The organism is Pseudomonas sp. AF03-9 (assembly GCF_020515815.1).
Lineage (GTDB): Bacteria > Pseudomonadota > Gammaproteobacteria > Pseudomonadales > Pseudomonadaceae > Aquipseudomonas.
In genome coordinates this window covers 1-227,162 of record NZ_JAHPJF010000015.1, presented here as the reverse complement: position 1 = coordinate 227,162, position 227,162 = coordinate 1, and the positions used below count along the sequence as shown (strand labels likewise).

The following is a 227,162-nucleotide window of genomic DNA, read 5'->3' as shown; positions in this document are numbered from 1 at the left end:
AGTCAGGCCATCACGCGGCGTCTCTTCGTCGGTCGCAGTGAAGGTACCGGCGACGGTGCCCGCAGTGGCGGAGTTTTCTTCAAGGGTATTGGCAACGACTTCAATCACCGGCACATCGTTGTGCAGGTTGACGGTCGGTTGGTCGGAACCTGTGGAGTTCGCGCCCTGAGGGTCGGTAACGGTCAGGTCGATCTTCGGCAATTGGTTGCCAGCGTTAACGAAGTCCGCGCCTTTCTGGGTCAGCACAACGTTGTTGCCGGAGATAGCGTAGTAGCCGTCGGCGTTGCTGTTGCCGGTGAAGGAGATGGTCAGGCCATCACGCGGCGTCTCTTCGTCGGTTGCGGTGAAGGTACCGGCGACGGTGCCCGCTGTCGCGGTGTCTTCAACAATGGTGTTGGCCGTGACTTCAATCACCGGCACATCGTTTTGCAGGGTGACGGTTGGTTGGCCGGTAGCGGTGGTGCTGACGTTGTCAGCATCGGTAACGGTCAGGCCGATCTGCGGCAGTTGGTTGCCGGCGTTAACGAAGTCTGCACCCTTCTGGGTCAGGACGACGTTGTTGCCGTCGATGGCGTAGTAGCCATCTTTGTTGCTGTCACCGGTGAACGCGATTTTCAGCTGGTCAGCTGGCGTTTCTGCATCGCTGGCAACAAAGGTGCCCGCCACACTGCCGGCGACCGCGGTGTTTTCGACCAGGGTATTGCCCGTTACTTGAATCACTGGGGCATCGTTAACCGGCGTCACCGTCACGTTCAGCGTGCTGCTGGACCCGGTGTTGGTGGTGTAGCCAATCGTTGGCACCTCACCGTTGTAATCCTTGATCGGCGTAAAGGTGTACGCGCCATCCGTGCCAATCGTGATGCTGCCCACGCCTTCGATGTTGGCGGTTTGACCGGCGTTATAGGTATTGCCGCCCACCTGGAAGGTGGCCACGGTCAACACGTTGTCGATGTCGCTGTCGTTGCTCAGCACGTTGCCAGTGGCGAGGGTATCTTCGGCAATCGTGTTGGTATCGGGCTTCAATACGCTCGGATCATCCACGGCAACGACCGTCGAAGTGGCCGCCTGCGGATTGATCGCAAGGTTCTCGTAGTTACCGCCGGTCGCGCTGGTGATGGTGGCGCTGACAGTGAGGTCTTTGCCGTCGGCCAGGTTGGCAGGTGTGTCGACCGTGACCGTACCAGTGGTTTTACCGGCTTCGATGGTGATGGTCTTGTCGTTCGACAGCTTGATCACCACGTCGGTCTGCGCCGCGTTGGTCACGGTCGCGGTGTAGACGATCTGGCCGCCTTCATTCACCGAGGCGGTCGCGGTCAGGGTGACGGTGGTGGTGTCGATGGTGTCGGTGATCTGCGTAACAGCCGGCGCCGGGTCGGTGGTGATGATCAGGTTGCCGCCGCCGGAAGTGCCGGCGATGGTGGCGGAGATCGACGAGGCGTCCAGGTAAGGCGTGTCGTTACCGGCGAAGGTGACGTTCAGCGCGCCCGAGGTCTGGCCGGCGGCGATCACCACGGAGAGGCCGTTGGACAGGGTGACGGTCAGGTCGCTGGTCGGTGCCTGGGTGATGAATACGGTGTAAACGACGACGCCACCGGCTTCGGTGATGGTCGGCGTGGCGGTCAGAGTGATCGTGACGTTACGCGGGTCGACACCATTGTTGGTGGCACCGGTATCGAGGGCGGTGGTGGCGCTGGCGGCGTTCAGACCGTTCGTCGGATAGCCGATGGTCGGGTCAACCACGCCTGCGGTGGCTTCCAGCACGATAAAGCTGTGGCCGCCGCCCGCGGCGCCGTCTGCGCCTGCGGAGGTCGGGCCGGCGGCGGTGGCTTCGAGGTCTTGGGTCGGGTCGGCGCCGGCGGCGATGGCTTGCTGCAGTTCGGCAACGGACGGTGCGGCTTGGGCAGTGGCGGCGCTGAGGTCGGTGACCGAGTCAGGAGCGTTTGCGCTCCACTGAGTGTCACGCCCCAGGTCAATGGTGCGGCCGTCGGCCAGTTCCAGGGAGACAGCGCCCGATGCGCCGGTATCGACTTGCTCACCCGAGAGCAGGCGATCCCCTTCTACAAGCAGGCGACGAATCCCTTCCGGGGATACCGCGAACACTTGACCGACAATGCTTTTGACGACCGCAACGCTGCTCATAAAAGACTCTCCGTGTATTACCGTTCGAGGTATCCATCATGGAGACCGGCCTCATTACCTATGCCGATTCGATAGCTGGAGTACTTAACTGTGTGTGATAAATTTGGCGTCAATAATTTGTTGTTTAATTCAGCAAATTACTTTTCCGTCAAGGTATTGACCTATTTGGCGCCATCCTAAACAATCCGCCCAGTAATGTCACATTGATATTTAATCGGCACGCGACTTTCTGTTTGGACTACCAGGTTCCTATGACAAGCAGTCATTTCGGTTGCCAATTCCAATGCAATATTTCACGTCTGTTGCGTTTTTCAGGCAACCATCCCCGGGGAAGAATCAGAATGCGTTTGCACCTTTTTAAAGCTGTGCCGTTTGCTTTAGCCGCCAGTTTCGTCCAGGCCCAAACCCTGCCTGAAGCCATGCAAGATGCGGTGAAAAATCACCCGGAGATTCAGGCAGCTATTAATGCACGCATTGCTGCCGACTATCAGGTACGCGAAGCCCAGGGCGGCTACCTGCCTAAAGTCGACCTGTTGGGCGGCTATGGCCGTGAAAGCTCCGACAACACCACGACCCGCGCCAACAGCAACAGCCATGACTGGAAGAACCTGAACCGCGGCGAGTCGACCATTCGCCTGCAACAAAATTTGTTCCAGGGCTTTGGCACCATCAATGAAGTCGGCCGCCAACAAGCCACCGCCAACTCCCGTGGTTATGCGCTGCTCAACACCTCCGAGCGCACCGCGCTGACCGTTGCCCAGGTTTATCTGGATGTCTTGACCCGTCGCGAGATGGTGCAACTGGCAGAAGACAACCTGAAGAGCCACGAACGCATTTTTGACCAGATCAAACTGCGCACCAGCCGTGGCGTCGGAAGAATGGCGGACATGGACCAGGCCGAAGCCCGTCTGGCTCAAGCGCAAAACAACCTGATCACCGAGCAGACCAACCTGGCTGACGCAAACACCAACTTCCTCAGTGTTGTCGGCAAGGAACCGGACCAGCTTGAAAGGCCTACAGGCGTGGTGACCGAATTGCCGGCCAGCCTGGAAGAAGCACGCCGCCAGATGGTTGCCGACAGCCCGGTATTGCGCTCGGCCGAATCGGACATCGCCGCTGCGGAAAAGCAGTACGAAGCCGCCAAGTCGACCTTCTACCCACGTTTTGATGCGGTGCTGCAGCGTTCGGCCAACAACAACATCGGCGGCCAGGAAGGTCATGAAAATGGCTACTCCGCGATGCTGAACATGCAGTTCAACCTGTTCAACGGCGGCAGCGACAAGGCCAGCCTGCAATCGAAGGCGTCCCAGGCCAGCCAGGCACTGGACATCCGCAACAACGCCCTGCGCCAACTGAACGAAGAACTGGGCCTGGCGTGGAACGCCTACAACAACGCCACCCAGCAAGTGCCGATCGCGCAGCAGTATGTTGACCGCAGCACCAAAGTACGGACCTCGTACCAGCAGCAGTTCAGCCTCGGTGAGCGTACACTGCTCGACTTGCTCGACAGCGAGAACGAATTGTTCACCGCCCAGCAGCGCTTGGCACAGATCAAAAGCCTGCAAACTTACACGCAGTACCGTATCAAGGCCGACATGGGCCAACTGCTGAGAAGTCAGGGCGTGGTGGCTCCGATGGCATCAGTTGTGCAAAACGATATTAAACCGTCGGTAAACCTGCCAGGGATGAACTGATTCTTGACGGCGTTGAACCACAAAACCGCTTAAGAGAGAGTCAGCTTGGATCCTGAAATTGGTGTGGCGCAACTCAACCATGACCCGCGCACTCAGCACGACGACCCATTGCTAGATGGGTTGTTGGCTCTCTGCTCCCTGCATTACAAGCCCGCCAGCCGGGCCATGCTGACCACCGGCCTGCCTCTGGCAGGCCAACGCATGAGCGCCGATCTGCTGCCGCGTGCAGCAGCCCGGGCGGGTTTGCAGGGGCGGTTGCTACAGCGCAAGCTGGAGCAGATCCCGTCCATCGCCTTGCCGGCCTTGCTGCTATTAAAGGAAGGCCGCAGTGCGGTGCTGTTGGGTTGGGAGGGTGATACCGCCCGCCTGTTGCTCAGCGAAAGCGACGGCGGTGAGGTGCAGGTCAGCCGAGAAGTGCTGAGCCAGGATTACAGTGGTCGGGTGTTCTTCGCCCAGCCACAGCACAAATTTGACGTCACCAGCGGCACCCTGATTCCACGCGCACGCTCGTGGTTCAAAGACACCCTCAAACGTTCACGCTGGCTGTACGCCGACGCCATCGCCGCAAGCCTGGTGATCAACCTGATCGCCCTGGCCGCGCCGTTGTTCGTGATGAACGTGTATGACCGCGTCGTACCGAACCAGGCCACCGCCACCTTGTGGGTACTGGCCATCGGTATCTGCGGCGCCTACCTGTTCGACCTGCTGCTCAAGAGCATGCGCAGCCTGTGCCTGGACCTGGCGGGCAAGAAAACCGACTTGATCATCTCCGCGACGCTGTTCGAACGCATCGTCGGCATGTCGATGAAAATGCGCCCGGCGCGCGTCGGCAGCTATGCGTCCAACATCCACGAGTTCCAGGGGATGCGTGACTTCCTCACGTCCCTGACCCTCGCCAGCCTGATCGATTTGCCCTTTACCCTGATCATCCTCGCGGTGATCGCGCTGCTGGGCGGCCACCTGGTGTGGATTCCCATCGTCGCCTTCCCGCTGGCCCTGGGCATCGGGCACTTCCTGCAAAAACCGCTGACCGCGACACTTGAACGCACCATGGCCCTGGGCGCCGAGCGCCAGTCGAGCCTGATCGAAACCCTCGCCGGGCTGGATGCGGTGAAGGTCAACAACGCCGAAAGCGAGCGCCAGTACCAGTGGGAACAAACCATTGGCACCCTCAGCCGCCTGGAACTTCGGGTCAAGGTGCTGTCCGGCCTGGCGATGAACATCACGCTGCTGATCCAACAACTGGCCGGCGTGGCGATGATCATCTTTGGTGTGTACCAGATCATCGACGGCACCCTCAGCATGGGCGGCCTGGTGGCCTGCTACATGCTCAGCGGCCGTGCACTCGGCCCGCTGGCCCAGCTGTCGGGCCTGTTGACGCGCTACCAGCAAGCCAAGGTGACGATGGTCTCGGTGGACCAGATGATGGAGTTGCCGCAGGAACGCAACTTCGACGAACGCCCCCTCAGCCGTAAAACGCTGCAAGGCGCGATGACCTTCCGCGACGTCAATTTCACCTACCCGGACCAGCAGAACCAGGCCCTGCACGGGATCAACCTGAACGTTCGTCCCGGTGAAAAAATCGGCATCATCGGCCGCAGCGGCTCGGGCAAAAGCTCGCTAGCCAAGCTGCTGGTGGGCCTGTACCAGCCGGACTCCGGCTCGTTGCTGGTGGACGGCGTAGACATCCGCCAGATCGACGTCAGCGAATTGCGCCACAACATCGGCTACGTCGCCCAGGACATCCAGCTGCTGGCCGGTACCCTGCGTGACAACCTGGTCTCGGGTGCGCGCTACGTGGACGACGAAATGGTGCTGCAAGCCGCCGAACTGGCCGGCGTGCACGAGTTCGCCAGGCTGCACCCGCAAGGCTATGAGTTGCAGGTGGGCGAGCGCGGGCAGAACCTCTCCGGCGGTCAACGCCAGAACGTCGCCCTGGCCCGTGCGCTGCTGCTGAACCCACCGATCCTGCTGCTCGACGAACCGACCAGCGCCATGGACAACACTGGCGAAGAGCGCCTGAAACAGCGCTTGCAAGCCGTCATCGAAAACAAGACGGTGATTCTGGTCACCCACCGCGCCTCGCTGTTGAGCCTGGTGGATCGCCTGCTGGTGATCGACCGTGGCCAGATACTCGCGGACGGTCCAAAAGCGGCCGTTATGGAAGCGCTGAAAAAGGGGCAGATCAGTGTTGCTTAAGTCCGGCCCAGGCCGTTGGAAAGATGTGATCTTCCGCTACTTCAAGGGCAGCGCCTCGCTTGATGGCCAGCCCCTGCCCGAAGTCGAAAAAGCCCTGATCGACGACGCCCCGCGCATCGTTCGCCTGACCATCTGGGGCGTGATCGGCTTTTTCGTGTTCCTGCTGCTGTGGGCCCACTTCGCGATCATCGACGAAGTGACCAAGGGCGAAGGCAAGGCGATTCCGTCCTCGCGCATCCAGAAGATCCAGAACCTGGAGGGCGGCATCGTCGCCCAGATCTACGTGCACGAAGGCCAGATCGTCGAAGCCGGCGCGCCGCTGATCCGCCTGGACGACACGCGCTTTGCCTCCAACGTCGGCGAAACCGAAGCCGAACGCGTATCCATGGAGCTGCGTGTGGAACGTCTCAGCGCGGAAGTCGACGACCGCCCGCTGAAGATCACCGACGCCGCGCGCAAGGCCGTGCCCAATCAGGTGTCGAGCGAAGAATCGCTGTACGCCAGCCGCCGCCAGCAACTGGCCGATGAAGTGGGCGGGCTGCAACAACAGCTGCTGCAACGCCAGCAGGAGCTACGCGAGTTCAGCTCCAAGCAGGAACAGTACCGCAACAGCCTGAACCTGCTGCGCCAGGAAATCGGCATGTCCGAACCGCTGGTCGCACAGGGCGCAATTTCTCCGGTAGAAGTCCTGCGCCTCAAGCGCTCGGAAGTTGAAACCCGCGGCATGCTCGACGGCACCACCCTGGCCATCCCCCGTGCCCAGGCGGCGATCAACGAAGTGCAACGCAAAATCGACGAAACCCGCGGCAAATTCCGCAGCGAGGCCCTCGCCCAACTGAACGAAGCGCGCACCCTGCTGAGCAAGGCGCAAGCCACCTCCAAGGGCCTGGAAGACCGCGTCAGCCGCACCATGGTCACCTCGCCCGTGCGCGGCATCGTCAAGCAGATGCTGGTCAACACCGTCGGCGGCGTGATCCAGCCTGGCAGCGACATGGCCGAAGTGGTCCCGCTGGACGACACGATCCTGGTAGAAGCAAAAATCCGCCCGCAAGACATCGCCTTCCTGCACCCCGGCCAAGAAGCCATGATCAAATTCACCGCCTACGACTACACCATCTACGGCGGCCTCAAAGGCAAACTCGAACAGATCGGCGCCGACACCGTGATGGACGAAGAGAAGAAAAACACCTTCTACATCATCAAACTGCGCACCGACCGCAGCCACCTGGGCACGGACGAGAAGCCACTGCTGATCATCCCCGGCATGGTGGCCTCGGTGGACATCATCACCGGCAAGAAGAGCATCTTGAGCTACCTGCTCAAACCGATCATCAAGTCCCGGGCCGAGGCGATGCACGAGCGGTGATTGCGGGGAAATACCGGGTGACGATGGGAAAACTGGGGTTTTCGCAAAAATAGTCAGATTTCAGGGGTTTACAGAACCTTGGCAGTCGCTATAATCGTCGCCCAACACGCCGGTATAGCTCAGTTGGTAGAGCAACTGACTTGTAATCAGTAGGTCCCGGGTTCGACTCCTGGTGCCGGCACCATCCAAGGTTCCAGAGAAGGCTTTCAAAATCTCTGAAACCCCCGAAAAACCCGCCTTCTGGCGGGTTTTTTCGTTTTGGCGTTCCGTCGGATTCCGCCAAAATCTTATGGATACCAGTCGTTTTAAGGATAAAGATAGGGGTAAGGTCATTCGATAAAGGGAGGAGTACCCTTATGTCGCGCACCACTGCCCCGCTCTCTGATTCGGCTTGCCGCTCAGCCAAGCCCACCGACCGCGCCTACAAGCTTTTCGACGGCGACGGCCTCTACCTTCTAGTCCAACCCAATGGCCGTAAAGGCTGGCGTTTCAGGTATGTAAAACCTGATGGTCGTGAAGGACTGACCTCCTTCGGCAACTACCCCGTGGTCGGCCTCGCCGATGCGCGCAAGAAGCGCCTGGAGGTCAAGCGGATGCTGGCGGAAGGCATCGACCCCATCGAGTCCAAACACCAAGCTAAGACGCAAGCCACAATCCGAGGCCGAACCTTTGAGGACGCAGCCTTGGACTGGCACAAAGCGATGTCTGCCAAATGGGCTCCGGGCCATGCCAAGACGGTCCTGAGCCGCCTCAAAACCCATGTTTTTCCTCTAATCGGTGATCGCGCTATTGTCGACCTAGACACTCACGACTTGATGCAACCTCTGGAAGCAATCCAGAAGCGTGGCACGATTGACGTCGCGTTAAGGGTACAAAACTACCTGCAAAGCATCATGCGCGAGGCGAAACGTGCTCGACAGATCGCGGCAAACCCTGCCTCCGACCTTGAAGGTTTGATCAAAGCCCCGAGGGTAGTTCACCGCCCAGCTTTACCCTTATCGCGCCTGCCTGAATTGCAGGAGCGCATCGACACCTACAAAGGACGAACGCTGACTCGGCTGACAGTCATGCTCTCGCTACATGTGTTTGTCCGCTCCAGCGAACTGCGCTTCGCCCGCTGGAGCGAGTTCGACCTCAAGCGCGGCACCTGGGAGATACCGGACACTCGACCCGCGCTGGACGGAGTACCCTTTTCAACAAGAGGTACGAAGATGGCCGGGGACATCCACCTTGTACCCTTATCACCGCAAGCCGTAACCCTGCTTGAACAGATCCGTACCCTCACCGGCGAATTCGACCTGGTATTTGCAGGCGATGCCAACCCGTCGAAACCAATGTCTGAAAACACGGTGAACAGCGCGCTTCGAAATATGGGTTACGACACCAAAACCGAAATCTGTGGCCATGGCTTCCGCTCGATGGCATGTAGCGCACTGATTGAGTCAGGACTGTGGTCCGAGACCGCCATTGAAAGGCAGATGAGCCACAAAGAACGCAACAACGTCCGCGCCGCTTACATCCACAAGGCCGAATTCATCGAGGAGCGCAGGCTGATCATGAACTGGTGGAGCCGGTACCTGGAGGCCAACCGGCAGGAGCATGTCACTCCACACGAATTCGCCAACCAGACAGGAGCGAACGTCACTCGCCTAAAAGCAAAACGTGGCGCAACTGAGTAAGCGCTCGGTCCTCATATCTCAGCGATCCGCTTGTCCACGCGGGTCCATCCAAACAGGGCTGCAAAGCCGCCCTGCTTGGATGGACCTCACTTAAAAAATCTAAAGCCCACACAACTGTCTGTGGAAAACCACTGATTTCCACCGGTGGATAATTTCACCCACAGCCGCAGAACTCCCGAAAACTGGAGCCTTGACCCGAATTATCCACAGGAGTAGAAAAGATCGGGCAAAGCGCTGTCGTTGACAGCAACCCCAGGTAGCCAGAACCTTTAAGGCTACGCCACACGGTGGTGGTTCTCCCAAAGTGCGATTAGCGTCCGGCGGCTCGCACGGTCACAGCGATGTGATGGATGCCTACTTTTACCAGTGTGCCCACTGCGGCAACTCACCCCCTTTCATAGCTGCCCTGCAGCAACCTATCCGCTTGGCCATTCATTGCGCCAACCTGCGCCCGTCTCTTTCTTCCGGAAAGAGACGGGCGCTCCTACCGCTGCTGCAGCCCAACTCGTACAAGGCATTGCGGCATTTCCCCTCGTGACAATCGGCGTGACAAACACCGAAGTCACCAGCAACAGCGATGCTGATGATGGTGCCGCAGCCCAAGGAATTGACTGCACCTGACTGACAGTCAGGCATGCCCCGGTCATCGCATCACTGCTTTTACCTAACTCAGGATCTCGCGGCGTTGGTCTCGTCAGCCAGTGCAGCCTCCACCCGCCCACTTCCTTGGAAGTGTTCAGGAGGCCAGATCATGAGATGCCCAAGCTCCCGGTCGTAAAGAGCCGCCAGTCCCGCGTTAGTGGACAACCCTCACAGGTCGCAGGGGCCTTGATCCCTGATAACACTCAACATCCATGGCGGGATGACGTGGGGCGAGGACCGGAGAACGGCAGATGAGGTGACCGACATGGCATTGGTGGGTAGACGCGGTGGCCGCAATTTCGGCTACGGCAGACAACTGAGTTACGCAGGACCGCAGGCACTGAAAGATATGTTCGGCGGCGGTCATTACGGTACGGTCAAAGCGCACTGTGATCGCTGGCAGGCGTTCGTGAAGTGGTGCCGCTCCGAACAGGGACCCGGTATCAATGATGCGCGGCAAATTGATCGGAAGGTATTGGCAGACTATGCGGCGTATCTGCGCGAAGTGGTTGGACGCGGTGACCTCGCCGTCAGCACCGTACAAAATCGGCTATCCAGCGTTAACACAACCATGGCTGCGCTTCGCGGTGATCAATACGTGAAGTCGCCAAGTCCGAGCAAGGCGTTGGGTATGCAACGCACCGGAGTTCGCCAATCGGTTCCGCAAGGGCAGGACCGCGAACAGGTTAAGCAGATCGTCGATGCGCTTTGCACCTGTGATCAGAGACGGGCTGCAGCGATCGTTCTGTTGGCGCGAGCCACCGGCATGCGCTTGCGTGAGGCTATCCTAGCCGACTTGCCACGGCTTAGCCGTGAGGCCAACGACCTGGGCAGAATTAACATTCAGGATGGCGCCAAAGGTGGCCGCGCCGGCGCCTCGGCGCCACGCTGGATTACGGTGGACGACTATGTTCGAGGTGCACTTGGGTTTGCACGGCAGGCGTCGCCTTTCGGTAGCCGCAACCTGGTTGCGCCTGATGAAAGCTACGTGAACCTTCTGCAACAAGTCATCCGCCATGCGAGGGATACCCTGCACGCACACAAGCTCAAAGGCTTTCATGAGCTACGAGCGGCGTACGCATGTGAGCGCTATGAGCAGATCACCCAACACCGCGCGCCTCTCAACGGCGGTCGATGTTTTCAGCTAGATAGAAATCTTGATCATGAGGCCCGGAGACAAATCAGCTATGAGCTGGGGCACGGTCGGATCGACGTGGTCGCGGCCTACATTGGTGGGCGAGCATGAGTAAGCCATTCGATATGGAATTGTTTCTAGCAGGGGTGCTGACTGGGTCCCACGCTACACGGCAACGTCATTTGCGGCAGGCGCAGATCATCCAGGCTGCAATTGCAGAGCGCTGGCAGCGAGAAACACCTTGGGCTTGGCAAAGAAAAAATTTGGCTTGGTTTCTCGAACATCGCATGCGTCAACACAGCGACGCTACGCGATACTACTACTTGCTGACTGTCCGGCTGCTTGCTCGACGTTTAGAAACGTCATGGATTTTCAATCTCTAAAGCAGCGAATTAGTCAAGAGAAGAAGACCCATTGACCATCGCTAGACGTGGTGATGGCGCTGAGCTATCGTCGCTACATCTTCGGTGTATGCTATGTATTATTGCTCTTAGACCTAACCTCCCAGTTATATCATAGGGAAATCCATGACTGATTGTAAGCAGCAAGGTGATGATTTGAGCAAGGTTATAGAGCAAAAGATAAAAAATCAGTTTGAGGTAATCAAACGGATAGATGTTTACATTGGCACGACCAATACCAAGTGTACAATTATCATGTCTTACTGCGCGGCAGTAATTGCACTAATATTTGCTCTGCTTGGTAAGCTGGAAGTGGCAAATACAACTCAAATTATCGTGTGCATTGGTTTATTTGGTTGTTTTAGCTTGATTGCCGCTGTTACCTGTATGCTAATGGCATGCTTTACTATATTCCCTGTGACATTTAGTAGCCCTGAAAAAAACAGAGGAGAGTCACTAATTTTTTATGGCGATATAGCAGGCGCTAAAAGCGGTTCTGATGGTTATGCTAAACGAATCAACGAAGTCTCTGATGAAGACTATCTAAATGATTTGAGTGGCCAAGTATTTACTTTGGCAAAAATTGTCGATCGAAAATTTTGGCTCATACAAAAATTATCCGTTGTTCTGTGCGTTCATTTTTTGTGTGTCTCAGTATTTCTTGTAGCTTTTGTTATTAATGCTTTTTCGTAGAGGGATCTGTGTTGAAGAGAAGTATTTCAAGAGAATCTTTTGCCCGGATGTTGGATTCGGAAATAAAGAAGAGCAATAAAAAGAAGTCTTTCGCAATGGATGCTGCGCTGGGGCGCGCATCAATGGAAAGTTTGAATGAACATGTTGAAAAGTCACTAGCGACATCAGATGCTTTTGATCAGGAAGCAATTCAGCAGGATATTCGCACTTCGTTTAGAAGGGATGGAGTTAACCAAAGTAAAATTGGCACTCATCCTGACTTTGTGCATCTCGCGGAAACTGATGACCAGGAGAATCATTACATCTGTTCGCTTTTTCTAGATATAAAAAACTCAACAAGACTTACTTTTATATATGAGCTTCATGAAGTCGTAGCTATCAAGAATACGATTTTGAAAGCTGCAGCTGAAACCGTGCGAGCCATGGATGGGCATGTTCATCGGTTTATGGGAGACGCCTTGCTAGCCTTCTTTGGAGGTAAAGCACAGGATAAAGACGACAGCATAATTAATGCTATTAATTGCGTTTCAGTTCTTGAGTCCTTGATGACGGGAACCATCATTCCTGTTCTTGAGCAGAAATATTTTCAGAATCCCAAGGCAGATTATTTGGGTTTTCGCATTGGCTTGGACTACGGCTCTCACGATGACGTGTTGTGGGCGTCTTACGGATTTAGAGGAGTTTACGAAGTAACTCCAACATCCTTCTTTGTGGATGTTGCGGCGAAGCTTCAAGGTATCGCTGGCAAGAACAAGTCGATGCTTGGTCGAAGTATCATGGAAGAAATTGATCTTCCTGAGGATTATACAAAAATCAGAACTCGCACCCAAAAAAATAAAAACGGTGAGATAGAAACTATCCCCTTGCCGAATCTCCCTAAGTCATATACGGATCGAGAAGGACGGGTTCACACATACAAGGTAAGGGAGCTGGATCATGCTAAGTATAGAGATTTGCTTCCATTTGCAACTGAGCTAAAAGAATCGCATCCAAACTCGATGGTGGTGTCATGCCCTGGCATATCTTTTAAGTGCTTCATTGCAGATGGAAATACTTTGGTTGAGTATCCGTCGATTTCAAGAATGCTCAACAAAAACCTCAGTCTTAAATTCAAAGTTATATTTGATAAGTCGGTTCATGCTAGCCAAGACTTCCCCCTCGAGCTGAAGCTGACGAAGCGAAATCATGGTACAGAAGCTCAGCTGAAAGGGCAGCGAGGGACTTTCCCTATTACAAAAACTTCAGTTATTAAAGACAACAACTATTTGACAAGTTTCTTTAGGGCTAACCCTCAGATCCATACGGATTCGACAGCGTATCGCGGGTTGCATACCATGGAAGCTGTAGTAACTGATGCTAAGGGGGCTGTTATTTTTAAAGATATTATCGGAGTATATATCAGATAGCTTTTGAGCGGCCTTTTCCCAGATAGTGTTGTTATTAGATTTTGCTTGGTATGAGACCACGATCCAAGGCAGTTTTGACCGATAGTTTCCTACGCCAAGCTCAGCGTGGGGCAGCCTGCTGCCCCCGCAACCGTCCGGTTATTTAAGAAGGGTACGCTGTCATATATCGGCCATATGTTCAAAGTTCGTCTTATGCCGCGCATGTCAAACATCAGGCGACTGCCAAAGGATAGTTTTAGAGATAGACTGAAGTACAAGTTATAAAAAATCTATAAAAATCAGATAGTTATTACAGGCTTCGACTCCTGGTGCCGCACTCTATAAAACAAGAGCCCCTGCAGAAATGCAGGAGCTTTGTTGTTTCTAGGAATATGCCCGGGCATACGCACACTTTGGCTCACCACCCGTCACCACTTGGTACGAGGTCGTTGCCGTGTGTGAAATACCCCAAGGATCTGAAGACTATCACTGCGCACTCGGTAGGGAGTGAGGTAAGACCAATTGGGCACCGCCCATTCCCAGGTGTTCTTCACTCGACCTTCACGGCCCATCGTTGGGAATTGAGCCAGATTGTCTACGCTGGCGAAGATCGCGTCGGAGAAGTCGTCAGCAGCCTTGGGATTTTCAAGGGCTATGTAACTCGCTTCGTCTTCCAGGTTTTTGAGGGCTTTTTCAAGCCACTCAACCCGCATTCCTGCTCCAACGTCGTGCGCGCATCGCTGCAACCTGATCGTCGGTGGCGAATTTCCCTTGATCCGCCTCCTCTACTGCCAGTTGTATCTGCGCTGTGAGCGTCCGCTCATGCTCGATGTAGTCGCGAAGCACGTCCATTGCCAGATAGCTAACAGTTTGGCCATTCGTCTTGGCCAGATCGGAAAGCGAGTTCGAAAGGTCTTCCGGCAGGTTCAGGGAAATCCCGGTCATGGCAGCCTCGATGATGGTGAGCGTTTACTGGGCATCTTACACCTTCAATACTTTTCAAAATTAGCAGGTCGTCGCCGGATACTTCGGGATGTCTTTCGTTTTGTTGCTTCTGGACAAATGCCACTCCCTCCAAGCCCCTTGCCTAAACACTCCACCATCACAATAATGAGAGCCATTACCATTTACCCCACAATGGCCCACCCATGTCACCCCTCGATCACTCCGCACTTCATCAGCTCTACAGCGAACACAACAGTTGGCTCAAAGGCTGGTTGCGCGTGCGTCTGGGCAATGCGGCGGATGCGTCTGACTTGGCGCAGGACACCTTCATACGCGTCATGACGGCCCGCAACGCGGAGCCGATCCGTGAGCCGCGGGGCTATCTGAGTGCGATTGCGCGCTCGTTATTGATCGATAAGTCCCGCCGGCGGGCGATCGAGCAGGCGTATCTGTTTGCGTTGGCGCAACAACCGGAACCGGTGGCCGTGTCGCCCGAGGTGCGATTGTCGATCATTGAGATGTTGTTGGCGGTCGACAGTTTGCTCGACGAGTTGGGCCCGCGTACACGCAACATTTTCCTTGCGGTGCAGCTGGAAGGGTTGAGTTATGTCGCGGTCGCCGAGCGGTTCGGGGTATCGGTGACGACGGTGAAGAATCATTTGATTCGTGCCATGACCCAATGCCTGTTGCTGGTCGAACCCTGATGGCTACGCCGCTGGATCTGAAGACGCTGGAAGCCGCCGCCACCTGGTACGTGCAATTGAATGACGGCGCGCCGGACGAAGCCCGCACCCTCGCCTGGCAGTCGTGGTTGCACGCCAGCCCGCAACATGCGGCGGCGTGGGCACGGGTGGAGGCCCTGCAACAGCAGTGGTCACGCATGCCGCAGCGGGCGGCGCTTTCCGGGTTGGGGGCGGCGCAACAGCAGCGGCGTGACGTGTTGAAGATCCTCGGCATGCTGATGGCAGTCGGCGCCGGTTCATGGCTGGCGGTGGAGCAGGTGCCGTATCGCTCGATGCTCGCCAGCCAGCGCACCGGGGCCGGTGAGCGGCGCTCGCTGCAGCTGGACGATGGCACGCGGTTAGAGATGAATGTCGATACGGCGCTGGATATTCAGTTCGACGCCCATCAACGCCTGATCACGCTGTACCAGGGCGAAATCTTCGTGCAAACCGCCAAGGACCCGGCGCAGCGCCCGTTCAGTGTGAGCACCCGCGATGGCAACGTGCGCGCCCTTGGTACGCAGTTCAGCGTTCGCCAGTGGGGCGATCACAGTCAAGTCGGCGTCTTGCAGGCCGCTGTCGAAGTCCTTCCGCACAGTAGTCACGCGCAACCGCTGAAGCTGGAAGCAAACCAGCAGGTCAGCTTCGACCACAACGCCATCGGCCGCCCTCGCCCCTTGCCGCAGGGCTCGACCGCGTGGGTCCAGGGCATGCTGAGCGTGGACGACTGGCGCCTGGGGGATTTCATCACGCAGTTGAACCGCTACCGTCCCGGCGTTTTGCGCTGTGCGCCTGAGGTAAAGAACCTCAGTATTTCTGGCGCCTTTCGGATTGATGATACCGACACAGTCCTACAAAACCTCGGCAAATCCCTACCCGTGAAAGTGACGTACCTGACGCGCTACTGGGTCAACGTCGAAGCGCTGTAAATAAAGCGGCGAGCAGCCTTGCTGATTTCGATTCTCATCCGTCAATGACACAAGCCGCGCACACAGCGGCTCTCTGCCAAGACTACGCAAGGACAATCGAATGCTCCCGCTTCCGCTTACCGCCAAGACGGCAATGGCCCGTGCCGTGCGCCTGGCGCTCTTTGGCTTGACCCTTGCCAGCCTTCCCGCACTGGCGCTGAAATCGACTGCCGCACACGCCCAAAGCCAAGCCACATACGAGATTGCGCCGGGCTCGCTGGGCAACGCCCTGAGCCAATTTGGCGTGCAAGCGGGGGTGACGATTTCGTTCGATACCCAACAGACGCGCAACCTCACCAGCGCAGGGCTCAAAGGTTCGTTCACCGTAGAAGAGGGTCTCGCACGCTTGCTGGCCAACAGCGGGCTGACCGCGCAACGCCAGAGCAACGGCGGATATGTGCTAGTCGCGAACACCAGTGAAACCACCCTGCAACTGCGCGCCACCGAAGTCACCACCAACCAGCTCGGCACCGTGACCGAAGGCAGCGGCTCCTACACCCCGGGCACCATCGCCACCGCAACCAAATTGGTGCTCACGCCAAGGGAGACGCCACAGTCGATCTCCGTGGTGACCCGCCAGGCCATGGATGACTTCAATCTCAAGTCCCTCGACGACGTGATGCGCCACACACCAGGCATCACGGTCGCGGCTTACGACAGTGAACGCACGTCCTACTACTCCCGTGGCTTTGCCATCCGCAACTTTCAGTACGACGGCATTCCGATCCTGCAGGATGCGCAGTACTCCTCCGGCCACACCCTCACCGATACGGTGATCTACGACCGCGTCGAGATTCTCAAGGGCGCCACCGGCCTGCTCACCGGCGCTGGTGGCCTGGGTGGCACGATCAATATGGTGCGCAAGAAACCTACCTCCGAATTCAAAGGCTATATCGACCTGGGCGCAGGCACCTGGGACAACTATCGCTCGGAAGTCGATGTCAGCGGCCCGCTGACCGAGTCGGGCAACGTCCGTGGACGTGCGGTCGCGGCCTATCAGGACAAACACTCGTTCCTCGACCATTACCAGCGCCAGACCGCCGTGTACTACGGCATCCTGGAGTTCGACCTGTCGCCCGACACGCTACTGACCGTCGGCGCCGACTACCAGGACAGCAACCCGCAGGGCTCCAGCTGGTCCGGCTCGGCCGCGCTGTACGATTCGGCGGGCAACCGCATCAACACGCCGCGTTCATTCAACAACGGCGCCAAGTTCAGCGAGTGGGCGCAGTACACCCGAACCGGCTTCGCCACACTCGAACACGAATTCGCCAACGGCTGGGTAGGCAAGGCCCAATACAACCACCAGATCAACGGCTACGACGCACCGCTGTCCGCCCTGCTGAGTCCGAACGCAACCACCGGCAAAGCCAAGCTGCTGACCCGCGCCTACTACGGTGAAACCACCAGCGACACCGGCGATCTGTACGCCACCGGCCCGTTCAGCCTGTTTGGCCGCGAACATGAACTGGTGGTCGGCACCTCGGTGTCGCGCTCGCGCTGGACCGGCAAAGACTACACCGCCGCCGTCTACGCCAACGGCAACAGCCACGACTATTTCCCCTGGGATGGCGACGCCGAAGAACCCGGCCGTGGCCCGATGACTAATTACAACGACGAAACCACCCGCCAGAGCGCCGGTTACGTCACCGCCCGCTTCAACGTCACGGACGCCATGCACCTGATGCTCGGCACCCGGGTCAACAACTTCGAAGTCACCGGCACCAGCCAGGTCAAGGACACCGGCAAGGTCGTGCCCTACGCCGGTCTCACCTACGACCTCAACGACAACCTGTCGGCATACGCCAGCTACACCGAGATCTACCTGCCGCAACGCGAATACCGCGACCTCAATAACAAACCGGTCGAGCCGGATGAAGGCCAGAACTACGAGATCGGGCTCAAGGGCGCATTCTTCGACGGCCGCCTGAACGCCAGCCTCGCCTACTTTGAAATCCACGAGGACAACCGTGCGGTCACCGACGACAGCTACGTCGCCGGCACCATTCCCGGGCTGGACGGCGCTTATAAAGGCGTGGAATCCAAGACCAAGGGCTACGAAGCGGAAATCTCCGGCGAGCTGGCACCCGGCTGGCAATTGCAGGCGGGGTACACCCACAAAGTCATGCGCGACAAACAGGGTGAGAAGCTGTCCACCTGGGAGCCGGAAGACCAGTTCAACCTCTACACCAGCTACAAGCTGACCGGCGCGCTGGACAAACTCACCCTGGGCAGCGGCGTGCGCTGGCAAGGCACGGGCTGGAAGCTGTTGACCAACAACTACACCACCGGCACCCAGGACAATTTCTCTCAGGACCCGCTGTGGCTGGTGGACCTGATGGCCCGCTACCAGATCACCGACAACGTCTCGGCGACGCTCAACGTCAACAACGTGTTCGACAAGACCTACTACACCAACATCGGCTTCTATAACTCGGCCTACTACGGCGACCCGCGCAACGTGATGCTCAGCACCCGCTGGAATTTCTGATCGCGGCACCTGAACGCCTCGGCCGCTGATCAGCCGAGGCGTTTTGCATCACATCACGGCAAATTTTGGCCTCCCGCCCGCGCGTTTTTCGGTATAACCCAAATTTAACGCGTCGCGAACGGACTCCCATGAACGCCCTGAAACTCATCTTTCTGCTGGTCATTTTCCCGCTGCTGCTGGCCGCCCTCGGCGGCTGGGAGTTGCAGCGGGCTGACCGCGCCACAACGGCGATGATCGACCAGCACATCAGTACCGACCTCTACAAACAAACCCTGCAAGCCGTGGCGGCCAGGCAACCCGAGGCCGATGTCGCGCCGCCGGAAGGCATGATCACCGTCCAGGCCGCCCTCGCGCGTCTGGAGAAGGTCGAAGCCGAGTTTCCCACCGCCCACCGCATCAACCGCGTCTTGCGCGCACTGGCCCCCTGGGTGATCGGCCTCGGGCTGCTCGCGACGTTGATCGGCCTGGCCGCACTCGCTGGTACGCATTGGGCCGGGCGCCGCGCGCAGCAGTCCCGCGAACAGTTGCTGCGCGTGTTCAGCCTGGGCAGCCGCCTGTTGCCCTACGTGTTGGTGAGTCATGTGGTGGCAATGGCCGCGACGGTAGCGCTGGTGCTGGTCTTCGAGGGGCTGGCGCTGTGGCATGTGGGCAAGCTCGGCAGCGGCGTAATGAAGCTGATGGGCATGCTGGGAATGGTCGCGGCGTTGTGCCTGTATTCGATCTGGCTGCTGCTCAAGCAATTGCGCCCGATGCTGGCGATGTTCGAGCCCACGCCGCTGGAGATGTTTGGCCAGCGCGTGACGCCCGAGCAGGCGCCGGGGTTGTGGCGCCATGTCGATGAGTTGGCCGCCAGGTTGGGTGCATTGCCACCGGAGCATATCGTGGCGAGCCTGACCCAGGACTTTTACGTGACCTCCAGCGCAGCCCTGGTGATGCCCGCCGAAACCCTCTTGCACGGCCGCACCCTGCATGTCCCGCTGCTGTACCTGGGGCTGCTGGACCGTGAAGAAATCGGCGCGGTGATCGGGCACGAACTGGCGCACTTTGCCGGTGAAGACACCGAGTACAGCCTGCGTTTTTTGCCGATCTACGATGGGGTCAGCCGCAGCCTTGGCGCATTGGCTGACACGATACTGGCCAGCGATCCGCTCCAGGGTCGCCTGATGCGCCCGTCGTTCATGCTTGGCGTGTTTTTCATGGAGCGTTTCGACCACGCCGTAAACCATTGGCGCCGCGAGCGCGAGTTGCTTGCCGACGCCGCCGGCGCGCGGCTGGTGGGCAGTGCCGCCATGGCATCGGCGTTGTTGCGGGTGTCGGTGTTGCACGTGGCGCTGGACGATACCTTGATGGACAAGGGCGCAAACGCCGCTGAACGCGATCTGCCAAACGCCGTCCTCATGGCGCTGCAAGTCATGGAGTTGCAACTGCCACCCGAGGCATTGGAGAGCCAGCAGCCGCACCCCACCGATACCCACCCGTCCAATGGCGAGCGCCTGCAGGCATTGCAAGTGACCGTCGATGACAGCGTGCGCAGCGCCACACGTGCCGTGGATGCAGGGGCAGCCAACACACAGATCGACGCGTGCTTCAGCGCGCCGCAGGCCCTGCGTGAAGCCCTGTCCCGCGACCTGACCGCCGTGATGGTGTCTGAAGAGTTGGCACATATGCAGTTGCTGGAAACCATGGTGGACTCGGTCGAGGGCGAACGGACCTTCCATGAAGGCGGTCGCTGGCGCGGCGCGCTGATGGCGCTGGCGTCGACACCTTTTGTACTCGCCGGGTTGTTCGCCATCAGCCGTCCCTGGCTCGCCCCGGAACGCTTGAAGGGCACGCCGCTGTCGGCGCTTGGCGCAGGTGCGTGCCTCAGTCTGATCGGGCTGGCCCTGCTGTGGCTGGGCATCCGCCGCTTCAAGCGTGCACCCCAGACTGCGTTGCGCCTGACGCCGGAACATTTTGTGTTCAACAACCTCGCGCAACTGCTGCCGATCGAGCATATCGACGAGGTCAGCTTGCAGTTCGTCCAGGGCATCTGGGTAACCGTGCAGCTCACACCCGAAGCGCCGCTGCCGGCAACGCGCAAAACCGCGTTCGGCGTACCCGGCGCACGGGTCAACAGGAAGAAGCGCCAGGTGCTGCTGCACATGGCGCAGCTGTGTGTCGACAATAAGAAGATCGAACCCTATGAAGGGCTGTCGATGATGCTCAACTACAAAAACGCGGCACTGGCGCGCAGGATCTTGCAACAGCGCGAGGACTGATCCGGCGGCATAAAAAAACCCCGAACCAGTCGGGGTTTTTTATCGCCTTGAATCAGGCGCTACACACGATCACTTAGAAAACGTTGATCGGGTAGTCAGCGAACAGACGCAGTTCGTTACCGCCAATGTTGTAGTTGCTGGCGTTGTTCGAAACGCGCAGCCACGAGGCGCGAGCGCGCAGGCTCAGGTCTTTGGCCGGGCCGCTCTGAACCACGTATTTGAACTGGTTGAAGATCTCCCGCTCGGTGCCATTGCCGCGGTTGGAACCGTCGTCGATGTTGGTGCCGCGCACGTACGCCACGTTGTAGCTCAGGCCAGGCACGCCGTAGGCGCTGAAGTCCAGGCCGTAGCCAACCTGCCAGGAACGCTCGTCCTTGCCGTTGAAGTCAGACCAGTAGGAGTTGGCCAGCAGGATGGTGTTGCCACCGTCGCCGATGCCGCTGTTCTTGTTGTCCTGGTGGTAGCCGCTGTACAGGTAGCCGGTGTCGCCGGTGCTGCGCTGATGAGCGAGGGTGAAGCTGTGTGCGCCAACAGCCCAAGTGGCGGCCAGGCTCCAGATTTTGTTGTCGCGGGCGTCTTGGTCGCCTTGGGTCAGCTGGGCGAAATCTTTGTCCAGCTTGGTTTTGTAGCCGTTGAAGTCAAAGGTCAACGATTGCTTTTCTGGCAGGGCCAGCACGTAGTTGACGTTGACGTATTGCTTCTTCAGCACGTCCTGCATATCGGAAGCGTACAGCGCGGCCGACAGGCTTTCGGTGAACTTGTAGCTACCGCCGACGTAGTCGATGCTCTTCAGGTGACCGCTGTCGCTGCCTTCGGCGCTCTTGCGACCTTGCTTGGTGAAGTGACCAGCGTCCAGTTGCAGACCGGCGATTTCCTTGGAAACAATCGAGGTGCCCTCGTAGGTTTCCGCCAACAGACGGCCACTGTCGTAGGCCAGGACCGGTACGTTCGGCAGCTGCTGACCGTATTTCAACACGGTGTTGGAGATACGTGCCTTGACCGCTGCGCCGCCTTTGGCCAGGTCATTGGCGGCCGAGCCGCTGTCGCCTTGCTTGAAGAAGTCGATACCGCCACCGCCGCTGCGACCTTTACCACCGTCCAGACGGATAGCGTATTGGCCCAGCACGTCCACACCCACACCGACGGTGCCTTGGGTGAAACCGGACTCGAACTTGCCGATGAAGCCTTGGCCCCATTCCGCTTTGTCCTGGTTGTGGTCTTTGTAATCACGGCTGATGTACGCGTTACGTGCAGCGATGTTCAGGTGGCTGTCTTCAACGAAACCCTTCGATTCCGCTTGATCGTTAGCCATTGCTGTCGATGCGCTCAAAATCCCCAGAGCGATCAGACTCATCCGTTGCTTCAACATTTCTTATATTCCTTATTACTGGTTGAGTACGCGCTATGACACCAGGCTCCGTATTGCTTTCTGGCGTCGACTTTTCCCGGGAAAAAGAAGGCCCGCGGACGACGAGTCTGCCGCGGGCCTTTTTTTATTAGAGGAGTCATGGCTGTTAGCCACAGGCGTTGGACGCAATCCTAGTCGCGCCCGGAACTATGTGTCAATTTCGCGAATCGTCTGTATTTAAGCGAAAAAATTCTAAGCAAAGGCCTACAGCCTTTCTGAAAACGACCAAAAAACCCTTCCAACGACGAAAAACACACATTTCGTAACATATTTCAAAGCCGATACATTTGGTATTGGATAACGCGCGCAAATGCAAAGCATTACCATTAACGCGCAGTTTTCCTCCCCAATAATCCGGATACATTTCCCCCATGCCTGCCCCACGCCTGTCGCCCATCACCCTTGGGCTTTCCGTCTTGCTGTCTGCCGGTTTTGCCTGTGCCACCACCACCTTGCCTGCCACCTCGATCAGCGCCGAAGCGGATGAAGACGACCCGCGCATCAAGCAAACCAGCACCGCCACACGCACTGCCACCCCGGTGCGGTATGTGCCCCAAGCCATCGACTCGGTAAAGACTGAAAGCCTGCGTTCCTACGGCACCAACGACCTGGGCCAGGCCTTGAGCGGTATCCCCAACGTCAGCAGCGGCGCCGACACACGCTTCGACAGCCTGCGCATTCGCGGTTTCGACGCGAGCAACGATTTCTACCTCGATGGCATTCGCGACGACAGCCAATATGTACGCGACCTGCACAACATCGAGCGCATCGAAGTGCTCAAGGGCCCGGCGGCCGTACTCTACGGGCGAGGCGGTCAGGGAGGGATCGTCAACCGTGTGAGCAAGCTGCCGATCGCCGGGCACAAGTCCAGCATCGAAGCCCAGGGCGGCAGCAACGACCTGCGCAGTCTGTATGCCGACCTGAGCACCGACCCCAGCGATAACATCAGCCTGCGCCTGAACATGGGCAACCAGGACAACAACAGTTTTCGCGACGGTGTCAGTGGCAACCGCCAACTGTTTGCGCCGTCCATGAGCTGGCAGCTCACGCCGGACCTGAACTGGCTGGTGCAATACGAATACAGCCGCTACAACCGCACACCGGATCGCGGCATTCCCGGCGTCAACGGCCGCCCGGCCGATGTGAGCCGCGGCACCACCTACGGTGACAACCGCGACTACATCGACGACAAGTCCCAGTCGCTGCGCTCCAAGCTGAGCTATGAACTCAACGACAACTGGCAGCTGCGCCAGACCCTGGGCGTGTTCAAGCTCGACAGCGATTTCGACAACACCTATCAAACCGCCTACGTTCCGGCGACCAACAGCGTCACGCGCCAGCGCTGGCAGCAGGACCTGACCACCCGCAACGTCTTCAACAACGTCGAACTGGAAGGTGGCTTCAGCACCTACGGCCTGGAACACCGCTTGCTGACAGGCCTTGAACTGGGCAACCAGCGCCGGGACCCGAAGCTGTACACCGCGGCGGTCAGTCGCACCGTGCCGAGCCTCGACCTCAACCAGCCCAATCGCAACCAGCGCCACACCGGGCGAATGAACGTGTGGAGCAACGCCCACACCGAAGTCGAAAGCCGCGCCGTCTACGTGCAGGACCAACTGCGCCTGAACGATCAATGGCAAGTGCTCGCCGGCCTGCGCTACGACCGGTTTGAAGTGGACTCCAAGAACAAGCTGCTCAACCGCCAGCAAGCTGTCGAAAGCCACAGCACCAGCCCGCGTTTCGGCCTGGTCTGGACGCCGCTGGAAAACCACTCGTTCTACGCCTCGTGGAGCAAGACCTTCTCGCCAGCGGGCGGCGGCGTGATCGGCATCACCCCGAATGCCGCAGGCAGCGTCAACGACCTGAGCCCCGAGCTGACCAAGCAAAAAGAAATCGGCGTCAAAAGCGACTGGTTCGACGACCGCCTGAGCACCACCCTGGCGGTATACGAACTGGAACTCTACAACCGCCGCACCGCCGACCCGCAGGACCGCTCCATCACCCTGCTCAGCGGCCTGCAACGCTCGCGCGGCGTGGAACTGACCGCCAGCGGCAAGATCGTCGGCAACTGGTACGTGCGCGGTGGTATCGGCCTGCAGGACGCCACGGTCGTGAAGGACAACAACGGCTTCGAAGGCAAGCGGGTCAGCGACGTGGCCAAGCGCAATGGCAGCCTGTTCATCACCTGGAAACCGGAAATGGGCTGGTACGCGGAAACCGGCTTGACCCTGGTGGGCGATCGTTATGCCGACAGCTTGAACACCGTGGTCCTACCGGGATATGGCCGCTGGGATGCGCTGGCCGGGTTCCGTCAGAAGGAATGGGATGTGCGTGCGGCGCTGAACAACATCGCCGACAAGACCTACTACGCCTCGGCGACGAGTGTGGCGCAGATCCAGCCGGGGGAGCCGCGTAGCCTGGTCGTAACCGGCACCTACAGCTTCTAAGACAGAACACCATCCCAATGTGGGAGCGGGCTTGCTCGCGAATACGGAGTGCCAGTCACCAGATGTATTGACTGATTCACCGTATTCGCGAGCAAGCCCGCTCCCACATTTTTTTGAATGCAGTGTTCTTTTAATTTTTCAGCAAATCACACAACGCGTGCACTTCATCTTCACTGAACAGCCCCACCGGATACCGTTGGCTCATCATGCTGCGCAAATCCGGCAGCCTGCTCTTCCGTGAGCCGTTTTCCTTCAACCAGAGCCCCAGTGCTTGGATCGCGTCGCCGTCAACCCGCATAGGGTGAAACGTGCGCGTGTACATCAGGTTGATTTGAGGACTCATTTCAGCGCTCTCTCCTACTGCGTGAGCGGCCAACTTACTCAAGGTTTATGACAGAACTGCACAGCCATAAACCTGGATCACTGTCGCAACAGCGATACAAGAGCTATGCCAATGTCGGCGTTTTATCGCCAGGCGCACACAAAAAAGCCCGCGGCCTTGCTGGGCCGCGGGCTTGCTGTGGGTGATGGCCGCGTTGGGGCGCCAGTCACCGTCACGCTGCTGTTACAACTGCACTCAGTTTTTCTGTGGAGCCGGCTGCTGTTGGGTAAGGCAATGAATATTCCCGCCGCCCAGTAACAGTTCGCGGCCCGGCACCATCACCACTTCATGCTGTGGGAACAGGTTCTGCAGGATGACCCTGGCCTGGCCGTCCAGTGGGTCGTCGAAACTTGGCGCGATGATGCCGCCGTTGACGATCAGGAAGTTCACGTAGGAACCGGCCAGGCGCACGCTCGGATTACGTTCCTGCGAACCGTCCACCGGGTCGACACCGGCGCACTCTTCCTCGGTGGCGTACAACGGCCCCGGGATCGGCATTTTGTGCACTGTGAACGGGCGGCCCTTGGCGTCGGTGCTGCTTTGCAGCACGTCCAGGGCGGCGTGGCAGCGCGCGTAGTTGGGGTCTTGCGGGTCGTCGGTCCAGGCCAGCAGCACTTCGCCCGGGCGCACGTAGCAGCAGAAGTTATCCACATGGCCGTCGGTTTCATCGTTGAACAGGCCATCCGGCAACCAGATGATCTTATCCACAGCCAGGTTGGCGCTGAGCACCGCTTCGATTGCCGTGCGATCCAGATGTGGGTTGCGATTGCGGTTGAGCAGGCACTCTTCGGTGGTGATCAACGTGCCTTCGCCGTCGACGTGAATCGAACCGCCTTCCAACACAAAACCCTCGGTGCGGTAGCGCGGCGCGCGTTCAATCTCGAGGATCTTGCCGCCCACTTGCGAATCGCGGTTCCACGGCGCGTACAGGCCACCATCAAAGCCGCCCCAGGCGTTGAAGTCCCAGTTCACACCGCGCACTTCGCCGCTGTCGTTGATCACGAAGGTCGGCCCGGTGTCACGCACCCAGGCGTCGTCGCTGGACATTTCCACCACACGGATATTCGGCACATCCAGGCGTGCACGGGCGTTTTCGTACTGGCCGGCGGACACCGCCACCGTCACCGGTTCAAAACGCGCAATGGCCTTGGCCACCGCCACATGCGCCGCTTGCGCCGGCTTGCCGCCCAGGCGCCAGTTGTCCGGGCGCTCGGGCCAGATCATCCAGGTCTGGGTCTGTGGCGCCCATTCGGCAGGCATGTAGAAGCCATCGGCGCGAGGTGTGCTGTGCAGGGTGGTCATGGCGATCAGGACTCCGAATGGGGCAAAGGCCGACTTTATAACGGATAAAAATCGGCTTTAAAAGCAAGCAATGATGCTAGCCAATAAATATGACAAGAAATAACCGATAACAATCGATTAACTACAGTTGCTCATCGAGCACCTTCGACAGCATGTCGACAAAAAAATCCACGCTGCGCCTGGACGTGACCATCGGCGGTTTGATCTTGAGGATGTTCAGATAGTCGCCGGTTGGCTGCATGAAAATCCCCAGCTCGCGCAGGCGATCACACAGCAACGTGGTTTCTTCGGTGGCCGGCTCCAGAGTCTGACGGTCGCGAACCAGCTCCAGCCCCAGGTAAAAGCCGGAACCGTGAACCGCCCCGACCAGTGGATGCCGCTCGATCAATTCCTCCAGGCGTGCCTTGAAATGCCCGCCAACCACCTGGGCGTTTTCCCACAGCTTTTCTTCCTCCATCACATCCAGCACCGCCATGCCGATCCGGCAACTCACCGGGCTGCCCCCCGACGACGAGAAGAAATACCCCTCGGCCTCCAGCGCCTCGGCAATCTCCCGCCGGGTGATCACCGCGCCCAGCGGCTGGCCGTTACCCATGCCCTTGGCCATGGTGATGATGTCCGGCACCACGCCCTGCTCTTCAAAGCCCCAGAAGAAGCGGCCCATGCGCCCGTAACCCACCTGCACCTCGTCGGCGATGCATACGCCACCCTGGGCGCGGACCAGCCCATACACTTGCTGCAAATACCCCGCGGGCAACGAGATGCCACCGGCATTGCCGTACACCGGCTCGCAGATGAAACCCGCCAGCTGGCGCTGATTAGCGGCGATTTTCGCCAGGTTGTGCTCCACACTTCGTACGTAGTCCGGCGCACTGTCCGGGCCGCGAAACTCGCCTCGATAGGTGTTCGGCGCAGTCACCGGATGCACCCAATCCGGGCGGCTGCTCAGCGCCTGGGGGTTGTCGGCAATCGAGGTGGACACCGCATCCGCCGCCACCGACCAGCCGTGATACGCCTCCAGCACGCTGAGCATGTCGCGCCCGCCGCTGTAGGCCCAGGCCAGGCGGATCGCCAAATCATTGGCCTCGGTGCCGCTGTTGACCAGGAACACCCGGTCCATCCCCTTGGGCGCCAGCGCCAGCAAGCGCTCGGAAAATTCGGCAATCGCCGCGTAATGGAAGCGCGAGTTGGTATTGAGCAGCGACCACTGCCGCGCCGCCACCGCCGCCATGCGCGGGTGGCCGTGGCCGAGGACTGCGACGTTGTTGAGCATGTCCAGGTAGGAGCGGCCCTGCATGTCGATCAGGTGGTTGCGCCAGCCGCGTTCGATACGCGGCGGGTCGACGTAATAGTGTTTTTGCGAACGGGCGAAACTGGCGTCGCGTCGGGCCAGCAATACCTTGGGGTCCAGCTCGGGTTCGGCATCACAGGCCAGCCCCAGCAACGCCGCTGGCGACGGGCACAGGGCCTGCCAGGCCATGGCGCGCGACGGCGTGCAGAACAGCGGTGGCGTAACGTCCGCCCGGCACAGTTGCACGATCAACGGCGCATGCACCTCGCCGAGCACCTGGCCCTCAACCAGCAGCGCCCCCGGTTTCAACCCGGTTGTCAGCCCCCACAACCGCAGGCTCAACTCGACGCCCTGCACACTCACAAGACCGTCGGCGTCGTGATGCAGCGTCCCGGCGAAAGGCGCTTCCAACAGCGTGCCGTGGGGCAGATGCAGCTCAACATGCAGCGCGAATGTCTCAGGCTCCGCGGCACTGTCCGGGTTGGTGCGCGAAAGCCGATATTGGCCGTAGCGGCTGGCCGCCAACCCATGCACCGCCGCCGCTTCGTCCAGCAGCCGGCGATCAATACCGGGCTGCTCCCAATTGCCCGCCTCGAAATGCGGGCTGAGCACGCCCAGGTCGATCAACGCAAACTCACGCCCCACCAGCTCCGGCAACAACGGCGCGAAATCCTGGCTGGCAAACGGCAGCAGGTTCTCGCCGACGCTGCGCAAGATCGCCGCGTCCATCAACGCGAACGGCACCGACGTTGCCACGTGGAAAATTTCCCACTCATGTTCAGCGTTCTTCAGCAGGTAAGCGTTATCCGGGTCCAGCCGCTGTTGCTGCTCACTGCTCAGTACCAGCACCGCCGCCCGCGCCACGATCAGCGGCCATAGCGCCTGCAACTCTTCACGGCGCAGCGGCGTAACCGCATGAAACGCCTGCACTGCCGGCAAGATCGCAAAGGGGTCGCCCTCGGCGTGATGCAGCAGCGCCGCGCAGGTCACCGACAGGTCGGCAATGCGCCAGGTGTGCACCAGATCACCGAAATCAATCACGCCCTCAACCCGCCAATGCCGCTGGGCGTCACGCTGCCAGACCACATTGTCGTCGGTGATGTCCATGTGCACGGCCTGCCACGGCAGGTGCTCCGCCAGCGGCCGGATATGCGCCTCGACCTGCTCGGCGACCCGCTCCAGTTCGGCGCGGTACGGCAGGTTTTCCAGGGTTGCCAACAAGTGCGTGATCAACTCAGGCGCGTGGCGCGGGTCCCATTGCAGCGTGCGGTCCAGGCCCGGGTGCCCGAACGGCGCCAGGGCCAGGCTCATGCGCCCGCACAGGTCGCCGAAGCCTGCGATCACCTCGCGGCCCAGGTGCGGCAGATGGGTCAGCGGCTGGCCATCGATGTAGTCCAGCACGCGCAGGTGCAGGGTTTGCCCGGCGTGGGTGATGGTCAGCAACTCTTCGCCATTGAGCGCCTTTATCACCTGTGGTACGCGTACGGCGTGCAGGCTGTTGAGTGCGGCATGCTGGGCCTGCAACTCCACAGCGGCGTAGTCGCCCCGGCAGATTTTCAGAACGAACCGGCCACGGGCGCTGTCGACCTTGTAATTGAGGTCTTGTTGGCTGCCCAGTGATTGCAAGGTGCCAGTTAGCCCGTAATGCTGCTCAAGTAATTGTGCCGCCTGGTCGAGGCCCACTTGCGGGCAGGGTAGACTGGCGCGGTGAATCAACGTGGCGAGCAGCATGGGGGCATCCTCTATTTTTTAGACGTGTATCTCGCCACTGTTCGGGGGGTTTAGGCAACCCCCTGCGCATACCGTGCTTGCGCCGCCCGGCTCCACAACTCAAGCTATGCTCCATTCGCAAAACACCCGTCTTAGAAAAAGGCCCTCCGACATGCGCATTCTCATCACCGGCGGAGCGGGTTTTATTGGCTCCGCCCTGATCCGCCACCTGATTCAACACACCGAGCACGAAGTGCTCAACCTGGACAAGCTGACGTACGCTGGCAATCTGGAATCACTGACCAGTATTGCCACCAACAGCCGCTATGAGTTCGTCCAGGCCGACATCATTGACCAAGCCACAGTCAGCGCCGTGCTCGCACGTTTCGAGCCACAGGCAATCATGCACCTAGCTGCCGAGTCCCATGTCGACCGTTCGATTGACGGCCCATCGGACTTTATCCAGACCAATATCGTCGGCACCTACAGCCTGCTGGAGGCCACCCGCGCCTACTGGCAGACGCTGACCGAGCCGGCCCGCAGTGCGTTCCGTTTCCACCACATTTCCACCGACGAAGTGTACGGCGACCTGCACGGCGTGGACGATCTGTTCACCGAAACCACGCCCTACGCCCCCAGCTCGCCTTACTCCGCGAGCAAGGCAGCGTCCGACCACCTGGTCCGCGCCTGGCAGCGCACCTATGGCCTGCCGGTATTGCTGACCAACTGCTCGAACAACTACGGCCCCTTCCACTTTCCCGAAAAGCTCATCCCGCTGGTGATCCTCAACGCCCTTGCGGGCAAGCCGCTGCCGGTCTATGGCGATGGTTTGCAGGTGCGCGACTGGCTGTTCGTCGAAGATCACGCCCGTGCGCTGCTCAAGGTCGTGACTGAAGGTGCGGTGGGCGAGACCTACAACATCGGCGGGCATAACGAGCAAAAGAACATCGACGTGGTACGCGGTATCTGTGGCCTGCTGGAAGAACTGGCGCCTCAACGCCCGGCGGGTGTCGAAAAATTCACCGACCTGATCACCTTCGTCAAGGATCGTCCAGGCCACGATCAGCGCTACGCGATCGATGCCGGCAAGATCGAACGCGAATTGGGCTGGACCCCCGAAGAAACCTTCGAAACCGGCCTGCGCAAAACCGTACAGTGGTATCTCGATAACCTGGAATGGTGCCGCAGGGTCCAGGACGGCAGCTATCAAGGTGAACGACTCGGCAACACCAATCTAAAGGATCTGATCGCATGATGAAGGGAATCGTATTGGCCGGCGGCTCCGGCACCCGCCTTCACCCCATCACCCTGGGTGTCTCCAAGCAACTGCTGCCGGTGTATGACAAGCCGATGATCTACTACCCGATCTCGGTGCTGATGCTGGCGGGGATCAAGGAAATCCTGGTGATCTCCACGCCGGTGGATTTGCCGCAGTACCGCAACCTGCTCGGCGATGGCAGCCAGTTCGGCGTGCGCTTCAGCTATGCCGAGCAGCCGTCGCCGGACGGCCTGGCCCAGGCCTTCATCATCGGCGAGGAGTTCATCGGTGATGACCCGGTCTGCCTGATCCTGGGCGACAACATCTTCCACGGCCAACACTTCGGCGACCAGTTGCGTGCCGCCGCGCAGCGCCCTTCGGGTGCCACCGTCTTCGGCTACTGGGTCAAGGACCCGGAGCGCTTCGGTGTCATCGACTTCGACAAAGACGGTCGCGCCCTGTCCATCGAGGAAAAACCGGCCAAGCCCAAATCATCGTATGCCGTGACCGGCCTGTACTTCTACGACAACGACGTAATCAGCATCGCCAAGGCCGTCAAGCCTTCGCCCCGTGGCGAGTTGGAGATTACCGACGTCAACAACGCCTACCTCAAGCGTGGCGACCTGCACGTAGAGCGTTTCGGTCGTGGCTTTGCCTGGCTCGATACCGGCACCCATGACAGCCTGCTCGAAGCCTCCACCTACGTGCAGACCATCGAACATCGCCAGGGCCTGAAGGTGGCCTGCCTGGAAGAAATCGCCTACGAGAATAGCTGGATCAACCGGGATCACTTGCTGGCGCGTGCCAAATACTTCGGCAAGACCGGCTATGGCCAATACCTCTACTCTCTTGCCGGGGAAAACCTATGAATGTAACCGCCACTGAGTTGCCCGGTGTATTGATCATCGAGCCAAAGGTTTTTGGCGATGAACGCGGTTTTTTCTATGAGAGTTTCAATGCCCGGGCGTTTGCCCAGGCCACCGGGCTGCAACAGCATTTCGTGCAGGACAACCACTCTCGCTCGCAAAAAGGCGTATTGCGCGGCCTGCACTACCAAGTCGAGCACGCCCAGGGAAAACTGGTCCGCGTGACGGCCGGTGAAGTGCTGGACGTGGCCGTGGACATTCGCCGCAGCTCGCCTCATTTCGGCCAATGGGCCAGCGTACGGCTATCTGCCGACAATAATCGCCAACTGTGGATTCCACCGGGATTTGCCCACGGTTTTGTGGTGCTCAGTGAGCACGCGGAGTTCCTGTACAAGACAACGGATTACTACACACCGTCGGCAGAGCGCTGCATCCGCTGGGACGATCCAGACCTCAATATCGATTGGCAGTTGACCGCAACCCCGACCCTGTCCGCCAAGGACCAGAATGGCAAAAGCCTGAAAGAAGCCGACCTGTTCCCATGACCAGCCCTCTGAAAATCCTCATCACCGGCCAACACGGCCAAGTCTCCCAGGCCCTGCAACAGCAGCTCCTGGGCCTCGGCGAACTGATTGTGCTGGGCCGCGACAGACTCGACCTGGCCAACCCCGAGCAAATCCGTCAGCAGGTGCGCGCCCAGCGTCCCGACCTGATCATCAACGCCGCCGCCCACACCGCCGTCGACCTGGCCGAAAGCGAACCGGACGTCGCGTTCGCGATCAACGCCAGCGCCTCCGGCATCCTCGCCGAAGAGGCCAAGGCCCTGGGCATCCCGTTGATCCACTACTCCACCGACTACGTGTTCGACGGCCGCAAACCGGCGCCCTACACCGAAGCCGACACGCCGAACCCGCTCGGTGTCTACGGCCAGAGCAAGCTGGCCGGCGAGCAGGCGATTGCGGCGGTGGGTGGCGAATACCTGATCCTGCGTACCAGTTGGGTGTACTCCAACCATGGCAAGAACTTCCTGCTGACCATGCAACGCCTGCTGCAGGAGAAGCCGCAGATGCGCATTGTCGCCGACCAGATCGGCGCACCCACCTGGGCCGGCAGCATTGCCAGCAGCACCCGCGCCTTGATCGAGCGCTGGCAGGCCGGTGATGCGGGGCAATGGGGCGTCTATCACCTGACGGCCCAGGGCGAAACCTCGTGGTTCGGCTTCGCCCAAGCGATTGGCGAACATTTGCGCGCCGAGGGCAAAGCCTGTGCCGAGCTGGAAGCGATCCCCTCCAGCGCCTACCCGACGCCCGCGCAGCGCCCGTTGAACTCGCGCCTCGATTGCCGCCGCCTGCAACAGCAATGGCAGGTCAGCCAGCCGCAGTGGCAAGACGCATTGCGCGAGTGTCTTGCACAGCAGCACTAGGCATAATGCGCCTGTACTCACAGGCGCCCGACTCCCATGACTCCACCTCTCCCGCGAAGACCCCGCTGGCGCAGCCTCGCCCTGTTGGCGTTGTGCCTGGCACCGCTGCTGTGGCCGCTGGAGCACCTGGCCGAGCGCTACTACCGCAGCGAACTGGCCGGGCAGAACCGCCAGACCCTCGACCTGTACGTCGCCAACCTGCTCGGCACCCTGCACCGCTTCGAAGTACTGCCGCAGATCCTCGGCGACCTGCCGGCCCTGCGCACCGCATTGGCGGCGCCCCAGGTCAGCACCAACCTGGCCAATGCCAACCAGCTGCTCAAGGACGTCGCCGCCCAGGCCGGGGTGGAAGTGATGTACCTGATGGACACCCACGGCAAGACCCTCGCCGCGTCGAACTGGGATAAACAGGACAGCTTCGTCGGGCGCAATTTCTCGTTCCGTCCCTATTTCAGCGAAGCCATGGCCGGGCGCCTGGGGCGTTTCTTCGGCCTGGGCACCACCTCGGCCAAGCGCGGCTACTTCTTCGCCGCCGCCGTGCGCGATGGCGAAAACATCATCGGCGTGCTGGTGGTCAAGGTCGACCTGGACCACACCGAAAGCCTCTGGGGCAAGACCCCGGAACAACTGCTGGTGACCGACCACAACGGCGTGGTGATCCTCACCTCACGCCCGCAATGGCGCTTCCGCGCCACCCGCCCGCTGACCGCCGAAGAGCGCCAGGCAATCACCGCCATCCAGCCCTACCCGACCCGCGACCCGCAGCCACTGACCCTCAGCTCCACCGCGTGGCTGCGCCAATCCACGGCCATTGCCGAAACCGGCTGGAACGTGGAGATCCTCGCGCCACAATCCCTGATCAACCGCCCGGTGCGCACCGTGGTCGCCGTCGGCGGCGCGACGTTGCTGGTGCTGATGCTGTTGCTCGGCCTGATGATGCAGCGCCGTCGCCACTACCTGGAGCGCATCGCCTTTGAAGCCAAGGCGCGTCGCGAGCTGGAAGCCCGCGTGATCGAGCGCACCAGCGATCTGGAAGGCCTCAACCGGCGCCTGAAACAGGAAGTGCTGGAGCGCGAACACGCGCAGCAGGAATTGGTGCGTGCCCAGGATGACCTGGTGCAGGCCGGCAAACTGTCAGCGCTGGGCACCATGTCGGCGAGCATCAGCCACGAGCTCAACCAGCCCTTGGCAGCGATTCGCAGCTATGCGGAAAACGCCGAGATCCTGCTCGACCACCAGCGCACCGACGACGCCCGCGGCAACCTCAAGCTGATCAGCGAACTGACCGGGCGCATGGCCTCGATCATCGCCCACCTGCGCGCCTTCGCCCGTCGCGACCGGCATGCGCCGGAGAGCGTCGGCCTGCAACCGGCGCTGGACGATGCACTGGCGTTGCTGGCCAAGCGACGCCGCTCGATGGAAGTCGAGCTGATCCGCGATTTGCCGGAAGCGACGTTGTGGGTAGAAGCCGGCGAAACCCGGCTGCGCCAGGTGCTCGGCAACCTGCTGGCCAACGCGCTCGACGCCCTCACCGAAAAAGGCCCGCCGCGCAAGCTCTGGCTGAGTGCCGAAACCACCGAACAGGGCGTCAACCTGTACATCCGCGACAACGGCCCGGGCTTTTGCATGGAAGCCCTGGGCCGCGCCAGCGAGCCGTTCTACACCACCAAGACGCGCACCCAGGGCCTGGGGCTCGGCCTGGCGATCTGTGACACCCTGATGCGGGCGTTTGGTGGCGAGTTGCTGTTCGCCAACCACAAGGAAGGCGGCGCGTTGTTAACCTTGAAATTGCGTGCCGGCTCGCCGGGCGTCAGTCTGCAACCGTCCGAGGACCGCAGTGTATGAGTATCGAGAACGGCATTCAGGTGGTGTTGATCGACGACGATCCACACCTGCGCCAGGCCCTGTGCCAGACCCTGGACCTGGCCGGGCTGAAAGTCCTGCCCCTGGGCGAAGCCAACGGCCTCACCGCACGCCTGTCGCGGGATTGGCCAGGGGTGGTGGTCAGCGACATCCGCATGCCTGGCATGGACGGCCTGGAGCTGCTCACCGAACTGCACGGCCAGGACCCGGACCTGCCAGTGCTGCTGATCACCGGCCACGGCGATGTGCCGCTGGCGGTGCAGGCCATGCGTGCCGGGGCCTATGACTTCCTCGAAAAACCCTTCGCCAGCGACGCCCTGCTCGACAGCGTGCGCCGCGCCCTGGCCCTGCGCCGCCTGGTACTGGACAACCGCAGCCTGCGCCTGGCCCTCAGCGATCGCCAGCAATTGAGTACCCGACTGGTCGGCCACTCGCCCCAGATGCTGCGCCTGCGCGAGCAGATCGGTGCCCTGGCGGCGACCAAGGCCGATGTGCTGATCCTGGGCGAAACCGGTGCCGGCAAAGAGGTGGTGGCCCGTGCACTGCACGATTTGTCGAGCCGCCGCAGCGGGCCGTTCGTGGCGATCAACGCCGGTGCCCTGGCCGAATCGGTGGTGGAAAGCGAGCTGTTCGGCCACGAGCCGGGCGCGTTCACCGGCGCGCAGAAGCGCCGCATCGGCAAGTTCGAATTCGCCAACGGCGGCACGCTGTTCCTCGATGAAATCGAGAGCATGAGCCTGGACGTACAGGTCAAGTTGCTGCGCCTGCTGCAAGAACGCGTGGTGGAACGCCTGGGCGGCAATCAGTTGATCCCGCTGGACATCCGCATCATCGCCGCCACCAAGGAAGACCTGCGCCAGTCCGCCGACCAGGGCCGTTTCCGCGCCGACTTGTATTACCGCCTCAACGTCGCCTCGCTACGCATTCCGCCACTGCGCGAGCGCGGCGAAGATGCGTTGATGCTGTTCCAGCACTTCGCCGACGAAGCCAGCAGCCGCCATGGCCTGCCCCTGCACGAACTGCAACCAGGCCAGCGCGCCCTGCTGTTGCGCCACAACTGGCCAGGCAACGTGCGCGAACTGCAGAACGCCGCCGAACGCTTCGCCCTGGGGCTTGAGCTGGCCCTGGACGCCACGCCCGACAACCCGTTCGCCAGCGTACTGACCTCCACCCCGGGCGGCTTGAGCGAGCAGGTCGAACAGTTTGAAAAAAGCCTGATCGCCGCCGAACTGACGCGCCCCCACGGTTCCATGCGCAGCCTCGCCGAAGCCCTCGGCGTGCCGCGCAAGACCCTGCACGACAAACTGCGCAAGCACGGCCTGAACTTCGCCAACCAAAGCGGCGACGACGAATGACCCACGCCAAAGAGACCGCCATGAGCCGCGACAGCCAATACCTCGAATCCGTCCTGCACCACGACATCCCCCTGACCCGGGAAATGGGCCTCAAGGTGCGCGGCTGGCAGCACGGGCGGCTGGAATTGCACCTGCCGTTGCAGGCCAATATCAACCACAAGAGCACCATGTTTGGCGGCAGCCTGTACTGCGGCGCGGTACTGGCGGGTTGGGGTTGGCTGCACTTGCAGTTGCGTGAAGAAGGGATTGAGGACGGGCACATCGTGATTCAGGAGGGGCAGATCAGTTATCCGCTGCCCGTCACCCGCGACGCGACCGTGGTGTGCCAGGCGCCGGAGGAGAAGGTGTGGAAGCGGTTTGTGGCGACCTACAAGCGCTATGGTCGTGCACGGTTGACGCTGCAGACGTGGATTGTGAATGAGGGTAGCGAGGACTGCGCCGTTGCCTTTACCGGTCAATACGTCCTGCACCGCTAACCGCAACAACACCAAACAATTGTGGGAGCGGGCTTGCTCGCGAATGCGGAGTGTCAGCTAGAACATTTCTGACTGATCTACCGCTTTCGCGAGCAAGCCCGCTCCCACACTTTTGATCTGCTGTAGTTCTAAGACCGAGCCAGGCTCAGCAAGCGTTCGCGCCACGGCGCTTTGGCCGGCAATGCCAAAAAGAACGGATTCAACAACGACGCCCGCGCCGGATAACTGAACGGCACGCCGCTCAACTCCAACACTTCGCCACCCGCGCCTTCCAGCACGCCTTGGGCCGCGGCGGTGTCCCACTGCGATGTCGGCGCCAGTCGTGGATAACAGTCGGCACTGCCTTCGGCCAACAGGCAGAACTTCAGCGAACTGCCGATATTCGCCAGCTTCAGCGCTCCCAAGCCTTCACTCAAACCGTCCAGCAGACGCTCCTGCTCCGGGCTGGTATGCCGACGGCTGGCGACCACGGTAAACGCCTCGCCGGCCGCCGGGGCCGTGCGCACCTGGATCGGCTTGTGCGCTTCATTCACATCCGAACGCCATGCGCCCAGGCCCGCACCACCGAAGTAGCAACGCCCGTTGGTCGGCATCGACACCACGCCAAACACCACGCGGCCCTGCTCGATCAAGGCGATGTTGACGGTGAACTCTTCGCTGCCGGCGATAAATTCCTTGGTGCCGTCCAGCGGGTCCACCAACCACCAGCGCTGCCAAGCGGCGCGTACGCTTTGGTCAATGTCGGCATCCTCTTCGGACAGGACCGGGATGCTCGGGTCCAGCGCGGTCAGGCCCGCGAGGATGAGGTGGTGAGCGGCAAGGTCGGCCGCCGTCACCGGCGAATCATCGGCCTTGGACGTCACGGCCACCCCGGCGCGCCAGTACGGCAGGATCACTTCACCGGCCTGGCGAGCCAGCTCGATAACGGGGGCGATAAACGGGTGGCCTAAAAACAATTCGCTCATGCGTTAAACGCTCCTCGCTGGGTCAACAGGTCTCGTACCAGGTACAGCGCGGCCAGGGCGCGGCCTTCGCTGAATTGCTCGTTTTGCGCCAGCATCGACAGCTCACGCAGGTTGACCTTGTCCACCCGCATCGGCTCGGGCTCATCACCTTCAAGACGCTCTTCGTAGAGATCGGTGGCCAGCACCACCTGGATTTTCTGGCTCATGTAGCCGGGCGACAGCGACAGCTCGGTAATCAGTTCCAACTGCCGTGCGCCATAGCCCGCCTCTTCCTTGAGCTCACGGTCGGCAGCCGCCAGAACATCTTCGCCGGGTTCGATCAGGCCCTTGGGCAAGGACAGTTCATATTCATCGGTGCCGCCGCAATACTCTTCCACCAGCACCGCGTGCTCGTCATCGAGCATCGCCACGATCATCACCGCGCCGTAGCCGGCACCGCGACCCACCAGGCGCTCGTAGGTCCGTTCAACGCCATTGGTGAAGCGCAATTGCACTTCCTCCACGCGGAACAAACGGCTACTGGCGACTATTTCGCGGGCGAGGACGGTGGGTTTCTGGCGCATAAGCGGCTCCTTGGCGTGATCGGGTTACTATACCGTGGCTTTTCCGATTGTCTGTGTCGGATATTTCAACTTACAAGAGACCGCCCCATGCCCTCTTTGCCCTGGCACGCCATCGACACCGTCCTGCTGGACATGGACGGCACCCTGCTCGACCTGCATTACGACAACCATTTCTGGATGGAGCACCTGCCCCAACGCTACGCCGAACTGCACGGCGTGAGCCGGGCCATGGCCGAGATGGAGTTGCAGCCCCTGTTCGAGCGTAACGCCGGGCAGTTGCAATGGTATTGCCTGGATTTCTGGAGCGCCGAACTCAAGCTCCCGGTACGCGAACTCAAGCTGGAAACCGCCCACCTGATAGCGCTGCGCGCGGATGCAGACACCTTCCTCGCGGCGATCAAACGGGCCGGCAAGCGTGTGATCCTGATCACCAACGCGCACCGTGATTCGCTGTCACTGAAATTGGAACGGATTGAACTGGCACCGTACTTCGAACGCCTGATCAGCTCCCACGACTACGGTTTTGCCAAGGAAAACCCGCAGTTCTGGGATGCGCTGCAAGCCGACATCGGCTTCGACCCGGCGCGCAGCCTGTTTATCGACGATACCTTGCCGATTTTGCGCAGTGCGCGGGCGTTTGGTGTGGGGCATTTGTTGGCGGTCAAAGAGCCGGACAGTAAAAAAGGGGCCAAAGACACAGGGGAATTCGAGGCCGTCGACGACTACCGCGATCTCATTGCCGGACTCTAAACCCTATGTGGGAGCGGGCTTGCCCGCGAAGGCGGTGTATCAGAAACACATTCAGTGACTGACACTCCGCTTTCGCGGGCAAGCCCGCTCCCACATTTTGCTGTGCGTATTACTCAGGGATACGCAGTGTCTGGCCTGGATAGATCTTGTCCGGGTGCGACAACAGCGGCTTGTTCGCCTCGAAAATCTTGTTGTACTGATTGGCGTTGCCATATACCGCCAGGGAAATCGCGCTCAGCGTGTCGCCCTTCTTCACCACGACAAAACGGGCGGCAGCCACTACCGGACCGGTTACCTTGATCTGATCATCCACACTGGCCACACCGGCAATATTGCCCAGCGCCAGCAGGATCTTCTCTTTCTCTTCCTGGGTGGCCACTTCACCGGTCACGGTCACCTTGTCGCCGTCCACCGTGGTCTGCACATTCGGATTCCCCAGACCGACTTTGGACACGTGGTCCTTCAACTGCTCACTGGCGTTTGCATTACCCGGCGTCAACAGGTCGACAATCTTTTCGCCGGCTTCCTTGATAAAGCTGAAAATGCTCATAGTGCGCTCTCCTTGGGATTTGAGTTCCAGATGCCCAAGACTAGACCAGTCCCGAGGATTTGGGTTCCAGCCCGGCCAAAGACCCAAACGCGCTAGAATCCCCCCGCCATTGGAATAAGCCCGGAGCGAAGATGGACATCAAACAGCTGAAATTCCTCATCGCCCTCGACGAAACCCGGCACTTTGGCCAGGCGGCGGCGCGTTGCCACATTACCCAGCCGACCCTGTCGATGCGCCTGCGCAGTCTTGAAGAAGAGTTGGACCTGCCGTTGGTCAATCGCGGCCAGCGCTTCGAAGGCTTTACCGCCCCCGGTGAACGCGTCCTGGCCTGGGCCCGAACAGTCCTGGCCGCCTATGACGGCTTGCAGGCTGAAGCCGCCGCCTGTCGCGGCAACCTGGTCGGTACGTTGCGCCTGGGCGTGGTGCCACTGTCGAGCTTTGATCCGTTGGCCTTGATGCAGCAACTGCACAAGGAGCACCCGAGCCTGCGCTTCGAGCTGTCGGCACTCAGCTCCGAACAGATCCTCGAACAGCTGGCCAGCAACCGCCTGGACCTCGGCGTGTCCTATCTGGAGCGCCTGGACACCGAGCGTTTCGACTCCCTGGCCCTGGGCGAAACCCGCATGGGCCTACTCTATGACCAACGCTTCTTCAGCTTCGGCGACAAACCGTTGAGCTGGGAAGCGCTGACCGAACTGCCCCTGGGCATGCTCACCAGCGGCATGCACTTTCGCCAATCCATCGACCATAACTTCCACAGCCGTGGGCTCAACCCGCAGCCGCTGCTGCAAACCGATGCCGTCCATCAGTTGTTGCAAGCGGTGCATGGCGGTTTGTGTTGCGCGGTGATGCCGCTCGATGGCGGCCTCGATGCGCTCACCGAGCACCTGCGTCTGCAACCCATCGAAGACGCGCATACCCTGGCGCGCCTGGGGTTGATCATGCGCCGTAGCGCGCCGCGTTCGGCGTTGGCCGAGGCGTGCTTCGCGCTGTTTCAGAAATCGCAAATCGAGTCTTGATCGACGTCATCTATCGGCGGATCAGTACTGGCAATTAGACGCGACGCTTTGTCGCGCCTAGTCTAAACACTGATCAATCCGCCGGTGGTATTGCCCCATGAACGCCAAGCGCCCAGTCTGCGCGGCGCCCGCCCTTGATACGCCCGCGCCGGCCGCCAGCCAGAGCTACCAGTTTTGCAATCTCGAACACACCGAAGTCGCCAGCACCGCGCTGGCGGAAGAAGTGGCGTTGGCAATTGCCTACAACGACATCAGCCAGGCGGTGATGCTGGTAACGCCCACCGACCTGCAAGATTTTATCGTCGGCTTCAGTATTGGCAGCGGCATTATCGCCGACGTTAGCGACATTTATGATCTTAAACTCAGCGGATCTGGCTCAGCGCAGTACGCTCAGGTGCAGATCTCCAGTCGCGCGTTCTGGAACCTCAAGCAGCAGCGCCGCCAATTGGCCGGCACCAGCGGCTGTGGCCTGTGCGGCGTTGAGGCGGTGGAACAAGCCCTGCCCGACCTGCCAGTGCTGCCCGGCGCACCCTTGCCGCCTGCCGCATGGCTTGATGGCCTGCGCCAACGCATCAGCGCGTTCCAGCCGTTGGGGCAGTACAGCGGCGCGGTGCATGCCGCCGTATTCATGAACAGCCAGGGCGAGTTGCTGCTGGGCCGCGAAGACATCGGCCGGCATAACGCCCTGGATAAATTGATCGGCGCCTTGATCCGCCAAAAGATTCCGACCGAAGGCGGCCTGGCGATTGTCACCAGTCGTTGCAGCCTGGAGCTGATCCAGAAAGTCCTGCGCGCGGGCATCCAGACCCTGGTCAGCCTGTCGTCGCCCACCGGCCTGGCCCTGCAATGGGCGCGCCGGCATAACCTCAATCTCATTCACCTGCCGCAGAAAAGTGCGCCGCGGGTCTACAGCCCCGCGATGGAGAACCAGCCGTGAGCAACCATAATCAAGCCGACCAAACCCCAACCCCGCGCTACAAGCCCTACAAGGGCGCAGCCGGCGGCTGGGGCGCACTGATCAGCGTGGCCCAGGCCTGGCTGACCAGCGACAACGCGCTGAAAAACCTGCGCATGATGCTCAAGACCAACCAGAACGGCGGCTTCGACTGCCCAGGCTGCGCCTGGGGCGACTCGCCGGAAAGCGGCATGGTCAAGTTCTGCGAGAACGGCGCCAAGGCGGTGAACTGGGAAGCCACCAAGCGCCGTGTCGATGCGGCGTTCTTCGCCAAGCACAGCGTCACCTCGCTGCTGGCGCAAAGCGACTACTGGCTGGAATACCAGGGCCGCCTGACCGAGCCGATGCGCTACGACGCCGACACCGACCGCTACCAGCCCATCAGCTGGGAAGCCGCGTTCGACCTGGTGGGCAAGCACCTCAACGCCCTGCCCAGCCCGGATATGGCCGAGTTCTACACCTCGGGCCGCGCCAGCAACGAAGCGGCATACCTGTATCAACTGTTTGTGCGCGCCTACGGCACCAACAACTTCCCGGACTGTTCGAACATGTGCCACGAGGCCAGCGGCGTCGCGCTGGCGCAAAGCGTGGGCGTGGGCAAAGGCACCGTGACCTTTGACGACTTTGAACATGCCGACGCGATTTTCGTCTGGGGCCAGAACCCTGGCACCAACCACCCACGCATGCTTGAACCCCTGCGCGAAGCGGTGACCCGTGGTGCCCAGGTGGTGTGTATCAACCCGCTCAAAGAGCGCGGCCTGGAACGCTTCCAGCACCCGCAACACCCGCTGGAAATGCTCACCAACGGCGACAAACCGACCAACACCGCCTACTTCCGCCCGGCCCTGGGTGGCGACATGGCCATTTTGCGCGGCATGGCCAAGTTCCTGCTGCTGTGGGAACGCCAGGCCCAGGCCGAAGGCAAGGAAGCGGTGTTCGACCACGACTTCCTCAACGAACACACCGCCAACGTGCTGGACTACCTGGCCAGGATCGACGACACCTCGTGGGATGAAATCACCGAGCAATCGGGCCTGACGCTGGTCGAGATCGAGCAGGCGGCGCGCATGTACGCCAAAGGCAAGAACGTGATCATGTGCTGGGCCATGGGCATTACCCAGCACCGTCACTCGGTGCCGACCATCCAGGAAATCGCCAACCTGATGCTGCTGCGCGGCAACATCGGCCGCCCCGGCGCCGGCCTGTGTCCGGTGCGTGGCCACAGCAACGTGCAGGGCGACCGCACCATGGGCATCAACGAACGCCCACCGGTGGCGTTCCTCGACGCCCTGGAACGGCGCTTCCAGTTCCAGGTGCCACGCACCAACGGCCACAACGTGGTCGAAGCGATCCACGCCATGCTCGAAGGCCGCTCCAAGGTGTTTATCGGCCTGGGCGGCAACTTCGCCCAAGCCACCCCAGACAGCCCGCGCACCTTTGAAGCGCTGCGCAACTGCGACCTGACCGTGCAGATCAGCACCAAGCTCAACCGCAGCCACCTCATGCACGGCAAAGACGCGCTGATCCTGCCGTGCCTGGGCCGTACCGACATCGACATCCAGGCCGACGGCCCGCAAGCGGTGACGGTGGAAGATTCGTTCAGCATGGTCCACGGCTCCAACGGCCAACTGCAACCGCTGTCGAAACTGATGAAATCCGAGCCGGCGATCCTTGCCGGTATCGCTGCCGCCACCCTGGGCAGCAAACCAGTGGACTGGAACTGGCTGGTGGCCGACTACGGGCGCATCCGTGAACTGATCGCCGACACCATCCCGGGCTTCAAGGACTTCAACGAGAAGATCAAGCACCCGGGCGGTTTCTACCTCGGCAACTCCGCCGGCTCACGGCGCTGGAACACTCCGTCGGGCCGCGCCAACTTCCGCGCTAATATCCTGCCCAAGGACCTGATCCACGAACGCACCCACGCCACCGGCAAGGTGCCGGACCTGATCATGCAGTCGATGCGCTCCCACGATCAGTACAACACCACCATTTATGGCCTGGACGACCGCTACCGTGGGGTCAAGGGCCAGCGCGACGTGCTGTTTGTCAACGAAGCCGACATCATCCGCCTGGGCTTCAAGCCGGGGCAGAAGGCCGACATCGTGTCGCTGTGGGAGGACGGCCGTGAACGCCGTGTGAAAGGCTTTACCTTGCTGGCGTTCGATATTCCGGCAGGACAGGCGGCGGCCTACTACCCGGAAGTGAACCCACTGGTGCCACTGGAAAGCACTGGGGATGGCAGCCATACGCCGACGTCGAAATTCGTGGCGATCCGGCTGGAAGCCGCGAGCGACAACGGCCTGATCATGGCCCGCAGCGCCTGACCATCACCTCGTAGTGAGCGGGCTTGCCCGCGCTGGGCGGCGCAGCCGCCCCAAACGGTACGCCGCGGTGCATCAGAAAGACTCAGGTGTATGGATTTGGGGCGGCTTCGCCACCCAGCGCGGGCGAGCCCGCTCACTACAATTGCGGGCACAAAAAAAGGCCGCTTTTGCATAAAAGCGGCCGTTCCGAAGTAGCTAAAGACCCATAAAACCAGCTTAAGTTCCCTAGTCAAAACAGTAACTTAGCGAATTGTGCACAACTCGTGTTACTGGTCGGATTTCTATTGTCACAATACCGATACAGCCTCAGGATCGCGCCGTCATCCCCTTGAGGTTTCCCTGAATGAAGTTCTCCTCGATTCTCTTGTTGTCCCTTGGCCTGGTCAGTGGCGCAGCCATGGCCGGTGGCACCACCGAAGCCGGTGTAGGCGGCGCATTGGGCGGGGTTCTAGGTTCGGTTGTTGGCCAGCAGCTTGGCGGCAACACCGGCTCGACCATTGGCGCAGCCCTGGGTGGCGCCGGTGGTAGTGCGGTCGGCGCCGACAAACGCAGCCGTGGCGAAGCCGCCATCGGCGGTGCGTTGGGCGCAGCGGGCGGCAACGTTGTGGGCCGCAGTGTCGGCGGCAGCACCGGCAGCCTGATCGGCGCAGCCGCCGGCGGTGGCGCGGGTGGTGCGCTGGGCAACTACATGGGCAACAAGAGCGATGACGATGATCGTCGTTCGCGTGACAACCGTCGTTATGATCGTGATGACCATCGTGGCCGTGGGCATGCTTACGGGCATCGCAAGAACAAGCATCACTACCGTCACCGCTAAGCCCGCGACCTAGAGCACACAGCACGATTCATGTGGGAGCGGGCTTGCCCGCGATAGCAAACAGTCAGGCAATACGGCTTGACTTGACCCACCGCTATCGCAGGCAAGCCAGCTCCCACATTTGATTTCCACGGATCGCGAGATTGCGATCAGGCCACCAACCGTTGCAACGCCTCGCGCAACACCCCCGCAATCGGCACCGGCTGGTTCGACCCACGCTCCACAAACACATGCACAAAGCGCCCCGCCGCACAGGCTTCGTCCTCGCCTGCCTTGAACACCGCCAACTCGTACTGCACCGAACTGTTGCCCAACTTGCCCACCCGCAAGCCAATGTCGATGCGCTCGGGAAAGGCAATCGACGCGAAGTAATCACACGCCGAACTCACCACGAACCCCACCACTTCGCCGTCGTGAATATCCAACCCACCCTGTTCGATCAGGTAGGTATTCACCGCCGTGTCGAAAAAGCTGTAGTAGGTCACGTTGTTCACATGGCCATACACATCGTTGTCGTGCCAGCGCGTGATGATCGGCTGGAAGTGAAGGTAATCGGCACGTTGTGGCACGGAATCAGGCATAGGGCTCACCTCTAAAGAAGGGTTCAAAGCGCATTCAAATGGACCTCGGCCCACTCGCGTACCTCGGCATACGAATAATCTTCCAGCGCAGCAAAGCCCGGAATACCCCGCGCCTTCAACTTGGTAAACAACGGCACGCTGATCCCGCCGAGGAACCGCGTCAGGCGTTCCGCTTCGGGCAATTGGCCGGTGTGCTGATGATGCCTGTGGATAAAATCACCGCACAGCCCCATGAAGTTTTTATCCACAAGCGGCGGCAAGGCCGGCGGCGGCGGTAAGTGCGCCACATCACCGTGGCAGACCGAACAATGCCCACAGCGCTGCGGCGCGTTTTCATCGCCAAAATACTGCGCCAGGCGCTGCCCCAGGCAGCGTTCGGTGGCGAACAGATCAAGCATGGCGTGAATCCGTGCCACCTCACCGATCTCGTGCTGCTTGAAGCCTGTGTATAACTCGGCGCTCAAGGCCTGTGGGTCGAAATCCGTATCGAGCAGGCTGTAGACCTCGGTCATCTGCTTGCTTTCCAGCTCGACCAAGCCCTGTTCCTGGAAGTAATCCAGCGCCTTCACCACGCGGTCGCGCCCGGCGTTGTGCTGTTGATAAAGCGCGTCGAAGTCCACCGTCGCCCAAGTCCTGGCCCGCTTGCACACCTGGATAATCGCCGCGACAAACTGCTGCCGCTCGCCGGAAAAACGCGCCAGCAGGGCTTCGGGTTCGATCAGGTACTTGAAGCGGTATTCGGCATAAAACGCATAGCGCGGCGCGATCACGCCCTTGAGTTCCAACTGCACCAGCAACGTTTTCAGCGGCAGCTCGCGGATGTTGCTGTGGTCCGACAGCGAGCGCAGCAGGAACTCCCACTGCCCGTCACCCCGCGCGGCCTGCAGCTCGTCGAGCACACGGCGAATGCCGTCCCGCTCCGGCGTGTCGCCATAGACGAAGTTTTCCAACACGTTGAGGCTGTCGCGGTTGGCCAGTACCAGGCAATCGGACGGTTGACCATCACGCCCGGCGCGGCCGATTTCCTGGCTGTAGTTCTCGATGGACTTGGGCAGGTCGAAATGCACCACATTGCGGATGTCGCTCTTGTCGATGCCCATGCCAAACGCGATGGTGGCGACGATGCAATTGGAGCGCCCGCCCATGAAGCGCTGCTGGATACCCTCGCGCTTATCGTGGGGCAAACCGGCGTGATACGCCTCGGCCTGGATACCATGGCGATTGAGATGCTCGGCAATCTGTTCGGCGGTTTTTTGCAAGGTGACGTAAACGATGCTCGGCTGGCCCACCCGCTCGCTCATCCACTGCACCAGTCGGCGGCGCTTGTCTGCACCACTGACGGGTTCCACCAACAGGTTGAGGTTGGGCCGGTAGAAGCCCCTGGTGACCACATCGTCCGCAGCAATGGCGAACTTCGCCTGCATGTCGGCAATCACCTTGGGCGTCGCCGTAGCCGTCAACAGCAGGGCTTGTGGGATATTGAACTGACGCTGGTAGTCCGGCAGCTTCAAATAGTCCGGACGGAAGTTATGGCCCCATTCGGAAATACAGTGCGCCTCATCCACCACCAACAGCGAGATCTGCACGCTTTGCAGGAAGTTGCGAAAACGCTCGTTCTTCAAGCGCTCCACGGAAATCATCAGGATCTTCAACTCACCCGAACGCGCACGCGCCATCACATCATTCGCGTCTTCGCGGCTCTGGGCCGAATCGATGCTGCCCGCCGAAATGCCATGGCGTTGCAGGAAACCCAGCTGGTCCTGCATCAGCGCCAGCAGCGGCGACACCACCAGCGTCAGGTGCGGCAACAGCACTGCCGACAGCTGATAACAAAGGGATTTGCCGGAACCCGTGGGGAAAATCGCGGCAGCAGAACGGCCGGCCAGCACGGCGCTGACCGTTTGTTCCTGGCCCAAACGAAACTGTGGATAACCAAAGACCTGCTGGAGGGTGTCGTGCATAAGCTGTCACTCCATTGACCGCTGAGTAGGCTCAAAAACATAGCCCGCAAATCTCAGCGCATCGAGAAAGGTCGCATGGAAAAAAGAGACAGGATGATACACAGGGCGGGGATGGCGCAGGGCCGAAGTGGGATGTTTCACCAGGTTTTGCAGGAGCACCGCAAACCAAATGTGGGAGGGGGCCAGCCCCTTCCCACATTGTTTAGATCTGTATTTCTGTATTACCGGTGAATCAGCGGTTTTTCACCCGCTCAATCGCCGTGTCATACACCGGATTGGCTTTCTGTTCCTTGGCCAACTGGTAGTGACGCAACGCATCCTGGAACTGCCCGGCCGCTTCATAGATCCGCGCAATGTTGTAGTAAGACCCTGCACGCACGGTAGGGGCATTCGCACCAGTCGCCAAAGCGATGGCCTTGCGGTTGGCCCAGATCGACTCGGCGGTGTTGCCAGCCTTCTGATAGGCCAGGCCCAGGTTGCCGTAGGCCTTGCCGAAGCCATTGTCCAGCTCGATGGCTTGGCGGAACAGGTCGATCGCCTGGTCCAGCTTGCCTGCCTGGTAGGCCGCTTCACCTTGCAGGTTAAGACGTTTCGCATCGGTTTGTGCGGAGGAGCTGACCGCCACTGCCGAGACCGCCACGCTGTCATCCAGCAACGGCTTGACTTCGTTCAGCACGTTCGCCGCGTCCACAGTCACGCCGGTGAAGGTGTTGATGTCCTGGAAGTCGCCGCTGCCGGTCATGCGGAATACTGTCCACAGGTTGCCGGTGCGGTTCTGCGGCACGTAGTAGGTACGTACCAGCGATTGGCCCATATACACAAACACCTTGGCCTCGCTGTTGGACAGCTGGCGCGAGCTTGGATTGCTGCCGTTGGTGAAGTCATGCACCGCATACACGTAGCTTTCGCCGTAGTGTTTTTTCTGCAGGGTGATGGTTTCCGGGCCGTAGCTGTCAACGTCGTCCACGTCCAGCTCGGCGTCGGTACCTTGCTTGTTTTCGAAGTAGATATTGTTGCCGGGGAAGATCATGTGGGAATCGAGGTCTTCCGGGGTCTTGCCCCACGTCAGCACCACACGCAGGCCGTCGAGGTTTTCCATCACCGGGCTGACCGCATAGGTCATGCCCTTGCACGGGCACTTCACCACCAGGTTGGAATAGCCAGGCTTCTTGATGATCAGCAGGCTGCTGCCATCATCGGCGCCTTCGCTGGTGAGCGTCACCTGGCCTTGCGCGTTGGTACGACCCACCACGTTCTGTGTGCCGTTGCGTTGCAGCAGCACTTCGGCGTCAGCGATTTTCTGATCCTTGACCACCGCGCTGAGCACTTCGATCGGCAACTGTTCGGCCTGGACGGAAAACGCTACCGCACACAATGACATCGCCGAAGCGACACGCAGCAAACCCATGCTTAACTCCCTTTAAGTAGTGGGCGGAATCGCCCTACAAGATTTTGCGCTGCAACATACGCTGAATTCAGCGAGCTGGCAGTTTATTTGTACAAAATGTGACGTGGTTTTTATCGCGCCTGCCCTCGGAAGCATTGCGCTACAATCAAGCCTTGCTACCCAGGAGTACGCTGCGATGAGCGAACTGACGTTTGAGCAAAAACAGGATCATTACCACAAGATCCGCCGTTCCAATTACCTGGCCAGCCTGCGCCTGGAAGGGTTCGACACCCAACCGGCCGACGTCGACAAACCCCTGCCGACCCGCGAAGCCGTCCTTGCCAAGTACCGCGACACCCCACGCTGATGCTCGACAAATATGGCGTCGGCCAGGACCCGTACTGCTATCCCGGTAGCAGCGTGCTGCGCAACCGCCTCGATTTGCACGACGAAGCCCGCCTGCACCAGGCTGAGCGGGAACTCTCCGAAATCGCCGTAGGCAACCTCCCGCTCTTCCCTCCGCCCTACGACCTCGATCGCCTGCAGCACATCCACCACATCCTGTTCGACGACCTCTACGACTGGGCCGGCGAGTTGCGCAGCGTCAACATCCAGAAAGGCGACACCCTGTTCTGCACCCCGGAACGTATCCCACCGGAAGCGGCGAAAATCATCCGGCATATGGAAGCGGCCAACTGGTACGTGGGCGCGACTCAGTCCGAGCTGGTGACGCAGATTGCCGAGGCGTACGGCGACCTCAACGTTATTCACCCCTTCCGCGAAGGCAACGGGCGGGCGCAGCGGATTTTGTTTGAACAGATCATCGTGAATGCGGGGTTTTCAGTGAACTGGTGGCTGGTGAAACATGCCGCATGGGTGCCGGCGAATATTGATGCGGTGGCGTGTGATTACCGGGGGTTGGAGGCGATTTTTGAGCGGTGTATCAGCAGGCCTGTTGGCGCCTGATCGAACCCCGCCCAGTTAAACCATCTGTTTATTGCCCGGAAACTGACTCACTTCTAAGGTTCGCTTCGTCGCTGCCAAATCAGCGACCGGGTTTGGTCACCCGAAAAACAGCACACATAAGTGCCATTACTTACTCTTCGAACGTCTATCGTCTCGTATCGCAGTGCTATGGCGGCTGTGTGGGGGACGTCTTCGGACGTGTCGGAGTGCTGTTTCCGGCTGGCCAACCCGCGCACAGTCCGCCACCCACCGTTTGGCCACGGTGATGTCGGTTACCCAACAGCAAACCGAGTACCTTCAAATGCAAATAATTGAAACGATGGACCGCTATCGTCAGTTGCGTACCAATTTCACAGATACTCATCCGCTACTCATAGACACCCAAGCTACCGCTGAAGACATTCAGTCCGCCGCCCACCAACGCATCCGCGCTGCCACCGACTTGCTGGAAACCTTCTCCTGCATGACCTTCGAACACGCCGACCTCAAAGACATATCCCACATCACAAACGCGCTATACCTCCTCGTCCAGGATGGCTGTGATTTGCTGGAAGCTGCACAGCATGTACAGCTGCAACCGGCGGCCGAAACACCAAAGCAACCTAACCAGCCACACAGCTAAATCTGTGGGAGCTGGCTTGCCTGCGATGGCGGTGTATCGGTCCGTATTTCCCCAACTGTCCCACCGTCATCGTGGACAAACTCGGCTCCCACAAATAACCAATTTCGTCCAAACGATTCACGTCAAACCATGCAATCGGAAACACCTGTAAGAAACCGCCAAATGCCGTGCCATCCTCCTCCGAAACTGCTTAAAACACCCTTCCTTAGCTCTACAAAAATCACCTTTGCCTGACCGAAACTAGCGCCTTATAAAGTTTCGGGGCAAGGCCTCATGCACATCGAAAAGACTCAACACATCGGTCACTATGGCGTCATTTTCAAGGTGATTCGCTTCACTGTTTTGCCTGGCAATCGACACGCTTTAGCCAACCTTTGCCTACCGGAAGCCAAAACAGCAGCCCAGCAAGTTCGCGATCAAATACGCAATCTGTACGAAAAAATGCTGGCTAAGGATTTTCCATGCGAGATCACAGTCGCAATTTCGAATCCGTTGAGACGAAATCAAGCTGATCGGTTAAACGACCAAAACATCCTCATCAAACAAATAATTTCCGGAGCTATTTCAACGCCAGGAATTGTCATTTCAGCGGTAACTGCTGGCTTTGTTGGCGATACGATTTCGAACAAGCTTCGCAAATATCACACGGGTGACATCATCATAGGTCTTGAGGCCAGCGTGAAAGGAGGGATAGGCCCTCAGCACTCAACACTCTCGATGCATATCTACTCGGAAGAGCCTTAGTTGCATGGCCATGTACCTTCAATCCGTATTTTTTTTCATCACGTATTTGGTGCTGCATTACCAAATCACAGACCCCACCCTCAGAAAGCGTTTCGCACTCACATTTCTCGTGACCGGGCTCACTTTAACGTTCCTACTACCCTACGTAGCGGTGATCCTCAGAATGCCCTTCCTACCTGTCTTCGTATTCTTGATAGGCTTGGCCCTCTTCATCACCCGAAACAAATACCGCCTGCAACGCGACCATCCCCCTCACCCACTCCTGCGTGCCCCCACCATGAACCTCGCCCCCGACTTCCCCGAAGACCTCGCGATGCAGCAACTCCTGCAACTGCTGCACGAAGAAATCGGCTTGCCGAAACACAAGACCCTGCGCCTGCAAACCGCGATCAACTTCGACCTCGGTTGCGACGGTGCGGAGGCCAAGCAGTTCATGGAAGCCGTTGAAGAGGAATTTGCTCTCGATATGGGCGACTACGACGCCTATCGCTACTTCAACCCGCCGGTGTTCGATGTATTCCTGAAGCATCGCGCCAAGGGTCGCGGCGACAAAATCCCGCTGACCATCGGCATGTTGTACCTGGCGATCAAGACGCAAAGATGGGACACACAGACCTTGGAAAACCTGAGCTGATTGAGCGCAGACCCAAAGCACAACAACGTTCCAATGTGGGAGCGGGCTTGCCCGCGAATACGGAGTGTCAGCCGATACACCTCCAACTGAAATACAGCATTCGCGAGCAAGCCCGCTCCCACATTCGATCTGCGCTAATCTGGCAAGCCGCGCACGAACCAACAAGGACCGTACATGGACGTAACAATGGGCCTGCTGGCCGCCCTGCTCTGGGGCGGCACGGACTTTCTCGTGGGCCTCAACGCCCGTGCCGTCGGGGTCAAGCGCGCGGTGTACTTCGGCCAGGCCCTGGGCTTTTTGATCATGACCCTGTTGCTGGTCATCTTCCCGACCTTCCTCGTCAAATCCCTCGATGCAGCGCTGAGCGTCTGGCTACTGGGCATCACCGCCGCCCTGCTCACCGTCTCCGGCGCTCTCGCACTGTCCAAGGCGTTCGCCCTGGGCAAGGCTGCCATCGTCGCACCGCTGGTGACGTCCTACGGCGTAGTCACCACGCTGCTGTCCTGGGCCAGCGGTGAACACATCAGCCTGACGCAACTGGGCTGCATCGCGCTGTGCGTGATTGGCGTGATCCTCTCCAGCATCCACAAGGGCAACGACGTCCCTCACAACAACCCGCGGCTGTCCATCATCTACGCCATGCTCGCGGCAACGCTGTACGGCACCAGCTTCTGGCTGCAAGGCCGCTATACATTGCCGGCGCTGGGACCGATCACCATGTTGTGGTTGGGTTACCTGGTGGGCCTGTGCGTGCTGGTGGTGATGGTGCTGAAGATCAAGGACGGCCTGAAAATCCCGCCGCTGAAAAACTGTGCGACGCTGACCGGCGCGAGCTTGATGAACCTGGGTGGGTTCTCGGCGTTTTCGTGGGGGGCGATGGCAGGGTCGGTGTCGGTGGTGACGGTGATCAGTACGTTGTCGGGGGGGATTGCGGCGGTTTTGGGGTTTGTGTTTTTCAAGGAGCGCTTGTCGGCCGTGCAAATTCTGGGGGTCTTGCTGGTGCTGGTCGGGGCCGTGGTTTTGCACATCGCCGACTGACCTGTCGCGCACAAAAAAGCCGCCTACAAGAGGCGGCTTTTTCACAACTACCGAATCTTACAACTGAGGACCGGCAGCCTTGATCGCATCGCTCACGTCAAACTTCTTGAAGTTCTCGATGAACAGGCCAGCCAGCGCCTTCGCTGCTTCGTCGTAGGCAGCCTTGTCAGCCCAGGTGTTACGTGGATTCAACAGGCCAGTCTCAACGCCCGGTACGGCCAGTGGCACGTCGAGGTTGATGGTGTCGAGGTGTTCGGTTTGTGCACCGACCAACGCGCCGCTCTGGATCGCTGCGATCACGCCACGAGTGGTCGGGATGTTGAAGCGGTTGCCAACGCCGTAGCCGCCGCCGGTCCAGCCGGTGTTGACCAGGTAGACCTTGGAGCCGAAGCCGCGGATGCGCTTGATCAGCAGCTCGGCGTATTCACCAGCCGGACGCGGGAAGAACGGCGCGCCGAAGCAGGTGGAGAAGGTCGACTTGATGCCGCCGCCGGAACCCATTTCGGTCGAGCCCACCAGTGCGGTGTAGCCGGACAGGAAGTGGTAGGCCGCTTGTTCTTCACTGAGGATCGACACGGGCGGCAGAACGCCGGTCAGGTCGCAGGTCAGGAAGATCACCGCGTTTGGCTCGCCGCCCAGGTTTTTCTCGGAACGCTTGGCAACGTGCTCCAGCGGGTAGGCTGCGCGGCTGTTCTGGGTCAGGCTGACATTGGTGTAGTCCGCGTGCTTGGCGTCGTCGATGACAACGTTTTCCAGCACGGCGCCGTGCTTGATGGCTTTCCAGATGACCGGCTCGTTCTTCTCGGACAGGTCGATGCACTTGGCATAGCAACCGCCTTCGATGTTGAACACCACGCCTTCGCCCCAGCCGTGTTCGTCGTCACCGATCAGGTAACGGCTTTCGTCGGCGGACAGGGTGGTTTTACCCGTGCCCGACAGACCGAAGAACAGGGTTACGTCGCCCGCTTCGCCGATGTTGGCGGCGCAGTGCATAGGCAGCACGTCGGAAGCCGGCAGCAGGAAGTTCTGCACCGAGAACATGGCTTTTTTCATCTCACCGGCGTAACGCATGCCGGCGATCAGCACTTTCTTCTGTGCGAAGTTGAGGATCACGCAACCGTCGGAGTTGGTGCCGTCACGCTCTGGCACGCACTCGAAGTTGGCCACGTTGAGCACTTGCCATTCATCGCGACCGGCAGGGTTGTACTGGGCCGGGTTGATGAACAGGCAACGACCGAACAGGTTCTGCCAGGCAGTCTGGGTGGTCATTTTCACGGCCAGGTAGTGGTCTTCGGCAGCCCCTACGTGAACGTGGGAAACGAAATGCTCTTGCGCATTGTTGAAGGCCTCGACGCGAGCCCACAGCGCATCGAACTTGTCGGCCGGGAACTTGCGGTTGATCGGGCCCCAGGCGATGGCGTCCTGGGTGGTTGGCTCTTCAACGATGAAACGATCGACTGGCGAACGACCGGTGCGGTGACCGGTTTCTACGACCAGCGCGCCAGTATCGGCAAGCACGCCTTCACCGCGCTGCAGGGCTTCTTTGACCAGATCGTCAACACTCAGATCGGTGTATACGGCGTTATTGGCTTGCGTCATGAGGTTCCCCGTCGGCCTATGGCCGAGTGCTCCAAACGTTTTGTAGTAGAAAGTTGCGCACTACTACCGCGAAAAAAGTGGGCCGGATTATGCCAGAAAAGCCCAAAAAAAGTAGGGCCCTCCCGTCAGAACTGCGCTAATCCGGCGTTTGTCAGGTGATTTACCTGTGCTTAAACGTTTTAGTGGCGGGTATCGGAAGGGGTGTCGATGCCTGCGCCAGCGAACAATTGGGCTACATCGGCGGCATCAAACAGGTAACGTTCATTGCAGAACTGGCAGTCGATCTCGATATTGCCGCCGTGTTCCACCACCAGATTCTGTGCATCTTCCAGGCCCAGGCTGACCAGCGCATTGGCCGAGCGCTCGCGTGAGCAGCTGCAATTGAAGCGCAGGGACTGTGCGTCGAACAGGCGCACAGCTTCTTCGTGGTACAGGCGGTGCAGGATGGTTTCGTTGCTCAGGCCCAGCAGTTCCTCAGCCGTGAGCGTACCGGCCAGGGCGGTGAGGCCGCGCCAGCTTTCGGCGCGATCGTCGTCGTCCTTGATGCGGTCAGCCGGCAGTTGTTGCAGCAGCAGGCCACGGGCGCGATGGCCGTCGGCGTTGAGCCAGAACTTGGTGCCCACTTGCTGGGACATCACGAAATAGTTGGTGAAGCAGTCCGACAGGGTCTCACCATCGAGGTCGACGATACCCTGGTAGCGCTGGCCTTCGGTCGGATCGACGGTGAGCGCCAATACGCCGTTGGGCATCAGGTCGGACAGGGTCGCGTCCGGGGCGATCTGGTCGGCCTCGTAACGGGCCAGGCCACGGATGTCGCGCTCACTGGAGCATTCGATCATCAGCAATGGGACAGGGCCTTCGGAACGGGCCTGCAGGATCAACAAACCGTCGAACTTCATGGTGCCCACCAGCAGCGCAGCCGCCGCCATCAGCTCACCGAGCAATTGCGCGACCGGCTCCGGATAGGGGTGCTTGGCGAGGACTTCGGCGTAGCTGCGCTCCAGCGAGACCAGTTCGCCACGGGCGTCGGTCTCGTCGAAGATGAAGCGTTGGGTGAAGTCGGTATCCGGTAGATCAGTCATAGGTCTGGGTATCTGAATTGATGACAAATTGATTACAAGGTTTATAGAATTAAACGCTTTAGCACCAATTTGGTGCGGTTTTTAGAGCGATGGGGGACAGTTTATGAACAATCCGGGTTTGTTCCAAGCCAAGTGGAACCTCGGGCGATGGGCCGTTTGCAATCTACTCGCAATCGGACTGCTGTGTTTTTGGCTGTGGCCCACGGGCCAGATGCTGTGTGTGGTTTTCGACGAATGGCTGTTTCATCTGCTCAATGATCCGCTGGCAACCCACTCAAGCTGGCTGCACGTATGGGCCGTGGCCAGTCTGCGACCGTTTGATGCAGTGGTCGGCGTGATTCTGCTGATGCTGCTGATTCGCGGCGACTGGGTCTTCAACGCCGTGCAGGTACGCCAGGCGCTGTTAGGTTTTGTCGGCATTTTGTTGCTGTTGCTGTTTATCCGCATGCTGTTTTCCAAACTCGCGGCACACATGGGCTGGCAACACAGTAGCCCGTCGATGGTGATCAGCGGGGCCATTCAGATGAGCGACTACTTTCCCGGGCTGGAGAAGACCTGGGAGCTCAAAGACCGTTCGAGCCAGAGTTTTCCGGGGGACCATGCCTCGGTACTGTTGATCTGGGCGATGTTCATGACGGTGTTCACCAAGCGTATCGGCCAGCTGCTGGTGATCTGGGGCCTGGCGCTGCTGTTCATGATGCCGCGCCTGGTGGCGGGCGCGCATTGGGGGCAGGACGATTACATCGGTGGTGTATTGCTGGCGCTGTTGGCTTTGGGGTGGGGGTATTACACACCGTTTGCGGCGAAAGTATCGCAGGGGTTGCTACGGGTGACGGCGCCGGTTTTCAGACTGTTTCAGCGCGTGCCACTGATCAGCCGCCTGAGCGTCATGCACCCGTAATACGTAGGATTGCCCGAGCCGGGGTTAGTCGTCATTGCCGCTGCCGCGAAACTTGAACAGATCGCGGCGCTGCTTCTTGCTCGGCTTGCCATCGGTGCTCAGGCCCATGGCCCCGGCCTTGCGCATCGCCGCCGCATTCTCGCGCTTGGCGATGCTGGCTTCGGTCTCGACGTAGAGCGTCTGCGCTTGCGGCGCGCCACGGCGCACGATGGACAGCGCCTGGACCACCACGGTCTTTTCATCAAACCCCGTACGAATCTGGAATTCGTCGCCGACGCGCGGTTCCTTGCCCGGCTTGCAGCGTTCACCGCGATGGTGCACCTTGCCACTCTCGATGGCGGCCTTGGCCAGGGCGCGGGTTTTATAGAAACGCGCGGCCCACAACCACTTGTCCAGACGGACCTTCTCTTCCTCTTCCTGCTTTTGAGCCACTTGAATTCCCCGCTCTGAAAAATGTCGCAACTTTACCGTTGAACCCCTTCGACGCATAAACCCTTGGGCTCACCTAAGATACGCCAGGTAGCAACCTGTATTGCGAGGATTATGCCGTGACCGATTTCCCCATTTCACTCACCTCGCCCAACCAGCGCTGCACGGGTTGCCAGGAAAGCGAGCCCCTGGGCTTCGATTTTTCCTTCGCCTACCAACCGATTGTCGACCTTCGCGACCGCTCGATTTTCGCCAACGAAGCGCTGGTGCGCGGGGTTAATGGTGAAGGTGCGCTTTCGGTGCTGGAGCAAGTCAACGAGACCAACCGCTACCGCTTCGACCAGCGTTGCCGGACCCAGGCCATTGCCGGCGCCGCGGCCCTGGGGATGCAAACCCACCTTTCGATCAACTTCATGCCTAACGCCGTCTATCGCCCGGAGCTGTGTATTCGCAGCACCCTGGAGGCCGCACGTGCGCATAATTTCCCGCTGGATCGGCTGGTTTTCGAGACGCTGGAAAGCGAGCATGTAGATAACTATCGCCATTTGACGAATATTCTGCGTGAATACCGCGAATTCGGCTTCAAGACCGCCATTGACGATTTCGGTGCGGGCTATTCGGGGCTGAATCTGCTGGCCGATTTCCAACCTGACCTGATCAAACTCGACATGGCGTTGATTCGCGATGTCGATCAGGACCGTGTCCGTCAGGTGATCGTCCGGGGGATTGTCACAATCTGTGAGCAGTTGGGGGTTACTGTCATCGCCGAAGGCATCGAAAGTGCCGGCGAGCGTGACTTCCTTTCCGACTGTGGAATATTTCTGATGCAGGGATACTGGTTCGCCAAGCCCGCATTCAAAGCCTTGGCTGAGGTTTCCCCTCATGCCTGGGCGAATCGATCGGTTACCCATATTGAAGACATTTGACCATTTGACCGTTGTCGGTCTGCGTGAGTGGGTGGCACTTCCCGACCTGGGAGTGGCAGGCCTGCGCGCAAAGATCGACACCGGCGCCAGCACCTCAAGCCTGCACGCCACCGACATCGAGCCGTTTGAGCGCGACGGTGAGCAGTGGGTGCGCTTTACCGCGCACCTGGGCAGTGTGGTGCAACTGCGTCACCGCCGCTGCGAAGCGCCGCTGGTGACGATGAAAACCATCAAGAGCTCCAACGGTCATGCGCAGGTGCGCTATGTGATCAGCACCACCCTGGCGCTGGGTGATCGGGTCTGGCGGGTGGAGTTCACCCTGGCCTGCCGTAAAGCCATGCGTTACCGCCTGTTGCTCGGTTCCAAGGCGCTGATTGACGGCCAGTTGGTGGTCAATCCAAGCGTCAAGTACGTTCAAGACAAGCCGGTGTTCCCGGTCTCTACTATTTCTGCCCCAGGTGCTGCATGAAGATTGCTGTGCTGTCGCGAAACCCGCGTCTGTATTCCACCCGCCGCCTGGTTGAGGCCGGCACCGAACGTGGCCACGAAATGGTGGTGATCGACACGTTGCGTGCCTATATGAACATTGCCAGCCACAAGCCGCAGATCCACTACCGGGGCAAGCCGCTGGAGGGTTTTGATGCGGTGATCCCGCGCATTGGCGCATCGGTGACGTTCTATGGCTGCGCAGTGTTGCGCCAGTTTGAAATGATGGGGGTGTTCCCCCTCAATGAATCGGTCGCCATAGCGCGCTCGCGCGACAAGCTGCGTTCACTGCAATTGCTCTCGCGCCGGGGCATCGGCCTGCCGGTCACCGGCTTTGCCCACTCCCCCGACGACATCCCCGACCTGATCGAAATGGTCAACGGCGCGCCGCTGGTGATCAAGGTATTGGAAGGCACTCAGGGTATCGGCGTGGTGCTGTGTGAAACCGCAACGGCGGCCGAGTCGGTGATCGAAGCCTTTATGGGCCTCAAGCAGAACATCATGGTGCAGGAATACATCAAAGAAGCCGGCGGTGCGGATATTCGCTGCTTCGTGGTCGGCGACAAGGTGATTGCGGCGATGAAGCGCCAGGCCAAACCGGGTGAGTTCCGTTCCAACCTGCACCGTGGCGGCAGTGCCAGCCTGATCAAGATCACTCCGGAAGAACGCATGACTGCGCTGCGGGCTGCCAAGGTCATGGGGTTGAGCGTGGCGGGTGTGGATATATTGCGCTCCAACCACGGGCCACTGGTGATGGAGGTAAATTCATCCCCAGGGTTGGAAGGGATCGAGACCACCACGGGCAAGGACGTGGCGGGGATCATCATTCAGCACCTGGAGAAGAATAGTGGCCCGAACATGACGCGGACCAAGGGCAAGGGCTGATCAAATACGGCGGTTGAAACGCCGCAAACCAATGTGGAAGCGGGCTTGTGTGGGAGCGGGCTTGCTCGCGAATGCGGTGGATCAGCTTGCACATGTATTGGCTGATCTATCGCATTCGCGAGCAAGCCCGCTCCCACATTTGAATGGTGTTGCTGCCTAGACCGCATCCCGGGGCAACATCAGCCCCAACGGCAAGCGCACCCGCGCTTCCAGGCCACCCTCTTCACGGTTGCGCAACTCAACATTGCCGCCATGCATCGAAGCAATCCGCCGCACAATCGCCAGCCCCAGGCCAGTGCCTTTGCCACCGCGGGCACGGTCGCCACGGGTGAACGGGTTGAAAATGCCTTCCAACTCGTCCGGGTCGATGCCCGCTCCCCGGTCCATCACACTCAGCACCACGTAAGGCGCCGCGCTGTCGCCGGAAACGTACGCCGCCACTTCCACATCCGAACCGGCGTGATGCAAGGCGTTGCCGATCAGGTTGTTCAACAGGCGCTTCATCGACACCCGGCGCAACGCAAACGGCTGGATCGGCTCAAGGCGCATGCGGACCTGTTCGCCATTCTGGTTATAGGGCGCCACGACTTCACGTACCAGATCCGTCAGGTCGACCTCCTCCAACACTTCATCACGGCCATCCCGGATAAACGCCAGGAACTGGTCGAGAATCGCGTCCATGTCTTCGATGTCACGGACCATGTCATCGGTCAGGTCGTTATGGTTGCCCATCAGCTCCAGTGACAGCCGCAATCGCGTCAGCGGCGTACGCAGGTCATGGGACACCCCCGCCAGCATCAGCTCGCGTTCGCGCCCGGCCTGTTCGACATCCTCCGCCATCTGGTTGAACGCGCTGTAGACCTCGGTCATCTCACTGGGCGTGTCGCTGACCGGCAGGCGCACACTGCGCCCCTGGCCCAGTTGCCGGGCGGCAAACACCAGGCGTTTGAGCGGCTGGTTGAGCTGGCGCACGAAAATCCACGCAGACGCGGTTGAAAGCAGCCCGATCGCCAGGAACCAGCCCAGCACGTTCCAGATCTTCTGCCCCCGCAGCGGATGCGGATACAGCGGCACTTTCAGCCAATCCTCACCCAGGCTCGGCGCCCTCACCCATAACGCCGGCGATACATGCATGCGCAGCCGCACCTCGGTGTCATCACCCAGTTCGGCCTGCATCTGGCGCTGGTAGATCTCACTGTAGGGCCAGTGCTGCTCGCCCTCGGGCACACCTGCGCCCGCCACACGGACCAGAGTGGCAGCCTTGGCGATCTTCTCGCGGTTTTCGGGGTCGGCGGCCCAGTAGGCGCGCAGCGTCAGGGCCACCCCGTGGCTGTATTGTCGGTCCACTAGCACGTCTTCGTTCATCAACAGATAAACCAGCGTGAGCGCCTTGGAAAACAGAACGACGATCAGCACCAGCCAAAGGGTGCGGGAGAAGAAACTTTGCGGGAACCACAGCGGGGTTTTCATAGGAAACAGCTAGATACCTTGCAGGAACGAGCGGCGCTCGCAGAATTGCAGACGCCGGGCACCCCGTCGACTCTCATGAAGCCGAACGCCAGGATGCCCGCCCCTGCAAATCATCGGTCACTTGGTTGCAGTGCCATCCGGCACAAACACATATCCCACGCCCCACACCGTCTGGATGTATCGCGGCTTGGACGGGTCCGGCTCGATCATCCGACGCAGACGGGAGATCTGCACATCGATGGAGCGCTCCAGGGCGTCCCATTCTCGGCCACGGGCCAGGTTCATCAGCTTGTCGCGGGTCAGCGGTTGGCGCGCGTTCATCACCAGCGCCTTGAGCACGGCGAACTCGCCGGTGGTCAGCATGTGAACTTCATCGCCACGCTTGAGCTCACGGGTCGCCAGCGACAGTTCATAGTCGCCAAAGGTGACGCTTTCGTCTTCACTGCCCGGCGCGCCTGGAACCGGCGGAGCCTGGCGACGCAATACGGCCTTGACCCGCGCCATCAGCTCGTCGGGGTTGAACGGCTTGGCCAAATAGTCATCGGCGCCCAGTTCGAGGCCCTTGATGCGGCTCAGCTCATCGCCCTTGGCGGTCAGCATGATGATAGGAATCTGATTGTTCGCGCTGCGCAGGCGTTTGCAGGCGGTCAGGCCGTCTTCGCCGGGCAACATCAGGTCGAGCACGACCAGGTTGAATACTTCACGCCCCAACAGGCGGTCCATCTGCTCGGTGTTCGGCACCGCGCGGGCACGATAGCCCTTGGAGTTGAAGAAACGCTCCAGCAGGCTGCTCAGCCCCGGATCGTCGTCAACGATGAGAATTTTTTCGCCTTCAGCAGTTTGTGCAGTGCTGCTCATTGGATGCTCCTCTTATCTCGGCGCGCATTATGGCCTAGCTGCCGTTATACGCACCGTGTGCATTGTTAGCAGATTTTTCCTCTACCGACAGCGAACCCGCGCCCTGCAACCTCCAGGCGCAGTACCCCCCAAGGGCAGAACGCTGGTTATAATGCGGCGCCTTTGTGCAGGGCAACGTCAGATCGTTACCGTTTACTGCCAGGCTTTTTTTACCCGCTTGTCGTGATTTTTTCGATTTCGAGGGTCAATAGGCTGCCTCTTGACCCAGGTAGCGGCGCCAGTCGGGCCGCTCAACCAGCCTTGCCGGGCCTTGTTTTCCGGGCCTGCGAGCTGCTTTTCAGAATTTCAGGTGGTTTTATGGACAGCATCAACAGCCGCATCGCCGAGGAACTCGGCGTACGCCCACAACAGGTCGAAGCGGCCGTCGCTCTACTGGATGAGGGCTCCACCGTGCCCTTCATCGCCCGTTACCGTAAAGAAGTGACCGGCAGCCTCGACGACACCCAACTGCGTCACCTGGAAGAGCGCCTGCGCTACCTGCGAGAACTCGACGAACGGCGCATCAGCATCCTCGCCAGCATCGAGGAACAGGGCAAGCTGACCCCGCAGCTGGAGCGCGACATCAAGCTCGCCGACACCAAGACCCGCCTCGAAGACCTCTACCTGCCGTACAAGCAGAAGCGTCGCACCAAGGGCCAGATCGCCTTGGAAGCCGGCCTGGGCGAACTGGCCGACGGCCTGTTCAACGACCCGACACTGACCCCGGACAGCGAAGCCGCACGCTTCATCAATGCCGAAAAAGGCGTCGCCGACGTCAAGGCCGCCCTCGAAGGCGCCAAGTACATCCTCATGGAGCGCTTCGCCGAAGACGCCAGCCTGCTGGAAAAACTGCGCACCTACCTCAAGCAGGAAGCGATCCTCAGCGCCCGCGTCATCGCCGGCAAAGAGGAAGAAGGCGCCAAGTTCCGCGACTACTTCGAACACGACGAACCGCTCAAGAGCATGCCGTCCCACCGTGCGCTCGCCATTTTCCGTGGCCGCAACGAAGGCATTCTCAGCTCCGCGCTGAAAGTCGGCGACGAGCTGCCGGGCACGATGCACCCGTGCGAAGGCATGATCGGTCAACAATTCGGCATCCAGAATCAGAATCGTCCTGCGGACAAGTGGCTCGGTGAAGTCGTGCGCTGGACCTGGAAGGTCAAGCTCTACACCCACCTCGAAACCGACCTGCTCGGCGAACTGCGCGACGGCGCGGAAACCGAGGCGATCAACGTGTTCGCCCACAACCTGCACGACCTGCTGCTGGCCGCCCCGGCCGGCCCGCGTGCCACACTGGGCCTCGACCCGGGCCTGCGTACCGGCTGCAAGGTCGCGGTGGTCGACTCCACCGGCAAGCTGCTGGACCACGCCACCGTGTACCCGCACGTGCCGCACAACAAGTGGGACCAGACCCTCGCGATCCTGGCCGCGCTGTGCGCCAAGCACGCGGTAGACCTGATCGCCATCGGCAACGGCACCGCCAGCCGCGAGACCGACAAGCTGGCCGCCGAACTGATCAAAAAATACCCAGCCATGAAGATGACCAAGGTCATGGTCTCCGAAGCCGGCGCATCGGTGTACTCGGCGTCGGAACTGGCTTCCAAGGAATTCCCGGACCTCGACGTGTCGATCCGTGGCGCGGTGTCGATCGCTCGCCGTTTGCAGGACCCGCTGGCCGAACTGGTGAAGATCGACCCTAAATCCATCGGCGTCGGCCAGTACCAGCACGACGTGTCGCAGCTCAAATTGGCACGCGGCCTGGATGCGGTGGTGGAAGACTGCGTAAACGCCGTGGGCGTGGACGTGAACACCGCCTCCGTAGCCCTGCTGGCGCGTATTTCCGGCCTCAACGCGACCCTGGCGCAGAACATCGTCACCCACCGTGACGAAAACGGCGCGTTCAAAACCCGCGCCGCGCTGAAAAAAGTCGCACGCCTGGGCGAGAAAACCTTCGAGCAAGCCGCTGGTTTCCTACGCGTAATGAACGGCGACAACCCGCTGGATTCCTCCGCCGTCCACCCGGAAGCCTACCCGCTGGTGCAACGCATCGCCGCCGAGACCGACCGCGACATCCGCTCGCTGATCGGCGACGCCGCGTTCCTCAAGCGCCTGGACCCGAAGAAGTACACCGATGAAACCTTCGGCGTACCGACCATCACCGACATCCTGCAAGAGCTGGAAAAACCTGGCCGCGACCCACGCCCCGAGTTCAAGACCGCCGAGTTCCAGGACGGCGTCGAAGACCTCAAGGACCTGGAGCTGGGCATGATCCTCGAAGGCGTCGTCACCAACGTGACCAACTTCGGAGCCTTCGTGGACATCGGCGTGCATCAGGACGGTTTGGTGCATATCTCTGCGCTTTCGGAGAAGTTCATCAAGGACCCACGCGAAGCGGTAAAAGCCGGTGACGTGGTCAAGGTCAAGGTCATGGAAGTCGACATCCCGCGCAAACGCGTCGGCCTGTCGATGCGCATGAGCGACACCCCTGGCGAAAAAATCGACGGTGCCCGTGGCGCCCGCCCAGGCTCGGCGCCACGCCAGTCTCAAAACAGCGCACCACGCAAGGAAACCGCCACCGCCGCGCCAAGCAACAACGCCATGGCCTCGCTGTTCGCCAACGCCAAGCAGTTGAAGAAACGTTGATGCAAATCCCGGCCGGGTTGACCCAGAGCGCCTTCAGCGAACTGATCGGCTGCCGCCTGCAACGCCTTGAAGAGGGCGTTGCCGAGGTGGCCCTGACCCTGGAGCCGCACCTGCGCAACCGCGCGGGCAAGCTCCACGGCGGGGCGATTTTCAGCCTGGTGGACATCACCATGGGGCTGGCCTGTTCCAGCAGCCATGGTTTCGACCAGCAGAGCGCGACCATTGAGTGCAAGATCAACTACATCCGCGCCGTCGAAGACGGTGAGGTGCTGTGCACCAGCCGGGTGATTCATGCCGGCCGACGCACGTTGGTGGTCGAAGCGGATGTGTACCAGAGCGACAGACTTGTCGCAAAAGCACAGGGCACCTTCGCTGTCCTATAGCTCCCCACCCTCGATTTGAGTTAATTTCGGCGCTGCACTAAACAGCGTCGGAATTTTCTTGCTGCGCTATAGCCAAATTCATGGAGTGAAGTCGGCTTTTTCAGAGCGGGTCAAATCGACTCTAGACCAGGCGATAACGCCAGTTTTAACTTCACCCTTGTAGACCGTCTTGCCCACCCCCATATTGGGGCGACTGACGCGTGAAGGAATCCAACTTGAGCGAACTTCTCAACCGCCGCCTGGCTCTGCTCGGCAAGCGCGAACACCTCTCCCTGCTGGAGCAGTGCCTGCACGGCATCGAGCGTGAATGCCTACGCGTCACCGGCGAGGGTCGCCTGGCACAAACGCCGCACCCCGAAGCCCTGGGCGCCGCGCTGACCCATGAACAGATCACCACCGACTACTCGGAATCGCTGCTGGAGTTCATCACTCCCGCCCTGCCAGACCCGGCCGATACCCTGAGCAGCCTGGACAAGATCCACCGCTTCGCCTACACCAAGCTCGGCAGCGAATACCTGTGGAGCCCTTCGATGCCGTGCCCGTTGCCGGCCGAAGAAGACATTCCGATTGCCTACTACGGCACCTCCAATATCGGACAGCTCAAGTACGTGTATCGCAAGGGCCTGGCCCTGCGCTACGGCAAGACCATGCAGTGCATCGCCGGTATCCACTACAACTTTTCCCTGCCGGAACAGTTGTGGCCGTTGCTCAAGGAGGCTGAAGGATTTGTCGGCACCGACCGCGATTACCAGTCCACGGCCTACATCGCGCTGATCCGTAATTTCCGGCGCTACAGCTGGCTGCTGATGTACCTGTTCGGCGCGTCGCCGGCCCTGGACGCCGGTTTCCTGCGCGGTCGCTCGCACCAGCTCGAAGTGCTGGACGCCGACACCCTGTACCTGCCCTACGCCACCAGCCTGCGCATGAGCGACCTGGGTTACCAGAGCAACGCCCAGGCCGGCCTCACGCCGTGCTACAACGATTTGAACAGCTACACCGACAGCCTGCGCGAAGCGGTGGCAACGCCCTACCCGCCCTACGTCGAAATCGGCACGCACAAGGACGGTGAGTGGGTCCAGCTCAACACCAACATCCTGCAGATCGAAAACGAGTACTACTCCAACATCCGCCCAAAACGTGTGACCTACACCGGCGAGCGGCCGATCCAGGCACTGATGGCCCGTGGCATCCAGTACATCGAAGTGCGTTGCCTGGACATCAACCCGTTCCTGCCGATGGGCATCGACCTGCCGGAGTCGCGTTTCCTCGACGCATTCCTGCTGTACTGCGCGCTGAACGACAGCCCGCTGTTCGCCAGCAACGAGTGTGGCAACGCCACGTCCAACTTCCTCAGCGTGGTCAAGGAAGGTCGCCGTCCGGGCCTGCAATTGCAGCGTGAAGGTGCGCTGGTGGACATGAAGGAATGGGCCACCGAGCTGCTGGAGAAGATCGCCCCGTTGGCCGCGCTGCTGGATCAGAGCCACGGCATCAACGAGCACAGCCAGGCGTTGGACGCCCAGTTGGCGAAGGTCCAGGACCCGTCCCTGACCCCGTCGGCCCAGGTGTTGGCGGCGATGGCCGAGCGTAAAGAGAGCTTTGCGCAGTTTTCCCTGCACCAGAGCCAGGTGCATGCCGAGCATTTCCGCAGCGAACCGCTGCCGGCCGCAGAGCAAGCACACTTTGAAGAACTGGCGCGCACGTCGCTGGCACAGCAGGCAGAGCTGGAGCAGAACGAAGTGGGTGACTTTGACGTGTTTGTGGGCTCGTACCAGGCGAGCATTTTGGCGATCAGTAACTAAAGGTCGCACCCAAAACCCTGTGGGAGCCCGCTTGTGTGGGAGCGGGCTTGCTCGCGAATGCGTTGTATCAGTCGATGACTCTGTTAACTGACACTCCGTCTTCGCGAGCAAGCCCGCTCCCACATTTGGCTTGTGCCCACTCAAGATTGACGCTGCATTCTCCTCATAAGCTAATTCGAAAATGTTATTTATTTTCGGATTCTTAGATCATTTAGTCTCCTCACACGCCGACCCTCGGCCGCCTGATTGAGGAGCTTCCCCTTGAAACTATTGACCCCTCTGCGCCTGTTGGCCGCACTGTCCCTGGCCGGCGCCAGCCTGTTTGCCCAGGCGGCGGATGTGACCATCGCGTACCAAACCACCGTGGACCCGGCCAAAGTCGCCCAGGCCGACGGTGCGTACGAAAAAGCCACCAACGCCAAGATCGACTGGCGCAAGTTCGACAATGGCGCCGACATCATCGCCGCCATCGCCTCCGGCGACGTGCAGATCGGCTACCTCGGTTCCAGCCCGCTGACCGCTGCCATTACCCGCAAAGTGCCGGTGGAAACCTTCCTTGTCGCCACCCAGATTGGCGGCGCCGAAGCCCTGGTGGCGCGCAACGGTGCAGGGATCAACAGCCCGCAGGACCTGATCGGCAAGAAAATCGCCGTACCCTTCGTCTCCACCGGCCACTACAGCCTGCTGGCCGCGCTGAAGCACTGGAACATCGACCCGTCGAAAGTGACCATTCTCAACCTCGCGCCACCGGCGATCATCGCCGCCTGGAAGCGTGGTGACATCGACGCCACCTACGTGTGGGACCCAGCCCTGGGCGTGGCCAAGGAAAACGGCAAGGTGCTGATCACCTCCGGCGAACTGGCCAAGTTTGGCGCACCGACCTTCGATGCCTGGATCGTGCGTAAGGATTTCGCCGCCAAGCACCCGGAAATCGTCACAGCCTTCGCCAAAGTCACTCTGGATGCCTACGCCGCCTACCGCAAAGACCCACAAGCCTGGCTCGCCGACAAAGGCAACGTCGACAAGCTGGTGAAACTCTCCGGCGCCAAGGCCAGCGACATCCCGCTGCTGCTGCAAGGCAACGTCTACCCGCTGGCGGCCGACCAGGTGACGCTGCTGGGCGCGCCGACCACCAAGGCCGTGACCGATACCGCTGCGTTCCTCAAGGAGCAAGGCAAGGTCGACGCCGTACTGCCGGACTACGCCCCGTACGTCAGCGCCAAGTTCATCACCAACTGATTCAGGGAGTTCATTGCGATGGCCTTGCTACAACTGGAGCGCATCAGCGCACAGTACCCAGGCGCCACACACCCGGTACTGTCTGACATTTCAATCGACCTGGGGCCCCAGCAATTGCTGGTGGCCCTCGGCCCGTCCGGCAGTGGCAAGACTTCGCTGTTGAACCTGATTGCCGGCTTTGTCGAACCGTCCGCCGGGCGCATCAGCCTGGATGGCGTGCCGGTCAAAGGCCCCAGCGCCGAACGCGGCGTGGTGTTCCAGGACGACGCCCTGCTGCCCTGGCAGAACGTGCTGGCCAACGTCGGCTTCGGCCTGGAGTTGGCCGGTGTGCCCAAGGCGCAACGTGAAGTGCGCGCCCGGGAAATGCTCGCGCTGGTGGACCTGGCCGGCTTTGACAGCCGCCGCATCTGGCAGCTGTCCGGCGGCCAGAAGCAGCGTGTCGGCCTGGCCCGCGCGCTCGCCGCCGACCCACGCGTGTTGCTGATGGACGAACCTTTCGGCGCCCTTGATGCGTTCACCCGCGAACAGATGCAAGAGCTGCTGCTACAGGTCTGGCGGCGCACGGCCAAGCCGGTGTTCTTGATTACCCACGACATCGAAGAAGCGGTGTTCCTCGCCACCGACCTGATCCTGCTGGCGCCCAACCCCGGCCAGATCGTCGAACGCCTGCGCCTGGACTTCGGCCAACGCTACGCCGCCGGTGAATCGGCGCGGGCGATCAAGTCCGACCCACGCTTTATCGAAACCCGCGAGCACGTGCTGGGCAAAGTATTCTCGCAACGGCAGGTGTCCGCATGAGCAGCTACGAACTCGCCGCCAAGCCACTGGCGCAAACGGCTATCCCGCTGCGCCGCAGCTTGAGCACCCGCTGGATCAGCGTGCTGACCCTGATCGCCCTGCTCACCCTCTGGTGGGCCGTGACCGCCAGCGGCCTGATCGAACCGCTGTTCCTGCCGCCGCCGTCCGCCGTGCTGCAAAAAGGCTGGCTGCTGGCGACCAGCGGCTATATGGACTCCACCTTGTGGCAGCACCTGGGCGCGAGCCTCAGCCGTATCGGCCTGGGTCTTGGCTTCGCGGTGCTGACCGCCGTGCCGGTGGGCATTGCCATCGGCTCCAACCGTATCGCCCGGGGCATTCTCGACCCGCTGATCGAGTTCTACCGGCCGATCCCGCCACTGGCCTACCTGCCGTTGATCGTGATCTGGTGCGGCATTGGCGAGCTGTCCAAGGTGCTGCTGATTTACCTGGCGATCTTTGCCCCGATTGCCATCGCGACTGCCACCGGCGTACGCACGGTCGACCCGGCCAAGCTGCGGGCAGCGCAGTCGCTGGGCGCAACCCGTGCCCAGCTGATTCGCCACGTGATCCTGCCCAGCGCCCTGCCCGACATCCTCACCGGCGTGCGTATCGGCCTGGGTGTGGGCTGGTCCACGCTGGTCGCCGCCGAGCTGATCGCGGCCACTAGCGGCCTGGGCTTCATGGTGCAGTCGGCGGCGCAGTTTCTGGTCACCGACGTGGTGGTGCTGGGCATCCTGGTCATCGCCCTGATCGCCTTCGCCATGGAAATGGGCCTGCGTGCCCTGCAGCGTAAACTGGTGCCGTGGCATGGCCAGGCACATTGAGTGAGAACAGCATGAGCAGCCTGACCGTTACCCCATTAAGCATCGCCCTCGGCGCCCAGATCAGTGGCGTCGATATCACTCAACCGCTGAACCTCGAACAGCGCGACGCCATCGAACAGGCGTTGCTCACGCACTCGGTGCTGTTCTTGCGCGGCCAAGCCATCACCCCGCAACAGCAAGCGCGGTTCGCGGCGAATTTCGGCGACCTGCACATTCACCCGATCTACCCCAACGTGCCGGAGCAACCTGAAGTACTGATCCTCGACACCGCCGTCACCGACGTGCGCGACAACGCCGTGTGGCACACCGACGTGACCTTCCTGCCCACCCCGGCGCTCGGCGCGGTACTCAGCGCCAAGCTGCTGCCGGCGTTTGGCGGCGACACGTTATGGGCCAGTGGGATTGCGGCGTATGAGGCCCTGTCGCAACCGTTGAAGGTCTTGCTCGACGGGCTGACCGCGACCCACGACTTCACCAAATCCTTCCCGCTGGAGCGCTTTGGCAACAGCGCCGAAGACCTGGCGCGCTGGGAAGAAACCCGCAAGAAGAACCCACCGCTGTCCCACCCGGTGGTGCGTACGCATCCGGTGAGCGGGCGTAAATCGTTGTTTGTCAGCGAAGGGTTCACCACTCGCATCAATGAACTGGAACCGGCGGAAAGCGAGGCGATCCTCAAACTGCTGTTCGCCCACGCCACCCGCCCGGAGTTCACCATCCGCTGGCGCTGGCAGGAAAACGACGTGGCGTTCTGGGACAACCGCGTGACCCAGCATTACGCGGTGGACGACTACCGGCCGCAACGGCGGGTGATGCACCGGGCGACGATTTTGGGCGACGTCCCGTTCTAGAAACTGGCGACGTTCAAATGTGGCAGCTGGCTTGCCTGCGATAGCGGTGGGTCAGCCAGCACTTTCATCAACTGATCCACCGCCTTCGCGGGCAAGCCCGCTCCCACACGGATCGGGTTGTGACCGCATTCTTCGCAACGCTGTAAAACCAATGTGGGAGCTGGCTTGCCTGCGATAGCGGTAGGTCAGCCAGCGCTTTCATCGACTGACACGCCGCCTTCGCGGGCAAGCCCGCTCCCACACGGATCGGGTTGTGACCGCATTCTTCGCAATGCTGTAAAACCAATGTGGGAGCTGGCTTGCCTGCGATAGCGGTGGGTCAGTCAGCACTTTCATCGACTGACACGCCGCCTTCGCGGGCAAGCCCGCTCCCACGCGGATCGGGTTGTAACCGCGTTCTTCACAACGCTGTAAAACCAATGTGGGAGCTGGCTTGCCTGCTCCCACATTGACCGCGTACTGCCGGCCGCTTATTCAGCGGTGGATGGTTTTTCCCACAGGTTGATCCCGCCTTCCTGGGCAAACCGGTCGATCTCTGCCAACTCCTCAGCACTGAAGCTCAAGTTTTTCAACGCGCCGACGTTCTCGATGATCTGCTCTGGCCGGCTCGCGCCGATCAGCGCGCTGGTCACCCGTGGATCACGCAGGGTCCACGCCAGCGCCAGTTGCGCCAGGCTCTGGCCACGACCCTTGGCGATCTCATTCAACGCACGCACGTGGGCGATGTTGGTTTCGGACAAGTGCTTGGCCTGCAACGAACCACCGCCCGGGCGATTCACCCGTGCATCCGCCGGTACGCCGTTGAGGTATTTGTCGGTCAGCAGGCCCTGGGCCAGCGGCGTGAATGCGATCACCCCGGCGCCGAGCTCTTCGGTGGTGTCCAGCAGGTCTTTTTCTACCCAGCGGTTGAGCAGGTTGTAGGCCGGTTGGTGAATCAACAGCGGCACTTTCCATTCTTTGAGCAAGGCAGCGATCTCGCGGGTTTTCACCCCGGAATACGAAGAGATGCCGATGTATAACGCCTTGCCTTGTTGCACGGCAGTGGCAAGGGCGCTGGCGGTTTCTTCCAGCGGGGTGTCGGCGTCAAAACGGTGGGAGTAGAAAATGTCCACGTAGTCGACGCCCAAGCGTTGCAGGCTCTGGTCCAGGCTCGCCAGGATGTATTTGCGCGAACCGCCGCCCTGGCCATAAGGGCCTGGCCACATGTCCCAACCGGCCTTGCTGGAGATGATCAGTTCGTCGCGGTAATGCTTGAAGTCTTCGCGCAGCAAACGGCCGAAGTTGATCTCGGCGCTGCCATACGGCGGGCCGTAGTTGTTGGCCAGGTCGAAGTGGTTGATCCCCAGGTCGAACGCGGTGCGCAACAGGGCGCGCTGGGTGTCGATCGGGGTGCTGTCGCCAAAGTTGTGCCACAGCCCCAGGGACAGTGCAGGCAGCACCAATCCACTGCGGCCTACGCGGCGATACGGGATAGATTCATAGCGGTTTTCGGCAGCAATGTACGTCATCGAATCCTCTCTGGGCTTAGGGCAAATAAGGCCTGGGAATAACCTTATTCCCAGGCCTTTTAACCAGCTGAATCGCTTAAGTCTGCCCTTTCGTTTTACAGCAATTTCCTACCAGAGTGGAACGACATAGCTGACATAAAAGCGGTTTTCATCCTGCACGGTGGCACCGGAAATATCCGGGCTGGCGTGGGCATTTTTCCAGGTCACACCGAGGCCCTTGAGGGTGCCTGTAGGCACTTGATACGCCACGGCAACGTCACGCTCCCATTCGCTGGTGGTGCCCTGTGCCGTGCGGATGTCATCGCCGTGGGCATAGGCGGCAGAAAAGGTCACGCCGGTGAGGCCGAGCTTGCCCAGATCGTATTTGTACTGGGCCAGCCAGGTGCGCTCACCGGCATGCTGGAATTTGTTCAACTGCAGGTTGGTCAGCGCCGGCGTGTCCGCACCTGAGCCGGGACCTTGGCGGGCATCACCGCTGTTGAGGCCGGAGTCGAGGTAAGGGAAGTCGCTTTCACCGCTGTTTTTCTGGATGCCCAGGCCGACGGTATGACCGTCCAGGCTGTAGCTTTCAAGCAGGCTGGCGGTGGTCTGGTTGATACGGCCTTTGTTCACGCCATCGCCGTAGACACCACTGGCTGCATAGTCCTTGTCGCCATCGGCATTGCCGCCCACACCGAGGCTGCGGAACACACGCACATCGGTATCGAGCGCACCCACCGACAACGCATCATGGCGCTTGGAGCCCACGAAAAACTGCTGGTAGTAATCCTCAAGGTTCGAATACCACAGGCTGACCGTCGTATTCCGGATGCCGGTGTAATCGGCGCCGCCGAACAGGAAGCGCTCGCTTTCCTTGGTACCGCCGGCGGTGATCATGCCCTGGTCGCCGGTTTCGTTGCGGATCTTGGTCTTGAAAATATCGCCGCCGGTGAAGGTGAAATCGCTGAGATCCTTGGACACCCACTGCACCCCGGTATTGGTCTGCTGGTACAGGCGGCCATCGGTGTTGGCCAGCACCGGGTTGTTGCCGTACAGCGTGCCGATGCGCAGCTCATCCTTGGCTAGGCGCATCTTGAACGTCGGGCTGAGTACGCCGAACTGGTCGGCGGACTTGCCGTTGTCCAACGGGAACATGCTGCCGGGGTAGCGGCTCTGGTGGTCCTTGTCGTTGAGGTCACCGCCGGAGTCCAGCTTCAACCCGTAGAACGCCTGCAGATCGAGGCCAAAACCCACCGGCCCGTCGGTGTAGCCCGACTTGAAGTTGAACTCGAACCCCTGCCCCCAATCGCGGATGCTGTGGGCCTTGGCGTTGCTGTTCACCACATCGCGCCCCTGCTGGTTGAGATAGCGATTGAGCAGGGTCACGTCGGCGTGGCTGTCATCGATAAAATCGGCATGGGCGGACAGCATAAAGCTCGCCATGGCGGCTCCCACCATGGGGCTCAATAACCTCTTCATTGTTACCGGTCTCCGTCACTGTTCTGAAATGAAAGCGTCAAACGCTTCACACAATTACGCAGTGGACAGATGACAGTTGCGCGTCAAAACCGGGGCGTTACGGATGAAATTAAATTCATGAAAGCCCTGTAGATCAGGGCTTTGCGAGGTTTTTTTGTGGGAGCGGGCTTGTGTGGGAGCGGGCTTGCTCGCGAAGGCGTCGTGTCAGTCGATACCTGTGTGACTGATACACCGCATTCGCGAGCAAGCCCGCTCCCACATAAAGCAGGGGCTTCACAAGCCAGCTATCAACGCACCAAGTGCAGGAACTGCAAATGCCGCTCGTACTGGTCAAGGATGTCGTTGATGATCTGCTCCTTGGTGTAGCCGACCAGATCGTAGTCCTGGCTGCCCTCGGCCAAATGCACTTCCGCCCGGTAGTAGCGGCGGTTGTTGAGCTCTTTGGAACCCATGCCGCCACGGGCAAACGACGGCGTGAAGTAGCCGCGCATCTGCACCTGGTAGATGAACGGATGCTCCTCGCCATGCCCGATTTCCAGGCTGACACTGTCGTTGGACGGGTCGGGCTGAGTCGTCACATTCAGGCCCTTCTCGACAAACACCGCCGTCACTTCTTCAATCGCCGGTCGCACCGTCGATTCAAGGAAGCGGTACACCTCATCCCGCGACGGGAAGTGCACGGCCTGGCTTAAACGCTGACGCCAACCGCCACGGCCTCTGCGCGACGCCGACACCGGCGCCAGGGAATGCAACTGCGCAATCTGCTTTTGCGATTCGAGGTAGAACGCCTTGTGCAGGCCCCACATCATCAGCAGCAGGATCAACGAGAACGGCAGCGAGGTCAGCACCACGGCTGACTTCAGCGAGTCGATGCTGCCGGCAAACAGTAGCGCACTGGTGACCAACCCGGTCATCACACCCCAAAACACCCGCAGCCACTTCGGCCCGTCTTCATCGGCGTTGCCGCCCTTGGACGACAGGGTCGACAGCACCACCGTGCCGGAGTCGGCCGAGGTAACGAAGAACACAAAGCTGATAAACACCGTGACCGCGATCACCACCTTGCTCCACGGGTAAGTTTCCAGCAGCAGGTAGAGGCTCATCGACGGGTTGTCGACGGCCGACTGACCGAGCGCCGCCATGCCGTGGTTGAGCACCTGGTCGATGGCGCTGTTGCCGAAGATCGACATCCACGCCAGGGTGAAACCCAGCGGGATCAGCAGCACGCCAAACACGAATTCGCGGATAGTGCGGCCACGGGAAATCCGCGCGATAAACAGCCCTACGAACGGCGACCACGCGATCCACCAGGCCCAGTAGAACACTGTCCAACCGCCCAGCCAGTCGCTCGGCTTGTCATAGGCGTACACGTCGAAACTCTTGGTCGGCAATGCGCCCAGGTAGTCGCCGAGGTTCTGGATCAGGGTGTTGAGCAAATGCTGGGTAGGCCCGGCAAACAACACGAACAGCAGCAGCGCACAGGCCAGCAGCATGTTGATGTCGGACATCACCCGCACACCCTTGTCGACCCCCGCCACCGCGACAATGATCGCGGCGCCCATCATCAAGGTGATCAGGCCGACCTGGATCCACTGGGTGTGGGCGATGCCAAACAAGTAGTCCAGGCCCGAGTTGAGGTGCAGCACCCCAAAGCCCATGTCCGCGCCCAGGCCAAACACCGTGGCGATGATGCCGAAGCCATCCACCGCATAACCGATGGGGCCGTTGATGCGCTTGCCGATCAGCGGGTACAGCGCCGAACGCAACGCCAGCGGCAGGTTATGTCGATAGGCGAAATATGCCAGGGCCATGCCGACAAAGGCGAACACGCCCCAGCCATGCAGGCCCCAGTGCAGAAACAGGATCTGCATGGCCTGGCGCGCGGCATCGGCGTTCATTGGCGCGCCTTGGGGTGGCTGCACCAAGTGGGTCAGCGGCTCGGACACGCAGAAGAAAAACAGCGTGATGCTGATCCCGGCAGCGAACAGCATGCCGGCCCAGGACAGATAACTGAACTCGGGCTCGTCGTGGTCGGCACCGAGTTTTATCTTGCCGTAGCCCGATAACGCGGTGACCACCACGAAGACCAGATACAGGGTCATCGCCAGCATGTAGTACCAGCCAACCGTATTGGCCGCCCAGTTTTGCGCGGCCAGCAACCAGGCACCGGCCTGTTGCGGGATGGCGATGACAATCAGGCCGAACAGCAGAATGAACGTGGCGGCAAAGTAGAAGACCGGCGCATTCATGCGCACCAGGCCGCTGGATGGGGTGGACGATGCACTCATGAGCGATGCACCCCGAGGGTGGGGGATGTGGCTGTATAAAACGGACTCAGCAAAGGTAAGCCTCCTGTTGTGAGCGGGCAGCGAACCACCGGATTTAACTTGAACGAGTGTTCAAGTTAAACATGGATAGGTGCTCCGGGACTAATCGCAGGGCTGAGTGGTAGGTCATTCCTACACTAGCTCAGGGAAGGCTATGACGAGCGGGGATGGCAAATCGTTCAGCAATTTGGGTGTGAAATGTGCACAAAACTGTGGGAGCGGGCTTGCTCGCGAATACGGAGTGTCAGCCAATACATGTGCTGACTGATCCACCGCTTTCGCGAGCAAGCCCGCTCCCACACAAGCCCGCTCCCCCAGGGGATGCGTGCAGGTGCGCTATTTCTGCGCACCGTCATCGTGCTGCAGGTTCGCCTGGGTAATGTTCGCCCCCGCCGGCACGCTGCGCGTCAGCCACACATTACCGCCGATGGTCGAGCCCTGGCCGATGGTGATGCGCCCCAGGATCGTCGCGCCGGCGTAGATCACCACGTCATCCTCGACAATCGGGTGGCGTGGGTGGCCTTTCTGCAACTGCCCGTCTTCATCCGCCGGGAAGCGTTTGGCCCCCAGGGTCACAGCCTGGTAGATGCGCACGCGCTCGCCGATGATCGCGGTCTCGCCGATCACCACGCCGGTCCCGTGGTCGATGAAGAAACTCGGGCCGATCTGCGCGCCGGGATGGATGTCGATGCCGGTGGCCGAGTGCGCGATTTCTGCGCTGATCCGCGCCAGCAACGGCAGCCCGGCGCGGTACAGATGGTGGGCCAGGCGATGGTGAATCACCGCCAGGATGCCGGGGTAGCACAGCAGCACTTCATCTACGCTGCGCGCCGCCGGGTCGCCGTGGTAGGCGGCGAGGACATCGGTGTCCAATAGGCTGCGCAGGGAGGGCAGGGCCAGGGCGAAATCCTGGATCAGGCGGATCGCCCGCGCATCGACCTCGCGGTCATCCTGGCCGCCTTGGCGGGCGGCGTAGCGCAGTTCCAGGCGCGCCTGGCCGAGCAAGGCGTTGAGTGCGACGTCGAGGGTATGGCCGACGTAGAAATCTTCACTTTCCTCGCGCAAATCCACCGGGCCCAGGCGCATCGGGAACAGCGCCCCGCACAACGCCTCAAGAATTTGCGCCACCGCCTCGCGCGACGGCAACTCGCGCCCGCCATGCTCGCCACTCAAACGGCCATTGCGCGTTCGCCACTGGTCCCGGGCGCCGCGCAGTTGGCTGACGATGGTCTGTAATTGCCAATGACTGGAACGCTCACTCACGGTCTTCACTCCTGACGAAATGCCCACCACTTTACGGTATGCACCCTGGCCGTCATTAAGAACCAATGGTGTGATGCTAAGAACTGGCCGATATAAGCGATTGGCGGTTGCCCGATGAAAAGTGCCTGCCTATAGTCGCTTCATCCTTTATCAACCGTGCGCAGCCATGATCAAACAACAGCTCGACCGCTTTAGCCGCCTGGAACTGCTGGGCGGCGCCACCGCCCTGGAAAAACTCGAACGGCTGTCGGCCTGGTTGGGCCGCGACATCTACGTCAAGCGCGACGACACCACGCCCCTGGCCATGGGCGGCAACAAGCTGCGCAAGCTCGAATACCTCGCCGCCGACGCCATCGCCCAGGGCGCCGACACCCTGGTCACCGCCGGTGCGATCCAGTCCAACCACGTGCGCCAGACCGCCGCGCTGGCCGCCAAGCTCGGCCTGGGCTGCGTCGCGCTGCTGGAAAACCCCACCGACACCAAAGACCCGAACTACCTGGGCAACGGCAACCGTCTGTTGCTGGACCTGTTCGACGCCAAAGTCGAACTGGTCGAGAACCTCGACAACGCCGACGACCAACTCAACGCCCTCGCCGACCGTCTGCGCAGCAACGGCAAGAAGCCCTACCTGGTGCCCATCGGCGGCTCCAACGCCCTCGGCGCCCTGGGTTACGTGCGCGCCGGCCTGGAACTGGCCGCGCAGATCGAAGACAGCGGGATCAGATTTGCCGCCGTGGTGCTGGCCTCCGGCAGCGCTGGCACCCACAGCGGCCTGGCGTTGGCGCTGAGCGAAGCGTTGCCGGACTTGCCAGTGGTGGGCGTCACCGTTTCGCGCACCGACGAAGCCCAGCGCCCGAAAGTCGAAGGCCTGGCCGCACGCACCGCCGAGTTGCTCGGCGTGGCGATTCCCGAGGCGTTCAAAGTGATCCTGTGGGACGAATACTTCGGCCCGCGCTACGGCGAACCGAACGCCGGCACCCTTTCGGCGGTCAAGCTATTGGCGAGCCAGGAAGGCCTGCTGCTGGACCCGGTCTACACTGGCAAGGCCATGGCCGGATTGTTGGACGGGATCGGGCGCCAGCGGTTTGAGGATGGCCCGATCATTTTCCTGCACACCGGCGGGGCGCCGGCGTTGTTTGCTTATGGCGCCGCCTTTAGCTGAAGGAACAAGGATCAAAATGTGGGAGCGGGCTTGCTCGCGAAAGCGGTGTGTCATTCAGCCTATGCGTTGACTGATGCACCGCATTCGCGAGCAAGCCCGCTCCCACATTAGAATAGCCACTTATTCCACAATAGAATATCAAACAAGATTTATATTATTTTCAAGTCTTAAAAACCCGCTCTATCATCGCGCCGCAGGCGAAGACGCGCTACGCGCTTTAAGGCAGGATACGACCACTGCGTCACCTGCTTCGCTCAACACAAAAAACACAGGGGCATTTCATGACTATTTCTGTATTCCGTCGCACGTTGTTGGTTGGCACTTTGGGCCTGGCACTCGGCGCTGGCCTGATCGGCCAAGCCGTCGCGGGTGAACAGCTGGACAACATCAAGAAGGCTGGCGAGATCAAGATCGGCCTGGAAGGCACCTACCCACCGTTCAGCTTCGTCGATGAAAGCGGCAAGCTCAGCGGCTTCGAAGTGGAGCTGTCCGAAGCCCTGGCCAAAGAGCTGGGCGTCAAGGTCAAACTGCAAGCCACGCCATGGGACGGCATCCTCGCCGCCCTGGAATCCAAGCGCCTCGACGCGGTGGTCAACCAAGTGACCATCTCCGAAGAACGCAAGAAGAAGTATGACTTCTCCAAGCCGTACACCGTCTCCGGCATTCAAGCGCTGACCCTGGCGAAAAACGTCGACACCATCAAGACCGCCGATGACCTGGCCGGCAAGAAAGTCGGTGTGGGCCTGGGCACCAACTACGAGCAATGGCTCAAGGACAATCAGCCTAAAGCCATTATCAAGACCTATAACGATGACCCGACCAAGTTCCAGGACCTGCGCATCGGCCGTACCGACGCCATCCTGATCGACCGCCTGGCCGCCCTCGAATATGCGAAGAAAGCCACCGACACCGCCGCTGCCGGCGCTGCTTTCTCGCGCCAGGAAGCCGGGGTTGCCCTGCGTAAAGGCGAGCCCGAACTGCTCGACGCGGTAAACAAGGCCCTCGACAAGCTGCGCGCCGATGGCACCTTGAAGAAGCTGTCCGAGAAGTACTTCGCCGCTGACGTCACTCAATAATGGAAGCAGGTTTCCAACTCGCGCTGGACTCCGCGCCCTTTCTGCTCAAGGGCGCGTATTACACGGTGATTCTCAGCCTCGGCGGGATGTTCTTCGGTTTGCTGCTGGGCTTCGGCCTGGCCTTGATGCGCCTGTCGCGCTTCAAGCTATTGAGCTGGACCGCCCGAGTCTACGTGTCGTTCTTTCGCGGCACGCCCTTGCTGGTGCAGCTGTTTTTGATCTACTACGGCTTGCCGCAAGTGGGCATCGAGCTGGATCCGATCCCGGCGGCCATGATCGGCTTTTCGCTGAACATGGCCGCCTACGCCTGTGAAATCCTGCGCGCCGCCATCAGCTCCATCGAGCGCGGCCAGTGGGAAGCCGCGGCCAGTATCGGCATGACCCGCGCGCAGACCCTGCGCCGGGCCATCCTGCCGCAGGCCATGCGCACGGCCTTGCCGCCGCTGGGCAACAGCTTTATTTCACTGGTCAAGGACACCGCGCTGGCCGCCACCATCCAGGTGCCCGAACTGTTCCGCCAGGCACAACTGGTGTCGGCACGCACCTTTGAAATCTTCACCATGTACCTGTCCGCCGCCCTGATCTACTGGATCCTGGCGAGCATCCTGGCGCATTTGCAAAATCGTCTGGAAGACCGGGTCAACCGGCATGACCTGGAGTCTTGACCCATGATCGTGGTTGAAAAACTGACCAAACAATTCAAGGGCCAGGTGGTACTCAACGGCATCGACCTCGAGGTCAAGGAAGGCGAAGTCATCGCCATCATCGGCCCCAGCGGTTCCGGCAAGACCACCTTCCTGCGCTGCCTGAATCTCCTCGAACAACCCACCAGCGGTCGCATCAAGGTGGGTGACATCGAGATCGACAGCAGCAAATCCATCAACCAGCAACAAGGCCTGGTGCGGCGCTTGCGCCAGCACGTGGGTTTCGTGTTCCAGAACTTCAACCTGTTCCCCCACCGCACCGCGTTGGAAAACGTCATCGAAGGCCCTACCGTGGTCAAGAAGATGCCTCGCGACGCGGCGGTTGCCCTGGGGCGCAAGCTGCTGGAACGGGTCGGCCTGGCGGGCAAGGAAGACGCCTACCCGCGGCGCCTGTCCGGCGGCCAGCAGCAGCGCGTGGCAATTGCCCGGGCGCTGGCCATGGAACCGGAGGTGATTCTGTTCGACGAACCCACTTCCGCCCTCGACCCGGAACTGGTGGGCGAAGTGCTGGCGACCATCCGCAGCCTGGCCGAAGAGAACCGCACCATGGTCATCGTCACCCACGAGATGAGCTTTGCGCGGGACGTGGCCAACCGGGTGATCTTCTTCGACAAGGGCGTGATCGTCGAGCAAGGCGAAGCCAAGGCCCTGTTCGCCAACCCCAAGGAAGAACGCACCAAACAGTTCCTGAGCAAATTCCTCGCCCACTGACACCCCGACACTCATCTTCTGTGGCGAGGGAGCTTGCTCCCGCTGGGCTGCGAAGCGGCCCCAGGATTTTTGGGAGCGCTGCGCACTCCAGCGCGGGGCAAGCCCGCTCACTACCCACTGCGAGGCCTACAAAAAGTCCTCGCACGTGTGCCTCTTAAAATCCCCCCGCCAGTCAGACCCTTCTGAATATCTCCCTGCCCGCCGTTTAGCCTTTTGCCGCCATTGACGCTCCTTGGCCAACCCTCTTATCTAGCTCCCTGAGGATTGGATCCTATCCCGGCTATTCACTGCACCGTGCTTTTCAGCCCCCTGCACACCTGTGTGCAAAGGGCCGGAACGATTGCTGCTGGCTGCATCAAGGAGATGACTTATGACGCACACCCTGCTCACCGCGCCAACACTGCCCCAGGCCCTGGGAAACGGCATCAATGCCCTGGCCGCCGCATATTTGCAGGTCGACATTGCGCCCTACCCCGGCATGGAAGAAGGCGACCTGATCGAGCTGTTCTGGAACAACTGCTTTGCCGCCTCACGGCGCGTGACCACGTGCAAGATCGGCACGCCAACCCACTTGCGGGTGCCGGAAAGTTTCGTGCTCGATGGCCCGGCCCAGGTGCATTACCAAGTCATGCAAGTCGGCCACGCACCGGCGCGCTCGGCGGTGACGCGGGTACGGGTCAAGACCAACTACCCCGGCGGCCTGCCCTCGCCGCTGTACAGCGACGAAAACCTCAACCTCGCCCCCGTGGGCCTGCCCGACACCATTCGCCGCTACGGCATCAACCCCAGCCAGGTGCGGCGCGGTGTTCCCCTGACCATCGAGCCGTACCTGAACATGACCCGCGGCGACGCCATCACCCTGCGCTGGGGCGATGTACGCCTGGACCTGCCCAAGCTCCAGACCAGGGACGTCGGCCAGCCCCTGCACGTGTGGGTGCCTTCGGCCGTGATTGTCGAAGCCGGCGACGACAGCCGCCTGGACATCACCTACTGCATTCTCGATCGCGTGGGCAACAATTCGCGCTGGGCGCCAACACGCACTTTGCGCATCGCCGCCGGGGCGCCAGCCCGCCCGGCCGGCACGGCGTCGATCTATCAACCACGGCCCCTCGGCTCGCCCTGCGAACCGGGGTGACAGACCTTCTATGCTTATTCCAAAAAGCGCGTTTATTTAAATATTTAACACGCTTAGGGTATATGCACCGGACCACCGGACATCTTTGATTTTTCTGTTTTCATTTCATTGAATGCGAGGTCGGTATGGTCAGAATTACCCCGGTGCATAACGCCAGGGCATTGCGTGCAGCCAAGGAGCGGCGCTGATGTCTAACTTGGCTCTAACACCCCCCCAGAGTGATCTGGACGTCGCCCCCCTGCTGTTGCCGGCCGCCGTGCTGCGCAACGATGCAGAGGCACTCAACGCCGCCCACGAGTTGGCCCAGGCGGCACGCCTGCAAGCCGCCACGCGCGATCAGCAACGCAAGCTGCCGTGGGCACAGCTCGAACAGTTCACCCGCAGTGGCCTGGGCAGTATTTCCATTCCCCGCGAATACGGCGGCCCGCAGGTGTCATTCGTGACCCTGGCCGAGGTGTTCGCGATCATCAGCGCGGCCGATCCCGCCCTCGGCCAGATCCCGCAGAACCATTTCGGCATCCTGCACCTGTTGCAGGGCGCGGCCACCGAGCGCCAGAAAAAGCAGCTATTCCAGAGCGTCCTCGACGGTTGGCGCATCGGCAATGGCGGCCCGGAACGCGGCACCAAGAACACCCTGGAACTCAAGGCGCGCATCACCGCCAAGGGCGACGGCTACGTGATCAGCGGCCAGAAGTTCTATTCCACTGGCGCACTGTTCGCTCACTGGGTGGCGATCAAGGCACTCAACGATGACGGCAAACAGGTCATGGCCTTTGTACGCCGCGGCACCGAGGGGCTGCGCATCGTGGACGATTGGTCGGGCTTCGGCCAACGCACCACCGCCAGCGGCACGGTGCTGCTCGATCACGTGCCGGTGGACGCCGAGCTGGTGGTCGACAACTGGCGCATCGGCGACACCCCGAATATCCAGGGCGCCGTGTCGCAACTGATCCAGGCCGCCATCGACGCCGGCATCGCCCGCGGCGCCCTCGACGACAGCATCGCCTTCGTGCGCGAACGCTCGCGCCCGTGGATCGATGCCAAGGTCGAACGCGCCAGCGACGACCTGTATGTGATCGCCGACATCGGCAGGCTGAAGATCGAACTGCATGCCGCCGAGGCCCTGCTGCGCAAGGCCGGCCAGGTACTCGACCAGGTCAGTGCCGCGCCGATCACCGCGCAATCCGCCGCCCGTGCCTCGATTGCCGTGGCCGAAGCGAAAGTGCTGACCACCGAAGTGTCGCTGCTGGTCAGCGAAAAGCTCTTCGAACTGGCCGGCAGCCGCGCGACCCTCGCCGAATTCAACCTCGACCGTCACTGGCGCAACGCCCGCGTGCATACCCTGCACGACCCGGTGCGCTGGAAGTATCACGCGGTGGGCGCCTACCGATTGAACGGCACCTTGCCGGCTCGGCATTCCTGGATCTGACCGACCAGACCTCTGGAGCAACTATGACTTTCTCTGCAAACGTCGCGGTCATTACCAGCGACGAACAAGCACTCGTGGTCGCCAGCGACCTGGCTGAAGACTTCCGTCGCGACAGCGCCCAGCGCGACCGCGAACGCCGCCTGCCCCTGCCCGAACTGGACGTGTTCTCACGCTCCGGCCTGTGGGGCATCAGCGTGCCGAAAGAATACGGCGGCGCCGGCGTGTCCAACGTCACCCTGGCCAAGGTCATCGCGCTGATCGCCCAGGCGGACGCCTCCCTCGGCCAGATCCCGCAAAACCATTTCTACGCCCTGGAAGTGCTGCGCGTGAACGGCAGCCCGGCGCAGCAACAACGCCTGTATGCCGAAGTCTTGGCCGGCCAGCGCTTCGGCAATGCCCTGGCCGAACTGGGCACCAAGACCGCCCACGACCGCGTCACCGCGCTCACCCGCGACGGCGACGGTTTTCGCATCAGCGGCCGCAAGTTCTATTCCACCGGCGCGATCTACGCCCAGCGCATCCCCACTTCGGTGGTGGATGAACACGGCGTGCAGCAACTGGCCTTTGTCCCGCGTGACAGCGAGGGCCTGACGGTGATCGACGACTGGAGCGGCTTCGGCCAACGCACCACCGGCAGCGGTTCGGTGGTGTTCGACAACGTGTGGGTCGCCGCCGCCGACGTGATTCCGTTCCAGAGCGCGTTCGAACGCCCGACCACGGTTGGCCCGCTGGCGCAGATCCTGCACGCTGCCATCGACACCGGCATCGCCCGCGCCGCATTCGAGGATGCGCTGCACTTCGTGCGCACCAAGACCCGTCCGTGGATCGATGCCGGCAACGACAAAGCCAGCGAAGACCCCTTGACCCTGAAAAGCTTCGGCCACCTGAGCATCCGCCTGCACGCCAGCGAAGCCCTGCTGGAACGCGCAGGCGAATACCTCGACCGCGCCCAGGCCGAGAGCAACGCCCAGACCGTGGCGGCCGCCTCGATTGCCGTCGCCGAAGTGCGCGCCTTGAGCACCGAGATTTCCCTGGCCGCCGGCAGCACCCTGTTCGAACTGGCCGGCAGCCAGGCGACCCTGGCCGAGCACGGCCTCGACCGCCACTGGCGCAACGCCCGGGTGCACACCCTGCACGACCCGGTGCGCTGGAAGTACCACGCGGTGGGCAATTACTACCTCAACGATGCAAACCCGCCACTGCGGGGGACCATCTAAATGGCCAAGAAAAAAATCCTCCTCAATGCCTTCAACATGAACTGCATCGGGCATATCAACCACGGCATGTGGACCCACCCACGGGACACCTCGACCCAGTACAAGACCCTCGAGTACTGGACCGAGTTGGCGCAAACCCTCGAACGCGGGTTGTTCGACGGTTTGTTCATTGCCGACATCGTCGGCGTGTACGACGTGTATCAACACTCCATCGACGTGCCGCTCAAAGAGTCGATCCAATTGCCGGTGAATGACCCGCTGCTGCTGGTCTCGGCGATGGCTGCGGTGACGAAAAACCTCGGCTTCGGCCTCACCGCCAACCTCACCTACGAGCCGCCCTACCTGTTCGCCCGGCGCATGTCCACGCTGGACCACCTGAGCCGTGGCCGGGTCGGTTGGAACATCGTCACCGGCTACCTCGACAGCGCCGCCAAGGCCATGGGCCTCACCGAGCAGGTCGAGCATGACCGCCGCTACGACCAGGCCGACGAATACCTGGAAGTGCTCTACAAACTCTGGGAGGGCAGCTGGGAAGACGACGCCGTGCTCAACGATCCGCAGGCACGGGTGTATGCCCAGCCGGGCAAGGTGCACAAGGTCGAGCACCACGGCGAGTTCTATCAGGTGGACGGTTATCACCTGTGCGAGCCGTCGCCGCAACGCACGCCAGTGCTGTTCCAGGCCGGCAGTTCGGAACGTGGCTTGCTGTTCGCCGGGCGCCATGCCGAGTGTGTGTTCATCAGCGGGCAGAACAAGGCGTCGACCAAGGTCCAGGTGGACAAGGTCCGCGCCAGCGCCGTGGAAGCCGGGCGCAACCCGGACGACATCAAGGTGTTCATGGGCCTCAACGTGATCGTCGGCGCCACCGAGGAACTTGCCTGGCAGAAGCACGCCGAGTACCTCGGCTACGCCAGCGCAGAAGCCGGTGTGGCGCATTTTTCGGCGTCCACCGCGATTGATTTCTCCCAATACGCACTGGACGAACCGATCCAGTACGTGAAGAGCAACGCGATCCAGTCGGCCACCAAGAACCTGCAGAACAACGACTGGACCCGGCGCAAATTGCTCGAGCAGCACGCGTTGGGCGGACGCTATATCACCCTGGTCGGCTCGCCCGAACAGGTGGCGGATGAGCTGGAAGCGTGGATCAGCGAGACCGGGCTGGATGGCTTCAACCTGACGCGGATTGTCACGCCGGAAAGCTATGTGGACTTCATTGATCTGGTGGTGCCGGAGTTGCAGAAGCGGGGGTCGTACAAGACTGCTTATGAGACCGGCACGCTGCGCGAAAAAGTCTTCAACGCCAGCGCCAGACTTCCCCAACAGCACACCGGATCGACCTACCGACACTAACCCCTGTGGGAGCGGGCTTGCTCGCGAATGCGGTGTGTCAGTCGGCACATTCGCCAGCTGACACAGCGCATTCGCGAGCAAGCCCGCTCCCACATTTGAATCTCCATTGTTTGTACCAATACCTTATGACTGGACAATCACTATGAAAAAAACACTGCTCTCCCACCCAGTCAAAGCACTGGCCCTGGCCCTTGGCCTGTTCAGCTCGGCGGTCTTCGCCAGCGACGCACCGCTGAAAGTCGGCACCACCGCCGCCTTCGCCATCCCGCTGGAAGCCGCCGTCGCCGAAGCCGGCAAGCAAGGCCTGAAAGTCGAGCTGGTGGAGTTCACCGACTGGATCGCGCCCAACGTCAGCCTGGCCGCCGGTGACATCGACGTGAACTACTTCCAGCACATCCCGTTCCTGGAAAACGCCAAGGCCGCCGCCGGTTTTGACCTGGTGCCGTACGCGCCGGGGATCATCAACAACGTCGGCCTGTACTCGAAGCAATTCAAAAGCATCAACGACCTGCCCCAGGGCGCCAGCGTGGCCATCGCCAACGACCCGATCAACAGCGGCCGCGGCCTGCAATTGCTGGCCAAGGCGGGCTTGATCACCCTCAAGCCGGGCGTGGGCTACAAGGCCACCGAAGAAGACATCGTCAGCAACCCGAAAAAGCTCAAGATCCTGCAAGTCGAGGCGGTGCAACTGGTGCGCGCGTATGACGATGCCGACCTGGTGCAGGGCTACCCGGCGTACATCCGCCTGTCCAAGACCTTCGATGCCGAGTCGGCGCTGCTGTTCGACGGCCTCGACCACCCGGAATACGTGATCCAGTTCGTCACCCAGCCCAAGGGCACGAGCGACCCACGGGTGATCAAGTTCGTCGACATCTACCAGCACTCGCCGGTGGTGCGCGCCGCGTTGGATAAATCCCTGGGCAAGCTCTACCAGGTCGGTTGGGAAGCCAAGAAATGACCGCCGCCCACTCTCGACTGCGCGACCTGGGCACACCGCCCAGGGACGCCGAGCAGACCGAACTGCACCCGGCGCTGAACCGTGCCCATGTGCGCTTCATCAACCTGGGCAAGAGCTATGACGGCAAGGTGCATGCCTTGCAGGGTATCGACCTGGCGATCCAGCGCGGGGAAGTGTTCGGCATCATCGGCCGCAGCGGCGCGGGCAAGTCCTCGCTGATCCGCACCATCAACCGCCTGGAGCAACCCAGCAGCGGGCGGGTGCTGATCGATCAGGTGGACATCGGCGACTTCGACGAAGATCGCCTGGTGGCGCTGCGTCGGCGCATCGGCATGATCTTCCAGCACTTCAATTTGATGTCGGCCAAGACCGTGTGGCAGAACGTCGAATTGCCGCTCAAAGTCGCCGGTGTGCCCAAGCCCCAACGCGAACAGAAGGTGCGCGAGCTGCTGGAGTTGGTGGGTTTGCAGGACAAACACAAGGCTTACCCGGCGCAGCTCTCCGGCGGGCAGAAACAGCGGGTGGGCATCGCCCGTTCGCTGGTGCACGACCCCGAGATCCTGCTGTGCGACGAAGCCACTTCGGCCCTCGACCCGGAGACCACCCAGTCGATCCTCGGCCTGCTGCGCGAGATCAATCAGCGCCTGGGCCTGACCATCGTATTGATCACCCACGAGATGGCGGTGATCCGCGAGATCTGCGACCGCGTGGTGGTGCTGGAACACGGGCATATCGTCGAACAAGGCCCGGTGTGGCAGGTGTTCGGCGACCCGCAGCATGAGGTCAGCAAGACGCTGCTGGCGCCGCTGCAACACGGGCTGCCGCCAGAGCTGCAAGAGCGGCTGCAGGCCACGCCGGCGTCGGCCGCGGCGGCCGTGGTGCTGCGTTTGCAATTCACCGGCAGCGACACCGACGAGCCGGACCTGGCGGCACTGTTCGCTGCCCTCGGCGGGCGCGTGCGCTTGCTGCAAGGCGGCGTGGAGCGCATCCAGGGCCACGCGCTCGGGCAATTGTTGCTGGCGGTGAATGGCGCGCCCCACAGCGCCGACGAATTGCGCAACCGCGCCGCGAACTGGGCGCAACAGGTGGAGGTGCTGGGCTATGTGGTTTGATCGTTTGTTGCAGGGTGCCATCGACACCTTGCTGATGGTCGGTGTGTCGTCGTTGATCGCGCTGCTGGTGGGGATTCCGCTGGCGGTGTTCCTGGTCACCAGCGACAAGGGCGGCATCTACCAGGCGCCGGCGCTGAACCGTGTGTTGGGGGCGTTCGTCAATCTGTTCCGCTCGATTCCGTTCCTGATCCTGATGGTGGCACTGATCCCATTCACCCGGCTGATCGTCGGCACCACTTACGGCGTGTGGGCGGCGGTCGTACCGCTGACCATCGCCGCCACGCCGTTTTTTGCGCGGATTGCCGAGGTGAGCCTGCGTGAGGTCGATCACGGCTTGATCGAAGCCGCACAGGCCATGGGCTGCCGCCGCTGGCACATCATCTGGCACGTGCTGTTGCCGGAAGCGCTGCCGGGGATTGTCGGCGGCTTCACCATTACCTTGGTGACGATGATCAATTCGTCGGCCATGGCCGGTGCAATTGGCGCGGGAGGCTTGGGTGACATTGCCTACCGCTACGGCTACCAGCGCTTTGACACGCAGATCATGCTCACGGTGATTGTATTGCTGGTGGTGTTGGTGGCGTTCATTCAGCTGGGTGGCGATCGGTTGGCGCGGGTGCTCAACAAGCGGTGAGGTATAGTCGGGGCATTCCAGTGCCCGGTATTACCCGCCATGACGCTCAAGCCCGACGACCTCGACCAGATCACCTCCACCACCCTCGGCCACTACAACAAGGTGGCCGAGGACTTCCGCGAAGGCACCCGCGACCACGATGTGAGCCAGAACATCGATGCGCTGCTGCGGCATATCCAGGGTACGCCGCCGTTTACCGTGCTGGATTTCGGCTGCGGGCCGGGGCGCGACTTGCAGACTTTTACGCGCATGGGGCATATCGCCGTGGGCCTGGATGGCTCCGAGCGGTTCGCGCAGATGGCGCGCCAGGACAGTGGCTGCGAGGTGTTGCAGCAGGACTTTCTCAAGCTGGCGCTGCCGGCAGGACGCTTTGACGGGATTTTCGCCAATGCGGTGCTGTTCCATATTCCCAAGCAGGAACTGCCGCGTGTGCTCAAGCAGCTGCATGGGGCGTTGAAGCCTGGGGGCGTGTTGTTCAGCTCCAACCCGCGCGGGGATAACCAGGAAGGTTGGAATGGTCCGCGGTATGGGTCTTATCACGATCTTGAGGCGTGGCAGGCATTGCTGGCTGAGGCCGGGTTTGTGGAGTTGGAACATTACTACCGGCCGGCGGGGCTGCCCCGAGAGCAGCAACCCTGGTTGGCCAGTGTGTGGCGCAGGCTTTAGGGGTGTCTGGTCTGGCGCCTTCGCGGGCAAGTCCGCTCCCACATTTGACCGAGTTCCAATGTGGGAGCGGGCTTGCCCGCGAAGCTCTCAAAGACACCGCTAATCGACCTGATACACCACCGGTTTCTCACCCACCACTAACGCCGTAACACTGCTCGCGGCATAACCCTCTCTCGCGACCGCCGCAAAATTCGCCACCAACCGCGTGCCATCCGCAAAGGTGGTCTCCTGCACCTGCCGATCGTCCGTCAGCCAGCGGAACCCGGTCATCGCCTGGGTCGCCAAGCGCTGGTGCAGCGGCCGGAAAAACCGGTCCTGGCGCTGGATCAGCGGCAGCCGCTGCTCAACCGTCGACGCACTCAGGTGATACAGCGGCGGCACGTTGTAGAGCAGCTGCGTCAGCTCGTTCGCCGCCTGCACATTGCTCAGTTTCAGGCTGTCGAACAGCCAGTGGTGCGTGGTGATCACCGAGCCATGGAACACCGCCTGATACAGCGGCAAGCGCATGCCTGGCTCGAAATGCACGGTGCGAAACGGTTCCTTGAGCGGCACCGGCTTGAAGAACACCGTCGGTTGCTCCGGCGGGAACCAATTGCCGACGTAATAGGGCGACTGCTTGTCCTGGGTCATCGCTTGATCACCCCAGCCAATCACCGGCGTTTGCATGCCATGGGCAAACAGGATGCCCTGGGCCGTGATCGCATTGCCGTCTTCGGAACCTGTGGGCAACTTGAGCGTGGTGTTCAGCCAGCGCGAAGCATCGATGTTGCCAGCGGCATTTTGCGCCTGGGTCATGGGCGCGCCGTTGCGATAGCTGTCGAAAACCATGCCGGTGGCGTAGGCATCAAGGAACCAGGCGTTGAAACCGGCCTTGACCTGCACGGCCTGCGCCCGTGCTTCGAGCAGGGGGCGCACGCAGCGCGGGTCGGTGTAGTGGCCGGATTGCTGGAAGCCGGCCTTGAGCTTGCCGTTCTTCAACACGATCGCGCAGTCGCGGTAGGCCTGGCGGCCCAGGTGGGCGGTGGTCCAGTCCGGGTTTTCGCTGGCGGACAACGCGGTTTCATAGGAGTCGTACGGCGCCATCAGAAACCCGGCGTCGACCCCGGCGCGGATCGCTTCCGGGTGCCAGAGGCCGCCTTCCCAACCGTCGCCCAGGGTCAGCAACAAGCGCGTAAGACCCGCATCGCGCAGCGCTTGAACCGTCTGGCTGCCCCAGCGTTCAGGACGCTCGCTCAACGCCCCGGCAAACGCCACCGCCAGCTCATTGCGCAGCTCGCCATAACGCGAGGCGAGGCGGGTCATATCCGGTTCATCCACCTGCCAACTCTGGCGGGCTTTGGTGTTGATGGCGGCGTTGAGGCCGCGCAACAGCACGGTCTGTTCATAGCGGTTCAACACACGGGGTTGCGCGAGAATCTGCGCGGCTTCCTTGTCCAGCAACCCCTTGAGTTCGTGCCCGCGCAGCCGCTGGATCAGCAGCGGCCAGTCGCGCACATCCTCCGGCGCCAGCAGGTCATTGCCCCACAGGTAGACGTGACTGGCGCCCAGCAGCTTCTCGGCCTCGGGGGTTTGCCGCAGCTTGTCCGCCAGCGGCTCGTAACGGCCCAGCTCCACCCGCCATTGGCGATAACGCTTGGCGCCGGCCAGCGGATCGGCATCGCCCAGGTGCAACACCAAGGTCATCGGCGCGGAGGGGTCCAGCGCGGTGAATTCGTGGGCCACCGACAACGCCAGCGCGTCTTTCCAGCTCAGGCGGTTGTTGTAAGGATTGGTCAATAGCCAGTTCAAGGTGAAGGCACCGTGGTCCATGCCCCACAAGGGCAGGCTGAGGTCCTGGGTGGTGTTGAGGTCGCCCTGTTCCACCAGAAAGGCTCTCCAGACGGCATTGTCGGCGGGCACGTAATGCCCTTCGGCCAACGGCCAGATCAGGCCCTTGCCGAGGGCGCTGGCGGGTTGTTGAAGGATCGTTAATTCACCCGGTTCGCGTGCGGTGATGGCAAGCATCAGGTCGCGTTGCGCAAGGCTGGCCGTGACGCGAAAGGCTCCCCACTGCCAACTGGCTTGCTGGGCGCTCTGCGCGAGATCGCTGACCGCGCGTGCGGCAACGCCGCTAGAGGCCTGTACCGGCGCCTGGCCGTTGGGCGTGGCACGGATGGCGAGGGTCGCGGGGTCGAGTTCGATACGCCATAGCGGGTTTTCGAGGACGGTGCTGGCAAGGGCCAGCGGGGAGATGAGGAATGTACAGAGCAGCAAAAGGTGACGATGCCAGTTCATTTTCTTCGACCGTTTGAGGTGAAGGTCGAGAGGGTAGAACACTGCACAGCCTCAAACGACCGCAGTCAATATTTCAGGAGGTTTCCCACAAACCAAAAGGCATGCGGAGACCCAAATGTGGGAGCGGGCTTGCCCGCGAAGGCGGTGGATCAGTCAGCACACTTCTAACTGACAGACCGCTTTCGCGGGCAAGCCCGCTCCCACATTTTTTGACCTTATTCGGCCTGTTGCTCCTGTTTCGGCTCGCGGATCTTGTACCAGGCCACATACAGCGCCGGCAGGAACAACAGGGTCAACAACGTGGCAATGATGATCCCGCCAATCATCGCGTAGGCCATCGGCCCCCAGAACACTTCGCGGGCGATGGGGATCATGCCCAGGCTCGCCGCCGCCGCCGTCAGCAGGATCGGTCGACGTCGATGTTCGGTGGCCTCCACCACCGCATCCCACGGGGTAAAACCCGCCTGCTCATATTCATCGATCTGCGTCACCAGGATCACCGAGTTGCGGATGATGATGCCGATCAGCGCGAGGATGCCGAGGATCGCCACAAACCCCATCGGCGTGCCCGTGGGGATCAGCGCCAACACCACGCCGATCAGCCCCAGCGGCGCGACGCTCGCCACCAGGAACATCTTCTGCACGCTGTGCAACTGGATCATCAGGAACGTCGCCATCAGGAACAACATCAACGGCACCACGCTGGCAATCGGGCCTTGGGCCTTGCCGCTTTCTTCCACGGTGCCGCCGGTGGCGACCTTGTAGCCCACCGGCAAACCGGCGCTGAATTTTTCGATGGTTGGCGCCAGCTGTTTGACCAAGTCGGTGGGCTGCATCTCATCGCGCACCGAGGCCTTGATGGTGATGGTCGGCTTGCGGTCGCGGCGCCACACCAGCGGTTGCTCCAGCTCATAGCGCACGGTGGCGAACGCCAAAAGCGGGATAGAGGTGCCGTTGGGCGTGACGATCTGCAGGTTCTGCAAGGTTTCCGGCGTACCGCGCTCGGCGTCTTCGGCACGGCCGACCACATTGATCAGGTAGATGTCGTCGTGCACCTGGGTCACGGACGCGCCACTGACCACGCTGTTCATCAGTTGCGCGACGTCTTCCGAAGAAAACCCCAACTGCCGCGCCTTGTCCTGGGCGATGTCCACCCGCAGCACTTTGCCTGGCTCGTTCCAGTCGTAAATGATCTCGCCCAGGTGCGTATTTTTGTCCAGTAAGGTCGCCAGCTCGATCGCGTGTTTGCGCACCTGGTCGGTGTCTTTGCCCGACACCCGATACTGAATCGGCCGCCCCACCGGCGGGCCCATTTCCAGCGGCTGCACAAAGCTGCCGATACCGACGAAGTCGTCGCGCAGGCGCTTTTGCAGACGCGCGATCAGGGCGCCGCGCTCTTCCAGGCCTTTGCTCACGATCACCAACTGCGCGTAGTAGGGGTTCTCCAGTTGCTGGTCCAGCGGCAGGTAGAAACGGATCGCGCCCTGGCCGATATAGGTGCTCCAGCGGGCAATGTCCGGGTCGTCCTTGATGATCGCCTCAAGACGGTCCACGGCGCGGCGCGTCTCATTGATCGAGGCGTTTTGCGGCAGGTTGAGGTCAACCAGGATCTCCGGGCGGTCCGACGACGGAAAGAACTGGTTCTGCACAAACTGCATGGAAAACACCGACGCCACGAACAACGCCACGGTGATGCCGATAGCCCACCAACGGTTGCGCATGGCCCACAGCATGCCGCCGTTGAACGCGCGGCCAATCCGCCCCGGCTCGGCATCGTGGGGTTTCACTTTGGCGCTGAGGATATGCACGCCAATCACCGGCGCAAACAGCACCGCCACCACCCAGGACACCAGCATCGCCACGGCAATCACCGCGAACAGGGTGAAGGTGTACTCGCCCGCCGAGCTGGCATTGAGGCCGATCGGCACGAAGCCGGCGACCGTCACCAAGGTGCCGGTGAGCATCGGAAACGCCGTCGACGTGTAGGCGTAAGTCGCCGCCTGTTCCTTGGTTTCGCCTTTTTCCAGGCGCGTGATCATCATCTCCACGGTGATCATCGCGTCGTCCACCAACAGGCCGAGGGCGATGATCAACGCGCCCAACGACACACGCTGCATGGTGATGCCGCTGTATTCCATGAACACGAACACCAGCGCCAGCACCAATGGAATCGAGCACGCCACCACCAGCCCGGCGCGCAGGCCGAGGCTGATAAAACTCACCACCAGCACGATGATCACGGCTTCGAACAACGCGCTGGTGAAGCCGCCGACAGCCTCCTCCACCACTTCGGCCTGGTCAGACACCTTGTGCACGCCGACGCCCACCGGCAGGTCGGCGGTCAGCTCATCCATGCGCCCGTGCAGGGCCGCGCCGAACGCCTGGATATTGCCGCCCTTCTGCATGGCGATGGCCAGGCCGATTGCCGGTTGGCCGTTGAACCGGAACAGCGGCCGCGCCGGGTCGACGTAGCCACGGCTGATCTCGGCAATGTCCGCCAGCCGGTAAAAACGATCGTTGAGCCGCAGATTGACGTCGGCCAGGTCCTTCTCCGAGGCGAACTGCCCCGAAGTGCGCACGGAAATCCGCTCCGGCCCGGCCTCAATCACCCCGGCGGGCGTCACCGCGTTCTGCGATTGCAGGCTCTGCACCACTTGGCGCTGATCGATGCCCAGCGCGGCGAGTTTGCGCGTGGAGAAGTTCAGGTAAATCACTTCGTCCTGCTGGCCGATCATCTCGACCTTGCCCAGCCCCGGCACCGAACGGATCTCGGCGCGCACCTGCTCGACGTAGTCGCGCAACTGGCGCATCGACAGGCCGTCGCCGGTAAACGCGTAGACCGAGCCGAACACATCACCGAACTCGTCGTTGAACGACGGCCCCTGCAAACCCTGGGGAAAGGTGCCGCGAATGTCGTCGATCTTCTTGCGCACCTGGTACCAGATTTCCGGGATGGCCTTGGCGCTGGTGGTGTCCTTCAAGAAGACGAACACCGTGGACTCGCCCGGCCGCGTGTAGCTTTTCACGTAGTCGAGGGAGTCGAGTTCCTCAAGTTTTTTCTCGATGCGGTCGGTGACCTGCTTGAGGGTTTCTTCCTGGGTCGCGCCCGGCCAGCGGGTCTGGATCACCATGGTTTTGATGGTGAAGGAAGGGTCTTCCTCGCGGCCCAGGTTCATGTAGGAGAACACGCCCATCAGCAGCGCGACGAACATCAGGTACCAGACGAAGGACTGATGCTTGAGCGCCCAGTCGGATAAGTTGAAGCTGCCTTTCATCGCGGGCTGTCCTCGTCGATTTTGACTTTCTGCCCGGGTTTCAGGCTGTTCACGCCGGCGGTGACGATACGTTCACCGGGCTGTACGCCGCCGCTGAGCACGGCGCTGCTGGCGTCACGGCTGATGACGTTGACCTCACGCGGCTGTACGGTCTGGTTCTGGGTGTCGAGCAGCCAGATGCGGCTCTTGCCGTCGACCTGCTGCAAGGCGCTCAGGGGCAGTTCGATACGCGGCGCGATGGCGCTGCTCAAGGTCACGCTGATCGCTGTGCCGAGGCGGAACGCGGGCGGCGTCTCGGCCAGGCTCAGGCGCGCGCGACGGGTGCGGGTGGCGCTTTGGGCCTGGGGTTCGATCTCGCGCACGATGGCGGTGGTGTTGACGCTCGGGTCCAGTTGCCCGGCAACCAGGAACACCACGTCATGGGGCAGCCGCTCGGCGAGGCCTGCGGGCAGGTCGATCACCGCTTCCTTGATGTCCGGGCGCGCCAGGGTCACCACTTGCTGGCCGGCGCTGACCACCTGGCCGGCCTCGGCGCTCCACGCGGTGACGATGCCACCGTGGTCGGTGCGCAACTCGGCGTAGTTGAGCTGGTCCTTGGCCTGGTTGACGGCGGCCTGGGCTTGATCGAGGGAGGCCTGGGTGGTTTTCAGGTCGGTCTGGGCGATGTCCAGCTGGGCCTGGGCGCCGACGCCACGGTTGAACAGTTCCTGCTGGCGCCGCGCGTTGGCCTGGGCATTGATGTATTGCGCCTGCACGCGCGCCAGGTCGCCTTGGGCGGCGCGCAGTTGGTTTTGCTGGTCGGTGGGGTCGAGGACGGCGAGCAAGGCGCCCTTCTCCACCTCTGCGCCGACATCCACGGCACGCCGGGCGATACGGCCGGGCACACGGAACCCCAGGTTGCTTTCATAGCGGGCCTGGATAGTGCCGGCGAAGCGGCCGAGGGTTTCCTGGTCTTCGGCTTTCACTTCCATGGACAGCACCGGGCGCACGGGCTCGGGCGCGGGTTCCTGCTTGGAGCACGCCGCCAGCAACAGGCTGGCGGCGAGTATGGCCGTCAGGTGCTTCATGGCTGGGCTCCTTGCTGGGCGATCTCGACGAGCATGCCGGGGTGCAGCAGTTGCCCACCGGCCACCACGACTTTTTCGCCGCCCTTGAGGCCGTCGCCGATGATGACTTTGCCGGTGAGATACCGCGCCACGCTGACCTTGTGCAACTGCGCCTTGCCGTCGCCGTCGACCAACCAAACAGCCGGTTCGTTGAGGTCTTTGGTCAGGGCTGACCAGGGCAACTCGATGCTGGGCCTGGCCGGGCCACTGGCGGTGGCGCTGACCACCGAGCCGAGTTGCATGCCCTTGGGCAGCGCCTCCAGGGCAATCTTCACCTGAACGGTGCCGGTGTTGGCGGCCACGGCCGGGGTGACTTCGCGGACTTTGCCTTGGGCCTTGATGCTGGGGTTTTCCAACAGGCTGACAGTGATCGGCGCATCCGGCGGCGGCTCCATCAGCAGCGATTCATACACGTTGAACACCGCATCGCGTTCGCCGTCGCGGGCCAGGCTGAAGATCGGCACGGTGGCCTGCACCACTTGGCCGACTTCGGCCTGACGCGCAGTGATCACGCCCGGTGCCTCAGCGATCAACGCGGTGTAGCCCAGTTGTTCGCGGGCGTTGGCCAATTGGGCTTGCGCGGCGGCCAGGGCGCTTTGGCTGCTGCGCAGCGCGGCCTGGGCGGCGTCGTATTCGCTACGGCTGGTGTAGCCCTTGGGCAGCAGCTTTTCCTGGCGCACAAAGGCGGCGGCCGTCTGCTTGACCCGCGCCTGCTCGGCCACGACCTGGGCCTGGGCGGAATCAACGTTGGTCTGCAAATCCTTGGGATCGAGCTTGGCCAGCACCTGCTTGGCGCTGACGCGGTCACCCACGTCGACCAGGCGCTGGATGATCTTGCCGCCGACGCGGAACGACAGGTCGGTTTGCACACGGGCCTGGATGTCGCCGGTGAGGGTGACCGCTGCGGCGAAATCCGCCGGTTGCACGGTTTGGACAAAGACCCGTGAATGCTGTTTGGGCTCGGCCTTTTCCTCACCGCAACCGCTTAACAGCGTCAGTAGGCCAAGTCCGAAAATACAGGTGCAAATACGACCGCCCATGCAGGCTCCTTTGCGTGATGCGATAAACCAGATGTGTATGCGACTGTGAGCTTAGTTGAGGGTTCCTAAACTGCATGCAGGCTCCCATACTCCAGCGGTTCCCCCCATTGATTGAAGACCCATGCTCAAGACCCTCGCGGTGGCCAATTACCGCTCGATCAATAAATTGGTGGTGCCCCTGGACCGCTTGAATCTGATCACCGGCCCCAATGGCTCCGGCAAGTCCAACTTGTACCGCGCCCTGCGCCTGCTGGCCGAAACCGCCCAGGGCGGGGTAATCAATGCACTGGCCCGTGAGGGCGGGCTGGATTCGACCTTCTGGGCCGGGCCGGAGACTATCACCCGACGCATGCGCAACGGCGAGGCGCCAATAGAGCCCACCGTGCGCCATAAGGTCAAACGCCTGCGCCTGGGATTTGCCGCCGAAGATTTCAGCTACGCGATCTCCCTGGGCCTGCCGGAACTGACCCAGTCCTATTTTTCCATGGACCCTGAAGTAAAAAAGGAATGCATCTGGGCCGGCCATGTCTACCGCCCGGCCAGCCTGCTGGTGCAACGTTCCGGGCCGATGGTGCGTGCCCGCGACGGCCGCGCCTGGGATGTAGTGGCCCAACACACGCCGAATTACCACAGCCTGTTCGATCAGGTCGGCAGCCTGCGCGGCTCGCCGGAAGTGCTGTTGCTGCGCGAAAGCATTCGCGGTTGGCGCTTTTATGATCACTTTCGCAGCGACGTGGACGCGCCGGTGCGCCAACCGCAACTAGGGACGCGCACGCCGGTGCTGCACCATGACGGGCGCGACTTGGCGGCGGCGTTGCAGACCATCTGCGAAATCGGCGACCCCGAGGCGTTGCAGAACGCGGTCAGCGATGCGTTTCCCGGCGCACGCCTGAACATCCAGCCGTTACAGGGCGGGCGTTTTGCAATTGAGTTTTATCAAGAGGGCTTATTGCGGCCGTTGTCGGCGGCGGAGTTGTCCGACGGCACCTTGCGTTATCTGCTGCTGATTGCTGCACTGCTGACGCCACGGCCACCGACCATGATGGTGCTGAACGAGCCGGAAACCAGCTTGCACCCGGATCTGTTGCCGGCGTTGGCGCGCTTGATTATCCAGGCGTCGCGCCAGTGCCAGGTATGGGTGGTGTCCCATGCCAGCCGGTTGATTGCGGCGTTGCAGCAGGATGAGGGGTGCAATTCGATTGTGCTGGAGAAGGTGTTGGGGGAGACCCAGATTGTGGGGCAGGGGATTCTGGATGCGCCGGCTTGGCATTGGCCGGAGTAAGTTGTGACTGGGAGGGCCTCTTCGCGAGCAAGCCCGCTCCCACATTTGACCGAGTTCTTCCTTTGGAATGCGGGAAAATGTGGGAGCGGGCTTGCTCGCGAAAGCGGTAGTTCAGTCACCACAAAAGCAAAGGATCAACCCTGCCACTTACCGCCTTCAACAATCACGCTCTCAGGCTTGGTGTCATCGCTCAGCTCTTTACGCACATATTGGTCATACAGCTTGAGCAGGAACTTCTCCTCACCCAACTTCGCCAACTCGGCATTCACCCAGTCACGCAGCTCAACGTTGCCCTTCTTCACCGCCGGCGCAATCGGCGCTTCATCGCCGAGCTTCTCTTCCAGCACGCGGTAACCCGGGTTCTGCTTGGCCCAGCTGAACAGCACCAGGTTGTCTTGCGCATAAGCGTCACCACGACCCGCCGACAACGCTTGCAGCGACTCGGAGTTTTTCTCGAACTTGAGCAGTTTCCAGTCCGGGTGGTTCTTGGTCAGCCAGATGTCGGCGGTGGTGCCGGTGGTCACGATGGTGGTGCGGGTCGCCAGGTCATCCAGGCTTTTCACCGCGCTGTCGTTGGGCACCAGGGCCTGTACCGCGACTTTCAGGTTGGGGTTGGTGAAGTCCACCGCTTCCTTGCGCTCCGGCGTCACGGTCATGTTGGCGAGGATCAGGTCGACCTTGTCGCTTTGCAGGAACGGAATGCGGCTGGCCGGCTCGACCGCGACGAATTCCACCTTGTTTTCATCGCCCAGCAGATCCTTGGCGAATTGGCGGCCGATGTCGGTATCGAAGCCAACGTAGCGTCCGGCTTCGTTGACGAAGCCGAACGGCGGCTTGTCGGTGAACACGCCGACGATCAGCTTGTCGCGCGCCTTGATCTTGTCGATGTAGCTCGTGGCAGCGGCGACGGGTTTGGTCGGCTCTTCGGCCTTTTTATCGCAGCCGGCCAGTACGGCGACGGCCAACAGTGGCAGCAGTAGTTTTTTCATAGCAGCTCCAGTTCCTTGGTTTTCTTGGGCAGTGTTGAGACAAAGGAGAACTTCTCCAGGAACTGCTGCGCGCGTGCGGTTTGCGGGTTCGTAAAGAATTCTTCGGGGGTGTTGTGTTCGAGGATGCGCCCGGCCTCCATAAACACCACGCGGTCGGCGACGGCGCGGGCGAAGGCCATTTCGTGGGTGACGATCAGCAGGGTCATGCCATCGCGGGCCAGGCCCTGGATCACTTCCAGCACTTCCTTGACCATTTCCGGGTCGAGGGCAGCGGTGACTTCGTCAAACAGCATGACTTGCGGGTTCATGCACAACGAACGGACGATGGCGATGCGTTGCTGCTGGCCGCCGGAGAGCTGGCGCGGGAAGGCGTCGCGCTTGTCGGCCAGGCCGACGCGTTCGAGGAGTTTTTCGGCTTGCTCGCGGGCTTCGCGGGGGTCACGTTTTTGCACTTTCAGCGGGCCGAGCAGGATGTTGTCGAGCACGCTCATGTGCGGGAACAGGTGGTAACTCTGGAACACCATGCCGATGTCCTGGCGCACCTGGCGCCAGTCGGTGCTTGTGTCCAACAGCTCGTTGCCGGCAAAACGCAGGCTACCGCTGTGGGCCACTTCCAGCCCGTTCAGGCAGCGCAGCAAGGTGCTTTTGCCGCAGCCGCTGGGGCCGAGGATCACCACGACTTCGCCGCTGCGCACACGCAAGTCGATGCCCTTGAGCACCTGCGTTTCGCCGAAGAATTTGTTGAAACCCTGAAACTCGATCAATGCGCTCATGCTTAGGCCCAGCGCCGTTCCAGCACCTTGGAGGCGGCCGACAACGGGTAGCAGATAAAGAAGAAAAACAGAAACAGCACGCCGTAAATCAGCACGGATTCGTAGGTGCGTTCGATGATTTGCTGACCGACCTTGATCACGTCCACCACGCCGATCAGCACCGCCAGGGAACTGGTCTTGATGATGCGCGTGTAGACGTTGATGGTCGGCGGCGTCATGCGCTTGAGCGCCTGGGGCAGCAGCACATAGCCGTACAGCTGCGGGCCGGACAGGCCAATCGACAAGCCCGCCTCTCGCTGGCCACGGGGCAGCGAATGCAACGCGCCGCGCACCACTTCGCCGACTTCACTGGCCCCCCACAGCGACAGCACCAGCACCGCACACCAGAAGCTCGGAATGCTCAGGCCGAAGAAAATCGGCAGGCCGAAAAACAGCAGGTACAGCCACACCAGCACCGGGATCGCGCGAAACAGCTCCAGGTACACCCGCAACACCGCGTTGAGCAGACGCTTGTTCAAGCTGCGCAACACGCCATACACCACGCCGCCGACGGTGCTGAAGGCGATGCTCAAGAAGGAGATCGACAGGGTTTGCGCAGCGCCCTTGCCCAGTTGCGGCAACGACACCCACAGCAACTCAAGACCCGAACTGGCCATGCTGGAGCCTCCTTTCCAGGCGGCTGAGCAGCAGCGACAGCGGCAAGAACAGCAACACGCAGATCAGCGTCAGCACGGCGAGCATCTCGTAGGTCTTGTAGTAGAGCGCGATGTAGCTTTTGGTGGTGTAGAGAATCTCTGGCACCGCCACGGCGGACACCACGGTGGTCTCCTTGAGCAGGAAGATGAAATTGGCGAACAGCGCCGGCAGGCTGAGAATGCCGGCCTGGGGCAGGATCACGTGGCGCAGCAGTTGCCAGTTGGACAGGCCGATGGACTTGCCCGACTCGATCTGCGCCAGCGGCACCGCTTCCACCCCGGCACGCAGTACTTCGGTGAGGTAGGCGCCGCCGAGGAACGTCATGGTGATGATCGCCGCCCAGAACCCGGAGATATTCAAGCCCAGGGCCGGCAGCGCGAAGTAGACGAAAAACAGTTGGATCAGCAGCGGCGTGTTGCGCGCCAGCTCCACGTACAGCGCCACCAGGCGCGACAGGTAGGGCGTGCGGAACACCAGCAGCGCAGCGTTGATCAGTGCCACCAGCAGCGAGGTGGCAATGGCGATCAGGCCGACTTGCAGCGTCACCCCGACGGCGTTGAGAAACGCCGGTAGGGTGCTGAGGATAAACGCGAAATCGAAGGTCATCGGAAGTCCAAAACGCCACAGGGGTAATGCGGCGTGCGCGGTTCGAGCCGGCGTGGGTAACGCCGGGTAGCGCAGACTTTAAAGGCATAAAAAAGAAATTTTAAATACCCAAATAGCATATTCATATCACGCAAAAAGCTAACCCTCTCAGGCCTGCAAAAATCCCCTGTGGGAGCGGGCTTGTGTGGGAGCGGGCTTGCTCGCGAAAGCGGTGTATCAGTCAGCACATCAGTAACTGACAGACTGCATTCGCGAGCAAGCCCGCTCCCACACAAGCCAGCTCTCACAGTTTTGCCTGTATCCAGGCAATAAAAAACGCCGACGCTTTACCAGCCGTCGGCGTTGAAACCTTGAAGGGGGTTTTGGGTTACATCAGAACGCCGGCAGCACAGCGCCGCTGTACTTCTTCTCGATGAACGCTTTGACTTCCGGGCTGGTCAGGGCCTTGGACAGTTTCTGGATCGCATCGCTGTCCTTGTTGTCCGGGCGCGCCACCAGGTAGTTCACGTACGGAGAATCGGCACCTTCGATCAACAGCGCGTCTTTGGCTGGGTTCAGACCGGCTTCCAGGGCGTAGTTGGTGTTGATCAGGTCCAGGTCAACCTGGTCCAGCACGCGTGGCAGTAGGGCCGATTCCAGCTCTTTGAATTTCAGGTTTTTCGGGTTGCTGGCGATGTCTTTCGGCGTGGCCAGGGCGTTTTTCGGGTCTTTGAGGGTAATCACGCCAGCCTTTTGCAGCAGCAACAGGGCGCGGCCGCTGTTGGAGCCTTCGTTCGGGATGGCCACGGTGGCGCCATCTTTCAGCTCGGAGATGTTCTTGATCTTTTTCGAGTAGGCACCGAACGGTTCAACGTGTACGCCGACCACGGTGGTCAGGTTGGTGCCTTTACCTTTGTTGAAGTTTTCCAGGTACGGCAGGGTCTGGAAGTAGTTGGCGTCCAGACGCTTCTCGGCCACTTGTACGTTGGGCTGTACGTAGTCGGTGAAGACTTTGATCTGCAGGTCCACGCCTTCTTTGGCCAGGGTCGGCTTGATCAGTTCGAGGATCTCCGCGTGCGGGATCGGGGTGGCAGCAACCACCAGCTTCTCGTTGGCCTGGGCGAAGCTTGCAGTCAGGGCAGCCGTCAGTGCGGTAAACAACAGAACCTTTTTCATGCAGTGTCCTTAATTCCGGGGCGTCGGTGACGGCCGCTTGTTATGTGGTGTGCCAGCGATGTGCTATCGCGGCGTGAAGCGGACAATACCTAGATTTTTTATTCCCGAACAATATCTTTTATTCACGTTGATATTCCATTTTGTTCATGTAGCTGCTTTTTGAGATAGAAAGTTGCGCAAGCTTTCCCGTTCAGCGGCGCTGGCGTTATTGAAAATCCGCTGCACCTGCTCAAGGGGCGAACCGGCCACGGGCAGATTCAAATGCTCGGGCAAGATCTCGTCGCCACTGCTTACCAGCAAGGCAAAGTGAATGACGTTTTCCAGCTCGCGGGTATTGCCCGGCCAACTGTGTTGTTCCAGCACCTGCTGGGCCGCATCGCTGATCAGCGGCACCGGCAGGTCCAGGCGCTGACTGTAGATGCCGAGAAAATATTCGGCCAGGGACAGGATGTCGCCAACCCGCTCGCGCAGTGCTGGCAACTCCAGCTGGCCTTCGCTCAGGTAATGGAACAGGCGCTCATTGAACTTGCCCGCCGCCACGGCCTGGGCCAGGTCGATGCTGGTGGCGGCCACCAGGCGCACATCCACCGGGCTTGGCTGATGGGCGCCGACGCGGGTGACTTCGTGGTTTTCCAGGGCGGCGAGCAATTTGACCTGGATCGGCAGCGGCAAGTCGCCGATCTCGTCCAGGTACAAGGTGCCGCCGTTGGCCGATCCGAACCAGCCGGCCCGGCTGCTGGCCGCGCCGCTGTGGGCACCGGCGGCGTAGCCGAACAGCTCGGCGTCGGCGTAGGTCGGGCTGATCGCACCGCAGTTGACCGACACAAACAAGCCGCCGCGATCGCTGCCACGGTGGATATGCCGCGCCAGCAACTCCTTACCGCTGCCGGTCTCGCCGCGAATCAACACCGGCAAGGCGCGGGGCGCGAGGCTTTCGAGGTCTTCGCGCAACTGGCGCGAGCGTGGGTCGACAAACACCAGCGCCTTGGCGCGGATGCTCAACGGGCTTTTATCGGCGTCGGGAAAGGTCAGCAATGGCTGGCCGTAGGTTTCATGCAGACTCATGGCAGGCTCCCGCCCCAGATCCACTCAGGGACGGGGCGTTGAAAAGTGTTCAGGCACTGCGCCGGGCGTGGTGCTCGAGGCGGCTTTGCAGGCGATAGAGGTAGGCGAAGCCCTGTTCCCAGCGCTGGTGGCCGGACTTCACGTTGATATGCCCGGCGCCCGCGAGGATGCCGGCTTCGGCGCCCCAGTGACGCGCCAGCTCCAGGGCCCGCGGGGCGCTGACAGCGGCGTCGTTGTCGGAGCTGACCACTTGGCTCGGAAACGGCAGCAGGTCAGTGGGAATCGGCGCGAAATTACGCAAGGCAGGCGAGCAGGCAGGCCGTTCGACATCGGCCGGGGCCACCAGCAAGGCACCCCGCACCTGGCGCAAGAACTGCACCGGGGCAGTCGCAGCCCAATGCGCCACGGTGATGCACCCCAGGCTATGGGCGATCAGGATCACCGGCGTGCTGTCGGCGGCGATGGCCTCGGCCAGCGCGGCCACCCAGTCTTCACGGCGCGGGGTCAGCCAGTCGGCCTGTTCCACGCGTGCACTGTTGGGCAGGCTGTTCTGCCAATGACTTTGCCAATGATCTTCTGGCGATCCTTGCCAGCCCGGCACGATCAGATAACGAATCGACTCGCTGTGCATGGGTGTGCCCTCCTGCAGCGTTTAACGTTGTAGGACAGTATAGGGACGAGGTTTATATTCGCTAAGGAATAAGAAGCTATTTATTAATAACCAAAAACTTAAACCCAATAAAGATCCAAATGTGGGAGCGGGCTTGCTCGCGAATGCGGTGGGTCAGCGATGAAGATGCCGACTGGCACACCGCATTCGCGAGCAAGCCCGCTCCCACAGGGGCCCTCATTCCAGGCTGGCGTTTGTGTTGCTGGTTAAATTCCAGGCAAAAAAAAGGCCGCACCCTGCCAAGGAGACGGCCAAAAACTTGTCGAGGCTTTTGCAATCAACGGGCGGTAATCACCGACAACTTGGTAATGCCCGCGCGTTCGATCGACGCCATGGCTCGCGCCACTTCGCCGTAGTTCACACCATCGTCAGCCTGCAGTTGCACCCGCACATCGGGGTCCTTGGCTTTCGCCGCCTGCAGGTTGAATTCCAGCAGGTCCGGCTGGATTTCGTCCTTGTTGATAAACACTTTACCGGCGCCGTCGATGCTCACCACCAGCGGGTCCTTCTGCTCCACCGGGGCCACGGCCTCGGTCTTGGGCAGGTTGATCGGGATCGCGTTGGTCAACAGCGGCGCGGTGACGATAAACACCACCAGCAGCACCAGCATCACGTCCACCAGCGGCGTGACGTTGATCTCGCTCAGCACCTCATCACTGTCTTGCGTGGAGAAGGCCATCTCAGGACGCCTCCTTCACTTTCTGCGGGTTGCCGGCCGCGGTTTTGTTCAGGGTCGGGTGCAGCAGCACGCGGAACGAATTTTTCTGCGCCAGGCTGTAGAAGTCGTGGGCAAAGTCGTCGAGGTCCGCAGCCGTCAGCTTGAGACGGCGCAGGAAGTAGTTGTAGACCAGCACCGCCGGTACGGCGACGGCGATACCTACACCCGTGGCCACCAACGCAGCACCAATCGGGCCGGCCACGGTTTCGAGGCTGGCGGAACCGGCGGCACTGATGCCCTTGAGCGCTTCCATGATGCCCCACACGGTGCCGAACAGGCCGATGAACGGCGAGGTGCTGCCGATACTGGCAACCACGGCCAGGCCGGTCTCCAGGGAACGGCGCTCACGCACGATCTGTTGGCGCAGGGCGCGTTCGAGGCGGTCCTGGTGGTTGATGGCCTGGCTCAGGTCGGCAGCGTGTGGCGTCTCGCCCACCTGGATCGCGGCGTAACCAGCCTGGGCCACACGGGCTGCGGCGCCGGGTTGTGTTTCTGCCAGCTCGGCAGCTGAGTCGAGGCTCGACGCCGCCCAGAACTGTTTATGGAACTTGCGATCCTGCGCCTTGAGGCGACCGAACTGCACGCCCTTGAGCAGGGCCAGGCCCCAGGTGGCGACCGAAAAAACCACCAGCAGCCAGATCACCGCGCTTTCGATGGATTCAAGTGGAGATGCTAATGCCATGATGTCTTCCCTCTGTGCAGGTCGCGGCGTGTGCAACACACCGCAGCCGAATAGTTAGTGAATCTTGAAATCGATCGGGACGCTGACCCAGCCGTTCTGGGCGACGTCGCCCTGCTTGGCCGGTACGAAGCTCCAACGTTTCACCGCAGCCAGCGCGGCGTCGTCGAGTTGCTGGCGACCGCTGCTCTTCTGGATCTGGATCTCACCCGGCTTGCCACTGGCCAGCACCTGCACCCGCAGCAACACCGTGCCTTCCCAGCCACGGCGCTGGGCCAGTGACGGGTATTCGGGCGCCGGGTTCTTCAAATACGCGGCGTTAGCCGAAGCGGGCGTTACCGGCGCCGGTGCCGGTGGCGCAGGCGGCGCGGGCGGTGCCGGGGTCGGGGGTGCGGGCGGCGGCTCGACCGGTTTGGGGGCGGGCTCAGGCTTGGGCACCGGCTTCGGCACGGGCTTGGGTTTTGGAATCGGCTTTTTCGGCGCCGGCTTGGCGGCCAACTCATCCACCACGGGCGGCGGTGGCTCAACCACAGGCGGCGGTGGTGGTGGCGGCACAGGCGGTGGCGGTTCGACCACCGGCGGCGCCGGCTGGGAAAATTCGATGGTCATCGGCGGAATTTCCGGCGGCACGATCGGCAGCACCGGTGTCGGCTTCTGGGCCACCCAGTAGATCACCGCAGCGTGCAGGGCCAGCACCAGCAAACCCAGCAGAATGCCTTCGCGACGGCTGGAGAAACGCTTGGGGGTTTGCTGCGTGCGCAGTTGCCCCAGCGGCGCGCGATGCGGCCGGCCAAGGTCGACCAACTCACCACCCGGTGCCTGGCGCCATTGCGCCTCGTGTGCACTGGCGGCGGTCTGGACATTGCCCATGGATTCACTCCCTACGGTTTTCAAACAAAAAACCGACGGGCCTGCGTTGGAAGGCCGTCGAGGACTGAATCATCGGGGCCAGACGCTTATCTCTTAAAGTAATCTTTGAAGTTATACATAGACCTAAACTGCATAACCGAACCGGACTGAAACGCCAAACCCTCGCCGTTCGTGGCCTGGCGCCGAGGTGTGTTTTTTCAATGCTTTACAGGCATACAAAATATTCAGCAAAGGCATGACTCAACACGGGCTGTTTGCACATAAATCGAACAACTCGCTCTGTAGACACTGCCCCGCCGCCCCCAGGCCGCTGCGCGCATACAACGCCAGGCGCACGCCCTGCACCGCCGGCAAGCCGCTGTCCTCACCCAGGATCTGGTGCCCGGCCTGCACCACCCGTACCGGCAGCAAGCTGATGCCCAAGCCCGCCGCCACCGCCGCACACACACCTGCCAGGCTGGCGCTGGAATAGCCGATGCGCCAACGCCAGCCGCCGACTTCCAGGTGTTGCAGCATCTCGTTGCGGTACAGCCCGCCCACCGGGAACGCCACCAGCGGCAGCGGCTCGCGGTCCAGGCACGGCATGCTGCGGCTGTCGACCCAGCACAATGGCTCCGGCCACGAGGCCAGGCAGTCATCGCTGTCGCCCATTTGCTTGACCAGCAGCACGTCAAACTCACCACTGCGGTATTGGCGCTGCAACTCGGGGCCAAGGCCACTGGTGACTTCCAGGCGCACCCGTGGATACGCCCCGACAAACGCCGAGAGCAGCGGCAGCAGGCGCTCGGAGGCAAAATCCTCCGGCACGCCCAGGCGCAGCACGCCGTCGCTTTGCTGGTTGATCAGCACGTCGGCGGCCTCTTCATGCAGCGCCAGGATGCGCCGCGCGTAGGCCAGCAAGCGCTCACCCTCGGTGGTGGCGACCACGCGGCGCTGATCGCGGTCGAGCAACTGGCAACCGGCGACGTCCTCCAGGCGGCGGATCTGCTGGCTTACGGTGGATTGGGTCAGGTGCAGGCGCTCGGCGGCGCGGGTGAAGTTGCCGCAGTCCACTACGGCAACAAAGCTGCGTAACAACACGGGATCGAACATGGCGCTCACCATTCAACTTGCCACTGATTGGCATGGTTATATTTAATTTCAGAATACCTGCGGCGCTGCCCATACTCACGCCTCATTTACCTGCCGCAAGGGCGCCGCATGACCCTCAATAAATCCTTCGCCGGCTGGGGCCTGCTGATCGTGTTGGGCCTCAACCTGCGGCCGATCCTCAGTTCCATCAGCCCGTTGCTCGGCGAAATCCGCCTGGCCACCGGCCTGAGTTTCCAGAGCAGCGCCCTGCTCACCAGCCTGCCGGTGATTTGCATGGGCCTGGTCGCACTGGTCGGCGTGCGCGTCGAGGCGCAACTGGGCGAGCGGCGCGGCATCGCGTTGGGCCTGATGATGATTCTGCTGGCGTGCCTGGCGCGCTGGCTGATGGGCCAGGGCGCGGCGCTGCTGGTGACGGCGTTGGTGGGGGGGGCGGGCGTGGCGCTGATCCAGGCGTTGGTGCCGGCGATGATCAAGCGCGAATTCCAGCACCGCGTGCCAGTGGCGATGGGCGTGTATTCGGCCTCGTTGATGGCCGGCGGCGGTTTGGCGGCGCTGCTCAGCCCGCTGGTGGCCACGCAGTTCGGCGCTTGGCAGGCGGGGCTCGGCGTGTGGCTGCTGCCCGCGCTGGCGGCGTTGTTGCTGTGGGCCTGTTTGCCCCTGGGCGCGGCGAAAAGCGCCAGGCAGATACCAGCGTTCAAGGGCCTGCGCAACCGCCGCGCCTGGCTGCTGGCGTTGTATTTCGGCTTGGTCAATTGCGGCTACATGAGCCTGGTGGCGTGGTTGCCGGCGTTCTATCAGCAACTGGGTTGGGGCGTACTGCCCAGCGGTTCGTTGCTGGCGTTCATGACCATCTTCCAGGTGCTCGCCGCGCTGTTGATGCCGGTGCTGGCGCAACGCGGCATCGACCGGCGGCCGTTGCTCGGCATCAGCCTGCTGGCGCAGACCATCGGGTACCTGGGGCTGATCATGGCCCCGCTGCAATTTCCCCATGTGTGGGTGGCGCTGTGCGGCTTCGGCCTGGGCGCGTGTTTTGCCCTGAGCCTGCTGCTGACCCTCGACCATCACCGCGACCCGCGCCAAGCCGGGCAACTGGCGGCCTTCGTGCAGGGCGTGGGCTTCCTGATCAACGCGGTGTCGCCGTGGATGACCGGCTGGCTGCGCGAACTCAGCGGCAATTTTGTCAGCGCCTGGGTGGTGCTGACCGTCACCGCCGTGGCAATGCTGGTGGTGACGCGAGTGTTCAGCCCGGCCACCTACCGCACGGCAGCCGCTCTATAGATATGCATTTAAGATCTAGATAAAACAAACATGCTTCATTGACGGAATAAGCAAGCCCCTTAAAATCCCGGTTCCCCCTCTTGGACGCCGGGCGCCCCATGGATCTTCGCCAACTGCGCTACTTCATCGCGCTCAACGAGCACCGCAGTTTCGTGCGTGCCGCCGACGCCATGGGCATCACGCAACCGGCGTTCAGCCGCAGCATCCAGGGCCTGGAGCAGGAATTCGGCTGCGTGCTGGTGGACCGCGCCCACAAGGAGCTGCGCCCCACCCCCGAAGGCCAGGTGGTGCTGCAACATGCCCTGAGCCTGGTGCAAGGCGCGGCGTTGCTCAGCCACGAAGTCACGCGCATGACCAAGCTCGACGCCGGTGAAGTACGTTTTGGCAGTGATGGGGCGGCGGCGGTCAATCTGGTGCCCCAGGCCCTCGCGCGGTTTATCACCACCTACCCCAAGGTGCGCAGCGCGTTGCAGGTGGATAACTGGGAAAAACTCGGGCGTAGCCTGAGCCGCGAAGAGATCGAGTTTTTTATCGCCGATGTGCGCCACTTCGAGGCCGACCCGAACTTCCAGACCCGGGCCCTGACACCCCGGCGCAGTGTGTTTTTCTGCCGCGCCGGGCACCCGTTGCTGGCCAAGGACAGCCTGTCCACCAACGACCTGTTCGGCTACCCGCTGGCCACGCCGCTGATCGCGCCGGGCATTCGCAAACTGCTGGCCAACCTCAGCGGGCGTATCGACTTTGTGCCCGCCATCGAGCTTGAGCAGTTCTCGACACTGGCGAGCATCGTGCGCCAGTCCGATGCGATTGGCCTGGGCGCCGAAGAAGCCTTCGTCGAAGCGTTCGCCAGTGGCGCGTTGCAGGTGCTGCACTGGCGCAACCTGCCCCACGCCCTCGACAGCCTGAGCAACCGCTGCGGCGTGATCAGCCGCGCTGGGGTGCGCTTGTCGCCTGCGGCGAAGGCGTTGATCGAGACGCTGCAGGCGGTGGAAAGCCAAGCCGATTGGCCCGCGCAAACGTCCCGAAATCATTGAAGCGTACGCCCATCTGCGCCATGACCTGATGCGCGACCCTGGCGGTCAGTTGGCGGATGTAAAACGGCTCCTTGACCACAAAATGGTGGATGCCGTGGGTGCTGCCGAAGTTGAAGCAGAACGCCTGCAGCGGCCACAGCCACCACGGGTTCAGCACCTGGGTCTGCTGGATCACGTTGCCCGGTTCCACATCGCCGTAGTAGTGCATGTTGGAGCTGACAAAGTGCAGGCAAAAGGTGCGCAGCACGTTGGGGCCGATGATCACCACGGCGGCGATGTCGATCACGTGCATCATCTGCAAGGTGCCGGCCGACCACTCGATGGGCGCCCCCAGCAGGCTGGCGATGCCATTGGCCGCGTGAAAGCCGAGGAACACATACCACGCGCCCCAATGCAGCAGCGCCAGCGGTGCGTAGACCAGCAGCGCGCGCTTGAGGATGCTGAGTTTGTGCTTCCAGGTTTTGGCCCGCAGCATTCGGATAAACGCCGACATGACGTTGTCACCGACCATCAACAGCCGCGCCAGCCCCCAGGGTTCACCGTTGGTGATGGCGCGCTCCTCCATGTCGGCCTCGGTGCCGGAGACCTTGTGGTGGTTCAGATGCAGATGACGGCGGACCCACGGGTTGATCGTGCTCGGCCGCGCCAGCCAGACCAGGCCCATCATCAGGTTGTGGGGGATGCGCTGCTTGCGAAAGTACATGCTGTGGATCAGGTCGTGTTCCAGCTCGTGGGTCAGCGAGGCGAGGAACGCATTGATCAGCAGGCACGCCCACCAAGCCACGTGACCGCTGATGTAGAGCGCCGCCGAGCCGAGCATGCCGAGCAACGCAAAGGCCAGGATGCCGGCGCCCAGGGCGTCCTGATGCAGCAGCCAGGGGTGCTGCTGGCGCAGGCGCACGCCTTCGGCCAGCACCACGTCACGGATATGCGCCGCACGCTGTTGTGCGTTCATCTGTTGGGGACTTGCAGAAGTACCGTCCATGCTTCCATCCTCTGGTTATCGATGGATGCATCCTGGCCCATGCGGTCCCCCAGGGCATCAGCTCCACACGCCAACCTGTTGACCGCAAGCGCCAATCACCATGCCCGAAGCCACTTCCCTCGCCAGCTGGACCCGCGCCCTGCGCAAGCAACTCGACGCCCTCGGCCTCGACAGCGCCGCGCTGTGCATCGCGGCCGGGCTCGACCCGCAGCTCATGGACGATCCCAATGCGCGCTACCCGCTGTCGGCCACCACACGCCTGTGGGCGCTGGCGGTGCAGGCCAGCGGCGACCCGGCGATCGGTTTGCGGGTGTCGCGGTTTGTCAGCCCCACCACCTTTCACGCGTTGGGCTATGCGCTGGTGGCCAGCGGCAGCCTGCGCGAGGTGTTCGAGCGCATCGTGCGGTATCACCAGGTGGTCAGCGATGCCCTGACCCTGGAGCTGAGCGGGGATGGCGAACGCTACCGTTTTCGACTGCTGCAACCGCAGGGCAGCCCGGCGCCGGCGTTCGAAGCCATCGATGCGTTTGCGGCGATCTATGTGCGCACCTGCCGCAATCGCCTGGGGCGTGACTATGCACCGCTCGCCGTGTACTTGCGGCGCCCGCAGCCGGCTGACCCCACGCCGTGGCACACGGTGTTTCGCGCGCCGGTGTTTTTTGCCGCCGAGGAAGACCGCCTGGAATTCGCCGCCCAGGACTTCGACAGCCACCTCGACGACGCCAACCCCGAGCTGGCCGAACACAATGAAACCGTGCTCAAGCGCACCCTCGCGCAACTGCAACCGCTGACCTGGGAGCGCAGGGTGCGCCGGGTGATCGAAGCGCAACTGCCCGACGGCGAGCCGAGCGCGGAGCGGGTTGCCCAGGCGTTGCACTTGAGCCTGCGCAGTTTGCAGCGGCATCTGGCGGATGAAGGCTGTCGGTTTGATGCGCTGCTCAACGAGTGCCGGGAGAATCTGGCGTTGCTGCACTTGCGGGACCCGCAATGCTCATTGGCGGAGATCAGTCATTTGCTCGGGTTTGCCGATACCAGCAGTTTCAGCCGCGCGTTCAAGCGCTGGACGGGGGTGACGCCGGGGCAGTTCCGGGATGGGTTGCGGTAGCGGGATTTATGGGGGGGTTGAGGGCCTCATCGCGGGCAAGCCCGCTCCCACAGGTGACCGGGTTCCAACCTTGGAATGCAATCAAATGTGGGAGCGGGCTTGCCCGCGATGGCGCCAGTACCGTCAACGCCCACGATCACGCCGTAGCACGTTGCGCACCCGCGCCACCAACGCCTTGGCCGCGAACGGCTTGAGCAAGTAGTCATCCTCATGCAGTTCCAACCCGCGCAGGCGGTCTTCAATTCCACCGGGCGTGGTCAGGAACAACAGCGGCGTGTCGCCCTTCTGGCGAATCGACTGCTGCAACTTCCAGGCATTCAGCCCCGGCAGCATCACATCCAGGATCACCAGATCGTACTCGCTGCTTTCCACAAAGCGCTGGGCCGCCATGCCGTTGGCCGCGACTTCCACGCTGTAGCCCGCCTCCTTCAGGCCCTGGGCCATCTGCTGTGCCTCATCGGATTCATGTTCCACTAACAGCACGCGCATAACACACCTCGATTGATCAGGCCTGCAGGCTAACACCCTCAGGTGTGCGCCGCCTCCCGCAGGCGCTCGGCGTCGAGGATTTCGATTGCGCCGTAGCCCAGGCGCACGATGCCTCGGGCTTGCAGGTCCTTGAGCAGGGCGTTGGTGGTCTGGCGTGACAGGCTGAGCATCGCGGCGAGGTCTTCCTGGGGCAGTTGCACGCTGCGCCGTGAGGGCTCGATGTCGCCGTAGCCCGCGACCATCATCAGCAAACGATGGGCCAGGCGCACCGAGGCGGGCATCAGGCTCAGGTGTTCCAGGCCGATAAAACTCAGGCGCAGTTTCTGGCTCATCAGCAAGGCCAGGTCGCGCCAATACCGAGGGTTTTGCTCAAGAATGCCGAGCAGCGCCTGCTGCGGCACCTGCAACAGCGTGCACGGCCCGACGGCGCTGGCGTCGTGGGTACGCGGCAGGCCGTCGAACAGGCAGATTTCGCCGAACCAGAACGGCGACTCCACCAGGCTCAATACCGCCTCCTTGCCGTGTTCGTTCACCGCGCTGATGCGCAGGCTGCCGTCCAGCACCGCATACAGGCCGCAGGGTGGATCACCGCGTTTGAACAGGCATTGCCCAGCCACCAGCGAGCGCAATCGGGCGTGAGCCAGCAAGCTATGCTGAAACGCTGTAGGCAGGTGGCTGAACCAGTGACCGGCGGCGAGCCGCGCGTGCCATTGAGCTGCGTCCATGGGAACTCCAGAGATTGTCGCCCAGCTGACAGTCAGGCAACGACTGACAGAGCATGATCAAACATCCTACAGGAGGAACAAGAATGAAAAGCCTCGTCGAGCATCTTAGCCAATACGCCGCCTACCACCGCGACCCACGCAATATCGCCAGCCACTTTATCGGCATCCCGTTGATTGTCGTCGCAGTGGCCGTGCTGCTGTCACGCCCGGAATGGGCGGTGGCTGGGCTGTGGATTTCACCGGCGGTTCTTCTCGCGTTGTTCAGCGCAGTGTTTTACCTGCGCCTGGAACTGGCGCTGGGTGCACTGATGACGGTGCTGATGGGCTTGTCGGTGTGGGCCGGGCATGTGCTGGCGGCGCAGAGCACAGCGGTGTGGCTCGGCAGCGGCATCGGGATGTTTGTGGTGGGCTGGGTGATCCAGTTTGTCGGGCACTACTACGAAGGCAAAAAGCCCGCGTTTGTGGATGATGTGTCGGGGTTGATCGTCGGGCCGTTGTTTGTGGTGGCTGAGTTGGCGTTTCTGCTGGGGCTGCGCCATGACCTCAAGCAGCAGATCGAAGCACGGTCGGGCCCTGTGACGCGCCGCGATCTTGAGCCGAGAAAAGTCTAAATGTGGGAGCGGGCTTGCTCGCGAAGGCGGTGTATCAGTACCAACTGCATTGACTGACACACTGCATTCGCGAGCAAGCCCGCTCCCACAGTCTGGTCCCATTCCACATTGGGCCTGGCGGCGGGTTCTTAGGCTTTCTGCCAGACCTTGGGCTTGAAGAACAGGGTCTCGCCACGGGCCAGACCCGTGAGGCTGTCGTGGTCTTTAACCACTTCAGCTTCGATCAGTTCGCTCTGGCCTTCCACTTTCAACGTCACCCGCGTGGTCGCGCCCAGGGGGCGGATGTCGCGCACTTCGGCGGCGTGGTGGTCTTCCAGTTCATGGCGCGACAGCGACACTTCATGCGGGCGGAACAACACATGATTGTCTTCGCCCAGGTGCAGACGGTTCGAATCACCGAGGAAGTGATAGACGAAATCGCTGGCCGGGTTTTCGTAGACGTCGCCCGGTGAGCCGATCTGCTCGATTACACCCTTGTTCATCACCACGATACGGTCGGCAACTTCCATGGCCTCTTCCTGGTCGTGGGTCACGAACACCGAGGTCAGGTTGATGTCTTCGTGCAGACGCGCCAGCCAGCGGCGCAGCTCCTTGCGTACCTTGGCGTCGAGGGCGCCGAAGGGTTCGTCGAGCAGCAGCACTTTGGGCTCCACCGCCAGGGCGCGGGCCAGGGCGATACGCTGGCGCTGGCCACCGGAGAGTTGTTCCGGGTAACGATCCGACAACCAATCCAGCTGCACCATGTTCAGCAGTTCGTGGACCTTGCTGGCGATCTGGCTTTCGCTCGGGCGCTGGTTTTTCGGTTTCATGCGCAGGCCGAACGCCACGTTGTCGAACACGGTCATGTGCCGGAACAACGCGTAATGCTGGAACACGAAGCCGACGTTGCGATCACGCACGTCGTGGCCGGAGACGTCTTCACCGTGGAACACGATGCTGCCGTCATCCGGGGTTTCCAGGCCGGCGATGATGCGCAGCAAGGTAGTCTTGCCGCAGCCGGAGGGCCCGAGCAACGCCACCAGCTCGCCACTCTGGATGTCCAGATTGATGCTGTTCAGGGCCTTGAAGGCATTGAAGTTCTTGCTGACATTACGCACTTCGATCGACATGACTTATTCCTCACCGGCACTTTTGCGCAGGCGGTTGATACGGTTCTCGCTCCACTGCTTGAGCAGCAGGATAAAGAGCGCCAGGATCAGCAACAGGCTGGCCACCGCAAACGCGGCAACGTGGTTGTATTCGTTATAGAGAATCTCGACGTGCAGCGGCAGGGTGTTGGTGACGCCGCGGATGTGGCCGGACACCACCGACACCGCGCCGAACTCGCCCATGGCCCGCGCGGTGCACAGCACCACGCCGTAGATCAGGCCCCATTTGATGTTCGGCACGGTAACGTGCCAGAACATCTGCCAGCCGTTCGCACCGAGCAGCCGCGCGGCTTCTTCTTCCTGGGTGCCCTGCTCTTGCATCAGCGGGATCAGTTCACGGGCCACGAACGGCACGGTGACGAAGATGGTCGCGAGCACGATGCCGGGCAAGGCGAACACGATCTGGATGTCATGCTCCTGCAACCACGGGCCAAAGAAGCCCTGGGCGCCGAACATCAGCACGTAGACCAGGCCCGCAATGACCGGCGACACCGAGAACGGCAGGTCGATCAGCGTGACCAGGATGCTCTTGCCACGGAACGAGTATTTGCTCACGCACCACGCGGCGCTGACGCCAAACACCAGGTTGAGCGGCACCGAGATCAATACGGCGATCACGGTGAGTTTCAACGCCGACAGCGCGTCGGGTTCAAGGATCGCGGTGAAGAACGACCCCAGGCCGTTCTTCAGGCCCTGGGTCACCACGATCAACAGCGGCAACAGCAGGAACAGCACAAACACCAGCCAGCCGAGGCCGATCAGGATTCGTCGTGACGTCGCGCTGCCACGGCGGGCGGCGTTGGCCGAAGACGCGGCGGAAATAGACGATTGGGACATGTTCCGCGCCTCCTTATGGACGTTCGATGCGCCGCTGCAACAAGTTGATCAGCAGCAGCAAGACAAAGGAAACCACCAGCATCAACACCCCGATGGAGGTGGCGCCGCGGTAGTCGTATTGGTCGAGCTTGACCATGATCAGCAGCGGCAGGATCTCGGTTTTCATCGGCATGTTGCCGGCGATGAAGATCACCGAGCCGTACTCACCGACGCCACGGGCAAACGCCAGGGCAAAGCCGGTCAGCCAGGCGGGCAGCAATGCCGGCACCAGGATGTAGCGGAACACCTGCAACGGCTTGGCGCCCAGGCAGGCGGCGGCTTCTTCGACTTCGCGGGGGATGTCGGCCAGTACCGGCTGCACCGTGCGCACCACGAACGGCAGCGTGACGAACGTCAGCGCCAGGGTAATGCCCAGGGGGGTGTAGGCGATCTTGAAGCCCAGGTCAGCGGCGAACTGGCCGACGAAGCCGTTCGGCGTGTACAGCGCGGTCAGCGCGATACCGGCGACAGCCGTGGGCAAGGCGAACGGCAGGTCGATCATCGCGTCGATGATCTTGCGGCCGGGGAAGGTGTAGCGCACCAGCACCCAGGCCAGCAGTGTGCCGATCACGCCGTTGATCAGCGCGGCGTACAACGCGGTGCTGAAGCTCAATTGCAACGCCGCCAACACGCGCGGAGCGGAGATGATGTTCCAGAACTGATCCCAGGTGAGTTGGGCGGCGTGTACAAACATCGCCGCCAGGGGGATGAGTACGATCAGGCTGAGGTACACCACGGTGTAGCCCAGCGTCAGCCCGAAGCCGGGTATGACGGGGGAGATACGACGCGACATAAGAGTCCTTGGTTAGCGGGGAAGATACCACTGTAGGAACAAGCCTTCTGTGGGGCTGGCTTTTCGGTGGAAGCTGGGCTTGCCCGCGATGCAGGCACCTCGGTGTGTCAGTCACACCTTGGTGATGCTATCGCAGGCAAGTCAGCTCCCACACAAGCCAGATCTCACAGAAAAGCGGGTTACTACAGGTAGTGTTGCTTACTGCGCCGTGTAGATCTGGTCGAACACGCCACCGTCGTTAAAGAACTTCGGCTGGGCAGTTTTCCAGCCGCCGAAGTCTTTGTCGATAGTCACCAGGTCCAGTTTCGGGAACTGTTGGGCGTATTTGGCGGCGACTTTGGCATCGCGTGGGCGGTAGAAGTTTTTCGCCGCAATCTCCTGGCCAGCCGGGCTGTACAGGTGTTTCAGGTATTCGGTGGCGATCTCGGTGTTACCCTTTTTCTCGGCGTTCTTGTCGACCACGGCAACCGGTGGTTCGGCAAGGATCGACAGGGATGGTACGACGATGTCGAACTTGTCGGCGCCGCCGTCTTCCTTGAGTGCCAGGAAGGCTTCGTTTTCCCAGGCCAGCAACACGTCACCCTGACCGTTGTTGACAAAGGTGATGGTCGAACCGCGAGCGCCGGTGTCCAGCACAGGCACGTGTTTGAACAGCTCTTTCACGTATTCCTGGGCCTTGGCTTCGCTACCGCCGGTTTTCAGGCCGTAGGCCCAGGCGGCGAGGAAGTTCCAGCGGGCGCCGCCGGAGGTTTTCGGGTTCGGGGTGATCACCGACACGTCTTTTTTGATCAGGTCGCCCCAATCCTTGATGCCTTTGGGGTTGCCCTTGCGCACCAGGAACACGATGGTCGAGGTATACGGGGTGCTGGCGTCCGGCAGGCGGGTCTGCCAGTTTTCCGGAAGGGTCTTGCCCAGCTTGGCGATTTCGTCGATGTCACCGGCCAGGGCCAGGGTCACGACGTCGGCACGCAGGCCGTCAATCACGGCGCGGCCTTGCTTGCCCGAACCGCCGTGGGATTGCTGGATCTTCACATTGTCGCCAGGGTGAGCCTGCTTCCAGTAGCTGGTGAACTCAGCGTTGTAGTCCTGGTACAGCTCACGGGTCGGGTCGTACGAGACGTTGAGCAACTCGTAGTCCTTGGCAACGGCAGAACCGGCAAACACGGCGCTGGCCAGGGCGGCCAGGGCATAACGGCGAATCGACGACATAGAAGCTCCTGAAAATTCTGGGTGTTGGCTTTTTCTTATAAGTGCGGGTCTAGCATGCGAATCGCCGTTGCTGCTCAGCTCGGTTTGTTACCCGGGTTCTGCAGGCGGAATTTTTCTTTGCGTTCGATCTGTACCACTTGCGCGTTGTGCACAGTGATTTCCACCGCGCCGAACCGCAGATCGCGCAACGCGCTCTGGATCTCACGCAAAATGGCTGCTTCGTCCTGGCCGTCGACGCTACGTAGAGATGCGCTCATGTTCTCGCTCCTGAAATGAATAGTGCCTCGCAGTGGCGGCACTGCTTGCGGCGTGAGAGCGATAGTAGATAAGCGCAGATATTCTTAAAAATACTATTTAAGAATGTTTATATAACCAGAAAGAATTTTCTGCTGGGGCGTGGGGTTGCGCGGGACTTTCAGGCGTCGACACTGAAATCAAGCCTTGCATAGAGCCAAATGTGGGAGCGGGCTTGCCCGCGAATGCGGTCTGTCAGTGACAGATGTGTTGTCTGATCCACCGCTTTCGCGGGCAAGCCCGCTCCCACACAAGCCCGCGCCCCCAGTTTGACTGCATTTCAAGTCTGGATCGGGGGGGCGCGTGACCAATCGATTTGGTCAGCCGGCACCGGCCTGCCAAACCAATAGCCCTGCCCCATATCGCAATCCTCGGCCAACAGAAACCGCGCCTGCTCCACCTGTTCGATCCCCTCGGCATGCACTTGCATGCCCATGCTTTTCGCCAAGGCAATCACCACGCGCACGATGGCGGCATCATCCTCATCCCATGGCAACCCAGCGACAAACCCCTGGTCGATCTTGAGCTTCTGCACCGGCAGGCGCTTGAGGCGCAGCAGTGAGGAATAGCCGGTGCCAAAATCGTCGATGGCCAGGCGCAAACCCAGTTCGCGCAGGCGGTGCAGTTGCTCCAGGGCCACTTCGGGGTCTTCCATCACTGCGCTTTCGGTGACTTCCAGCTCCAGATACGCCGGGTCCAGGCCAGTTTCGTGCAGCACTTGGGCGACCTGGTCGTACAGCTCGCGCCGGGCGAACAGGCGGCTGGAAACGTTGACCGCGATAAAGCTCAATGGCACGCCGTCCGCCAGCCATTGGCACATCTGGCGGCACGCCTGGTGCAGCACCCAGGCGTCGATGTCGGCGATCAGCCCGGTGCGTTCGGCGATGGGGATGAAATCCCCCGGGGGCACCAGGCCGCGTTCGGGGTGTTCCCAGCGCACCAGCGCTTCGACGCCCACCAGGCGGCTGTCTTGCAGGTTGTGCACGGGCTGGTAGTAGACGCGCAGCTCGTGCTGGTCGAGGGCGCGGCGCAACTCGCTGGCGATTTCCACGCGGTTTTGCGCGTGGGCGGTGAGCTCTTCGGTGTACAAAGCGTAGCTTTCGCGCCCGGCGCTCTTGGCCTTGAACAGCGCGGAGTCGGCGTTGCGCAGCAGTTGTTCGGCGCTCAGGGCGTCGCTGGGGAACACGCTGATGCCAATGCTGGCGCTGATGAACAACTGGTGGCCGTCGAAGATGAACGGTTGTTTCATCGCATCCAGCATGCGTTGCGCCACGCCGGCGGCTTGCGCGACCTGTGGACAACTTTCCGCCAGCACCGCAAATTCGTCGCCGCCCAGGCGCGCCAGGGTCACACCGGGGCCGAACAGTGCCTTGAGCCGTTCGCCCACCTGTTTCAGCAGTTGATCGCCGACGGCGTGGCCAAGGCTGTCGTTGATGATCTTGAAGTGGTCCAGGTCCAGCAGCAGCAAGGCACAGCCACGCTTGTGCACTTGCGCCGAAGCGAGTGCCTGCTCGGCGCGGTCGGTGAACAGCAGGCGGTTGGGCAGGTCGGTGAGAGGGTCGTGGTGCGCCAGGTGGGCCAGTTCGCGTTCGGAATGCTTGATGGCGCTGATGTCGGAAAATACCGCGACGTAGTGGCTGACATGGCCCTGATCGTCCTGCACGGCGCGGATGGTTTGCCACTGTGGATAAATCTCGCCGCTTTCGCGTCGGTTCCAGATTTCCCCGCTCCATTCGCCGGTGCGCCCCAGGGTATGGAACATCTGTTGGTAAAAACTCGACGAATGGCGCCCGGATTTGAACAGGCTCGGCTGCTGCCCCATCACGTCTTCGCGCCGGTAGCCGGTGATCTCCATGAAGGCCCGGTTCACGTGCACGATCAGGCCCTTGGCGTCGGTGACCAGCACACCTTCGCGGGTGCAATCGAACACGGCGGCGGCCTGGCGCAGGCGTTCGCGGTTTTCCTTGAGGGGTTGATCCTGCAGGCTGGTGCGGTCGAAGCGCCGGCAGATCAGGTAAATCGCCAAGGCGCTGAGGGCCACCCATACGTAGCCGCGCATCTGCATCCAATGGCTCAACTGGCTCGGTTCATCGAGAAAGTTGATCAATACCTGGCGACTGAGCTGGAGCCAGGCAATGGAAACCAGTAGGTATACCAGCCCTACGCGTAGGGCACCTCGGTATGAAAACAGCATATGCTCAGTAATCCTTACCAAAAAAACAGAATCGTCCTACAACCGATGCGGATTATAGAGTAAGAAACATCCAGTCACTCCTATCTGAAAGGGCGGCTGGTTTTCTCTGTGGGCTTAGTGATAATGCGTGAGCTGTTTTTTTCTTTATCTGAGGGCCATACAGCCTATGTGGTACAACGGTTTTCTTGACTTGTCAGCCTGGCAACTGGTGGCAGTCACTCTGTTGATGACCCACGTGACCATCGTTGGGGTCACCGTCTATCTACACCGTTATTCAGCCCATCGTTCCCTGGAACTCAATGGCGGCCTGAAACACTTCTTCCGCTTCTGGCTGTGGCTGACCACGGCGCAGAACACCCGCGAGTGGACGGCCATCCACCGCAAGCACCACGCCAAATGCGAAACCGTCGATGACCCGCACAGCCCGGTGATCAAGGGCTTGTCCACGGTATTGCGCAAAGGTGCCGAGCTGTACCGCGCCGAAGCGGAAAACCCCGAGACCCTGCGCATCTACGGCAAGAACTGCCCGGACGACTGGATCGAACGCAAACTTTACACCCCCTACCCGCTGCTGGGCGTGGCGATCATGGGCGTGATCGATCTGCTGCTGTTCGGCACCATCGGCATCACCATCTGGGCGATCCAGATGATGTGGATCCCGTTCTGGGCCGCCGGTGTGATCAACGGCCTGGGCCATGCCGTCGGCTATCGCAATTTCGAATGCCGTGATGCGGCGACCAACCTGGTGCCGTGGGGCATCATCGTCGGTGGCGAAGAGCTGCATAACAACCATCACACCTACCCCAACTCCGCCAAGCTGTCGGTGAAGAAGTGGGAGTTCGACCTGGGCTGGGCCTGGATCAAAGTGTTCAGCTTCCTGCGCCTGGCCAAGGTGCAGCGCGTGGCACCGATTGCCCACCGGGTCGAAGGCAAGGGCCACCTGGACATGGACACCGCCATGGCGATCCTCAACAACCGCTTCCAGATCATGGCCCAGTACCGCAAGTTGGTGATCGGCCCGCTGGTCAAGCAAGAGCTGGAAAAGGTCGATCATTCGGTACGCCACCAGTTCCATCGCGCCAAGCGCTTGCTGTCGCGCGAGACCAGCCTGCTGGATGAGCGCCATCACGTGCGCATCCAGAGCATGCTGGAGCACAGCCACGCCCTGACCGTGATCTACGAGAAGCGCCTGGCGCTGCAACAGATCTGGCTCAAGACCAGCAGCAACGGCCACGATATGCTCGCCGCGATCAAGGAATGGGTACACGAGGCAGAGGCCAGCGGCATCCAGTCCCTGCGCGATTTTGCCCACCAGTTGAAGACCTATTCGCTGCGTCCTGCGGCAGCCTGACGGTGCAGTGGGAGGGCCTGCCCTCCCACGTATCGGCTTTTTGGCGTCATTTACCGGGCACCGGCAATCGGTGCTGTTGACGGAACTTCACTGCAATTCCCCTCTCTCAATGAACACTTCGCCATCATGGTGGCCCCTTGTAGTGACCGCTGCTTCATCCTGCGGCGCGCCCAGAGAGAGTTGTGCCGATGGTTCACGAAAAGCCCTATCTGCCCGATACCCCCACCACTGAACCGCCCCTTCCGACGGCGGCGGCAACCCTGCTGGCGCTGGTGCATGCCCAGGGTGAAGTCGAGCGGCTGAGCGAGCGCGAGCAGCTGTTGAGCTCGCTGCTGGTCAGCGTCAACGCCGTGCTGTGGGCCATCGATTGGGAAACGCGCCGCGTGCTGTACGTGAGCCCGGCCTATGAGCGCGTGTTCGGGCGACCCGCCGGATTGCTGCTGGCCGACCATCGGGAATGGCGCAACAGCATTCACCCCGAAGACCTCGACTACGCCGAACACAGCCTGGCCCGCGTGCTGGAACAAGGCACCGTGGAAGACCGCGAATACCGCATCATCACCGCGGACGGGCAGATCCGCTGGCTCAGCGACAAGTGCTACATCAACCAGCAGGTCGAGCCCGGTAAGCCGGTGATCGTGGTCGGCATGGCCGAAGACATCACCGAAAAGAAGCAGCTGGAACTGGAACTGCACCGCCTCGCCACCACCGACGTGCTGACCCAGAGCAGCAACCGCCGGCACTTCTTCGAATGCGCCAACCAGGCGTTCGACAGTGCCTGCGCCCAGGCCGCGCCGCTGGCGTTCCTGCTGCTGGACATCGATGACTTCAAGGACATCAACGACACCTACGGCCACCTGGAGGGCGATCAGGTACTGCGCCGCATCGCCGAGAGCGGTCGCGGGGTATTGCGCCGTGGCGACCTGTTCGGGCGCATTGGCGGCGAAGAATTCGCCGCCGTACTGCCCGGTTGCGCGCCAGAGATGGCGTTGCAGGTGGCCGAGCGCCTGGGCAGGGAGATTCAGGAGTTGAGTTTCAACTATGAAGGCCAGGCATTCAGCGTGACCGTCAGCCAGGGCTTGGCCAGCCTGGACGAACAGGACTCGACCCTGGACAGCCTGTTCGCCCGTGCGGATGCAGCGATGTATGAGGCCAAGCGCCAGGGCAAGAATCGCGTCGTCGCCAGCTAGACACAGATCCAACGGTGAAGCAGATCCAATCTGGGAGCGGGTTTGCCCGCTCCCACATTTGGATCTCGCTGTTCTCTAGGCCTTGCGCACCCGCGTCAGCTCCGACAGGCCCATCTTGAGCAACCGCGCGGTCTTGCCATTGGCCAAGGCTTCCAGCCCTTCATGCTCGGTCAGGCGCGCCATCTGCGCCGCCAGGTTGACCACCAGCGCATCCCGCGCATACACCCCGCCTTCCAGCGAATAGATCGCCGCGATCAACTGGCGCAATTCATGGGGCAAGCGCCAACGCGCGCGCAGTGCCGAGCCATAGGCGGCGCCGAAGGTGTAGAGCGACTCGCCAATCGCCTCGTCGTCCAATGCCCCGCCACCCTGGCGCCAGTCCTCCAGGCAGCGCAGCAGCGCCAGGTCGCCGAGCCGATGCAGCAGGCCGGCGGCATAACAGCGCTCGTGATCGAGTTCCAAAAGGCGCGCCAGGCGTCGGGCGAAGTCGGCGGTGTCCTGGGAAAACTGCCAGTGCCGTTCGGCATACGCCACCAGCCCCGGGTCGCCCAGCACCACGTTGTGCTTGAGGGCCAGGCCGAGAATCAGGTTCATGCTTTGCCCCGCCGCCAGCTTGTGCAACGCCGCCGGCAAGGTCTGTACCGGCGTGCCGTGATGGCCAGCGCTGTTGGCGGCGGCGATCAGCACAGCGGTGACTTGCGGGTCCGTGCACACCAGGTCTTCCAGGCGCTTGAGATCCAGGCCGTCGGGGCCAAGGCTCTTTTGCACTGCCGCTTTCACATCAACGCGCAGCGGCGCGCCATCGCAGGCGTCGCGACGACGCTCCAGAAACACCGGCAACGTCATGCCCGGCGCCAACGGCGGGATCTCGCAATACACGCTCTCGCCCTCATTGAGCAGCAGGTCCTGCAGGCGCTGGGTCAGGCTTTCCATGTTCAGGGGTTTGGTCAGGTACGCCGTGGGCGCCAGGGGCAAGGCTTCACGCACGCTGGCGGTGTCATTGCGACTGCTCAGCAGAATGAACGGCAGCGCCGGCGTACGGCGCTGCTGACGCACGTGGCGCAGCAGACTCAGGCCATCGACGCCCGGCAGCTCCCAATCGGCCAGGATCAGGTCGTAGGCCTTGTCCCGCAGCAGCGTAGCCGCTTGCAGACCATCGGCACACACGTCCAGCCGTGCGTCACAGCGCACGTTCAACAACACTTGCTTGAGCAGGTCCAGTGACCAGGGGTCCGCTTCAGCGATCAACACTCGGGGTACAGCGGGTAGATCAACAGCCGTCATCCTGCACGCTCCATCGGCAATGCTTGCACCTTAGTCAATGCTGGCGCGTACGTACAATGAACGTGGCTAAAAACCACCAACCCCATTCAAGGCATCGGCTTGAAAACCGGCTTTCGCCTCAGCCCCGTCTTGAGCGAATCATTCAGCGCCATGATGCGCATACTGATCTGCGCCCGACTTAACAATCAGGTCGGAACTGAGCAAGGTTTTGCGACTGCCTGTCAGCTTATCCAGGTCCGGCACCAGCACCTTGGGCTGCACACCCGAGATCCCTGACTCAAAATAGGTATCGACCAAAAACTCGAAAATCCCCTTCGAGCTATCTGCCGAAAGAATCTGCTGCAGCCCAACCTGCGCACGGATCGGCGAGGGATTTAAGGTCTATCCGCTTGTCGACCACTTCCAGCGCCATGCCCAACGCTGAAATGACCCTGAACACGGTATTAATCGCCACATTCTCCCCCGCCTCCAGATCAATGATCGTCTTGCGATTGCAATTGGCCTTTTCAGCCAACTGCTGTTGACTGAAGCCTTTGGCACGGCGTAGTTCTCGTACTCTTGCGCCGAGGGTTGGTGGATTTGTGATCAGCAAAATGTCACCCATATAGGACTTAGCCACATAAAATAAAGAACATGTCCGTTGTAATGGACATTTCCACTGCCTTACGTCAGCTAAATCTGCAGGCAAAAAAAACCCGCCGAAGCGGGTTTTTTCTGTCGATCAAGTCAGCGTCCGCTTACAGCTCGGAGAAGCACTCTTCGATGATCGCCAGGCCTTTGTCCAATTGCTCGTCCGGCGCGGTCAGCGGGACCAGTACGCGCAATACGTTGCCGTAGGTACCGCAGCTCAGCAGGATCAGGCCCTTGTCACGCGCCTTGGCCACCACGGCAGCCACGGCCGCAGCGTTTGGCTTGTGGGTGTCGCCGTTGTCGAACAGCTCGACCGCGATCATCGCGCCCAGGGCACGTACGTCGCCGATCACCGGGTACTTGGCCTGGATGGCTTTCAGGCCAGTGACCAGACGCTCGCCAACGGCCTTGCTGCGGTCCAGCAGGTGCTCTTCTTCGAACACTTCCATGACCGCCAGCGCAGCGGCGCAAGCGATCGGGCTGCCGGCATAGGTGCCGCCCAGGCCGCCTGGGGCGATGGCGTCCATGTATTCAGCCTTGCCGCACACACCGGCCAGGGGGAAGCCACCGGCGATGGATTTGGCGAAGGTGGTCAGGTCGGCAGCAACGCCCATCTGTTCCATGGCGAAGAACGTGCCGGTACGGCCGGCACCGGTTTGCACTTCGTCGGCGATCAGCAGGATGCCGTGCTTGTCGCACAGTTCGCGCAGGCGCTTCATGAAGGATTTTGGCGCGACGTAGAAACCGCCTTCGCCCTGCACCGGCTCGATGATGATGGCCGCGATGTCACGCGGCTCGGCATCGTTCTTGAAGATGCGTTCGATGCTGGCGATGGAATCGTCGTCGCTCACACCGTGCAGTTCGTTCGGGTACAGCGCGCGGAACACGCCGCCTGGCATCAGGCCCATGCCGGCCGAGTACGGCACGACTTTACCCGTCAGGCCCAGGGTCATCATGGTACGGCCGTGGTAGGCGCCGGTGAAGGCGATCACGCCAGCACGGCCAGTGGCGGCACGGGCGATCTTGACGGCGTTTTCAACAGCTTCGGAACCGGTGGTGACCAGCAGGGTTTTCTTGGCGAAATCACCTGGCACCTTGGCGTTCACTTTCTCGCACACTTCCACGTAAGGCTCGTAGGCCAGTACCTGGAAGCAGGTGTGAGTCAGCTTGTTCAGTTGCTCGGTCACGGCAGCGATGATTTTCGGGTGCACGTGGCCGGTGTTCAGCACGGCGATACCGCCGGCGAAATCGATGAACTCGCGACCTTCAACGTCGGTCACGGTGGCATTCTTCGCGGAGTCGGCGAAGATCGGGTGAATCTGGCCAACACCGCGCGGTACAGCGGCTTCGCGGCGTTTCATCAGGGATGCGTTGGTCTTGCTCATAAAGTCCTCATTCGCCACTCATAGGGTGGCGGGGTCCAAGGAATACGTGACGGGGAGGCAACTGCGGCAGCATGCGATGATCGACTGCCACAGCGTTCCCGGCCACTACGAATAACGTCTTGAAACACGCAAAGGGTCAGCGCTCTCGTGCCCTTTGCGTTTGCAGCAATGCCTTGCCGGGCGGGTCAGATGCCCAGGCAGAGGTATTTGATTTCCAGGTAGTCCTCGATCCCGTACTTGGAACCTTCACGGCCCAGGCCGGAGGCCTTGATGCCGCCGAACGGCGCCACTTCGTTGGAGATCAACCCGGTGTTGACGCCAACCATGCCGTATTCCAGGGCTTCGGCCACGCGGAACACACGGCCCAGGTCGCGGGCGTAGAAGTACGAGGCCAGGCCGAATTCGGTGTCGTTGGACATCGCGATCACTTCGGCTTCGTCTTTGAAACGGAACAGCGGCGCCAGCGGGCCGAAGGTTTCTTCCTTCGCCACAGCGGAGTTTTTCGGCACGTTGGTGAGGATGGTCGGCTCGAAGAAATTGCCTTCCATGACCTTGCCGCCCGCCAGCAACGTAGCGCCTTTGCTCAGGGCATCGGCGATGTGTTCCTGCACCTTGGCCACAGCCTTTTCGTCGATCAGCGGGCCGGTGGTGGTGCCGTCTTCCAGACCGTTGCCGATCTTCAACTTGGCTACCGCCACTTTGAGTTTTTCGGCGAACGCGTCGTACACCGAATCCTGGATGTACAGGCGGTTGGCGCAGACACAGGTCTGGCCGTTGTTGCGGTACTTGGAGATGATCGCGCCTTCGACGGCCTTATCCAGGTCGGCGTCGTCAAACACGATGAACGGCGCGTTGCCGCCCAGTTCCAGGGAGACTTTCTTGATGTCTTTGGCGCATTCGGCCATCAGCTGGCGACCGATTTCGGTCGAGCCGGTGAAGGACAATTTACGCACGATCGGGTTACCGGTCAGCTCGCCGCCGATGTCGCCAGCGCTACCGGTGACCACGCTCAGCACGCCTTTCGGAATACCGGCACGGTGTGCCAGTTCAACCAGGGCCAGGGCCGAGAACGGGGTTTGCGAAGCGGGCTTGATGACCATGGTGCAACCGGCGGCCAGGGCCGGGCCGGCTTTGCGGGTGATCATCGCAGCCGGGAAGTTCCACGGGGTGATGGCAGCGGTCACGCCGATCGGCTGCTTGATCACGATCAGACGCTTGTCGGGCTGGTGGCCGGGAATCACGTCGCCGTAGATGCGCTTGGCTTCTTCAGCGAACCACTCGATAAAGGACGCGGCGTAGACGATTTCGCCCTTGGCTTCGGCCAGCGGCTTGCCTTGTTCGAGGGTCATCAGGCGCGCGAGGTCGTCCTGGTTTTCGATCAGCAGTTCGAACCAACGGCGCAGCTTGTTCGCGCGCTCCTTGGCGGTCAGCGCGCGCCAGGCCGGCAAGGCGTTGTCGGCGGCTTCGATGGCGCGGCGGGTTTCCGCGGCGCCCATCTTTGGCACGGTGCCGAGAATCTCGCCCGTGGCCGGGTTGTTGACCTTGATGGTCTGACCGTTGTCCGCATCGACCCAAGCGCCATCGATAAAGGCTTGCTGGCGGAACAACTGGGCATCTTTAAGCTGCATGTCGGGTTTCCTTAACAGCACCGCGCGCACGCGGAGCGAATTAGAGTTGTTGAAAGGCGCCTTGTGGGCTGCCGTCAGGGAAATCAGCCCCAGCGCGCGGACTCAGGTGAAGCGCACGCGGGAGACAGAGCGTTTGAAATCTCAAACGAATCCTAGGATCAATGGGGGTACAGGGCAATAGTCTGTTCGAAAAAAAGAACGAAAACGGCGCTTTTGCCGAAACTTTCGGATCAGCGTGATTGGGCAGGGTTCCACCGCAATGATCGGCGGTGCCCGGCCCAGGGCGTCAGCGCGCGGATTTCCTACGCTCCAGCGGCCAAAAACCAGCATGGACGCCCAAGGGCGACATGGGTATGATGTCGCCCGCACAAGCATCCGTAGCTCAGCTGGATAGAGTACTGCCCTCCGAAGGCAGGGGTCGTGGGTTCGAATCCCGCCGGGTGCACCATATAGCTGTTTAGACCTGTCTCAGACAGTCTACGAGTCACCTCAAGAAGCCCGCCTAGTGCGGGTTTTCTTGTTTCTGGCTATATCTCCTTGCCTCTCCCTATATCTTCCCTTCGTGTACCCCTTCATGTACCTTAAAAAACAATTGAAACTGAGGGGTACAAGAGACATGAAGCGCAGCGAGATAAAACGCCGCCCTTTAGCCGACACCGTGCTAGCCACCCTGGAGCCTGAAGCCAAGGAATACCGGGAGCTGGACGGAAACGCTCTGTATCTGCGAGTGCGCCCAGACGGTAACAAGTCTTGGCAATTGCGCTACAAGAAGCCAGACGGCAAGTGGTCATGGCTTGGCTTGGGCGGCTATGGCACGGGCGACCACCAGTTATCCGGCTCACAGGCTCGACAGAAAGCGGCTGTGCTGAGAGAGGACGCCGCCAAGGGCGGAAACCCCCTTGCTACCAAACGAGCCAGAAAGACCGCAGAGGCTGAAGCCTCTAGCCAGACCTTCGAAGCGCTGGCGCGGGAATGGTACGCTTCCAAGCGCCTGAGCTGGACAGCCGGTACCGCCGTGCGAATGATTGGCGCGCTCGAACTCCACGTCTTCCCGGTATTCGGTAAGCGTATCTATCGTGAGATCCTGCCCATGGAGTGGATGGAGTTCCTACGTTCCATGGAACAGAAGGGCATCATCGAACAGACCAGCCGCGTACGAGGCATGTGCCGGGAGATTTACGACCTGGCCCGAGTAACAGGCCGAGCCACTCACAACCCGCTGGAGGGGCTGCATAAATTCCTGCTGACCAAGCCAGCCGAGAACTATGCCCATGTATCTCTTGATGAGCTTCCGGCTCTCTTGCGCGCAATCAGGGCATACGGCACCGCTGACGTGCGGATCGGCCTGCACTTGCTTTCCATGCTCGCCTGTCGACCGTCTGAACTGCGCGAAGCGCGATGGTCGGAGTTCGATCTAAATAAAGCTCAGTGGTCGATCCCGGCCGAGCGCATGAAACGCCGACGCGAACATCTAGTGCCGCTGCCAATTCAGGCAGTAGAGCTACTGCGGAACCTGCAGATGCTCACTGGTGCCTACCCGATGTTGTTCCCTGGTCGGAGCGATACCACCAAGCCCCGCAGCAACACGGTCTTTCTGATGGCTCTACGTCGTCTCGGTTATGAAGGCCGCCAGACCGGGCACGGCTTCCGTCATATCGCCTCGACGATTCTGAACGAGCACGGGTTTGACGAAAACCACATCGAGGCGCAGCTATCGCATATCAAGCAAGGCATAGCGGGTGTTTACAACAAAGCCCAGTACCTGGCCCAGCGCGCCACCATGATGCAATGGTATGCCGACTATCTGGACAACTTGGCCAAGGGTAATGTCGTGTCGATCAAGCGGGCCTGACGCTGACCTTCCATTGCGCACACAGACAGATATAGACTGAATGCCATTACTGTTTGTATAAACAGTTTCTTCTTTTCACGCGAAAACATACCTAAACCAGCAATCGAAGAGGCCCTCTGAGCACTTTTAAGCTGTGGTAGGAGTGTTAGGGGCCTGCAGATGCTCGACTTTGATGACCTTGAGGATTTCACGCCTTCGGAACGGCTTCCCAATCTAGACCACTGGAAGGCCGTTATGGAGTTCTCCGTAGAGCAAGCCGCTCTACTGTCGGCAATGATTGATCCTTTTGACTGTGAAAATCTCATCCTGGCAAAGAAACAAAACCACGCTCGCTGGAAAAAAGCACACGGTCATGCGTTGGGAATTGTCTCAGCAATACGTCAAGGGTTGATCTCACCAGTCGTATGCATGGGCTATGTGGAAGAGGAAGTGAGCGATTGGAACGGCAATCCTTCGCTTGAACGTAATCTAAGAGTAGTCCGCCCTACGCAGCGCGAGGCTGAAATTAGCATGGCGGACACCATCATCACTCGAGCATCGCTACTCGCTTGGATTACCACCGCCAATGTCCAAGTTACTCGTCCTCCACGGCCTGTAGAAAAGCAGTTAGTCGAACGGATGCCAAAGGCTTCGGCGCCAATTGTGCAGCAGCCTCCACCATTGGCCCTACCAAACTACAGTCATAAATCAGAAGGGCTGGAATTTGTGGAAGAGGCCATAAAACACTTTTGGTCGACCTACGACGAAGAAGATCCCAGCACCGCACCCCGTCGTGACGAGATCATTGAGTATCTGAAAGGAAGAGGGGCATCAGGCCGTGAATCGGAAGCGGTCGACTTAATCCTGAGACCCAAAAATATGCGAACTGCTCACCTCAAAAACCGTAAGGTGCCCACCCGAGCGGACGAGTAAAACCAAGGCTTACAGCCAAGGTGCCCACTCGATATAACGCCCCAGTGGAGCCCTTAATCCCGCTCTCGTGTGCCCGGTGCCGTACACCCTAGAGGCTTGATTAACACCCGTCGCGTACCGTCAACCTGTTTCCCGTATTCATCAACAACGGGAAACAAATATGACCAACATCTCCTCGACCTCAGCCTCAGATACAAGCTCACGCCCATTCTGTGATCCGGCCACCACCCTCATCCGCATTCCGGAAATGGAAGCCATTACCGGCTATAAGCGACCGACGATTTATAAGCGCCTTAAGGATGACCCGACCTTTCCAAAGCCGGTGCCGTTGAGCAACAGCAAAGCGCGCGGCGCACCTGTGGCATGGGTGCTTGCTGAAGTTCAAACATGGGTACGTCAGCGCATCGCATTGCGCGAGGTAGCCGCCTAATGAACAAAAAAAAGGCCGACCAACAGGCCAGCCACAAAAATACTCGCGTCGAGAATACCAGCGGAACCGCACAACGCGCTCGCCTTTTGGAGCGCCTGCAAGCTGGCCCGATTGATACCTTCACCGCCATCCGCGAGCTGAACATCGTTCGCCCTGGTGCCCGCATCAATGAGCTGCGCGGCCTGGGCCACAAGATCCTGACCCACCGCCTCACCCTGACCGACGATCAAGGGCGCACTCACCAAGGCATGGCGCTCTACTACCTCAGCACCAACCCGCCGGCGCAGGTGACAGCATGAATGCAATCACGCTGATACACACCGGGAACGGGCCGCGCGTGGATAGCCGCCAACTCGCGAGGCAACTGGCAACCAAGCACAAAAACCCAATGGCGCTGATCGAGCGCTACCTGGCGAAGTTTGAAGAGTTCGGGGTTGTTCCGTTTCAAACGGAGAAACCCTTGGCCGGAACTGCTGGTGGTAGGCCGGAGCGCTTCGCCCTGCTGAACGAAGATCAAGCGTTCTTCCTGCTGTCGTTGTCCCGCAATACCGACCGCATTGTGGAACTGAAAGCGAGCCTCATCATGGCGTTCCGCGAAGCACGATATGGGCACGCCTGCCGGTCGTTGGAGGCTCGCAAGAAGGAAGCCAGCAGCAGTGGCCGCCGGTTGGCTCACTGGCGCTATGACAAGCCGGGCGTGTACGCGCAAGTTGCTCATCTGAGGGAGCAACTGAAGCTGCCAATCGATTCTGAGGACTTCCGCCCGTGACAGCTATGCTCATGATCAGCGATAAACGGTCGATAACTTTTGTTGCAAGCAATCGTGCTCGTCGGTATGGTTTGCCCGTCGCTGCAAATTCAGCGATCGGGCTTGGTAACCCGACGAAATCAAGGCGCAACAGCGCCCCCATTACGATTGCAGGCGCTTTTTTTGTGCCCGCAGTTACGTGTTATGGCGGCTGTGCGTGGGAGGCATTCGTGCCTGCCGGGTTCCTTGATTCCCGGTTTACCAACCTGCGCACAGCTGCCACCCATTCGCTTGGTAACGAACGTGGCAGCTCCTCAGATCAAGGAGCTACACCGATGAAACACGCCCTCATTCCGTCCGCAATTCGCGCATTTGCTCACCGCCGCATGGCCCTGAGCGCCCTCCGCGCAAACTCCAGCCTCGCAACCCGACTCAAGCGTTATTCGCACCACATGACCATTGCCCGTTCCCTGGAGTCTGCCGGGGGTGCGCAATGAATACTTCCGTCCGCACCATTCAAGAGATCGCCCACGACACGCTTGAGGATCTCGAAAGCGCCCAGATCGCCCTGCGCAAGGTTGAGGCCGTTCTCTATGCCGCATTGGCAGACAAGGGCACGAGCCAGCACGTCCGCAATCTGGTAGATGTCGCGTGGAACCTAGCCGCTGACGGCGCCAACACCGCCGACTGCAACCGCGAGCAAATCGTCGCCGCGCTGTCCGGGTGTGTTGCGCTGGGCGCCGGGGGTGATCAATGAGCCGCTCCTACAAGGCAATCGCCGAGACTGCCGTCCAGGATCTGTACGAAGTGACCAGCGCCTTCGATAGCGTGAGCGCAATATTCACGCTGATGCTTGAGACCTTCGCCGAAGACAGTACACCTCACGCGTTCGCGCAACTGGGCACCCTCGGCCTAAAGGACTGGTACGCCAAGGTTTATCAGTGGTGCGAGTGCATGGAAAACGAACTGGATGATGCGAACGCGGAGGCGCAAAAGGCACCGCTATTGCCTCATTACCTAATGGACCAGCGCAGCAACGATGTGGCCGCGGCGATTTTTGCCGAGCGCTCACACGCTACCCGGTGGTGGACGCACTTGAACGAGATGCGGCGCCGCAAAGAACTACCTGACTGGGTGGCGGCGGGCGTCGGCACGCATGATGAACACGATCTGATGCTGGCAAGCCGGAAGGCCGTCAATCAAGCCCTATTCGGATCGGACGACCTGGGCGGCGCTCAGCAATACCGCGAGGTCGCCCTATGAGCCAACACATGCGTTCACATTCGATCCTTTTTATCAGCCTCACATTTTGTCCACCGCGTACTCACGCGAACCGCCGACGCACTGACCTAAGAGGTTAAGCATGAAAATTCAAAACGGCGCATCTGCGTCGACGGGATCGGCTTGCCTGAAAAAAGCCGCCGAACTGTTTTACGTCACGCACCCGAAGGTGCCCAAGGCGTTGCTGGGACCGTTCTTGACCGAGGCCGACGCAGAGTGCGGGCGCGTAGTTATGCGTAGTGCTGGCGCTCAGGTGACGGCCTGTCTGGTTGACTCAATCGACGACATTACCCGCTGGCACGGTGTGAACAACGGTCAAGTTTGCCGGGCCTTCGCTGGCGCTGATCGCCGGGAGGTCAGTTATGGGTAACGTCACCCCCATCAAGCGCAAGGGCAGCAGCGTGCCGCCCACTACGGGCGCCCACATCGACAGCGCCAGCTATGTGCTGCTGGTGGAAACCCTGGTCGGCTTCCTGGAGCTGCGCATCTCTGAAGGCGATCAAGGCCGCCACTGCGATGAGCTGGAGCGCCTGACTCAGAAACTGGAGAACTTGGCCAAGCGGTTTACCCCGCCGAAGGGGGCCGCATGACAGAGGCAACGATCCAATTCCGTGATGCGCTCCAGGCCGTCTATGGCCCTCTCGACTGGCTACCAGAGCCCGACGGTGCAATCCACCGATTCCGTGTGCCGGAGGATAAGCCTGGCTCGCTCAACGGCTGGTATGTGCTGTACCTGGACGGCATTGCATCCGGCGCATTCGGCAGTTGGAAAGCCGGCGGCGCCAGCACCTGGTGTAGTCGCGAACCGGTGGACGCCCGCGAAGCGGCCCAGATCCGCGAGCGAGTTGACCAGGCCCGGCGCCAGCGCGAAGCCGAGCAACACCGGCGCCAGCAGCAGGCCGCCGAGAAGGCTAACCACTGGTGGCGCAATGCGTGCCGCGCCTCACCCGACCACCCGTATCTGGTAGCCAAGGCAGTTCGCTCCTACGGCCTGCGCCAGCGTGGCACTGACCTGCTGATCCCGCTGTACCTGGATGGTCGCTTGGTCAACCTGCAAAGGATCGGGCCGGACGGCGAGAAGCGCTTCCTGTTCGGCGGCCGGATCAAGGGCACCTATTCGCCGCTGGGCATCATCGAGCCAGGTTCTGTGCTTTGCATCTGCGAAGGGTGGGCGACGGCCGCCAGCCTCCACCAGCACGGCGGCTATGTCGTTGCCGCTGCCATCAACGCGGGCAACCTGCTCCCGGCGGCGGTGGCCCTTCGCGCTCGCTACCCAGGCCAGCCAATCGTTATCGCCGGCGACGACGACCGGCTCACCGATGGCAACCCGGGGCGCGCAGCGGCAAACGCGGCGGCGGCGGCCGTGGGTGGCCAAGTCGCTTTCCCTGAGTGGCCAGAAGGCGCTCCCGATGACCTCACCGACTTCAACGACCTCGCCAACTGGAAACTCGCCCATGTCCAAGCCTGACACCAACGTGATCAACCTTCGGCCGGACGCCGCGACCATTGCGCCAGATCGCCCCTGCTGGGCGGTGTATGAGCATTGGGTGATCAATGAGAAGGGCCGCAAGCTGCGCCCGGGCGTCTACTGGCATAGCTTCAAGCGCGCCGCCGCTGACCAGGACGACGCCGAGGGCGATACCGGCGACCGGCCTATCACCGATGAGTGGATCTCCAGCCCTGTCACCGTCGTGGCCCGAACCACCAACAGCGACGACGGCAGCGAGGGGCGGTTGCTGCGCCTGGTAACTGAGGGCGGCATCAAGGAATGGATCATCGCCATGGAAGTGTTCGGCGGCAGCGGCGAGGACGCCCGGCGCGCATTGTTCGGGATGGGCGTCATCATTGCCCTCAAGAAGCGCGGCACGTTCATGGAGTACCTGCTCGACCAGCATCCTGCAGAAGTGTTTACCACCACCAGCCGGCCAGGCTGGCATGAGTCGGGCGCTTTCGTGCTGCCTGGGCGAACCATCGGCAGCACCAATGTGCGGTACCAGGCCAGCAACAAGGCCCAAGTACTTTTCAGCCGTCGCGGCGAGTTGGCGCTGTGGCAATCGGAGGTGGCCGCCAAGTGTGCGGGCAATCCGGTACTGACACTGGCGATCGGCTGCTCACTGGCTGGCCCGCTGCTGAGTTTGGTGGGCGTGCTGGGTGGTGGTGTTCACCTGGTGGGCGATAGCTCGAGCGGTAAGTCGCTGGCGCAACTGATCGGATCGTCAGTATGGGGCGACCCGGGCGTGTTCGCCGCCAGTTGGGACATGACCAAGGGTGGCCTGGAGATCGAGGCGTCGAGCCGCAATGACACCATCCTGCCATTGGATGAGATCAAGCGCGCCGACCCCAAGCGCGTACAGAAAATGGCCTACTCCCTCGCCAACGGCCAGGGCAAAGGCACCATGACGCGCGAGCGCGAAGGCCGCGCCAAATTGAGCTGGCGCCTGCTGACACTCTCCAGCGGCGAGCGCTCACTCTCTGAACACGCGGCCATATCCGGCAATGCCGCCCACGCTGGCGCCGAGTTGCGCATGGTCGACGTGAACGCCGGTACCCGCACACACCGGGCCTTCGACGAATTGCACGGGCTTGAGGGAGCAGACTTTCACCGGCAGCTCACCGTAGCGGTCGGCGCCCATCACGGCCACCTTGGACCAGCGTTTGTGGAGCACCTGGTCGCCGCCGACGATAAGCCCGGGCTGCTCAGTGACTTTGACGGCATCCGCGCCCAGTTCGTCGAGGACAACGCCCAGGCCGGCCGCGTGGCTGACCGGTTCGCAGTGATCGCGCTGGCGGGCGAGATGGCCATCGCCTACGGCCTGTTGCCATGGGAGCCGGGCACCGCCCTCTCCGACTGCCGCTTGCTCTACGGGGAATGGCTCTCCCGTGTCGGCGGGGGCAACGCAGAAGACCGCCAGATCCTGGCCGGCATCATCGACTTTATCGACAAGCACGGCAGCAGCCGATTCTCTGATGTCGACGCGGCGGAGGTGGACGCCAAGGTATTCAACCGCGCCGGATACTGGGAGCTGCTGGCCGGCAAGCGGCTCTATCTGTTCAACAAGTCCGCACTGATCGAGGCCGCCCATGGGTTCGGCCTCACCCGCGTGGTCAAGGCACTGGAGGTTGGCGGGGCCCTGGCCAAACGCGACACCGACCGCGATAGCCGCAAAACCAAGAAGTACCGCATCCCCGCCGGCGGATCGGCGCGCCTGTACGTGATCGACCCAGAAGCCATGGATAGCGAAGGGGGCGGCGCATGACCACCAAACCCACCAAATATGAATGCCCGAGTTCACAGGAACCTATAAACGTGGGGAACAGGGGGAACGGGGGAACAGCCGGTAAAACCGTGGGCTGCGGCCGTTCCCCCTTATTGAATGTATGGGGAACAGGGGGAACACAAACATGTTTTTGAATATAAGCGTGTCTGCGTTTTCCAGAATTTGGTTATCACCGTTCCCCACAAAAAAATGTGGGGAACAGAAACCCCCTCTGAAAGCCCCGGAAACATTGGCTGTTCCCACTGTTCCCCCGTTCCCCCGATTTTTTTCTAGAGACACATATGGGCAATGGAGCAATCAGGCCGAGGTGACGCCATGAGTCTCCTTTCCGGCTTGCTCGATCACATGCCGCCAGCCATTGCAGGTATCGACTCACCAATTTTGGGGAGTCGGCCTCGCCCACGCCTGGTGCTGGCCAACCCTGTCGAGCGCGCTCCCCGACTCATTACAAGCCCACACGCAAGCGCCGCCACTGCCACGCCCGAATGGCGACAAGCCCGTGACCACTACCTCAACCACATCATGGTTTGTCGGAGCTGCTACGCGCCCACCGGCCGCTATTGCACGGCTGGCGCCCACTTGCGCGCCAGCTACGACAACACGCCTATGGAGGCGCACCCATGACGCCCAGCCTTATCACCCGCTTGTGCAACATCGGTATGAAACCCGGCATCAGCGCCGCCACGCAGCTCATCACCACCCGGCGAATCTGTCGCGCCATTGCTGATCAGCTCGACGTTATCCGCAGTGAACGGCGAGCCCTACGCCGGCAAGCGGGAAAGCTGAAAGCGTTTCTCCCATTCACTCGGCAGACCATTAAGGAACTGGAGGAGCGAGCCCAGGAACACCAAGAGGCCACCCGCAGCGGAGCGTGGAGCGCACTCGCAGGGTTTGGCCAATCACTGATGTTCGACCGCGAGGGGCTGGCGCAGGCGCTGGGCTTCGACCAGATGTGCGACCTACTGGGCGTCAGCCCAGTACATCGCCAGCAGGCCAGCGCAGACGGTGATACCAGCCTTCGCGGAGTGGCGTACCTATCCCAGCTAGAGGACAGCTCCGACCGCAAGAGCGACGAATGGGGCGCCGGTGGACCGCTGTATCGCGCCTGCCACGCCGCCATGATCCGGTTCATCAGGGAATGCCCAGAAGATCAATTGCCCGACCCATTCGCCCCTGGCGCGCCGTTCGGCCCAAAGCTGCCGCCAGCCCTGAGCATCGTCGGCAACTGACCATTTTACGCGCCACGTTTTGCGAATCACGAAAACGTGGCGCGACACCGAGCAACACCACCAAGCACCAGCCCACGACCAGCGCCAGCGGCGCATAGAGGAAACATGACTGACCAAGACAGCAACACAACGGGCCAGGCGCCCACACATCGGGAGCGCTTCGCCGAGGCTTGCAAGATCACAGACTTTGCCGTCGCCCCAAACATGAATGGCGGCTACCTCGTCTGGGAAGTGCAACACGTTCGTGACGGGCAGAAGGTGACCATCGACGGGCCGTTTTTCACAGAGGATGAGGGAAGGATCTCAGCCGACCTATTGCGCGGGACATTCCGCGGGGCTCGCGCTTACCAGGCGATTCACTGCAGGGCATGGAACCCAGACCCACGCCGTGAAAAGGCTATCCGTGACGACGCCATGGCATCCCGAATGCTGCTGGCAATGCAGATCGGAGCAGAAGTACCGACTCGCGTCACCAACAGCAAATAGGAGAAATAGATCATGGCCGCATTAGCAATCGAGTACAGCCCGCGTACAACCATCATCCTTGGCGGTTCACTCGCAAAGAAATACGGGCGTAAACACACTTTTCTGCTTTCCGATCACGGAGACGTGCGAGAGGCGGTGAGAGCGATAGATGTGAATCACCAGGGGTTTGCCCAGGATCTAGCCATTGCCAAGACCAAGGGTATTGAGTTCGCAGTATTCCGAAATGGTAAGAATGTTGGCGAGGCTGAGTTAGGTCTGGGCGGCTGTCGCGAGATCAAGATTATCCCCGTGATTTGCGGGAGCAAGCGCGGCGGAGTTCTTCAAACGGTAGTAGGTGTCGTCCTGCTCGCAGTCGGGGCTGTACTGACATACGCGTCTGGCGGCACGGCAACGCCGTTTACGTCAGGGATGATGATGATGGGCGCTTCCCTTGCTCTGGGAGGGGTGATTCAAATGCTCAGCCCCCAGGCCGGCGGCCTGAAGACCAGCGCGGCGCCCGAGAACACACCCGGCTACGCCTTCGGCAGCGCCAAGAACACCACTGCATCCGGTAACCCGGTACCGCTTTGCTACGGCAAAAGGCGGGTGGGTGGCGCAATCATCAGCGCCGCCATCTACGCCGAAGACCAGATGTGATCTGTGGTCTGCCAGTGCTACCTTTGCAGCTCATGACAAGGAGTTCCCATGCTTAAGATCACCGCCACAATTGCATTGGCCGCCTTGGTCACAGGCTGCTCTACCTCTCCCGTATCGTTCGACCAGGCCAAACCTGTTCCTGGTAGCAGGGTAATGGCGTATGGGCAAAAGCCCGCAGGCCCATATGGAACAATCCAGGTTTCACGCGATACCGGTTTCATAGGTGGTGGCTGCTTTGTAGCCATTCACGTCGACGGTCGACCAGTTGCTCGCATTGATACTGGTGAGGCGGTGAGCCTGTTTGTACCCGCTGGCGACCACTTAGTCGGGCTGGGCGCAGACGAACGCGGTTCGGGGCTATGCAGTTTTTCAGGGTCGCTAAAAGAGCAATCTGCGACATTGAAAGCAGGCCAAGTGAAGCGGTTCCGAATCGGCGGCGACACGAATGTCGGCCTGGATATTCGCCCGAGCTCTATTTAAAAAGCGCCCCAGACAGACGATATGGTCTCACTCAGACCAAATCGTCTGTTTCGCTGGTCGTTTTTACGAGGATCGCCGGTAATCATGGCGGTAACTACAAGTAGTTTCCGCCCAGCATAGTCAACATTCATCCTCGGCTATTGAGCGTGAGCTATCAGTGCGATTGGCGACATCGAATTTGTGTCGTCGCACAGGATCAACTGGCCATAATTAATCGCCTGATATCCAGTCTGCCGGGAAGCAGCCAATGACCAACGATAACTTGCAATTCACCGATGATCTACCGATCAAAATGCAGCAACACGACCTGCTCGATCGCGCAGGATTTTCTCAGCGCCTAGCACAAGCTATCAGTTCCTGGAAAAACCAGGAGAGCCTTGTGATTAGCCTGACAGGGGCTTGGGGTAGCGGAAAAACCTCTATCAAGAATATGGCATTGGATCACCTAGCGGCGACCAAGGGGGGACAGGTCATAGAGTTCAACCCTTGGCAATGGGCAGGCCAAGATAACTTGAGCAACGCCTTTTTTGCGGAAATCTCCAGAGCTATACAGCGCAAAGATCCCACCGAGAGTGATAAGCAACTGGCCAAGTTGCTGCGATCGTATAGCCGTCGCCTAAATACTGGAGCCAGCTGGGCTGACGGCACGGCGAAACTGTTGCCCGTACTCTTCGGTTCAACCCTGGCAACTAGCCTCCTTGGCACCCTGGCCCAGGGGACAGTTGCGCAAGTAACATGGCTGGCACTGACCGCCGTCAGCGCGTTAGGCAGCCTTGTACTGCTTCTGAAGCGGGGCGGATCATGGCTTTCTGGGTGGGCCCAAAAATTAGATGAGGACGCCAAAGATAGCGCTTTAACCCTCGGCCAACTCCGCGCGGAACTACAAAAGTTGCTTAGTAAACGCGACAAGCCGCTGCTGATCGTGTTGGACGATTTGGACCGACTTTCGGCCGAGCAGATGAAAAAAACATTTCAGTTGGTCAAGGCGCACATGGATTTCGCCAATGTGGTGTTTTTGCTGCTGTTCCAACGCGACACGGTTGAGAAGGGACTGAGCAAAGTCGGATTCGATGGGGCGGCCTACCTAGAAAAGATCATTCAAGTCCCCTTCAGTGTGCCAGCGATCGCGGCCAGTCAGTTAGAGGCGATACTGCTCAAAAGGTTGGACGCAATTCTGACTCGTGAGCAGCAGCTGCAGCAGCGCTTCGAAAAGGAATATTGGAGCCAGATGTTCCAGCGTGGAATGCGGCCATTTTTTAGCAACCTACGTCATATCTATCGATACGCATCGACCTTGGAGTTTCACTGTCGGTTGCTGCGCGGTACAGAGGTTGCTGAGGTTAACGCGGTAGATCTGTTCGCGTTGGAATGTTTGCGTGTTTTTGCTCCAGAGACCTACGCGGAGATGCCGCGACACAAAGCGCTCCTTACCAGCAGCGAGCCTTACGCCCGAAAGGACGAGACGCAGCGAAGCCGTGTTAATCAGGTGATTGACCAACTGGTTAGTTTGGCCCCGTCCCATCATCAACCTGCCACCCGACAGTTGCTGCGAGAAATGTTCCCAACCTTGGACTGGGTGTTTGAGAACACCAGTTACGATTCATCAATACACATTCGCTGGCTAATCAACTCACGGGTGTGTTGCGAACAGGTGTTTGATCGCTACTTCGAGCTATCTTTGCCCGAGCAGGATGTGCCTAATTCACTTTTGCACGAACTGGGCCGGCGAATTACCGATCCCGTAGCGTTTACAACGCTGCTAAGTAACCAGAAGGAAGACTACCAAGCTGAAATTCTGCAGCGCTTACTCGGATTGGTGGAGGAATTTCCAGTCGATCAGTCACTGGAGGTGGTGCAGACCTTACTGTGCGCGGGTGAACGAGTTGGTCGCCACGGGTCTTTTACTAACTTTTCGCCGCGACAGCAGGTCGCCCGGCTACTGCGATTATTCCTAGAGCGTCATGAGCAGGAAGCCGTCCGCAGCCATCTGGTAATCGAGGCGTTCGCCTCGGGCACTGGTCTGGTCATCGTAGACCTGTTACTGGGGGCGGACTACGCACTCCGCCGTAAAGGCGATGTCGGCTACCTCGATGATGACGGATTGGAACAATTGAAAAATGTCTATTTGCAGAGTGTGCGCCAGATGGCAGACCTCGACCCAGATGCATTCCTAGGGAATGAGGATCACGCGTCCTACATCGTTGATATGAATAACTACAGTGAGGGTGGCGACGAGGGGCGCCGCTGGATCGAGACACATGTCACCTCACCTACTCGGTTCCTCCAGTTCGCAAAAGGGCAGGTGACCGTCCGTACATCACAAAGCGGCGGAACCACTACTCGTACCGAGTATATTTCGCCGAGCTCATTAGAGCATCTGTTAGGACTAGCGCGCTGTGCAGAGTGGGTGGAACGGCTCGATTCAATCGAACTCAACGAACCCCAATCCCAAACTTTAGCAATGGTCAGGGATGCTCTGAATCGACATGCACAAGGTGATGTTACAGACGAAAGGTTTGGTTAGCTCAAACAGGCGCTTGGTGGCCGCCCCTCCCCGCGCCGTCCCAATATCAAGTTTTGCCAAGTGACCGGCGTGAACCTGATGGGACGGTATCCAATCTGGTATCCACCGTTTGATGATGCCGTAACCACTCTGGTAACCACCAAGGGTAACCACCCCCCCTGGTTACAACCTTTCAAACGCATATGCGTCGAGCAATCCTGATGCATCCCAACATGCAACCGACGGGAAAACCCAGTTCTTGAAAAATTAACAGTCAGCGGATATCAGCATCGATATCGGCAAAAAACGCTCACCAGGCCGCGTACAAAAAATAAGGCAGTCGCGTTTTAGTTTTTATCAGGGTCAATAGTCTTCCAAAATTTTGTCCAACGAGTCGGCAAATATTTTATGAACTTCCTCTCTCGGTAGCCAGTGAGAATTTACACCAATTTCATGCTGTAGTTTTATAGTACGCTCACCGCTTTCATTCGAGATGAAGTACTCAAACGAACAGCGTGCAATCTCTAATGCAAGATCTGAGTAATGCTCGACATTGACTTCGCAGTTTTCGCCTAGCAAATATTGGCTTGAGGACAAAGGCAAGATCACGGCTATTAACTCATCAGATTTATCAAGAAAGGGTTTGAATTTCCGTTCCCCCGCAACATGAAACAGTACGATGGAATCTCCGAGCGGCAGATTTGCGTCAAGGTAGTTCTGAACGGAGTAGCCTAAACTTGAGTATCTGCTGACTCTTTTTTGGGGTGCAATAGATTCGTTGAGCATCTGAATATGGCCGCTTTTTATAGCGCCCGCGATCATTGCAGGCATCGTATGTCGCTGGTCATATATTGCGCCTGATACACTACAGGCAATATTTTTTTGGAACTCCCGCAGGCCCTCAGGATTAGTTTTTATAATCTGCTTAAACATTTTCCTTGAAACCCCAGCTTTCATCAGTGATTTCTGAAATATCGCAGAATCAGGCGACATAATCTTAGTCAGTAACTCCTGCAAAAATTCCAAGTTAGCAAACGTATGCTCTAGCGTACTCATTAACTCTGAAAATAATACATTTGCATTAGATCTCAGATGCTGACTTCGAACTTCAAAGTGGGCCAGCATTTCAGCAATACTAGTTGTTTCATATTTGCCTATCAATCCCGCGCGAAGCCTGTCTACGAGAGGTGAAAAATTATCCTGCTCTTCTTTAGATATTTTGTCATCCAGCTCAGTTTCCGCTGACATGGAGTAGAACAAGGTCTCAATACCAACATTTTTTATATTGGGCTGAAATGGTTGTGAGCCTTTTGAAAAAGTCCAACAATAAACATCTTTGCTAGTGCTCCGACTTGCAAAGCCTTTCTGTAAAAACCTAGGAATGAAATGGTGTCTTGACCCTGACATTTTTGCCTCCTCCACTGAGATAAGAGAGTTTAGCGCGCTATTGATTTTTTGCTTTGCAGCCGACGCACTGAAATTGACCCAGCCCAGACTTCAGGGCTCTACACCTACGCTTCGCGGGCAAGTACTCACTGCCAGCGTTTGCCAAAAACCGCGAACCTTGGCAACTGTTAGCAGGGTGAGGGGCTGGCCAACCTCCTAGGGCTAACTTTTGCTAACAGGCCGCGAGCCTTGCCATCGGCTCCAGGCCGATCTGATGTCAACATCGCCCCAGCTCTCCCACACTCGATCCGATGTCAGGTTTTGTCAGGTTCTGGTGCGCGCTCGATGACAGGTTCCCGCGCCTCTCCGATGTCAAGTTTTGACAAGTAGCTTCGGCAGGCCAGCGGCAGGCTCTGACCCAGAAAAAAGGTTAAGTTTTGTTAAGTTCCTGGCGCTGAGCAGATCGGGCGGTATCCACTCTGGTATCCACGGTTTGGCGTTGATCCACTCCGGAACAAGGGTGGTGGCCAAGCGCGGTGCACACCATCAGTGACCAATTTGCAGAACAACTCCACGGAAGGCTGGCGCCCAGTTCCGGCGGCGTGTTTCGCGCACGCCCGTCGCGCACGTGGTGTAAACGCGCGGCCACGCTCAGTTGTCGCTTCACCTGAAAAGATTGATGACGAACAAAATCAGTATGACCACGAGAAGCACTTTGATATGGCGAAGGGAACGAACGATCTCCGGTGCTGTGTTTTGCGGTCCACTCAGCAAGTAGCTACACAGATCCTCGTAGCGCCGCTTTTGACCTGCCTCCAACTCTTCCACTTGGTCGACCAGACGGTCAGTCGCGAGCGCCATGCTTTTCACCCCCTCTTCTATCGAATAGAGAGCCTGCGCGTGCATAAGCGGGTCGCGGAGATTGCTCTCACGCAACCTTGTCAGGGTGTCCTGATTGCTTTCCATAGGTTTAACATCCGCATTCTGGCTTGAGCTCAAGATCCTAGCTTATTGTCCGTCGTTTTAGTGCAGACGCCTTCGTGGTGACCTGTAAGAACCAGGTTAAAAATGCAGCGCCAGCAGGTCCGCCGGTTTACTGCGCAGCAATTGCGCAAATTGCGCACTGCTAGTACGCATTTGGGTGCGTACCGGCAGCAGGTTCGCACTGAGGTTCGCACCCTCTAACGCGAACCTGGTGCGAACCACGCCGCCAGCCTGTTATCAAAAGTTATGGTTGCCAGGCGCTGGTTTCCACTGTGGTTTCCAGGGTTTTGCAGTGGTTTCCACTGGCAACCCGATCAGTTGCCGAACAATCCCAAGGAGGTGGCGCGGCGAAGTTGCAGACTCTTCACAAACGCCTACGGACGCGTAGGATCAAGATGCGCAAATCGGAGGGCGCCCTAATGAAATTGATCATGGACTTCAAGGCAGACTGGCACGACACGCTCAAGGAGATCATGAGCAAGGAATGGGGGATGGACACGACAGGACTTACTACAGACGTCCCGGTTCATTACTTCAACGCAGCACAAAGACGCATATCCGCGAGGCCTAGGACGCTACTTGTATCGGATACCTTCGAGTGCCCAGCAGAACACCAGGCTGGCTGGGACCTAATACAGCAAAAAGTGAAAGATGGGGAAGATCTAACCCCTCACCTGAGCAAGTTGATTAATAACCCAGAAGACACAGATCCGATGCTGAATGATTGGGGGGTCTACCACTTACACCTAGGCACCGATATCCAAAATGGCTTTGCACGTCGCACAGGCCCTCTGCTCTTTGCCAGAGTCACGGACGAGCATTTCTATGCAGTAGATGTGTACAGCCATGGAGCGTGGACAGAGAGCGAAGTCGTCGAAACAGTCCATCGTAACTGGCCGGAGTCAGTCGCTCGCTGGGTTATGCACGGTGTGAGAGGGGAAAGGCTCACTGATACGCAGAGAGCAGCTCTAAGGAAAAAACACACCAACTCCTTTTTCCTAACCAAGGATGGCACTACGTACGGCCCAATAGGCGGTGGAACGGCCGCATCAGGACACAATATTTTTTCCGTTATCCAGATGGACGTCGAACATGACCGCCTCGAGGCCTTGGAGCGACGACTAGTTGAGATTACGGACGATGTTATGCCAGTGCTCAAAAAAGCTGGATATACGAACGCAGAGGAGGTGATTGCCAAGCTAGTTCTAACGGAAGGGTTTTACGCTGCCCTTTTTCCTGATTACCGGCTCTTGATCAATTTCTATCCTCGCGGCGTTTGACCGATCGCCTAGTGACTAGAACTGTTTGACTCACCCCACTTTGACCACGCTTTGACGGAATGCGAGACAGCCATTAGACCAAACCCTCGCCGGATGGGCGTCTGAGGCTTGTTACGCGCCCAGCCCGTCAAACAAGCGCCACCTTGGCCGCTGATACCCCTGACAGACCCCTGACGGATGCGGCGCTTTTGGCCTGCCTACTTTTACCTGGTCTTTACCGAATCGCTGGAAAATGTGAGACAGGCATGAGACGGATTCGGCAAGCGTAGCCGCCTGAGAACGCGCAGCGGCCAATGCTGGCGGGGCGCACACATGAGATGCGGGGAAATCCCGTACCACATCTCAAGGCCACTTTGCCGCCGGCAGGCATAAACCACGTAAAGGTGATTCCGGGCACTTACGGCGCCGGTGCTACGCTCTCTCGAAACAAGGAGAACCACCATGACGGATACCAAACTGATCGCCAGCCTGTTCGACTGCCTCAATCAAAACCAGCTCGCACTGGGCGCGGCAGTGGAGGAGCTTTCCAACTGGGTCGAACAGCGCGGATCGGCGGATATTGCCAACAACGTGCGCGGCGCACTGGAGACGCTCGACGAGAACCTGGTGTTCATTCGCCAGGGCATTGCTGAGCTGACCGTCGCCGGGAGCCTCGGCGAGGTATGACACTCGCCAGGATTCTAGACAGGCTCTGGACGGCTGGAGACGCCGCAGCTCATCCGACTCGACCCGCGGGCCAAAGCCAGCAAAGGCTGGCGGCAGATCGGGCATGAGGCCGGATAGCTATCTCGTCCAGAAAAAGGGGCTTGCCGAGACAGTAACTTGCGGGACAAGTGACACACGATCGAACCGGCAAACGCGACCGTTATCCTTGACCAGCCTTGACGAAATTCTTGACAGGTCTTGACGGATTTATCTGCCACCACCAGCGGCTGGAGCGCTGATAGCCACGCAGGTCAAGGCTTTGCGAGCATTCGGGCTGCCTGGCCAGCACCAGCCCCGTCTAAAATTCGGGAGGCGGCCGTCAAGGTAGATGCTCGATCAATATCCTGGTGAGATGGGGTGGTGAAATACCGGGCCAGAAAAATGCTTAGCGCGCCAGGCAATACTAGACAGGCCCTAGACGGATATTCGCCGACAGAACGCGGGCAAGTTGCCTGCAACCCAGGGAGCGCGCCGCTTCCAGCGTTAAAGGTGGGGTGCTGGCGCTTGATGCTCGTCAAGTATTACCTAGGGCATCGAAGCACTTCTTTAATCTGGGGGAAAGGTTGGGGGAACGGCAAAGATCTGGCACACCTAGGGTCACCCCCCCTACCCGTAAATTGAACGATGATCCTCGGGCGCACTCATTGCTAATGATGATCCTGGCAATTTCGGATTAATGGCTTTGCAGGCCACCGATGACCAAATTCCCACAAGAGCGTCCACAAGATCTGGGTATTCTTAGTAAAAACCCCTTCTCCAGTAGAAAAATACAATTATGAATTCAGACCAACGAATAACAAATTCTGAGCTATACCGTTTATCATCAACGCGGGCCACACCAAGCAAGCCCTAGCACAAACAGATAGAAAATTGCAAGGCTTTTAATTGATCCATAAGGGATAGCATATGAACATTCAGGAAAGAACGGGAAGGTCAGATCGGACGGACTTGAAAACCCAGGATGACCTGAAAGGCGCTGTGATCTATACCGATGCTTTTGCAGCTAAAAAGAAAAAAAATGAGTACGAGATTGCGGCCGAGCAAATTTCAAGGCGCGCTCAAAAAACCGACTGGTAAGCAGGAATGAGATGAGTACAGGGAATGTAAAAGCTTTGCCCAGCATGGGCGAGGCTACTGCTGCTAACGAAGAAAAAGAAAAAAACATACAAGCTCGCATAAAATCTCGACTGACAAAAGAAATTGTAATTGGCGTATGTGGAGCTGTTGGCTGCAATCTAGCCGATGTAGTTGAAGAGCTAAAAAATCAGTTTGGCTTGTGTAATTACCACGTAATCACCATCAAGCTCAGCACAATAATCAAAGAATATTTTGCTAGTCACCCTCTCCCATCAGAGCACTTTGGAAAAGACTTAAATCGCCTCGGCGTTGATGAGCGCTACCGTGTACTTCAAGATCTCGGCAATAGCATTCGCAAGCGACTAGGGGATGATGCTTTAGCTACCCTTGCCATTCACAATCTTTCAATATCTCGGCAGCTTCAGATTAACGCTAGCGAAGAAGAAGACCCACCGAGAACTGTTTACATCATTGACCAACTTAAAAATCCCGCAGAAGTAGAACTCTTCAGATTAGTTTACAAAAATATATTTTATCTCGTCGGCGTAATGAGCCCTCAGCATTCAAGAATAGATCAACTTAAGCAAGAAGGAATGAGCTCCGTAGCTGCTCAAGAACTAATTGAAAGAGATCGAAACGAGAATCTTGATCATGGCCAGTTATTAGAGAAGACAGTTCAAAAATCAGATTTCTTCATAAGAAATCATTTGACCAGCATCGGAAACTTATCCAAACCTTGCGGCAGATTTGTAGGACTTGTTCACGGACAAAATGGCATTACTCCTACTCGAGATGAGTCGGGGATGTATGCAGCCCACTCAGCCTCGCTGAAGTCTGCCTGCCTCAGCCGGCAGGTTGGGGCTGCGATCACTGACTCATCCGGTAATATTCTTTCGGTAGGCTGGAATGACGTTCCACAAGCCGGTGGAGGTCTTTATTCAGCCGATAATGTGAATGACCAACGATGTGTCAACCATGGAAGGAAATGTTACAACGACTTTCATAAAAGTCGACTGGTAGAAAGCATTGTCAGAATTCTGGAAAGCTCCGCAAAAATCGATCCAAGCCTGGCAGAAGAAATTTCAAAAAAAATATTGAAAGAAACACCTGCCGGAGCCTTAATTGAATACTCCCGTGCAATTCATGCTGAGATGGAAGCCATTTTAAATATCGCTCGTAAACCATCAGGCAGTACCACGGATGGGGTAATGTATACAACAACCTACCCTTGCCACAACTGCGCTAGGCATATAATCGCCTCCGGAATCAATCGAGTTGTATATATCGAGCCATATGAAAAAAGTTTAGCAATGGCTCTACACTCCGACGCGATCTCCATCGACCTCGCAGCAGAAAACAAAATCATTTTCGAAACCTTCGAAGGTGTTTCACCTAAACGGTATACAGCGTTCTTTGCGTTCAATACTAAACGCAAAGATGACAAAGGACTGGCTATTTCAATAATGAATAAAGAAGCCAGTCACGTATCCCAAGAAATATTAGATTCCTACCTAGACGTAGAGGCTAAGGTGTTCGATCTTGCTCGAACGCACAACGTTCCGCTACCCAAATAATTAAAGAGCACGAGGGGGGAGCTCCTAGATTGAATGGCAGTCCAGACCGAAGTGGTATTTTTTCATTCTGACCAGGTCGCCACCTAAGTCTGCCCCCAGGACAGGGATCGGCGAAAACTCCGCCGATCCGCCAGCCTCCACACGCGAAACCTGCCCTACCGAAATGGAAGGTCAGCTCTTCCTCGCGACCACTTTTTGCCTTGAACGACGATTTGCGAAATTAACCCCATGAATGGCCACTACCCTGATCCGGGGTGGTGCTGGCGCAGGGAAATGGAGGGAACGCCTTTGTGTGAGGGGAAGCGCCACACGGCGCCAGCGCAATCGCCACAAAAGTGTGGCGATTGCTTCTCAAAAGTGAGGAACGAAATAATCGGGCCACTTTTGGACTGATCCATTAAAGGATTGGTGGTGATGGCCATACCTTTGCGCTTGTGGCGGCTTTATCACGATGACGATACCGTTCGTCGGGGGTGGAGCAACGAATCTCGACGGCTTTTTCAGCCAGCGAAAAACCGACCGAAAACACCCCAGCAGCCGGCGCCGTGTATCCCCAGGTGTATCCCTTAGAAAGAAACAGACGACCAAACCCTTTAAAAACTAGAACTTCACCCCTAGGTTCAAACGGCGCCGGGGCACCAGATACACACGAAAAAGCCCCAGGTCGAATGGCCTGGGGCTTTTTTGTGGGCGTTGAGTCAGCGCAGTTTCAGCGCCTCCAACCGCGCCGGCAAATCCTCCTCGGGAAAGCGTTCGTGCAACGCCAGCAGCCTCTCATCCGCCGCTCTGCTCTGCCCCGCCGCCCGCAACCGCACAATCTCCCGCAGCCCCTCCTCCAGCGAAGGCAACGCCACTGGCGCACGTTTGCTAAGTTTGGCGGGGGACTCGTCCGCCATCGAGCCCATGACCTGCGCACTCTCGGCCTGTGGCGCAGCAGCCATCCGGGCCACCGGCGCCGGGGCGGACATCGTCGGCGGTGGTGGGCTGGCGACCTCTTCGTGGAGTGCGGAGAAGGTCGCGGTGGAGATTTCCGGCTGCGGCACGGGCGAGCGCATGACCACGCCGATCATCAATGCCAAACCGGCGACGGTGGCGAATGCCATTTGCCAGCGTGGTCGTTGGCAGGCGTGCAGCCAGCGTTGCCACAGGCTCGGCTGTGGTGCCGGGGCTTCGCGGCGGGCGGTGGCGAGGATGAAGGCGTCGAGGGACGCGGGCGGTTCGCCGGTGCTGTGTTGACGCAAGTGCTGGATGAGCACGTCGTCAGAATCCTGGGGGTGTCGAGAGTCGGTCATGCGGGTATCTCCTCGGCCAGCAACCGGCGCAGTTTCTGCTGGGCGTAACGCAGGCGGCTTTTTACGGTTTCCAGCGGGGCTTTGGTGAGGGCGGCGATTTGCGGCACTTCGAGGTCGCCGTGCAGGCGCAGCAGGAAGACTTCGCGCTGGTCTTCGGGCAGGTCTTGCAGCGCGGCGTCGAGGCGCGCCTGGTCGCGGCTCAGGCTCAGTTGTTGCTCGGGGCCGGGGCTGGCGTCGGGCTGGGCGTGCAGCTGTTCGTCGTAGCTGTCGTGCAGCGGGTTGTGGATGCCGTGCTTGCGCCAGTAATCGATCAGGCGGTTGCGGGCAATCTGAAACAACCACGTACGAAAACTCGCCCTCCCCTGTGGCTGGGTAGTGCTGCGGATCAGGCTGAGCCAGGTCTCCTGGTAGATTTCCTCGGCCAGTTCGGCTTTGTTGCTCAGGGACACGAGGAATCGGTACAGGCCCTGGCGATGTCGCGCGTACAAGGCCTCGAACGCGGCACTGTCACCGCTCCGGTAGCGGGCCAGCAGCGATTCGTCGCTGGGCAGGTCATCTGGAACGGCCATGTCGATGGCGAACTCCTTTCTGAAAGTCGACGGTGAATCAAGTGTGGGAGGAAGCAACCCCCTCCCACATTGGGCATCAATGTTTGAGGCTTTGCGCCAATTCCACCAATTGCACGAACTCATTGCGCAGCCCGAACGGGTCATCGCCCCGTGCCGAGCGGGCCAGTGCAGCGACGTCGTGCAGGCGCATGCTGCCAGTGTAGCGGCCATCTCCCTTGAGCTGTTGGGCGAAGGCGGCCACGGCGGCGGCGAAGCGCAGGTCGTCGCTGGCCTGGACAGGTTGAGGGCCGATGGGGCGCTCGATCAGTTGGCTGTCACCGCCCGCGGCGGGTTTGTAGCGCACACGCAGCATCGCCAGTTCAACGGCTTTGCTTTCGGCCTTGGGCTCTGCGGCATAGCGCAGCGGCTCCAGCCAACCCTTCTCGCCCTTCGGCACAATTTCGTACAGCGCAGTTACGGTATGCCCTGCACCCACTTCTCCGGCGTCGACCTTGTCGTTGTTGAAATCCTCACGCTTCAGGGCGCGGTTCTCATAGCCGAGCAACCGGTATTCGCTGACCCGTGCCGGATTGAACTCCACCTGCAATTTCACATCCCGCGCCACCACGGCGAGGGTCGAGCTGAGCTGGTCGACCAGCACCTTGCGGGCCTCGCGCAGGTTGTCGATGTAGGCGTAGTTACCGTCGCCGGCATCGGCCAGCTGTTCCATCAGGTGTTCGTTGTAGTTATCCACACCGAAGCCCAGGGTCGTCAGGGAAACCCCGCTTTTGCGCTGGAGCGTGGCCATCTGCTTGAGGCTGTCGAAGTCGCTGACGCCAACGTTGAAGTCACCGTCGGTGGCCAGCAGGATGCGGTTGATGCCGTTGTCGATAAACCCTTCGCGAGCCATCTGGTAGGCCAGTTCGATGCCCGAGGCGCCCGCGGTCGAGCCGCCGGCGGTGAGTTGCTCGATGGCATTGCGGATCTTGGCCTTGTCGCGGCCGGAGGTAGGCTTGAGCACCACGCGGGACTCACCGGCGTAGACCACCAATGACACGCGGTCCTGATCGCGCAGTTGATCCACCAACAATTTCAGGGTGCTTTTCACCAGCGGCAAACCTTCGCGGCGGTCCATGGAGCCGGACACGTCCACCAAAAACACCAGGTTGGCTGGCGCCAGGTCTGCCACGGCGCGGTCGGACGCCCGGATGCCGATGCGCAACAACTGGGTGTGCGGGTTCCACGGCGTCGGGGCGAGTTCGGTGGTCACTCCAAAGGGTAAGCCATCGGTGGGTAATGCGTAACGGTAGGGGAAGTAATTGACCATTTCCTCCAGTCGCACAGCCCCCTCGGGCGGCAGGCTGCCCTGATTGAGGAAACGTCGTACGTTGGCGTAACTGCCAGTGTCCACGTCAGCGCTGAAGGTCGAGACGGGCATTTCGGCGACCCGCTGCACCGGGTTGTCCGGCAGGCGTTCGTACTGCTCCCCAGGCTCGTTACGAGATGGATTGACCCGCTCGTCACTCATCATCAACGGCGCCGCCATCGGCGCTGGCGCCACACCCTTGACCAGTGCGCCTTCGAGGCGTGCCTGCGCGACGCTGGGCATCACCGTCGCGGCTTCTTCGTGGGGCGTGGCGGTGTCTTGGGACGTGGGCACGCCACAGCCTGCCATTGCCATGCAAGAGGTGATGGCAAGGCCTTGTGCGACAGGGCGCAGGAGCGGCAAGAAAAGACGGGGCATGGCGGCTGAACCTCGGGGGTGAATGATGTGTTCACTCCTTCAGACGCAACCGGATCGGGGCTCGGGTTAAACATAGAGGATTTTTCTTAAACCCGCGCTCGGGAATGGCGCTGTCCTGTAAGTGCGTGTGTGGTTCTTTTGTTGTCCATCGGACGCGATCAGGAAAAACCCCAAGACAAACAAAATAGGAACCCGCTCTGCCCCGCCTCATCTGCAAAAAAACAGACGCCACAGCTCACTGCAACAACTTACGACAGCATCGGATAAACCACCATTGGGTAACACTTGAGCGATTGGCAGTGGTTTTCAGCGGTGAGAACTTGGTCCTGCGCAAAAGGACTTTGCCTACAGACTTTCACCAAGGAAAAATCAAGCAGCGTGTGACGGTAACACAATGAAAATACATTCTGGCGTGCCTACTTTTTTCGCTCCCTACAGTGCACCTCCAAGGCCACAACGTTTCTTTAGGCCCTTCTCCATTCCGCCGATTTTTCGCCCCTTTATCCGACCATTTGTCACTCACCCCTGGCTGCGACCTTTTAAGCCCCCAATACCTCGCCCAATGCCTCGCCCGACCCCTCTGCCCGAGAACAGGCCCGTGCGTCCCGAGCGCCTTACGCTTCCCCCAGGCCCCGACAAACCCAGCCCGCAAACCTGGGATGGCAAGGACATGACTCAACGGCCAAATGACCCTCACATCGCCCGGGTGAACAAACGCTCCTACGATAATCAGCAGATCATCGAGCAGCTCACACGCAACGTGCCGACGTGGCAGGACAAGAACCAGAACAACACCACCGAAATTTCAGTTTCATTCAACCCAGGCGGGTTCAACGAGTACCAGAAACAGGAAGCACGACGCTCTTTAACCTCTTGGAGTGATGTCGCCAACCTGCAATTCACCGAGAACGGAGGGCCCTCCGAAGGCCGGGTGACGTTCGGAATTTCAAACCGGGTCCGCACCGCACAGGGCACATATCCGACACCCTATGGAGGAGGCGGTGGCGCAACGCTCTACAACTCCCGCATGGCCACACGCACAGTGATGACCCACGAGATCGGGCATGCCCTCGGCCTGAAACACCCCGGCAACTACGACGGCAGCGCCTCGGAAAGCCAGCGCGTGTATGCCCAGGATTCCACCGCCCACACCGTCATGAGCTATTTCGGCGATCAGAGCAGTGGCAAACAGCTCGGCGCCAAGCCCCTCGCACCGATGATGGATGACATTGCCGCGATCCAGAAAAAGTACGGCGCCAATTATCAGACCCGCAAAGAAGACAATACCTACGGTTTCAATTCCAATACCCAGCGGGATTACTACACCCTCAATTCCGCACAGGACCGGATGATCGCCTGCATCTGGGACGGTGCCGGCAATGACACCCTGGACGTATCCGGCTACAAGTCCAACCAGGTCATCAATCTCAAGGCAGGTGCTTTTTCAGACATTGGCGGGCTCAAGGGCAACGTGTCCATCGCCAGGGGCTGCACCATCGAGAACGCCGTCGGCGGCGCAGGCCACGACGCGTTGATCGGCAATGAAGCCAACAACCGGCTCACCGGGGGCCTGGGGGCGGACCAGATACGTGGCGGCGACGGCGCGGATACCTTCGTCTACAACGACGCCCGTGACTCCACCCCCGAACAGCCCGACACGCTCATGGACTTCACCAGCGGCACCGACAAGATCGATGTGTCCGGCGCCCTGCAAAAAGCCCGGGTCTCGGGACTGAATTTTGTCCAGGCCTTCAGCGGCAAGGAGGGCGAAACGCTGCTGACGTATGACCAAGCCACCGGCAAAGGCAGTGTCTCCATCGACCTGAATGGCAATGGCCGCGCCGATCTGCTGATCAAGACGCATGGGCAGGTCAAACCCGAGGATATTGTTCAAAGCGACGTACGCAGCCGTAATCGCTGGAACAATCGACGTGGCTGAAAACGCCGAAAAAAAGCCATCCACAACGACAAAGGCCCTCCCCGATCATTGCCGGGAAGGGCCTTTGCCTGCGGTGCCGAGGGTTTAGTCAGTACCGTACTTCGGGTTACGCGGACCGTACAGGATCCCCGTGCGCTGGCCCGGCGACAGCAGGCGCGCGCTGGTAATACCGGCAATCGGATGCGCCGCATCAGTCGAGCTGTTGACCACTTGCTTGACCGCTGCCGTGATCAGCATGCCCACCAGGCCGCCGCCGTTGTTGTTGCCTTCCTCGCTGGAGGCCCGCGCCGAGCCGGTCCACAGGGTGGTGCCGGTGCGCAGGTCGACCAGTTTGGCCGAGGCCGTCACTGCCGTGTCGCTGGTGATCAGCATGTACTTAGTGCCGTACTCGGTAACGGTGATGTACAGCGCCGCGTCCGCACCGAAGATGTCATGCAGCTTGGTCGGTGGCAGTGCCTGGATGTCGTTGGCGGTGGTCAGGCCGTTCTGGCGGAAGGTTTCGTCCACCAGGGCAATCGGCAACACGTAGTAGCCGGCTTCGGCCAACGGGTAGGTGACTTGCGACACCAAGCTGTAGGACGCCTGCACTTCCGGCGACTCATTGAGCGGCGGCAGCACCAGGATCGACTTGGGGCGCGACTGTTTGTACGCGGTGTAATCGATGGTCTTCGGCGCAGCGCAACCGCCGAGCAAGGCCAAGGCCAGCAGGGCGCCGGTGAGTTTCAACAGGCTCATTTGGTGGCGACTCCGGTCTTGGCGTTTTTCAGCAGGAAGTCCATGTACGACGCGGACTCGGGGAACAATGCCTTCTCGGTGCGAAACTCCTGCACCATCTGGTCATCCTTGCCCATGCTCAGGTACAGCATGCCCAGGTGGGCGTGGTAACCCGGCGGGGCCTTGCGGCCACTGGCGTTGATCTTTTGCAGATCCCGTTCCAGCGCCTCGACCTGTGCTTCCTTGGGCTCGCCCTTGAAGTACTCGTAAACCTGCGGCTGGTAGCTTTCCCATTGATACAGGGGCTGGGGCGCCGTGTGGCACCCGGCGACTACTGCGGTTGCTGTCAGCATCAGCGCCAACTTCACTGCCTTGCTCATCCGTGTACTGCTCCTTGAGGTGTTGCTGATCAGTTGCGCGGGTTCCAGGCGCCGGCGTTGATGCCGTCCACCAGGCGGTTGATGGCTTCGCGCATGGCCAGGTCGAGGACCTTGCCATTGAGAGTGGAGTCGTAGCTGGCGGTGCCGCCGAAGCCGACCACTTCACGGTTGGACAGCGCGTATTCACCGGCGCCCTGGGTGGAATACACCACTTCGGAAGTGCTGATGTTGACGATGTTCAACGCGACTTTGGCGTAGGCCACTTGCGTCTTGCCGCGGCCCAGGATGCCGAACAGCTGGCGGTCGCCGGTTTCCTTGCGGCCGAACTCGGTCACATCGCCGGTCACCACGTAGTCAGCGCCCTTGAGCTTCTGCACCGTGCCCTTGATCGCGGCTTCCTGGGAGATTTCGCCCATGTTGTCGCGGTCCAGCACGCTGAAGCGGTTGGTCTGTTGCAAGTGGGTGATCAGGATGGTCTTGGCCTGGCCACCGAGGCGGTCGACGCCATCGGAAAAGATGCCGCGCATGTAGCTGGAGCGGTTGTCGAACTTGCCTACGGCGATCGGTACACGCACGCCTGAATAGGCGACGTTGGCGCTGGCGACTTGCTCCACCGGCAGCGCGCGGTTGCTCTCGGTGGCGCAACCGGCAACGGTCAGAAGCGCTGCGGCGGTCAGCAGGATTTTGGACAGTGCTTTCACAGGGTGCTCCTAGAGTGAGAAATCAGCAGGTGCAGCAGGTAAAACTAGCGGGTGGGGATGTTGCGGATGTCGTTGACGATGTCGCGGCTGTAAACACGGAAGTAGAAGCCTTCGACACTGGAGTTACTGTTATTGGTCACCAGGGCGCCCATGGTCTTGTACTGCTCGAAGTTGCCGATCACGCCGCCGGGCACTTGGTCATACAGGGCCTTGGAAAAGTGAAGAACCTCGGCGCCGTTCTTCTTGACCGTGACCTTGTAGCTGAAATCGACACTGAGCAGCAGTTTGTTGTCGTCGACGATCAGTGTGGCGAGCCCGCCTTTCGAATCCTGGATATGCCGCGTGTAGACAATGCTCATATCCAGCAGATAGTCGGCCTTGTCCTTGCTGGTGGCGTAGCGACCTGCTTCGAGCAGGCGGTTCACCATATCGACACCCAACGCTTTGCGAACCTTTTCGTCGGACAGGAAGCGCTCATTTTTGCCCACCACCTCAACGTCGAGCGTGTCGAGCCAGTAGGTTGCAGTCTTGGGAATGGTGACTGGCGCCGGTGAGATGTAGTACTCCGGCTGGGAGGCACAGCCAGCCATGAGGCAGGCGGCGAAAAAGAGGACAAGCGCGCGCATGTAAGAATTCATCCCTGAACAGTATCGAGCTTTAAACAATCGGCGGCATTTTACGGAGTTGAGAGGGGTTCTCAAGGGATTTCTGAGCCCAGGCCGCCCGTTTTGCTGCCGTCTGTCGGCTCCGGTAGGGCAATCAGCGCCATCAAGGCGCAGGCTGCAGCACCAATGAAAAACGCCGAAATCAGCGCTAAGGCATTGTCTGTAAAAACAAAACCCTTGGTGCTGCCGCGCATCACCAGGTAGTCCAGCCACGTCAGCCACACAAATGCGACCGCCCCGCCGCTGAGCCCGATAATCGTATAAGTGCGGCGCCCTTTGCTGAACGCGCAAAAGGTCACGAACAGCGCAAAACCCAGGGCGGGCAACAGGTACACCACCTGCGCCAGTACCGGCGTAGTGACAAACACCATCCAGAGTTCCAGCCCATGCACTTCCCCGAGTGCACGCGGGTTGCTGAACAGCTGTGCCAACGTGGCGACAAACACCACGGGGCCTGCGGCCAACCCAAACACAAAGGGCATGAACCAGAAGGCGAAGAACACTTTCAGGTGGGGATATTTGTTTGGCTTCATCATGATTTTTTACGAGAACGGGCCGTGACTGTACACCGCCGCCCTGACGCTCGAAACCCGGCCGTGCGCGGCGCCCGCGATAAAAGCTTGTTCATTCAAGTTCTGCGCCGAGGGGTCGAGACAGTGGCTTGGTTCGTTCTTTTTATAGGGAAATTGCGTGTTTAAACTCCTCCTGCGGGCTACCGCCCTGATCGCCGCGCTGTCGATGACCGGCTGTGTGTCCTACACCGTCACCGGCCCTGTCGGCGCCCCGCTCCACCCTGCCGCTGTCAGCAGCCCGCGTAGCGCGCAAATCGCCGATGTCGCGGTAACTGCCGCCGACATCAACGACGCCAACAAGACCGCCATCAGCCGCTCCCTGACCGTGCAGCTCAATCAATACGTGCGCAGCGCCGGTTACTTCAAGCAAGTCACTGAATACCCTACGCGCCTGGGCGAAAACGATGTGTCGCTGAAATTCAACATGACCTCACTCAAGGGCCACCGTGGCGTGCACCCGGCCTACGTGCCCGGTGCGTTGCTGACGCTGACGATCTGGATCTGGGTCAACGGGCCGATCTTCGTCGACACCTTTGACGTGGCCGGTGACCTGACGATCGTCGACCGCGACGGCAAGCAACTGGCGAGTGCCAAGCAAGAGGTCAAGTTCGAGCGCAACGTCGGCCTCTACGGGCGTGAATACTGGGCACCGACCATGGGTGCCAAGCAACTGAATGAATTGGTGTCGCAACTGCTCGACAGCGCCACCGCCAAGCTGCCCAAGGAGTAAGTCATGAAAGGATTGATCAAACACAGCCTGGTGCTCGCTGCCGCGTTGCTGAGCGGTTGCGTGTCGTACTCGCAACACGAACTGCCGGCGGTGCAGACCTGGCCACCGACCGCCAACGTGCCGGCGCAGAAGCCGACGGCGTACGTACGCACCACCGCTCTGCACCAGGTCAACAGCGGCCCGGGCAACGCAGTGGCTGGCGCCCCGGCGCTGCTGTGGGAAAAGGCCGTGGCCGACTCGTTTCGCCAGTCCAATCGTTTTTCGCGGGTGAGCACCGACAAGGTCGACTCGGATATTTATGCCGACGCCACCCTGTCCAACAACGAACAGTTCAGCATGGCCTCGGCGATCATCACCGGCGCGACCTTCTTCATCATCCCGTCCACGGCGAAGAACACCTTCACCCTGGAAACGGTGTTCAAAGACAAGGATGGCAAAGAGCTGGGTCGCGTCAAAAAAAGCGAGTCGGTACGCACGTGGATGCATTTGGTGCTGATCGTGGGTATTCCATTCCAGACCGATACACGGGAAGTCGTGGAGGCGTTGACGCGCAGTACGCTGGATGAGGCGGTGCAGCGCAAGTTGCTGTAAGTCGGTTCAGGCAACCTCTCTGCCAGCAGTACCGCCGCCTTCGCAGCCTCGCTAAAGCTCGACAACTCCCACAGGGATTGGCAGTGCCTGGGCAATCTCCAGCCAAACACTGACAGCCCAGCAACCCCAATCAACTGTGGGAGCGGGCTTGCCCGCGAAAGCGGTAGTTCAGGCAACATCTCCACCAGCAGCACCGCCGCCTTCGCAGCCTCGCTAAAGCTCGACAACTCCCACAGGGGATTGGCAGTGCCTGGGCAATCTCCAGCCGAACGCTGACCGCCCAGCACCCCCAATCACCTGTGGGAGCGGGCTTGCCCGCGAAAGCGGTAGTTCAGGCAACTCCTCTGCCAGCAGTACCACCGCCTTCGCAGCCTCGCTAAAGCTCGACAACTCCCACAAGGGATTGGCAGTGCCTGGGCAATCTCCAGCCAAACACTGACCGCCCAGCAACCCCAATCAACTGTGGGAGCGGGCTTGCCCGCGAAAGCGGCAGTTCAGGCAACATCTCCACCAGCAGCACCGCCGCCTTCGCAGCCTCGCTAAAGCTCGACAACTCCCACAAGGGATTGGCAGTGCCTGGGCGATCTCCAGCCAAACACTGACCGCCCAGCAACCCCAATCAACTGTGGGAGCGGGCTTGCCCGCGAAAGCGGTGGTTCAGACAACACCTCTACCAGCAGTGCCGCCGCCTTCGCAGCCTCGCTAGGGCTCGACAGCTCCCACAGGGGATTGGCAGTGCCTGGGCGATCTCCAGTCGAACGCTGACCGCCCAGCAACCCCAATCAACTGTGGGAGCGGGCTTGCCCGCGAAAGCGGTAGTTCAGGCAACATCTCCACCAGCAGCACCGCCGCCTTCGCAGCCTCGCTAGGGCTCGACAGCTCCCACAGGGGATTGGCAGTGTCTGGTCTATCTCCAGCCAAACACTGACCGCCCAGCAACCCCAATCACCTGTGGGAGCGGGCTTGCCCGCGAAAGCGGTGGTTCAGACAACACCTCTACCAACAGTGCCGCCGCCTTCGCAGCCTCGCTAGGGCTCGACAGCTCCCACAGGGGATTGGCAGTGTCTGGTCTATCTCCAGCCGAGCACTGACCGCCCAGCAACCCCAATCAACGGTGGGAGCGGTGGGTCGACCAACCGATTTACTGAGGCCGGCACACGTTGTATGCCTGATTCTCGGCAACTTCCTCCATGTGATGCCCTATCACCGTATTGAGCACCAACTGCCGCTCCGACTTCCCGGTGGGGCGGTACGCCGAGCCCTGGGCATCGGTCTGGATCTTGAAGCCGCTACTCGCCAGTTGCTTGACCAACTGCAAGCGTCTGGCCTGATCACCGTTGCCGCGATGGTCGCTCGGCGACAGGAAAATGATGCGTTCGCGCTGCAACAGCCACACCGGGCGGTCACTGTGCTCGCTTTCAAACACGTAGGCGCAGTCCACCGCCGCGGCCGGGAAACTGGCCTTGCGCACATAGTGCCCGCCCTCATAGCCCACCAACGTCACCAGCCCAGGCTGCACCACGGCAATCGCGTCCTCGGTCTGCACGCCGTTTTGAATGCCGTAGTTCGAATACGCCCAACGCAATGGAATGAACTGCGCCGCCGTGGCGCCAAGCGCGAGGTCGTTGTTGATCCGCGCCTGATCTTCGGCGCCGCGATAAGGCACGCCCTGGCAGCCGGCAAGTGCGGCCAGGCAGAGCAGCGTCAAGGTTCTGGTGAACATCCGAGAAGTGCTGATCATGGGAATCGCGTCCCGATCCGCGCCCGCTCGCTGGAGAACCAGATCCCGGTGATCTTGCCGACCACATCGGCTTCGGCAACCTGGCCCATAAAGCGACTGTCGTTGCTGTTGTTGCGGTTGTCGCCCAGCAAATAGACGTGACCCGGTTCGACTTTAAGCGGCGCCAGTTCCATCGACGCAGCGCCGTTCACGGTATCCGCCGGTGCGTGGAACAGGCCGAGGTTTTCGCCATTGTGGATCAGCTCGCCGTTGACGATGGCCAGGGTATCGCCGCCCACACCGGCGACGCGCTTGATCGCCTCGGTGCCGTTCCAGCGATACACCACGATGTCGCCGACTTTCGGCGCACCCGGCTTGAGATCGGCGATGACGTAGTCGCCCACCGACACCGTCGGCGACATCGACCCGCTCGGAATGTAGTAGTTCTTGAAGCCCAGCAATGGCACCCGCAGCACTTCCAGCAGCACGAAGGTCAGCACGATCAGCACGCCCACATACAGCGCGTGGAAGCGTTTGCGCGGCACGTCCGGCGGGCCATCGTAGCGCTTGGCCAACACCGCCGAGACGATGGCTGAACCAAGCTTGACCGCGACCACAAAGGCGAAAAACACGTACAGCCCGATAGGCGAGGCAATCAGACCGCATGCACCGAGCAAGATCACACCGCCGTACATAAACGCGGCGACCCAGATCGCCCATTTGACACGGCCCACGTAGACCAGCCCCCAGCCCGCCACCAGGCAGGACATCAGGAAGGCTTGAAGGGGGAGTTTTGCGGGTTTCATGGCGGGTCCTTAAGGAAAATTGGTGTCCACAAAGTGTTGCGCGAAATCTTCAGCGTTGATCGCGGTGCCAGCGTTGGCGAACTTCTCGACGTTGGCCTGCCATATTGCCCGGATCTTGTCGGCAACGGTCGCCGGGAAATCCATTTGCACCTCGATCACTGACTGCCAACTGCCCGACGTGCCATACACCTCATGCAGCTTGGGTTCCATGGCGCGCAAGGTGGCCTGCTGCTCATCACTCAGCTCACCGATGGCGGCCAGGACATAGCACTCCAACAGCCGCAGGAATGGCTTGCCTTCATATCGCCTCATAATCCCTCTCCAAAATCACACCGAACCCCATGGCGAGGGAGCTCCCTCGCCACAGGTACCGTGTTTACCCTTGATTGGGCAAGGTTAGAACGCGTAGCGCGCCTTGAGCATCACCCCATCAGCGTCAAACCCACTGCGCGCCTGGCGCGTGTAGCTGGCGCCAACGGTGAAGTCCGACACCTGGTAATTCACGCCCACGCTGGCTTCGTAGCTGTCACGCGCCACCGACGCGCCGGTGACGGTAAACGCCGAACCACCCAACACATAGTTGGAGGTTTGCGCGACACGATCCCCCATCAGGTCGTGATACGCCATCAGTGTCGCTTCCGGCTGCAAGCTGCCCGCGCCCATCGGCAGGTTACCCGCCAGGCGCACACCGGCGCCCAACTCGCCCACTTCATAGCGCTGCGAACGTGTGCTCAGCGCGGCCGACGAACCCTTCTCGTCGTAACCGTCCATGCGCACGCTGGCATAACGCGCAGCCACACGAGGCTCGATCACCACCGCCTGCGACGGCTTGAAGCTGTAGCCGCCGATCACACTGGCCGACAACACATTGCTGTCGTAGCTGCCCTTGGCCGTGGTGCCGGCGATGTGGCGTTTGCTCTGGTTGTCGTTATGGCCGTAGCTGAGGCTGCCGTCGACAAACCAGTCTTGCAGCGACCAGTTACCGTACAGCGACAGCGCGTGGCCCTCGACGTCAGTCTTGTTGCCCAGGTCGGAATGGATGTTGGAATTGAGGTAGCTGTAGGCCACGCCCAGGGTGGTGGTGTCGTTGACCCGACCGTCCACACCCACCGCCATGCCGCTGCTGTTGGCCGAGTAGCCGTTGGCGCCGCCGCGACCGTCCTGGTCCATGTTGCTGCTCAGGCCCTGCACCCACACGCCACCGCGCTGTTGTTGTTCACGTTGCTCGGTGAGGCGGTTGAAGATCGCGCCGTTGACCACGGTTTGCCCGGACAAGGCCACGTCCAGCGCACCGCGATTGACGTCCGGCTTGAGCTGGTCGCTGATCTGCGCCAGTCGCTCGGCCGTACCGGCGTTGGCCAGGGCCTGGAACACCTGGTCATCGCTGCCGAGCTGGCTCAACACACCATTCTTGAAGCGGTTGACCGCCGTGGCCGACGCCGCGCTGGCGCCGACGGCGGCGAGGTCTTGCTGGACTTGCCCGTCGGCCTTGACCGCCACCACGGCCTTGACCGTCTGCGCATCGGCCGAGTAGCTGAGCACGTCGAGCAGTGCCGAAGAACTGCCCACCGACAGGCCGTTGTCCTGCACGCGGGTGGCTTGCAGCAGGGTGTATTGCGTGCCGTCGCGGGTGCTGGCGAAATCGCCGGGGTTGGCGCTCACGGTCAGCTTCGAGGCGTTGGCAAAGGTGGCGGTGCCGTTGACCGTCAGGTAGGCGCTGGTCGGCACCACGCGGTCGGACAGGTGCATGTCGATGCCCGCACCGTTGGCGACGTTGAGGTCGCCAGTGACGCTGGTGCCCTGCGCAGAGAGGTTCAGCGAGCCCGAGTTGATCGAGACTGGCGCGCTGATGCGCGTGCCGGTGAAGTTCGCTTGGCCGGCGACGTTGACCGCGTTGAGGTTGAGCAGGTCGCCGACGATGGCGCCGCCGGTCCAGTTCAGCGTCGCCAGGTTGGCGGCGTCCACGGCAACCCCGGAGTTGCTGCGAATTTCGCCGGCTTGCTGGTTGATCTCGAACGGCGAGGTCTGTTCGCTGGCGTTGACCAGGATCGCGGTGCCGTCTGCGGTGATGGTGCCGCGGTTGACGATGCCTCGGGCGCCGGTCGCACTGTTGGCAGCGAAGGTGGCACCGCTGAACTCGAAGGCACTGGCATCGGTGCCCTTGGCTTCAAGCGTGCCGGTGTTGAGGATGTAATCGATGGTGCCGTTGTAAAACAGCACGCCGCGCGCCGCGCTGCCGTCGGCAGAAACCAGCCCACTGTTTTCGATACGCAGCGCGCTGGTCGCGGTTTCCACTTCAATGCCCAGGGCGTCCTCACCCGTGGCGATGATCGAGCCGGAGTTGAGGATCTTGCCGCCGATGGTGGTCGGGGTGGCGCCGTCGACATCAAGGATCAAACCCGTGGCGCCACGGCCATCCATGTTGATCACGCCGGTGTTGGAAACGTCGCCGCCAATGGTGGTGCCGTGCAGGTAAATGCCTTCGCCACCGCCCACGAAACCCAGCGTCGGTGCATTCGGCAGCGGCGCCGTCGAGCGGATCGTGCCCGAGTTGATCACACTGCCACCAATGGTCGCGTCACCGATCTCCAGCCCTTCATAACCGCCATGGCTCATCAGGATATTACCGGCCTGAATCACATCCCCCGTGATGGTGCTGGGGGGCAGGTTGTTCGGGCCGGTCCAGTACATCGGGTCGATGGCCATCGCACGGATCGTTTTGCCTTGCGAGTCCAACGTAATGTCGGCGCGGTTGATCAGCGAACCCTGGATGTGGGTATCGGTAAAGCCCAGGCCCGCTGGCAGGGTAGTGCTGGGGTCGACCACTTGGGAGAGCTGCCCGGTGATGGTCACAGGCTCATTGAAGGTCTCACTGGCCCAAATATTCTTGCCCTGCCCCAGGTCGAACTCCACGGCCAGCAGCTGGGTGCTGATCGCGCCGACCATGAGGGCCAACACGGTTTTCTGGAACGGCTTGCGCTTCATTTCTAACTCCATGAACTACGGGTCATTGCCGCCAATACGCCCGACGGCAGTAGGTAAAACGAGTGAATGGATCAATTGATCCGCGTGCATTCCCCCCCAGGTGCCCACCTAAAACCCAGGCGCACGAAGACGCACCGCAAGGGGCGGTGGCAGGCAGGGGAATAGAGGGGAGAGGTTCACATCAATCCTTAATGTCATTTGAAAACGCTGCAGTCCATGCAGCCCGACCGCGTGTGGGTGGGCGGGGTAGAGACCCCGGGATAAACGAAATGTTCAAATGGTGTAGAGGTGGGAGCTGGGTTTGTGAACGGGGTCGCAGACACGGCGCGTGAGGTTCTGCCTCACCTGAGCGGTCAAGCGACTGAGCACTGGGCCAGAGGGCCGCTTTGAGGAGGTTTGGCTATGGCCTGATCTAGGTCGCCTTGCCGAAATCCAGAATGAACCCCGACAAATAAGCCAGAAACCTGACGGGACTGTAGTGAGCGGGCTTGCCCCGCGCTGGGCGGCGCAGCCGCCCCAAACGGGACGCTGCGGTGTTTCAGAAAGACCGAGGTGTCTGGACCTGGGGCGGCTGCGCCGCCCAGCGCGGGCAAGCCCGCTCACTACGGGCTTAGATCAACTGGCGTCTTTGTTGCGATCCTGGTCGGGCACCAGGGTCAATGTGGGTTTTTCCACGTCGCGGGAGACGTGGGATTTCACTTCTTCCACACCGCCCTCTTCGTCGTTGTGGATCACCAGCACACCGGGTTTGCGCAGTTGTTCCAGATCACCCGCGCCGAGCTTGAAGCTCTCGCTGAGGTGCGTGTCGCTGAGCGCGTTGGCCTCGGCGCGGCGCTGGGCGAATTTGCGGCCTTTGCGTTGCTGGTAGCGCGCCCAGGTGACCAGGATCAGCGCGTTGAACAGCGCGATCCACAGATAGATCTGCAAGGTGTTGAGCGCCGCAAAGATGGGCGCCTCGATGCGCGGCCCGCCGTGGGTCTCGAGCATCGCGCCGATCCCGCGTGCCAGCAGCCAGATCAACCCGGCCCAGGCGGCCAGGGTCAGCACCACGTCGACGATCCACATCACGGTGTTTTGGCGAGTTCTGACCAGTTTCATGATCACACCTCCTCGTTGGCGGGTTTGATCCCACGATCCGGGCTGACCCAGCGCGCGCGCTTCTGGTGCTGGTTGAACAGCACCTTGGGAAAGCTGACCAATGTAGTGAACAAGCTGACCAGCCAGAACACCATCGGATACCACACGGTCCAGAACAGGGTTTTCCACAGGTCTTTTTCGTAGCGCCGGTCAATCAGGATGCTCACGGCAAACTGCACCAGGCACACCATCGCCAGCACCAGGCCGGTAAACGCGGGGGGCACCAGGGAGTCCACGGCAATCGCCGGTGGCAGCACCATGAACTTGCCCAGGCCCCAGAAGATCACCGAGAGCAGGAAGGTGAACGCCCAGCCGGTGGACAGGCAGTATTCGAACAGCAGCGGCCACAGGTAGCGATGGCGCCATTGCCAGATGCCACGGATGTTCTTGAACAGCACTTCGGCGCCGCCCTGGGCCCAGCGCAGGCGCTGTTTCCACAGGCCACCGACGGTTTCCGGCATCAGGATCCAGCACAGCGCACGCGGCTCGTAGAAGATCGCCCAGTGATCGAGTTGCAGCTTCCAGCTGACGTCGATGTCCTCGGTGATCATGTCGGTGCTCCAGTAGTCGATGCGGTCCAGCGCCTTTTTACGGAACGCCACCACCACACCGGACACCGTGAAGATGCGCCCGAACACCCGCTGCGTACGCTTGATCAAACCGATGATCGAGGAGAACTCGCCCACCTGCACCCGCCCGATCAAGGTCGACCGCGTACGAATGCGCGGGTTGCCGGTCACCGCGCCCAGGCGTGGGTTGTCGAGCATCGGCGCCACCATATAGGCCGCCGCATTGCGGTCGAGCAATGCATCACCGTCGATGCACACCAGGAACTCGCTGCGCGCTGCCACGGCGCCCATGCGCAAGGCCACGGCCTTGCCCTGGTTCTGCGCCAGGTGCAACACGCGCAGGCGCGGGTGTTCCAGGGCGAGGGCATCAAGCACGGCGGCGGTGTTGTCCTTGGAGCCGTCGTTGACCGCGATCACTTCGATGTTCGGGTAGACCTGGTCCAACGCCGCATGGATGGTCTCGGCCGCGTTATCGCCCTCGTTGTAGCAGGGGATGATGATCGAGATCAGCGGGTTGCCGGCCAGGGTCGGCGCCGGGGTGTCTTCTTCCCACGGCCAGTGGCGCTCCCAGTGCAGCCAGAAATACAGGCCGCCGGCGATCCACAGTGCCGACATGAACAGCGGGTAGAAGAACACGAAGTCCATCAGGAACTGCCCGGTGACCAGGAAGATCAGGCCCAGGGGCACGCCCAATACCAGCGCCAGTACGAATATAGCCAGGATTCTGTCGAACATGGTCAAGGGTTCCATTGATTGGAAAGGGCCGGACGCACGGTCTTCAGGTCCGGGGAGTTTTCCAGGAAGTTGTCCGGGTAGTAGCCAAAACTGGTGACCCCCTGGCGCTTGAGCACACCCATCCATTGCGCCATCTGGTCGCTGTCGATGTCCGGCGCGGCCTTGGTGCGCCAGTCTTTGGCTTGCAGTTCAAACACGGTTTTGTTCAGCGCACCGGGGCGCGCCTTGACCGTGGCGACCAGTTTTTCCAGCCAGGCGTTGGACGTCTTGTACTCCTGGCCTTCCATCAACGGCATGGCCATCGGCGCGGTCCAGTCGTAGGTCTGGAGGAAATCATCGAGGTTCTGTGCGAACCAGGCTTCGCTCTGCGGATTGAGCATCGGCTCGGCGAAGATATTGCGCGCAGTCAGCACCTGCGGCCCGGCAATGGCGCGGACTTTGCCGGTCAGCTCATTGGTGAAGTCGATCAGGTAGCGGCTCTTGAAACGGGTCCAGCGCTGCATCACGGCCGGGTCGGCGCGCAGGGCTTCGATGCTGCCGGGCAAGCCTTGCGCGACATAGGCCTTGAGCGCCGCGGGGCTGGCATCTTCGAAATCGTTGAACACTGCGTCATCGTGATACAGCACGCCGTCGATGGCGCTGTTGCGCGCCAGGTCCTCGTAGATCTCGCCGATGATCTTGCGCACTTGCGGGTCGAACGGCGACAGGCGCTGGTATTGATCCGGGTCGAGGCCGATTTGGCCGGTTTTCGGGTCCCAGCGCGTCACGCGCGGCAGCTTGGGATCGAGGGCGAAACTCAGCACCGGCATCCACGCATACACGGCGGCATGGGCACGGGTGTGCAGTTGCCAGGCGACGCGGTTGAACAGGTCGGCGCGCACCGGCAGGTGACGGTTGGGGAAGTACACCGAGTGCACCAGGCCGTCACCCTTGGGGTCGGCGAAGGCTTGCAGGAAGACCGTGCTTGCGCCCATGTCCAACACGCGCTGCACCAACTGGTCGAGGTTGCGCGCTTGCTGGGCTGCGTCCGGGTCATACACGTTGTCCAGGTCCACATGCATCACCCGCAGCGGCGCCGGGGTTTGCACCGCGACCATGCTGTTGGCGAAGTGCTCGCCGTCCGGGTCGGAGGCCACCAGAAAGCGCGGGCTGTTCATCAGGTCGCCGAGATTGTCGAGGCCGTCTTCCAGGGTCAGGGCCATCTGGTAGCCCTGTTCGGCGACGATCGACAACGTGGTGCCTTTGGCGGCGCCGTATGGCCACACCCATACCCGTGGTTTTTTGCCGGTGACTGCCTGGATCTTGTTGGAGATCGCCGTGACGTCCGCACGCATCCGCGCCTGGAACTGCGCCTGGGTTTCGTAGCGGCCGGTGGCCGGGTCATAACGCAGCGAGGCCGCCGCCGGTTCCAGGTTGCCCTGGGGGTTGGCGAGGATCCCGGTGTGGCTGGCATCGGTGTGCGCGGCCACTTCCACCAGGCCGGACTGTGACACTTCACGGATCTGCTGCCAGGTCAGGAATTCACCCCGTGGACGTGGCACACCGGCAAAATCCACGGGTTTATCCAGCGGCGTATCGATCCAGTAGCCCACCGGCGCCAGCACGGCATGCCAGTTATAGGCGCGCAGAATCGGCATCACGCGGGTGTAGAAGCTTGAATAGCCGTCATCGAAGCTGAGCATGATGGCTTTGGGCGGCAACGGTGTACCGCCACGGCGGGCGGCGAGGATCTGATCGACGCTGACCGCCTGGTAGCCGTTCTCGCGCAGCCAGGCCAACTGCTCGATCAAACGTTCGGTGCGTACCGCCACCACCGCCTGATCGGGGTCGCGGTCCTCGACGTCGTGGTAGGCAATGCCCAGGAAGTGGTTCTTCGGCCACGGCAATTCGTTGGGCGCGATCGGCCGCTCGGCGGGTGGGGTGAAAGGCGCGGGTTGCTGGGCACAGGCACTGGCCAGCATTACGCCCAGGATCAACAAGCAACGGCTGAGGACGGTCATGGTCAGGCTCTTCTAGAAACGGTAAGTGAGGTCGACGAGCAGGCGCAGATCGCGTTCGCGATTGCCGTCGTAAGGTCGGCTGATCAGGCTCAGGTTGGCACCGGCTTCCAGCACGTCATTCCAGCGGTAGCGTTGGCCGTAGCCCACCAGCCCGATGCCGCCGGTGGAATAATCCTGCTGGCTATAGGTACCCGCACCGACCTGGAACTGCTGACTCCACTGAGTCTCGTAGCGGTGATAGAGCACATGATTGATGTTGATGACCGGCAACACGGTGAAGTCCGACTTCGGGTTGAAGTACACCGTGTCTTCCTTGCTGTTGCGGCTGGCGCCGACCTCCAGGCCCAGGTCCACTTGCACCCGTGGTGAGCTGTAGAGGCCTTCGCGGCCGCTGAGCAGGGCTTCGAAACGGTCGTTGCCGTCACTGAAATGGGACGGGCTGAGGGTCAGTTTCCACTCGCGGCTTTCATTGGCGCGCCAGCGCACAAAACCGCTGCCGCCGTTGGCGGTGATCCCGGCATTCAACGCCCGCAGTGGCGTGGTGGACAGCAAATAACCGAGGCTACCGCCGTATTGCCAGTTGTCGTTGATGTCACGGGCAATCGACACCGCGGCACCTTGCTTGCTGCCATCGCCGTAGGAATGGTTGGAAACTTCGGCCTCCAGGGTCATGTCGCGGGTACGCCGTTCGACGCCCACGGTCTGCCAGCGGTGATGGCCCGTGCCTTCTTCAAAGTCGGCGGTGGCGTAGCCGGCACCGGCGAACAGGCGCCAGTCTTCGTCAATCGGCGGCGTGTAGATACGGCTTTCAATGCCCCAGTCACGACTGCCCGAGACGGCACCGGCCGCGCTGTCGCTACCGCCACCAAAGCTCTTGCCGGTGTAGGCCTCGACGCGCAGCTCGGCCATGTCGTGCACATCGCGCAACCGGCTCAGGCGCTGCACCTGACGGCTGTCCGGGTTGCGAGCGAGCACGTCGTCGGTAAGCACGTCGAGCTGGCGCCACTCCTGCAAATCCATCGCGGTGTAGGCCTGGCTGACTTCCAGGCCGATGTCACGCGGCACCTGGGCTTCGGTTTCCTTGAGAATGCCTTCGGCGCGCCGTGGCAAGTCGCGGGCGCGGTACATGTCGGCCTGGGCCAGGCGCAGGCCGACGTTGCCTGGGGCCTTGTCGACCAACGCGTCCAGGCTCGACTCGCTGCCCGGCAGGTCGCCGCCGTACACGCCGGACTGGGCCGACAGTTGTTGCGCATCCATCCAGGCGTCGTTGGGATTGCCGATGGGCAAGCCCTTGAGTTCAACCCGTGGCTTCTGGCTGGTGGCCAGGCCTTTGGCGACTTCGACCGCCTCTGTGCCCCGGTCGCTTTCCTGCAAGGCGTAGAACAGCGCCGTGGTGTCTTCGACCCGATCATCCGGCTCGGCATCCGGCGCACTCAGGGCCTGACGATACAGCGGCTCGGATTTTTCCGGCTGGCGCTGATCGAGGTACGACGCGGCCACCCAACGCACGGCATAGGTGGGCAATTGCACGCCTTCGGCGGTGAGGGTTTCGTACTCGCGGATCACTTCGGCGGTACGTGCGCGGGCCTTGAGCGCGCCCAGGCGGTCGATGCGCCAGCGCACTACGTCGTCGTGGGCGCTGGCGTCCGGGGTCCAGCGGGCGAGCAGTTTGTCGTAGTCCTGCAGGGCACGGTCGGCGACGACATAGCGTTCGTTTTCCGAACGCGTGGCGAACTCGGCCATACGCACGCGTTCGGCGGCGAGGTCACCTTCCAGGCGACGCTGGGTCACCGGGTCGACCAGGCCCGGGCGCTTGGCCGACAGGCGCAGGGCCGGTTCCGGCATGCGGGCCTTTTGCAAGGCGACGATGTATTCGCGGGCAACTTCCGGTTTATCCCCGGCATGCAGGAAGGCCTGGTCGAACTCGAACAGCGCGTCATAGTTAAAGCCCGCGCGGGTCAGCGCGTAGCCCAGGGCCATGCGCCGGTTCGGGTCATCAGGCTTGGCGGCGACCAACGCACGGGCGCGTTGCACGGCTTCGGTGGTTTTGCCGCCGTCGGCCTGGGTCAGGGCCAGGCCCAGTTGCAGGTCGACATTGTTCGGGTCACGCAGCAGCGCCTGGCGATACACCGCCTCGGCCTGGGCCCACTGCTTCTGATTGCGATAGGTGCGCGCCACGGTGGCGAGCGCCTGGGGCGTCAAGGTGCGATTTTTACCCTGAGCCTCGTACACCTTGAGCACTTCGGCATCCTGCCCTGCCCAACCGGCGATAACCAGGTGATCACTGACCTGGCCCGGCGTCTGGCGCTCGGCAGGCAACTGGCGCAATTGCGTCAGGGCCGGCGTGAAATTGCCGTTGCGGGCCTGAATGATCAGGGCATCGTAGGCAGGGTCGGCCACGGCGAAGGCTGGCACCAATAACTGGCTGCACAAGGCTGCCCCGATGAGCAGTCGCAACCGGCCTGAAGCACTGAGTGGTAGGTTTCGCAGCATATCGTGAGCTTCCTTACACACGGAAAGCTGTAACGATAGGTGGTCCTGAGCGATTTGCATCAGGGTGTCGGCGTCTAGTGACCCGACCTAGCTTTCCTGTAGGAACTATCCCTTAGGAAAGTAGGGAAAAGGCCAATTCATAACAATTGTTCAGAATTGGTGGGGAATCTGAAAAGCCAATGGGGGAACGGACTTACCTGTGATAACGGGGTCAGTGTCGACTGTTTGACCCCGTTCACACGCACGCCCGCCCCCCCCATTATTTATTTGCGGGTGATGGCGAAATTTTTACTGCGCGCCGCTCACCGCACCGGCTTTGGCCAACACGAAACCAATGAATTGCTCAACGCTCATCTTCTGGCCGTTGAAGGTCACTTCGTTGTTGGCGTAGTGCAGCTGGGACACCACGTCATTGCCGACCAGGGTCGCCAGTTGGGTGCCGACGGCCATGCCGCTGACCATTTCAGAAGCCATCTGCGCTTGCTGCTCGACGGCTTTCGGATCGGTCACGCCACCGGCCTGGGCTTGCAGGGCGGCGATATCGGCGATCATGGGCTTGGACAGGGTCAGGTTGGCATCCAGCAGCGCAATGATCTGCTTGCCCAGCTCAACAGGTGGCAGCTCCATGGACGCAGGCTTGGCCAGGTCCAGGACCAGGTTGAACTTGCTTTCGCCGTGGGCGGTTTTCAGCGACAGGTTTTCCAGCGCCACTTGCGGCTTGGCGGCCAGCAGTTGGTTGACGTTGGCTTCGGCCAGGGTCTGCTCGGCTTCGGTCAGTTGCAGTTCCGGCACCGGTTGCCCGGCAGCGGCGGCGGCTTGCACCGGCTGCATCTTGTCCTGATAGAGCTTGGTCAGCAGCAGGCCCGACGGCACGTCGATGTTCTTCACGCTCACGGCCATGGCGGCGGAGCCGACCGGTTTGCCCTGGAAGCCGATCGCGTCGATCTTGTAGTCGACGCGGCCAGCCATGTTGTTGTCTTTGACGTCGCTGGTGTCTTTCTGCTCGAAGCCCTTGAGGGTCAGCACGGTTTGTTGCGGGCCGAAGGTCAGCTTGGTGTCGGTCAGTTCAACGGTGTTCTGCCCGGTGTAGAAGCCGAAGGTGGATTTTTCCAGGTTGCTGGCCACGGTCAGGCCAGACAGGTCGGCGGCGAAGGGCGTGCCGTTGCCATCGACGGCGTTCAGCTTGAGGCTGTTCATGAAGCCGTCGACCTTGACCTTCTTGCCTTCGGCGCTGCTGTCGAAGTCCAGGTTCAGCCCGGAGAAGCTGGCGCTGGACGTGTCGTCCTTGTACTCCAGTGGCAGCAATTCGAGATTACCGCTGACCGAACGGCTGTAGCCGATATTGGCCACGCCCTTGAGCGGCGACACGTCTTTGGCGGCGGCGAACCATTTTTCGGTGGTAGCGTTCTTTTCCAGCGCGTAGTGACTGGTGGCCATGACCGGCAGCCACTTCAGCGACACCAGACGCGAGAACGGCAGCGGGCCGTGTTCGATGTGGTCGACGAAGAGCAGTTCCGGGTTCGGGTTCTGCTCACCGAAGAACGAGCCCTGGGCCTTGAGGCGATAGTGCGCGGTACTGCTGAACAGGCCACGGTCGAGGGAGACCAGCTCCAGGTCCAGACGCCCGTCGACGCCGGCCATGGAACGTTGCAGTTCCTTGTTGGCGTCCTGCACCGCCGTTTGCAGCACCGGCTCCAACTGCTTGCCGGTGTACCAGGCACCGCCTGCACTGACGACGCCAACGGCGACAACAAAACCCAAAAGAACTACGGCTGGCTTATTCATGAAGTGACCTGATCAAATCCTGTGAGAAGTGGGCTGTCTTCCTTGAACCCTGAAAGGGTTGGCTCAAGCCCGCCAAAAGCGGGGGAAGATTAGCACTGGCGGCCGCGAACGGCCCAGCTTTTCAGAGGGGTCAGGCCAGCAGATGGTTCACGAGTATTCCGAGTCGATCTCATCGAGCTGGTGATCAAAACTCTTCAACCGCGCCGTCCAGGTGTACACCAGCACCTCAAACTCGCGGTGGATCACCGCATTGCCGGGGGTGTCGGCCTTGGGGTCGCAGAAGTCCAGTTGGTAGCGCTCCCGCGCCATTTGCGCGGCGACGTCGGACAATTCCCGCGCATTATTCAGCCAATGCCTACCGTCGGCGACTTGCTGATCCAGGGCCACGCACTGTTTTTTCAGGGCTTCTAGGCTTTTTTCCAGGGGCGTGCCGGTGAGTTCACCCATGACTTCCTGGAAGGTGCGCCCAGGCTGCCAGTAGCTGCCCCAGAAATAGCGGTCGAATACGGTTTCGACGCGGCGCAGGGCGACCTTGGTGTCCCAGATCGCCACGCGGGTCTTGCCCTGTTCGAGCAGCCGACGTTTGATCCGATGGTTCTGGTAGGACGCCCAGGCCACCACGCCGATGGATAAGGTACCGATCACCAGGCAGGCGCTGTCGAGGAACACCATGGCCTTGTCGATTTGATGGGCGAGCATGACGCCATAGAAGTAGGCAGCCGATAACAACACCAGTGCGAAGAACACGCACCAGAAAGCGGGAGCATAAGGGTTTTTCATTATTGGAATCCCCATGAGCAAACGCGAGCAGTGTCAGGTGAGCGCCGTTGCCTGAAAAGCCACGGCGTTCACCTGACAAAGCATAGCTATTCGCTCAGGGTTTGCTGGCTTGCGCCGCTTGCGTTCGTCCGCTTTCCCAACCGCCGCCCAAGGCCAGGAACAGATCGATCTGGCTCATGGCAACCTGGGTGTTCGCCGCCGCCAGTTGCGCCCGTACATCGGTGTAGGTGCGGGTGGCTTGCAGGTCGGCGAGGAACGACGCGCGGCCGGCCTGGAAGAAGCGGTGCGTCTGGTCCGCCGCTTCCTTGGCCGACTCGCCGGCTTCGTTCAAGGCGTCGCGACGCTGCAACTGCGCGGTGTATTGCGCCAGGCCCGTCTGGGTTTCGCGGATGGCGTTGAGCACCACCCCGTCGAAATGCGCCAGGGCGCCCTGGGTCGCGGCTTCGGCTTCGTGGATACGTGCGCGGGCGCCGTTGGTCGGCACGGTCCAACTGATCAGCGGGCCGAAACCCCAGCGGTTGGTCGGTGCGGTGCCGAGGTTTTCCAGAATGCCGACGGTGCCGACCGTGGCGCCGATGCTGATGTCCGGGTACAGCGCGCCGGTGGCCACGCCGATACGCGCCGTCGCTGCCGCCAACTGGCGTTCGGCCTGGCGCACGTCGGGACGCCGCTTGAGCAGCGCGGCGCCGTCGCCCACCGGCAGTAACTGAGCGATGTGCGGCAGCTCGGCACAGCTGCCGGTGCCCGCCGGCAATTGATCCACCGGCTTGGCCAGCAGCATCGACAGACGGAACAGACCGGCCTGGCGCGCCGCTTCGTAGCGCGGCATGTCGGCGCGCAAGGATTTGTATTGGGTTTGCGAGCGGGTCACCTGGGTTTCATCGCCGCGCCCGGCGTCGCGCAGGCGCTGGGTCAGGGTGGTGCTCTGGGCTTGCAGTTGCAGGGACTCGTTGGCAATCGCCAGTTCTTCGTTGGCCGCGCAGACCTGGGTGTAGGAACGCACCACATCCGCCACCAGGGTGATGCGCGCAATATCGGCGGCGGCCTGGGCGGCATCAGCGCTGGCCTGGGCGCTTTCGATCCCGCGCTGCAAGGTGCCCCACAGGTCGAACTGGTACGACGTGCTGATGCCGACACTGCCGATGTTCGCCACCGGCACTTTGTCTGCCAGCAAGAACGCCTCGCCGGATTCCTGCAAGCGCTGGGCCTCGGCCTTCACCCCGGCATTCCAGCCACCGGCGGATTCCGCCTGCTGCACCTGATACCGCGAACGCTGCAGGTTGGCGGCGGCCACGCGCAGATCGGTGTTGGAGGCCATGGCCTGGCGCACCAGTTCGTCCAGGCGCGCGTCGTTGTACAGTTTCCACCAGTCGGCCGGCACCGGCGCCGACACCACATTGTGGCCCTCGCCCGCGAGCTGCCCTTGCAGATCGCCGCGCTTCACCGCCGCTGCATCCGGCAGTTTGTAATCCGGGCCCACCGCCTGGCAGGCCGACAGCAACAACCCCAGCGCAGTAATGGCCAGCCGTTGCTTCATGGCTTGTCTCCAATGATCGACACCGTGGCCGTGCGTCCGGCAATCATGCGGAAGTCTGCCGGCACCTCGTCAAACGCGATGCGCACTGGAATCCGCTGGGCCAGGCGCACCCAGCTGAACGCCGGGTTGACGTTGGGCAACAGGTTGGCGCCGCTGCTGCGGTCACGGTCCTCGATACCGGCGACGATGCTCTGCACATGCCCGTGCAAACGGGCGTTGTCGCCGACCACCCGAATGTCCACGCCCATGCCGACGTGGATACCGTCGAGCTTGGTTTCTTCGAAGTAACCGTCGATGTGGAACGAATTGCTGTCCACCACCGACAACACCGGACGCCCGGCGGTGACAAACTCCTGGCTGCGCGGCGCACGGTCGTTGACGTAGCCGTCCACCGGGCTGCGGATCACCGAGCGGTCGAGGTTGAGCTGAGCGGCGTCCACCGTCACCTGCGCTTCAGCCAGCGCCGATTGGGCACGGGCAACGCGGGACTGGCTTTCTTCCAGTTGCTCGCTCGGCACCAGGTTGCCCAGGCCACGGTTGCGTTTGTATTCGCGGTTGGCCTGGGCCAGGGTTTCCTGGCGGTCGGCGACGGCGGCCTGGGCTTGGCGCAGGGCCAGCTTGAAGCGATCCTGATCGACGGCGAAGAGCACCTGGCCCTTGGTCACCAGCTGGTTGTCACGCACCTCGACTTGTTGGATCAGCCCGGACACGTCCGGGGCGATCTGCACGATGTCGGCGCGGATGTGCCCGTCGCGGGTCCACGGCGCAAACATGTAGTACATGACCATGCGCCACACCACGACGACCGCAAAGGTCACGATCAACAACGTGAGGACTACACGGCCGATGGTCAAAAACGGTTTTTTCATGTCATCAGGTATCGACTGAGTGAGTCCACCGCGCCCAGCAACAGCGCGTAGAGCCCCACGTTGAACAATGCCCGGTGCCAGACCAGGCGGTAGAAGTGGAGACGGGTCAACAACCCGTGCACCACCAGAAACAACACGTACGTAATGCCCATCAGCACCAGCAGCGTGGGCAGGAACACCCCGCTGATATCCAGATCACCGATCATAAAGGCGCTCCATCGGGTAGCGGCGCTTGCATCTCGGCGCCGCCAATGAACTCCACACCGGGCAACAACGCCAGGCGCAGGCCGGCCAGTGCGTGCAGCAGGTGCACGCGGGTATCGTCTTCGTCTTGCAGGCCCTGGCCGTTGAGCGCACGACGCGTGCGGTCGAGGGTCATCAGCAGACCGCTCGGCGCGGGCAAGCGTTCACCGGCCTTGAGGCAGGCCTTGAAGTAACCGCCGACACCTTCGACCACCTGGTTGAGCAGCACCCGTGGCACGCCAAGGATGCGCGGCGAGTAGGCCAGCAGGTCGAGCAGGTTCAGCGCCACGCGCAGGTCACGCAGGGCGATGCCGGTGTCCTGGCCGATGATCGCCAGGCGCGGCAGGTGCTGCATCAGGCGGTCGAGCATTTGCGCGGCGAGGTGACGGTGTTCGTTGAGGGTCGCCGGTTCAGTCATGCCGACGATGTCGTGCCAGCTGAAACGGGTCAGGCGCTTGGCCGCCAGTTCGGCACCGAAGGGTCGCGCGATCAGGGTCCATACAAAGGCGAACAACAAGCCTACGGGCCCGGCCAGGTTGACGTTGGCGAAGTTGAGAAAGTCCGCGTCATACGCCCCCTGGATGCTGATGAACGACGAGGTGTTGACCAGCGTCAGCAGCATGCCCAGGTAGAAACGCGGCTGCACGGTGAGCGTGCCGATGCAGATGAACGGCAACGCGAACGCCAGCACCAGCATCGGAAAATCGTGCAGGTTGGGCAGCACCAAAAACAGATAAAGGCTGGCGAAGAGCACCGACATCGCGGTCCAGAAAAAGAATCGGTAGATCTGCGGCGCGGGGTCGTCCATCGAGGCGAAAAAGCTGCACGCCACGGCGGCGAGGATCACCGCGCTGCCGCCGTCGGTCCAGCCCAAGAGAATCCACAATACCGAGGCGACGATGATCGCGGTGACGGTGGAAAACGCCGAGTAAAACATCAGGCCACGGTCGAGGAACGGGGTCAGGCGACCGAGGCGCCAGTGGCGGTAGACGGCGCGCCAGGTAACCTGGCTTTCGCAGGCGATGGCAGCTTGCAGGCTGCGGCAGTCTTGCCACAGGTCGATCCATTCGCCGAGACGGTAGAGGGCGTTGGAGAACAGCAGCGTGTGGCGTTCGTCCAGCGCTTCGCCGCTGGGTTGCAGGGCTTCGAGTTGGTCGCGCAGGGCGCGCCAGCTGTCCAGCGTGGGGTTTTCTGCGCTGCTTTGCAGCCACTGGTTGGAGGCTTCCAACAGCGGCGTCAGTTGCTCGAGGTACTGCGGCGCACGCTGTTCGACGGCGTAGAGCGCGTCGTCGAGTTCTTCCACCACGGGCAACAGGTGAATCATGCGGCCGCGCAGTTCCTTGGTGTTGCGCACCGTCTGCGGCCGCGCGCCTTCATGGGGCAACTGGCCGATCATCAGCTCCAGGGTGTTGAAGGTGGCGACCATGCCGCCGCGCAGGCTGCTGACTTCTTCTGGCGTGACGTTGCGTGTCAGAAAGCGTTGGCTGTAGACCTGGGCGTCGGCAAACCATTTGCTCACCGAGCCATCGAACACCGGCGCCAGGCGGCGTGGCCAGAACATCGCGCCGACCACAGCGGCGACGGCGATGCCGAGGAAGATTTCTTCGGTGCGCGCTTCGGCCACGTCCCACACGGCCAGCGGGTTATCCACCACCGGCAGGGCGATCAGCGGCAAGGTGTAGCCGGCCAGCATCAGCGCATAGTTGTTGGCGGTGCGCAGGTGCATGGAGAGGAACAGCAAGATGCCGGTCCACAAGGCAATCACCACCACCAGCACATAGGGCGACTGCACGAACATCGGCACAAAAAACACCGCCGCCGCCGCGCCCATCAGGGTGCCGATGGCGCGGTACAACGCCTTGGAACTGGTGGGGCCGACAAACGGGCTGGAGACGATGTACACGGTGGCCATCGCCCAATAGGGGCGCGGCATCTGCATGAGCATGGCGATGTACAGCGCGATCATCGAGGCGGCGAAGGTGCGCACACCGTAGAACCAGTCGCGGGCCGGCGGGAAACCGGTAAAGAATCCGTTCAAAGGCTCGCCGCCTCGAAGGCCCGCAGCACGCGCAAGGCGGCTGCCATATCGTCGGGGGCGATGTCCGCCAGGACTTCCTTGCGCAGGCGCACCAGTTGCACTTCCACCGCCTGCACCAGCTCACGGCCACGCTCGGTGAGGCTCAAGGCCTTGGCGCGGCGGTCGTGAATGTCTTCGGTGCGGCACACGTAGCCGCCGTTGCACAATTGGTCGAGCAGGCGCACCAACGACGGGCTTTCCATCCCCGAAGCCTGGGCGACTGTTACCTGATGCACACCGTCGCCCAGGCGGCCGATCATCAACAGCGGCACCGCGCAGGCTTCGGAAATGCCGTAGCTCACCAGCGTGGTCTGGCAGATTTTGCGCCAGTTACGGGCGCCCACCACCATGCTGCTGCTGAGGTTCATGTGAAGTTGTTCGAGGGATTGAGGCACTGGATAGTTCGCATACAGTTAGTTTGCTAACTATCAATATGGTGGATGAACGGAAGGCCGTCAAGTTTTGAAACACTTTTGCGGATGAGCGGAAAAATGAGGACAGGATTTCCCCAATGCCGTCAGTCAAGAACCAGAAAGAACAAAAAAGTAACTTCAGCAATCTCATGCAAAGCCCGCCCCACCTCCTCCTCGATAAATCCAAACACCTCCTCCCCCACGCTGTACTGAAACTGTTTCCTGCGATGCCTGGATACCTTGCCGTCATTGTCCAGGCACATCATCACCAGCTTCGACAGATCGCTGCCACGCACGTCAAAGCGCAGATTCACGGCCTTGATCACACGGTCACAACGATCGAGAAACTCGATTTCTTCACGCAGCTCTACCTCTAGCGCGCGGCGGACCATATTCGACGCAGCGGGTCGCGTCCCAGTAACGGTAGACCGTAGGGTGGCCGCTGAAGTCGAAGACCATTTGCTCGCCGTCCAGCCAGGTGACGTTCCACAAGTCCCGGGGCGGTTGGAAGAACGTCTTGAGCGCCTCCAGGCAGGCCTGTTCTTCGTGTTTCATCGCAACGGAAACCGGCAGCAGCAGGCCGTTTTCCAGGGCGCCGTAGTGGCAGAGGATTTGGTGGATCAGCAAGCGCGACAGGCGGCGAAGGCGAACAGGCTAGGGTCGAGTACAGCGTCTGCGGCAGGTGCAACGCTTTGGGGGACAGCGAGGCAATGACTAACCCGAGACATCGCGCAACCTCAGAAAAAGTTCACTTGCGCGATTAAAGCCCCGTTTTTTTCAAGCCTCATCAGTTTTTTTCAACTTTTGTGGTTTTCGCGCAGTTTTTTACACCCCCCGCCCCTTCCTCAACAACACGTCCAACTCATCCACCAACTCCGCCCAATCCGCATCCTTGCGTTTCTCCTCACGCAAAAACGCGCTCTGGCTGGGCGTCCAGAAAAACGCATCGGCCAGTTCCAGTTCGGGTTTGAGCGGCGAATGAACCACCAAGAATTTATCGATACTCTGCGCGTCATCCGGCAGTCCCAACTGCTTGAACAACGACGACAAGCTATGCACAGGCGATTCCATGACAGATTCCTAAGAAGATGAGTCACCCGAGTCTAGCCCAGATGAACGCCCTGCCACGACCGCTCGACGCACCGATACGCTGACGGCGAGTGCGACTCGCCGTCAGCACCCGCCGATTACTTGACCACGGCAGGCGCCACCGGCGCGGCGATGTTGCCCGCCGCCCACGCCGACTCGCGACCGGCCAGGGCGGTGGCGATGCTCTGCACGCGGTCGGAGTCCAGTTGCTCGGGCAGCGGGTCGAGACCGGCGCTGGCGAAGATCTGGCCGTAGGCGTTGCGCAGGTCGGCGTAGGCCAGGTCGCGGCGCAGGTCGGCTTGCAGGGTGTTGAGTTCGCCCTGGATCAGGTCGAGCTCGCCGAGGCCAGCAGCTTGGTGACGGTTGCGCAGCTGGGTGAGGATCTGCCCGTCGATATTCGCCAGTTGCTCGTTGGTCTTGAACTGACGCACGGCGTCCTGGTAGTTGGCGTTGGCCACGTAGATCTGCGCCAGCACCGCGATGGACATCGCCTGGCGGCGGGCGGTGGCGACTTCTTCGCCGGCCTTGGCCACGTCGATGGCGGCCGGGGCCGAGATCACGTTGAACAGGTTCCAGGTGACCTTGGCACCGTAGTCGGCCCAGCGGTTGTCCACCAGGAACGAGTTGCTGTCGTAATGCCCGCCGGCGCTGAATTCCAGGCCCGGCAGCAGGCGCAGCATGGCTTTGCGGGTTTCGGCGGCGCTGATGCGGGTCTGGTAGTCCTGCTCGCGCAGCTCAGGACGGTTGGCCAGGGCTTCCTGTTCCAGGCTGGCGAGGTTGACCTTCAGTTGCGGCACGCTGTAGTCGTCCGGCGTGGCCAGCTTGAGCTCGGTGCCCATGGGCAGGTTGATCAAGGTCGCCAGCTCGGTCTTGGCCAGGGACAACGCGCGGCGCTGCTCCTGCAATTGGCGCGTGGCCTCGATCAGTGAACGCTGGTAGCCGAGGGCTTGCACCGGGTCGCCGATGCGTTGCTCGCTCATGCTTTGGCTGTTGCTCTGGGCCTGGTCGACGCGGGCCATCAGGCTGTCGATCTGGCCAAGCAAACGTTCGGCCGCCACGGCGCGCCAGTAGGCCGAGCGCACGTCTTGGACGATGGTGTTGATCACCTTGCGGCGGCGTTCCTGGATGATCAGGCGTTGGTCGCCTTGCTGCTTGGCGCTGATGTAGCTGACGCCAAAGTCGAGCACGTTCCACACCATGGTCAGGTCCGCCACGCGACGGTCGCGGTCCTGGGAGGTGGACGGTTCCAGGGACTGGGTGCCGGTACGCACACTCTGGCTGCTGGAGGCGTTGGTGTTGTTGCGCCCGGCATAACCGGCCGACAGCGCCATGCGCGGCAGCATGTCAAAGCTGGAGAGGTCGGATTGACGCTTGGCCAACGCCTCTTCCATCACCTTCAAACGGCCTTCGAGGTTGTACTTCACCGCGCGGGCCATGGCCTGGTGCAGGGTCAACGGGCCGCTCAGCGGTTCCTGATCCTTGTACATGCCCTGCAGGTCGCTGCGAGCGCGCTGCTCGCTGACGCTGCGTTCAATCGGCTTGCTGGTGACCGCACAACCGCTGATCGCCAGCGCCAGCAAGCTGGCGCCGAACAACTTATGACTTTTATTCATCCTTGGACTGCCCCTGTTCCCGCGCCTTGAATTAAGTGTGTTCAAGCCTGCATTCCGTTGATGCCGACCTGTTGCAGTGCGTGCGCCAGATCAATCACCTGGCGTTGTTGTACGTCGTTGATCTGCTGCAATTGTTGACCCAGGGTCGGCGCCCCCAACGTGCCGCCCGAGCCTTGGATCGATTTGCTGTCGAAGGCCTTGAAGCCACCGTCGTCACCCTGGGTTTCGCGGTTGAACAGGCCCGATAACGTGCTTGAGCCAAACACCCCGCCATCGCCGCCGCCAAACCCGAGGAACCCGGAGGCACCCGCCGCATTGCCGCCGTCCGTGCTGAACACCTGGGCGATATAGCTTGGCGCCAGAGCGTTGTTGCGGATAAAGATGTTGCCGATCGGCGGCAAGCCGCCGCCCGAATCACGCTGCTCGAACAGCGCCGGGAAACCAATCGGCGAGCCCAGGTTGCCGCTGGGCAGACCAAAGATGATCGGTTGCAGCGGCGCGTCCGGCGCCCCCGGTGGCGCCGTCGGGCCGGTGACACGGAACAGCGGGTCGCCGGTCAGCGCGACGGTGTTGATCGCGTAGTTGCCGGAGTTGCTGAAGCCGCTGCCGGCATTGCCCGCCGCATCCGTCACCAGGCTGGTGTCGAGGGTGATGAAGTTGCTCGGATCAAAGAGGTTGGCCGTCGGCGTCAGGGTGGCGGTCCAGGTCTTGCCGCCATCGCTGGTGGCGAGGTTGGACAAGGTGCCGTTGGCCACGCTCAAGTCATCCAGGTCAAAACCACTGACTTTTTCACTGAAGGTGAACGTCACGGTGGTGGTCTGGCCGACGGTCAGGTTCGGGTTGGCCACGGAGATCGTCGCGGTTGGCCGGTCGGCGTCGAGCGCATAGTTGTTGGAAATGGCGATGCCCGCACCGGCGTTGCCCGCTGCGTCGTTCACCAGGCTGGCATCCAGCACCACCAGGTTGGTCGGGTCGGTAATCGCGACGGTCGGCGTCAAGGTGGCAGTCCAGGTCTTGCCGCCATCGTTGGAAACGAGGTTGGACAACGTGCCATTGGCCACGCTCAGATCCGACAAATCAAAACCGCTGACCGCTTCGCTGAAGGTTACGGTGACCGTGGTGGTTTGCCCGATGCCGAGGACGGCGTCGGCCACGGTGATGGTCGCGGTCGGCCGCTGGGTATCGATGCTGTAGTTGTTGGAGGCGGTGGTGCCGACGCCGCTGTTGCCCGAGGCATTCGCCACGCCGCTGTTGTCCAGCACGATGAGGTTGCTGGTGTCGGTGATATTGCTGGTCGGCGTGAACGTCGCGGTCCAGGTGACGCCGCCATCGCTGCTGCTCACCGCACTCAGGCTGCCGTTGGCAAGGGTCAGGTCGGCGTTGGTAAAGCCGCTGACGGCCTGGCTGAAGGTAATGGTCACCTGGGAGGTTTCACCCGCCTTCAGTTGCGTGTCAGCCACCACGATGGTTGCCGTCGGCACCTCGGTGTTCACCGAATAGTTGGCGGAGTTGGTGGTGCCGGTGCCGCTGTTGCCCGCCAGGTCGGCGATGCCGGTATTGTTCAGCACGATCAGGTTGGTGGCGTCGGTCACACTCAGGGTCGGCGTGAACGTTGCCGTCCAGGTGATGCCGCCGTCGCTGCTGCTGACGTTGCTCAGGCTGCCATTGGCCACGCTCAGGTCGCTGTTGTCGAAGCCGGTGACGGCCTCGCTGAAGGTGATGGTCACCAACGAGGTTTCGCCCGGACGCAGGTCGCTGTCGCTCATGACAATCGTGGCTGTCGGCCGCTGGCTGTCGACGCTGTAGTTGTTGGAATCGGTGGTGCCGGAGCCGGCGTTGCCCGCCAGGTCGGCGACGCCGGTGTTGTCCAGGGTGATCAGGTTGGTGGTGTCGGTGATGCCGGCCGCCGGGGTAAAGGTGGCTGTCCAGGTGATACCGCCGTCGCTGCTGCTCACCGCGCTCAAGGTGCCATTGGCGATGGTCAGGTCGGCATTGGTGAAACCGCTCACCGCCTCGCTGAAGGTGATGGTCACCTGCGAGGTCTGACCGACGCTGAGGGCCGTATCCGCCACCACGATGGTCGCGGTAGGACGCACGGTATCAATCGCGTAATTGTTCGAGTCGGTGCTGCCGCTGCCGGCGTTGCCGGAGGCGTTGGCCACGCCGCTGTTGTCCAGGGTGATCAGGTTGGTGGCGTCGGTGATGCTGCTGGTCGGGGTGAAGGTCGCAGTCCAGGTGATGCCGCCGTCACCGCTGGTCACGGCGCTCAGGGTGCCGTTGGCGATGGTCAGGTCGGCGTTGGTGAAACCGCTGACGGCTTCGCTGAACGTGATGGTCACCAGCGAGGTTTCACCGATGCTCAACGCAGGGTTCGCCACCACGATGGTGGCTGTCGGCAGCACGGTGTCGATGCTGAAGTTGGCCGAGTTGGTGGTGCCCGCGCCAGCGTTGCCGGCCAGGTCGCTCACCCCAGTATTGTTCAGGGTGATCAGGTTGGTGGTGTCGCGGATGCCCACGTCCGGCGTGAAGGTGGCCGTCCAGGTGATACCGCCGTCGCTGCTGCTCACGCTGCTCAGGGTGCCATTGGGGACGCTCAGGTCGGCATTGGTGAAACCGCTGACCGCCTCGCTGAACGTAATGGTCACCGCCGAGGTTTCGCCGGCGCTCAAGCTCGCGTCGGAGACCACGATGGTTGCCGTCGGGCGCTGGGTGTCGATGGCGTAGTTGCTCGAATCCGTGGTGCCGCTGCCAGCGTTGCCCGCCAGGTCGTTGACGCCGGTGTTGTCCAGGCTGATCACGTTGCTGGTGTCGGTGATGCTGGCGAGCGGGGTCAAGGTCGCGGTCCAGGTGATACCGCCGTCGCTGCTGCTCACCGAGCTCAAGGTGCCATTGGCAATGGTCAGGTCGGCGTTGGTAAACCCGGTGACCGCTTCGCTGAAGGTGATGGTCACCAGCGAAGTTTGACCGATGTTCAGTGTCGTCTCCGAGACCACGATGGTGGCCGTCGGACGCGCGGTATCCATCGCGTAATTGTTCGAGTCGGTGGTGCCGCTGCCGGCGTTGCCGGAGGCATTGGCGACACCGGTATTGTCCAGGGTGATGAGGTTGGTGGCGTCGGTGATGTTGGTGGTCGGCGTGAAGGTCGCGGTCCAGGTGATGCCGCCATCGAAGCTGGCCACGCTGCTCAAGGTGCCGTTGGCGATGGTCAGGTCGGCGTTGGTAAAGCCGGTGACCGCTTCGCTGAAGGTGATGGTCACCAGCGAGGTATCGCCGATTTTCAGGCTACTGTCGGCCACGACGATCGTTACGGTTGGGCGCACGGTGTCGATGGTGAAGTTACCCGAGTTGGTGGTGCCCGTGCCGGCGTTGCCGGCCAGGTCGCTCACGCCCGTATTGTTCAGGCTGATCAGGTTGGTGGTGTCGTGGACACCCGCGGTCGGTGTAAAGGTCGCGGTCCAGGTGATACCGCCGTCGCTGCTGCTCACGGCGCTCAGGGTGCCATTGGGCACGCTCAAGTCAGCGTTGGTGAAACCGGTAACCGCCTCGCTGAAGGTGATGGTCACCAGCGAGGTTTCACCCGCGCTCAGGGCCGAATCGGCGACCACGATGGTCGCGGTCGGGCGCTGGCTGTCGACCGCATAGGCGTTCGACGTGGTGGTGCCGGAACCGGCGTTGCCGGCGGTGTCGGCCACGCCGGTGTTGTCGACGACCACATGGTTGTTGCCCTGGGTGATGCCTGCCACCGCCGTCAGCGTCGCGGTCCAGGTGATGTTGTCGCTGGTCGACAGATTCGACAGCGCGCCGTTGTCGACCGTCATGTCAGCCAAACTGAAGCCAGTGACGGCCTCGCTGAACGTGATCGTGACCAACGACGTGCCGCCAATCCCCAGCGCGTTGTCGTTGACCACCACCGTGGCGGTGGGCCGCTGGGTATCGACGGCGTAGTTGTTGGAATCCGTACTGCCGCTGCCGACGTTCCCCGAAGTCGCCGCCTGCACCCCCGTGTTGTCCAGGGTGATCAGGTTGGTGGCGTCCGTCACATTGCTCGAAGGGGTGAACGTCGCGGTCCAGGTGATGCCACCGTCGACGCTGTTCACGGCGCTCAGGGTGCCGTTGGCGACGGTCAGGTCGGCGTTGGTAAACCCGGTGACCGCTTCACTGAAGGTGATGGTCACCAGTGAGCTGGCGCCAACGTTCAAGGCCGGATTCGCCACGACGATGGTCGCCGTAGGCGCCACGGTGTCGATGCTGTAGTTGGCCGAGTTGGTGACGCCCGAGCCCGAGTTACCGGCCAGATCGCTCACCCCCGTATTGTTCAGGCTGATCAGGTTGGTGGCGTCGTTGATACCCGCGGTCGGGGTGAAGGTGGCGGTCCAGGTGATACCGCCATCGCTGCTGCTCACCGCGCTCAAGGTGCCATTGGCAATGCTCAGGTCGGCGTTGGTAAACCCGGTGACCGCTTCGCTGAAGGTGATGGTCACCAGCGAGGTTTCACCGGCGTTCAGCACCGGGTCGGCCACTACGATGGTCGCGGTCGGACGCTGGGTGTCGATGGCGTAATTGTTGGAGTCGGTGGTGCCGCTGCCGGCGTTGCCAGCCTGGTCGGCAATGCCCGTGTTGTCCAGGGTGATCAGGTTGGTGGTGTCGGTGATGCTCGCGCTGGGTGTGAAGGTCGCGATCCAGGTGATACCGCCGTCGCTGCTGCTGACCGCGCTCAGGGTGCCATTGGCGATGGTCAGGTCGGCATTGGTAAAGCCGGTGACGGCCTCGCTGAACGTGATAGTGACCTGCGAGGTTTCACCGATTTTCAACGCGCTGTCGGCCACCACCACCGTCGCGGTGGGCCGCACGGTATCAATGGCGTAGTTATTGGAATCCGTGGTGCCGCTGCCGGCGTTGCCGGCCTGGTCGGCAATGCCGGTGTTGTCCAGGGTGATCAGGTTGGTAGAGTCGGTGATGCTGCTGGTCGGCGTGAACGTCGCGGTCCAGGTGATGCCGCCATCAAGGCTGTTCACAGCGGTCAGGGTGCCGTTGGCGATCGTCAGGTCGGCGTTGCTGAAGCCGGTCACCGCCTCGCTGAAGGTAATGGTCACCAGTGAGGATTCGCCGATTTTCAGGCTGCTGTCCGCCACGATGATCGTCGCGGTTGGGCGCTGGGTGTCAATGACGTAGTTATTGGAATCAGTGGTGCCGCTGCCCGTGTTGCCTGCCAAGTCGCTGATGCCGGTGTTGTTCAAGGTGATCAGGTTGGTGGTGTCATTGACGTTGCTGCTGGGGGTGAACGTGGCGGTCCAGGTGACGCCGCCGTCGCTGCTGGTAAGCGACGACACGATGCCATTGGCGACCGCCAGGTCGGCGGTGGTAAAGCCGGACACCGCCTCGCTGAAGGTGATGGTCACCGAGCTGGTTTGACCGATGCTCAGGGCAGTGTTCGCGACCACGATGGAAGCGGTCGGCCGCACCGTGTCGATGGCGTAGTTGTTGGAATCCGTGGTGCCACTGCCGGCGTTGCCCGCCAGGTCGGCGATGCCAGTGTTGTCCAGGGTGATCAGGTTGGTGGCGTCGGTGATGCTGCTGGTCGGCGTGAACGTCGCGGTCCAGGTGATGCCGCCATCAAAGCTGTTCACAGCGGTCAGGGTGCCGTTGGCGATCGTCAGGTCGGCGTTGCTGAAGCTGGTCACCGCCTCGCTGAAGGTGATGGTCACCAGTGAGGATTCGCCGATTCTCAACGCGGTGTCGGCGACCACAATGGTCGCGGTTGGCCGCACGGTGTCGATCGCGTAATTGGCCGAGTTGGTGGTGCCCGCGCCAGCCAAGCCGTCGTTGATCGCGACCACCCCTGTGTTATCGAGGGTGATCAGGTTGGTCGCATCGGTGATGTTGCTGGTCGGCGTGAACGTCGCGGTCCAGGTGATGCCGCCATCGAGGCTGTTCACAGCGGTCAAGGTGCCGTTGGCGATCGTCAGGTCGGCGTTGGTGAGACCGCTCACCGCACGGCTGAACGTGATGGTGACCAGCGAGGTATCGCCGATTTTCAACGCGGTATCCGCCATCACGATGGTCGCGGTTGGCCCCGGGGAATAAGCCGTGTTTACCGTGCCGCCGTCATTGAAGATGTTGTTCACGGCCGCTACGGAGGCGCCCGTGGAACCGCCGCCCAAGGCAGGGCCACCGGAGCCGCTGCCACCGACGTTACCGCTCATGGCCGCAAAGTTGGCAGCCGTCATCAACAGCGTGCCTTTGTTCCAGATCGCGCCGACGCCTTTGCCGGCCGCGCCGCCCGAATCGGCGGAGCCACCCAGGCCACCACCGCCACCACCGCCGCCGCCGGCAGCGATGTTGTTGGTAATCACCGACGTGCCGACAACGGTCAGTGTGCCGGTGCTGCCGTTGTAGATACCGCCGCTGGCCGAGGCGCCCGCCCGGCCAGGTTTGTCCCAACCGGAGCCGCCGCCACCGCCGCCAATGGAAATCGTGCCATTGTTTGCCGTACCACCGGCGCCGCCATTGCTGTAGTTGGCCGCGCCCACGCCGCCCGCGCCGCCGGTGCTGCTGCCGCCCCTGCCGCCCATGTAGTTGGGGTTATAGCCGCCGCCGTTGCCGCCGGTGTTGGCACTGCCGGAAGTGCCGCCATACACGCCTGTACCAAAGCCGGAAGTACCACCGTGACCACCGGTTTGCCCGCCGAGCGCGCCGCCACCGCCACCGCCGCCACCGACCGCGCCACCGACATAAGGCGCAGTAACCCCGCCACCGCCACCGCCGCCCGAGGCTGCGTTGCTGGTCACCGTGACATTGGTCAGGGTCAGGTTACCGTAGTTGACAATGCCGCCGCCCATGGCCGCCGTTCCGTCGGTCCCCGCCGCAGCGCCGTTGCCGGCGGCCAGGCCCTTGGTGATGATCAGCCCATCCAGGGTCGCGGTGACGCCGGAGTTGACCTTCAACACCTGGGTTTTGTACTGCCCGCTGATGGTCACGTCTGCCACGCCATCATTGTTGCGATCGCCGTCGATGGTGAGGTTCTTGGTGATGATCAGCTGGCTGTTGAGGTTGACCGTCATGTCGGCACCGAAGGCCACGGTATCCCCCGACACCGCGTCGCTCAGGGCCTGACGCAAGCTGCCGACACCACTGTCGCCGTTATTGAGCACCGTGATCGTCGCCAGGCTGTACTGATACCCCGACATGCTGCCGTAGGACAGCGCGGTGTGGCTCTCGATGGAGCCGGTGGCGATTTCCAGGGTCCAGTCGCTGCCCGCGCCGGTGCGGTTGGTGGACGCGGCAATATCGCGCCCGGTCAGCTGCGCCAGGGAGTCGACAAAGTTGATGCCCTTGTCGCCCGCCGCCGTGTTGCAGGCGTAGATCAGGATGTCGCCGCCAACGTTCATGTCCTGGCCGATCTGCGCCAGCACGTCGCTGCGGGCCGCGACGTTGTCTGCCGACAAATAGGTGTTGCCCAGCCACAGGTCCCCGGCGTTGCCGTGGGCGATGATCTGCACCGAGCTGACGCCCTGGTGGCTGCCCAGGTAATCGGCGATCTGTTGCAGGCCGTCCTTGCTCGCGTCCAGTTGCACCACCTGGGTGCCGGGGGCGACGCCTTTGAGCAGCTCGGCAGAGTCCTTGACCCGCGCGTCGACGAACACCACGGTTTCACCCGGTACGGCGACCGGGGCCGGGGTCACGGGCGCATCGGTTTGCGCATGGGTTTCGCTGCCGGTACCGGCGGGCTCGGTGGTCGGCGCCTTGGCGGCCGCATCGGCAGCCGTGGCGTGACTGTCGGCCTGCGCCACGTCAGCCACTGTGGCGGCGACCGCGCCGTCGAACAGCATGCGTGGTTCCAGGGACATGATCATCGGCGTCGCCTGAGTGAGGGCGCCTGTTGTCGTTTGCCGTGCCTTACCTTTGCTCCACCACATGCTGCTCACCCGCTTGTCGAATGCTGATACCCGCAAATAAAAAAGCCGTGATCAACTGATCGCGGCGTCGGCTTTGGTGCGAATCACATTGGCGGCGCTCAGGCTGCCGTCACGCCAGAAATCCATATGGGCGAACTGCTCGAACAGATCCGGCGGCAACAGGCTGCGGCGCGCTTGCAGCGCCACCCGTGGCTTGACCCGATGCAGGCCGGCCACGCCCAGGTCCTGGTCGAAATCCGGGGCGTCGTAGCTGAGGTTGTCGAAGTCATGCTCGAACCACGGCTCGCCGATAAATTCATAGACCAGCCGCATGACCCGCTCGGGGGCCTGGGCCAGCAGGTCGTAGTCGACGATCAGCATCGAGTCGGCGTGTTCGCCGTAGTACGCCTCTTTGAGCGCCGACCACGCATACCCGACCATGCGGTTGCGCTGGGCCAGGGTCTCGACGCGGCTGTACACGGTATTGCGCTCGACATCGTCGTTGAACAGCTTGGTGTTTTCGAAGGGATTGGCGCGGTACAGGCGCTCCAGGCTGTCCATGATCCACGCGACATTGCGCACGCAGGCGATGACTTTGGCTTGGGGAAACAGGTCATGCAGCGCCGGCATGCGCGCGCACCACTGGCGATTGGTGTCGAACACCACCGGCGTGGAGGTTTTGTCGGCGTAATAGGAATCAAACAGGCCGCGCAGCAGGCGGCGGCGGGTGTCGGCGTCGATCACCGAGCCAAACTCGCTGCCGGCGCTGCACTGCCCCAGCACACCATTGAACAGGGTGCCTACCGGGCTGCTCATGCCCGCATGAAAGCGCGGGTTCTGCAGCAGGATGGCAGAGAGTAGGGTCGAGCCGGAGCGCGGCAATCCGGAAATAAAGTGATACGGCAATCCATTCACCACTTTTTGTCAGACAATTCCTTTTGTCAGCGCAGCGTAGCTCAGGATTGATACAACCACTAGTGGGTAAATGCCACTATTTGCAGTCGATTTAATACCGATTCGAAATTAACGACATGCCTCAGGCTGCAAAGAAACAGGCCCCGTACACAGCACAAATAGCCGCGCCCTCGCCCCGCCGCCATCTTGCTGCAATACCTGGCGCCAACCGTCGGGGATCGGCGCGAAATCGTCGGGCATTTCATTGCTGCTGATCAGCCAGACGCGGCGGGTTTCGGCGGGTAAAGCCGACAGACGGTCGAGGTAAATGCGTCCGCCGTCCTGATCCACCAGCGTCCCGAAGCCATAGGCATTCGGCCTGGTCGGGGTGCCGTCGGGCTTGGGCGGGGTGTAGAGCTGCAACTGGGCGTCGGTCTGGTCGTAATACACGTAACTCAAGTACCACATCATGTCGCTGAGTACGATGCGGTCGTCGTCCTGGTAATTGCGATTAACAAACTCCACCGGCACGTTGAACTGGTCATGCACATCCACCGTGGCGTTGTTCTTCAACCCCAGCAGTTCAACGCCGACAAACACCACGAATAACGCCGCCCCCAGCCACGACAGACGGCTCGGCAGACGATCGATGGCCAAGGCCATGAGCAGCGGCAAGCCGATGGCATACACCGTCAGGTAACGTTCGATAAACACAGGCGATACAAACGACACGCCATACACCAACAGCACCGGCAGCAGCAGAAACAGCGCCAGCAGGCGCGCCGGCCGCAGGTTTTCGCGGTCTTTCCAGGCAGTCACCGCAACCACCGCCATCAGCGCTAGCGGGAACAGCCAGAACAGCGGCGCCCAGAAGCCGAGGCCTTCATCCTGCAGTACGAACTGCCAAATCATCGAGGGCACGGAGATCAGCGTAACCGGGTCTTCCCAGCCAATATCGCCGCCGACCTTGAGCTGCTCGACATGCTGGACCAGATCCAGCAGGTTCGGCAGCCAAGGCAGGTACAACACGACAATCGCCACATTGGCCCACCACCATGCCGGACGCGCGAGCAAGCGCTGGCCCGGCGCCTGGGAACGGTACAACAGGCCCAGCCAGGCCCAGTGCACCAGCACACACAACGCCGTGAAGTAATGGGTATAAAAAGCGGCCGCCATCAGCAGCACATAGGCCACCAGGCAACGCGTGCGCGCGGGCTGGCGCACCCAGTACACCAGCGCCAGCGTGGCCCCCAGCAGCCACACCGCCAACAGCGAATACATGCGCACTTCCTGGCTATAGCGCACGGCGCTGGGGAACAGCGCCAGCAGCACGCCCGCCAGCAAGGCAGCGCGACGCGTGGACAGCAGCCGCATCAGCCACATTCCCAGGCCTACGGCGAGTACGCCGGGGATCGCACTCATGCCGCGAATCGACCAGATGCCGTCGCCAAACACCTCGATCCAGCCGCGCAGCATGAAAAAGTACAGCGGCGGGTGCACATCATGGGCCGCGTGAAACCACAGGTCGTCAACGGCGTATTCGCTGAGCAGCAGGCTTGAGCCTTCGTCGCCCCAGATCGCCGCCGCCGTCAGGCCATAGAACCGCACGGCCATGGCCAGCGCCAGGATCGGCACCCACCATAGCCGGCTCAGCCAGCCGCTGCCTTCCCAGGCCTGCGCCACGGCAAATGTACCCACTTTTTCGTCTTGCTCGACCACAGACCGTCGCACCTCAAATCCCCTGACACTGCCGGTTTCCCCGGCAAAAATTGCGCATGCGCCAACAGGCGCAACTCTAGGGCATAAGCCTGGGTTTCGCTCGCGGTTTCGCATTGGCCAGGCGCTGCGCAAAAGTGCGTCTACGCTCTGCGATGACGCCGGATCGATTGGCGCCACTCCATACCTAAGAGCTCACACAAGGATTCGCGACTCATGGAAGTATTTATCGGCACCATCCAGTCTTTTGCCTTTAACTACGCCCCCAATGGCTGGGCGTTATGCAACGGCCAGGTCTTGGCTGTGCAACAGAACGCCGCACTGTTTGCGTTGATCGGCACCTTCTACGGCGGCAACGGCCAGTCCACCTTCCAACTGCCGAACCTGCAAAGCCGCTTGCCGATGGGCATGGGCCAAGGCACAGGCTTGTCGGCGCGGGTTATCGGCGATTTTGCGGGCACCGAGTCCGTCACGCTGCTGGCCGGCAACCTGCCCGCCCACACCCATGGCGCGGGCACGCTCGCCGGCAGCACCACGGTGCAACTGACCAGCGTCGTCAGCAACTCGGTGACGGTACCTACGCCGACCAATGCCTATATCGGTGCTTCCGGCCCAGGCCCCGGCAGCGCGACGATCTATTCCGATCAACAAGGCGCCAACCCGGTGCCGCTCAAGGGCGTCAGCACCACGGTGGTCGGCGACACGGCGGTTGCCGGCCAGAGCCAGGCCTTTGCCACCCTGAACCCTTACCTGGCGATCAACTTCAGCATTGCCCTGATCGGGCTCTACCCTTCACGCTCTTGACCCGCCCCCAATCAACCCCGCATTTTTTGTAGTGAGCGGGCTCGCCCCGCGCTGGGCGGCGAAGCCGCCCCAATCGGTCCGCCGCGGTGTTTCAGACAAACCGAGGAGCCTGGATTTGGGGCGGCTTCGCCGCCCAGCGCGGGCAAGCCCGCTCACTACGAGGAGCCAAAGCATGTTGAATTTTGTCACTCTGGAACATTTTCGTCCTCTGCTGGCTCAGCCCAGTGTGCTGTACCTGCCAGATGGCTCGGCGTTGCAGATCCAGGTCCAGGGGCTGCGCCCGGCGCCGGAGGCCAGCTTGCCGGGCAGTGCACGGGAGGGCTTCAGTGTGTCGCTCAATAGCCTCGGGCCGACGGATTTCGTCGACGGCTTGTGCCGCCTGCCCTTGCCGGATGTATGCCTGGAACACGTGTTCGTGTCCCGCGAGCCGGCCATGGGGCGCGACGGTGAGCGCGGTTACTTCTGCATCGTGTTCAACTGAGACGGGTACCACACCAGCCGTTGCGCGGCCGGTGTCTGTTCTTCCACACGAAACCCCAGCGCCAGGTAATGCTGGCGCGCATGGGGGTTGCTCGCCCACACCACCGTCGCCACCGGGCAACACACTTGGGTGGCGGCCTGCTGCACGCTGTGCAGCACCGCCCGGCCGAAACCCTGGCCACGTGCGGCAGGGATGAACGCCAGGTACAGCACGCGGATTTCATTGGCGCCGAAGTCGGCACTCAAGGCACCGATAGGCGTGCCGAGCTTTTCCACCACGTAATGCAGGGCGCCTGGAAACTGCTGATCCATGCCCCGCTCCTGCACCTGGAACTGCTGGGCGATGACCTCTTCAACGACCTCTTGCTCGCCGTCGATCCACTGCAAATCCGCGCGCGCCGAATGGTAGAGCTTGTGCAAAAACGGCCCATCGCTGGCCCGTGATGGGCGCATCGCCAAGCCCTGCGCCAATCCGCCATTGTTGTTCATCATCGCCTGCCACTCCTTGTCAGAACCCGCTTTCCCTAACCCCCAACGCCGCCGCCCGCCGCCAGGCCGTGCCCAGCACCGACTCACTGCGCCCTTGCAACAGCACCACGCCGCGCAACGGTTGCCGGGGTGTCTCGATCGCCTCCAGGCTTTTGAGGCGCGCACCATACTGCGCCTGCACCGGCGCCGGGCGCTGGTTTTCGTCGCGGCGCACGGCAATCGGCCCGTGATGGTCGGAGGTCAGCGCCTCCTGATCCAGATAAGCCACGCCGTTGGCGTCGATGTCGGTCAGTTGCACCGGGATCGCGGCGTGCATCGGGTCATCGGCGATAAACCGCCCGGTCGCCCCAGGCCCGACTCGCCACAGCTGCGCCTCGGCCAGGTAGCCGCGCAGGCGCGCGCCCTCTTCCACCACCCGCACCAGCGCATCCTTGGGCGACAGCCAGCGACCCACGCTCAATTGCGGCAGCACATCGCGTACCGTGCCCCCATGGGGCGCACGCAACAGCAGGCGTTCGCGCTGGGCAGCGAGGCCACGGTATTCGGCCAGGGCCTGGGACAGGCGCTGATCGTTGATCCCGGCGTCGGCCGCCGTTTCACTGCGCCCGGCCTGGCGGCGCATCTGCAACTGCAGGATCTCGACTTCGCGGCGCACGATGCTCTGGCGCGCATCGAGGTCCGGCGACTCCAGTTCGATCAGCACCTGGCCCTGGGTCACCGCCTGCCCGTCCACCACCCGCAGCGCCTTGACCCGCGCCGCTACCGGCGCATGAGATGCGCTGACGCGACCGGCCTCAAGCATGCTCGGCAGCTCCACCGCGCTGCGCCACGGCACCACCAGCGCCAGCACGATCAACCCCAATCCGAGACTGCTGAGCAACACCCGAGGTGTATGGGCCTGGCTGCGGCGGCTCCACCACTCACGCCACTCCTTGTAGATCGGCAGGCAGATAAACCATGCCAACTCCACCAGCATCAGGAAGATCCCGAGCAGCTTGAAAAACAGGTGATACACCGCCAACGCGATCCCAAGGAACAGCGCCGCGCGCCACAGCCACGCCAGGTAGCCCCACCACAACAGGCGGCGCCGCATCGTCGGCGACCACGGTTCCGGCGCCGGTTCGCCATAGCCAAACAGCAGCTCCCGCAGACGCCAGCGGCACAGTGCGAAAGCGCGGCCTTGCAGGTTGTCGACGCCCCATAAATCGCTGATCAAAAAGTAACCATCGAAGCGCATGAACGGGTTGAGGTTGATCGCCAGGGTGGTCAGCCAGGTGGCGCTGGCCAGCATGAACGCCGCCGTGCGCGCCGGTCCGTCCGGCAGCAGCGACCAGGCCAGCAAGGCGATGCACGCCAGCAGCAGCTCGGCCATCACCCCGCCGGCGCCGATCATCAGGCGCGCGCGGCGATCATTGACGCGCCAGGCGTCGCTGACATCGGTGTAGAACATCGGCAACAGCACCATGAAGGCCACACCCATGCTCTGCACCCGACAGCCGGCGCGCTTGGCCATGAACGCATGGCCGAATTCATGGCACAGCTTGGCGAAGAACAGCGCCACGCCAAACGCCAGGGCGCCGCCGAGGCTGAACAGGTGCGGGAAGGTCGCCAGGAAGCGCTGCCAATCGCGCGCCACCAAAAAGACCCCGAGGCCGAGGATCATCGGCAAACCGTAACGCAACAGGCCGGGGCCAAAGCGTGCCAGCCACGGCCAGGCGCGGTTGAGAAACGCGTCCGGGCGCCACAGCGGGATGCGGAAAAACAGGTATTGATGCAGCAGCACCTGCCACAGGCCCTGCTTTTGGGCGGCGGCTTTATACAGGTAGCTGGCGCGTTGCTCCGGGTCGAGGGCAGCGATCAGGTCATGGGCGCGCAGAAAGCTCAACAGCTCGCTGACCTCGCTGTCCCCCAAGGGCAAGCCCGGCTCGCGGTTGGCCGCTTGCAGGACTTTTTCCGCATCGCCCAGGGACCAATGCCGCAGCAGGCGGATAGCCGTGGCGCCCAACTTGAAATAGCGCCCACGCACCGGGTCGGCGAGGGTCCAGCGCGGCGAACCGTCCAATGCCGCGCCGGCGCTGGACAGTTGCAGGTCGTCACGCAGCTTGGGCAGGCTCATCACAGGCCCACGCTTTGACGCAGGCCCGCCAGCGGTCGACGCAGCAAGTACAGCGCCAGCGGCGCGCGGTCGCCATACAGCTTCGCGGTACCACGCAGACCGATGCGCGGCGGCGCGTCATCGAACTGCGCATCCAGGCGATAGGCCAATTGCCCGCCCGGCGTAGGCTGCGCCTCGTACGCGGCACGTTGCAGGGTGGCGAGGTGGCGTTGCAGCGGGTCACTGTCGAGGAACAGCGCGACCTGCGCGTTGGGCGCCAGGGCAATCGCATCGCCCACCGCCAGTTCGATGCGCAACTCGGCCTGGCCGGGGTCGGCGATCTGCAACAGGCGCTCGCCGGTTTGCACGGGTTTGCCGGTCCAGCGCTCGGCGTCGGCAAACACTGCAATGCCGTCGCGCTCGGCACGCACCTCGCTGCGCTTGAGCAGCTCGCGGGCGTAATCGCGTTCGGCGCGTTTTTGCTCGACGCGCGCGGCCAGCAGGTCGATGCGCGAGCTGGATTCGGCATCGGCAAACGCACGTTGGGAATTGGCCTTCAACTCCGCTTCCGCCACGCCCAGGGCCCGCGCCGCCACGTCCGCCTGGGCGGTCAGGGTGGTGCTTTCGAAGCGCAGCAGCAGGTCGCCGGTTTTCACGCTTTGGTTGGGTTTGACCAGGAACTCGGCAATCACCCCGTCCAAGGGCGCCGCGACGACTTGCCCGGCCAGTGGCACCACTTCGGCAGGCGCCAGCACCGATTGGCGCACCGGGATCAGCAGCATCAGCAACAACCCGAGCACCACCGCCACCTGACGTTTGCGGGTCAGGCGCAGGCGCCACGGCTGGCGCGGTTGCAACGCATGCCAGGCATGGCTGTAGGTGTCGCCCAACTGCGCCAGCAAGACTTGCTCGGCCGGGTTCCACGGCGTATCTCGCGCCAGCCACAGGCCACCAAACACCTGGCCTTGGGGGTTGATCAGCGGCAACCAGAACACATGTTCGGCCGACAGGCTCTGCCAGTCGGCGCGCACCGCGTCGCTCAATGGCTCGGCGGGCACCACGCGCGCGGTCTGGCCGAGATCCAGCTTGTGCAACTGCGCCACCGCCTGCTCGACAAACGCCACGAACGGCGCGTTCGGGTCGACGCTGCTCACCGCTGTGACCGCCTGCACCTTGCCCGCGATCAACAGCGCGGCGTGGCGATAGCCGAACAGCGCTTGCCCATCGTTGACCAGGCTGTAGGCCAACTGCTCAGTGGTGCGGGCGGCGCGGGTCTGGCGTTCGAGGTCGAGAAACTGCGCGAACACCCGCTCGGTGTTCCCCGCCATCGGTGCGTTCATTGCAGCTGCGCGAAGTGGGCGGTACCGCTCATACCCGCCATCAAACCGGCGGCATTGGGCAGGGTAGCGACCAGCAGCAGCGTCTGGCTGCCCTCATCGATGCGCGCGCCGAGGCGTTTGACCGTGGCACTGAACGCCTGGCCGGTTTCGTCGGGGGTGAAATTGAAGGTCTGCCCGGGCTTGAGTTTGCCCATCCAGCGCGACGGCACCAGCAGGTGGATTTCCAGGCTGCGGTTGTCGACGATTTCCAGCAGCGGCGCACCCGCCGACACGCTTTCATAACGCTGGACCTTGCGCTGCACCACCTGGCCGTCATACGGCGCCAGCACGCTGCAACGCTTGATCTGCACCTGATAGACCTGGGACTGGGCCTGGGTCTCGGTGAGCTTGGCCTCGGCCCGCGCCACTTCGAAACGCCCGACGGAATTGAGCGAGGCCAGTTGTTTGTTGTGCGCCAGTTCTTCACCGGCGCCACGGCTGGCGGCCTGGGCGGCGTTCAGTTGGGCCTGGTAGGCCGAACAATCGAAGCGCGCCAGGGTGTCACCCTTCTTGAACGACTCGCCTTCGCTGAACGGCAGTTCGACGATGCGCCCCGACAACTCACTGGCCAGCATCGCCTGGTCGCGAGCCCGCAGCACACCGCGCGCTTCGCTGGTGGCACTGGCGGCAGTCGCCGGCGGCTGATCCAGCAAGGGATCTTCAGCCATGGCCAACGGCGCCACGCCCAACAGGCAGGTAAAACCCAACATCAGTGCATTCAATTGCTTCATACGGTCAACTCCCTGACATACAGCGCAGTCTATGTCAGAGAAATTAAATTGCCACTACCCTCAATCGGACAAATCTACGATTTGTGTAGGGCTTCACCGAAGCGATTGTCGGATCAAGCTATGATTGCCGCCCTCCAAGGACTCAGGATCAAGGACACGTCATGCGCATCGGTTTTCTGTCACCCCTGGCACTGGCTCTGCTGGCCAGTGTTTCCCTGCCCGCAGTGGCCAGTTCCGACAACTTTTGCTTCCCTGACTGGCGCGTCGCCCGCAGCAGCCTCGACCGTTGCAACAACCTGCCGTTCCTGAGCCCGGGCAATGACAGCCGGGCCAACCTGCGCCTGATGCTTGCCGACAAAAAAGGCGCGCCGCTGACGCCGAATGCCTTGGACGAAGATGACCTGGCCCAAGGTTTCGGCGCGGTGCCGTTTCCACAGTACCGCCTGGCCCTGGCCTCCAACGGCGAGACCGAACCTGACTCCGACGATTCCCCTACCGCCGAACTCGATAGCCTGCTCGAGCCCCTGGGCATCAAGCGCGAAGACTACAAAACCGCCGGTGAAGGCTTCGTCAGTGGCGAAGGCAGCCGCTGCCGCAGCAACGACGACAGCAGTGCCACCGCGTTTATCCGCCAGGTCGCCAAGGCCGACATGCCCCAGGCCGAGCGCGAACTGCTGGCCAAGGCGCGCCTGCAACTGCTCACCACCTGCGACTGGGACGGCCCGGTGGTCGCGGACCCGCAGCAGATCCAGTCCACCGACGGCCAACTGTTTCGCACCTACCTGCAAGCCGCCGCCGACTTCTACAGCGGCCGCTTCGCCGAGGCCGAACGCGGCTTCAGCGCCGCCGGCAGCGCCACCTCGCCGTGGCTGAAAGAAACCGCGCGCTACATGGTTGCGCGCAACGCGCTCAACCAGGCCCAGGCCAACACCTATGACGAATACGGCGTGCCCGACCTCGAACGTGTGGATAAAACTGCGCTGGCCACTGCCGAGCAAGGCTTCGACGGCTACCTGAAGACTTATCCACAGGGCGAATACAGCGTTTCTGCACGCGGCCTGCTGCGTCGCGTGTACTGGCTGGGCTTTGACAGCGAGAAGCTGGCCGCCGCGTTTACCTGGGCGCTGACTGAAGCCAGCGACGCGCAGCGCAATGTATCGGTGGATGAACTGGTAGAAGAGGCCGACCTCAAGCTGCTGATGTCCAGCGGCGACACCGTCAACACGCCGATGATCCAACTGGTCAGCGACCTGATGGTGATGCGTGGCGGCGAGCAACCGGCGCTGACCCGCGCCGACCTGGAAAAACAAAAGTCGGCCTTTGCCAGCGACCCGGCGCTCTACGACTACTTGCTGGCCGTGTGCGCGCTGTTCGTCGAGCAGCAACCGGACGCCGCCTTGAAGCAATTGCCGCAAAGCGTGCCAGCGAGCCTCAACTACTTCGCCTTCAGCCAACAGACCCTGCGCGCCCTGGCCATGGAAGCCAAACAGGACTGGAAAGGCGCCGAGGCGCTGTGGCTGCAACTACTGCCGCTGGCGAAACTGCCACTGCAACGCGACCAGTTGGAATTGGCCCTGGCCATGAATTACGAGCGCAGCGGCCAGCTGGCCAAGGTGTTTGCCGCCGACTCGCCGATCAGCGCCAACCAGGTGCGCTACATCCTGCTGCGCAACGTCGCCGGGCCTGAACTGCTGCGCCAGCAGATCGCCCAGGCCCGCGACCCGCTGGAACGCGAAACCGCGCAATTCGTGCTGCTCTACAAAAACCTGCTGCGCGGCCAGTTCGAAAGCTTCGCCGACGACCTCAAGCAACTGCCTGTGCCTGCGTCCGAAGACAAACTCGGCACCAGCCTGGGTTATGTCTACGGCGGCAACCAGACCCTGCGGCTGTTCCAGTGGAACGGCGACAAGGCCGAATCCGGTTACGTCTGCCCGAGCATCGCGCAAACCGCCGAGACCTTGCAGGCCGACGCCAAGAACCCACAGGGCCTGAACTGCATCGGTGAATTCATCCTGCGCAACAGCCTCGACGGCATGCCGCTCGAACAAGCCCGCGCCGCCGGTAGCCTGGGCAGCACTGCATCGGACTTCAAGGGTGAAACCTTCTCGCGCCTCGACGGCTACCGGCAGGTGATCGGCGACGCCAAGGCGCCAAAGAATGACAAGGCCTACGCCTTGTTCCGCGCCATCAACTGCTACGCACCGGCCGGCTACAACAGCTGCGGCGGCAAGGACGTCGAGCCGGCGGTGCGCAAAGCCTGGTTCCGCCAGCTCAAAAGCGGCTTTGCCGACACCCAGTGGGGCAAATCGGCGCAGTACTACTGGTGAAGCCGCTGTGGCTCGCCTGGCTGCTGCTGGCCAGCCCGGCGTTCGGCGCCGTCGACGCCCGCGACTATGACGCCTTCTGGCTGTGGAGCGGCGTCGCACCGCAGCCGGTACTTAAACAGGCCAACACCCTGTACATCCTCCAGGGCCAGATCAACGCCAACCGCCGCGCCCCCGAACGCGGCGCGCAACTGATCGCCCAGGGCATCGGCGTGCCACGCCTGACCCGTGGCGACATCTGGGTGGTGTACCGCGCCCACACCCTGCGCTGGCCGGAGGCGGTCTACAGCCAACTGCTCGGCCAGGTGCAACGCTGGCGCGACGCGGGCAACCCGGTGGTCGGCATCCAGATCGACTTCGACGCCCGCACCCAATACCTGCACGAGTACGCCAGCTTCCTGCGCGACCTGCGCCAACGCCTGCCGGCCGAGCTGAAACTGAGCATCACCGGCCTGCTGGACTGGAGCAGCAACGCAGACCCGGCTGCCATCGCCCAGCTCAAGGGCGTGGTGGATGAGGTGGTGGTGCAGACATACCAGGGGCGACACAGCATCCCGGATTACGCGGCGTATCTGCCACGGATGAATCGCATGGGGCTGCCGTTCAAGGTCGGCTTGATTCAGGGTGGAGCGTGGGAGGAACCGGGGTATTTGAAGGGGAGCGAGTGGTTTCGGGGGTATGTGGTGTTTTTGCAGAATCGTTGAAGGCGTCTTGCCTGAAAAACCCCATGCAACAAACCGGCGTCCACGGTTCATTTGAACCGTGGACACTGGGTTCTACAGAAAAGGGAAATACAGCGCTTCGATTACTGCAAACGCCCAGAAAATCATGCCGATGAGAATCCAGATGCCATTGGCCCACGTCAAACGACTGTTGGCCTGGCCCTGGGGATCATTTTCCAGATGGTTCACCGCCTGCTGAATTTGCACGGACAATGCAGCCTGCACGATGAGCAGGCAGAGGCTGATCTTCAATCCGTTGAAGGGCGAAACATACCAGAGGAAGGTTAAAGGCAAGAACGTGCAGGTGATCCAACCTAAGGCAAAACACCGCGGCCACCATCGATAAGGTCGCTCTTTCAAATCAAGCACACGTTTGATGTTCATCGCCAACGCGTAAATGAAAAAAACCGAGAAAAAAGCCCGCACCAACGGCAGCACTCGAGCCCCCGTTGCGGCGCGATAAAGGCTCCAATGTTTGTAGGACCAGTAAAAGCTATAGAAACCCTGGGACAACAACACCATCAGTAATAGTTTGCGCGGCGCTACCACGAAAAACGTAGGTTGCAGCGCGGCAGGCGGGCTTAGATTGGCTTGCGGAGGGGCATAGGGGTTATCGAATGGCATGGACTCTTTTCCTTGATAAGTCGGCGCCAGAGGCTAATGCGTAACCCCGCCCAATCCGTCAGCGTGAGCAAAATCAAGAGTGCTCCTACACGCCACTTCCTGTGGCGCCAGACTCTTCCTACACACCAGCCTGCATCCGCAGAGTCTGCCTACCAGTCGTAGGTCACGCTCGACACCGCCGTCCGCCCTTCCCCGTAATAACAATCCAGGTCACTGGTGCACTGCGACAGGTAGGTCTTGTTGGTGAGGTTCTGCACGTTCAGCGCCAGTTTCACGCCCTTGAGTTTCAGCGGCGAGCGGCTCAGGTCGTAGCTCAGACTGGCGTCGTAGACGCTGTAGGACGGTACGCTGAAGGCACCTTCGTAGTAGTCGCCCAGGCTTTGGCGGGCGTAACGCACGCCCAGGCCTGCGCCGAGGCCGGCCAGTGGGGTGTCGCCGAGCACGTTGTAGTTGACCCACATCGACGCGGTAAGCGGTGAGATGCCGGCCGGGTGGCGGCCCTGGCGGCCTTCTTCGTCCTTGGTGTATTTGATGTCGTTGCGTGCAGCCGAGGCGATGATCTCCCAGGCATCGTTGAGCACGGCCTTGGCTTCCAGTTCCACACCGCGTGAGCGCATGGCGCCGCTCTGGGTGCTGAACGTGTCATTGGGGTTGGTGGTGATGACGTTTTCCTGGTCGAGTTGGTAGACCGAGGCCTGCACAAAACTCTTCTGGCCAGGTGGTTGGTATTTCACGCCGACTTCGTATTGCTTGCCGGTAGACGGATCGAACGGCTTGCGGTCGACGTTGGTGCCGGTCAGCGGCAGGAAGGATTCGGAGTAGCTGATAAACGGCGCCAGGCCGTTATCGAACAGGTACACCAGGCCCGCACGGCCGGTGAAGGCTTCGTCCTTGCTGGCGAAGCGTGTTTTTTGCATCGGCTCTTTGTTGACCACGCTGGCCCAGTCGTAACGGCCACCGAGCACCAGCGCCCATTTGTCCCATTTAATCTGGTCCTGCACGTACAGGCCGGTCTGGCTCAGGGTGCGGTCCCAGCGGTACGGCTGGCGGTAGTCGATGTGCTGGCCGTAGACCGGCTTGAACAGGTCGATCGCCGCGGCGGTACGGTCGTAGAGGCCGTGGAACAGCGAGCCGGAGTGGTAGTAATCGAGGCCAAAAATCATCGTATGGGACAGCGCGCCGGTGTCGAATTCGGCCTGGGCGATGCTGTCGACGCCAAACACTTTGTTGTTCTGCGCCCAGTCCACTGCGTAACGTTGCAGGTAGCGTTGGTCCTGCACCCCGGTGGCGGGGTTGGCGACGAAGGCGTAGCCGTGCAATGGCGCGGTGTAGCGGTCGTCGACCTCAGCGTAGCGGGCGTTTTGCTTGAGGGTCCAGGTGTCGTTGAGGCGATGGGCAATCTCGTAGCCCAGCACATACTGCTCGCGGTTGTACTGGTTGACGCCCGGCTCGCCGAGAAACAGGTCGCGCTTGATCTTGCCGTTGGGGTTGGCCCACAGGGTGCCGGACGCTGGCAGGCCTTGGGCTTCGGGCACGCCTTTGTCTTTTTGGTACTGGGCGAACAGGGTCACGCTGGTGTCGTCGTTGGGCCGCCAGGTGAGGCTGGGGGCGATGAACTGGCGTTTGTTTTCGACGTAGTTGATTTCGTCCTGACCATCGCTGAACAGGCCGGTCAGGCGATAGAGAAACTGCCCTTGTTCATCCAGCGGGCCGCCGAGGTCGATGGCCGCGCTTTTGTGCTCGTAGGTACCGGCCTCCAGCACCACTTGGTGCACCGGGGTTTCGCTGGGGCGCTTGCTGACCATGTTGACGATGCCGCCCGGTTGGTTCTGACCGTACAACACCGAGGCCGGGCCCTTGAGCACTTCGATGCGTTCCAGGGAGTACGGTTCGATCTGCAACGCGCCGCCGGTGCTGCCGCCGCCGTAGGGCAGGTGCAGGCCGTCGAGGTACAGCGGGGTCGGCGAGAAGCCGCGCGAGGTCGGCTCATCGAACAATTTGACCCGGTCCGCAAAGCCGCCCGCCGCCATGCCCGGCGTGTAGAGCAACGCCTGGGTCACGCTCTGGGCACCGCGCGCCTTGATCTCGGCGGCGCTGATCACGTTGATGGTCTGGGGGATTTCCACCAGCGCCGAGTCGGTCTTGCTGCCCGAGGCGCTGCGCGTAGCGACGATACCGTCCACCGGGCCCCAGGCGCTTTCCCGGGCTTGCTCGCCGCTGATCTGGGTGGCGCCCAGTTGCAACGGGCCGCCGCCGGAAATCGCCTGCAACGACCAACCGCCCTGGGACTGCATCGCCACCAAGCCGCTACCCGCCAGCAACTGCTCCAAACCGGCGCCCACCGCGTAACGCCCTTGCAGGCCTGCGCTGCGCTTGCCTTCGGTGAGTGAGGCGTCCACCGAGAGCAAAATCCCCGAGGCGCTGGCGAAGCGGTTCAATGCCTGGTCGAGGCTGCCCGCGGGAATGTTGTAGGCGCGCTGTGTTTCGGCGCTTTCAGCGGCTTGAACCAGGCTCGGCAGCAGGGGCACGGCGGCCAGCAGGCCGACAAACACGCCACGGCGCAGGGCGCGGGCCAGGGGTTGGATCTGGTGATGCGGCATTGCAGGACTCCCCGTGAGATCGCTTCTTGATTGGCTTTCAAGAGGTATCCCGAGCGGGATGCAAAAACCGACAAGTGCTTGGCAAACTTTTTTCAGACCCGTGCCTTGATCGTCACCCAGTAGCGCGTCACCGCCTGCACCTGTACCGGTAACGAGCGCTCCAGCGCGGCGAGGATCGCGTCGGTGTCGTCCAGCGGAAACACCCCGGTCAGCAACAGGCCGGACACCGCCTGATCACAGCGCAACAGCCCCGGACGATAGCGGCTCAACTGCGCGACAAACGCGCCCAGGGGCTGGCGTTCGGCGATCAGGCGGTGCTCGGTCCAACTGCTGGCATTGGCGTCCACCGCCGTCAACGCCGCGCTCTGCCGAGGGTTGAACCACAGGCTGTCGCCAGCCTTCATCTGCACCGCCGCGCCGTGCAGCGGGGTCACGCGCAGGCGGCCTTCGTAGAGGTCGACGCGGCTGCCACCGGACAGTTCGCGCACGCCAAAACGGGTACCCAGGGCCTGCACATCACCGGCCGGGGTTTCGACGATCAACGGGCGCACCGGGTCGTGGCCGCTGGTCAGTAGCACCTCGCCACGGATCAGGCGAATGCGGCGTTCGCTGGCGCTGAAACGCAGGTCCACCGCGCTGTCGCTGTTGAGGTCCAGGCGTGTGCCGTCGCTGAGGGTGACGTGGCGGATCTCGCCGGTGGCGGTGCGGTGTTCGGCGAACGCGGCCTGCCAGGGTTCGCTGCGCTGCACCAGGTAGCCGCTGCCGCCGGCCACCAGCAACAGGCCGAGCAGCTTGAGGGCGGCGCGGCGTTGGGTGTCCGGGGTGTCACGCAACACGGCGCGGGCGCTGTCGACGGGCACGCCACCGAGGGTTTGCTGCAAGTGCTGCAAACGTTGCCAGGCGCGGCGGTGTTCCGGGTCGGCGGCCTGCCACTGGGCGAAGGCCTGGCGTTGTTCACCGTGCAGGTCGCCACCCCAATGCAGCATCAGCCATTCGCTGGCTTGCTCGACAATGGCCGGGGCGATGGGTGCGTCGTGTCTCATTCGGCGTAGGCCACTTGGTAGCAGGCGACGATGGCGCGGGTCATGTACTTCTGCACCGAGCTGAGGCTGACGCCCAGGCGCTCGGCGATCTGTGCGTAGCTCAGGCCTTCGAACTGCGACAGCAGGAAGGCACGGCGCACGTTGTCGGGCATGCGGTCGAGCATCGCGTCGATCTGCATCAGGGTTTCGAGGATCAGCGCGCGGGTCTCCAGGCTCGGCGACTCGGGCTCCGGCAGGTGCGCGATGCTGTCCAGGTAAGCGCGCTCGATGCGCAGGCGCCGCCACTGGTCGATCACCAGGTTGCGGGCGATCTGTGCCAGGTAGCTGCGGCTTTCCTTGTCGCCGGGAAAGCGCCCGGACACCAGCAGGCGCAGGAAAGTGTCCTGGGCCACGTCGGCGGCATGCTCGCGGTCGCCCAGGCGTTTACGCAACCAGCCTTGCAACCAGCCGTGATGGTCGCGGTACAGGAGGTGAAGCTGTTGCTGGCCGTCAGTCGCGGTGTCCATGAAAAAGCTCAGATACACTATTGAGAGCAATTATCATTACAGTTTATTTCGCGACTGACAAAAACTCTTTGTCCTCACCCCCCGGCGGTGTGCAGCGGATACACCGATTCCCAACCGCCGCCCAACGCTTTGTACAGCCCGACCATGGCCAGGGAGACGCTGGTCGAACTCTCCACCCACTGCTCCTGCGTGGCCAGCAATGCGCCTTGCACGGTGAGCACGTTGACGAAATCCACTACGCCTTCGACGTACTGGTGTTGCGCCGTGGCCAGGGCAATCTGGTTCTGGCGCACCGCTTCGGCGAGGCTGTCGCGGCGCAGTTGGCTGGCGTTGTAGCGGGTCAATTGGTCGTCGATCTCATGCCAGGCGCGCAGCACGGTTTGCTGGTACGCCAGCGCCGCTTCCTGTTGCTGGGCTTCGCGCAGGTTCAACATGCCTTCGAGGCGCCCACCATTGAACAGCGGCAGGCTGAACTGCGGGCCGAAGGCAAAGGCGCGTGAACCCCACGAGCCGAAATCCGACAGTTGCATGGCCTGGGAACCGAGGTTGCCGGACAGGGTGATGCGCGGGTAGAAATCGCCCTTGGCCACGCCGATATTGGCGGTGGCGGCGTGCAATCGGGCTTCGGCCTGGCGGATGTCGGGGCGACGTTCGGCAAGTTCCGAGGGCAGGCCAATGGCGACCTGGCGCTGGGTCTGCGGCACCGCGGCATCCGCTGACAATTGCGCATGCAGCGCTTGCGGCGCCTCGCCCATCAGCAGGCTCAGGGCGTTGATCAACTGGTCCTGGCGCTGTTGCAGATCCGGCAGGCGCGCTTCGATGGTCGCGACCTGGGCGGCGGCTTCGGCCACGTCCAGGTCGGTGGCCACGCCGTCGGCCAGGCGCAGTTGCGAGAGCTTGAGACTGTGGCGTGCCACGTCGAGGTTTTGCTCAGTGACGGCGCGGGTATTTTGCACGCCGCGCAGCTGGATATAGTCCTGGGCGGTTTCAGCGAGCACCGCGAGCAGCACGGCGCGACGGTCGTTTTCGGCGACTTGCAGGGTGGCGTCGGCGGCTTCGGTTTCGCGTTTGACGCGGCCCCAGAGATCCAGCTCCCAGGACGCCGAGAACCCCGCATCCCACTGGCTGAACGCGGCGCGGCCGTTCTCGCCGGACGGGTCGTTCAAGCCTTTGCCACTGTTGCGTTTGCGCTGGTAGGCGCCGCTGGCATCGACGTTGGGGTAACGCTCGGCGGTGGTGACCTGGCGCACGGCGCGGCTTTGTTGCAGGCGGCTGCTGGCGAGTTTCAGGTCGAGGTTGTCGCTGAGCGCGCGGCGGGTCAGGGCCGAAAGTTGCGCGTCGTGGAACACATCCCACCAACGCTCCTGCAACGGATCGCTGACGGCACGACTGGCGGCTTGACGGCCTTGGGGCTCGCTCCATTGTGTGACCTGAGGGGCCTGTGGCCGTTGGAAGTCCGGGCCGACGCTGCAGGCACTCAGGCTGATAAGGCTCAGGGTGAGCCAGGCAACACGCTTCATTGCTGGGCCACCTCATGCTGCTTCGCGACCGGCTGCGTATCGACGGTGGCTTCCACCGACATGCCCACACGCAGGCGTGCGGTCAGGGCCTGGCCCGGCTCCAGCACGATCTTCACCGGGATGCGCTGTACCACCTTGGTGAAGTTGCCGGTGGCGTTGTCCGGCTTGACCGCCGCGAACGTCACCCCCGTGGCGGGCGCGAGGCTTTCCAGATGGCCGTTGAGAGCCTCGCCGTCGAGGCTGTCGACGCGCACCTGCACGGCTTGGCCGGCGTGCATGTGGGAGAGTTGGGTCTCCTGGAAGTTGGCCACCACGTAGGCTTCGGCCAACGGCACCACGGCGAGGATCTTGCTGCCTGGCGTCACATAGGCACCCACCCGCACCGCACGCTCGCCGACCACGCCATCCACCGGCGCGACGATGCGCGTGTACGACAGTTGATAACTGGCCATTTCCAACGCGGCCTGGGCGCGCTTGAGCCCGCCTTCGGCGGCGTCGCGCTGGGCGCTGAGGATTTCCACCTGCTTGCGTTCGGCCGCCAGCACCGCCGTGGCATTGGCCAGGCGCGCGGTGGCCTGGTCGATGCGGGTCTTGGCCTGCTGGGCGTTCTGCACGGTGCCGGCGCCAACCCCGGCAAGGTGGTTGTAGCGGTTCAGTTCGTGTTCGGCGAAGGCCATTTCGGCGCGGTCTGCCGCGACGGTGGCCTGGGCCTGGGCGATCACCGAGCTTTGGCGCTCCAGGGTCGCGCTGGCGTTTTTCAGTTGGGCCTGGGCGACCAGGGTGTCGGCGTCGGCAGCCTGGGCGGCGGCGCGAAAATCGCGGTCGTCGATCAGCGCCAGCAGTTGCCCGGCCTTGACCCGCTGGTTGTCTTCCACCAGCACTTCCTTGATGAAGCCGGCCACACGGGGCGCGACCAGGGTGAAGTCGGCGGCGACGAAGGCGTCGTTGGTGCTCTGGCGCTTGCTGCCGAGCACACCCGGCGCAACCAGGTAGACCAGCACGCCAACGGCAAACACGGCGATAACGGCGAGGGCAATTTTGTCTTTGCGTTTCATGAACAGTCCTTTAATCAAGTCGGTGCACGGGGCGGGAAGATCCGCGTGGGCATCCAGAAAATCAGCAGGATCAACGCCACCGCGACCGCGGCCATGACGACATACAGATCCGAAGAGGTCAGCACCACGGCCTGCTCGTGCAGGCGGTGCGCCAGGCCCGGTGCGTCGCCGTCGACCAGGGGCGAGTTGCCCAGGCGGTCGACCAACATGGTCGAGTGCAAGTGCAGGCGCTGGGTGGTCAGTGTGTCGAGCACACCCGTGGCAATCACGGCGGCCAGGCCTTTGACCGTGTTGAACCAGGCCGAGGCGAACGGCCCGTCCATCGGCTGGATACTGCCGGTGGACAGCATCAGCAGCGGCAGCACGGCCATCGGTTGCCCGAAGATTTGCAGCAGGTACAGCCCGTAGAAATCATCGCGAATCCATTGCGAAGTCAGCTGCGAACTGCCCAGGCAACACAGCACCAGCATGCCCATGCCAATGCCCAGTACCCAGCGGCAATCAACCCAGCGCAGGTTGCACAACGCCGCCACCAGCGGCAGCGCGATCAACTGCGGCAGCGCCATCAGCAGCATCACCGGCGCGGTCTGCAGCGGGCGATAACCCTGGACCTGGGCGAGGAAACTCGACGGGATGATGATCACCGAGGTCAGCACCATCAGCACGCCGGCCAACACGATCAGGGCAAACGCCAGGTTGCGCAGGCCTAGCATCTGCAGCTTGAAGAACGGCATCGGGTGCGACCATTCATTGAGCATGAACAGCACCAGCAAGAGCGTGCCGCCGCTCAACAGGAAGGTGATCAGGCCCGACTCGAACCAGTCCAGGCGATTGCCCTGGAGAATGCCGATCACCAGCATGCAGATCGCCGGAAAACCCAGCAGCAGGCCGCGCCAGTTGAATTGCTTGAAGCGCTCCAGGCGCAGCGGGTCCTGCGGCAAACCGTAGGCCACGGCGGCCATTGCCAGCAGACACGGCGCGACGATCTGCCAGAACGCCCATTGCCAGCCGACGTATTCGGTCCACAACGCCGCCAACGGCGTGCCCAGGCTTGGGCCGAAGGTGGCGGTAAGCGCGTAGCCGGCCAGACCGTAGAGCTTGACGTTGGCCGGCAGGAAGCGCAGCGCGACGGTCATCAGCATTGGCGGCAATGCTCCACCGGCCAGGCCTTGCACGGTGCGCAGCAACAACAGGCTTTCGTAGTTCGGCGCGAACGGGCACAGGATGCCCAGCACGGTGAACAGGCCAATGGCGCACAGGGTGAAACGGCGCAGGGAAAACGTCACCGAACACCAGGGTGCAAAGGCCATGGCCGCGACTGACGTGGCGGTGTAGGCGGCAACCAGCCAGGTGCCTTCGTCAAAGCCGATGTACAGCGCACCGCGGATGTCGGCGAGGGCGACCTTGGTGACCATCTCGTTGAGACCGGACACCAGCACGGCCAGCAACACGCCGACCAGGCCGAGGATGATGCGCGGGCCGAACACGGGAGGGCTGATGCTGACGGGTTTGGCTGCGGCCGCGAGGGTGGGGGCAGCGAGGGAAGTCATGAACGGGAAACTCGGAATGATCAATACCCGAGCAGTTTAATCAGGCACACACATGACAAAAAGTTACATGTCGGCAGCTTATAAGTGCACCAAACGCAACTCTCAAACCCAACGCAGGTTCCTGTGGATGCTGGCTTGTGTGGGATCGGGCTTGCTCGCGAATGCGGTGGGCCATTCACGTAATGTGTTTCTGACACTCCGCACTCGCGAGCAAGCCCGCTCCCACATTTTGACCGAGTTCACTTTAGGTGGGTTGGGCTTCCAGCCAGGTAGCGTGACAGCTCTCGCGCAGGGTCTCGCGCAGCCATTTGTGCGCCGGGTCCTTGTCGAAGCGTGGGTGCCAGGATTGCGCTAACACCAAGGTCGGCAGAGAGATCGGCAACGCAAACGCGCGCAGCGGCAACTTCAGGCGATTGGCGCTGTAGAGGGCTTCCTTGGGCACCGGCAGGATCAGGTCGGAGTCGGGCAGCATGAACATCGCACCGTGAAAACCCGGCGCGATCATCGCCACGCGGCGCTCCAGGCCCTGGGCGTTCAGCGCGGTATCAATCGGCCCACGGGCGATGCCGCGCCGCGAAATGCTGATGTGGGAGTAACTAGCAAAACGCGCGGCGGTGATTTCTTCATCGAACAGCGGGTGGTCTTGTCGTGCCAGGCCGACGAAGGTGGTGGAGAACAGGTTCTGCACCTTCACTTCGGGGCTGGAGGGCATGGTGTTGCTGACGCGCAGGTCCAGGCGCCCTTCGCGCAGCGCTTCGTCGTCGGTGTCGCCCTCGGGCACGAAGCACAGCTCGCACAGCGGCGCCACGCGTTCCATGGTGTCGAACAGGCGACCACCATACACGCCGATAAAAAAGTCGTTGGCCCGCACACTGAAGCGGCGGCGCAAGGTACTCAAGTCGACCTGGTCCGCCGAACGAAACAGCAGCGCCGCCTGTTCCACCACGTTGCGTACCTGGGCTTGCAACTGCAACGCCTTGGGCGTCGGCACCAGGCCACGCCCGGCGCGCACCAGCACCGGATCGCCGACCGCTTCGCGAATGCGCGTGAGGGTGCGGCTCATGGCCGCCGGGCTGAGGTTCATGCGGCGCGCGGCGCCGACCACGCTGCCCTCGTCGAGCAAGGCGTCGAGGGCGACCAGCAGGTTCATGTCCGGTAGTTGCATGCCAAGCACTCGTGATGACTAAGGCGTGAATGGGCTGCAATCGTAACAGGTGATCAGCGTTGCATGCCCCAACGCTTCACGGTGAGCCGCTCGAAGGTGTCGAACACCAGGTTCTCCACAAGCAGGCCGATCAGGATCACCACCGCCAGCCCGGCAAACACCTTGTCGGTGTAGAGCTCGTTGCGGTTCTGGAAGATGTACCAGCCCAACCCGCCCTTGCCGCTGGTTGCACCGAACACCAGCTCGGCAGCGATCAGCGTGCGCCAGGCAAATGCCCAGCCGATCTTGAGGCCGGCGAGGATCGACGGCAGCGCCGCCGGAATCAGGATGAACAACACGAAGCGCATGCCCTTGAGGCCGTAGTTGCGCCCCGCCATGCGCAGGGTTTCGGACACGCCGAGAAACCCCGAATAGGTGTTCAGCGCCAACGCCCACAACACCGAATGCACCAGCACAAAGATCAGGCTGTTCTGCCCCAGGCCGAACCACAGCAGCGCCAGCGGCAACAGGGCAATCGCCGGCAACGGGTTGAACATCGAGGTCAGGGTGCTGAGCAAGTCGCGGCCCAGTTGGGTCGAGACCGCCAATGTGGTCAGGGCAAATGCCAGCACGATGCCGATCAGGTAGCCCTTGATCAGCACCACCAGCGAGATGCTCACCTTGCTCAACAATTCGCCGCTGAGCAGGCCGTCGTAGAGCGCGTGGAAGGTCTGCAGGAAGCTCGGCAGCAGCAGGTCGTTGTTCTGGTAGCGTGCGACGCCTTCCCAGAGGATCGCCAGCACGATCAGGATCAGGCCCTTGCGCAACCAGCCTTGTTGCCACAGACGTTGGCGCAGAGGCAGCTCGCGCTCCACCGGGACGCTGAGCAAGGGTTCGAGGTGTATTTCGTATTCCTGGCGCATGAGAAGTGGCCCCTTAGTAGGCGATGCGGATGTCAGCAAAACCCAGCTCGGGCTCGGCCTCGGTGGCTTCATCGAACAACAGGCGATGAATCCGCCGCGCCGAGTGCTGGAATTCCACGCCGCCAAGGCTGTGCAGGTCGTATTGATGGCTGTGGATTTCCGCACGCACGCGCCCCGGATGCGGCGACAGCAACAGGATGCGATTGCCCACCACCAGCGCTTCTTCGATGGAGTGGGTGACGAACAGCAGGGTGAAGCGCACCTCTTCCCAGAGCAGCAGCAATTCTTCCTGCATCTTGCGCCGGGTCAGGGCGTCGAGGGCGGCGAAGGGCTCGTCCATCAACAGGATTTTCGGCTGCATGGCCAGCGCGCGGGCGATGGCCACGCGGGCTTTCATGCCGCCGGACAGGGTGTGGGGATACGCGTCGGCAAAGGCGGTGAGGCCGACTTTATCGAGGTAGTGCAGCGCACGGTCTTCGGCTTCGGCGCGCTTCAAGGTCTTGGACGCCAGCAGCGGGAACATCACGTTCTGCTTGACGGTTTTCCACGGCGGCAACTGGTCGAACTCCTGGAACACCACGATGCGATCCGGGCCCGGTTGTTCGACCTTTTGCCCGAGCAGGCGGATCTCGCCTTCGCAGGGTTTGATAAACCCGCCAATGGACTTGAGCAATGTGGATTTGCCGCAACCCGACGGGCCGAGCAGCACATAGCGGTCGGCCGGATCGATCTCGAAACTGACCTGGTGAGTGGCGCGCACCACGCGCTCGGGCGTGCGGTATTCCAGGCTGACGTTATCCACCGCCAGCAACGGCAAAGGAGTGTGCAGGTTGCTGGCCGCGTGGCCTTGCAAGGGCGCGTTCATCTCAACTTCCTTGCAACGGCTTGGCGTCCTGGAAGAAGTAGTCCTTCCACGATTCAGGCTTGTTCTTGATGGCGCCGACGCGGTAGAGGAACTCCGCCAGCGGGTAGGTGTTTTTCGGCGTGATGCTGAATTCGAACTGTGGGTTGTCGATGATTTTCAGCAACTCGGCGCGGTCGATCTTGGCCTTGGTCACGCGGATGTAAGTGTCGGCCGCTGCGCCTTTGTCGTTCTGGGCGAACTGCGCGGCTTCGGTCAGTGCGTCGATGAAGGCCTTGTAGGTTTTCGGGTTGTCGTTGCGGAATTTCTCGGTGGCGAACAGCACGGTCGGCGAGTTCGGGCCGAGCAGGTCGTAGGTGTTCAGCACCACGTGTACGTTGGGGTTGGTCAGGGCCTGGTCCTGGAACGGCGGGTTGGAAAAGTGCCCGGTCAGTTCGGTGCCGCCGGCGATCAATGCGGCGGTGGCGTCAGGGTGCGGGACGGCGACGGTGTATTTGTCGAGGCGGTTGAATTCCTTGTCGCCCCACTGCTTGGCGGCGGCGTATTGCAGGAAGCGTGATTGCACGGAAACGCCTACCGCCGGAACGGCGATGCGGTCTTTGTCGGTGAAGTCGGCGATGGTCTTGACCTTGGGATTGTTGCTCACCAGGTAGTAGGGGAAGTTGCCAAGGGAGGCGACAGCCTTGACGTTCTGCTTGCCGCGGGTGCGGTCCCAGATGGTCAGCAGCGGGCCGGTGCCGGCACCGGCAATATCGATGGAGCCGGACAGCAACGCGTCGTTGACCGCCGCGCCACCGGACAGTTGGGTCCAGTCGACCTTGATGTCGATGCCTTCCTGCTTGCCGTATTTCTCGATCAGGTTCTGGTCGCGCACCACGTTGAGCAACAGGTAGACGATGCCGAACTGCTCGGCGATGCGGATCTCGCCTTCAGCCTGCGCTGCCGCCGGTGCAACGAGGCTGCCGGCCAACAGGCTGACACCCAGGCCGACGGTCGCGGCCAGGCGTGCAAATGGAATTTTCCTGGACATGGTCATACTCCGGATCAGAAAGGCGCGTCGCCCTGGATGGTGGTGCGAAAGAGTTTGCGGCGCAGGTGGCTCGGGCAACCGGCGGCCAGGTGGATCAGCGAGCGGTTGTCCCAGAACACCAGGTCGTGGGGCTGCCATTGATGCCGATAGATGTTCTGCGCCAGCACGCTGTGGGCGTAGAGCTGGGCCAGCAGGTCGCGGCTTTCGTCTTCCGGCAGGCCGACAATGCGGGTGGTGAAGCCTTCACTGACGAACAGCGCCTTGCGGCCGTTTTCCGGGTGGGTGCGCACGATCGGGTGGACCACTTCGGCAACCTGAGCGAGTTGCTCGGTGGTCAGGGTGGGACGCCAGTTGCCTTCGAATTTGCTCTCGCTGTAACGCGCCGTGTAGGAGTGCGCGGCACTGCGGCCTTCGACGGCTTGGCGCAGGTGCGCGGGCAGTTGGTCCCAGGCTTTGTGCATGTCGGCGAACAGCGTGTCGCCGCCTTCGGCGGGCAGTTCCTGGGCGTGCAGCATCGAGCCCAGGCTCGGCAGTTCTTTATAGGACAGGTCCGAGTGCCAGAACTTGCCCGCGTCCCCCAGGCCGATGGATTGGCCGTTTTCGATGATGTTGGAGACGATCAGGATTTCCGGGTGGTTGGCCAGCAGGAACTGTTTGAGCACGTGGATCTGCAACACGCCGAAGCGGCGGCTGAAGGCGATCTGTTGTTCGGGGGTGATGCGTTGGTCACGGAACACCACGACGTGGTGGTCCAGGTGCGCGCGATGGATGCGGGCGAAATCTTCGTCGCTGACAGGTCGGGCCAGGTCCAGGCCGATGATCTCGGCGCCGACGCTACCGGGCAGTGGGCGAATCTCGAAAGCTTGGGCGGTGGAGGTCGCTGTTGGAACAGTAGAGGTGGCGGACATGAGGTCACTCCCGGTCAGACAGGGAAATGACTTTATAGATATAAGAACTGCATTTTAAATACCGTTAGCGAATATGCATATGCGCAATCCAGCGGGACAACTCCTTGCCGTATGGCGGTCAAGGCATAAACGAGGGCGACGCCGCGTTCAGTTCATAGCACTATGACGCTGGCGTGTAAGACGCTGCAAATCCTTGATGTGGGCGCCTGGAACCGCGTGTTTAGCCACTTACAAGCCGCAAATCTTGCCTGTTTGACAAGCCATTGGGCAGTCTCTAGTGTTCTTTGGATCCAATTGTTTCAACCCATTCTAATAAGGAGGACAGCGTAGTCGTGACGCAGAAGCCGAACCCTTTGAGCAGTATCAAAGTCAGCGGACCCATTCCCGCCCATCTTGCCCGCTCCGTGATTGAAGAAACCTTGCGTAATGCGATCCTCGATGGCCGATTGCCTTGTGGTACTGCCATGCGCCAGCAAGAGCTGGCCAGCCTGTTCGGGGTCAGCCGCATGCCGGTGCGCGAGGCCTTGCGTCAGCTCGAAGCCCAATCATTGCTGCATGTGGTGACGCACAAGGGTGCCGTGGTGGCGCCATTGATCGAAGACAATTCGGCGGAGACCTACGCCCTGCGCATGCTGCTGGAGTCTGAAGCGCTGCGCTTGTCGATCCCGTTGCTCACCGAGGCTGACATCGCCGAGGCAGACGCCTGCATCAGTGCCCTGGAGCGGGAAAAAGACTATTGCGAGATGGGCCGCCTCAATCGCCTGTTCCATATGGCGCTGTATAGCAAGGCCCCCAATCAGCGTCTGCTTACGTTGGTGGAACACGGTTTGAACGAGGAAGAGCGCTTCCTGCGTTTCAACCTTGAGGCGATGGGGCTGGGCGAGACGTCCCAGGAAGATCACCGTGAACTGCTGAGCCTGGTGACGCAGAAGAAAGTCGACGAAAGCGTGCTGACGCTGCGCAATCACCTGACCCGAGGCATGGAAGTGATCACCACTTACCTGGCCGGTCTTGATGCCGCTGGCAAGAAAGACCCACGCTAGTCGGTTCAACGCCGCGCGGGGCAACTTTCCAATTAAGGAAGCCCCGCAACTAAACCCATAAACTTAATTAAGCCCGCAACCAACCGGGAAGTTTCCCACATTTAACCCTGCAAGTTACCCACGCCAAGTAACTTCCCGAAAAAACATCTCATACATTCATAAGCTCATCCAAGTGTTTAATCGGCTTATCATCTTTCGAATAAACCAAACACTCCAGCCGGCCGTGCCAGCGTGCGCATGAGCCGGTGCCGTATACGGTTTGTTTACGCGTTATCAACGCCACTCTCGTCTGTAAAAGAATAGCCACCACTGCTGTCACTGCAGTTGCAACAACTCATAGGCATCAACCATGCATCAAGTTTCGCTGGAACAAAAAAGGTTACGGCTGTGCAGTCATCCGTTATTTATCGAAATCAATTCACTCAGCAAGTTACAACTTTTCATGCAAAGCCATGTATTCGCGGTCTGGGACTTCATGACCCTCACCAAGCGCCTGCAACGGGACCTGACGTGCACCCGGCTACCCTGGCTCCCACCGACCGACCCCGAAGCGGCACGACTGATCAATGAGATCGTGTTGAGCGAGGAGTCCGACCAGCACCCCGACCGCGGTCATTGCAGCCATTTTGAGCTGTACCGGGACGCCATGGTCGAAGTCGGCGCCAGCACCGTCGCGATCGATACCTTCATTACCCTGCAACGCCAGGGCGTGGACGCCGGTACCGCGCTGCAACGGATCAACGTCCTGCCGGGGGTGGCGCGCTTTGTTGCCGCTACCTTGCACATCGCGCTGAACGCGCCGACCCATTGTGTGGCCGCGGCGTTCCTGCATGGCCGGGAGAGTGTCATCCCGGCCATGTTCGAACGCTTGCTGCGGGGCAGTGAAATCATCAGCCGCCAGGCGCCCACCCTGAGCCAGTATCTGCGCCGTCATATCGAGCTGGACTCCCAGGACCACGAACCGGGAGCCCTGCGTTTGCTGCAACGCCTGACCGGCGCAGACCCCCAGCGCCAGCAGCAAACCGAGGATACCGCCCTGGATGTGGTCAACAGCCGCATTGCGCTGTGGGACGACATACATGCTTCATTGCAGGAGGCACATCCATGAACTTCAGCGACTACCACAGCGCTGCCGAAGACTGGGAACGCCACGCCACCATCCGCACCCGCCCGCGCCGCATGCTGGAAGACGACGACAAACTGATCTACCCGCTGGCGCGCCAGCCACTGGCGCTCAGTGCAACCTTTACCGAGCAGTGCCCGCAGTGGCGCGATTTCGTGCTGACCCAGAGCTTCTACAAATATATCAACGACGTGGTGATTTTCGAGACCGAGATCGTCGACAAGACCGCACGCAGCATTGCCAAGAACCGCTTCTCGCTGCCCTTCCCGCCCGCCTGCCGCTACGACGCGATGACGGTGGTGGTGGATGAGGACTATCACGCCCTGGTCGCACTGGACTTCCTGCAGCAGGCCGTGACAATGACCGGCCTCCAGCCGCTCGAGTTGCCGTCACAGATCGAACTGAGCCGCGCCCTGCCCCTGGCGCAGGCCTTGGCCCCGGCTCACCTGCGCGATGCCGTGGAACTGATCGGCGTAGCCATCGCCGAAAATACCATCACCCATGATGTGGCGGCGTTCGCCAAGGACCACAGCATCAAGGCCTCCGTCCGTGGCTTGATGGCCGATCATCTGTGCGACGAAGGCCGCCACGCGCAGTTCTGGACACGCCTGGTGCGCCTCTACTGGCAGGCGGCAAGCGCAGCCGACCGTGACACCATCGCCCACATCCTGCCCACGTTCCTGGCGCACTACCTGACCAACGACCTGCAGCAGCGCTTTGATCTGCAACTGATCGAACACCTGGACGTTGACGCGAGCGTGCGCCACGCCCTGCGCAATGAAATAAACGCGCTGGTGTTCCCGATTACCCGCCAACACCCGCTGGTCGGCAACATCATGGGGTTCCTGCACCGCAGCGGTTTGCTGCAGACGCCCAGCGTGGCCCAGGCGCTGGGCGACTACCTGCCGTGCGCCGGGAGCCCGCGATGAGACGCCTGATGATTGGCTGGGTCGGTGTCAGCAAAGCGCTGGAGGCCGTGAGGCAATGGGTCGAGCAGTACGGTCATGGGCCTGGGCATGAGTTGGCCGATCTGGTGATCGAAGACGGCAGCCAACCGCTGCCGACACACCTGGCGCACGCGCCGCGGCTAAGCCTGCGCCTGGGCGTTGGCCCGCTGAACGAATCCGGCCTGCCCGCCCTGCAACTGCGCAGCTATGACCGTGAACAGCGGTTGCTGGCGACCCAGGAAGTGCCCGAAGAGCCCAGTGGTAACGGCCAGCGCTTGCATCGACAGGCGACGGACACGCTGGCGCAATGGGTTGCCCTGCACGTCAGCGGTCTTGCCCGCGACCCTGGGTACCTTGCCCAGCCAACCTGCGCCAACCGTTGGCCGGAACAGGGCTTGCAAGGCCTGGACGCGCTGGCATTCATGCACAGGTTCAATCGCACCGCTGACCCAACGCTGCGGCAAGCCGCCCAGGTGCCAATGATCGAACGGTTGCAGGCCAGCCTGCGGACCTTCGCCGGGCGGCCGGCCCTGAATATCGCGGGCGAGGTGCTGACTTATCGGCAATTGCACCGTCAGGCATTGGCGATCCAGCAGCAGTTGAGGCCACTGCTGGCCGACCTCGAAGTACCGGCAGTGGTCGGCGTGTGCCTGGAGAAATCCGCAGCGCTCTATGGGAGCCTGCTTGCGCTGCTGGGCTGTGGCGCGGTGTACCTGCCGCTGGCACCGGAGCATCCGCCACAGCGCCAGCAGGCCCTGCTGGAAAGCGCTGGGGCCAAGGTGTTGCTCGACGACGGCCGACACCCGCTGCGCGGGCAATTCGTTGCGCTGGATGTGAGCCGCGCCGGCGACGCGGGCATCGACACCACGCAATCGTTGCTGCTGCAGCGCCCCAACCTGGATGCGCCCTGCATGGTGCTGTTCACCTCAGGCACCAGCGGCCGCCCCAAGGGCGTATTGCTCAGCCAAGGCAACCTCGCACATTTCACAACATGGTTCACCACTCGCATGGCACTGGGTGAAGAGAGCCGCGTGCTGCAGTTCGCCTCACTGGGGTTCGACGCTTCGCTGATGGATATTTTCCCCAGCCTGATCGCCGGCGCGCAGTTGATCGTGCCCAACGAGGCGCAACGGCTGGATCCCCATCAGTTGGTCGCACTGATCCGCGAGCAACGCGTCAGCCATGGGTTCCTACCGCCGGCGGTGCTCAGCCTCCTGCCGCCCGATCTGCCCCTGGGCCTGCAACACCTGCTGACCGGCGGTGAAGTCTGCGAGCCCCACGTGATCGAGCGGTTGGCTGGCCAGTGCCAATTGCACAACCTCTACGGCCCCACCGAAGCCACGGTGCTGGTCACCCATCGGCGGCTGCAAGCGGGGGACAGCAATTGCAACGTGGGCTGTCCCATTGCCAACAGCCAGGTACTGATCCTCGACGACGACCTGCAACCTGTGGACGAACAGGTGATGGGCGAGTTGTACATCGTCGGTCCTGGGGTAATCCTGGGGTATGTGGATGCCGCGCAATCGAGCGATAACCCTTTCGTGACCCTGGCGCTGCCCGACGGCCAGGCTGTGCGGGCGTATCGCAGTGGAGACCTGGCGCAGTGGACCGCTGACGGTATCGTCCTCGGTGGCCGACGCGACGGGCAGGTGAAGATCCGCGGCTTCCGGGTCGAACCGCAGGAGGTGGAGCAATGCCTGCGCGACAGCCGGTTGTACCGCCAGGTGGCGGTGGTGGTGGATGCCGAGCAGAGAATCCGTGGCGTTGTCGCCCGGCCGGAACCCGGTGCCACACTGTGCGCACTCAAACAGCACGCACGGCAGTGGCTGCCGGGTTATCTGCAACCGGACGTGTGGACGCAGTTGCCAAGCCTGCCGTACGCCAGCAACGGTAAGGTCGACCGCCAGGCGTTACTGGGCTTGCCGGTTCAAGCCACGTCGATCGGCTCGGACCAACCCGCGCAAACACCTCTACAAACGCAGCTGGCAGATCTGTGGAGCGAACTGTTGCAAGTGCCCGTGGCGCAGTTGTCGATCGACGACAGCTTCTTCAACCTCGGCGGCCATTCGATTCTGCTCTCGACGTTGTTGCTGCGCATCCGCGAGCGGTTTGGGCGCAGCCTGGCATTGAACCGTTTCTTCGAAGTGCCGACGATTCGCACGCTCGCGTTGCTGATGGCAGATGACGTGTTGCCCTGCGCACCGTCCGGCCAGGCCGTGCGCGATGCGCAACGGAGTGTGTCGGTGCGGATGCTGGCCGAGGACCGTGCGGGCGACTGCCGCAAGGTCATCGTTACGGGCGCCAACAGTTTTATCGGCGTGCATATCGTCGAGGCGTTGCTGGCCGGTGGTGCAACGCAGGTGGCGTGCCTGGTGCGCGAACTGCCGGGGCATTCGGCCCTGCAACGCTTCAACCAGGCCCTTTGCGAATACCGCTTGGAACACCTCGACCTGAGCCGGGTGCGGGTATACCCCGCCGACATCAGCCAGCCGCGATTAGGCCTGGACGACGCGGTGTACAACGAGCTCGCCAGGGGCTTTGGTGCACTGGTACACAACGCCGCGCTGGTCAACCATGTGCTGGACTACGGCGCACTGGCCGGGGATAACGTCGAACCCGTGCTGGAATGCCTGCGCCTGTGTGAAACCGGGAGCAAGAAGGTGTGCAATTTCATCTCGACGCTGTCGGCATGCAGCGCTATGGACGCCTCAGGACACATCCTCGAAGCGCCCGCCGCGAGCAGCCTGCCGCTGTACATCAAGAACGGTTACAACCTGTCCAAATGGGTTGCCGAGCGCCTGATCGGCCGCGCGGTGGCGCAAGGCGCCTGGGTGAATATTCATCGCCCGGGAAACATCAGTTTCAACAGTCGCAACGGGGTGTGCCAACCCCAGAAGAACCGCCTGATGTTGATGCTCAAGGGCTCGCTGCAATTGGGTTTGCTGCCGCGCCTGGCGGTGAACTACGACTTGATGCCGGTGGATTTTTTCGCGCGTTTTCTCGCGTTCCACTGCGGCCGATTTGAGTGCGGGCGAAACGTGTTCAACCTGCATAACCCGCAGCCCCTGAGCTGGGACCACTATCTCGATGCCTTCAGCCTCGCCGGCTTCCGGTTCGAGCGTGTCAGCGTGGCCTGCTGGCAGCACGCGCTGCACACCGTCAGCGCCGACAACGCGTTGTTCGGTGTGTTGGGTTTTTACCTGGAAGGCCTGGGGGAAGACATCGGCGACACCTCGATGATCCATCACGACAACGCGCGGCGGGGGGTGCAGGCCATGCACGCGCAGTACCCCGAAAAAAGCCCGGCGTTGTTGCGCAAGGGTTGCGACTACCTCAAGGCCATCGGCTTTCTCTGAACCCTACCAGGACATCCCCCATGAAACCGCTGCAACCCGATACATTGATCCGCAACCCCGACAGCGCACCGCAGGTAGCCTCGGTGGTAGTCGCCTGCGAAGCCACCCGGCTGTGGGGCTTGGTAGGTCAGTTCGCAGGCTTCGATAAGTTCATTCCTGCCCTCTCGCACATTACGATGACCGGCGAGGGCATCGGCGCATTGCGTACGAAATTTTTCCGCGATGGGCACTGCGTCGTCGAGCAACTCAACAGCCGTGACGACGACGCCATGTACATGACCTGGACCGCCCTCTACAACACGTTGGGAATCGCCAGGCTGTGGGCGTCAATGCGTGTGGAAACACTGGGCGAGCGATGTGCCAGGGCGACCTGGACCATTGTTGCCGAGCCGGTAGATGCGGCGCAGGCGGGGTTTGAGCAGTTTGTGCAGACGTTTGCCGACAGCGCCCTGGAGAACGTACGGCGGATGCTCGACTGAGCGGCAGGAGCGAGAACACTCGCTCCTGCGCACATCGTCAGATCTTGAAGCTATCGACCAGTTGCTTCAAGCGACTGGCCTGCTGGGACAACGCGTCGCAATCCTTCAACGTTTCGTTGAGATTGCTGACGCCTTGCTGGTTCAGCAGGTTGATCTGGTTGATGTCGACGTTGAGGGTTTCCACTACGGCGGTCTGCTCTTCGGTGGCAGCTGCGACCGATTGGTTCATGCCGTCGATCTCGACAATCCGCTGCGTCACGCTGACCAGGCGCTCACCGGCCTGGTTGGCCACTTCGACGCTTTCTTCGCTGGAAATCTGGCTGGCGTTCATGGTGGTCACCGCTTCACGCGAGCCCACTTGCAGCGAGGTGATCATCTTGTGGATCTCTTCGGCCGACTCCTGGGTACGGTGCGCGAGGTTACGCACCTCGTCGGCAACCACGGCAAACCCACGTCCGGCTTCACCGGCACGGGCGGCTTCGATTGCGGCGTTGAGCGCGAGCAGGTTGGTCTGCTGGGAGATGCCTTTGATCACATCGAGAATGTGGCCAATGTTGTCGGTGCTCGCATTCAGGGTTTCGATCTGCGTGCAGGACAGGCTGATCTTTTGCGAGAGTTCCGACATCGCCAGGATGGTTTGCTCCACCACTTTGCGTCCATCGTCGGCCTGTTCACTGGCACCGCTGGCATGCTGCGAAGCATCGGCGGCGTTGCGCGCGATTTCCTGGGTGGCGGCCCCCAGTTCGTTGATCGCCGCCGCCACGCTGTTGGTGCGGGCGCTTTGCTCGTCGGAACCGATGATCGACGCGTTGGACGAGGCCATCACGCGCTGGGACAAGTCATGTACCTGGCGCGTCGCCGATGACACTTCGGAGATGGACGCGTGGATACGTTCGACGAACTGGTTGAACGCACTGCCGACCTCGCCAAACTCGTCTTTGCTGGTCACGGCCAGGCGGCGGGTCAGGTCGCCCTCGCCCTGGGCGATGTCCTGCATGGCAACGCCCATGGTGGTCAGGGGTCGCAGCAACACTTGGATCAACAGGCTCAAGAGCACGGCAATCGCCACTACGGCAATCAGCATCGCAATCAACGCGGAGGTGCGGAATTTGCCCAGAGGTGCGTAGGCCTTGTCTTTGTCGATCGACAGACCGATGTACCAGTCAGCGCCAGGCAAGCCGCTGATCGGGGTGAACGACAGGATGCGATCCTGACCGTTGAGCACCACGTCCTGGTTGAGCTTCTCGATGCGCAGTTGGGCGCCCGGGTAGATGTCCTTGAGGTTTTTCATCACCTGGTCCTGGTCCGGGCTGACGATCACCTGACCGTCACCGCTGACCAGGAATGCGTGGCCGATGCCGCCGAAATCTACCGAGTTGATGATCTTCACCAGGGTTTGCAGGCTCAAGTCGCCGCCAACCACACCGAGCAATTCACCGTTCTTTTTCACCGGCATGGCGATGGTCACGATCTGCCCACCCACGGCGGCCATATACGGCGGCGTGAGCATGGGTTTACCGGCGGCTACAGCCTGCTTGTACCAAGGGCGCTGACGCGGGTCGTAGTCGTCGGGCATCTTGGCATCAGGGCGCTGGGTGAATACGCCGTTGGTTTGGCCGACGTAGGTGAACTGGAAGTTCGAGGTGAAGGCCGGTTGATCGACCAGGCCCGGAAGGTCAGCCCCCGCGCCTTGGTGCGCGATGTTTTGCGTAAGGTTTTCTAGCACCAGAATTCGCCCGCTGAGCCAGTTTTGCACGCTGCTGGCCGTGAGTTCACCGGATTGCTGGATAGACGACTCCAGGTTTTGCTTGATGGTGCTGCGCTGCAGGTAGTCGTTGTAGAGCGTGAATAACGCGAACGCTAAAACCACGACGCCTGACGCGGCCAACAGAATTTTATGACTGAACTTGAGATTCATTTCATCGACTTCTTTTTGCCAAAGGGGGGTTAGCGTGCCGAGTGGAGCATTCCATGTTGCGGCATAGATCGTCTTTGTAGCCGCTCTATTTCGGTGCACGCATGGCTCATCAGGCTTTCGGCCAAATCAGGGTAAAACTTAGGCCGCTGTAAGGTGTTTCCTCATTTTATGTAGGAAACCGACAGGCGGTTGCCGTACAGGGATCAGAGTTGCAAATTTTTTCAGCCTCCCAAACAATGCGACTAATTATCATTTGTAACGTTTGGCCGAGCCCGTGTGAATGGCATCCTCCGAGTACATCCCGTGTGAAAGTGTCGTGCAGACGCTTTACCGCACCCATCACAACTGGCTGAACACCTGGCTGCGCGGGCGTTTGGGCAATGCCGCGGATGCTGCCGACCTGGCGCAGGACACCTTTGTGCGTCTGCTGCAGAAGACCGAGCGTTTTGAACTCAAGACGCCGCGTGCGTTTTTACGCACCATCGCCCGCGGCCTGGTGATTGATCACTGGCGCCGCGAAGAAATCGAACGGGCTTACCTTGAGTCCATCGCCCATCTGCCCGAGGGATTAGCGCCCAGCGCTGAAGCCCGTGCGCTGGTGCTGGAGTTGTTGGAAGAAGTTGCTCGACTGCTTGAAGGACTGAAGCCAAAGGTACGCAAGGCATTTCTGCTGGCGCAGTGCGATGGACTGACTTACAAGCAGATCGCGCAGCAGATGGGCGTGTCGCTGCGGTCCGTCGAGCGTTACGTTGCGCAGGCGCTGTACCACTGCTATGTGCTGCGGTATGAAACATGACGCCGATGAACAACGCGGTGCGCCCAAGCCCCAGTCCCGAGGCGGTCAAGCAAGCCATCAACTGGTCGCTGCGCTTGCGCAACAACCGCGCCAATCCAAAGCTGCGCGCGCAATGTGCAGACTGGCGTGAGGCCCACGGCGACCATGAGTTGGCCTGGCAGCGGGTGCAGGCGTTGCAGCAGGAATTGAGTGGCCAACTGGCGGCGATTCCAGGGGCGCATGCGGCGCTGGAAAACAGCGCACAGGGCTTGGGCCGACGGCAGGCGCTGAAGGTGTTGTCTGGCGTGCTGCTGGTGGGTACGGCGGCGTGGGTAAGCCGGGATCTGACGGGCTGGCAACGCTGGACCTGCGACCTCGCGACTGCCACCGGCGAACGCCGTAGCGTGCAATTGCCCGACGGGACTCGCTTGCAACTCAATACCGACAGCGCCGTGGACCTGCATTTCAACCCGCAGCAGCGATTGATCACGCTGGTACGTGGGGAGGCCCTGGTGACGTGCGGCGCAGTTCGGTCGACGCCTTTGCTGGTGCAAACGCGGCATGGCTTGTTCGAAGGCATCGACGGCCGCTTCGCCGTTCGACAGGACAGTGCCTGCACGCGGTTGAGCGTGGTCAGCGGCAATGTGGTCATTCATTCACCACATGGGGCAAAAGGGCTGTCGACCCAGGTGCACGCAGGAGAAAGCTACCTCGTGCGTCAGACCGAAGCTATCCCCGCCGCGCCTTTGGACATGGACATTGGCGCCTGGGCCGATGGACTTATCGTGACACGCAGCATGCGCCTCGACGCTTTCCTGGCAGAAGTCGGGCGTTATCGTCATGGCTACCTGGGTTGCTCGGCAGACATCGCCGATTTGCGGCTATCGGGCGTTTTCCGTTTAGAGGACACCGATAAATTGTTGGCGATCCTGCCGCAAACGCTGCCGGTTCAATTGCGCTACCGCACCCGCTGGTGGGTGAGCCTGGATCGATCAGCCTGAACTTCAAGGTTTTTTTGGCGGCTTTTTTCCGTGAGTCCGGCTTAGACAGTAAGCCTTTCAATCTGCCCTCACCGGCCTCTACGGACCTTGACCATGACTGTGCGTTTTCCCTGTAATTCTTCCTATTCATTGCTGAGTAAAGCCGTACGTGTGGCGCTGCTATCGACAGCGATGGGCCTACACGTATTGCCCTTCACTGCCATGGCCGCAGACGCGAGTGCCGAACGCCCCCATCAACGCTATGAGATCTCCGCAGGCCCACTGACCGAGGTGCTGAATCAGTTTGCCCGACAGGCCGGCATCATGCTTTCCAGCACACCTGCGCACACCCAGGGCCTGCATTCGGCAGGACTGCGCGGCGACTATTCGGCCAGAGACGGCCTGAATCTTTTGCTCCGTGGTTCTGGGTTGCAGGCGGTTTCCGAGGATGACGTCAGCTTCACAGTGCAAGTGACGCCGGAAGATAGCGCACTTACCCTGCCAACCACCGACATCAAGGGCTTTGCGCTGGGTAATGCCCTGGGCAGCATGGAAGGCTACAACGCGACTCACAGCCAGATTGCGACCAAAACCAGCGCCGCTTTGCTCGAGACCTCGCAAACCGTCTCGGTGGTCACGCGCGAGCAGATGGACGACCAGGGCTCCCAGACGGTAGCCCAGGCCATGCGTTACACACCGGGCGTATTGACCAACCCCTATGGGGCGACACACCGGTACGACTACGTGGCAATGCGCGGCTTCAACGACGGCTCGGTAGACAACATTTACCTGGACGGGCTCAAGTCCATGGGCGACAGCGGCACCTACAGCACGATGCAGGTTGATCCGTATTTCCTCGAGCGGGTGGATATTCTCAAGGGCCCGTCTTCGGTGCTGTACGGGCGCAGTTCGCCGGGCGGGCTGGTGGCACTGACCAGTAAGAAGCCGTTGTTCGAGCCCTATCATCAAGTACAAGCGACTGTAGGAAGCAACGGGCAACGAGGCATGGGGTTTGACTTCAGTGGGCCTGTGGATGACGACAAGCGGATTGCCTACCGACTGACAGGTTTGACGGATAAGTCCGACACCCAGTTTGACCACGCCAAAGAAAAGCGCTTTGCACTGGCACCGACCGTGAGCATCGACTTCACCGATGATACGTCGCTTGTACTCCAAGCGTACCTCCAGCACGACCCTGATGGGGGTTATCACGGGGGCATGCCGGCAGATGGTGCGTTGCATCAGCGTAACGGCCAGCGAATCTCCAGCCATTTCTTCGAAGGTGAACCTGGGCTCGACGGCTACAAGCGTGATCAGCAGTCGTTTGGCTATCAATTTGAACATCGCTTCAATGATGTCTTCACTGCGCGGCAGAACTTTCGCTATCTGGACTCCAAGGTGCGGCTGGATCAGGTCTACGCCTATGGTTGGAGCACGCCGACCGGCAACAAGCTGAACCGCTACTACTCCGGAGGGGACGAGAAGCTGCATGCGTTCATCATCGACAACATGCTACAGGCGGAGTTTTTTACCGGCGCAATCAAGCAGACCGTATTGATGGGGGCGGATTATCAGCGACGTAAAACCGTAGTGGACTGGACTAGCGGATCGCTGCAACCGATCGACGCGTTCAGCCCTGTTTATGGTAATTCGGCGATCAGCTATTACAGCCCGACCAGCTACCTACGACGGCTGGAGCAGACCGGTGTCTATCTGCAAGACTTGGTCGAAATGGATAAATGGCGGTTTTCCCTCGGGCTGCGCCAGGACTGGGTAGAGACTTCCGACGAGAACCGAGTCGCTGAGACCGGGCGGCCGGCAGGCACACAAATCAGTGATAAACGGACCAAGCTGACTGGGCGTGCAGGTGCGTTGTATCTGTTTGATAACGGCCTGGCGCCCTACGTCAGCTATTCCGAATCCTTCAATCCCAACTCCTATTCCGATAGCACAGGTAACCCGTTGGCGCCTACTGACGGGACGCAGTGGGAGGTGGGGCTGAAGTATCAGCCGCCGGGTACAGACAACCTGTTTACCGCGTCGTGGTTTCGCATCGATCAGGAGAATCTGGCGACCAAACTACCGCAGGAGAACTTCTATCGTGCTGTAGGTGCTGTTCGCTCGCAGGGGCTTGAGTTGGAAGCACACATGCAAGTGAGCGAAAACCTGAAGCTGTTGGGCAGTTATACCTTCACTGACATCAAATACACGAAGTCGATGGTGAGTACTTTGAGTACGGCTGACAATCTGATCGAGAACGAGGGTAACTCTCCGACCCAGGCACCTCGCCACATGGCATCGGTGTGGGCTGACTACGCATTCAATAGTGGAGCCCTGGACGGATTGCGACTCGGGGGCGGCTTGCGGTATGTGGGCTATAGCTGGGCGGATGCGGAAAACACGATGAAAGTCCCGTCCTATACCTTGCTTGATGCTTCGGTGGGGTATGACCTGGGCAAGATCGGATTGAAGGGCGTGGATGTACGGATCAATGCCAACAATCTGACCAATGAGACGTACGTGGCGTCGTGTGCCAGCCTGAACTTCTGTTACCTGGGGGAAGAGCGCAATGTGAGCGCTACAGTCAGCTATCAGTTCTGATCCGTTACGGTTCAAGGCCCTTAAACGACAAAACCCCTGTCTGCGTTAGCAGACAGGGGTTTCGGAATTCAATCTTGACGATGACCTACTCTCACATGGGGAAACCCCACACTACCATCGGCGATGCATCGTTTCACTGCTGAGTTCGGGATGGGATCAGGTGGTTCCAATGCTCTATGGTCGTCAAGAAATTCTGTGTACCGGACCGTTGCGTTAGCAACGTGCCAGTGAAATTCATGGACTTCTACATAAACAAAACCCCTGTTTGCGTTAGCAAACA

At 61.2% G+C, this 227,162-nt stretch carries 195 protein-coding genes, 2 tRNA genes, 1 rRNA gene and 1 pseudogene; 99 read left to right on the top strand and 100 right to left on the bottom strand.

Features of this window, described 5'->3' with window-relative positions; translation table 11 throughout:
• Positions 1-2,139: retention module-containing protein (locus LIY36_RS19915; protein ID WP_226456770.1), on the bottom strand; the 2,139-nt coding region annotated here is incomplete at its 3' end.
• Positions 2,140-2,480: 341 nt separating this feature from the next.
• Here LIY36_RS19915 and LIY36_RS19910 point away from each other — a divergent pair.
• The 9 genes from LIY36_RS19910 to LIY36_RS19870 all read left to right on the top strand — a co-directional run bounded on the left by LIY36_RS19910 (position 2,481) and on the right by LIY36_RS19870 (position 13,354).
• Positions 2,481-3,833, top strand: coding sequence for a TolC family outer membrane protein (locus tag LIY36_RS19910; protein WP_226456768.1), 1,353 nt, complete (start codon positions 2,481-2,483; stop codon positions 3,831-3,833).
• Positions 3,834-3,878: 45 nt separating this feature from the next.
• Positions 3,879-6,032, top strand: a complete 2,154-nt coding sequence (locus LIY36_RS19905) for a type I secretion system permease/ATPase (RefSeq protein WP_192298430.1) — start codon at positions 3,879-3,881, stop codon at positions 6,030-6,032.
• The gene (locus LIY36_RS19900; RefSeq protein WP_226456766.1) at positions 6,022-7,398 is read left to right on the top strand and encodes an HlyD family type I secretion periplasmic adaptor subunit; all 1,377 of its coding nucleotides are present in this window, start codon (positions 6,022-6,024) and stop codon (positions 7,396-7,398) included. Before LIY36_RS19905 ends, LIY36_RS19900 begins: the two co-directional genes overlap by 11 nt.
• A 108-nt stretch (positions 7,399-7,506) precedes the next feature.
• A tRNA-Thr gene (locus tag LIY36_RS19895) sits at positions 7,507-7,582 on the top strand.
• A 172-nt stretch (positions 7,583-7,754) separates the two neighbouring features.
• Positions 7,755-9,077 carry a tyrosine-type recombinase/integrase gene (locus LIY36_RS19890; RefSeq protein ID WP_226456765.1) on the top strand — a complete coding sequence of 441 codons (1,323 nt, stop codon included), beginning with the start codon at positions 7,755-7,757 and terminating at the stop codon, positions 9,075-9,077.
• A 907-nt stretch (positions 9,078-9,984) separates the two neighbouring features.
• Positions 9,985-10,965: an integrase domain-containing protein gene (locus LIY36_RS19885; RefSeq protein WP_226456763.1), complete on the top strand. Its 981-nt coding sequence runs from the start codon at positions 9,985-9,987 to the stop codon at positions 10,963-10,965.
• Positions 10,962-11,237, top strand: coding sequence for a hypothetical protein (locus LIY36_RS19880; protein WP_081883312.1), 276 nt, complete (start codon positions 10,962-10,964; stop codon positions 11,235-11,237). Before LIY36_RS19885 ends, LIY36_RS19880 begins: the two co-directional genes overlap by 4 nt.
• A gap of 144 nt (positions 11,238-11,381) precedes the next feature.
• Positions 11,382-11,948, top strand: coding sequence for a Pycsar system effector family protein (locus LIY36_RS19875; RefSeq protein WP_226456762.1), 567 nt, complete (start codon positions 11,382-11,384; stop codon positions 11,946-11,948).
• Positions 11,949-11,959: 11 nt separating this feature from the next.
• Entirely contained in the window at positions 11,960-13,354 is a 1,395-nt protein-coding gene (locus LIY36_RS19870) for an adenylate/guanylate cyclase domain-containing protein (RefSeq protein ID WP_226456761.1), read from the top strand.
• Positions 13,355-13,761: 407 nt separating this feature from the next.
• On the opposite strand, the gene LIY36_RS19865 is transcribed toward LIY36_RS19870, so the two are convergent.
• The gene (locus LIY36_RS19865) at positions 13,762-14,046 is read right to left on the bottom strand and encodes a type II toxin-antitoxin system RelE/ParE family toxin (protein ID WP_226456760.1); all 285 of its coding nucleotides are present in this window, start codon (positions 14,044-14,046) and stop codon (positions 13,762-13,764) included.
• Positions 14,036-14,278, bottom strand: a complete 243-nt coding sequence (locus tag LIY36_RS19860; RefSeq protein ID WP_226456759.1) for a CopG family ribbon-helix-helix protein — start codon at positions 14,276-14,278, stop codon at positions 14,036-14,038. The genes LIY36_RS19865 and LIY36_RS19860 overlap by 11 nt, the downstream gene beginning before the upstream one ends.
• A gap of 203 nt (positions 14,279-14,481) precedes the next feature.
• Here LIY36_RS19860 and LIY36_RS19855 point away from each other — a divergent pair, with 203 nt between their 5' ends.
• From LIY36_RS19855 to LIY36_RS19840, 4 genes are all read left to right on the top strand, one after another.
• Positions 14,482-14,982 carry a sigma-70 family RNA polymerase sigma factor gene (locus LIY36_RS19855; RefSeq protein ID WP_226456757.1) on the top strand — a complete coding sequence of 167 codons (501 nt, stop codon included), beginning with the start codon at positions 14,482-14,484 and terminating at the stop codon, positions 14,980-14,982.
• Positions 14,982-15,929 carry a FecR domain-containing protein gene (locus LIY36_RS19850; RefSeq protein WP_226456755.1) on the top strand — a complete coding sequence of 316 codons (948 nt, stop codon included), beginning with the start codon at positions 14,982-14,984 and terminating at the stop codon, positions 15,927-15,929. Before LIY36_RS19855 ends, LIY36_RS19850 begins: the two co-directional genes overlap by 1 nt.
• Before the next feature lie 100 nt (positions 15,930-16,029).
• Positions 16,030-18,459 carry a TonB-dependent siderophore receptor gene (locus LIY36_RS19845; protein WP_226456753.1) on the top strand — a complete coding sequence of 810 codons (2,430 nt, stop codon included), beginning with the start codon at positions 16,030-16,032 and terminating at the stop codon, positions 18,457-18,459.
• 128 nt (positions 18,460-18,587) lie between these two features.
• Positions 18,588-20,717 carry a M48 family metallopeptidase gene (locus tag LIY36_RS19840; RefSeq protein ID WP_226456751.1) on the top strand — a complete coding sequence of 710 codons (2,130 nt, stop codon included), beginning with the start codon at positions 18,588-18,590 and terminating at the stop codon, positions 20,715-20,717.
• A gap of 73 nt (positions 20,718-20,790) precedes the next feature.
• On the opposite strand, the gene LIY36_RS19835 is transcribed toward LIY36_RS19840, so the two are convergent.
• Complete coding sequence (locus LIY36_RS19835; protein ID WP_192298439.1) at positions 20,791-22,086, bottom strand: OprD family porin; 1,296 nt, start codon at positions 22,084-22,086, stop codon at positions 20,791-20,793.
• A 410-nt stretch (positions 22,087-22,496) separates the two neighbouring features.
• On the opposite strand from LIY36_RS19835, the gene LIY36_RS19830 reads away from it, so the two are divergent.
• Positions 22,497-24,572 (top strand): TonB-dependent receptor, encoded by a 2,076-nt coding sequence (locus LIY36_RS19830; protein ID WP_226456749.1) that lies wholly within the window; start codon positions 22,497-22,499, stop codon positions 24,570-24,572.
• A gap of 130 nt (positions 24,573-24,702) precedes the next feature.
• On the opposite strand, the gene LIY36_RS19825 is transcribed toward LIY36_RS19830, so the two are convergent.
• The 3 genes from LIY36_RS19825 to LIY36_RS19815 all read right to left on the bottom strand — a co-directional run bounded on the left by LIY36_RS19825 (position 24,703) and on the right by LIY36_RS19815 (position 29,278).
• The gene (locus LIY36_RS19825) at positions 24,703-24,915 is read right to left on the bottom strand and encodes a hypothetical protein (RefSeq protein ID WP_192298441.1); all 213 of its coding nucleotides are present in this window, start codon (positions 24,913-24,915) and stop codon (positions 24,703-24,705) included.
• A 234-nt stretch (positions 24,916-25,149) separates the two neighbouring features.
• Positions 25,150-26,256 (bottom strand): agmatine deiminase, encoded by a 1,107-nt coding sequence (aguA, locus tag LIY36_RS19820; protein ID WP_192298442.1) that lies wholly within the window; start codon positions 26,254-26,256, stop codon positions 25,150-25,152.
• Between the two features lie 121 nt (positions 26,257-26,377).
• Positions 26,378-29,278: an aminotransferase gene (locus tag LIY36_RS19815; RefSeq protein ID WP_226456748.1), complete on the bottom strand. Its 2,901-nt coding sequence runs from the start codon at positions 29,276-29,278 to the stop codon at positions 26,378-26,380.
• Between the two features lie 151 nt (positions 29,279-29,429).
• Here LIY36_RS19815 and rfbB point away from each other — a divergent pair, with 151 nt between their 5' ends.
• Genes rfbB through LIY36_RS19780 form a run of 7 tightly spaced genes read left to right on the top strand, consistent with a single transcriptional unit; the run spans position 29,430 to position 36,498 of the window.
• Positions 29,430-30,512, top strand: coding sequence for a dTDP-glucose 4,6-dehydratase (gene rfbB / locus LIY36_RS19810; RefSeq protein WP_226456747.1), 1,083 nt, complete (start codon positions 29,430-29,432; stop codon positions 30,510-30,512).
• Complete coding sequence (rfbA, locus tag LIY36_RS19805; RefSeq protein ID WP_226456746.1) at positions 30,509-31,384, top strand: glucose-1-phosphate thymidylyltransferase RfbA; 876 nt, start codon at positions 30,509-30,511, stop codon at positions 31,382-31,384. The genes rfbB and rfbA overlap by 4 nt, the downstream gene beginning before the upstream one ends.
• A complete protein-coding gene (gene rfbC, locus LIY36_RS19800; protein WP_226456745.1) occupies positions 31,381-31,926 on the top strand; it encodes a dTDP-4-dehydrorhamnose 3,5-epimerase in 546 nt (181 codons plus the stop codon). The genes rfbA and rfbC overlap by 4 nt, the downstream gene beginning before the upstream one ends.
• The gene (gene rfbD / locus LIY36_RS19795; protein ID WP_226456744.1) at positions 31,923-32,804 is read left to right on the top strand and encodes a dTDP-4-dehydrorhamnose reductase; all 882 of its coding nucleotides are present in this window, start codon (positions 31,923-31,925) and stop codon (positions 32,802-32,804) included. The genes rfbC and rfbD overlap by 4 nt, the downstream gene beginning before the upstream one ends.
• A 36-nt stretch (positions 32,805-32,840) precedes the next feature.
• Positions 32,841-34,649: a sensor histidine kinase gene (locus LIY36_RS19790; RefSeq protein ID WP_192298448.1), complete on the top strand. Its 1,809-nt coding sequence runs from the start codon at positions 32,841-32,843 to the stop codon at positions 34,647-34,649.
• A complete protein-coding gene (locus LIY36_RS19785) occupies positions 34,646-36,022 on the top strand; it encodes a sigma-54-dependent transcriptional regulator (RefSeq protein WP_192298449.1) in 1,377 nt (458 codons plus the stop codon). The genes LIY36_RS19790 and LIY36_RS19785 overlap by 4 nt, the downstream gene beginning before the upstream one ends.
• Positions 36,023-36,042: 20 nt before the next feature.
• Positions 36,043-36,498, top strand: coding sequence for a YiiD C-terminal domain-containing protein (locus LIY36_RS19780; protein ID WP_226456776.1), 456 nt, complete (start codon positions 36,043-36,045; stop codon positions 36,496-36,498).
• Positions 36,499-36,626: 128 nt separating this feature from the next.
• Here LIY36_RS19780 and cysQ read toward each other — a convergent pair whose 3' ends face one another.
• Positions 36,627-37,463: a 3'(2'),5'-bisphosphate nucleotidase CysQ gene (gene cysQ, locus LIY36_RS19775; RefSeq protein WP_226456743.1), complete on the bottom strand. Its 837-nt coding sequence runs from the start codon at positions 37,461-37,463 to the stop codon at positions 36,627-36,629.
• Entirely contained in the window at positions 37,460-38,026 is a 567-nt protein-coding gene (gene nudE, locus LIY36_RS19770) for an ADP compounds hydrolase NudE (protein WP_192298451.1), read from the bottom strand. Before nudE ends, cysQ begins: the two co-directional genes overlap by 4 nt.
• 87 nt (positions 38,027-38,113) lie before the next feature.
• Here nudE and yrfG point away from each other — a divergent pair, with 87 nt between their 5' ends.
• Entirely contained in the window at positions 38,114-38,776 is a 663-nt protein-coding gene (gene yrfG, locus LIY36_RS19765) for a GMP/IMP nucleotidase (protein WP_192298452.1), read from the top strand.
• A gap of 109 nt (positions 38,777-38,885) precedes the next feature.
• On the opposite strand, the gene lysM is transcribed toward yrfG, so the two are convergent.
• Positions 38,886-39,326, bottom strand: coding sequence for a peptidoglycan-binding protein LysM (gene lysM, locus LIY36_RS19760; protein ID WP_226456741.1), 441 nt, complete (start codon positions 39,324-39,326; stop codon positions 38,886-38,888).
• 131 nt (positions 39,327-39,457) lie between these two features.
• Here lysM and LIY36_RS19755 point away from each other — a divergent pair, with 131 nt between their 5' ends.
• The 4 genes from LIY36_RS19755 to LIY36_RS19740 all read left to right on the top strand — a co-directional run bounded on the left by LIY36_RS19755 (position 39,458) and on the right by LIY36_RS19740 (position 44,444).
• The gene (locus tag LIY36_RS19755; protein WP_226456740.1) at positions 39,458-40,345 is read left to right on the top strand and encodes a LysR family transcriptional regulator; all 888 of its coding nucleotides are present in this window, start codon (positions 39,458-39,460) and stop codon (positions 40,343-40,345) included.
• 97 nt (positions 40,346-40,442) lie between these two features.
• A complete protein-coding gene (gene fdhD, locus LIY36_RS19750; protein WP_226456738.1) occupies positions 40,443-41,282 on the top strand; it encodes a formate dehydrogenase accessory sulfurtransferase FdhD in 840 nt (279 codons plus the stop codon).
• Complete coding sequence (locus LIY36_RS19745; protein WP_226456736.1) at positions 41,279-43,627, top strand: FdhF/YdeP family oxidoreductase; 2,349 nt, start codon at positions 41,279-41,281, stop codon at positions 43,625-43,627. Before fdhD ends, LIY36_RS19745 begins: the two co-directional genes overlap by 4 nt.
• Before the next feature lie 343 nt (positions 43,628-43,970).
• On the top strand, positions 43,971-44,444 hold the full coding sequence (locus LIY36_RS19740; RefSeq protein WP_017737565.1) for a glycine zipper domain-containing protein: 474 nt from the start codon (positions 43,971-43,973) through the stop codon (positions 44,442-44,444).
• Between the two features lie 149 nt (positions 44,445-44,593).
• Here the strand turns inward: LIY36_RS19740 and LIY36_RS19735 are convergent, their stop codons facing one another.
• The 3 genes from LIY36_RS19735 to LIY36_RS19725 all read right to left on the bottom strand — a co-directional run bounded on the left by LIY36_RS19735 (position 44,594) and on the right by LIY36_RS19725 (position 48,394).
• Positions 44,594-45,025, bottom strand: coding sequence for an acyl-CoA thioesterase (locus tag LIY36_RS19735; RefSeq protein WP_226456735.1), 432 nt, complete (start codon positions 45,023-45,025; stop codon positions 44,594-44,596).
• Positions 45,026-45,048: 23 nt separating this feature from the next.
• Positions 45,049-46,986: a RecQ family ATP-dependent DNA helicase gene (locus LIY36_RS19730; RefSeq protein ID WP_226456734.1), complete on the bottom strand. Its 1,938-nt coding sequence runs from the start codon at positions 46,984-46,986 to the stop codon at positions 45,049-45,051.
• Between the two features lie 232 nt (positions 46,987-47,218).
• Positions 47,219-48,394: a tetratricopeptide repeat protein gene (locus tag LIY36_RS19725; protein WP_226456733.1), complete on the bottom strand. Its 1,176-nt coding sequence runs from the start codon at positions 48,392-48,394 to the stop codon at positions 47,219-47,221.
• 175 nt (positions 48,395-48,569) lie between these two features.
• Here LIY36_RS19725 and LIY36_RS19720 point away from each other — a divergent pair, with 175 nt between their 5' ends.
• From LIY36_RS19720 to LIY36_RS19695, 6 genes are all read left to right on the top strand, one after another.
• Positions 48,570-48,740: a YhfG family protein gene (locus tag LIY36_RS19720; protein WP_017737561.1), complete on the top strand. Its 171-nt coding sequence runs from the start codon at positions 48,570-48,572 to the stop codon at positions 48,738-48,740.
• The gene (locus LIY36_RS19715; RefSeq protein ID WP_226456732.1) at positions 48,740-49,339 is read left to right on the top strand and encodes a putative adenosine monophosphate-protein transferase Fic; all 600 of its coding nucleotides are present in this window, start codon (positions 48,740-48,742) and stop codon (positions 49,337-49,339) included. The genes LIY36_RS19720 and LIY36_RS19715 overlap by 1 nt, the downstream gene beginning before the upstream one ends.
• Positions 49,340-49,604: 265 nt before the next feature.
• Positions 49,605-49,961, top strand: a complete 357-nt coding sequence (locus LIY36_RS19710) for a hypothetical protein (protein WP_226456731.1) — start codon at positions 49,605-49,607, stop codon at positions 49,959-49,961.
• A gap of 273 nt (positions 49,962-50,234) precedes the next feature.
• Positions 50,235-50,705, top strand: coding sequence for a hypothetical protein (locus LIY36_RS19705; RefSeq protein ID WP_226456730.1), 471 nt, complete (start codon positions 50,235-50,237; stop codon positions 50,703-50,705).
• Positions 50,706-50,982: 277 nt separating this feature from the next.
• Positions 50,983-51,339 carry a DUF1493 family protein gene (locus LIY36_RS19700; RefSeq protein ID WP_226456729.1) on the top strand — a complete coding sequence of 119 codons (357 nt, stop codon included), beginning with the start codon at positions 50,983-50,985 and terminating at the stop codon, positions 51,337-51,339.
• A 186-nt stretch (positions 51,340-51,525) separates the two neighbouring features.
• Positions 51,526-52,377 carry a DMT family transporter gene (locus tag LIY36_RS19695; protein ID WP_226456774.1) on the top strand — a complete coding sequence of 284 codons (852 nt, stop codon included), beginning with the start codon at positions 51,526-51,528 and terminating at the stop codon, positions 52,375-52,377.
• Between the two features lie 57 nt (positions 52,378-52,434).
• Here the strand turns inward: LIY36_RS19695 and LIY36_RS19690 are convergent, their stop codons facing one another.
• Positions 52,435-53,976, bottom strand: coding sequence for a phosphoenolpyruvate carboxykinase (locus tag LIY36_RS19690; RefSeq protein WP_226456727.1), 1,542 nt, complete (start codon positions 53,974-53,976; stop codon positions 52,435-52,437).
• Positions 53,977-54,155: 179 nt separating this feature from the next.
• Positions 54,156-55,058: an Hsp33 family molecular chaperone HslO gene (gene hslO, locus LIY36_RS19685; RefSeq protein WP_192298467.1), complete on the bottom strand. Its 903-nt coding sequence runs from the start codon at positions 55,056-55,058 to the stop codon at positions 54,156-54,158.
• A gap of 103 nt (positions 55,059-55,161) precedes the next feature.
• On the opposite strand from hslO, the gene LIY36_RS19680 reads away from it, so the two are divergent.
• Positions 55,162-55,959, top strand: coding sequence for a phosphatase PAP2 family protein (locus LIY36_RS19680; protein WP_226456725.1), 798 nt, complete (start codon positions 55,162-55,164; stop codon positions 55,957-55,959).
• A gap of 24 nt (positions 55,960-55,983) precedes the next feature.
• On the opposite strand, the gene LIY36_RS19675 is transcribed toward LIY36_RS19680, so the two are convergent.
• Entirely contained in the window at positions 55,984-56,391 is a 408-nt protein-coding gene (locus tag LIY36_RS19675; RefSeq protein WP_192298469.1) for an RNA-binding S4 domain-containing protein, read from the bottom strand.
• Between the two features lie 116 nt (positions 56,392-56,507).
• Between LIY36_RS19675 and rimA the strand changes: the two genes are divergently transcribed.
• The 3 genes from rimA to rimK are packed head-to-tail and all read left to right on the top strand — an operon-like array spanning position 56,508 to position 58,685.
• Positions 56,508-57,314 carry a S6 modification regulatory phosphodiesterase RimA gene (gene rimA, locus LIY36_RS19670; protein WP_226456723.1) on the top strand — a complete coding sequence of 269 codons (807 nt, stop codon included), beginning with the start codon at positions 56,508-56,510 and terminating at the stop codon, positions 57,312-57,314.
• Positions 57,301-57,783 carry a retropepsin-like aspartic endopeptidase RimB gene (gene rimB, locus LIY36_RS19665; RefSeq protein WP_225595425.1) on the top strand — a complete coding sequence of 161 codons (483 nt, stop codon included), beginning with the start codon at positions 57,301-57,303 and terminating at the stop codon, positions 57,781-57,783. The genes rimA and rimB overlap by 14 nt, the downstream gene beginning before the upstream one ends.
• Positions 57,780-58,685, top strand: a complete 906-nt coding sequence (gene rimK, locus LIY36_RS19660) for a 30S ribosomal protein S6--L-glutamate ligase (protein ID WP_122718247.1) — start codon at positions 57,780-57,782, stop codon at positions 58,683-58,685. Before rimB ends, rimK begins: the two co-directional genes overlap by 4 nt.
• Positions 58,686-58,841: 156 nt before the next feature.
• On the opposite strand, the gene LIY36_RS19655 is transcribed toward rimK, so the two are convergent.
• On the bottom strand, positions 58,842-60,155 hold the full coding sequence (locus LIY36_RS19655; RefSeq protein ID WP_192298471.1) for an ATP-binding protein: 1,314 nt from the start codon (positions 60,153-60,155) through the stop codon (positions 58,842-58,844).
• A gap of 117 nt (positions 60,156-60,272) precedes the next feature.
• Positions 60,273-61,013, bottom strand: coding sequence for an osmolarity response regulator transcription factor OmpR (gene ompR, locus LIY36_RS19650; protein WP_017737550.1), 741 nt, complete (start codon positions 61,011-61,013; stop codon positions 60,273-60,275).
• Between the two features lie 357 nt (positions 61,014-61,370).
• Here ompR and LIY36_RS19645 point away from each other — a divergent pair, with 357 nt between their 5' ends.
• The 7 genes from LIY36_RS19645 (at position 61,371) to tauD (ending at position 69,586) form a co-directional block, all read left to right on the top strand.
• A complete protein-coding gene (locus LIY36_RS19645) occupies positions 61,371-63,695 on the top strand; it encodes a Tex family protein (protein WP_226456721.1) in 2,325 nt (774 codons plus the stop codon).
• Positions 63,695-64,078: a PaaI family thioesterase gene (locus tag LIY36_RS19640; protein WP_192298473.1), complete on the top strand. Its 384-nt coding sequence runs from the start codon at positions 63,695-63,697 to the stop codon at positions 64,076-64,078. The genes LIY36_RS19645 and LIY36_RS19640 overlap by 1 nt, the downstream gene beginning before the upstream one ends.
• A gap of 215 nt (positions 64,079-64,293) precedes the next feature.
• On the top strand, positions 64,294-65,877 hold the full coding sequence (gshA, locus tag LIY36_RS19635) for a glutamate--cysteine ligase (RefSeq protein WP_226456719.1): 1,584 nt from the start codon (positions 64,294-64,296) through the stop codon (positions 65,875-65,877).
• A 261-nt stretch (positions 65,878-66,138) separates the two neighbouring features.
• Positions 66,139-67,116 carry a taurine ABC transporter substrate-binding protein gene (gene tauA / locus LIY36_RS19630; RefSeq protein ID WP_192298475.1) on the top strand — a complete coding sequence of 326 codons (978 nt, stop codon included), beginning with the start codon at positions 66,139-66,141 and terminating at the stop codon, positions 67,114-67,116.
• 18 nt (positions 67,117-67,134) lie between these two features.
• Positions 67,135-67,914 carry a taurine ABC transporter ATP-binding subunit gene (gene tauB, locus LIY36_RS19625; protein ID WP_226456717.1) on the top strand — a complete coding sequence of 260 codons (780 nt, stop codon included), beginning with the start codon at positions 67,135-67,137 and terminating at the stop codon, positions 67,912-67,914.
• Positions 67,911-68,738 (top strand): taurine ABC transporter permease TauC, encoded by an 828-nt coding sequence (tauC, locus tag LIY36_RS19620; protein WP_226456716.1) that lies wholly within the window; start codon positions 67,911-67,913, stop codon positions 68,736-68,738. The genes tauB and tauC overlap by 4 nt, the downstream gene beginning before the upstream one ends.
• 11 nt (positions 68,739-68,749) lie before the next feature.
• Positions 68,750-69,586 carry a taurine dioxygenase gene (gene tauD / locus LIY36_RS19615; protein ID WP_226456714.1) on the top strand — a complete coding sequence of 279 codons (837 nt, stop codon included), beginning with the start codon at positions 68,750-68,752 and terminating at the stop codon, positions 69,584-69,586.
• A 470-nt stretch (positions 69,587-70,056) separates the two neighbouring features.
• Here the strand turns inward: tauD and mgrA are convergent, their stop codons facing one another.
• The 4 genes from mgrA to epsC all read right to left on the bottom strand — a co-directional run bounded on the left by mgrA (position 70,057) and on the right by epsC (position 76,142).
• The gene (gene mgrA, locus LIY36_RS19610) at positions 70,057-71,094 is read right to left on the bottom strand and encodes an L-glyceraldehyde 3-phosphate reductase (RefSeq protein WP_226456712.1); all 1,038 of its coding nucleotides are present in this window, start codon (positions 71,092-71,094) and stop codon (positions 70,057-70,059) included.
• 108 nt (positions 71,095-71,202) lie between these two features.
• Positions 71,203-72,531, bottom strand: coding sequence for an OprD family outer membrane porin (locus LIY36_RS19605; RefSeq protein ID WP_226456773.1), 1,329 nt, complete (start codon positions 72,529-72,531; stop codon positions 71,203-71,205).
• Between the two features lie 308 nt (positions 72,532-72,839).
• The gene (gene betT / locus LIY36_RS19600; RefSeq protein WP_192298604.1) at positions 72,840-74,801 is read right to left on the bottom strand and encodes a choline transporter BetT; all 1,962 of its coding nucleotides are present in this window, start codon (positions 74,799-74,801) and stop codon (positions 72,840-72,842) included.
• Between the two features lie 414 nt (positions 74,802-75,215).
• Positions 75,216-76,142, bottom strand: a complete 927-nt coding sequence (gene epsC, locus LIY36_RS19595; RefSeq protein ID WP_192298480.1) for a serine O-acetyltransferase EpsC — start codon at positions 76,140-76,142, stop codon at positions 75,216-75,218.
• A gap of 166 nt (positions 76,143-76,308) precedes the next feature.
• Here epsC and LIY36_RS19590 point away from each other — a divergent pair, with 166 nt between their 5' ends.
• The 12 genes from LIY36_RS19590 to LIY36_RS19535 all read left to right on the top strand — a co-directional run bounded on the left by LIY36_RS19590 (position 76,309) and on the right by LIY36_RS19535 (position 88,299).
• Positions 76,309-77,304, top strand: coding sequence for a D-cysteine desulfhydrase (locus LIY36_RS19590; RefSeq protein WP_192298481.1), 996 nt, complete (start codon positions 76,309-76,311; stop codon positions 77,302-77,304).
• Between the two features lie 281 nt (positions 77,305-77,585).
• Complete coding sequence (tcyJ, locus tag LIY36_RS19585) at positions 77,586-78,380, top strand: cystine ABC transporter substrate-binding protein (protein WP_207040967.1); 795 nt, start codon at positions 77,586-77,588, stop codon at positions 78,378-78,380.
• Positions 78,380-79,045, top strand: coding sequence for a cystine ABC transporter permease (gene tcyL, locus LIY36_RS19580; protein WP_017734622.1), 666 nt, complete (start codon positions 78,380-78,382; stop codon positions 79,043-79,045). Before tcyJ ends, tcyL begins: the two co-directional genes overlap by 1 nt.
• Positions 79,046-79,048: 3 nt before the next feature.
• Positions 79,049-79,795: an L-cystine ABC transporter ATP-binding protein TcyN gene (gene tcyN, locus LIY36_RS19575; protein WP_226456710.1), complete on the top strand. Its 747-nt coding sequence runs from the start codon at positions 79,049-79,051 to the stop codon at positions 79,793-79,795.
• A 370-nt stretch (positions 79,796-80,165) separates the two neighbouring features.
• Positions 80,166-80,930 (top strand): hypothetical protein, encoded by a 765-nt coding sequence (locus LIY36_RS19570; protein WP_226456709.1) that lies wholly within the window; start codon positions 80,166-80,168, stop codon positions 80,928-80,930.
• Between the two features lie 187 nt (positions 80,931-81,117).
• Positions 81,118-82,359, top strand: a complete 1,242-nt coding sequence (locus LIY36_RS19565) for an SfnB family sulfur acquisition oxidoreductase (protein WP_226456707.1) — start codon at positions 81,118-81,120, stop codon at positions 82,357-82,359.
• A gap of 23 nt (positions 82,360-82,382) precedes the next feature.
• Positions 82,383-83,576 carry an SfnB family sulfur acquisition oxidoreductase gene (locus LIY36_RS19560; protein WP_226456705.1) on the top strand — a complete coding sequence of 398 codons (1,194 nt, stop codon included), beginning with the start codon at positions 82,383-82,385 and terminating at the stop codon, positions 83,574-83,576.
• Complete coding sequence (locus LIY36_RS19555) at positions 83,577-84,929, top strand: LLM class flavin-dependent oxidoreductase (protein ID WP_226456703.1); 1,353 nt, start codon at positions 83,577-83,579, stop codon at positions 84,927-84,929.
• 142 nt (positions 84,930-85,071) lie between these two features.
• Positions 85,072-85,887, top strand: coding sequence for a MetQ/NlpA family ABC transporter substrate-binding protein (locus tag LIY36_RS19550; RefSeq protein WP_226456702.1), 816 nt, complete (start codon positions 85,072-85,074; stop codon positions 85,885-85,887).
• Positions 85,884-86,999 carry a methionine ABC transporter ATP-binding protein gene (locus tag LIY36_RS19545; protein ID WP_226456701.1) on the top strand — a complete coding sequence of 372 codons (1,116 nt, stop codon included), beginning with the start codon at positions 85,884-85,886 and terminating at the stop codon, positions 86,997-86,999. The genes LIY36_RS19550 and LIY36_RS19545 overlap by 4 nt, the downstream gene beginning before the upstream one ends.
• Positions 86,989-87,633, top strand: coding sequence for a methionine ABC transporter permease (locus LIY36_RS19540; protein WP_017736886.1), 645 nt, complete (start codon positions 86,989-86,991; stop codon positions 87,631-87,633). The genes LIY36_RS19545 and LIY36_RS19540 overlap by 11 nt, the downstream gene beginning before the upstream one ends.
• Positions 87,634-87,672: 39 nt before the next feature.
• Positions 87,673-88,299 (top strand): class I SAM-dependent methyltransferase, encoded by a 627-nt coding sequence (locus LIY36_RS19535; protein ID WP_226456700.1) that lies wholly within the window; start codon positions 87,673-87,675, stop codon positions 88,297-88,299.
• Between the two features lie 99 nt (positions 88,300-88,398).
• Here LIY36_RS19535 and LIY36_RS19530 read toward each other — a convergent pair whose 3' ends face one another.
• From LIY36_RS19530 to LIY36_RS19515, 4 genes are all read right to left on the bottom strand, one after another.
• Positions 88,399-90,573: a glycoside hydrolase gene (locus LIY36_RS19530; RefSeq protein WP_226456699.1), complete on the bottom strand. Its 2,175-nt coding sequence runs from the start codon at positions 90,571-90,573 to the stop codon at positions 88,399-88,401.
• Positions 90,574-90,788: 215 nt separating this feature from the next.
• Positions 90,789-93,848: an efflux RND transporter permease subunit gene (locus LIY36_RS19525; protein ID WP_192298492.1), complete on the bottom strand. Its 3,060-nt coding sequence runs from the start codon at positions 93,846-93,848 to the stop codon at positions 90,789-90,791.
• Positions 93,845-94,915 carry an efflux RND transporter periplasmic adaptor subunit gene (locus LIY36_RS19520; RefSeq protein WP_226456698.1) on the bottom strand — a complete coding sequence of 357 codons (1,071 nt, stop codon included), beginning with the start codon at positions 94,913-94,915 and terminating at the stop codon, positions 93,845-93,847. Before LIY36_RS19520 ends, LIY36_RS19525 begins: the two co-directional genes overlap by 4 nt.
• On the bottom strand, positions 94,912-95,994 hold the full coding sequence (locus LIY36_RS19515; protein WP_226456697.1) for an efflux RND transporter periplasmic adaptor subunit: 1,083 nt from the start codon (positions 95,992-95,994) through the stop codon (positions 94,912-94,914). Before LIY36_RS19515 ends, LIY36_RS19520 begins: the two co-directional genes overlap by 4 nt.
• Before the next feature lie 121 nt (positions 95,995-96,115).
• Here LIY36_RS19515 and LIY36_RS19510 point away from each other — a divergent pair, with 121 nt between their 5' ends.
• Positions 96,116-97,276: an AAA family ATPase gene (locus tag LIY36_RS19510; protein ID WP_226456696.1), complete on the top strand. Its 1,161-nt coding sequence runs from the start codon at positions 96,116-96,118 to the stop codon at positions 97,274-97,276.
• Between the two features lie 134 nt (positions 97,277-97,410).
• Here the strand turns inward: LIY36_RS19510 and LIY36_RS19505 are convergent, their stop codons facing one another.
• The 11 genes from LIY36_RS19505 to LIY36_RS19455 form a co-directional block, all read right to left on the bottom strand.
• Positions 97,411-98,265: a transporter substrate-binding domain-containing protein gene (locus LIY36_RS19505; RefSeq protein WP_226456695.1), complete on the bottom strand. Its 855-nt coding sequence runs from the start codon at positions 98,263-98,265 to the stop codon at positions 97,411-97,413.
• On the bottom strand, positions 98,262-99,038 hold the full coding sequence (locus LIY36_RS19500; protein ID WP_192298497.1) for an amino acid ABC transporter ATP-binding protein: 777 nt from the start codon (positions 99,036-99,038) through the stop codon (positions 98,262-98,264). Before LIY36_RS19500 ends, LIY36_RS19505 begins: the two co-directional genes overlap by 4 nt.
• A gap of 2 nt (positions 99,039-99,040) precedes the next feature.
• The gene (locus LIY36_RS19495; protein WP_226456694.1) at positions 99,041-99,694 is read right to left on the bottom strand and encodes an amino acid ABC transporter permease; all 654 of its coding nucleotides are present in this window, start codon (positions 99,692-99,694) and stop codon (positions 99,041-99,043) included.
• Positions 99,675-100,340: an amino acid ABC transporter permease gene (locus tag LIY36_RS19490; protein ID WP_226456693.1), complete on the bottom strand. Its 666-nt coding sequence runs from the start codon at positions 100,338-100,340 to the stop codon at positions 99,675-99,677. The genes LIY36_RS19495 and LIY36_RS19490 overlap by 20 nt, the downstream gene beginning before the upstream one ends.
• Before the next feature lie 372 nt (positions 100,341-100,712).
• Positions 100,713-101,495 (bottom strand): MetQ/NlpA family ABC transporter substrate-binding protein, encoded by a 783-nt coding sequence (locus tag LIY36_RS19485; protein ID WP_226456692.1) that lies wholly within the window; start codon positions 101,493-101,495, stop codon positions 100,713-100,715.
• Positions 101,496-101,639: 144 nt separating this feature from the next.
• Positions 101,640-102,560, bottom strand: a complete 921-nt coding sequence (locus LIY36_RS19480) for a sigma 54-interacting transcriptional regulator (RefSeq protein ID WP_192298500.1) — start codon at positions 102,558-102,560, stop codon at positions 101,640-101,642.
• 49 nt (positions 102,561-102,609) lie between these two features.
• Complete coding sequence (locus LIY36_RS19475) at positions 102,610-103,191, bottom strand: alpha/beta hydrolase (protein ID WP_192298501.1); 582 nt, start codon at positions 103,189-103,191, stop codon at positions 102,610-102,612.
• A gap of 316 nt (positions 103,192-103,507) precedes the next feature.
• Positions 103,508-103,909 carry an ExbD/TolR family protein gene (locus tag LIY36_RS19470; RefSeq protein WP_124526239.1) on the bottom strand — a complete coding sequence of 134 codons (402 nt, stop codon included), beginning with the start codon at positions 103,907-103,909 and terminating at the stop codon, positions 103,508-103,510.
• 1 nt (position 103,910) lies between these two features.
• Complete coding sequence (locus LIY36_RS19465) at positions 103,911-104,633, bottom strand: MotA/TolQ/ExbB proton channel family protein (RefSeq protein WP_192298605.1); 723 nt, start codon at positions 104,631-104,633, stop codon at positions 103,911-103,913.
• 51 nt (positions 104,634-104,684) lie between these two features.
• Complete coding sequence (locus LIY36_RS19460; protein ID WP_192298502.1) at positions 104,685-105,497, bottom strand: energy transducer TonB; 813 nt, start codon at positions 105,495-105,497, stop codon at positions 104,685-104,687.
• A gap of 240 nt (positions 105,498-105,737) precedes the next feature.
• Positions 105,738-106,589, bottom strand: coding sequence for a LysR family transcriptional regulator (locus LIY36_RS19455; RefSeq protein ID WP_226456691.1), 852 nt, complete (start codon positions 106,587-106,589; stop codon positions 105,738-105,740).
• A gap of 108 nt (positions 106,590-106,697) precedes the next feature.
• Between LIY36_RS19455 and LIY36_RS19450 the strand changes: the two genes are divergently transcribed.
• On the top strand, positions 106,698-107,867 hold the full coding sequence (locus LIY36_RS19450) for a CynX/NimT family MFS transporter (RefSeq protein ID WP_226456690.1): 1,170 nt from the start codon (positions 106,698-106,700) through the stop codon (positions 107,865-107,867).
• Between the two features lie 98 nt (positions 107,868-107,965).
• Positions 107,966-108,901: a LysR family transcriptional regulator gene (locus LIY36_RS19445; protein ID WP_226456689.1), complete on the top strand. Its 936-nt coding sequence runs from the start codon at positions 107,966-107,968 to the stop codon at positions 108,899-108,901.
• Here LIY36_RS19445 and LIY36_RS19440 read toward each other — a convergent pair.
• Positions 108,792-109,886 (bottom strand): fatty acid desaturase, encoded by a 1,095-nt coding sequence (locus LIY36_RS19440; RefSeq protein WP_226456688.1) that lies wholly within the window; start codon positions 109,884-109,886, stop codon positions 108,792-108,794. The two genes, LIY36_RS19445 and LIY36_RS19440, sit on opposite strands and share 110 nt — an antisense overlap.
• A gap of 100 nt (positions 109,887-109,986) precedes the next feature.
• Between LIY36_RS19440 and LIY36_RS19435 the strand changes: the two genes are divergently transcribed.
• Positions 109,987-110,991, top strand: coding sequence for an AraC family transcriptional regulator (locus LIY36_RS19435; protein ID WP_226456687.1), 1,005 nt, complete (start codon positions 109,987-109,989; stop codon positions 110,989-110,991).
• A gap of 123 nt (positions 110,992-111,114) precedes the next feature.
• On the opposite strand, the gene LIY36_RS19430 is transcribed toward LIY36_RS19435, so the two are convergent.
• Together LIY36_RS19430 and LIY36_RS19425 are read right to left on the bottom strand one after the other, a co-directional pair.
• Positions 111,115-111,480 (bottom strand): response regulator transcription factor, encoded by a 366-nt coding sequence (locus LIY36_RS19430; RefSeq protein WP_226456685.1) that lies wholly within the window; start codon positions 111,478-111,480, stop codon positions 111,115-111,117.
• A gap of 38 nt (positions 111,481-111,518) precedes the next feature.
• Positions 111,519-112,205: a Crp/Fnr family transcriptional regulator gene (locus LIY36_RS19425; RefSeq protein ID WP_226456684.1), complete on the bottom strand. Its 687-nt coding sequence runs from the start codon at positions 112,203-112,205 to the stop codon at positions 111,519-111,521.
• 83 nt (positions 112,206-112,288) lie between these two features.
• Here LIY36_RS19425 and LIY36_RS19420 point away from each other — a divergent pair, with 83 nt between their 5' ends.
• On the top strand, positions 112,289-112,816 hold the full coding sequence (locus LIY36_RS19420) for an Mpo1 family 2-hydroxy fatty acid dioxygenase (RefSeq protein ID WP_226456683.1): 528 nt from the start codon (positions 112,289-112,291) through the stop codon (positions 112,814-112,816).
• Between the two features lie 128 nt (positions 112,817-112,944).
• Here the strand turns inward: LIY36_RS19420 and LIY36_RS19415 are convergent, their stop codons facing one another.
• The 6 genes from LIY36_RS19415 to dibA form a co-directional block, all read right to left on the bottom strand.
• On the bottom strand, positions 112,945-113,925 hold the full coding sequence (locus LIY36_RS19415; protein WP_192298511.1) for a sulfate/molybdate ABC transporter ATP-binding protein: 981 nt from the start codon (positions 113,923-113,925) through the stop codon (positions 112,945-112,947).
• Positions 113,926-113,928: 3 nt separating this feature from the next.
• A complete protein-coding gene (gene cysW, locus LIY36_RS19410) occupies positions 113,929-114,801 on the bottom strand; it encodes a sulfate ABC transporter permease subunit CysW (protein ID WP_226456682.1) in 873 nt (290 codons plus the stop codon).
• A gap of 13 nt (positions 114,802-114,814) precedes the next feature.
• Positions 114,815-115,633, bottom strand: a complete 819-nt coding sequence (cysT, locus tag LIY36_RS19405; protein WP_192298513.1) for a sulfate ABC transporter permease subunit CysT — start codon at positions 115,631-115,633, stop codon at positions 114,815-114,817.
• Between the two features lie 198 nt (positions 115,634-115,831).
• A complete protein-coding gene (locus LIY36_RS19400; RefSeq protein WP_226456681.1) occupies positions 115,832-116,842 on the bottom strand; it encodes a sulfate ABC transporter substrate-binding protein in 1,011 nt (336 codons plus the stop codon).
• Positions 116,843-116,916: 74 nt separating this feature from the next.
• The gene (oscA, locus tag LIY36_RS19395; protein WP_003170956.1) at positions 116,917-117,099 is read right to left on the bottom strand and encodes a sulfur starvation response protein OscA; all 183 of its coding nucleotides are present in this window, start codon (positions 117,097-117,099) and stop codon (positions 116,917-116,919) included.
• 317 nt (positions 117,100-117,416) lie between these two features.
• Complete coding sequence (gene dibA, locus LIY36_RS19390) at positions 117,417-119,330, bottom strand: phosphodiesterase DibA (RefSeq protein WP_226456680.1); 1,914 nt, start codon at positions 119,328-119,330, stop codon at positions 117,417-117,419.
• A 166-nt stretch (positions 119,331-119,496) separates the two neighbouring features.
• Between dibA and desA the strand changes: the two genes are divergently transcribed.
• Together desA and LIY36_RS19380 are read left to right on the top strand one after the other, a co-directional pair.
• Complete coding sequence (gene desA, locus LIY36_RS19385; protein ID WP_192298516.1) at positions 119,497-120,681, top strand: delta-9 fatty acid desaturase DesA; 1,185 nt, start codon at positions 119,497-119,499, stop codon at positions 120,679-120,681.
• Between the two features lie 188 nt (positions 120,682-120,869).
• Positions 120,870-121,871, top strand: a complete 1,002-nt coding sequence (locus tag LIY36_RS19380; RefSeq protein WP_226456679.1) for a GGDEF domain-containing protein — start codon at positions 120,870-120,872, stop codon at positions 121,869-121,871.
• A 75-nt stretch (positions 121,872-121,946) separates the two neighbouring features.
• Here the strand turns inward: LIY36_RS19380 and LIY36_RS19375 are convergent, their stop codons facing one another.
• From LIY36_RS19375 to gabD, 5 genes are all read right to left on the bottom strand, one after another.
• Positions 121,947-123,155 carry an HDOD domain-containing protein gene (locus LIY36_RS19375; protein WP_226456678.1) on the bottom strand — a complete coding sequence of 403 codons (1,209 nt, stop codon included), beginning with the start codon at positions 123,153-123,155 and terminating at the stop codon, positions 121,947-121,949.
• Between the two features lie 138 nt (positions 123,156-123,293).
• Complete coding sequence (locus tag LIY36_RS19370) at positions 123,294-123,452, bottom strand: hypothetical protein (RefSeq protein ID WP_226456676.1); 159 nt, start codon at positions 123,450-123,452, stop codon at positions 123,294-123,296.
• 22 nt (positions 123,453-123,474) lie between these two features.
• Positions 123,475-123,759, bottom strand: a complete 285-nt coding sequence (locus tag LIY36_RS19365) for a helix-turn-helix transcriptional regulator (RefSeq protein WP_226456674.1) — start codon at positions 123,757-123,759, stop codon at positions 123,475-123,477.
• 133 nt (positions 123,760-123,892) lie between these two features.
• The gene (gabT, locus tag LIY36_RS19360) at positions 123,893-125,170 is read right to left on the bottom strand and encodes a 4-aminobutyrate--2-oxoglutarate transaminase (protein ID WP_226456673.1); all 1,278 of its coding nucleotides are present in this window, start codon (positions 125,168-125,170) and stop codon (positions 123,893-123,895) included.
• Between the two features lie 185 nt (positions 125,171-125,355).
• Entirely contained in the window at positions 125,356-126,798 is a 1,443-nt protein-coding gene (gabD, locus tag LIY36_RS19355) for an NADP-dependent succinate-semialdehyde dehydrogenase (protein ID WP_226456671.1), read from the bottom strand.
• Between the two features lie 371 nt (positions 126,799-127,169).
• On the opposite strand from gabD, the gene LIY36_RS19350 reads away from it, so the two are divergent.
• The 18 genes from LIY36_RS19350 (at position 127,170) to LIY36_RS19260 (ending at position 140,654) form a co-directional block, all read left to right on the top strand.
• Positions 127,170-127,246, top strand: a tRNA-Arg gene (locus LIY36_RS19350).
• 168 nt (positions 127,247-127,414) lie between these two features.
• On the top strand, positions 127,415-128,650 hold the full coding sequence (locus tag LIY36_RS19345) for a tyrosine-type recombinase/integrase (protein ID WP_226456670.1): 1,236 nt from the start codon (positions 127,415-127,417) through the stop codon (positions 128,648-128,650).
• A gap of 159 nt (positions 128,651-128,809) precedes the next feature.
• On the top strand, positions 128,810-129,562 hold the full coding sequence (locus LIY36_RS19340; protein WP_226456669.1) for a hypothetical protein: 753 nt from the start codon (positions 128,810-128,812) through the stop codon (positions 129,560-129,562).
• Positions 129,563-129,722: 160 nt separating this feature from the next.
• Positions 129,723-129,992: a helix-turn-helix transcriptional regulator gene (locus LIY36_RS19335; RefSeq protein ID WP_226456668.1), complete on the top strand. Its 270-nt coding sequence runs from the start codon at positions 129,723-129,725 to the stop codon at positions 129,990-129,992.
• The gene (locus LIY36_RS19330; protein ID WP_092278013.1) at positions 129,992-130,291 is read left to right on the top strand and encodes a helix-turn-helix domain-containing protein; all 300 of its coding nucleotides are present in this window, start codon (positions 129,992-129,994) and stop codon (positions 130,289-130,291) included. The genes LIY36_RS19335 and LIY36_RS19330 overlap by 1 nt, the downstream gene beginning before the upstream one ends.
• Entirely contained in the window at positions 130,288-130,761 is a 474-nt protein-coding gene (locus LIY36_RS19325; protein ID WP_226456667.1) for a Rha family transcriptional regulator, read from the top strand. The genes LIY36_RS19330 and LIY36_RS19325 overlap by 4 nt, the downstream gene beginning before the upstream one ends.
• A 314-nt stretch (positions 130,762-131,075) precedes the next feature.
• Positions 131,076-131,237, top strand: coding sequence for a hypothetical protein (locus LIY36_RS19320; protein ID WP_226456666.1), 162 nt, complete (start codon positions 131,076-131,078; stop codon positions 131,235-131,237).
• Positions 131,234-131,497, top strand: a complete 264-nt coding sequence (locus LIY36_RS19315) for a hypothetical protein (protein WP_226456665.1) — start codon at positions 131,234-131,236, stop codon at positions 131,495-131,497. The genes LIY36_RS19320 and LIY36_RS19315 overlap by 4 nt, the downstream gene beginning before the upstream one ends.
• Complete coding sequence (locus LIY36_RS19310; protein ID WP_226456664.1) at positions 131,494-132,003, top strand: hypothetical protein; 510 nt, start codon at positions 131,494-131,496, stop codon at positions 132,001-132,003. The genes LIY36_RS19315 and LIY36_RS19310 overlap by 4 nt, the downstream gene beginning before the upstream one ends.
• Before the next feature lie 100 nt (positions 132,004-132,103).
• Positions 132,104-132,391 (top strand): hypothetical protein, encoded by a 288-nt coding sequence (locus LIY36_RS19305; RefSeq protein ID WP_226456663.1) that lies wholly within the window; start codon positions 132,104-132,106, stop codon positions 132,389-132,391.
• Positions 132,384-132,611, top strand: coding sequence for a hypothetical protein (locus LIY36_RS19300; RefSeq protein ID WP_017844442.1), 228 nt, complete (start codon positions 132,384-132,386; stop codon positions 132,609-132,611). The genes LIY36_RS19305 and LIY36_RS19300 overlap by 8 nt, the downstream gene beginning before the upstream one ends.
• On the top strand, positions 132,608-133,489 hold the full coding sequence (locus tag LIY36_RS19295) for a toprim domain-containing protein (RefSeq protein WP_226456661.1): 882 nt from the start codon (positions 132,608-132,610) through the stop codon (positions 133,487-133,489). The genes LIY36_RS19300 and LIY36_RS19295 overlap by 4 nt, the downstream gene beginning before the upstream one ends.
• On the top strand, positions 133,476-135,278 hold the full coding sequence (locus LIY36_RS19290) for a DUF927 domain-containing protein (protein ID WP_226456659.1): 1,803 nt from the start codon (positions 133,476-133,478) through the stop codon (positions 135,276-135,278). Before LIY36_RS19295 ends, LIY36_RS19290 begins: the two co-directional genes overlap by 14 nt.
• 641 nt (positions 135,279-135,919) lie before the next feature.
• The gene (locus tag LIY36_RS19280; RefSeq protein ID WP_226456656.1) at positions 135,920-136,528 is read left to right on the top strand and encodes a hypothetical protein; all 609 of its coding nucleotides are present in this window, start codon (positions 135,920-135,922) and stop codon (positions 136,526-136,528) included.
• A gap of 105 nt (positions 136,529-136,633) precedes the next feature.
• Positions 136,634-137,014 (top strand): hypothetical protein, encoded by a 381-nt coding sequence (locus LIY36_RS19275; protein WP_226456655.1) that lies wholly within the window; start codon positions 136,634-136,636, stop codon positions 137,012-137,014.
• Positions 137,015-137,026: 12 nt separating this feature from the next.
• Complete coding sequence (locus LIY36_RS19270; RefSeq protein ID WP_226456654.1) at positions 137,027-137,650, top strand: tail assembly protein; 624 nt, start codon at positions 137,027-137,029, stop codon at positions 137,648-137,650.
• A 48-nt stretch (positions 137,651-137,698) separates the two neighbouring features.
• The gene (locus LIY36_RS19265) at positions 137,699-138,130 is read left to right on the top strand and encodes a hypothetical protein (RefSeq protein ID WP_226456653.1); all 432 of its coding nucleotides are present in this window, start codon (positions 137,699-137,701) and stop codon (positions 138,128-138,130) included.
• Between the two features lie 247 nt (positions 138,131-138,377).
• Positions 138,378-140,654, top strand: a complete 2,277-nt coding sequence (locus LIY36_RS19260; RefSeq protein ID WP_226456652.1) for a KAP family P-loop NTPase fold protein — start codon at positions 138,378-138,380, stop codon at positions 140,652-140,654.
• 342 nt (positions 140,655-140,996) lie between these two features.
• Here the strand turns inward: LIY36_RS19260 and LIY36_RS19255 are convergent, their stop codons facing one another.
• Both LIY36_RS19255 and LIY36_RS19250 read right to left on the bottom strand, forming a co-directional pair.
• Positions 140,997-142,040, bottom strand: a complete 1,044-nt coding sequence (locus LIY36_RS19255) for a DUF4238 domain-containing protein (RefSeq protein WP_226456651.1) — start codon at positions 142,038-142,040, stop codon at positions 140,997-140,999.
• Positions 142,041-142,682: 642 nt separating this feature from the next.
• Entirely contained in the window at positions 142,683-142,985 is a 303-nt protein-coding gene (locus LIY36_RS19250) for a hypothetical protein (RefSeq protein ID WP_125969308.1), read from the bottom strand.
• Positions 142,986-143,422: 437 nt separating this feature from the next.
• Between LIY36_RS19250 and LIY36_RS19245 the strand changes: the two genes are divergently transcribed.
• The 4 genes from LIY36_RS19245 (at position 143,423) to LIY36_RS19230 (ending at position 147,639) form a co-directional block, all read left to right on the top strand.
• Entirely contained in the window at positions 143,423-144,283 is an 861-nt protein-coding gene (locus tag LIY36_RS19245) for a hypothetical protein (protein ID WP_226456650.1), read from the top strand.
• Between the two features lie 441 nt (positions 144,284-144,724).
• Entirely contained in the window at positions 144,725-144,949 is a 225-nt protein-coding gene (locus LIY36_RS19240) for a hypothetical protein (protein ID WP_226456649.1), read from the top strand.
• A 945-nt stretch (positions 144,950-145,894) separates the two neighbouring features.
• Complete coding sequence (locus LIY36_RS19235; RefSeq protein WP_166742137.1) at positions 145,895-146,065, top strand: hypothetical protein; 171 nt, start codon at positions 145,895-145,897, stop codon at positions 146,063-146,065.
• Between the two features lie 11 nt (positions 146,066-146,076).
• Positions 146,077-147,639: an anti-phage dCTP deaminase gene (locus LIY36_RS19230; protein WP_226456648.1), complete on the top strand. Its 1,563-nt coding sequence runs from the start codon at positions 146,077-146,079 to the stop codon at positions 147,637-147,639.
• A gap of 698 nt (positions 147,640-148,337) precedes the next feature.
• Here the strand turns inward: LIY36_RS19230 and LIY36_RS19225 are convergent.
• The 3 genes from LIY36_RS19225 to LIY36_RS19215 form a co-directional block, all read right to left on the bottom strand.
• Positions 148,338-148,931 carry a hypothetical protein gene (locus LIY36_RS19225; RefSeq protein ID WP_226456647.1) on the bottom strand — a complete coding sequence of 198 codons (594 nt, stop codon included), beginning with the start codon at positions 148,929-148,931 and terminating at the stop codon, positions 148,338-148,340.
• On the bottom strand, positions 148,928-149,500 hold the full coding sequence (locus LIY36_RS19220; RefSeq protein ID WP_226456645.1) for an RNA polymerase sigma factor: 573 nt from the start codon (positions 149,498-149,500) through the stop codon (positions 148,928-148,930). The genes LIY36_RS19225 and LIY36_RS19220 overlap by 4 nt, the downstream gene beginning before the upstream one ends.
• A gap of 76 nt (positions 149,501-149,576) precedes the next feature.
• A complete protein-coding gene (locus LIY36_RS19215) occupies positions 149,577-151,088 on the bottom strand; it encodes a vWA domain-containing protein (protein WP_442962224.1) in 1,512 nt (503 codons plus the stop codon).
• Positions 151,089-151,893: 805 nt separating this feature from the next.
• On the opposite strand from LIY36_RS19215, the gene LIY36_RS19210 reads away from it, so the two are divergent.
• Positions 151,894-153,162 (top strand): M10 family metallopeptidase C-terminal domain-containing protein, encoded by a 1,269-nt coding sequence (locus tag LIY36_RS19210; RefSeq protein WP_226456642.1) that lies wholly within the window; start codon positions 151,894-151,896, stop codon positions 153,160-153,162.
• Positions 153,163-153,246: 84 nt separating this feature from the next.
• Here the strand turns inward: LIY36_RS19210 and LIY36_RS19205 are convergent, their stop codons facing one another.
• The 5 genes from LIY36_RS19205 to LIY36_RS19185 form a co-directional block, all read right to left on the bottom strand.
• Entirely contained in the window at positions 153,247-153,897 is a 651-nt protein-coding gene (locus tag LIY36_RS19205) for a DUF799 domain-containing protein (RefSeq protein ID WP_226456640.1), read from the bottom strand.
• A complete protein-coding gene (locus tag LIY36_RS19200; protein WP_192298535.1) occupies positions 153,894-154,256 on the bottom strand; it encodes a DUF4810 domain-containing protein in 363 nt (120 codons plus the stop codon). The genes LIY36_RS19205 and LIY36_RS19200 overlap by 4 nt, the downstream gene beginning before the upstream one ends.
• Before the next feature lie 29 nt (positions 154,257-154,285).
• The gene (locus LIY36_RS19195) at positions 154,286-154,957 is read right to left on the bottom strand and encodes a CsgG/HfaB family protein (protein WP_226456638.1); all 672 of its coding nucleotides are present in this window, start codon (positions 154,955-154,957) and stop codon (positions 154,286-154,288) included.
• A 44-nt stretch (positions 154,958-155,001) separates the two neighbouring features.
• Positions 155,002-155,583 carry a hypothetical protein gene (locus LIY36_RS19190; RefSeq protein ID WP_226456637.1) on the bottom strand — a complete coding sequence of 194 codons (582 nt, stop codon included), beginning with the start codon at positions 155,581-155,583 and terminating at the stop codon, positions 155,002-155,004.
• 71 nt (positions 155,584-155,654) lie between these two features.
• Positions 155,655-156,158, bottom strand: a complete 504-nt coding sequence (locus tag LIY36_RS19185) for a hypothetical protein (RefSeq protein ID WP_226456635.1) — start codon at positions 156,156-156,158, stop codon at positions 155,655-155,657.
• Between the two features lie 154 nt (positions 156,159-156,312).
• Between LIY36_RS19185 and LIY36_RS19180 the strand changes: the two genes are divergently transcribed.
• The gene (locus LIY36_RS19180) at positions 156,313-156,924 is read left to right on the top strand and encodes a hypothetical protein (RefSeq protein ID WP_226456634.1); all 612 of its coding nucleotides are present in this window, start codon (positions 156,313-156,315) and stop codon (positions 156,922-156,924) included.
• A gap of 3 nt (positions 156,925-156,927) precedes the next feature.
• Positions 156,928-157,515 (top strand): hypothetical protein, encoded by a 588-nt coding sequence (locus LIY36_RS19175; protein WP_226456633.1) that lies wholly within the window; start codon positions 156,928-156,930, stop codon positions 157,513-157,515.
• A gap of 1,141 nt (positions 157,516-158,656) precedes the next feature.
• On the opposite strand, the gene LIY36_RS19170 is transcribed toward LIY36_RS19175, so the two are convergent.
• The 21 genes and pseudogenes from LIY36_RS19170 to LIY36_RS19070 form a co-directional block, all read right to left on the bottom strand.
• Positions 158,657-159,256, bottom strand: a complete 600-nt coding sequence (locus tag LIY36_RS19170; protein ID WP_226456632.1) for a hypothetical protein — start codon at positions 159,254-159,256, stop codon at positions 158,657-158,659.
• Positions 159,253-160,041, bottom strand: a complete 789-nt coding sequence (lepB, locus tag LIY36_RS19165; RefSeq protein ID WP_226456631.1) for a signal peptidase I — start codon at positions 160,039-160,041, stop codon at positions 159,253-159,255. Before lepB ends, LIY36_RS19170 begins: the two co-directional genes overlap by 4 nt.
• A gap of 9 nt (positions 160,042-160,050) precedes the next feature.
• Entirely contained in the window at positions 160,051-160,353 is a 303-nt protein-coding gene (locus LIY36_RS19160) for a hypothetical protein (protein WP_192298543.1), read from the bottom strand.
• 84 nt (positions 160,354-160,437) lie between these two features.
• Positions 160,438-163,026, bottom strand: a complete 2,589-nt coding sequence (locus LIY36_RS19155) for an autotransporter family protein (protein ID WP_226456630.1) — start codon at positions 163,024-163,026, stop codon at positions 160,438-160,440.
• A gap of 615 nt (positions 163,027-163,641) precedes the next feature.
• Positions 163,642-164,124, bottom strand: a complete 483-nt coding sequence (gene pgaD, locus LIY36_RS19150; protein WP_226456628.1) for a poly-beta-1,6-N-acetyl-D-glucosamine biosynthesis protein PgaD — start codon at positions 164,122-164,124, stop codon at positions 163,642-163,644.
• Between the two features lie 2 nt (positions 164,125-164,126).
• Positions 164,127-165,467: a poly-beta-1,6-N-acetyl-D-glucosamine synthase gene (gene pgaC / locus LIY36_RS19145; RefSeq protein WP_192298546.1), complete on the bottom strand. Its 1,341-nt coding sequence runs from the start codon at positions 165,465-165,467 to the stop codon at positions 164,127-164,129.
• A gap of 2 nt (positions 165,468-165,469) precedes the next feature.
• A complete protein-coding gene (gene pgaB, locus LIY36_RS19140) occupies positions 165,470-167,467 on the bottom strand; it encodes a poly-beta-1,6-N-acetyl-D-glucosamine N-deacetylase PgaB (RefSeq protein ID WP_226456626.1) in 1,998 nt (665 codons plus the stop codon).
• Positions 167,468-167,479: 12 nt separating this feature from the next.
• Complete coding sequence (gene pgaA / locus LIY36_RS19135; protein ID WP_226456625.1) at positions 167,480-169,960, bottom strand: poly-beta-1,6 N-acetyl-D-glucosamine export porin PgaA; 2,481 nt, start codon at positions 169,958-169,960, stop codon at positions 167,480-167,482.
• Positions 169,961-170,248: 288 nt separating this feature from the next.
• On the bottom strand, positions 170,249-171,745 hold the full coding sequence (locus LIY36_RS19130) for a YdgA family protein (protein WP_226456624.1): 1,497 nt from the start codon (positions 171,743-171,745) through the stop codon (positions 170,249-170,251).
• Between the two features lie 147 nt (positions 171,746-171,892).
• On the bottom strand, positions 171,893-172,525 hold the full coding sequence (locus tag LIY36_RS19125) for an NADH:ubiquinone oxidoreductase subunit N (RefSeq protein WP_192298550.1): 633 nt from the start codon (positions 172,523-172,525) through the stop codon (positions 171,893-171,895).
• Positions 172,526-172,619: 94 nt separating this feature from the next.
• A complete protein-coding gene (locus LIY36_RS19120; protein WP_226456622.1) occupies positions 172,620-174,062 on the bottom strand; it encodes an efflux transporter outer membrane subunit in 1,443 nt (480 codons plus the stop codon).
• Complete coding sequence (locus LIY36_RS19115) at positions 174,059-174,931, bottom strand: efflux RND transporter periplasmic adaptor subunit (protein ID WP_192298552.1); 873 nt, start codon at positions 174,929-174,931, stop codon at positions 174,059-174,061. Before LIY36_RS19115 ends, LIY36_RS19120 begins: the two co-directional genes overlap by 4 nt.
• Entirely contained in the window at positions 174,928-175,137 is a 210-nt protein-coding gene (locus tag LIY36_RS19110) for a DUF1656 domain-containing protein (protein ID WP_010214247.1), read from the bottom strand. The genes LIY36_RS19115 and LIY36_RS19110 overlap by 4 nt, the downstream gene beginning before the upstream one ends.
• Positions 175,134-177,212: an FUSC family protein gene (locus LIY36_RS19105; RefSeq protein WP_226456621.1), complete on the bottom strand. Its 2,079-nt coding sequence runs from the start codon at positions 177,210-177,212 to the stop codon at positions 175,134-175,136. The genes LIY36_RS19110 and LIY36_RS19105 overlap by 4 nt, the downstream gene beginning before the upstream one ends.
• Positions 177,209-177,619, bottom strand: coding sequence for a MarR family winged helix-turn-helix transcriptional regulator (locus tag LIY36_RS19100; RefSeq protein ID WP_192298554.1), 411 nt, complete (start codon positions 177,617-177,619; stop codon positions 177,209-177,211). The genes LIY36_RS19105 and LIY36_RS19100 overlap by 4 nt, the downstream gene beginning before the upstream one ends.
• Positions 177,620-177,768: 149 nt before the next feature.
• Positions 177,769-178,303: pseudogene (locus LIY36_RS19095) on the bottom strand (Fic family protein); the annotation flags it as partial.
• Positions 178,304-178,489: 186 nt separating this feature from the next.
• Positions 178,490-178,735, bottom strand: coding sequence for a DUF2789 domain-containing protein (locus tag LIY36_RS19090; RefSeq protein WP_192298555.1), 246 nt, complete (start codon positions 178,733-178,735; stop codon positions 178,490-178,492).
• 116 nt (positions 178,736-178,851) lie between these two features.
• Complete coding sequence (locus tag LIY36_RS19085) at positions 178,852-180,366, bottom strand: TolC family protein (RefSeq protein WP_192298556.1); 1,515 nt, start codon at positions 180,364-180,366, stop codon at positions 178,852-178,854.
• Positions 180,367-180,407: 41 nt separating this feature from the next.
• A complete protein-coding gene (locus tag LIY36_RS19080) occupies positions 180,408-188,195 on the bottom strand; it encodes an Ig-like domain-containing protein (RefSeq protein ID WP_226456772.1) in 7,788 nt (2,595 codons plus the stop codon).
• A gap of 138 nt (positions 188,196-188,333) precedes the next feature.
• The gene (locus LIY36_RS19075) at positions 188,334-189,176 is read right to left on the bottom strand and encodes a sulfotransferase family protein (protein WP_442962223.1); all 843 of its coding nucleotides are present in this window, start codon (positions 189,174-189,176) and stop codon (positions 188,334-188,336) included.
• 108 nt (positions 189,177-189,284) lie between these two features.
• Entirely contained in the window at positions 189,285-190,886 is a 1,602-nt protein-coding gene (locus LIY36_RS19070) for a glycosyltransferase family 39 protein (protein ID WP_226456619.1), read from the bottom strand.
• A 201-nt stretch (positions 190,887-191,087) separates the two neighbouring features.
• Between LIY36_RS19070 and LIY36_RS19065 the strand changes: the two genes are divergently transcribed.
• Positions 191,088-191,675, top strand: coding sequence for a phage tail protein (locus LIY36_RS19065; RefSeq protein WP_226456618.1), 588 nt, complete (start codon positions 191,088-191,090; stop codon positions 191,673-191,675).
• 172 nt (positions 191,676-191,847) lie between these two features.
• Complete coding sequence (locus tag LIY36_RS19060; RefSeq protein ID WP_226456617.1) at positions 191,848-192,156, top strand: hypothetical protein; 309 nt, start codon at positions 191,848-191,850, stop codon at positions 192,154-192,156.
• Here the strand turns inward: LIY36_RS19060 and LIY36_RS19055 are convergent.
• The 4 genes from LIY36_RS19055 to LIY36_RS19040 are packed head-to-tail and all read right to left on the bottom strand — an operon-like array spanning position 192,132 to position 196,786.
• On the bottom strand, positions 192,132-192,647 hold the full coding sequence (locus LIY36_RS19055; protein ID WP_192298562.1) for a GNAT family N-acetyltransferase: 516 nt from the start codon (positions 192,645-192,647) through the stop codon (positions 192,132-192,134). The two genes, LIY36_RS19060 and LIY36_RS19055, sit on opposite strands and share 25 nt — an antisense overlap.
• A gap of 16 nt (positions 192,648-192,663) precedes the next feature.
• Entirely contained in the window at positions 192,664-194,760 is a 2,097-nt protein-coding gene (locus LIY36_RS19050) for a biotin/lipoyl-binding protein (protein WP_226456616.1), read from the bottom strand.
• Complete coding sequence (locus LIY36_RS19045) at positions 194,760-196,079, bottom strand: efflux RND transporter periplasmic adaptor subunit (RefSeq protein WP_226456615.1); 1,320 nt, start codon at positions 196,077-196,079, stop codon at positions 194,760-194,762. Before LIY36_RS19045 ends, LIY36_RS19050 begins: the two co-directional genes overlap by 1 nt.
• Positions 196,076-196,786 carry an efflux RND transporter periplasmic adaptor subunit gene (locus tag LIY36_RS19040; RefSeq protein WP_370694899.1) on the bottom strand — a complete coding sequence of 237 codons (711 nt, stop codon included), beginning with the start codon at positions 196,784-196,786 and terminating at the stop codon, positions 196,076-196,078. Before LIY36_RS19040 ends, LIY36_RS19045 begins: the two co-directional genes overlap by 4 nt.
• Before the next feature lie 224 nt (positions 196,787-197,010).
• Here LIY36_RS19040 and LIY36_RS19035 point away from each other — a divergent pair, with 224 nt between their 5' ends.
• Positions 197,011-199,176, top strand: a complete 2,166-nt coding sequence (locus LIY36_RS19035) for an outer membrane assembly lipoprotein YfiO (protein WP_226456614.1) — start codon at positions 197,011-197,013, stop codon at positions 199,174-199,176.
• Positions 199,173-199,877, top strand: coding sequence for a DUF3142 domain-containing protein (locus tag LIY36_RS19030; protein ID WP_226456613.1), 705 nt, complete (start codon positions 199,173-199,175; stop codon positions 199,875-199,877). The genes LIY36_RS19035 and LIY36_RS19030 overlap by 4 nt, the downstream gene beginning before the upstream one ends.
• Before the next feature lie 72 nt (positions 199,878-199,949).
• Here the strand turns inward: LIY36_RS19030 and LIY36_RS19025 are convergent, their stop codons facing one another.
• The 12 genes from LIY36_RS19025 to LIY36_RS18970 all read right to left on the bottom strand — a co-directional run bounded on the left by LIY36_RS19025 (position 199,950) and on the right by LIY36_RS18970 (position 213,660).
• Entirely contained in the window at positions 199,950-200,519 is a 570-nt protein-coding gene (locus tag LIY36_RS19025) for a hypothetical protein (RefSeq protein WP_192298570.1), read from the bottom strand.
• Between the two features lie 149 nt (positions 200,520-200,668).
• Complete coding sequence (locus tag LIY36_RS19020; protein ID WP_226456612.1) at positions 200,669-203,119, bottom strand: TonB-dependent siderophore receptor; 2,451 nt, start codon at positions 203,117-203,119, stop codon at positions 200,669-200,671.
• Positions 203,120-203,211: 92 nt separating this feature from the next.
• Positions 203,212-204,162: a FecR domain-containing protein gene (locus LIY36_RS19015; RefSeq protein WP_226456611.1), complete on the bottom strand. Its 951-nt coding sequence runs from the start codon at positions 204,160-204,162 to the stop codon at positions 203,212-203,214.
• Complete coding sequence (locus LIY36_RS19010; protein WP_226456610.1) at positions 204,159-204,668, bottom strand: sigma-70 family RNA polymerase sigma factor; 510 nt, start codon at positions 204,666-204,668, stop codon at positions 204,159-204,161. The genes LIY36_RS19015 and LIY36_RS19010 overlap by 4 nt, the downstream gene beginning before the upstream one ends.
• Before the next feature lie 74 nt (positions 204,669-204,742).
• On the bottom strand, positions 204,743-206,188 hold the full coding sequence (locus tag LIY36_RS19005) for an efflux transporter outer membrane subunit (RefSeq protein ID WP_226456609.1): 1,446 nt from the start codon (positions 206,186-206,188) through the stop codon (positions 204,743-204,745).
• A complete protein-coding gene (locus LIY36_RS19000; RefSeq protein WP_226456608.1) occupies positions 206,185-207,243 on the bottom strand; it encodes an HlyD family secretion protein in 1,059 nt (352 codons plus the stop codon). The genes LIY36_RS19005 and LIY36_RS19000 overlap by 4 nt, the downstream gene beginning before the upstream one ends.
• A gap of 14 nt (positions 207,244-207,257) precedes the next feature.
• Positions 207,258-208,793: an MFS transporter gene (locus LIY36_RS18995; RefSeq protein ID WP_226456607.1), complete on the bottom strand. Its 1,536-nt coding sequence runs from the start codon at positions 208,791-208,793 to the stop codon at positions 207,258-207,260.
• A gap of 244 nt (positions 208,794-209,037) precedes the next feature.
• Positions 209,038-209,958, bottom strand: coding sequence for a LysR family transcriptional regulator (locus tag LIY36_RS18990; protein WP_192298577.1), 921 nt, complete (start codon positions 209,956-209,958; stop codon positions 209,038-209,040).
• Between the two features lie 53 nt (positions 209,959-210,011).
• On the bottom strand, positions 210,012-210,860 hold the full coding sequence (locus tag LIY36_RS18985) for an ABC transporter permease (RefSeq protein ID WP_192298578.1): 849 nt from the start codon (positions 210,858-210,860) through the stop codon (positions 210,012-210,014).
• 13 nt (positions 210,861-210,873) lie between these two features.
• The gene (locus LIY36_RS18980; protein ID WP_226456606.1) at positions 210,874-211,725 is read right to left on the bottom strand and encodes an ABC transporter ATP-binding protein; all 852 of its coding nucleotides are present in this window, start codon (positions 211,723-211,725) and stop codon (positions 210,874-210,876) included.
• Position 211,726: 1 nt separating this feature from the next.
• Entirely contained in the window at positions 211,727-212,752 is a 1,026-nt protein-coding gene (locus LIY36_RS18975; protein ID WP_192298580.1) for an ABC transporter substrate-binding protein, read from the bottom strand.
• Between the two features lie 14 nt (positions 212,753-212,766).
• A complete protein-coding gene (locus LIY36_RS18970) occupies positions 212,767-213,660 on the bottom strand; it encodes a TauD/TfdA dioxygenase family protein (RefSeq protein WP_226456605.1) in 894 nt (297 codons plus the stop codon).
• A gap of 332 nt (positions 213,661-213,992) precedes the next feature.
• Here LIY36_RS18970 and LIY36_RS18965 point away from each other — a divergent pair, with 332 nt between their 5' ends.
• The 5 genes from LIY36_RS18965 (at position 213,993) to LIY36_RS18945 (ending at position 220,608) form a co-directional block, all read left to right on the top strand.
• Positions 213,993-214,703, top strand: coding sequence for a GntR family transcriptional regulator (locus tag LIY36_RS18965; RefSeq protein WP_226456604.1), 711 nt, complete (start codon positions 213,993-213,995; stop codon positions 214,701-214,703).
• Positions 214,704-215,052: 349 nt separating this feature from the next.
• Positions 215,053-215,811 carry a DUF3050 domain-containing protein gene (locus LIY36_RS18960; protein WP_226456603.1) on the top strand — a complete coding sequence of 253 codons (759 nt, stop codon included), beginning with the start codon at positions 215,053-215,055 and terminating at the stop codon, positions 215,809-215,811.
• Positions 215,808-216,755, top strand: a complete 948-nt coding sequence (locus LIY36_RS18955) for a diiron oxygenase (protein WP_226456602.1) — start codon at positions 215,808-215,810, stop codon at positions 216,753-216,755. The genes LIY36_RS18960 and LIY36_RS18955 overlap by 4 nt, the downstream gene beginning before the upstream one ends.
• Positions 216,752-220,129, top strand: a complete 3,378-nt coding sequence (locus LIY36_RS18950; RefSeq protein WP_226456601.1) for an amino acid adenylation domain-containing protein — start codon at positions 216,752-216,754, stop codon at positions 220,127-220,129. Before LIY36_RS18955 ends, LIY36_RS18950 begins: the two co-directional genes overlap by 4 nt.
• A 20-nt stretch (positions 220,130-220,149) precedes the next feature.
• Entirely contained in the window at positions 220,150-220,608 is a 459-nt protein-coding gene (locus LIY36_RS18945; protein WP_226456600.1) for an SRPBCC family protein, read from the top strand.
• Between the two features lie 37 nt (positions 220,609-220,645).
• On the opposite strand, the gene LIY36_RS18940 is transcribed toward LIY36_RS18945, so the two are convergent.
• A complete protein-coding gene (locus LIY36_RS18940) occupies positions 220,646-222,526 on the bottom strand; it encodes a methyl-accepting chemotaxis protein (protein WP_192298587.1) in 1,881 nt (626 codons plus the stop codon).
• A 280-nt stretch (positions 222,527-222,806) separates the two neighbouring features.
• Here LIY36_RS18940 and LIY36_RS18935 point away from each other — a divergent pair, with 280 nt between their 5' ends.
• The 3 genes from LIY36_RS18935 (at position 222,807) to LIY36_RS18925 (ending at position 226,882) form a co-directional block, all read left to right on the top strand.
• Entirely contained in the window at positions 222,807-223,322 is a 516-nt protein-coding gene (locus LIY36_RS18935; protein ID WP_226456599.1) for a sigma-70 family RNA polymerase sigma factor, read from the top strand.
• Positions 223,319-224,302: a FecR domain-containing protein gene (locus LIY36_RS18930; RefSeq protein WP_226456598.1), complete on the top strand. Its 984-nt coding sequence runs from the start codon at positions 223,319-223,321 to the stop codon at positions 224,300-224,302. Before LIY36_RS18935 ends, LIY36_RS18930 begins: the two co-directional genes overlap by 4 nt.
• Positions 224,303-224,395: 93 nt before the next feature.
• Complete coding sequence (locus LIY36_RS18925; RefSeq protein WP_226456597.1) at positions 224,396-226,882, top strand: TonB-dependent siderophore receptor; 2,487 nt, start codon at positions 224,396-224,398, stop codon at positions 226,880-226,882.
• 72 nt (positions 226,883-226,954) lie between these two features.
• On the opposite strand, the gene rrf is transcribed toward LIY36_RS18925, so the two are convergent.
• Positions 226,955-227,070, bottom strand: a 5S ribosomal RNA gene (gene rrf, locus LIY36_RS18920).
• Between the last annotated feature and the right edge of the window lie 92 nt (positions 227,071-227,162).

Bases quoted from the DNA above. Each gene is read 5' to 3' on its own strand.
- LIY36_RS19910 (WP_226456768.1), top strand. From the start codon at position 2,481: ATGCGTTTGCACCTTTTTAAAGCTGTGCCGTTTGCTTTAGCCGCCAGT.
- LIY36_RS19890 (WP_226456765.1), top strand. From the start codon at position 7,755: ATGTCGCGCACCACTGCCCCGCTCTCTGATTCGGCTTGCCGCTCAGCC.
- LIY36_RS19885 (WP_226456763.1), top strand. From the start codon at position 9,985: ATGGCATTGGTGGGTAGACGCGGTGGCCGCAATTTCGGCTACGGCAGA.
- LIY36_RS19880 (WP_081883312.1), top strand. From the start codon at position 10,962: ATGAGTAAGCCATTCGATATGGAATTGTTTCTAGCAGGGGTGCTGACT.
- LIY36_RS19875 (WP_226456762.1), top strand. From the start codon at position 11,382: ATGACTGATTGTAAGCAGCAAGGTGATGATTTGAGCAAGGTTATAGAG.
- LIY36_RS19865 (WP_226456760.1), bottom strand. From the start codon at position 14,046: ATGCGGGTTGAGTGGCTTGAAAAAGCCCTCAAAAACCTGGAAGACGAA.
- LIY36_RS19860 (WP_226456759.1), bottom strand. From the start codon at position 14,278: ATGACCGGGATTTCCCTGAACCTGCCGGAAGACCTTTCGAACTCGCTT.
- LIY36_RS19855 (WP_226456757.1), top strand. From the start codon at position 14,482: ATGTCACCCCTCGATCACTCCGCACTTCATCAGCTCTACAGCGAACAC.
- LIY36_RS19850 (WP_226456755.1), top strand. From the start codon at position 14,982: ATGGCTACGCCGCTGGATCTGAAGACGCTGGAAGCCGCCGCCACCTGG.
- LIY36_RS19845 (WP_226456753.1), top strand. From the start codon at position 16,030: ATGCTCCCGCTTCCGCTTACCGCCAAGACGGCAATGGCCCGTGCCGTG.
- LIY36_RS19840 (WP_226456751.1), top strand. From the start codon at position 18,588: ATGAACGCCCTGAAACTCATCTTTCTGCTGGTCATTTTCCCGCTGCTG.
- LIY36_RS19835 (WP_192298439.1), bottom strand. From the start codon at position 22,086: ATGTTGAAGCAACGGATGAGTCTGATCGCTCTGGGGATTTTGAGCGCA.
- LIY36_RS19830 (WP_226456749.1), top strand. From the start codon at position 22,497: ATGCCTGCCCCACGCCTGTCGCCCATCACCCTTGGGCTTTCCGTCTTG.
- LIY36_RS19825 (WP_192298441.1), bottom strand. From the start codon at position 24,915: ATGAGTCCTCAAATCAACCTGATGTACACGCGCACGTTTCACCCTATG.
- aguA (WP_192298442.1), bottom strand. From the start codon at position 26,256: ATGACCACCCTGCACAGCACACCTCGCGCCGATGGCTTCTACATGCCT.
- LIY36_RS19815 (WP_226456748.1), bottom strand. From the start codon at position 29,278: ATGCTGCTCGCCACGTTGATTCACCGCGCCAGTCTACCCTGCCCGCAA.
- rfbB (WP_226456747.1), top strand. From the start codon at position 29,430: ATGCGCATTCTCATCACCGGCGGAGCGGGTTTTATTGGCTCCGCCCTG.
- rfbA (WP_226456746.1), top strand. From the start codon at position 30,509: ATGATGAAGGGAATCGTATTGGCCGGCGGCTCCGGCACCCGCCTTCAC.
- rfbC (WP_226456745.1), top strand. From the start codon at position 31,381: ATGAATGTAACCGCCACTGAGTTGCCCGGTGTATTGATCATCGAGCCA.
- rfbD (WP_226456744.1), top strand. From the start codon at position 31,923: ATGACCAGCCCTCTGAAAATCCTCATCACCGGCCAACACGGCCAAGTC.
- LIY36_RS19790 (WP_192298448.1), top strand. From the start codon at position 32,841: ATGACTCCACCTCTCCCGCGAAGACCCCGCTGGCGCAGCCTCGCCCTG.
- LIY36_RS19785 (WP_192298449.1), top strand. From the start codon at position 34,646: ATGAGTATCGAGAACGGCATTCAGGTGGTGTTGATCGACGACGATCCA.
- LIY36_RS19780 (WP_226456776.1), top strand. From the start codon at position 36,043: ATGAGCCGCGACAGCCAATACCTCGAATCCGTCCTGCACCACGACATC.
- cysQ (WP_226456743.1), bottom strand. From the start codon at position 37,463: ATGAGCGAATTGTTTTTAGGCCACCCGTTTATCGCCCCCGTTATCGAG.
- nudE (WP_192298451.1), bottom strand. From the start codon at position 38,026: ATGCGCCAGAAACCCACCGTCCTCGCCCGCGAAATAGTCGCCAGTAGC.
- yrfG (WP_192298452.1), top strand. From the start codon at position 38,114: ATGCCCTCTTTGCCCTGGCACGCCATCGACACCGTCCTGCTGGACATG.
- lysM (WP_226456741.1), bottom strand. From the start codon at position 39,326: ATGAGCATTTTCAGCTTTATCAAGGAAGCCGGCGAAAAGATTGTCGAC.
- LIY36_RS19755 (WP_226456740.1), top strand. From the start codon at position 39,458: ATGGACATCAAACAGCTGAAATTCCTCATCGCCCTCGACGAAACCCGG.
- fdhD (WP_226456738.1), top strand. From the start codon at position 40,443: ATGAACGCCAAGCGCCCAGTCTGCGCGGCGCCCGCCCTTGATACGCCC.
- LIY36_RS19740 (WP_017737565.1), top strand. From the start codon at position 43,971: ATGAAGTTCTCCTCGATTCTCTTGTTGTCCCTTGGCCTGGTCAGTGGC.
- LIY36_RS19735 (WP_226456735.1), bottom strand. From the start codon at position 45,025: ATGCCTGATTCCGTGCCACAACGTGCCGATTACCTTCACTTCCAGCCG.
- LIY36_RS19730 (WP_226456734.1), bottom strand. From the start codon at position 46,986: ATGCACGACACCCTCCAGCAGGTCTTTGGTTATCCACAGTTTCGTTTG.
- LIY36_RS19725 (WP_226456733.1), bottom strand. From the start codon at position 48,394: ATGGGTTTGCTGCGTGTCGCTTCGGCGATGTCATTGTGTGCGGTAGCG.
- LIY36_RS19720 (WP_017737561.1), top strand. From the start codon at position 48,570: ATGAGCGAACTGACGTTTGAGCAAAAACAGGATCATTACCACAAGATC.
- LIY36_RS19715 (WP_226456732.1), top strand. From the start codon at position 48,740: ATGCTCGACAAATATGGCGTCGGCCAGGACCCGTACTGCTATCCCGGT.
- LIY36_RS19710 (WP_226456731.1), top strand. From the start codon at position 49,605: ATGTCGGTTACCCAACAGCAAACCGAGTACCTTCAAATGCAAATAATT.
- LIY36_RS19705 (WP_226456730.1), top strand. From the start codon at position 50,235: ATGCACATCGAAAAGACTCAACACATCGGTCACTATGGCGTCATTTTC.
- LIY36_RS19700 (WP_226456729.1), top strand. From the start codon at position 50,983: ATGAACCTCGCCCCCGACTTCCCCGAAGACCTCGCGATGCAGCAACTC.
- LIY36_RS19695 (WP_226456774.1), top strand. From the start codon at position 51,526: ATGGGCCTGCTGGCCGCCCTGCTCTGGGGCGGCACGGACTTTCTCGTG.
- LIY36_RS19690 (WP_226456727.1), bottom strand. From the start codon at position 53,976: ATGACGCAAGCCAATAACGCCGTATACACCGATCTGAGTGTTGACGAT.
- hslO (WP_192298467.1), bottom strand. From the start codon at position 55,058: ATGACTGATCTACCGGATACCGACTTCACCCAACGCTTCATCTTCGAC.
- LIY36_RS19680 (WP_226456725.1), top strand. From the start codon at position 55,162: ATGAACAATCCGGGTTTGTTCCAAGCCAAGTGGAACCTCGGGCGATGG.
- rimK (WP_122718247.1), top strand. From the start codon at position 57,780: ATGAAGATTGCTGTGCTGTCGCGAAACCCGCGTCTGTATTCCACCCGC.
- LIY36_RS19655 (WP_192298471.1), bottom strand. From the start codon at position 60,155: ATGAAAACCCCGCTGTGGTTCCCGCAAAGTTTCTTCTCCCGCACCCTT.
- ompR (WP_017737550.1), bottom strand. From the start codon at position 61,013: ATGAGCAGCACTGCACAAACTGCTGAAGGCGAAAAAATTCTCATCGTT.
- LIY36_RS19645 (WP_226456721.1), top strand. From the start codon at position 61,371: ATGGACAGCATCAACAGCCGCATCGCCGAGGAACTCGGCGTACGCCCA.
- LIY36_RS19640 (WP_192298473.1), top strand. From the start codon at position 63,695: ATGCAAATCCCGGCCGGGTTGACCCAGAGCGCCTTCAGCGAACTGATC.
- tauB (WP_226456717.1), top strand. From the start codon at position 67,135: ATGGCCTTGCTACAACTGGAGCGCATCAGCGCACAGTACCCAGGCGCC.
- tauC (WP_226456716.1), top strand. From the start codon at position 67,911: ATGAGCAGCTACGAACTCGCCGCCAAGCCACTGGCGCAAACGGCTATC.
- tauD (WP_226456714.1), top strand. From the start codon at position 68,750: ATGAGCAGCCTGACCGTTACCCCATTAAGCATCGCCCTCGGCGCCCAG.
- mgrA (WP_226456712.1), bottom strand. From the start codon at position 71,094: ATGACGTACATTGCTGCCGAAAACCGCTATGAATCTATCCCGTATCGC.
- LIY36_RS19605 (WP_226456773.1), bottom strand. From the start codon at position 72,531: ATGGTGGGAGCCGCCATGGCGAGCTTTATGCTGTCCGCCCATGCCGAT.
- betT (WP_192298604.1), bottom strand. From the start codon at position 74,801: ATGAATGCGCCGGTCTTCTACTTTGCCGCCACGTTCATTCTGCTGTTC.
- LIY36_RS19590 (WP_192298481.1), top strand. From the start codon at position 76,309: ATGATCAAACAACAGCTCGACCGCTTTAGCCGCCTGGAACTGCTGGGC.
- tcyJ (WP_207040967.1), top strand. From the start codon at position 77,586: ATGACTATTTCTGTATTCCGTCGCACGTTGTTGGTTGGCACTTTGGGC.
- tcyL (WP_017734622.1), top strand. From the start codon at position 78,380: ATGGAAGCAGGTTTCCAACTCGCGCTGGACTCCGCGCCCTTTCTGCTC.
- tcyN (WP_226456710.1), top strand. From the start codon at position 79,049: ATGATCGTGGTTGAAAAACTGACCAAACAATTCAAGGGCCAGGTGGTA.
- LIY36_RS19570 (WP_226456709.1), top strand. From the start codon at position 80,166: ATGACGCACACCCTGCTCACCGCGCCAACACTGCCCCAGGCCCTGGGA.
- LIY36_RS19565 (WP_226456707.1), top strand. From the start codon at position 81,118: ATGTCTAACTTGGCTCTAACACCCCCCCAGAGTGATCTGGACGTCGCC.
- LIY36_RS19560 (WP_226456705.1), top strand. From the start codon at position 82,383: ATGACTTTCTCTGCAAACGTCGCGGTCATTACCAGCGACGAACAAGCA.
- LIY36_RS19555 (WP_226456703.1), top strand. From the start codon at position 83,577: ATGGCCAAGAAAAAAATCCTCCTCAATGCCTTCAACATGAACTGCATC.
- LIY36_RS19550 (WP_226456702.1), top strand. From the start codon at position 85,072: ATGAAAAAAACACTGCTCTCCCACCCAGTCAAAGCACTGGCCCTGGCC.
- LIY36_RS19545 (WP_226456701.1), top strand. From the start codon at position 85,884: ATGACCGCCGCCCACTCTCGACTGCGCGACCTGGGCACACCGCCCAGG.
- LIY36_RS19540 (WP_017736886.1), top strand. From the start codon at position 86,989: ATGTGGTTTGATCGTTTGTTGCAGGGTGCCATCGACACCTTGCTGATG.
- LIY36_RS19535 (WP_226456700.1), top strand. From the start codon at position 87,673: ATGACGCTCAAGCCCGACGACCTCGACCAGATCACCTCCACCACCCTC.
- LIY36_RS19530 (WP_226456699.1), bottom strand. From the start codon at position 90,573: ATGAACTGGCATCGTCACCTTTTGCTGCTCTGTACATTCCTCATCTCC.
- LIY36_RS19525 (WP_192298492.1), bottom strand. From the start codon at position 93,848: ATGAAAGGCAGCTTCAACTTATCCGACTGGGCGCTCAAGCATCAGTCC.
- LIY36_RS19520 (WP_226456698.1), bottom strand. From the start codon at position 94,915: ATGAAGCACCTGACGGCCATACTCGCCGCCAGCCTGTTGCTGGCGGCG.
- LIY36_RS19515 (WP_226456697.1), bottom strand. From the start codon at position 95,994: ATGGGCGGTCGTATTTGCACCTGTATTTTCGGACTTGGCCTACTGACG.
- LIY36_RS19510 (WP_226456696.1), top strand. From the start codon at position 96,116: ATGCTCAAGACCCTCGCGGTGGCCAATTACCGCTCGATCAATAAATTG.
- LIY36_RS19505 (WP_226456695.1), bottom strand. From the start codon at position 98,265: ATGAAAAAACTACTGCTGCCACTGTTGGCCGTCGCCGTACTGGCCGGC.
- LIY36_RS19500 (WP_192298497.1), bottom strand. From the start codon at position 99,038: ATGAGCGCATTGATCGAGTTTCAGGGTTTCAACAAATTCTTCGGCGAA.
- LIY36_RS19495 (WP_226456694.1), bottom strand. From the start codon at position 99,694: ATGGCCAGTTCGGGTCTTGAGTTGCTGTGGGTGTCGTTGCCGCAACTG.
- LIY36_RS19490 (WP_226456693.1), bottom strand. From the start codon at position 100,340: ATGACCTTCGATTTCGCGTTTATCCTCAGCACCCTACCGGCGTTTCTC.
- LIY36_RS19485 (WP_226456692.1), bottom strand. From the start codon at position 101,495: ATGAAAAAGGTTCTGTTGTTTACCGCACTGACGGCTGCCCTGACTGCA.
- LIY36_RS19480 (WP_192298500.1), bottom strand. From the start codon at position 102,560: ATGAGTCTGCATGAAACCTACGGCCAGCCATTGCTGACCTTTCCCGAC.
- LIY36_RS19475 (WP_192298501.1), bottom strand. From the start codon at position 103,191: ATGCACAGCGAGTCGATTCGTTATCTGATCGTGCCGGGCTGGCAAGGA.
- LIY36_RS19470 (WP_124526239.1), bottom strand. From the start codon at position 103,909: ATGGCCTTCTCCACGCAAGACAGTGATGAGGTGCTGAGCGAGATCAAC.
- LIY36_RS19460 (WP_192298502.1), bottom strand. From the start codon at position 105,497: ATGGGCAATGTCCAGACCGCCGCCAGTGCACACGAGGCGCAATGGCGC.
- LIY36_RS19455 (WP_226456691.1), bottom strand. From the start codon at position 106,589: ATGTTCGATCCCGTGTTGTTACGCAGCTTTGTTGCCGTAGTGGACTGC.
- LIY36_RS19450 (WP_226456690.1), top strand. From the start codon at position 106,698: ATGACCCTCAATAAATCCTTCGCCGGCTGGGGCCTGCTGATCGTGTTG.
- LIY36_RS19445 (WP_226456689.1), top strand. From the start codon at position 107,966: ATGGATCTTCGCCAACTGCGCTACTTCATCGCGCTCAACGAGCACCGC.
- LIY36_RS19440 (WP_226456688.1), bottom strand. From the start codon at position 109,886: ATGGACGGTACTTCTGCAAGTCCCCAACAGATGAACGCACAACAGCGT.
- LIY36_RS19435 (WP_226456687.1), top strand. From the start codon at position 109,987: ATGCCCGAAGCCACTTCCCTCGCCAGCTGGACCCGCGCCCTGCGCAAG.
- LIY36_RS19430 (WP_226456685.1), bottom strand. From the start codon at position 111,480: ATGCGCGTGCTGTTAGTGGAACATGAATCCGATGAGGCACAGCAGATG.
- LIY36_RS19425 (WP_226456684.1), bottom strand. From the start codon at position 112,205: ATGGACGCAGCTCAATGGCACGCGCGGCTCGCCGCCGGTCACTGGTTC.
- LIY36_RS19420 (WP_226456683.1), top strand. From the start codon at position 112,289: ATGAAAAGCCTCGTCGAGCATCTTAGCCAATACGCCGCCTACCACCGC.
- LIY36_RS19415 (WP_192298511.1), bottom strand. From the start codon at position 113,925: ATGTCGATCGAAGTGCGTAATGTCAGCAAGAACTTCAATGCCTTCAAG.
- cysW (WP_226456682.1), bottom strand. From the start codon at position 114,801: ATGTCCCAATCGTCTATTTCCGCCGCGTCTTCGGCCAACGCCGCCCGC.
- cysT (WP_192298513.1), bottom strand. From the start codon at position 115,633: ATGTCGCGTCGTATCTCCCCCGTCATACCCGGCTTCGGGCTGACGCTG.
- LIY36_RS19400 (WP_226456681.1), bottom strand. From the start codon at position 116,842: ATGTCGTCGATTCGCCGTTATGCCCTGGCCGCCCTGGCCAGCGCCGTG.
- oscA (WP_003170956.1), bottom strand. From the start codon at position 117,099: ATGAGCGCATCTCTACGTAGCGTCGACGGCCAGGACGAAGCAGCCATT.
- dibA (WP_226456680.1), bottom strand. From the start codon at position 119,330: ATGCTGTTTTCATACCGAGGTGCCCTACGCGTAGGGCTGGTATACCTA.
- desA (WP_192298516.1), top strand. From the start codon at position 119,497: ATGTGGTACAACGGTTTTCTTGACTTGTCAGCCTGGCAACTGGTGGCA.
- LIY36_RS19380 (WP_226456679.1), top strand. From the start codon at position 120,870: ATGGTTCACGAAAAGCCCTATCTGCCCGATACCCCCACCACTGAACCG.
- LIY36_RS19375 (WP_226456678.1), bottom strand. From the start codon at position 123,155: ATGACGGCTGTTGATCTACCCGCTGTACCCCGAGTGTTGATCGCTGAA.
- LIY36_RS19365 (WP_226456674.1), bottom strand. From the start codon at position 123,759: ATGGGTGACATTTTGCTGATCACAAATCCACCAACCCTCGGCGCAAGA.
- gabT (WP_226456673.1), bottom strand. From the start codon at position 125,170: ATGAGCAAGACCAACGCATCCCTGATGAAACGCCGCGAAGCCGCTGTA.
- gabD (WP_226456671.1), bottom strand. From the start codon at position 126,798: ATGCAGCTTAAAGATGCCCAGTTGTTCCGCCAGCAAGCCTTTATCGAT.
- LIY36_RS19345 (WP_226456670.1), top strand. From the start codon at position 127,415: ATGAAGCGCAGCGAGATAAAACGCCGCCCTTTAGCCGACACCGTGCTA.
- LIY36_RS19340 (WP_226456669.1), top strand. From the start codon at position 128,810: ATGCTCGACTTTGATGACCTTGAGGATTTCACGCCTTCGGAACGGCTT.
- LIY36_RS19335 (WP_226456668.1), top strand. From the start codon at position 129,723: ATGACCAACATCTCCTCGACCTCAGCCTCAGATACAAGCTCACGCCCA.
- LIY36_RS19330 (WP_092278013.1), top strand. From the start codon at position 129,992: ATGAACAAAAAAAAGGCCGACCAACAGGCCAGCCACAAAAATACTCGC.
- LIY36_RS19325 (WP_226456667.1), top strand. From the start codon at position 130,288: ATGAATGCAATCACGCTGATACACACCGGGAACGGGCCGCGCGTGGAT.
- LIY36_RS19320 (WP_226456666.1), top strand. From the start codon at position 131,076: ATGAAACACGCCCTCATTCCGTCCGCAATTCGCGCATTTGCTCACCGC.
- LIY36_RS19315 (WP_226456665.1), top strand. From the start codon at position 131,234: ATGAATACTTCCGTCCGCACCATTCAAGAGATCGCCCACGACACGCTT.
- LIY36_RS19310 (WP_226456664.1), top strand. From the start codon at position 131,494: ATGAGCCGCTCCTACAAGGCAATCGCCGAGACTGCCGTCCAGGATCTG.
- LIY36_RS19305 (WP_226456663.1), top strand. From the start codon at position 132,104: ATGAAAATTCAAAACGGCGCATCTGCGTCGACGGGATCGGCTTGCCTG.
- LIY36_RS19300 (WP_017844442.1), top strand. From the start codon at position 132,384: ATGGGTAACGTCACCCCCATCAAGCGCAAGGGCAGCAGCGTGCCGCCC.
- LIY36_RS19295 (WP_226456661.1), top strand. From the start codon at position 132,608: ATGACAGAGGCAACGATCCAATTCCGTGATGCGCTCCAGGCCGTCTAT.
- LIY36_RS19290 (WP_226456659.1), top strand. From the start codon at position 133,476: ATGTCCAAGCCTGACACCAACGTGATCAACCTTCGGCCGGACGCCGCG.
- LIY36_RS19280 (WP_226456656.1), top strand. From the start codon at position 135,920: ATGACGCCCAGCCTTATCACCCGCTTGTGCAACATCGGTATGAAACCC.
- LIY36_RS19275 (WP_226456655.1), top strand. From the start codon at position 136,634: ATGACTGACCAAGACAGCAACACAACGGGCCAGGCGCCCACACATCGG.
- LIY36_RS19270 (WP_226456654.1), top strand. From the start codon at position 137,027: ATGGCCGCATTAGCAATCGAGTACAGCCCGCGTACAACCATCATCCTT.
- LIY36_RS19265 (WP_226456653.1), top strand. From the start codon at position 137,699: ATGCTTAAGATCACCGCCACAATTGCATTGGCCGCCTTGGTCACAGGC.
- LIY36_RS19260 (WP_226456652.1), top strand. From the start codon at position 138,378: ATGACCAACGATAACTTGCAATTCACCGATGATCTACCGATCAAAATG.
- LIY36_RS19255 (WP_226456651.1), bottom strand. From the start codon at position 142,040: ATGTCAGGGTCAAGACACCATTTCATTCCTAGGTTTTTACAGAAAGGC.
- LIY36_RS19250 (WP_125969308.1), bottom strand. From the start codon at position 142,985: ATGGAAAGCAATCAGGACACCCTGACAAGGTTGCGTGAGAGCAATCTC.
- LIY36_RS19245 (WP_226456650.1), top strand. From the start codon at position 143,423: ATGAAATTGATCATGGACTTCAAGGCAGACTGGCACGACACGCTCAAG.
- LIY36_RS19240 (WP_226456649.1), top strand. From the start codon at position 144,725: ATGACGGATACCAAACTGATCGCCAGCCTGTTCGACTGCCTCAATCAA.
- LIY36_RS19235 (WP_166742137.1), top strand. From the start codon at position 145,895: ATGAACATTCAGGAAAGAACGGGAAGGTCAGATCGGACGGACTTGAAA.
- LIY36_RS19230 (WP_226456648.1), top strand. From the start codon at position 146,077: ATGAGTACAGGGAATGTAAAAGCTTTGCCCAGCATGGGCGAGGCTACT.
- LIY36_RS19225 (WP_226456647.1), bottom strand. From the start codon at position 148,931: ATGACCGACTCTCGACACCCCCAGGATTCTGACGACGTGCTCATCCAG.
- LIY36_RS19220 (WP_226456645.1), bottom strand. From the start codon at position 149,500: ATGGCCGTTCCAGATGACCTGCCCAGCGACGAATCGCTGCTGGCCCGC.
- LIY36_RS19215 (WP_442962224.1), bottom strand. From the start codon at position 151,088: ATGCCCAGCGTCGCGCAGGCACGCCTCGAAGGCGCACTGGTCAAGGGT.
- LIY36_RS19210 (WP_226456642.1), top strand. From the start codon at position 151,894: ATGACTCAACGGCCAAATGACCCTCACATCGCCCGGGTGAACAAACGC.
- LIY36_RS19205 (WP_226456640.1), bottom strand. From the start codon at position 153,897: ATGAGCCTGTTGAAACTCACCGGCGCCCTGCTGGCCTTGGCCTTGCTC.
- LIY36_RS19200 (WP_192298535.1), bottom strand. From the start codon at position 154,256: ATGAGCAAGGCAGTGAAGTTGGCGCTGATGCTGACAGCAACCGCAGTA.
- LIY36_RS19190 (WP_226456637.1), bottom strand. From the start codon at position 155,583: ATGCGCGCGCTTGTCCTCTTTTTCGCCGCCTGCCTCATGGCTGGCTGT.
- LIY36_RS19185 (WP_226456635.1), bottom strand. From the start codon at position 156,158: ATGATGAAGCCAAACAAATATCCCCACCTGAAAGTGTTCTTCGCCTTC.
- LIY36_RS19175 (WP_226456633.1), top strand. From the start codon at position 156,928: ATGAAAGGATTGATCAAACACAGCCTGGTGCTCGCTGCCGCGTTGCTG.
- LIY36_RS19170 (WP_226456632.1), bottom strand. From the start codon at position 159,256: ATGATCAGCACTTCTCGGATGTTCACCAGAACCTTGACGCTGCTCTGC.
- lepB (WP_226456631.1), bottom strand. From the start codon at position 160,041: ATGAAACCCGCAAAACTCCCCCTTCAAGCCTTCCTGATGTCCTGCCTG.
- LIY36_RS19160 (WP_192298543.1), bottom strand. From the start codon at position 160,353: ATGAGGCGATATGAAGGCAAGCCATTCCTGCGGCTGTTGGAGTGCTAT.
- LIY36_RS19155 (WP_226456630.1), bottom strand. From the start codon at position 163,026: ATGAAGCGCAAGCCGTTCCAGAAAACCGTGTTGGCCCTCATGGTCGGC.
- pgaD (WP_226456628.1), bottom strand. From the start codon at position 164,124: ATGAAACTGGTCAGAACTCGCCAAAACACCGTGATGTGGATCGTCGAC.
- pgaC (WP_192298546.1), bottom strand. From the start codon at position 165,467: ATGTTCGACAGAATCCTGGCTATATTCGTACTGGCGCTGGTATTGGGC.
- pgaB (WP_226456626.1), bottom strand. From the start codon at position 167,467: ATGACCGTCCTCAGCCGTTGCTTGTTGATCCTGGGCGTAATGCTGGCC.
- pgaA (WP_226456625.1), bottom strand. From the start codon at position 169,960: ATGCTGCGAAACCTACCACTCAGTGCTTCAGGCCGGTTGCGACTGCTC.
- LIY36_RS19130 (WP_226456624.1), bottom strand. From the start codon at position 171,745: ATGAATAAGCCAGCCGTAGTTCTTTTGGGTTTTGTTGTCGCCGTTGGC.
- LIY36_RS19125 (WP_192298550.1), bottom strand. From the start codon at position 172,525: ATGAAAAACCCTTATGCTCCCGCTTTCTGGTGCGTGTTCTTCGCACTG.
- LIY36_RS19120 (WP_226456622.1), bottom strand. From the start codon at position 174,062: ATGAAGCAACGGCTGGCCATTACTGCGCTGGGGTTGTTGCTGTCGGCC.
- LIY36_RS19115 (WP_192298552.1), bottom strand. From the start codon at position 174,931: ATGAAAAAACCGTTTTTGACCATCGGCCGTGTAGTCCTCACGTTGTTG.
- LIY36_RS19110 (WP_010214247.1), bottom strand. From the start codon at position 175,137: ATGATCGGTGATCTGGATATCAGCGGGGTGTTCCTGCCCACGCTGCTG.
- LIY36_RS19100 (WP_192298554.1), bottom strand. From the start codon at position 177,619: ATGAACCTCAGCAGCAGCATGGTGGTGGGCGCCCGTAACTGGCGCAAA.
- LIY36_RS19090 (WP_192298555.1), bottom strand. From the start codon at position 178,735: ATGGAATCGCCTGTGCATAGCTTGTCGTCGTTGTTCAAGCAGTTGGGA.
- LIY36_RS19085 (WP_192298556.1), bottom strand. From the start codon at position 180,366: ATGAATAAAAGTCATAAGTTGTTCGGCGCCAGCTTGCTGGCGCTGGCG.
- LIY36_RS19080 (WP_226456772.1), bottom strand. From the start codon at position 188,195: ATGCTGTTCGACGGCGCGGTCGCCGCCACAGTGGCTGACGTGGCGCAG.
- LIY36_RS19065 (WP_226456618.1), top strand. From the start codon at position 191,088: ATGGAAGTATTTATCGGCACCATCCAGTCTTTTGCCTTTAACTACGCC.
- LIY36_RS19060 (WP_226456617.1), top strand. From the start codon at position 191,848: ATGTTGAATTTTGTCACTCTGGAACATTTTCGTCCTCTGCTGGCTCAG.
- LIY36_RS19055 (WP_192298562.1), bottom strand. From the start codon at position 192,647: ATGATGAACAACAATGGCGGATTGGCGCAGGGCTTGGCGATGCGCCCA.
- LIY36_RS19050 (WP_226456616.1), bottom strand. From the start codon at position 194,760: ATGAGCCTGCCCAAGCTGCGTGACGACCTGCAACTGTCCAGCGCCGGC.
- LIY36_RS19045 (WP_226456615.1), bottom strand. From the start codon at position 196,079: ATGAACGCACCGATGGCGGGGAACACCGAGCGGGTGTTCGCGCAGTTT.
- LIY36_RS19040 (WP_370694899.1), bottom strand. From the start codon at position 196,786: ATGGCTGAAGATCCCTTGCTGGATCAGCCGCCGGCGACTGCCGCCAGT.
- LIY36_RS19035 (WP_226456614.1), top strand. From the start codon at position 197,011: ATGCGCATCGGTTTTCTGTCACCCCTGGCACTGGCTCTGCTGGCCAGT.
- LIY36_RS19025 (WP_192298570.1), bottom strand. From the start codon at position 200,519: ATGCCATTCGATAACCCCTATGCCCCTCCGCAAGCCAATCTAAGCCCG.
- LIY36_RS19020 (WP_226456612.1), bottom strand. From the start codon at position 203,119: ATGCCGCATCACCAGATCCAACCCCTGGCCCGCGCCCTGCGCCGTGGC.
- LIY36_RS19015 (WP_226456611.1), bottom strand. From the start codon at position 204,162: ATGAGACACGACGCACCCATCGCCCCGGCCATTGTCGAGCAAGCCAGC.
- LIY36_RS19010 (WP_226456610.1), bottom strand. From the start codon at position 204,668: ATGGACACCGCGACTGACGGCCAGCAACAGCTTCACCTCCTGTACCGC.
- LIY36_RS19005 (WP_226456609.1), bottom strand. From the start codon at position 206,188: ATGAAGCGTGTTGCCTGGCTCACCCTGAGCCTTATCAGCCTGAGTGCC.
- LIY36_RS19000 (WP_226456608.1), bottom strand. From the start codon at position 207,243: ATGAAACGCAAAGACAAAATTGCCCTCGCCGTTATCGCCGTGTTTGCC.
- LIY36_RS18995 (WP_226456607.1), bottom strand. From the start codon at position 208,793: ATGACTTCCCTCGCTGCCCCCACCCTCGCGGCCGCAGCCAAACCCGTC.
- LIY36_RS18990 (WP_192298577.1), bottom strand. From the start codon at position 209,958: ATGCAACTACCGGACATGAACCTGCTGGTCGCCCTCGACGCCTTGCTC.
- LIY36_RS18985 (WP_192298578.1), bottom strand. From the start codon at position 210,860: ATGCGCCAGGAATACGAAATACACCTCGAACCCTTGCTCAGCGTCCCG.
- LIY36_RS18980 (WP_226456606.1), bottom strand. From the start codon at position 211,725: ATGAACGCGCCCTTGCAAGGCCACGCGGCCAGCAACCTGCACACTCCT.
- LIY36_RS18975 (WP_192298580.1), bottom strand. From the start codon at position 212,752: ATGTCCAGGAAAATTCCATTTGCACGCCTGGCCGCGACCGTCGGCCTG.
- LIY36_RS18970 (WP_226456605.1), bottom strand. From the start codon at position 213,660: ATGTCCGCCACCTCTACTGTTCCAACAGCGACCTCCACCGCCCAAGCT.
- LIY36_RS18960 (WP_226456603.1), top strand. From the start codon at position 215,053: ATGCATCAAGTTTCGCTGGAACAAAAAAGGTTACGGCTGTGCAGTCAT.
- LIY36_RS18955 (WP_226456602.1), top strand. From the start codon at position 215,808: ATGAACTTCAGCGACTACCACAGCGCTGCCGAAGACTGGGAACGCCAC.
- LIY36_RS18950 (WP_226456601.1), top strand. From the start codon at position 216,752: ATGAGACGCCTGATGATTGGCTGGGTCGGTGTCAGCAAAGCGCTGGAG.
- LIY36_RS18945 (WP_226456600.1), top strand. From the start codon at position 220,150: ATGAAACCGCTGCAACCCGATACATTGATCCGCAACCCCGACAGCGCA.
- LIY36_RS18940 (WP_192298587.1), bottom strand. From the start codon at position 222,526: ATGAATCTCAAGTTCAGTCATAAAATTCTGTTGGCCGCGTCAGGCGTC.
- LIY36_RS18935 (WP_226456599.1), top strand. From the start codon at position 222,807: ATGGCATCCTCCGAGTACATCCCGTGTGAAAGTGTCGTGCAGACGCTT.
- LIY36_RS18930 (WP_226456598.1), top strand. From the start codon at position 223,319: ATGACGCCGATGAACAACGCGGTGCGCCCAAGCCCCAGTCCCGAGGCG.
- LIY36_RS18925 (WP_226456597.1), top strand. From the start codon at position 224,396: ATGACTGTGCGTTTTCCCTGTAATTCTTCCTATTCATTGCTGAGTAAA.